This is a genomic window from Mesorhizobium sp. M0778 (assembly GCF_040320105.1).
GTDB lineage: Bacteria > Pseudomonadota > Alphaproteobacteria > Rhizobiales > Rhizobiaceae > Mesorhizobium.
In genome coordinates this window covers 1-180627 of sequence record NZ_JAMYPA010000011.1, presented here as the reverse complement: position 1 = coordinate 180627, position 180627 = coordinate 1, and the positions used below count along the sequence as shown (strand labels likewise).

The 180627-nt window shown below is 62.7% G+C and carries 174 protein-coding genes and 4 tRNA genes; 82 read left to right on the top strand and 96 right to left on the bottom strand.

The genetic code is table 11. From position 1 onward, the window contains the following. Positions 1-318, bottom strand: a 318-nt coding sequence (locus NKI22_RS17870) for a transposase (protein WP_352958633.1), incomplete at its 3' end; no start/stop codon positions are given. Positions 319-495: 177 nt separating this feature from the next. Here NKI22_RS17870 and tyrS point away from each other — a divergent pair. Then, the gene (gene tyrS / locus NKI22_RS17865) at positions 496-1749 is read left to right on the top strand and encodes a tyrosine--tRNA ligase (protein ID WP_352640089.1); all 1254 of its coding nucleotides are present in this window, start codon (positions 496-498) and stop codon (positions 1747-1749) included. A 246-nt stretch (positions 1750-1995) separates the two neighbouring features. On the opposite strand, the gene NKI22_RS17860 is transcribed toward tyrS, so the two are convergent. Then, the gene (locus NKI22_RS17860) at positions 1996-5373 is read right to left on the bottom strand and encodes a hypothetical protein (RefSeq protein WP_352717514.1); all 3378 of its coding nucleotides are present in this window, start codon (positions 5371-5373) and stop codon (positions 1996-1998) included. A gap of 96 nt (positions 5374-5469) precedes the next feature. On the opposite strand from NKI22_RS17860, the gene NKI22_RS17855 reads away from it, so the two are divergent. The 14 genes from NKI22_RS17855 to NKI22_RS17790 all read left to right on the top strand — a co-directional run bounded on the left by NKI22_RS17855 (position 5470) and on the right by NKI22_RS17790 (position 18544). Further along, positions 5470-5937, top strand: a complete 468-nt coding sequence (locus NKI22_RS17855; protein WP_023717351.1) for a peroxiredoxin — start codon at positions 5470-5472, stop codon at positions 5935-5937. A gap of 138 nt (positions 5938-6075) precedes the next feature. Continuing rightward, a complete protein-coding gene (locus NKI22_RS17850) occupies positions 6076-7356 on the top strand; it encodes a M23 family metallopeptidase (RefSeq protein ID WP_352640087.1) in 1281 nt (426 codons plus the stop codon). 224 nt (positions 7357-7580) lie between these two features. Beyond that, on the top strand, positions 7581-9017 hold the full coding sequence (locus tag NKI22_RS17845) for an FAD-binding oxidoreductase (RefSeq protein ID WP_352640086.1): 1437 nt from the start codon (positions 7581-7583) through the stop codon (positions 9015-9017). Continuing rightward, positions 9014-9754: a FadR/GntR family transcriptional regulator gene (locus NKI22_RS17840; protein ID WP_352481187.1), complete on the top strand. Its 741-nt coding sequence runs from the start codon at positions 9014-9016 to the stop codon at positions 9752-9754. Before NKI22_RS17845 ends, NKI22_RS17840 begins: the two co-directional genes overlap by 4 nt. 2 nt (positions 9755-9756) lie before the next feature. After that, positions 9757-10194, top strand: coding sequence for a VOC family protein (locus NKI22_RS17835; RefSeq protein WP_023717347.1), 438 nt, complete (start codon positions 9757-9759; stop codon positions 10192-10194). Between the two features lie 90 nt (positions 10195-10284). After that, on the top strand, positions 10285-11313 hold the full coding sequence (locus tag NKI22_RS17830; RefSeq protein WP_352640093.1) for an ABC transporter substrate-binding protein: 1029 nt from the start codon (positions 10285-10287) through the stop codon (positions 11311-11313). Beyond that, positions 11313-12086, top strand: coding sequence for an ABC transporter ATP-binding protein (locus NKI22_RS17825; RefSeq protein WP_352640085.1), 774 nt, complete (start codon positions 11313-11315; stop codon positions 12084-12086). The genes NKI22_RS17830 and NKI22_RS17825 overlap by 1 nt, the downstream gene beginning before the upstream one ends. Next, positions 12083-12838 (top strand): ABC transporter permease, encoded by a 756-nt coding sequence (locus tag NKI22_RS17820; RefSeq protein WP_352481189.1) that lies wholly within the window; start codon positions 12083-12085, stop codon positions 12836-12838. The genes NKI22_RS17825 and NKI22_RS17820 overlap by 4 nt, the downstream gene beginning before the upstream one ends. 120 nt (positions 12839-12958) lie before the next feature. Then, positions 12959-14125, top strand: a complete 1167-nt coding sequence (locus tag NKI22_RS17815; RefSeq protein WP_352640084.1) for an ROK family transcriptional regulator — start codon at positions 12959-12961, stop codon at positions 14123-14125. Continuing rightward, positions 14122-14886, top strand: a complete 765-nt coding sequence (locus NKI22_RS17810) for an ATP-binding cassette domain-containing protein (RefSeq protein ID WP_352640083.1) — start codon at positions 14122-14124, stop codon at positions 14884-14886. Before NKI22_RS17815 ends, NKI22_RS17810 begins: the two co-directional genes overlap by 4 nt. Before the next feature lie 39 nt (positions 14887-14925). Further along, positions 14926-15966 carry a sugar ABC transporter substrate-binding protein gene (locus tag NKI22_RS17805; protein ID WP_352640082.1) on the top strand — a complete coding sequence of 347 codons (1041 nt, stop codon included), beginning with the start codon at positions 14926-14928 and terminating at the stop codon, positions 15964-15966. 162 nt (positions 15967-16128) lie between these two features. Continuing rightward, entirely contained in the window at positions 16129-17124 is a 996-nt protein-coding gene (locus NKI22_RS17800; RefSeq protein WP_352495337.1) for an ABC transporter permease, read from the top strand. Beyond that, positions 17121-17891 (top strand): SDR family oxidoreductase, encoded by a 771-nt coding sequence (locus NKI22_RS17795; protein ID WP_352495336.1) that lies wholly within the window; start codon positions 17121-17123, stop codon positions 17889-17891. The genes NKI22_RS17800 and NKI22_RS17795 overlap by 4 nt, the downstream gene beginning before the upstream one ends. Beyond that, on the top strand, positions 17888-18544 hold the full coding sequence (locus NKI22_RS17790; RefSeq protein WP_352852581.1) for a GNAT family N-acetyltransferase: 657 nt from the start codon (positions 17888-17890) through the stop codon (positions 18542-18544). Before NKI22_RS17795 ends, NKI22_RS17790 begins: the two co-directional genes overlap by 4 nt. 200 nt (positions 18545-18744) lie before the next feature. Here NKI22_RS17790 and NKI22_RS17785 read toward each other — a convergent pair whose 3' ends face one another. Together NKI22_RS17785 and NKI22_RS17780 are read right to left on the bottom strand one after the other, a co-directional pair. After that, positions 18745-19071 (bottom strand): hypothetical protein, encoded by a 327-nt coding sequence (locus tag NKI22_RS17785; RefSeq protein ID WP_352515772.1) that lies wholly within the window; start codon positions 19069-19071, stop codon positions 18745-18747. 198 nt (positions 19072-19269) lie between these two features. After that, a tRNA-Val gene (locus NKI22_RS17780) sits at positions 19270-19345 on the bottom strand. A gap of 217 nt (positions 19346-19562) precedes the next feature. On the opposite strand from NKI22_RS17780, the gene NKI22_RS17775 reads away from it, so the two are divergent. Beyond that, positions 19563-19639: transfer RNA gene (locus NKI22_RS17775), tRNA-Asp, on the top strand. A gap of 235 nt (positions 19640-19874) precedes the next feature. On the opposite strand, the gene rbsK is transcribed toward NKI22_RS17775, so the two are convergent. The 3 genes from rbsK to NKI22_RS17760 are packed head-to-tail and all read right to left on the bottom strand — an operon-like array spanning position 19875 to position 22363. Further along, complete coding sequence (rbsK, locus tag NKI22_RS17770) at positions 19875-20816, bottom strand: ribokinase (protein WP_352640081.1); 942 nt, start codon at positions 20814-20816, stop codon at positions 19875-19877. A gap of 4 nt (positions 20817-20820) precedes the next feature. Then, on the bottom strand, positions 20821-21273 hold the full coding sequence (locus NKI22_RS17765) for an RbsD/FucU family protein (RefSeq protein ID WP_352640080.1): 453 nt from the start codon (positions 21271-21273) through the stop codon (positions 20821-20823). A 31-nt stretch (positions 21274-21304) separates the two neighbouring features. After that, a complete protein-coding gene (locus tag NKI22_RS17760; RefSeq protein WP_352640079.1) occupies positions 21305-22363 on the bottom strand; it encodes an ABC transporter ATP-binding protein in 1059 nt (352 codons plus the stop codon). A gap of 293 nt (positions 22364-22656) precedes the next feature. Here NKI22_RS17760 and NKI22_RS17755 point away from each other — a divergent pair, with 293 nt between their 5' ends. The 3 genes from NKI22_RS17755 to NKI22_RS17745 all read left to right on the top strand — a co-directional run bounded on the left by NKI22_RS17755 (position 22657) and on the right by NKI22_RS17745 (position 26502). Next, a complete protein-coding gene (locus tag NKI22_RS17755) occupies positions 22657-24321 on the top strand; it encodes an ABC transporter substrate-binding protein (RefSeq protein WP_023717335.1) in 1665 nt (554 codons plus the stop codon). A gap of 128 nt (positions 24322-24449) precedes the next feature. After that, on the top strand, positions 24450-25571 hold the full coding sequence (locus tag NKI22_RS17750) for a carbohydrate ABC transporter permease (RefSeq protein WP_352640092.1): 1122 nt from the start codon (positions 24450-24452) through the stop codon (positions 25569-25571). Positions 25572-25584: 13 nt separating this feature from the next. Beyond that, on the top strand, positions 25585-26502 hold the full coding sequence (locus NKI22_RS17745; protein ID WP_352456619.1) for a carbohydrate ABC transporter permease: 918 nt from the start codon (positions 25585-25587) through the stop codon (positions 26500-26502). Positions 26503-26528: 26 nt separating this feature from the next. Here the strand turns inward: NKI22_RS17745 and NKI22_RS17740 are convergent, their stop codons facing one another. Together NKI22_RS17740 and NKI22_RS17735 are read right to left on the bottom strand one after the other, a co-directional pair. Then, the gene (locus NKI22_RS17740; RefSeq protein WP_352481199.1) at positions 26529-27272 is read right to left on the bottom strand and encodes a creatininase family protein; all 744 of its coding nucleotides are present in this window, start codon (positions 27270-27272) and stop codon (positions 26529-26531) included. Between the two features lie 5 nt (positions 27273-27277). After that, on the bottom strand, positions 27278-27844 hold the full coding sequence (locus tag NKI22_RS17735) for an SIS domain-containing protein (RefSeq protein WP_023717330.1): 567 nt from the start codon (positions 27842-27844) through the stop codon (positions 27278-27280). 184 nt (positions 27845-28028) lie between these two features. Between NKI22_RS17735 and NKI22_RS17730 the strand changes: the two genes are divergently transcribed. Next, positions 28029-29051 (top strand): aldo/keto reductase, encoded by a 1023-nt coding sequence (locus NKI22_RS17730; protein WP_352587757.1) that lies wholly within the window; start codon positions 28029-28031, stop codon positions 29049-29051. A gap of 87 nt (positions 29052-29138) precedes the next feature. Here the strand turns inward: NKI22_RS17730 and NKI22_RS17725 are convergent, their stop codons facing one another. The 4 genes from NKI22_RS17725 to NKI22_RS17710 all read right to left on the bottom strand — a co-directional run bounded on the left by NKI22_RS17725 (position 29139) and on the right by NKI22_RS17710 (position 34509). After that, entirely contained in the window at positions 29139-29411 is a 273-nt protein-coding gene (locus NKI22_RS17725) for an HU family DNA-binding protein (RefSeq protein ID WP_006201846.1), read from the bottom strand. A gap of 196 nt (positions 29412-29607) precedes the next feature. Then, positions 29608-32019 carry an endopeptidase La gene (gene lon / locus NKI22_RS17720; RefSeq protein WP_023674656.1) on the bottom strand — a complete coding sequence of 804 codons (2412 nt, stop codon included), beginning with the start codon at positions 32017-32019 and terminating at the stop codon, positions 29608-29610. Positions 32020-32299: 280 nt separating this feature from the next. Beyond that, a complete protein-coding gene (clpX, locus tag NKI22_RS17715; RefSeq protein ID WP_006332719.1) occupies positions 32300-33574 on the bottom strand; it encodes an ATP-dependent Clp protease ATP-binding subunit ClpX in 1275 nt (424 codons plus the stop codon). Positions 33575-33879: 305 nt separating this feature from the next. Beyond that, the gene (locus NKI22_RS17710; RefSeq protein WP_023674655.1) at positions 33880-34509 is read right to left on the bottom strand and encodes an ATP-dependent Clp protease proteolytic subunit; all 630 of its coding nucleotides are present in this window, start codon (positions 34507-34509) and stop codon (positions 33880-33882) included. A 347-nt stretch (positions 34510-34856) separates the two neighbouring features. On the opposite strand from NKI22_RS17710, the gene NKI22_RS17705 reads away from it, so the two are divergent. Beyond that, positions 34857-35447 (top strand): hypothetical protein, encoded by a 591-nt coding sequence (locus NKI22_RS17705; RefSeq protein WP_352481202.1) that lies wholly within the window; start codon positions 34857-34859, stop codon positions 35445-35447. A 4-nt stretch (positions 35448-35451) separates the two neighbouring features. Here the strand turns inward: NKI22_RS17705 and NKI22_RS17700 are convergent, their stop codons facing one another. Further along, a complete protein-coding gene (locus tag NKI22_RS17700; RefSeq protein ID WP_352640075.1) occupies positions 35452-36555 on the bottom strand; it encodes an NAD(P)/FAD-dependent oxidoreductase in 1104 nt (367 codons plus the stop codon). 195 nt (positions 36556-36750) lie between these two features. Here NKI22_RS17700 and NKI22_RS17695 point away from each other — a divergent pair, with 195 nt between their 5' ends. Further along, positions 36751-37998 carry a cytochrome P450 gene (locus tag NKI22_RS17695; protein ID WP_023717326.1) on the top strand — a complete coding sequence of 416 codons (1248 nt, stop codon included), beginning with the start codon at positions 36751-36753 and terminating at the stop codon, positions 37996-37998. Between the two features lie 33 nt (positions 37999-38031). On the opposite strand, the gene NKI22_RS17690 is transcribed toward NKI22_RS17695, so the two are convergent. Both NKI22_RS17690 and NKI22_RS17685 read right to left on the bottom strand, forming a co-directional pair. Continuing rightward, entirely contained in the window at positions 38032-38382 is a 351-nt protein-coding gene (locus NKI22_RS17690) for a cupin domain-containing protein (RefSeq protein ID WP_352640074.1), read from the bottom strand. Between the two features lie 5 nt (positions 38383-38387). Beyond that, a complete protein-coding gene (locus NKI22_RS17685) occupies positions 38388-39671 on the bottom strand; it encodes an O-acetylhomoserine aminocarboxypropyltransferase (protein WP_352640073.1) in 1284 nt (427 codons plus the stop codon). Between the two features lie 360 nt (positions 39672-40031). Here NKI22_RS17685 and NKI22_RS17680 point away from each other — a divergent pair, with 360 nt between their 5' ends. After that, complete coding sequence (locus NKI22_RS17680) at positions 40032-41651, top strand: PLL family lectin (RefSeq protein WP_352640072.1); 1620 nt, start codon at positions 40032-40034, stop codon at positions 41649-41651. 55 nt (positions 41652-41706) lie between these two features. Here NKI22_RS17680 and NKI22_RS17675 read toward each other — a convergent pair whose 3' ends face one another. From NKI22_RS17675 to NKI22_RS17660, 4 genes are read right to left on the bottom strand one after another with little or no spacing between them, the layout of a single operon-like run. Then, positions 41707-42228, bottom strand: a complete 522-nt coding sequence (locus tag NKI22_RS17675; protein ID WP_023717322.1) for a CoA-binding protein — start codon at positions 42226-42228, stop codon at positions 41707-41709. Next, the gene (locus tag NKI22_RS17670; RefSeq protein ID WP_352481312.1) at positions 42225-43001 is read right to left on the bottom strand and encodes an AAA family ATPase; all 777 of its coding nucleotides are present in this window, start codon (positions 42999-43001) and stop codon (positions 42225-42227) included. Before NKI22_RS17670 ends, NKI22_RS17675 begins: the two co-directional genes overlap by 4 nt. 12 nt (positions 43002-43013) lie before the next feature. After that, positions 43014-43436 (bottom strand): VOC family protein, encoded by a 423-nt coding sequence (locus NKI22_RS17665; RefSeq protein WP_023717320.1) that lies wholly within the window; start codon positions 43434-43436, stop codon positions 43014-43016. A 9-nt stretch (positions 43437-43445) separates the two neighbouring features. Beyond that, positions 43446-44267 carry an enoyl-CoA hydratase gene (locus tag NKI22_RS17660; RefSeq protein WP_023717319.1) on the bottom strand — a complete coding sequence of 274 codons (822 nt, stop codon included), beginning with the start codon at positions 44265-44267 and terminating at the stop codon, positions 43446-43448. Between the two features lie 149 nt (positions 44268-44416). Between NKI22_RS17660 and NKI22_RS17655 the strand changes: the two genes are divergently transcribed. The 3 genes from NKI22_RS17655 to rpsI all read left to right on the top strand — a co-directional run bounded on the left by NKI22_RS17655 (position 44417) and on the right by rpsI (position 46044). Continuing rightward, entirely contained in the window at positions 44417-44881 is a 465-nt protein-coding gene (locus tag NKI22_RS17655; RefSeq protein ID WP_352640071.1) for a PaaI family thioesterase, read from the top strand. A 214-nt stretch (positions 44882-45095) separates the two neighbouring features. Beyond that, complete coding sequence (gene rplM, locus NKI22_RS17650) at positions 45096-45560, top strand: 50S ribosomal protein L13 (RefSeq protein ID WP_023717317.1); 465 nt, start codon at positions 45096-45098, stop codon at positions 45558-45560. Position 45561: 1 nt separating this feature from the next. Continuing rightward, on the top strand, positions 45562-46044 hold the full coding sequence (gene rpsI / locus NKI22_RS17645; RefSeq protein WP_023717316.1) for a 30S ribosomal protein S9: 483 nt from the start codon (positions 45562-45564) through the stop codon (positions 46042-46044). A 111-nt stretch (positions 46045-46155) separates the two neighbouring features. On the opposite strand, the gene NKI22_RS17640 is transcribed toward rpsI, so the two are convergent. Further along, entirely contained in the window at positions 46156-47058 is a 903-nt protein-coding gene (locus NKI22_RS17640) for a LysR family transcriptional regulator (RefSeq protein ID WP_352640070.1), read from the bottom strand. A gap of 95 nt (positions 47059-47153) precedes the next feature. On the opposite strand from NKI22_RS17640, the gene NKI22_RS17635 reads away from it, so the two are divergent. After that, positions 47154-48026 (top strand): aldo/keto reductase family oxidoreductase, encoded by an 873-nt coding sequence (locus NKI22_RS17635; protein ID WP_352958630.1) that lies wholly within the window; start codon positions 47154-47156, stop codon positions 48024-48026. A gap of 263 nt (positions 48027-48289) precedes the next feature. Here NKI22_RS17635 and NKI22_RS17630 read toward each other — a convergent pair whose 3' ends face one another. After that, positions 48290-49339, bottom strand: coding sequence for a glycerophosphodiester phosphodiesterase family protein (locus NKI22_RS17630; RefSeq protein ID WP_352815962.1), 1050 nt, complete (start codon positions 49337-49339; stop codon positions 48290-48292). Between the two features lie 303 nt (positions 49340-49642). Between NKI22_RS17630 and speB the strand changes: the two genes are divergently transcribed. From speB to NKI22_RS17615, 3 genes are read left to right on the top strand one after another with little or no spacing between them, the layout of a single operon-like run. After that, a complete protein-coding gene (gene speB, locus NKI22_RS17625) occupies positions 49643-50650 on the top strand; it encodes an agmatinase (RefSeq protein WP_352640069.1) in 1008 nt (335 codons plus the stop codon). A gap of 22 nt (positions 50651-50672) precedes the next feature. Continuing rightward, positions 50673-51599: an N-acetyl-gamma-glutamyl-phosphate reductase gene (gene argC / locus NKI22_RS17620; RefSeq protein ID WP_352815964.1), complete on the top strand. Its 927-nt coding sequence runs from the start codon at positions 50673-50675 to the stop codon at positions 51597-51599. Beyond that, the gene (locus NKI22_RS17615; protein WP_352640068.1) at positions 51600-52439 is read left to right on the top strand and encodes an aminoglycoside phosphotransferase family protein; all 840 of its coding nucleotides are present in this window, start codon (positions 51600-51602) and stop codon (positions 52437-52439) included. On the opposite strand, the gene NKI22_RS17610 is transcribed toward NKI22_RS17615, so the two are convergent. Beyond that, on the bottom strand, positions 52429-53523 hold the full coding sequence (locus tag NKI22_RS17610) for a COX15/CtaA family protein (protein WP_352495317.1): 1095 nt from the start codon (positions 53521-53523) through the stop codon (positions 52429-52431). The genes NKI22_RS17615 and NKI22_RS17610 overlap by 11 nt on opposite strands. 151 nt (positions 53524-53674) lie before the next feature. Between NKI22_RS17610 and NKI22_RS17605 the strand changes: the two genes are divergently transcribed. Continuing rightward, positions 53675-53902, top strand: coding sequence for a DUF2842 domain-containing protein (locus NKI22_RS17605; RefSeq protein ID WP_023717309.1), 228 nt, complete (start codon positions 53675-53677; stop codon positions 53900-53902). Here the strand turns inward: NKI22_RS17605 and NKI22_RS17600 are convergent. After that, on the bottom strand, positions 53899-54957 hold the full coding sequence (locus NKI22_RS17600; protein WP_023717308.1) for a polysaccharide deacetylase family protein: 1059 nt from the start codon (positions 54955-54957) through the stop codon (positions 53899-53901). The genes NKI22_RS17605 and NKI22_RS17600 overlap by 4 nt on opposite strands. Positions 54958-55046: 89 nt before the next feature. Between NKI22_RS17600 and NKI22_RS17595 the strand changes: the two genes are divergently transcribed. Continuing rightward, positions 55047-56276: a GNAT family N-acetyltransferase gene (locus tag NKI22_RS17595; RefSeq protein ID WP_352481216.1), complete on the top strand. Its 1230-nt coding sequence runs from the start codon at positions 55047-55049 to the stop codon at positions 56274-56276. Between the two features lie 21 nt (positions 56277-56297). On the opposite strand, the gene NKI22_RS17590 is transcribed toward NKI22_RS17595, so the two are convergent. After that, positions 56298-58553 (bottom strand): GumC family protein, encoded by a 2256-nt coding sequence (locus NKI22_RS17590; RefSeq protein WP_352815967.1) that lies wholly within the window; start codon positions 58551-58553, stop codon positions 56298-56300. 255 nt (positions 58554-58808) lie between these two features. On the opposite strand from NKI22_RS17590, the gene NKI22_RS17585 reads away from it, so the two are divergent. The 5 genes from NKI22_RS17585 (at position 58809) to NKI22_RS17565 (ending at position 63566) form a co-directional block, all read left to right on the top strand. Further along, positions 58809-59372 carry a polysaccharide biosynthesis/export family protein gene (locus NKI22_RS17585; RefSeq protein ID WP_023717305.1) on the top strand — a complete coding sequence of 188 codons (564 nt, stop codon included), beginning with the start codon at positions 58809-58811 and terminating at the stop codon, positions 59370-59372. Positions 59373-59384: 12 nt separating this feature from the next. After that, positions 59385-60509 (top strand): glycosyltransferase family 4 protein, encoded by a 1125-nt coding sequence (locus tag NKI22_RS17580; protein ID WP_352640066.1) that lies wholly within the window; start codon positions 59385-59387, stop codon positions 60507-60509. A 123-nt stretch (positions 60510-60632) separates the two neighbouring features. Next, entirely contained in the window at positions 60633-62168 is a 1536-nt protein-coding gene (locus tag NKI22_RS17575; RefSeq protein WP_352815969.1) for an undecaprenyl-phosphate glucose phosphotransferase, read from the top strand. Beyond that, the gene (locus NKI22_RS17570; protein WP_352481220.1) at positions 62165-63499 is read left to right on the top strand and encodes an O-antigen ligase family protein; all 1335 of its coding nucleotides are present in this window, start codon (positions 62165-62167) and stop codon (positions 63497-63499) included. The genes NKI22_RS17575 and NKI22_RS17570 overlap by 4 nt, the downstream gene beginning before the upstream one ends. Next, positions 63490-63566, top strand: a tRNA-Pro gene (locus NKI22_RS17565). The genes NKI22_RS17570 and NKI22_RS17565 overlap by 10 nt, the downstream gene beginning before the upstream one ends. 713 nt (positions 63567-64279) lie before the next feature. On the opposite strand, the gene NKI22_RS17560 is transcribed toward NKI22_RS17565, so the two are convergent. Further along, positions 64280-64579 carry a DUF1236 domain-containing protein gene (locus NKI22_RS17560; RefSeq protein ID WP_023717301.1) on the bottom strand — a complete coding sequence of 100 codons (300 nt, stop codon included), beginning with the start codon at positions 64577-64579 and terminating at the stop codon, positions 64280-64282. Positions 64580-65078: 499 nt separating this feature from the next. On the opposite strand from NKI22_RS17560, the gene NKI22_RS17555 reads away from it, so the two are divergent. Beyond that, complete coding sequence (locus NKI22_RS17555; RefSeq protein ID WP_031193496.1) at positions 65079-65312, top strand: hypothetical protein; 234 nt, start codon at positions 65079-65081, stop codon at positions 65310-65312. Between the two features lie 153 nt (positions 65313-65465). After that, a complete protein-coding gene (locus tag NKI22_RS17550) occupies positions 65466-65660 on the top strand; it encodes a hypothetical protein (RefSeq protein WP_023717300.1) in 195 nt (64 codons plus the stop codon). Positions 65661-65698: 38 nt separating this feature from the next. Here the strand turns inward: NKI22_RS17550 and NKI22_RS17545 are convergent, their stop codons facing one another. Both NKI22_RS17545 and NKI22_RS17540 read right to left on the bottom strand, forming a co-directional pair. Next, positions 65699-66157, bottom strand: coding sequence for a YbaK/EbsC family protein (locus NKI22_RS17545; RefSeq protein WP_023717299.1), 459 nt, complete (start codon positions 66155-66157; stop codon positions 65699-65701). 118 nt (positions 66158-66275) lie between these two features. Further along, positions 66276-66554: a helix-turn-helix domain-containing protein gene (locus tag NKI22_RS17540; protein WP_023674515.1), complete on the bottom strand. Its 279-nt coding sequence runs from the start codon at positions 66552-66554 to the stop codon at positions 66276-66278. 317 nt (positions 66555-66871) lie between these two features. Between NKI22_RS17540 and NKI22_RS17535 the strand changes: the two genes are divergently transcribed. Continuing rightward, the gene (locus NKI22_RS17535; protein WP_023717295.1) at positions 66872-67063 is read left to right on the top strand and encodes a hypothetical protein; all 192 of its coding nucleotides are present in this window, start codon (positions 66872-66874) and stop codon (positions 67061-67063) included. A 121-nt stretch (positions 67064-67184) separates the two neighbouring features. Here NKI22_RS17535 and NKI22_RS17530 read toward each other — a convergent pair whose 3' ends face one another. From NKI22_RS17530 to NKI22_RS17500, 7 genes are all read right to left on the bottom strand, one after another. Then, complete coding sequence (locus tag NKI22_RS17530) at positions 67185-67517, bottom strand: hypothetical protein (protein ID WP_352815971.1); 333 nt, start codon at positions 67515-67517, stop codon at positions 67185-67187. 75 nt (positions 67518-67592) lie between these two features. After that, positions 67593-68135 (bottom strand): MerR family transcriptional regulator, encoded by a 543-nt coding sequence (locus tag NKI22_RS17525; protein WP_352815973.1) that lies wholly within the window; start codon positions 68133-68135, stop codon positions 67593-67595. Positions 68136-68381: 246 nt separating this feature from the next. Beyond that, positions 68382-68705: an integration host factor subunit alpha gene (locus tag NKI22_RS17520; protein ID WP_023717292.1), complete on the bottom strand. Its 324-nt coding sequence runs from the start codon at positions 68703-68705 to the stop codon at positions 68382-68384. 104 nt (positions 68706-68809) lie between these two features. Further along, positions 68810-69781 (bottom strand): beta-ketoacyl-ACP synthase III, encoded by a 972-nt coding sequence (locus tag NKI22_RS17515; RefSeq protein ID WP_023717291.1) that lies wholly within the window; start codon positions 69779-69781, stop codon positions 68810-68812. A gap of 9 nt (positions 69782-69790) precedes the next feature. Continuing rightward, positions 69791-70861, bottom strand: a complete 1071-nt coding sequence (plsX, locus tag NKI22_RS17510) for a phosphate acyltransferase PlsX (RefSeq protein WP_352481224.1) — start codon at positions 70859-70861, stop codon at positions 69791-69793. Between the two features lie 123 nt (positions 70862-70984). After that, positions 70985-71533, bottom strand: coding sequence for a YceD family protein (locus NKI22_RS17505; RefSeq protein WP_023717289.1), 549 nt, complete (start codon positions 71531-71533; stop codon positions 70985-70987). Between the two features lie 22 nt (positions 71534-71555). Beyond that, positions 71556-72113 (bottom strand): ubiquinol-cytochrome C chaperone family protein, encoded by a 558-nt coding sequence (locus tag NKI22_RS17500; RefSeq protein ID WP_023717288.1) that lies wholly within the window; start codon positions 72111-72113, stop codon positions 71556-71558. 114 nt (positions 72114-72227) lie between these two features. Here NKI22_RS17500 and NKI22_RS17495 point away from each other — a divergent pair, with 114 nt between their 5' ends. Continuing rightward, positions 72228-72761 (top strand): outer membrane protein assembly factor BamE, encoded by a 534-nt coding sequence (locus NKI22_RS17495; RefSeq protein ID WP_023717287.1) that lies wholly within the window; start codon positions 72228-72230, stop codon positions 72759-72761. Between the two features lie 121 nt (positions 72762-72882). Here NKI22_RS17495 and NKI22_RS17490 read toward each other — a convergent pair whose 3' ends face one another. Next, on the bottom strand, positions 72883-75024 hold the full coding sequence (locus tag NKI22_RS17490; RefSeq protein WP_023717286.1) for a sodium-translocating pyrophosphatase: 2142 nt from the start codon (positions 75022-75024) through the stop codon (positions 72883-72885). A 253-nt stretch (positions 75025-75277) separates the two neighbouring features. Continuing rightward, positions 75278-75778 (bottom strand): DUF2165 family protein, encoded by a 501-nt coding sequence (locus NKI22_RS17485; protein WP_352815975.1) that lies wholly within the window; start codon positions 75776-75778, stop codon positions 75278-75280. Between the two features lie 79 nt (positions 75779-75857). On the opposite strand from NKI22_RS17485, the gene NKI22_RS17480 reads away from it, so the two are divergent. Further along, positions 75858-76091: a hypothetical protein gene (locus NKI22_RS17480; RefSeq protein ID WP_023717284.1), complete on the top strand. Its 234-nt coding sequence runs from the start codon at positions 75858-75860 to the stop codon at positions 76089-76091. A 25-nt stretch (positions 76092-76116) separates the two neighbouring features. Here NKI22_RS17480 and NKI22_RS17475 read toward each other — a convergent pair whose 3' ends face one another. The 16 genes from NKI22_RS17475 to NKI22_RS17400 all read right to left on the bottom strand — a co-directional run bounded on the left by NKI22_RS17475 (position 76117) and on the right by NKI22_RS17400 (position 90896). Further along, positions 76117-76866: an ABC transporter permease gene (locus NKI22_RS17475; protein ID WP_023717283.1), complete on the bottom strand. Its 750-nt coding sequence runs from the start codon at positions 76864-76866 to the stop codon at positions 76117-76119. Further along, a complete protein-coding gene (locus NKI22_RS17470; RefSeq protein ID WP_352481228.1) occupies positions 76863-77801 on the bottom strand; it encodes an ABC transporter ATP-binding protein in 939 nt (312 codons plus the stop codon). The genes NKI22_RS17475 and NKI22_RS17470 overlap by 4 nt, the downstream gene beginning before the upstream one ends. 5 nt (positions 77802-77806) lie before the next feature. Beyond that, positions 77807-78973, bottom strand: a complete 1167-nt coding sequence (locus NKI22_RS17465; protein ID WP_352481229.1) for an ABC transporter permease — start codon at positions 78971-78973, stop codon at positions 77807-77809. 42 nt (positions 78974-79015) lie between these two features. Then, entirely contained in the window at positions 79016-79927 is a 912-nt protein-coding gene (osmF, locus tag NKI22_RS17460; protein WP_352481230.1) for a glycine betaine ABC transporter substrate-binding protein OsmF, read from the bottom strand. A gap of 159 nt (positions 79928-80086) precedes the next feature. Continuing rightward, positions 80087-81304, bottom strand: coding sequence for an MFS transporter (locus NKI22_RS17455; RefSeq protein WP_023717280.1), 1218 nt, complete (start codon positions 81302-81304; stop codon positions 80087-80089). After that, positions 81301-81801, bottom strand: coding sequence for a transcription antitermination factor NusB (gene nusB, locus NKI22_RS17450; protein ID WP_023717279.1), 501 nt, complete (start codon positions 81799-81801; stop codon positions 81301-81303). The genes NKI22_RS17455 and nusB overlap by 4 nt, the downstream gene beginning before the upstream one ends. Further along, positions 81798-82292 carry a 6,7-dimethyl-8-ribityllumazine synthase gene (ribH, locus tag NKI22_RS17445; protein ID WP_023717278.1) on the bottom strand — a complete coding sequence of 165 codons (495 nt, stop codon included), beginning with the start codon at positions 82290-82292 and terminating at the stop codon, positions 81798-81800. Before ribH ends, nusB begins: the two co-directional genes overlap by 4 nt. Positions 82293-82422: 130 nt before the next feature. Then, on the bottom strand, positions 82423-83040 hold the full coding sequence (locus NKI22_RS17440; protein ID WP_023717277.1) for a riboflavin synthase: 618 nt from the start codon (positions 83038-83040) through the stop codon (positions 82423-82425). A gap of 30 nt (positions 83041-83070) precedes the next feature. After that, positions 83071-84201, bottom strand: coding sequence for a bifunctional diaminohydroxyphosphoribosylaminopyrimidine deaminase/5-amino-6-(5-phosphoribosylamino)uracil reductase RibD (ribD, locus tag NKI22_RS17435; RefSeq protein WP_023717276.1), 1131 nt, complete (start codon positions 84199-84201; stop codon positions 83071-83073). A gap of 2 nt (positions 84202-84203) precedes the next feature. Next, entirely contained in the window at positions 84204-84713 is a 510-nt protein-coding gene (nrdR, locus tag NKI22_RS17430) for a transcriptional regulator NrdR (protein ID WP_023717275.1), read from the bottom strand. A gap of 153 nt (positions 84714-84866) precedes the next feature. Next, positions 84867-85445, bottom strand: coding sequence for an invasion associated locus B family protein (locus NKI22_RS17425; protein ID WP_352481232.1), 579 nt, complete (start codon positions 85443-85445; stop codon positions 84867-84869). A gap of 68 nt (positions 85446-85513) precedes the next feature. Further along, on the bottom strand, positions 85514-86827 hold the full coding sequence (gene glyA, locus NKI22_RS17420) for a serine hydroxymethyltransferase (protein WP_023717273.1): 1314 nt from the start codon (positions 86825-86827) through the stop codon (positions 85514-85516). Between the two features lie 295 nt (positions 86828-87122). Then, positions 87123-88376: a L,D-transpeptidase family protein gene (locus tag NKI22_RS17415; RefSeq protein WP_023717271.1), complete on the bottom strand. Its 1254-nt coding sequence runs from the start codon at positions 88374-88376 to the stop codon at positions 87123-87125. A gap of 338 nt (positions 88377-88714) precedes the next feature. Beyond that, positions 88715-89230, bottom strand: coding sequence for a transcriptional regulator LdtR (gene ldtR, locus NKI22_RS17410; RefSeq protein ID WP_023674486.1), 516 nt, complete (start codon positions 89228-89230; stop codon positions 88715-88717). A gap of 203 nt (positions 89231-89433) precedes the next feature. Next, positions 89434-89856 (bottom strand): DUF6163 family protein, encoded by a 423-nt coding sequence (locus NKI22_RS17405; RefSeq protein WP_352495304.1) that lies wholly within the window; start codon positions 89854-89856, stop codon positions 89434-89436. Further along, positions 89853-90896: an enoyl-CoA hydratase/isomerase family protein gene (locus NKI22_RS17400; protein WP_352815977.1), complete on the bottom strand. Its 1044-nt coding sequence runs from the start codon at positions 90894-90896 to the stop codon at positions 89853-89855. The genes NKI22_RS17405 and NKI22_RS17400 overlap by 4 nt, the downstream gene beginning before the upstream one ends. A 196-nt stretch (positions 90897-91092) precedes the next feature. Here NKI22_RS17400 and NKI22_RS17395 point away from each other — a divergent pair, with 196 nt between their 5' ends. The 3 genes from NKI22_RS17395 to NKI22_RS17385 all read left to right on the top strand — a co-directional run bounded on the left by NKI22_RS17395 (position 91093) and on the right by NKI22_RS17385 (position 94081). Beyond that, on the top strand, positions 91093-91914 hold the full coding sequence (locus NKI22_RS17395; protein WP_023717268.1) for a DUF2066 domain-containing protein: 822 nt from the start codon (positions 91093-91095) through the stop codon (positions 91912-91914). Positions 91915-92001: 87 nt separating this feature from the next. Next, positions 92002-93033, top strand: coding sequence for a porphobilinogen synthase (gene hemB / locus NKI22_RS17390; RefSeq protein WP_023717267.1), 1032 nt, complete (start codon positions 92002-92004; stop codon positions 93031-93033). Positions 93034-93433: 400 nt separating this feature from the next. Further along, positions 93434-94081, top strand: a complete 648-nt coding sequence (locus tag NKI22_RS17385; RefSeq protein ID WP_023717266.1) for a dihydrofolate reductase family protein — start codon at positions 93434-93436, stop codon at positions 94079-94081. 51 nt (positions 94082-94132) lie between these two features. On the opposite strand, the gene ppk2 is transcribed toward NKI22_RS17385, so the two are convergent. Further along, the gene (gene ppk2 / locus NKI22_RS17380; RefSeq protein ID WP_023717265.1) at positions 94133-95053 is read right to left on the bottom strand and encodes a polyphosphate kinase 2; all 921 of its coding nucleotides are present in this window, start codon (positions 95051-95053) and stop codon (positions 94133-94135) included. 280 nt (positions 95054-95333) lie between these two features. Here ppk2 and NKI22_RS17375 point away from each other — a divergent pair, with 280 nt between their 5' ends. Continuing rightward, entirely contained in the window at positions 95334-96377 is a 1044-nt protein-coding gene (locus NKI22_RS17375) for an aldo/keto reductase (RefSeq protein WP_023717264.1), read from the top strand. Positions 96378-96500: 123 nt separating this feature from the next. Then, positions 96501-96659 carry a hypothetical protein gene (locus NKI22_RS17370; RefSeq protein WP_023717263.1) on the top strand — a complete coding sequence of 53 codons (159 nt, stop codon included), beginning with the start codon at positions 96501-96503 and terminating at the stop codon, positions 96657-96659. A gap of 52 nt (positions 96660-96711) precedes the next feature. On the opposite strand, the gene NKI22_RS17365 is transcribed toward NKI22_RS17370, so the two are convergent. Next, positions 96712-96969 (bottom strand): DUF982 domain-containing protein, encoded by a 258-nt coding sequence (locus tag NKI22_RS17365; RefSeq protein ID WP_023674477.1) that lies wholly within the window; start codon positions 96967-96969, stop codon positions 96712-96714. 96 nt (positions 96970-97065) lie between these two features. Further along, positions 97066-97728, bottom strand: coding sequence for a GntR family transcriptional regulator (locus tag NKI22_RS17360; RefSeq protein ID WP_023717262.1), 663 nt, complete (start codon positions 97726-97728; stop codon positions 97066-97068). Positions 97729-97896: 168 nt separating this feature from the next. On the opposite strand from NKI22_RS17360, the gene NKI22_RS17355 reads away from it, so the two are divergent. After that, the gene (locus tag NKI22_RS17355) at positions 97897-99156 is read left to right on the top strand and encodes a multidrug efflux MFS transporter (RefSeq protein ID WP_352815979.1); all 1260 of its coding nucleotides are present in this window, start codon (positions 97897-97899) and stop codon (positions 99154-99156) included. Between the two features lie 56 nt (positions 99157-99212). Then, entirely contained in the window at positions 99213-99584 is a 372-nt protein-coding gene (locus NKI22_RS17350) for a DUF423 domain-containing protein (protein ID WP_023717260.1), read from the top strand. 69 nt (positions 99585-99653) lie between these two features. On the opposite strand, the gene NKI22_RS17345 is transcribed toward NKI22_RS17350, so the two are convergent. Both NKI22_RS17345 and NKI22_RS17340 read right to left on the bottom strand, forming a co-directional pair. Continuing rightward, a complete protein-coding gene (locus NKI22_RS17345) occupies positions 99654-99797 on the bottom strand; it encodes a hypothetical protein (RefSeq protein WP_023717259.1) in 144 nt (47 codons plus the stop codon). Positions 99798-99860: 63 nt separating this feature from the next. Further along, positions 99861-100004 carry a hypothetical protein gene (locus NKI22_RS17340; RefSeq protein ID WP_023717258.1) on the bottom strand — a complete coding sequence of 48 codons (144 nt, stop codon included), beginning with the start codon at positions 100002-100004 and terminating at the stop codon, positions 99861-99863. Between the two features lie 166 nt (positions 100005-100170). Between NKI22_RS17340 and NKI22_RS17335 the strand changes: the two genes are divergently transcribed. Beyond that, a complete protein-coding gene (locus tag NKI22_RS17335) occupies positions 100171-101253 on the top strand; it encodes a LacI family DNA-binding transcriptional regulator (protein ID WP_352640053.1) in 1083 nt (360 codons plus the stop codon). A 24-nt stretch (positions 101254-101277) separates the two neighbouring features. Here the strand turns inward: NKI22_RS17335 and NKI22_RS17330 are convergent, their stop codons facing one another. Continuing rightward, positions 101278-102453 carry an OpgC family protein gene (locus tag NKI22_RS17330; protein ID WP_352481240.1) on the bottom strand — a complete coding sequence of 392 codons (1176 nt, stop codon included), beginning with the start codon at positions 102451-102453 and terminating at the stop codon, positions 101278-101280. Positions 102454-102669: 216 nt separating this feature from the next. Between NKI22_RS17330 and NKI22_RS17325 the strand changes: the two genes are divergently transcribed. Then, positions 102670-103344, top strand: a complete 675-nt coding sequence (locus tag NKI22_RS17325) for an alpha/beta hydrolase (protein WP_352481241.1) — start codon at positions 102670-102672, stop codon at positions 103342-103344. A 9-nt stretch (positions 103345-103353) separates the two neighbouring features. Here NKI22_RS17325 and sthA read toward each other — a convergent pair whose 3' ends face one another. After that, positions 103354-104742 (bottom strand): Si-specific NAD(P)(+) transhydrogenase, encoded by a 1389-nt coding sequence (gene sthA / locus NKI22_RS17320; protein ID WP_352815982.1) that lies wholly within the window; start codon positions 104740-104742, stop codon positions 103354-103356. 209 nt (positions 104743-104951) lie between these two features. Here sthA and NKI22_RS17315 point away from each other — a divergent pair, with 209 nt between their 5' ends. The 3 genes from NKI22_RS17315 to NKI22_RS17305 all read left to right on the top strand — a co-directional run bounded on the left by NKI22_RS17315 (position 104952) and on the right by NKI22_RS17305 (position 107342). Continuing rightward, positions 104952-105422: an RDD family protein gene (locus tag NKI22_RS17315; protein ID WP_023674465.1), complete on the top strand. Its 471-nt coding sequence runs from the start codon at positions 104952-104954 to the stop codon at positions 105420-105422. A gap of 136 nt (positions 105423-105558) precedes the next feature. Beyond that, complete coding sequence (locus NKI22_RS17310) at positions 105559-106323, top strand: arginyltransferase (RefSeq protein ID WP_352621047.1); 765 nt, start codon at positions 105559-105561, stop codon at positions 106321-106323. 122 nt (positions 106324-106445) lie between these two features. Next, positions 106446-107342 carry a DMT family transporter gene (locus NKI22_RS17305; protein ID WP_352640090.1) on the top strand — a complete coding sequence of 299 codons (897 nt, stop codon included), beginning with the start codon at positions 106446-106448 and terminating at the stop codon, positions 107340-107342. On the opposite strand, the gene NKI22_RS17300 is transcribed toward NKI22_RS17305, so the two are convergent. After that, a complete protein-coding gene (locus NKI22_RS17300; protein WP_023717250.1) occupies positions 107330-108550 on the bottom strand; it encodes an AI-2E family transporter in 1221 nt (406 codons plus the stop codon). The genes NKI22_RS17305 and NKI22_RS17300 overlap by 13 nt on opposite strands. A 301-nt stretch (positions 108551-108851) precedes the next feature. After that, positions 108852-111104 (bottom strand): DNA topoisomerase IV subunit A, encoded by a 2253-nt coding sequence (parC, locus tag NKI22_RS17295; RefSeq protein ID WP_352640049.1) that lies wholly within the window; start codon positions 111102-111104, stop codon positions 108852-108854. 366 nt (positions 111105-111470) lie between these two features. Between parC and NKI22_RS17290 the strand changes: the two genes are divergently transcribed. Then, positions 111471-112664 (top strand): aq_1923 C-terminal domain, encoded by a 1194-nt coding sequence (locus NKI22_RS17290; RefSeq protein ID WP_352815984.1) that lies wholly within the window; start codon positions 111471-111473, stop codon positions 112662-112664. Between the two features lie 80 nt (positions 112665-112744). Here NKI22_RS17290 and aspS read toward each other — a convergent pair whose 3' ends face one another. The 4 genes from aspS to NKI22_RS17270 all read right to left on the bottom strand — a co-directional run bounded on the left by aspS (position 112745) and on the right by NKI22_RS17270 (position 117801). Beyond that, complete coding sequence (gene aspS / locus NKI22_RS17285) at positions 112745-114535, bottom strand: aspartate--tRNA ligase (protein ID WP_352481313.1); 1791 nt, start codon at positions 114533-114535, stop codon at positions 112745-112747. A gap of 212 nt (positions 114536-114747) precedes the next feature. Next, positions 114748-115572, bottom strand: a complete 825-nt coding sequence (locus NKI22_RS17280) for a carbohydrate ABC transporter permease (protein ID WP_352495346.1) — start codon at positions 115570-115572, stop codon at positions 114748-114750. 19 nt (positions 115573-115591) lie between these two features. Continuing rightward, positions 115592-116464 carry a carbohydrate ABC transporter permease gene (locus tag NKI22_RS17275; protein WP_352481315.1) on the bottom strand — a complete coding sequence of 291 codons (873 nt, stop codon included), beginning with the start codon at positions 116462-116464 and terminating at the stop codon, positions 115592-115594. A 68-nt stretch (positions 116465-116532) separates the two neighbouring features. Further along, entirely contained in the window at positions 116533-117801 is a 1269-nt protein-coding gene (locus NKI22_RS17270) for an ABC transporter substrate-binding protein (protein WP_352495294.1), read from the bottom strand. Between the two features lie 257 nt (positions 117802-118058). Here NKI22_RS17270 and NKI22_RS17265 point away from each other — a divergent pair, with 257 nt between their 5' ends. Together NKI22_RS17265 and rnd are read left to right on the top strand one after the other, a co-directional pair. Continuing rightward, positions 118059-119321 carry an MFS transporter gene (locus NKI22_RS17265; RefSeq protein ID WP_352851972.1) on the top strand — a complete coding sequence of 421 codons (1263 nt, stop codon included), beginning with the start codon at positions 118059-118061 and terminating at the stop codon, positions 119319-119321. 57 nt (positions 119322-119378) lie between these two features. Next, complete coding sequence (rnd, locus tag NKI22_RS17260) at positions 119379-120530, top strand: ribonuclease D (RefSeq protein ID WP_023717241.1); 1152 nt, start codon at positions 119379-119381, stop codon at positions 120528-120530. An 11-nt stretch (positions 120531-120541) separates the two neighbouring features. Here the strand turns inward: rnd and NKI22_RS17255 are convergent, their stop codons facing one another. From NKI22_RS17255 to guaB, 3 genes are read right to left on the bottom strand one after another with little or no spacing between them, the layout of a single operon-like run. Next, on the bottom strand, positions 120542-120961 hold the full coding sequence (locus tag NKI22_RS17255) for an MAPEG family protein (RefSeq protein ID WP_023717240.1): 420 nt from the start codon (positions 120959-120961) through the stop codon (positions 120542-120544). 28 nt (positions 120962-120989) lie between these two features. Beyond that, positions 120990-121529: a hypothetical protein gene (locus NKI22_RS17250; RefSeq protein ID WP_031193481.1), complete on the bottom strand. Its 540-nt coding sequence runs from the start codon at positions 121527-121529 to the stop codon at positions 120990-120992. 31 nt (positions 121530-121560) lie between these two features. Next, complete coding sequence (gene guaB / locus NKI22_RS17245; protein WP_352458563.1) at positions 121561-123063, bottom strand: IMP dehydrogenase; 1503 nt, start codon at positions 123061-123063, stop codon at positions 121561-121563. A gap of 296 nt (positions 123064-123359) precedes the next feature. Between guaB and NKI22_RS17240 the strand changes: the two genes are divergently transcribed. Continuing rightward, a complete protein-coding gene (locus NKI22_RS17240; protein ID WP_352851970.1) occupies positions 123360-124781 on the top strand; it encodes an MFS transporter in 1422 nt (473 codons plus the stop codon). A gap of 216 nt (positions 124782-124997) precedes the next feature. On the opposite strand, the gene NKI22_RS17235 is transcribed toward NKI22_RS17240, so the two are convergent. Together NKI22_RS17235 and NKI22_RS17230 are read right to left on the bottom strand one after the other, a co-directional pair. Beyond that, the gene (locus NKI22_RS17235) at positions 124998-125708 is read right to left on the bottom strand and encodes an RlmE family RNA methyltransferase (RefSeq protein ID WP_352587820.1); all 711 of its coding nucleotides are present in this window, start codon (positions 125706-125708) and stop codon (positions 124998-125000) included. 58 nt (positions 125709-125766) lie between these two features. Next, the gene (locus NKI22_RS17230; RefSeq protein ID WP_352851968.1) at positions 125767-127167 is read right to left on the bottom strand and encodes a Ppx/GppA phosphatase family protein; all 1401 of its coding nucleotides are present in this window, start codon (positions 127165-127167) and stop codon (positions 125767-125769) included. Positions 127168-127466: 299 nt separating this feature from the next. Here NKI22_RS17230 and NKI22_RS17225 point away from each other — a divergent pair, with 299 nt between their 5' ends. From NKI22_RS17225 to NKI22_RS17210, 4 genes are all read left to right on the top strand, one after another. Further along, entirely contained in the window at positions 127467-128399 is a 933-nt protein-coding gene (locus NKI22_RS17225; RefSeq protein WP_352640043.1) for a lysylphosphatidylglycerol synthase domain-containing protein, read from the top strand. Positions 128400-128518: 119 nt separating this feature from the next. Beyond that, a tRNA-Gln gene (locus NKI22_RS17220) sits at positions 128519-128592 on the top strand. A gap of 50 nt (positions 128593-128642) precedes the next feature. Further along, positions 128643-128924: a hypothetical protein gene (locus NKI22_RS17215; protein WP_352717566.1), complete on the top strand. Its 282-nt coding sequence runs from the start codon at positions 128643-128645 to the stop codon at positions 128922-128924. Positions 128925-129133: 209 nt separating this feature from the next. Further along, positions 129134-129481, top strand: a complete 348-nt coding sequence (locus NKI22_RS17210) for an HNH endonuclease signature motif containing protein (protein ID WP_352640042.1) — start codon at positions 129134-129136, stop codon at positions 129479-129481. 348 nt (positions 129482-129829) lie between these two features. On the opposite strand, the gene NKI22_RS17205 is transcribed toward NKI22_RS17210, so the two are convergent. The 7 genes from NKI22_RS17205 to NKI22_RS17175 form a co-directional block, all read right to left on the bottom strand. Next, the gene (locus NKI22_RS17205) at positions 129830-130261 is read right to left on the bottom strand and encodes a YybH family protein (RefSeq protein ID WP_352958625.1); all 432 of its coding nucleotides are present in this window, start codon (positions 130259-130261) and stop codon (positions 129830-129832) included. Positions 130262-130383: 122 nt separating this feature from the next. After that, positions 130384-130722 carry a hypothetical protein gene (locus tag NKI22_RS17200; protein WP_352640040.1) on the bottom strand — a complete coding sequence of 113 codons (339 nt, stop codon included), beginning with the start codon at positions 130720-130722 and terminating at the stop codon, positions 130384-130386. Positions 130723-131043: 321 nt separating this feature from the next. Further along, complete coding sequence (locus NKI22_RS17195) at positions 131044-131346, bottom strand: hypothetical protein (RefSeq protein WP_352587852.1); 303 nt, start codon at positions 131344-131346, stop codon at positions 131044-131046. Between the two features lie 218 nt (positions 131347-131564). Continuing rightward, the gene (locus NKI22_RS17190) at positions 131565-131717 is read right to left on the bottom strand and encodes a hypothetical protein (RefSeq protein WP_352587855.1); all 153 of its coding nucleotides are present in this window, start codon (positions 131715-131717) and stop codon (positions 131565-131567) included. A 41-nt stretch (positions 131718-131758) separates the two neighbouring features. Beyond that, entirely contained in the window at positions 131759-132076 is a 318-nt protein-coding gene (locus NKI22_RS17185; RefSeq protein ID WP_352587858.1) for a hypothetical protein, read from the bottom strand. 998 nt (positions 132077-133074) lie between these two features. Next, on the bottom strand, positions 133075-133731 hold the full coding sequence (locus tag NKI22_RS17180; protein WP_352938638.1) for an acyl-homoserine-lactone synthase: 657 nt from the start codon (positions 133729-133731) through the stop codon (positions 133075-133077). Between the two features lie 86 nt (positions 133732-133817). Next, a complete protein-coding gene (locus tag NKI22_RS17175; protein ID WP_352938641.1) occupies positions 133818-134540 on the bottom strand; it encodes a LuxR family transcriptional regulator in 723 nt (240 codons plus the stop codon). Between the two features lie 152 nt (positions 134541-134692). On the opposite strand from NKI22_RS17175, the gene NKI22_RS17170 reads away from it, so the two are divergent. From NKI22_RS17170 to NKI22_RS17160, 3 genes are read left to right on the top strand one after another with little or no spacing between them, the layout of a single operon-like run. Continuing rightward, positions 134693-135340 carry a cysteine hydrolase family protein gene (locus NKI22_RS17170; RefSeq protein WP_352938644.1) on the top strand — a complete coding sequence of 216 codons (648 nt, stop codon included), beginning with the start codon at positions 134693-134695 and terminating at the stop codon, positions 135338-135340. Then, positions 135337-136656, top strand: a complete 1320-nt coding sequence (locus tag NKI22_RS17165; RefSeq protein WP_352938647.1) for a type I glutamate--ammonia ligase — start codon at positions 135337-135339, stop codon at positions 136654-136656. The genes NKI22_RS17170 and NKI22_RS17165 overlap by 4 nt, the downstream gene beginning before the upstream one ends. Next, positions 136656-137432, top strand: coding sequence for an N-formylglutamate amidohydrolase (locus NKI22_RS17160; protein WP_031193477.1), 777 nt, complete (start codon positions 136656-136658; stop codon positions 137430-137432). The genes NKI22_RS17165 and NKI22_RS17160 overlap by 1 nt, the downstream gene beginning before the upstream one ends. Before the next feature lie 60 nt (positions 137433-137492). Here the strand turns inward: NKI22_RS17160 and NKI22_RS17155 are convergent, their stop codons facing one another. After that, on the bottom strand, positions 137493-138275 hold the full coding sequence (locus NKI22_RS17155; RefSeq protein ID WP_023717223.1) for a hypothetical protein: 783 nt from the start codon (positions 138273-138275) through the stop codon (positions 137493-137495). 149 nt (positions 138276-138424) lie between these two features. Here NKI22_RS17155 and NKI22_RS17150 point away from each other — a divergent pair, with 149 nt between their 5' ends. The 6 genes from NKI22_RS17150 (at position 138425) to NKI22_RS17125 (ending at position 144375) form a co-directional block, all read left to right on the top strand. Then, entirely contained in the window at positions 138425-139051 is a 627-nt protein-coding gene (locus NKI22_RS17150; RefSeq protein ID WP_352495281.1) for a DUF4129 domain-containing protein, read from the top strand. Next, complete coding sequence (locus NKI22_RS17145; RefSeq protein WP_352640033.1) at positions 139048-140247, top strand: DUF4350 domain-containing protein; 1200 nt, start codon at positions 139048-139050, stop codon at positions 140245-140247. Before NKI22_RS17150 ends, NKI22_RS17145 begins: the two co-directional genes overlap by 4 nt. Beyond that, positions 140234-141190, top strand: coding sequence for an AAA family ATPase (locus NKI22_RS17140; RefSeq protein WP_352938652.1), 957 nt, complete (start codon positions 140234-140236; stop codon positions 141188-141190). The genes NKI22_RS17145 and NKI22_RS17140 overlap by 14 nt, the downstream gene beginning before the upstream one ends. Next, positions 141187-142494, top strand: a complete 1308-nt coding sequence (locus NKI22_RS17135; RefSeq protein ID WP_023717219.1) for a DUF58 domain-containing protein — start codon at positions 141187-141189, stop codon at positions 142492-142494. The genes NKI22_RS17140 and NKI22_RS17135 overlap by 4 nt, the downstream gene beginning before the upstream one ends. Continuing rightward, positions 142491-143522 carry a stage II sporulation protein M gene (locus NKI22_RS17130; RefSeq protein ID WP_352495277.1) on the top strand — a complete coding sequence of 344 codons (1032 nt, stop codon included), beginning with the start codon at positions 142491-142493 and terminating at the stop codon, positions 143520-143522. Before NKI22_RS17135 ends, NKI22_RS17130 begins: the two co-directional genes overlap by 4 nt. A 64-nt stretch (positions 143523-143586) precedes the next feature. After that, the gene (locus tag NKI22_RS17125) at positions 143587-144375 is read left to right on the top strand and encodes an RDD family protein (protein ID WP_352495276.1); all 789 of its coding nucleotides are present in this window, start codon (positions 143587-143589) and stop codon (positions 144373-144375) included. 668 nt (positions 144376-145043) lie between these two features. On the opposite strand, the gene NKI22_RS17120 is transcribed toward NKI22_RS17125, so the two are convergent. After that, positions 145044-145730 (bottom strand): D-lyxose/D-mannose family sugar isomerase, encoded by a 687-nt coding sequence (locus NKI22_RS17120; RefSeq protein ID WP_023674428.1) that lies wholly within the window; start codon positions 145728-145730, stop codon positions 145044-145046. Between the two features lie 243 nt (positions 145731-145973). Between NKI22_RS17120 and NKI22_RS17115 the strand changes: the two genes are divergently transcribed. Next, positions 145974-147032: a D-TA family PLP-dependent enzyme gene (locus NKI22_RS17115; RefSeq protein WP_352939658.1), complete on the top strand. Its 1059-nt coding sequence runs from the start codon at positions 145974-145976 to the stop codon at positions 147030-147032. Positions 147033-147274: 242 nt separating this feature from the next. Here the strand turns inward: NKI22_RS17115 and NKI22_RS17110 are convergent, their stop codons facing one another. The 9 genes from NKI22_RS17110 to hutI all read right to left on the bottom strand — a co-directional run bounded on the left by NKI22_RS17110 (position 147275) and on the right by hutI (position 166928). Continuing rightward, a complete protein-coding gene (locus tag NKI22_RS17110) occupies positions 147275-148039 on the bottom strand; it encodes a heme ABC transporter permease (RefSeq protein WP_352640028.1) in 765 nt (254 codons plus the stop codon). Positions 148040-148302: 263 nt separating this feature from the next. Then, on the bottom strand, positions 148303-148965 hold the full coding sequence (locus tag NKI22_RS17105) for a glutathione S-transferase family protein (RefSeq protein WP_352640027.1): 663 nt from the start codon (positions 148963-148965) through the stop codon (positions 148303-148305). 623 nt (positions 148966-149588) lie between these two features. Beyond that, positions 149589-151358 carry a glucan ABC transporter ATP-binding protein/ permease gene (locus NKI22_RS17100; RefSeq protein WP_023717211.1) on the bottom strand — a complete coding sequence of 590 codons (1770 nt, stop codon included), beginning with the start codon at positions 151356-151358 and terminating at the stop codon, positions 149589-149591. A gap of 364 nt (positions 151359-151722) precedes the next feature. Then, entirely contained in the window at positions 151723-160293 is an 8571-nt protein-coding gene (locus tag NKI22_RS17095) for a glycoside hydrolase family 94 protein (protein ID WP_352640026.1), read from the bottom strand. 268 nt (positions 160294-160561) lie between these two features. After that, positions 160562-161149 (bottom strand): HutD/Ves family protein, encoded by a 588-nt coding sequence (locus tag NKI22_RS17090; protein WP_352791654.1) that lies wholly within the window; start codon positions 161147-161149, stop codon positions 160562-160564. A gap of 8 nt (positions 161150-161157) precedes the next feature. Next, on the bottom strand, positions 161158-162828 hold the full coding sequence (gene hutU, locus NKI22_RS17085; protein WP_352816021.1) for a urocanate hydratase: 1671 nt from the start codon (positions 162826-162828) through the stop codon (positions 161158-161160). A gap of 32 nt (positions 162829-162860) precedes the next feature. After that, entirely contained in the window at positions 162861-163670 is an 810-nt protein-coding gene (hutG, locus tag NKI22_RS17080) for an N-formylglutamate deformylase (protein ID WP_352816023.1), read from the bottom strand. Positions 163671-164160: 490 nt separating this feature from the next. Then, complete coding sequence (gene hutH, locus NKI22_RS17075; RefSeq protein WP_352495270.1) at positions 164161-165696, bottom strand: histidine ammonia-lyase; 1536 nt, start codon at positions 165694-165696, stop codon at positions 164161-164163. Continuing rightward, positions 165693-166928 carry an imidazolonepropionase gene (gene hutI, locus NKI22_RS17070; protein ID WP_352495269.1) on the bottom strand — a complete coding sequence of 412 codons (1236 nt, stop codon included), beginning with the start codon at positions 166926-166928 and terminating at the stop codon, positions 165693-165695. The genes hutH and hutI overlap by 4 nt, the downstream gene beginning before the upstream one ends. 98 nt (positions 166929-167026) lie before the next feature. Between hutI and NKI22_RS17065 the strand changes: the two genes are divergently transcribed. After that, on the top strand, positions 167027-168379 hold the full coding sequence (locus NKI22_RS17065; RefSeq protein ID WP_352816038.1) for a formimidoylglutamate deiminase: 1353 nt from the start codon (positions 167027-167029) through the stop codon (positions 168377-168379). Then, entirely contained in the window at positions 168376-169137 is a 762-nt protein-coding gene (gene hutC, locus NKI22_RS17060) for a histidine utilization transcriptional repressor HutC (RefSeq protein ID WP_352816025.1), read from the top strand. The genes NKI22_RS17065 and hutC overlap by 4 nt, the downstream gene beginning before the upstream one ends. 136 nt (positions 169138-169273) lie before the next feature. On the opposite strand, the gene NKI22_RS17055 is transcribed toward hutC, so the two are convergent. After that, complete coding sequence (locus tag NKI22_RS17055) at positions 169274-169618, bottom strand: RidA family protein (RefSeq protein WP_023674415.1); 345 nt, start codon at positions 169616-169618, stop codon at positions 169274-169276. Between the two features lie 212 nt (positions 169619-169830). On the opposite strand from NKI22_RS17055, the gene aztA reads away from it, so the two are divergent. The 4 genes from aztA (at position 169831) to NKI22_RS17035 (ending at position 172995) form a co-directional block, all read left to right on the top strand. Next, positions 169831-170646 carry a zinc ABC transporter ATP-binding protein AztA gene (aztA, locus tag NKI22_RS17050; RefSeq protein ID WP_352816027.1) on the top strand — a complete coding sequence of 272 codons (816 nt, stop codon included), beginning with the start codon at positions 169831-169833 and terminating at the stop codon, positions 170644-170646. Continuing rightward, on the top strand, positions 170646-171521 hold the full coding sequence (aztB, locus tag NKI22_RS17045; protein ID WP_352481316.1) for a zinc ABC transporter permease AztB: 876 nt from the start codon (positions 170646-170648) through the stop codon (positions 171519-171521). Before aztA ends, aztB begins: the two co-directional genes overlap by 1 nt. A 22-nt stretch (positions 171522-171543) precedes the next feature. After that, positions 171544-172470 carry a zinc ABC transporter substrate-binding protein AztC gene (aztC, locus tag NKI22_RS17040; protein ID WP_023717198.1) on the top strand — a complete coding sequence of 309 codons (927 nt, stop codon included), beginning with the start codon at positions 171544-171546 and terminating at the stop codon, positions 172468-172470. A 186-nt stretch (positions 172471-172656) separates the two neighbouring features. Further along, positions 172657-172995, top strand: a complete 339-nt coding sequence (locus NKI22_RS17035; RefSeq protein ID WP_352816029.1) for a protein tyrosine phosphatase family protein — start codon at positions 172657-172659, stop codon at positions 172993-172995. A gap of 350 nt (positions 172996-173345) precedes the next feature. On the opposite strand, the gene NKI22_RS17030 is transcribed toward NKI22_RS17035, so the two are convergent. After that, positions 173346-173813, bottom strand: coding sequence for an Lrp/AsnC family transcriptional regulator (locus NKI22_RS17030; RefSeq protein ID WP_352816030.1), 468 nt, complete (start codon positions 173811-173813; stop codon positions 173346-173348). Positions 173814-173966: 153 nt separating this feature from the next. On the opposite strand from NKI22_RS17030, the gene hppD reads away from it, so the two are divergent. The 3 genes from hppD to NKI22_RS17015 all read left to right on the top strand — a co-directional run bounded on the left by hppD (position 173967) and on the right by NKI22_RS17015 (position 175750). After that, complete coding sequence (gene hppD, locus NKI22_RS17025) at positions 173967-175082, top strand: 4-hydroxyphenylpyruvate dioxygenase (protein WP_352851947.1); 1116 nt, start codon at positions 173967-173969, stop codon at positions 175080-175082. A gap of 69 nt (positions 175083-175151) precedes the next feature. Further along, entirely contained in the window at positions 175152-175376 is a 225-nt protein-coding gene (locus NKI22_RS17020) for a type II toxin-antitoxin system Phd/YefM family antitoxin (RefSeq protein ID WP_023717195.1), read from the top strand. Continuing rightward, positions 175373-175750 (top strand): type II toxin-antitoxin system VapC family toxin, encoded by a 378-nt coding sequence (locus tag NKI22_RS17015; RefSeq protein WP_023717194.1) that lies wholly within the window; start codon positions 175373-175375, stop codon positions 175748-175750. Before NKI22_RS17020 ends, NKI22_RS17015 begins: the two co-directional genes overlap by 4 nt. Here NKI22_RS17015 and NKI22_RS17010 read toward each other — a convergent pair whose 3' ends face one another. The 5 genes from NKI22_RS17010 to hmgA are packed head-to-tail and all read right to left on the bottom strand — an operon-like array spanning position 175751 to position 179894. Continuing rightward, entirely contained in the window at positions 175751-176305 is a 555-nt protein-coding gene (locus NKI22_RS17010; protein WP_023717193.1) for a DinB family protein, read from the bottom strand. It lies immediately after the preceding gene. A gap of 4 nt (positions 176306-176309) precedes the next feature. Beyond that, the gene (locus tag NKI22_RS17005; RefSeq protein WP_023717192.1) at positions 176310-176603 is read right to left on the bottom strand and encodes a hypothetical protein; all 294 of its coding nucleotides are present in this window, start codon (positions 176601-176603) and stop codon (positions 176310-176312) included. Beyond that, complete coding sequence (locus NKI22_RS17000; protein WP_023717191.1) at positions 176600-177622, bottom strand: fumarylacetoacetate hydrolase family protein; 1023 nt, start codon at positions 177620-177622, stop codon at positions 176600-176602. Before NKI22_RS17000 ends, NKI22_RS17005 begins: the two co-directional genes overlap by 4 nt. 48 nt (positions 177623-177670) lie before the next feature. Beyond that, positions 177671-178570 carry an MBL fold metallo-hydrolase gene (locus NKI22_RS16995; RefSeq protein WP_352481276.1) on the bottom strand — a complete coding sequence of 300 codons (900 nt, stop codon included), beginning with the start codon at positions 178568-178570 and terminating at the stop codon, positions 177671-177673. Between the two features lie 10 nt (positions 178571-178580). Beyond that, the gene (gene hmgA, locus NKI22_RS16990) at positions 178581-179894 is read right to left on the bottom strand and encodes a homogentisate 1,2-dioxygenase (RefSeq protein ID WP_352640013.1); all 1314 of its coding nucleotides are present in this window, start codon (positions 179892-179894) and stop codon (positions 178581-178583) included. A 137-nt stretch (positions 179895-180031) separates the two neighbouring features. Between hmgA and NKI22_RS16985 the strand changes: the two genes are divergently transcribed. Next, positions 180032-180481: a MarR family winged helix-turn-helix transcriptional regulator gene (locus tag NKI22_RS16985; RefSeq protein ID WP_023717189.1), complete on the top strand. Its 450-nt coding sequence runs from the start codon at positions 180032-180034 to the stop codon at positions 180479-180481. Positions 180482-180627 lie beyond the last annotated feature (146 nt).

The window sequence follows — 180627 nt, the reverse complement described above, 5'->3', positions numbered from 1 at the left end:
AAGCACCGTGTGATCGGGAATGCTCTCCTCCAGCCCGAGCCCGGCAAAGCGCCGGAACGACAGCCGGTCGCCAAGCGCCTCTTCCAACTCACGGTCCGAAAGCTCGTAGAGCGATTGCAACAAAAGCGCCTTGAACAGGACCAGCGGTGGCCAAGCCGCCCGACCCGGACCGCCATCACGCAGCGGGTTGAGCAGTTTCTCAAACCGATACCACTTCACAAGACCCGACAATCGGTCGAGCGGCGAAGTGCCGCCCACAAGCTTGGTGCCTAGAAAAGCCTCCGCCAAGCTCAACTGGCCCGTCTGCTTCACTGCCATCGCGATTCCCTCAGACCGTCCACCTCAGAGAATCACAATCAGCGAATTACGCAACAGGCCCACAGGGGGAGAAGGAAGAGGGCGGATTCCACTTTTGCTGATCGCGCTTGAGTGCTAAACGCCCGCCTTCATGCATAGCCGAGCCACGTTCGGCCGGAAGCCTTTCAGGAAAGAAAAATGTCCGCCTTCAAATCCGATTTCCTGCGCACGATGAGCGAGCGCGGTTTCATCCACCAGACCTCGGACGATGCCGCCCTCGACCAGCTTTTCGCCACGGACACGGTGAGCGCCTATATCGGCTTCGACGCGACCGCCAGGAGCCTGCATGCCGGGTCGCTGATCCAGATCATGATGCTTTACTGGCTGCAGCAGACCGGCCACCGGCCGATCGCTTTGATGGGCGGCGGCACCTCAATGATCGGCGATCCGTCGTTCAAGGACGAGGCGCGCAAGCTTTTGACGCCGCAGGACATCGAGGACAATCTGGCCGGCATCCGCCGCAACTTCATGCCCTACCTCAAATTCGGCAGCGGCCCCAACGACGCCGTCATGATCAACAATGCCGACTGGCTGATGGATATCAACTACGTCAATTTCCTGCGCGATGTCGGCAGGCATTTTTCGGTCAACCGCATGCTGGCCTTCGATTCGGTCAAGCTCCGGCTGGACCGCGAGCAGTCGCTGTCGTTCCTCGAATTCAACTACATGATCTTGCAGGCCTACGACTTCGTGGAGCTCTACAAGCGCCTCGGCTGCCGGCTGCAGATGGGCGGCTCCGACCAGTGGGGTAACATCGTCAACGGCATCGATCTCGGCCACCGCATGGAAGGCGCGCAGCTTTATGCGCTGACGACGCCGCTGCTCACCACTTCGTCCGGCGCCAAGATGGGCAAGTCGGCCTCGGGCGCGGTCTGGCTCGATGCGGAGATGTTGAGCCCGTACGAGTTCTGGCAATATTGGCGCAATACCGAGGATGCCGATGTCGGCCGTTTCCTGAAGCTCTACACGACCTTGCCGCTCGCCGAGGTCGCGCGCCTCGAACGGCTCGGCGGCTCGGAGATCAACGAGGCCAAGAAGATCCTCGCCACCGAAATCACCGCCATGCTGCATGGCCGCGAGGCGGCGGAGGAGGCCAGCGAAACGGCGCGCAAGACATTTGAGGAAGGCGCGCTCGCCGAAACACTGCCGACCGTCGAGGTGGGCAGGGCCGAGCTCGAAGCCGGCGTCGGAATATTGTCGTTGTTCGTCACCGCCGGGCTGGCTGGGTCAAACGGCGAGGCGCGGCGGCATATCCAGGGCGGCGCCGTGCGCCTCAACGACCAGCTCGTTGCCGACGATCGCAGGATGGTGACGCTGCAGGATATGGGCCTGGAAAATGTCGCAAAGCTGTCGCTCGGCAAGAAGAAGCACGTTCTGGTGCGGCCGGTTTGACGCGCAACCGTTGGTGCCGGGGGGACAGCGCCCCCCTCTGTCCTGCCGGACATCTCCCCCACAAGGGGGGAGATCGGCTTTCGCGCCGGCTTTCGCCAATCTACAACGTTGCAGGAAGAGCGCAGCGTGGAAGCTGCCAATCTCCCCACTTGTGGGGGAGATGTCCGGCAGGACAAGGGGGGCGCGAAGGATCACTACAGAGCGTCGGTGTCCACCCGCCTACCCTGCCCGCCTACCCTGGCCGCCTCAACGATACTCGAAGATCGACCGGAATATCCCGGGCGCGATCACGGATAGCGGATTTACCTCCAGGTTGGGCTTGTTGGCGTTGCCCTTGAGCCTGTAGGTGACGCCGATCAGGCCGCGGTCGCGACCGTTGCCGAGCAGCGCGCCGATCAGCGGCAGTTCGCCGAAGATGCGGTTTACGCCGTAGGCCGGCATGAACGTGCCGGTGATGTCCATATTGTTGTTCTGGTCGTAGAGCGTGCCCTGGAAGGTGGTGCCGATGCGCGAGCCGCGCAGCACGCCGTTGCGCAGCTTCAGATAGCCGCTGCCCTTCTCGATTTCGCTGAAACCGCGCTCGAACTTCACCCTCGACGTGTCGAGATTGCCTTTGACCGCCTCGTTGAGGCTACGGCTGTCGCCAGCCGGCGTCGTCGACACGATCGAGGCGAGCTTCGGCTCGTTGACGATAAAGAAGTTCTTGGCGTCGACCTGGCCTTTCATCGGCCCGTCGCCGGCCCCGGTGAGTGCCAGCGTGATCGAGCCGCCTTCCATGTGCTCGTAGATGTTGAGGAAGCGCAGTATGGCACCGGCATCGGCCGACTTCATGTTGAGCGCGCGCAGGCCGCCGCCGGTCGTATTGCTGATGGTGATAGCGGCTCCCGAATCTGCCGTGGCGCTCACCTTGAGCCCGTTCACCCTGGAGCCGGCGGCGCTGTAGTCGAGCTTCAGATTCGATAGCACCTCGTCATGGAAGCCGGTCAGGGAACTGACGTCGGCGCTGACCGAGATCGTATCGACGCCGGTGGTCTTGGTGGCGGTGTCGACGTCGGACGTGAATTGCTTGATCAGCGAGCGTGCGTCCAGCGCGCTGCCGCTAACCTCGACCGCATAGGCCTTGCCCGACCGCTTCACCGAGACGGCGACGTCGTCGCCCCTGTTCAACGTGACCTTGCTGAACCGGGCCGAGGACAAGGCGCCGTTGACCAGCACCGCGCTGCCGTCGATGGAGAAGGTCTTGCCGTCGAGTTCGAAATTGGACAGCGTCGTGGTGTCGCCGGTCTTCGCCATGGCGAAGGTGACCTTGGCGGGGATGCCGGGGCCCTTGCTCCAGCCGGCCCAGGGAATGTCCAGCCTGGCATTGGTCAGGTCGGCCGACACGTTCTGGTTGCCGGTGCCGCTCTTGTCGATCGCCACCTTGATGGTTCCGGAAAGCAGCGTCGACAGGCCAGGCATGGCGGTGGCGCGGGTCTTGTCGTCGAGCACCAGCGCTACTTTACGACTGCGCGGCGGGCCGCCATCCCTGAGCGGCTCGATCAGGTCGAGCTCGGCCGGAATGCCGTTGAGCAGCGCCTTGGCCGAGATCACCGCCCGGTCGGGTGCGACGGTGATCGAGCCGTCGGCATGGCTGACCGTCTGGCCCTCGAACGGCTTGGCCAGCGACAGGTCCTTGTAGTCGAGCGCCACCAGCCAATCGAGTTTGGAGGAGTCGACGCCGGACTGCAGCGGAATATCGGCCTTGACGTGGCCGGTCACCGTGCCGGACAGGTCGTCCGGCAGCAGGCCGACATGGCGCATGGCGTTGATCGGGTCATAAGATGCCAGTTCGGCGATCGCCGGCGCCTCGCCGGCGACATCGATGTCGAGCGCGCCGATCACCGGCGGATGGTTCGCCGCCTTGACGGTGAGCGTGCCGTTGCTTGCCGCCACGGTACGGCCGCTCGGCATATAGACGCTGCCCGAGGACAGCGCGACGTCGACGTCGTTGCCGTGGAAGCCGACGACGCCGACGGCATCGCGGATCGGCGGAATACGGCCGGCCGTGTCGAAGCGCGATCCTTCAACCTGGAATCGGCCGAAGACTTCATCGGCGGAAAGCGGCACGCCGTTGCCGAGCCGTCCGGGTACGACCTGGAATTGCAGGCTGCCATCGACGACGCGGCCGCCGAACAGGTTCTTAAGCACCCACAGCCTGGCATTGCGCGCCGAAAACCACGGCCATAATTGCTTGACGTGCGAGACCGGCATGTCGTGGACATTGAGCGCCACCGAAATGCCCGGCGCCTGGTTGGCGACGAATGAAACCGAAGCCGTGCCCAGCACTTCGCTGCCCGGTCCGGACCGGACGCCGATCTGCTCGGCGACCAGCTTTTGGCTCGTCGGCTGGTAGATGCCGGCAATACGGGCAATGAAGCTGAGCGCCGGTTCCGGCGAATCCGACGGCGCCAAGGTCGAACCGTCGCTGGTCAGGTCGTAGCGATAGGATGGCTCCTCGCCCGCTGTGCCGGTCGCCGGCTTCGGCCCGATCGAACCGGCAAAATCGAAGGTCGAGCGGCCGGTCTTCACCAGCAATCCGTCGACCTGGATCTTGTTCGAACCGGCGACGAGCGTTGCATCGAGATCGACGTCGGCCGGAAGCAGGCCGCGCGAACCGAGATCGAGCACCGATCCGGTCAGCGACAGGGCAGCGGTCAGCCGCGAGCCGTTGTCGCCGGCCGCTTCCGACCCCGCCAGCTTCAAGGCGATTGCGCCCAATTTGCCACCTGCAGCCGCAGTGTCGGCGTCGGCCGCCTGGATGCTGGCGTCCAGCGTGGTGATGCGTCGCGTCGCCGGATCGCGGGTGGCGGAAGCGGCGATGGTGAGCGCCCTGCCGTCGACATCCGCGTCGGATGAAAACTCCATGCTTCCCGGTCCCGACTGCGATACGGAGGCGTCGGCGATGGTGACCGACTTGACCGATCCGGTCTCGGGCAGTGCCAGCTCGACATTGCGCAGATCGATCTGGCGCACCGAATCCTCGCGCACCGCATCGAGCGCGCGGTTGACGTTGGCGAAGACGGCGGCGGAAAGTTTTTCCGGATCGATGAGGCCATCCTGGTTGCGCAGCCCGGCCGTCCAGTCGCCGCCGGACGGCATCGCCGCCATGACGATGTGCGCGTCGGAAATCCGGGCGCTGGTCAGCCGCACCTCGCCCGAAAGCAGCGGGATGAGCCGGATGCCGAAGCGGACCCGGCCGGCATCGGCCATCGGTTTGCCGTCGGCGGTCTTGAGGCTGACGTCGCTGACCTGCAGCGCAATGAAGCTCGACCCGTCAAGCGTCAGCCGGGCCGGCCCGACGGCAACGTCGACATCGAAGCCGGCCAATTTCTCGATTGCCGTCTCGGCTTCCGCGCGAAGCCGCTCCGAGCCGAAACCGGACACGCCGATCGCATAGACACCGGCCGCAGCCAGCAGCACAAGGGCGACGAGGCCGGCAAACAGCCGCGCCATCAAACGAACGCCGCGACCGATCGACGCCTGGCCGAGCGGCGGGACGCGGCACGCGGACGGAAAGGTCCCCAGGTCGGTGATCTCGTCACGCCTGAACCTGATCTTCTCGTGCTGCGGTAGCTCCTGATCCACGCAATCTTCCGTTGAAACGAATTCGATCGTGGACGAATCCCCGCTCGACATTATATCGATGCAGCCTGGCGCGTAACCTCAAACAAGGGCATCGGTATGGCTGACCTCGACGTGGGCGATGTTGCGCCGCAATTCGATCTTCCGCGCGACGGCGGCGGTTCACTCAGCCTCGCCGCACTGCTGGGAAAACCCATCGTACTCTATTTCTACCCACAGGACGACACCACAAGCTGCACCAGCGAGGCGATCGGCTTTTCGCAGTTGAAGCCGGAATTCGAAAAGGCCGGCGCTGTCGTCATCGGGCTGTCGCCGGACAGCGTCAAGAAGCACGACAAGTTCAAGGCGAAATACGATCTGAGCATCGACCTGGTCGCCGACGAAGAGCGCAAGGTGATCGAGGCCTACCATTTGTGGGTCGAAAAGAAGCTCTACGGCCGCATTTATATGGGCGTCGAGCGGGCGACGTTCCTGGTCGGCCGGGACGGACGCATCGCCAGGATCTGGCGTAACGTCCGCGTCAAAGGCCACGCCGAAGCGGTGCTGGAGGCGGTTCGCGCCCTTTGAGAGCTGCGGCACGCCGCTACAATTCGATGCCCGTTTTGCGCGAATACCTTTGCCCGTCGTTCGGTCCGGCAAAACTTTGTTAACCCTAATAATGTGTAATCAGGCTCGTCGTTGGTGTCGTAACGAAAGCTTGGTCCCGTGAACGTAGCCAGTCAGTCAGCGGTCTTCGGCAGACGCAGAGAGCCCCACACCGTCATCATCGCCCGGGGCGACCAGATAAGGCATTTCACCATACGTCCGTGGCTGGCCGCATTTTGCGGCTCGGCGCTGGCGGCGATCGTCATTGGCTACCTGCTGGCGACCTCTTATCTGGTGCTGCGCGACGACCTGATCGGCGCCACGACGGCGCGGCAGGCGCGCATGCAGCAGGCCTATGAAGACCGCATCTCGGCATTGCGCGGCCAGGTCGACCGCATCACCAGCCGCCAGCTTCTCGATCAGCAGTTGATGGAAACCAAGGTCAGCGAATTGCTGGAACGGCAGAGCCAGCTCAGCCTGCGTCACGGCCGCCTCGCCCCGATCCTCGAACGAGCAGAAAATGAGGTCGCAACGCCGCCCGTGCCGACGGCAAAGCCGGACGAACATGCCGACGCGACCGGCAGCATCCAGCCGATGGCCTATTCCGTCGCCAGCCTTGCTGCGCCCCTTGCCAGCAACGACACGAGGCCGTTCTCGCTGTGGTCGACCCGCGCCAATCCGCTGCCGAGTGAAAGCGCGGCCGACCGGGCAGACAAGCTCTTCGTTTCGATCAACAACTCGCTGAAGACCATCGAGAGCCAGCAGCTCACCCGCATCGCGGCACTTGCCGACAATGCCTACAAGAGCGCCGACGCGATCTCGCAGGCGCTCGAGGCCGCCGGCCTGCCGGTCGACAGCGAATTCGAAAAGAGCGATGTCGGCGGCCCGCTGATACCGCTCGACAGTTCGTTGGTCTTTGACAGCAAGGTCAAGGAGTTGGACGAGGCGCTTGACGCGCTGGATCATCTGAAAAAGGAGGCGCGCCGGCTGCCGCTCGCCAACCCCGCCCCCGGCCATAGCGTCACCAGCCCGTTCGGCGTGCGCACCGACCCCATCCTCGGCACGGCCGCCTTGCATTCCGGCATGGATTTCAGGGCGCCGGTCGGCATGCCGGCCAAGGTCACGGCAGCCGGCGTCGTCGTCAAGGCCGGCTGGAACGGCGGCTACGGCCGCATGGTCGAGGTCGACCACGGCAACGGTTTTGTGACGCGTTACGGACATCTCAGCAAAATCGACGTCGCCGTCGGCCAGAAGCTCGATGCCGGGGACATCATCGGCAAGACCGGCAACAGCGGCCGCTCGACCGGCCCGCATCTGCACTACGAGGTTCGCCACAATGGCGAGGCGATCGACCCGCTGCGGTTTTTGACCGTCGGCAAGAAGGTCGAGCGGTATCTCTAGGAGCCGGGCTGCTCCTCAGACGACCCAGCAATTGAGCGGCATCGGGCCGGCGCAGCCAGGCCAAGGCGGCCTCACCTAAGTATCCTCGGGCGATCGCCCTTCGCTCTATTCTCCCCAGCAAACATTCGGCTCCAGCCCTTGAGGGCCTCTGCCCCACAGCGTTGACTCCGACGCAGTTGTAGGATGATATGTATAAGCCTATGCCTCAGTCCAGCAGGCTTGTAATGACCGTTCATGGTATCCCGCCTGAAATTCTGAATGCTCTGGAGGGCGCTGTCGGACAAAGCGGCGTGACCGCCGACGCTGCCGGCATGGCGAAATACCTTTTGGACTGGTCCGGGGATCATCGCGGCGGAGCCCTTGCGGTGCTGAAGCCTGCTTCCGTCAGCGAAGTCCAGGCTGTGGCGCGGCTCTGCGGCACGCTCGGGCTCGGAATCATCCCACAGGGCGGGAACACGGGGCTGGTGGCGGGTGCAATCGACATCGACTCCCGTGGCGCGGTGGTCGTCAGTCTGGAGCGGTTGAACGGCATCCGTCTCGTCGACGCCGACAATTTCGTCCTGCAGGCCGATGCCGGCTGCATCCTGCAGCACATCAAGGATGCGGCAGAAGCAGAGGATTGCCTGTTTCCGCTGGCGCTCGGCGCGCAGGGAAGCTGCCAGATCGGCGGCAATGCGGCCAGCAATGCCGGCGGCACCAACGTGCTGCGCTATGGCATGGCGCGCGATATCATCCTCGGCCTCGAAGTCGTCCTGCCCGATGGCGAGTTGTGGAGCGGCTTTTCCGGCCTGCGCAAGGACAATCGAGGCTACGACCTGAAGCAGCTCTTCATCGGCAGCGAAGGAACGCTCGGCATCATCACCGGCGTCGAGCTCAAGCTGTTTCCGAAACCGGCCCGGGTCGAGACCGCTTATCTCGGTCTCGTTTCGTTCGAAGCGGCCATCACCCTGTTCCGGCAGGCTCGCCGGGCCTCATCCGATCTGATTTCGGCCTTCGAGATCATTGGATCGGAGTGCATCGCGCTCGCGCGCTTGATCGATGCCAACATCGTTTCGCCGGTCGAAGCTCCCGTCCACGTGCTGATCGAACTCTCCGCAAGTGCTACGGTCGATCTGCGCTCCATGCTGGTCGATTTCCTGGCCGGAGCCATTGAGAGCGGTCTGGTTGCCGAGGCCGTCCTTGCTGAAAGCGTCGCACAGGCTAGGGCCTTCTGGGCGATCCGCGAAGGGCTGGTCGAGGGCCAGGCAAGACGCGGCTACCATGTGCGCACCGACCTTGCGGTCAGGATATCGGACATCCCTGCCCTCATCGATCAGGCCCGCCAATTGGTGGCGCTGGAACATCCTGGTTGGCTGCCGCAGGCCTATGGTCATGCCGGCGACGGCAACATCCATTTCAACGTGCTGCCACCGCTTGGGCTCGCCGAGGGTGAAGCTCGTGCCCAGGGCGCGGAGATCACCGCCGGACTCTACCAGATCGTCGGCGCGCTTGGCGGCTCGATCAGCGCCGAGCACGGTATCGGCCGCACCCGTCATCGCACTTTCTGGGCCGGCCTGGCGCCTGCCCATCGCCGGCTCATCACGGCCCTCAAAACAACGATCGACCCTCAGGGGTCAATGAATCCCGGCTGCCTGCTGCCACCAATGGAGACCTTTCCATGAAGCAAAGACTGGCCGCTATCGGCACGGTGGAGGCGCTGCCGCATCGCGTCGCCGCATTCCTCAGCCGCGAGATCGAATCCGGCGACCTCAATCCGGGCACGCGGCTGCCGACCGAGCAGCAGCTCTCGGAAAAATTCGGCGTCAGTCGCAATGTGGTGCGCGAGGCGATCGCTCAACTCAGGGCCGATGGCATGATCGAAGCCCGGCAAGGCGTCGGCGCCTTCGTGCTGGCGCCGGAGCAGCGCGCCTCGATCCGGATCGATGGCGAGGCGCTGAAAGCGACCGGGAATATGGAGCGGCTGTTCGAGCTGCGTTGCATACTGGAAGCCGAGTCAGCTGCGCTCGCCGCCGAACGGCGCGGGCAGGAGCACCTCGACGCAATCAAGGCGGCGCTAGACCGGATGAGCGGCGAGGAGCGCTGGGAAGAAGGCAGCATCGACGCCGACCTTTTGTTCCATCGCGAGATCGCACGGGCGACCGGCAACAATTACATCCACACCTTTATCTCCTTCGTTTGCGAGCAGATCCGCCGCTCGATCCACTACGCGCGCCTCACCAATCCGCTGCACGACCTGGTCGAAGTCAATGTCGGGGAGCATGTGCGCATCTACGAGGCGCTGGTCGCGGGCGATCCCACGGCCGCCGAGGCGGCGATGCGCGCCCACATCGTCGGCGCCGCCGACCGCGTCGGCGTCAAACTGCCAGCATCGCGCGCCGCGCACAGCACAGGGAGGTAGCCATGCCGGTCGGAGGCGCATATGCGATTTCGGACGTCTGCCTGCTCGTCGAAAATATCGAGCGGACGGTTGAATTCTATGTCGAAAAACTCGGCTTCCGCCTGCGGCGTCGCGCCGAGGGCTTTGCCGACTTTCATGGCGAGGGCGTCACGCTGGCGGCGTGGGAGATCGATCACATCAACCGGCACACCGGCGTCTCGAAGTTGAGGTCGCCGCGCCAGGCGCACAAGGTCTGCGTGGCGGTCAGGCTAGACGCGCCCGGCGAGATCGACCGGCTCCATGGCGAACTGGCAGCCAAGGGCGTGCCCTTCTACGGCCCGCCGGAGGATTATGTCTGGAACGCGCGCTGCGCATATTTCACCGATCCCGACGACACGCTTTGGGAACTATACGCCTGGCTCGACGGCGGCCCCGGCGACTATCACGACGAACAGCCGTAGACGACGCCGCGCCACGGGAACGGCGCGCAATGAAGAGACGAGAACGTCTTGCAACAGGAGCAAAAAATGAGTGGGAACAGAGACTACGACATGAACCGCCGCAGCTTCGTGAAAGCCGGCTTCGCCGCTGTCGCGGCAGCTTCGGCCGGAATGCAGCTCGTGCTGACGCCGGGCGCCAAGGCTGCCGGAAAGGTCGTCATCCAGTATGATTGGCTGATGTCCAACGGACAGATTGGCGACATCGCCGCGGTCGCCAACGGCTATTTCAAGGAGGTGGGCCTCGAGGTGGAATTCAGCCCGGGCGGTCCCAATGCGGCGACGGTGCCGCCGGTGATTTCGGGCGCCGCACAACTCGGCCAGTTTTCCGAAACGCCGCAGCTCTACGCGGCGCGTGCCAGCGGCGTGCCGGTGAAGATCATCGCCTGTGGCTTCCGCACCGGTCCCTATGCCTTCACCTCGAAGCCTGCCAAGCCGATCCGCGGCGTGGCCGACCTCAAGGGCAAAAAGATCGGCATCCAGCCGACGGCGCGCTTCGTCATCGATGAGATCCTGGCCAAGAACGGCATTGATCCGTCCGAGGTCACCGTCGTCAATGTCGGCTTCGACAAGGCGCCGCTGGTGCGCGGCGACGTCGACGCGATTGGCGGATGGATCACCAACACCCAGGCGCTGAGCGTCGTCGGCGACGACAGGATCGATCTTCTGGTGCGCGACCTCGGGCTGAACTCCTATGCCGACGTCTATTTCGCTACCGACACAGCGATCGAACAGGATGCGGAAATGCTGGCGAAATTCATCGGCGCCGTCGCCAAGGGCTGGGGCTGGGTGCACGCCAATCCGCAGGAAGCCGTCAAGAAGATGGTCGAAGCCTATCCGGAAATGGACCTTGGCTGGGAGCAGAAGACGATCAATCTGGTGCTGAAACTCTCCTTTGACGGTGCAACCGTCAAGGACGGATGGGGAACCTTCGATCCCGCCTCGATCGAGGAGCAGCTGGCGCTGCTGGACAAGGTCGGCCAATACCCGAACGGCCGGCCCGCGGCAGCCGATGTCTACACCACCAAGATACTCGAATTGTCGGCCGCCGACCGACCCAAGCTCGACGCGCCCGCCGCTTGATGGCGAAGGCGATCGAGGCCCGCAGGCTGGATGTCGGCTATAGCGGCCGGCAGCCGGTGGTGAAAGTGCTCTCCGGTCTCGACCTGTCGGTCGAGGCCGGCTCCTTCCTGTCGATCCTTGGACCTTCGGGATGCGGCAAGTCGACGTTCCTCAGGGTGGTGGCCGACTTGCTCGATCCGCTCGGCGGCTCGATCACCGTGCTTGGCGACACACCGCATGCTGTCCGTTCGCGGCGCGATGTCGGTTTCGTCTTCCAGGACTCGACCCTGCTGCCCTGGCGCACCGTGCGCGACAACGTCCACCTGCCGCTCGATGTCGGACAAGGCCGGCTTACCCGGACAATAGACGATCGAACCGACGAGCTGCTTGATCTGATGGGGCTTGCCGGGTTCGGTGAGCGTCTGCCGCACCAATTGTCCGGCGGCCAGCGCCAGCGCGTGGCGATCGCCCGGTCACTGCTCGGGCAACCCAGGCTGCTTTTGATGGACGAGCCCTTCGGTGCGCTGGACGAGATCACCCGCGACCGCCTCAACGACGAGCTTTTGTCGTTGTGGCGGCGCACCGGCGCGACCATCCTTTTCGTTACTCATTCGATCGCCGAAGCCGCCTATCTCGGAGAACGGGTCATCGTTCTCGCCGCCAATCCGGGCCGCCTGGCGAGAGACCTCGACATGCGGCCGTTCAAGCAGGCAGGCAACCGCTGTTCGCGCGAGGATCCGGCGATCGTTGCCGCGATGGCCGAACTGCGCGGCGCGCTGGAACAGGCCTCATGAGGCAGGCGCCCTTGCCATCGGCGCTGGCCGTCGCCCTGCCCGTTTTTGGCGCGGCCTCGATCCTGCTCGCCTGGCAGTTCCTGCTGCCATGGCTCGGCGTGCCGGCCTATATCGTACCGACGCCGACGGCCATATCAGGCGTGTTCCGGAAGAGTCTTGCTTTGCTGCTCAGCAATCTCTGGCCGACGCTGATCGAGGCGCTGGCGGGATTTGTCATCGGCAATCTTGCCGGTGTGCTGCTGGCGGTGCTGTTCGTGCACAGCCGCATCCTGCAGGCGGCCTATTTTCCGGTCGTGCTGTTCTTCAACACCATTCCCATCCTGGCGCTGTCGCCGATTATCATCCTGATCTTCGGGCTCGGCATGACGCCGAAGATCGTGATCGCGGCGGTGATCTGCTTCTTCCCGACGCTGGTCAACATGATCCGCGGGCTGGACTCGGCCAGCGACAACGAGCACGAACTGTTCCGGGTGCTATCGGCTACGCGCTGGGAGATCTTCTGGAGCCTGCGCCTGCCAAGAGCATTGCCGATGCTGTTCTCCTCGCTGAGAATTGCTTCGGCCACGGCCGTGATCGGCGCTATTGTCGGCGAGTGGATCGGGTCGGATAAGGGCCTCGGCGCGCTCATCATCCAGGCGACCTTTAACTATCAGTCGGACCGGCTCTATGCGGCAATCGTGCTGTCGTCGTCCTTGTCGATCGCGATGTTCTCAATCGTGGTTCTGCTGGAGCGCCGTGCCATCCGCTATTGACCATTCCGTCGAGCGGCCATCCGCCAGGTTCGCTGTGCGCGGGCTGTAAATTTATTTTTGAATTCCATTTGACTGAATAAATCTTCGGTGCCAGTCTGGCCTCTCTCGAGGGCGCAAGGCATGGCACTGCGGGGAACCAATCAGGAGTTCGGGCGGCCGTACAACCGGCGCATCGTGCTCGAATCCATTCGCCTTCACGGGCCGATCGCCCGCGGCGACATTGCCAGGCGGGTCGGGCTCACCGTGCAGACGGTGTCGACCATCGTTCGCGAGCTGGAAGAGCACAGTTACGTGTTGTCGCTGCGCGAAGAGCCCAAGGGGCGCGGACTGCCCCCGGCAACGCTGCGGATCAATCCGGAAGGCGGCTATGCCGTCGGCATTCACGTCACCCCGCTCGGCATCAATGCCGCGCTGATCAACCTCAGCGGCGATGTCATCGAGAGCAGCTACCGCGAGGCCCCAAATGCAACGCCCGACCACGCCTTCGAGCTGATCGGCGCCATGGTGCTCGAATTGACAGCACTGCGGCCCGGTGGCCGCGTCCTCGGCATCGGCATGGCGTTGCCCGGGCCGTTTGGCGTGGAGTCCATGAGCTTTGTCGGTCCGACCACCATGACCGGCTGGAAGGATGTGGCGCTGCGCGAGCGGCTGGCCGCCTCGACCGGGCTGCCGGCCTTTTTCGAAACCGACATGGCGGCGGCTGCCATCGGCGAGCGCCTCTATGGCCTCGGCACGGCCTATTCCGAATATTACTATCTCTATTTCGGTGTCGGCCTCGGCGGCGTCATGGTGCATGACGGAGCCGCATTGCGCGGCGCCTGGGGCAATGCCGGCGAAATCGGCCACATTCCCGCTGTGCCGGGCGGCGAGCCCTGCCCGTGCGGCAATCGCGGCTGCCTCGAACGGTATCTCTCGCTCGAGGCGCTGCGGCGCCGCAACATTGCCGACGCCGACTGGGTGAGCGAGATCGCGCCGATCTTCCGCAACGCCATCACCATCATCGAAAACCTGTTCGACCCCGAAACCATCATCCTTGGCGGGCTGGCCTCCACCGACCTGCTCGAAAGGCTGGCCGGCGCAGCTGCGCACCTGCCCAACTCGGTCTCGGCGCGAAGCGACCGCACGACGCCCCGCGTCAGCGTCGCGCGCGGCGGCCAGCATGCGGTGTTGCGCGGCGCCGCAGCGCTTGCCGTCTCAGGGGTGCTTTCGCCACGCTTCGGCCAGATCTTCACCGCCGAACGCGAACGCGGGCGGGATCTCTTGCATAACAAGGGGATCGCGGCATGAGCGAACCGCTGCTGGTGCTCGATAACGTTGCCAAGAATTACGGTGCCATCGAAGCACTGAAAGGCATCAGCTTTTCGATCGGCAAGGGCGAAGTGGTGGCGCTGCTCGGCGACAACGGCGCCGGCAAATCGACGCTGGTCAAGATCATTGCCGGCGGGCTCGAGCCGAGTTCCGGCCGCATGCTGTTCGAAGGCAAGGAATTCCTCGCCAAATCCCCTGCCGAGGCCAAGGCCGCGGGGATCGAGACCGTCTACCAGGACCTGTCGCTTTGCACCAATGTCGACGTGGTCGCCAATTTCTTCATGGGCCGCGAGATCACCAGGAAGGTTCTCGGCATTCCGGTGCTCGACGAGCGCGCCATGGAGCAGGTGGTGCAAAAGGCGCTGGCCAGCGCCGGCACCCGCATTCCCTCGCTTCGCACCAATGTCGAGCACCTCTCCGGCGGTCAGCGGCAGGCCATCGAGCTCAACCGGTTCGTGCATTTTGGCGGCAAGTTGGTGCTTCTCGACGAGCCGTTCGCAGCGCTCGGCGTCGAGCAGACGCGGCGCGGCCTCGACATGATCCGCCAGGTGGCGAGCCAGGGTATCGGCGTCGTCATCATCACTCATATCATGCAACAGGCCTTCCAGGTTGCCGACCGGATCGTGGTGATCCGGCAAGGCGTCGTGGCTGGCGATGTCGCACGCAGCAAAACAAGTCCCGACGCGGTGATCAACATGATCACCGGAGAGACGCTTGCCGGTGCCGGACCGGCGAGCTGAGGGACAAATGAGGGGTCCGGCGCAAGAGGAGCGAACGACATGAAGAAAATACTTCTTTCCGTCTTCGGTATCCTGGCACTGGCCTTTGCCACGCTCACGCCGGCATTCGCTCAGTCCAAGGGCACCGTCTACTACATGGTGCCGACACTGCTCGATGAGTTCCAGACCGGCTCGGTGAGCGCGCTGGAATTGTTCCTGAAGCAGGTCGGCTACGAGATGAAGACGCTGAACGCCGACAACAAGACCGACGCTCAGCAATCGCAGATGAACGACGTCATCGCGCTGAAGCCGTCGGCGATCATCCTTGCCGCCGTCGATTTCAATGCGCTGAAACCGTCGATCGAGGCCGCCCGTGCCGCCGGCATCCCGGTCGTCGAGTTCGACCGCCAGATCACCTCGACGCCTTCCGACTTCACCTCGGTGGCCGGAACCGTCGAGATCGGCTACGTCGCCGCCGATCAGGCGCAAAAACTCCTGACCGCGAAGAACGGCTCGGTGAAAGGCAAGATCCTGCAGGTGCTCGGCGATCCGGGCGACCCCTACACGCTCGACATCCAGAAGGGTTTCGAGGAGAAGATGAAGGCGTTCCCGGACGTCATGATCATCTCGCTGCCGGCCATGCAATGGGCGGCGGATGCAGCCGGGACCATCGTCAACGACCAGCTGCTCGCCAACCCCGACATCGACCTGATCTTCAGCCACGCCGCGCATCTTTCGGTCGCTGCCGTCGCCTCGCTCGAGGCCGCCGGCAAGAAACCGGGCGACGTCATGCTGATGAGTTCGAACGGCGCTCCGGTCGGCCTCGACCTGATCCGCAAGGGCTGGCTCAATGTCGAAGTCGAGCAGCCGCTCTACGCCCAGGCCGCGGCGGTCGCCATGTTCATGGACAAGGTGGTCAACAAGCAGGAGATCAAGCCCGGCGAATATGATGTGCTTGGCCTGAAATCGACCCTGACCAAGGAAGCGTGGGGGCCGAACATCAAGATCCCCGGCGCTGCGATCACCAAGGAAAATGTCGATAACCCAGCCTTCTGGGGCAACATGAAGCCGCCGGCCGAAACCATAAAGCCGGTCGAATAGCGAACTCGCCAGAAGCTCCGGGCCACGCAGGCCCGGAGCCCAGCCCTGCAGCCCGGTGCGTTCAAACGGACGCGCACGGGAATGCTGCAGCAATTTTCAACCGCGCCTGATCTTTCCGACGACCGAGTGGTTCTTCGGGTCATGCGCCAACCGGATCCGCAGATGAACCCTCGCACGCGCCAAACCCTCGAGTTCATCCTCGACAATCTTGTCTGGTTCATGCTGGTCTTCGTGCTGGTGGTCTTTTCCATCCTCATCCCGAACTATTTTCAGCTCGGCATCTTCGCCAACATCATCGAGGCCTCGAGCGTGCTCGGCGTCATGTCGATCGGCTTGGCGCTGGTCATCATCGCCGGCCATATGGACCTGTCGGTCGAATCGGTGGCGGCGCTCAGCGCCATGGCGGTCGGCATCCTGTTCTGCTCGTCGGGCATCGGCCTTGGCATCCAGTTGCAGCCGCAATGGCTGATGGTTCCGGTTTCGCTGCTCATCGCGCTTGCCGTCGGCGCCCTCATCGGCGCTTTCAACGGCTATCTGGTGGTCAGGGTGAAGATGAGCGCCTTCATCATCACGCTGGCCTCCTACATCTGGGTACGCGGCCTGGTGCTGGTCATCTCCGGTGGCCGCTCGGCACAAGACCTTGCGCCGGCAATCCGCTGGTTCGGCATCCAGCGCCTGGGCGGCCTGCCGTTGACGGCCTGGATCGCCATTGCGTGCTTCGTGGTGTTCTCGCTGATCATGGCCAAGACGCCCTTTGGCAGGCACCTGGTCATGATCGGCGGCAACGAGACGGCGACGTTCCGCGCCGGCATCCGCGTCAATCGCAACCTGGTCATAGCCTTTGTTCTCGCCGGTGCCATCGCCGGCCTTGCCGGCTGGCTGCTGGCAATCCGTACCTCCGGCGCCACCGCCAATCTGGGCGTCGGCCTGTTGTTCAACGCCTTCGCCGCGGTCGTCATCGGTGGCGTCAGCCTGAAGGGCGGCGTCGGCACCTTGCCCGGTGTCTATGCCGGCGTGCTGCTGCTCTCCGCCATCAATACGGCGATTAATTTGATGGGCCTGCCGGCCAACTTCACCCAGGTGATCCACGGCCTGCTCGTCCTCGCCGCCGTGCTGCTCGACGCCTTCAAGCAAACCATCCGCCAGAGGCTCGCATGACAGGCCGTCTGGAAGGTAAGGTCGCGCTGATCGTCGGAAGTGCGCGCGGCATCGGCAAGGGCATCGCACAACGCTTTGCCGAAGAGGGCGCGACGCTTGTCCTGGCCGATACCGAGGTTGAGGCCGGGCAAGCGACTGCGGACGAGCTCGGCGCCGCCTTCATACACACCGACATTTCACAGATGGCCGATGCGCAAGCCGCCGTGGCGCTGGCGCTAGCGCATCACGGCCGGCTCGACATCATGGTCCAGAATGCCGGCATCTATCCCTGGCAATTGCTGGAAAACACCAGTCCCGACGATTGGGACCGGGTCATGGCGGTGAATTTGCGCGGCAGCTTTGTCGCCGCACGCGCGGCGCTGGTGCCGATGAAGGCACAGCGTTTTGGCCGCATGCTGTTCACCTCCTCGATCACGGGCCCGCATGTCACCAGTCCCGGCCACGGCCATTATTCGGCGACCAAGGCCGGCATCAACGGGCTGATCCGTTCGGCTGCGCTCGAATTCTCCGGCTACGGCATCACCGTCAACGGCGTCGAGCCCGGCAACATCCTCACCGAAGGCATAGAGCAGCATCGCGGTGCGGCCTTCATCAAGAACATGGAAGACGCCATCCCGCTCGGCCGCCTCGGCAGCCCGCGCGACGTGGCCAATGCCTTCCTGTTCCTGGCCTCCGACGACGCCAGCTACATCACCGGCACGACCATTATCGTCGACGGCGGGCAGCTTTTGCCCGAGGGCAAGGATTTCCGGCTGCTGCCGCCATGATCGTCGATTTCGGCGGCGGTTTCTTCCTGCGCCGGGCGACCACCGCCGATCATGCAGCGCTTGCGATGATCTGTCTCAAGACCGGCGATGCCGGCAAGGACGCCAGCGGCCGCGAGGACGACCCGGACCTGCTCGGCCTCCTCTACACCATTCCCTACCAGGTGCTCGAACCCGAGCTGGCCTTCATTATCGATAGTCCCGCAGGTGCGGCCGGCTACCTGCTTGGCGCGGCCGATACGGGCGCTTTCAATGCCAGCCTGGCATCAGACTGGTATCCCGACCTTCAGCGGCGCGTGGCAGACCCCGGACCCGACAGCTCGCGCTGGCGCGGCAGCGACTGGGCGCGGCATCGGGTCCATCATCCCGATTTCGCTGTTCCGCCTGCGCTGACCGCCTATCCGTCGCATGGCCATATCGACCTGTTGCCGCAGGCGCGCGGGAAAGGCATCGGCCGGCGCGCGATGGCCTTCCTCAAGCAGGGGCTTGCCGCGAGCGGCTCGACCGGCATCCACCTCGAAGTCATGCCGGAGAACGATGGCGCGCTAAGGTTCTACAAGGCGATTGGATTTGAGGTGGTGCAGGACGCTGATTCATCAAAGCGTTGTGTTTATGTGGCGAAACGGATTGCTCACGCTCCGGCGATTGCAGGCTGATCTGCGACAAGCCAATCGCCCAAGTTGCAAAGAACCGGGAGGCCTATGGAAGTACAATGCTGCCGTTCTGCAGCAGCCAGTTGCCCGCGTGAACACCTTTGCCGCGGGAACGAAACCTTCGTCGCGTGCTCCACCGCAGACACGAAAGTCACCAGCATCAACACGGTGCGGGGCTAATCCGAGTGTTGGCGGAGCGTCTACTAGTTCAGTATGGGCGGCAAGGGAACATCCACGACCGTTCCCCCGGCCACAATCGAGAGCACATAAAGCAGATAAATGGCTAATACCAACAGGGCGAGGAATGAACCGCTGGCAAAGACTCCTGCAACCGCGGCGTCGGGATAAGCTTCGACTTGTTCTTTCTTGAAGGTGTCTTCTTCGTTACGGGTTGTCTTCACAACCCGTTCGCCTGGAAGCCGGTTTTTTTCAGCTTCCTTCGATATCTTATCCGCGAGATCTCCTGCGATCACGGGATCGTCCGGAAGATGACTCGCAAGCCATCCAGGAATATTTTCGCTCCCGCCCATGCCCATACGCAATTGAGATACTGCAAGTTGTAGCTTTCGGCAATCGTTTCCCTCATGAGAGGCAAGCAGATCAGACTTAAGTCCCTGCGGAAAGACAGTTTGAATCAGACCAAAGTCCGAGTAGCACAGTGGTCGGACGCGTCTCACCTGGGCGATCAGCTTGAGCGGTGTAGCCCAAACTGAACACATCGAGGAAAATGGTGGGCGATGACGGGCTCGAACCGCCGACATCTTCGGTGTAAACGAAGCGCTCTACCAACTGAGCTAATCGCCCGCCCCGGGCCGGACCTTTAAGCAGTTAGGGCCGGCTTCGCAAGGCCAAATGAGCGGCGAGTGGCTTGGCCGGGAGCCGGTTTCGGCAACAAAGTTCGGCTTGTCAAAAAACCTTCTCCTGTTTGCTGTTATGCTGTCCGGGTCCGCTTGACACCCGGTGGGTTACCCCTTATCCACCGCCCCAACGACGAACACGGCTGACACGTGCTCGTCCATGCGCGGGTGTAGCTCAGTTGGTTAGAGTGCCGGCCTGTCACGCCGGAGGTCGCGGGTTCGAGCCCCGTCACTCGCGCCATTTCTCCTTTGGGGTCACGTCCCCTTGATGTCGGAGAAATGTCGACGTTGATTTGTCAAAAATCATCTTCTTCGTGACCCAGTCTAGGTCCATTCCTTTCGAATTCTGGCATTGATCCTCATCCATCGACCTGCCCGCCTGTTTGTGGTCGAGCCAGAAGACAATAGCTTCTCGGACAAGAGTCGGGTCTAACCCATTCGCTCCCGCTTACAGTCTCATCCCGCAGTGCCGGGCTTCACCCCTCGGCGAGCAGCGCCTCGACTTCCTGCAGCGTCGGCATGGACGGCGCGGTGCCCGGGCGCGTCACCGAGATGCCGGCGACGGCGCAGGCGAAGCGCACCGCTTCCAGAGGTTCGATCCCCCTCGACAGCGCGGCAGCCAGGCCGCCGTTGAAGGCGTCGCCAGCGCCTGTGGTCTCGACCACCGGGCCGGCGGCGACCGCTGCGACATGCTCGGAACGATCGGCAGTGTGCAGCAGCGCACCCTTTTCGCCGAGCGTCACGATGACCGTGCCAACGCCCTTCTCGAGCAGGCTGTCGGCGGCACGGCGGGCATCGTCGATCGAGGACACCTTGATGCCGGTCAGTTCCTCGGCCTCGGTTTCGTTCGGCGTGACATAGTCGCAAAGCGTATAGATGCGGTCTGGAAGCTTTGCCGCCGGCGCCGGGTTGAGGATGGTGGTCACCCCTGCCCCACGCGCGATCTCCAGCGCCCGCATCGCCGCCTCGATCGGCTGTTCGAGCTGGCTGACGAAGACCCCGGCCGCGCGGATCAGTTCGGCATTTGCCTCGATATCGGCGGGCGAAATCAGCATGGCCGCACCGGGACTGACGATAATGGCGTTGTTGCCGCTCGTCTCCTCGATGAAGATATAGGCGGCACCGGTGTAGCTTTCCGGTGTGTCGATGACAGCGCTCTTCACGCCGGCCGCGTTCCAGGTCTGTCTCGCCATCTCGGCAAAGGGATCGACGCCGAGGCGGGTCAGAAAGGTGACGTCGGCGCCGAGCCGGCCGGCCGCCACCGCCTGGTTGGAGCCCTTGCCGCCGGGGCCGAGCGTGAAGGACGTGCCCAGGATCGTCTCGCCGATGCGCGGCTGGCGGGCGGCGCGGTAGGCCGTGTCGGCGACGAAGACGCCCAATATGACAACAGGCTTCATAACGATCGGTCTGCCCGGCATGTCGCTACTCCGCATCCGGCGGCACGACGCCCTTGCGGAATGCGAAGCAGCCATAGAAGCGGCGCTCGCCGGTCTGGATGACGCAATAGGCCTTCTTGGCGCGTTCGTAGAAGGCATAGCGCTCGACCGAGATCATCGGCCAGGCCTTGCCCTCGGCGGCATCGATCTCTTTTTGCACTTCCTGCTGCACGGCGGGAATCTCGTCCGGCTTGCCGACGATCTCCATGCGCGCGGCGGCATCGTCGACGAAGGTGTCCAGCGGATAAAGCGACAGCACCGCCTTGACGACCTCCGCTGCCGATGCGTCGATGCGCAGCAGCTTGCCAAGCACGGTCTGGCGCGCCACCGAATCGGACGGGAAATTGGTGTCGGCGATAATCAGATCGTCGCCGTGTCCCATCGCCCGCAGCGCCTGCAGCACATCGGCATTGAGCAGGGGATTGAGTCCTTTGAGCATGGTATTCCTCGCGAGGTTTGCTGGGGCGAAATCAGAGCCGCTTGCCGGTCTCTGCGTCGAAGAGATGCACCTGGTCGAGCCGCGGTTTCAGGTGCAGTGTGTCGCCCGGCTTGAACTCGTGGCGTTCACGGAACAGCGCCACCATCTCGCCCTCGCCGAAGCGCAGGAACACGAGAGTCTCGGAACCGGTCGGCTCGACCACCGAAATCTTCGCTGGGACACCATCTGGATGGATTTCGAGATGCTCGGGCCGCACGCCGTAGACGACATTGCGGCCATCTTCCACGGTATTGCTCGATGCGATCGGGAACGGCGTCCCGGCGATCTCGACGACGGGCTTGTCGCCCTTGCGCACGACGCCCTTGAGCAGGTTCATCGAGGGCGAGCCGATGAAGCCGGCGACAAACAGATTGGCCGGCCGGTCGAACAATTCCAGCGGCGCGCCGACCTGTTCGATGCGACCGTCGCGCATCACCACGATCTTGTCGGCCATGGTCATGGCCTCGATCTGGTCGTGGGTGACGTAGATGGTGGTGGTCTTCAGTCGTTGGTGCAGTTCCTTGATCTCGGTGCGCATCTGGACACGCAGCTTGGCATCGAGATTGGAGAGCGGCTCGTCGAACAGGAACACCTGCGGGTTGCGCACGATGGCGCGACCCATGGCGACGCGCTGGCGCTGGCCACCCGAGAGCTGGCGCGGATAGCGCTTGAGGTAGGGGTTGAGGTCGAGGATGTCGGCGGCGCGCTTGACCCGCTCAGTGACCACCGCCGGATCAGTTTTGCGCAGCTTGAGAGCAAAGGCCATGTTCTGCTCGACCGTCTTGTGCGGATAGAGCGCGTAGTTCTGGAACACCATGGCGATGTCGCGCTTGGCCGGCGGCAAATGGTTGACGACGCGCTCGCCGATGGCGATGGTGCCGCCGGAAACCGTTTCCAGCCCGGCCACCATCCTCAGCAGCGTGGACTTGCCGCAGCCGGAAGGCCCGACCAGCACCACGAACTGTCCGTCGGCGATGTCGACGCTGACATCGTGCAGAACCTTGACGGTTCCGAACGCCTTGGCCACATTGCGGATCGCGACTTGAGCCATCATTCCCCCTTCAGTTGCCGTGAAGCTAAACAACGCAAACGGCGAGGGCAAGTCGGTCTCTTATAGATAAAAAACCCATTCACGTTGACACCGCACTTCGTTGTGCGAATAGTGACAGTGCCCGGCTTATGACCCTGTTACGGGCGCACCGGTACGCTTGTCCGGCACTCAATGCGAGGCGTCGCGGGAGGGAGAATTCGGGCCGCTATTTACGGGAGTCGCTGTCGTTGGGGAACATAATCGGCGCTCCACCATCTGAACCAATTCACGATTGATCTTCTGGGAGGAACGAGATGAAAGTCAGCCTTTATAACCAACTTGTCCGCGCCGGGGCCACCCGCCGCGACGTGCTGAAGGGAGCGGCCAGCATGGCCGCCCTCGCCGCGGCCTCAAGCGCCGGACTTGGTGCCCTGACGCGCCCGGCTGCGGCCGCCGATGACCTGCGCGCGCAGATCCTGCAGATCCCGGGCGTCGGCAAGGGTCAGCCGACCGATGCCGATTTCCAGCAGGTCGGCGAGCTTTGCCTGGGCGCCACCAAGGCCAATGTCAAGGAAGGCGAATTCGCCGGTGTCGAACTCACCTTCATGGGCCTCAACAATCAGAACCTGCACAATGTGCTGTTTCGCGGCTTCCTGAAGCCGTGGGAGACCTATACCGGCGCCAAGATCAACTGGATCGACCTGGCGCAGGCTGACTACAACGCCCGCCTGCAGCAGTCGATTGCGACCGGCACCGTCGATTTCGACATCATCGAAATGGGAGCACCGTTCGAAGGCGACGTCTGCGGCAAGGGTCTCACCTCCGAGATGCCGGACTGGGTCAAGGACCAGATCGACATGAAGGACGTCGTGGCCTATCTGCAGCCGCCGGTCGGCACCTGGGACGGCAAGCAATATCGCGTCACCGTTGACGGCGACGCGCATAACTTCAACTACCGCACCGACGTGTTCGCCGATGCCGACCTCGCCAAAGCCTGGAAGGACGGCGGCGGAGAAGGCGAATGGGGCGTGCCGAAGACCTGGCAGCAGGTGCAGGCGGTGACGAAATTCCTCAAGGGCAAGCAGGTGAACGGCCAGGATGTCTTTGGCTACCTCGATGCGCCCAAGCCCTGGGGCGGTTTCGGCTTCTATTTCCTCGGCAGCCGCGCCAGCGCCTACGCCAAGCATCCCGATGACAAGGCATGGCTGTTCGATGCCGACACGATGAAGCCGCGCGTCAACAATCCGGCATGGGTGCGGGCGATCCAGGACGTCATCGATGCCCTGCCCTCCGAACCTGCCGACCAGATCAACGCCGACCCGAATACCACCGCCTTCCAGCAATTCCTGGCAGGCACCGGTTCGATGGTCACCTGGTGGGGCGACGTCGGTTCGAACGTCAAGACCAACGATTCCTCGGTCGTCGGCGACATCACCGGCTTCTCGATCCTGCCGGGCTCGGACGATGTCTACAACTCCAAGACCGGCCAGTGGGACAAGCTCGCCAGCGGGCCGAACCATGCGCCGAACTGCGCCTATCTCGGCTGGGGCGTCTATGTCATGGCCCGCGTCGACGGCGACGAAAAGAAGAAGAAGGCGGCCTGGTCTGCCGCCGCCCATCTCGGCGGCAAGGACCTGTCGCTCTGGTGCGCGGCCTATCCGTCGGGTTTCCAGCCCTATCGCAACTCGCATTTCAACATTCCGGAATGGGTGGCGGCGGGCTACGACGAGGCGTTCATCACCTCGTATCTGAAGTCGGAAGCCGACAGCTACAACCATCCGAACGCGGCGATCGAGCCGCGTATCCCCGGCATCTTCCAGTATTACAGCGCCGCCGAGGACATTTTGGCCAACACCTTTGCCGGCAAGATGAAGGCGCAGGAAGGCGCCGACGCCATCGCAGCCGCCTGGGAGAAGCTGACCGACCAGATCGGCCGCGACAACCAGATCAAGCTCTACAAGGCCTCACTCGGCATGTAGGTTGAGATAGTGAAACTTGGTCCGGCGGCGTACAGCCGCCGGACCTCCCCTTGACCGACTTGGCCTCGACCGGCTCGGCCGGTCATCGAGCCTCCTGTGAACGGGCAAGACGCGTGGCTGACCGGACCCTGGCTGACCAGACTCTGTCGACAAGTGAATGGCCGGCAGGCGCCGTGCCATCCGACCTGATACCGCGGAGCCGCAAACGGCTTGGCTGGGCGCTGATGGCTGCTGCAACGCTAGGCCTTCTGGCGGTGATTGCGCTGCAGATCCTTTACAAGAGCGATGTCGACACTATCGGCTTCGAGACGTGGCGGCCGGTGGTCTACGCCTATGTGCTGTGGGGTGTCGCGCTCGGCATCGGCCAGGTGCTGACGCGCGGCGAGAATGGCCAGCGCGCGTTGTTCCTGCTGCCGGCGCTGCTGTTCACCATTGCCATGGTGATCTTCCCGACATTGTTCGGCTTCTACATCGCGCTGACCGACTGGAACCTCAGTTCCTTCAGCGGCCGGCAGTTCAACGGGCTCGACAATTTCTGGCAGATGCTGAACGACGCCTATTATCGCAACGCCCTGTTCAACATGGTGCTCTACGTGCTGGCCGTGTTCGTCGAATATGTCATCGCCTTTGGCCTGGCGCTGCTGCTCAACGCGCAGATCCGGGCGCGAAAATTCTTCCGCGTCGTCTTCCTCATGCCCCTGATGCTGTCGCCGGTGGCTGTGTCGTGGATGATCGGCAAGTCGCTGATGGAATACCGCTTCGGGCCCGCCGCAACGCTGGCGCGGCATCTCGGCTGGGAAAACCCGGCCTTCTTCTCCAATCCGATCACCGCCCGCATTTCGATCATGGTGCTCGATGCCTGGACGTTCATCCCGTTCATGATGATCATGCTGCTCGCCGGCCTGCAGGCGATGTCGCGCGAGGTGCTCGAGGCGGCGCGTGTCGATGGCGCCACCGCCTGGCAGACTTTCTGGCAAGTCACCTTCCCGCTGATGCTGCCGGTGTCGGTGACGGCGGTCATCCTGCGCATCATCTTCAAGCTGAAGCTCGCCGATATCATCATCACTGTCACCTCCGGCGGCCCGGGCGGCGCGACTGATTCGGTGTCGAGCTTCATCTACCGCGAATATCGCGACCGCTCGAATGTCGGCTACGGCACGATGCTGGCGATGGCCTATTTGGTCATCATCATTGTCTTCGTGACCTGGCTGCTGAAATTCGCCAGCCGCTTCGTGCGCAACGTCAACTGATCGGGCCGGCAAGATGAGCGTTCAAACCACCGACTTTGCCGCCTCCGAAATCCGCTCGCCGGCGGCGTTCTTCGCCAACCGCGTCTTCATCTACGGTGCCCTCATCTTCTGGGCCTTCATCTGCCTGTTCCCAATCTATTGGACGATAACCACCTCGTTCAAGACCGCGGTCGACGTCACCCAGGGCCATCTGATCCCGTTCGTCGATTTCAAACCCGACTGGAAGGGCTGGCGTTCGCTTGGCCTGTCGCCGGACTCGATCTTTCGGACGTCGACGGTGCGCGACGAATTCATCAAGCGCTTCATGAATTCGGTCATCACTTCGGTCGGCGCGTCGACCCTGGCCATCGTCATCGGCAGCCTCGCCGCCTATGGGCTGACCCGCTATCGTTACAAGTTCGCCTGGTTCAGGAACGAGGACATTTCCTTCTTCTTCCTGTCGCAGCTGATCCTGCCGCCGGTGGTACTGGCCCTGCCCTTCCTCGTGCTCTACCGGGAAGTCGGCCTGCTCGACACGCGCGTCGGGCTGATCCTGCTCTACACGCTGATGGTGCTGCCGATCGTCATCTGGATCATGCGCGACCAGTTCAATTCGATCCCTGTCGAGCTGGAGGAGGCAGCACTCGTCGATGGCCTGTCGATCTGGGGCGCCTTCTTGCGCATTGTCATGCCGATCGCGCTGCCGGGCATGGTCGCCGCCTTCATCCTGGCGATGGTGCTGTGCTGGAACGAGTATTTCTTCGCCGCGCTTTTGACCTCGACCGATGCCAAGACCATTCCTGTCATGGTGGCGAGCCAGACCGGCTCACAAGGCATCAACTGGTGGTCGATGGCAGCGCTTGCCACCGCGGCCATCACACCGCTCGCCGTCATCGGGATCGCGCTCGAGCGTTACCTGATCATGGGCATGACCGCGGGCGCGGTGAAATAACTGCGCCGGGAGAAGGAAAAACCGCACTAACCCAAAAGTGTTGCCCGCAAATGATCGAGGATCATGGCAACCCCTTTTTGCCCCAGTTCCGCCGAGGCTTCGGGCGCACTTGCCGTGTACCAGCCGGTGTTGTCGGCGAAGCGGCCGGCATCCACCGCTTCCGGGCACAGCGCCAGCATCAGTGACGTCTCGCCGGTGCCGGCATGGTCGAACGGGTACTGGCTGTGCATTGAAGCCGGCATCAGCGGATGCACCTGTACCCAGTTGAAGAAATTGCTGCCCTCGGCGTGCTCGGCATAATAGTCAGCCATCGCCGCAGAGCCCCACCAGCCTTCGCCGCGTTCTTTCTCCAGGAAGCGGAAGATCGCTTGTCGGCCGGCGCCCTTGAAGGCGAGATCGGTTGGCATGCCGGCAGCAAAATTCTCGGTTTGGTGGTGAATGATGGCGTGGATGTTGCGGAAGCCAATGCGCAGCAAGCTGTAGAACAATTCTTCCGCAAATGGCGCCAGCACATTGCCGCCGACCTGCACCGAGCCGCTGCCTTCCGGCGCCGCAACGGCATAGCTTGCCGCGCCGTAATAGAAGGGCGGCAGAATGACGATTTCGGCCTCCGTTTCGAACAGTTCCAGGCTCTTGACCACGGCCAGCGTGTCCATGCCGACGGCCATGTGCTCGCCGTGATATTCGAGCACACCGAGCGGCAACACGACCGGCCGGTTCTCGGCGATCGCCTTGCGGATCTGGTGCGGCAGCATCAGTTCGTAGCGCATGACACCTACTCCATATTGGTGTGGCGGGCGCGCATCGCTTCCGGCGAGACGCCGGTCAGATCCCTGAGCTTCAGCACCATCACTTCGAAGAGGACGAACAGCGCGCCTTCGAACACCGAGCCCATCGGCAGGACGGATGTCTTTTCCGGACCCTGGTCGTCGGCCATGGTCTGAGCCGGGATAAGCAGCGTGAAGTCGGCCAGCTTCGCGGCAGTGCTGTCGGCTTGCGCGGTGAGCAGCAGGACGACGGCACCGGCCTCGCGCGCGACCCGCATCAAGGTCAGCACCGTCGATGTCTCGCCCGGGCCGGAGCTGGCGAGGAAGACATCGCCCGCGCCCAGCGGCGGCGTGGTCATGTCGCCGACGACCGACACCGGCAGACCGAGATGGTAGAGCCGCATGGCAAAACCCTGGACCTGCAGCGCCTCGCGGCCGCAGCCATAGGTGACGATCTTTTTCGCGCCGGCCAAGATGGCGCAAGCCGCGTCAATGCGGCTTTCGTTGATACGCTCCAGCACGGTGCCAAGCTCGCTCAGCGCAATCCCAAACAGGTTTTCGCCGTCGTCCGTCATGACATTTGCACCAGCTTGCAGGTACCGGAGAACCACATGAACATCTCAGTCACATTTGCCCCGAACAGCTTGTTTTCATTCATGCTATCACCGCGAAAATTGGTGTCCAACGGCACGCAGTGCTTTTGATGCGCTACAGCCGTGATAGTGTCACGGCAAATCGCAAATGAGGAAACGACAGCATATGAAGACACGGCATTTCGACCGCATCGGCAATGGCGGCATCAACTTCACCGAGCTCGGCTTCGGCACCGCGCCGCTCGGCAATCTCTATCGCGCCGTGTCCGATGAGGATGCCAATGCCACGCTGGAGGCGGCATGGCGGGTCGGCTGCCGCTACTACGACACAGCACCGCTCTATGGGCTCGGCCTCGCAGAAACGCGGCTTAATCCGTTCCTGCGTTCGAAGAGGCGCGACGACTACGTGCTGTCGAGCAAGGTCGGGCGCATCATGCGCGCCTGCCCGCCGGAACAGCGCACCGGCATCGGCAAGTTCTTCGACACGCCGTCGCGCCGCGAGGTCTACGACTACAGCTATGACGGCGTCATGCGCTCGTTCGAAGCCTCGCTGGAACGGCTCGGCGTCGACCGCATCGACATCCTCTTCGTGCACGATGTCGACATCTTCACCCATGGCAGCAAGGAAGCCTCGGACCAGCGCATCCAGGAATTCATGAGCTCGGGCTACTATGGATTGCTGGCACTGCGCGACCAGGGCGTGATCAAGGCGTTCGGCGGCGGCATCAATGAGTGGCCGGTTGCCCAGACGCTGGCCGAGCGCGGCGATTTCGACCTGTTCCTGCTTGCCGGGCGCTATACGCTGCTGGAGCAGGAGGCGCTGCAGTCTTTCCTGCCTCTATGCCAGCAACGCGGCATCGGCATCGTTCTCGGCGGGCCGTACAATTCCGGCATCCTGGCAACCGGGCCGAAGCCCGGCGCCTACTACAATTATTCGGAGGCGCCGCAGGATATCATCGACCGCGTCACCCGCATCGAGGCCGTCTGCAAGCGCCACGGCGTGCGCCTGATCGAGGCGGCACTGCAGTTCCCGCTGCTGCATCCTTCGGTCGTGTCGGTAGTCCCGGGCGGCCAGCGGCCGGGCGAAGTCGAAAGCAATCGCTCGCTGCTCGACACAAAACTGCCATCGGCGCTGTGGGCCGATCTCAAGAAAGAAGGCTTGATGCGCACGGATGCGCCGACGGCATAGCGCCGCCTTTCCAACGACCTGCGGGCACAGAAAAGAAAAACCGGATATGCCGGCTTTTCTTTTCTCTGAAAGACTTTAGGAGGGCGCTTAGTTGACCGCGTCCTTGAGGCCCTTGCCGGCCGAGAACTTCGGCACGGTGCGCGCCGGGATCTTCACTTCCGCACCGGTCTGCGGATTGCGGCCGGTCGACGCGGCGCGTTTTGACACGGTGAAATTTCCGAAGCCGACAAGCCGGACATCGCCGCCCTTTTTCAGTTCGCCGGTGATGACGGAAAACACCGCATCAACCGCCGACTGCGCGTCACCCTTCGAAATACTCGCGGCATCGGCGACAGCGGACACCAGTTCGTTCTTGTTCATAAAAATTCCCTTCCATGAGAAAACCGGAACACTCGACTCATCCGGCAGGAAACGGACTTTAGAAAGAAGCGCTCCGCCAACCAAGTCGAAAAGCGCCAAGAAAGTCGAAAAAAGCCCGGAAATCCGGGGTTCTTCACATGAAAAAGCCGGGCTCAAGGCCCGGCTCTCTCTTTGTGCATTGCAACTTTAGCAAGAACTAATGCGCCAGCGATTTACCAGCCTCGTCTCCGACATCGACCACGGCCGGCGCATTGACGGGTTCGACCCACTGGATCGGTTCCGGCATGCGCACCAGCGCATGGCGCAACACTTCGCCAACGCGTGAGACCGGAATGATCTCCATGCCGCTCTTCACGTTCTCCGGAATCTCCGCCAGATCCTTGGCGTTCTCTTCCGGGATCAGCACCTTCTTGATGCCGCCGCGCAGTGCGGCAAGCAGCTTTTCCTTAAGGCCGCCGATCGGCAGCACCCTGCCGCGCAGCGTGATCTCGCCGGTCATCGCCACATCGGCCTTGACCGGGATACCGGTCAACACCGAGACGATCGCCGTCGCCATCGCCACGCCAGCCGACGGTCCGTCCTTAGGCGTTGCGCCTTCTGGCACGTGCACGTGGATATCGCGCTTGTCGAACAGCGGCGGCTCGACGCCGAAATCGATGGCCCGCGAGCGGACGTAAGAGGCCGCCGCCGAGATCGATTCCTTCATCACGTCGCGCAGATTGCCGGTCACCGTCATGCGGCCCTTGCCGGGCATCATGACGCCTTCCACCGTCAACAGCTCGCCGCCGACTTCCGTCCAGGCGAGCCCGGTGACCACGCCGACCTGATCGTCGCTCTCGACCTGGCCGAAGCGAAAGCGCGGAACACCAAGGTAATCGGCAAGATTGTCCGCCGTGATGTTGATCGTCTTCTTCTTCGTCTTCAGGATCTCGGTCACCGCCTTGCGCCCGAGCTTCATCAGCTCGCGCTCCAGGCTCCTGACGCCCGCTTCACGGGTGTAGGTCTGGATGATGCCGCGGATCGCGTCCTCGCCGACGGAGAACTCCTTCGGCTGCAACGCGTGGTCGCGGATCACCTTGGGCATCAGGTGACGCTTGGCGATTTCGATCTTCTCGTCCTCGGTGTAACCGGCGATACGGATGATCTCCATGCGGTCCATCAAGGGCGCAGGGATGTTCAGCGTGTTCGCCGTCGTCACGAACATCACGCTCGACAGGTCGTATTCGACCTCGAGGTAATGGTCCATGAACGTCGAGTTCTGCTCGGGATCGAGCACCTCGAGCAAAGCCGATGACGGATCGCCGCGGAAATCCTGGCCCATCTTGTCGATCTCGTCGAGCAGGAAGAGCGGGTTGGATTTCTTCGCCTTCTTCATCGACTGGATGACCTTGCCGGGCATCGAGCCGATATAGGTGCGGCGGTGACCACGGATCTCGGCCTCGTCGCGCACGCCGCCCAGCGCCATGCGGATGAACTCACGACCGGTCGCCTTGGCGATCGACTTGCCGAGCGAGGTCTTGCCGACGCCGGGAGGTCCGACGAGGCACAGGATCGGCCCCTTCAGCTTCTTCTGGCGGCTCTGCACGGCGAGGTATTCGACGATGCGGTCCTTGACCTTGTCGAGGCCGAAATGATCCGTATCGAGCACGTTCTGGGCAAAGGCCAGATCCTGCTTGACCTTGGAGTTCCTGCCCCACGGGATCGACAGCAGCCAGTCGAGATAGTTGCGCACGACGGTCGATTCAGCCGACATCGGCGACATCGTCCGCAGCTTCTTCAGTTCGGCTTCTGCCTTTTCGCGGGCCTCCTTGGAGAGCTTGGTCTTCTTGATGCGCGCCTCGATCTCGGCGGCCTCGTCGCGGCCGTCCTCGCCTTCGCCGAGCTCCTTCTGGATCGCCTTCATCTGCTCGTTGAGGTAGTATTCGCGCTGCGTCTTCTCCATCTGGCGCTTGACGCGCGAGCGGATGCGCTTCTCGACCTGGAGCACCGAGATTTCGGCTTCCATGAAGCCCATCGCCTTCTCCAGCCGTTCCTTGACGGAAAGCGTGGCGAGCATCTCCTGCTTCTCGGGGATCTTGATGGCAAGATGCGAAGCGACCGTGTCGGCGAGCTTGGAATAGTCGTCGATCTGGCTGGCGGCACCCACCACTTCGGGCGAGATCTTCTTGTTCAGCTTGACGTAGTTCTCGAAGTCGGTGACGACGGAACGGGCCAGCGCCTCGACCTCGACCTCTTCCTCCTCCGGTTCGACCAGCGCCGCAGCACGGGCTTCATGGAAGTCGGGACGGTCGGTGAACGCGACGATTTTCGCGCGCGAGGCGCCTTCGACCAGCACCTTCACGGTGCCGTCCGGCAGTTTCAGCAATTGCAGCACATTGGCGAGCGTGCCGATGTCAAAGATGGCATCGGGCTCCGGATCGTCGTCGGCGGCATTCATCTGGGTCGCAAGCAGGATCTGCTTTTCCTGACCCATCACTTCTTCCAGCGCCTTGATCGACTTTTCACGCCCGACGAAGAGCGGAACGATCATGTGCGGGAACACCACGATGTCGCGCAGTGGGAGGACTGCGAAGACGCCGTCGCTGGGAGCCTTGGATAATTTGGCCATTGTCCAACCTTTCATGTCGCGGCCGCCAATCGGCCAACCGCGAATCTCATATTAACGACCGGGGATCGTTCCGCCTACCACCGTTTGTGACGGGAGTTTTACAGCACAGAATTCGGCACCACGGCCTTCTGCCATTAGTTGGAGGCACAGGGGGTAAAGATCAAGGGTCAACACGGTCCGTCCCTCCAATCCGCGGCCATTACGCGGCGCCGTACGCAGTGTGCGACAGCAAAACGGCGCCCTGCGGCGCCGTTTCACAAAAATCCATTGCCGGCTCACGTCAGGCGCTGACGTTGCCCTTCTTTTCCTTCTGCTCGGAATAGATGTAGAGCGGCCTGGCGTTGCCTGACACCACCTCTTCCGAAATAACGACTTCGCGCACGCCTTCCAGCGCCGGCAGCTCGAACATGGTGTCGAGGAGGATCGCTTCCATGATCGAACGCAGGCCGCGCGCGCCGGTCTTGCGCTCGATGGCGCGCTTGGCGATCGCCGACAGCGCGTTCTCGTGGAAGGTCAGGTCAACATTCTCCATCTCGAACAGCCGCTGATACTGCTTGACCAGCGCGTTCTTCGGCTCGGTCAGGATCTGGATCAGTGCCGGCTCGTCGAGGTCCTCCAGCGTCGCCAGGACAGGCAGACGGCCGACGAACTCGGGAATGAGGCCGAACTTCAACAGATCCTCAGGCTCGACCAGGCGGAAAACATCGCCGGTGCGCCGATCCTCGGGCGAAGCGACGATGGCGCCGAAACCGATCGAGGTCTTCCTGCCACGATCCGAGATGATCTTGTCCAGGCCGGCGAAAGCGCCGCCGCAGATGAACAGGATGTTGGCGGTGTCGACCTGCAGGAATTCCTGCTGCGGATGCTTCCGGCCGCCCTGCGGCGGCACGGAGGCGACAGTGCCTTCCATGATCTTCAGCAGTGCCTGCTGCACGCCCTCGCCCGACACATCGCGGGTGATCGAGGGATTGTCCGACTTGCGCGAGATCTTGTCGATCTCGTCGATGTAGACAATGCCGCGCTGGGCGCGCTCGACATTGTAGTCGGCCGACTGCAACAGCTTCAGGATGATGTTCTCGACGTCCTCGCCGACATAGCCGGCCTCGGTCAGCGTCGTCGCGTCGGCCATGGTGAAGGGGACGTCGATGATGCGGGCCAGCGTCTGCGCCAGCAGCGTCTTGCCGCAGCCGGTAGGGCCGATCAGCAGGATGTTCGACTTCGCCAGCTCGACGTCGTTGTTCTTGCCGGCATGGGCGAGGCGCTTGTAGTGGTTGTGGACGGCCACCGACAGCACACGCTTGGCGTAGGGCTGGCCGATGACATAGTCGTCGAGAACCTTTAGGATTTCCTGCGGGGTCGGCACGCCCTCGCGCGACTTCACCATCGAGGTCTTGTTCTCCTCGCGGATGATGTCCATGCACAGTTCGACGCATTCGTCGCAGATGAACACCGTCGGCCCGGCGATCAGCTTGCGCACTTCGTGCTGGCTTTTGCCGCAAAACGAGCAATAAAGCGTGTTCTTGGAATCACCGCTGTTGTTGCCGACCTTGCTCATTTTCATGTCCTTTCATGGCCGCCCGCCGATGGTCTGGTTGAAAGGGCGCATATTCAATCTATCGCGGGAATCCGCCGCCGCCAGTGCCCCGGCTCCCGCAACGCATTCCGTACGAAACACAAATCGGAAAACGGGGCAATGATTCGAACAACCCCACGCAAAGCTAAGCCGTCGAAAATCAACATAGCCTTAACGTAGGCAATTGCACCCGTCGAGGGAACAGCCAATTGTGGCCGAAATGCCGCAAGCTGCGCCAAAAGCGTGTGATCCCCGCCACTCACTGCCACCGCAGGGCCACCGCGTGCCTATAAGGCAATACCTTCGACCGGCTCACGTGACGAAATGACCTTGTCGATGAGGCCGAAATCCCTGGCCTCGTCGGCAGTCATGAAATGGTCACGGTCGAGCGTTTTTTCAATCTCATCGTAGCTCTTGCCGGTGTGCTTGACGTAAACCTCGTTGAGGCGGCGCTTCAGCTTGATGATGTCCTGGGCATGGCGCTCGATATCGGAGGCCTGGCCCTGGAAGCCGCCGGACGGCTGGTGGACCATGATGCGGGCGTTCGGCGTCGCAAAGCGCATGTCCTTGTGGCCCGCCGTCAAGAGCAGCGATCCCATCGATGCGGCCTGGCCGATGCACAGCGTCGACACGGCAGGCTTGATGAACTGCATGGTGTCGTAGATCGCCATGCCGGAGGTGACGACGCCGCCGGGCGAGTTGATATAAAGGTTGATTTCCTTCTTCGGATTCTCCGCCTCGAGGAACAGCAGCTGCGCGCAGACCAGCGTCGCCATGCCGTCCTCGACCGGGCCGGTGATGAAAATGATGCGCTCCTTGAGGAGCCGCGAGAAAATGTCATAGGCCCGCTCGCCGCGATTGGTCTGTTCGACCACCATCGGAACGAGGTTCATGTAGGTTTCGACGGGGTTCTTCATGGACTATCCCTTTTTGAGGATGGGATTCCGGCGCCGGAGATTTGCAATCGGGCAGAATCGGTTCTGGATCGTTATTGTGTAAATAGGATGCCGGCTCACCCTAGCGCAAGGCCGCCTCTCCTAGCCATCCGGTTAAGTCGAATCAAGGTTTCCAAACCAAGTTTCGCCCGTCGCCGTGCCGGCAGCCCTCTCCTGCCGCCGGAAGGGACGCTCATGCTTGGCCGTTGTTTAGCAGTTTCTTAACCGCATCGCTTAACGAAAAGCGGTGAAACCGCTTTTTCCAGCCGCGGCTTGCCCTACAATCCAACGTTGAACCCGCTTCACGCAGTTCAAACAGGGGGAGTGCGATGATCAGGAAAACTGCTTCCTTGGCTCTTACCGGCATCGCCGTACTCGGCATGGCATCCGAAACGGCTGCCAGCGGACGCGCGGTTGAATGCTACGAGAAGGTCAACCGGCCGGCCGTCTACGACACGGTCTATGAGGACGTGCTCGTCAGTCCGGCCGGCCAGCAGGTGGAATACGAGGCGCCAATCTACGGGACGCGCGAGCGCGTAGTGCAGATCGCGCCGGCGCGCGTCAGCTACGAGATCGCGCCCGCCATCACCCGCACCATCTACCGGTCCGTGAGGGTCGACGACGGCGGCTATTCCTGGGAATGGCGCATCATCAATGGTCGCAAGGTCCTGTGCAAGGTCAGGCACAAGGCGCGCTATGAACGTGTGGCCGAGATCGTCGTGGTTGAGCCGGAACGCCGGCGGCGCGTTGTCCTCCCCGCCGAATACGAGAGCGTCGCCGAAGAGGTGCAGGTGCGGCCGGAGCAACGGCGCATCATCGACATTCCAGCGTCTTATCAGACAGTGGCGCGCCGCGTGGTGGTCAGGGAGGGCTCATCCAGCTGGCGGCGCGTGCATATTCCGAGGCATTGCCGATACTAGGCGCTCAGGCCGCCTCGGCCCTGAGCCATTTCTTCAGGCCGTCGACATCGCCATTGCCGACGCAGGCCGCAACCCTTCTGCCAACTGCCGCGCCGAACTTGTAGCCGTGGCCGGAGCAGGCCGAGACGACCAGGCATCTGCCCTTTTGGTGGGCCAGAAATTTCTGGTCGGCGGTGAAGGTGTAGGCGCAGGTGACCACCTCGGTGACCTTGTACTCCGCGATACGCGCAATCGGCGGCGAAAACAGGTTGCGGATCGCCTCACCCTCGCCCGGTACCGGTTGACGGTTCCAGTCGGCATCGCTGGTCGGTACTCGGTGCAGGCCTGAGCCGAACTTCATGCCGGCGGCGCCGGAGGGCGGGATCACGTAGCCGTCGACGGAGCCACCGACGTCGAGCACAACCGGTGCTGCCTGCCAGGCTGCCTTCAGGTCCACCGGCGGCTCGACATAGGCGAGCGCGGTGCGCCAGGTTTTCAGCTCGCCATCCAGCTCCGGGAACAGTTTTAGCACCCAGGCGCCGGCAGCGACGACGATCCGGTCGGCCTGCATCGTTTCGCCCCTCGCAAGCACGACATGTCCGGCGTCGGCGTCGATCTCGACCACCTTGCTGTTTTCGTAGACATTGGCGCCGTTCGCGCGCAGCCATCTGGTGAGGCCCGAGGCGATCTTGCGGCAGTGCAAGGCGCCACCGTCCGGTGAAAAATATGCATAGCGGAATGAACCGGGTTCTAGGAACGGCCAGCGGTCGACCGCGGCGTCCGGTTCGAACAATTCGAACGGGTAGTTCCCGGCTTCCATGCCTTCGCGGTATTCCTCGGCCTCATCTCCCGGCTCGCGCGAAATACAGATGAAGCCGCGCGGATCGAGATGGCTTTCGCCGAGATCGGCCCACATTTCGTCCCAGGCTTCATAGGCGTTGGTGATCAGCCGGCCGTAGCCCGTCCTGGCCCGATAGGCGCGGCGAATGATGCGATGGTGGTCGCCGGAGGCGGCGAGCGGATTGGGGATCGGTCCCTGCTCGACGATCGAGACGAGGTGACCGGCCTTGACCAGCGACCACGCCGTGGAAAGCCCGGCAATGCCTGCACCGACCACGATCACATTCATGAAAACCGTCCTTCCACAACCGCTTTGGTGGCTCACCTCACGGGAGGGCCAACATACGGTCTGGCACCAGACTGGCAAGCCTTGGAGCGCCGCGCGTCCTTCGACGCGCAAAGGACGCTCCAACACTTTGAATCTGCGCATGATCCTTTCCGAAAACCGATTCCGGTTTTCGGGGTCATGCGCTAATGGTCTGGCATGACCGAATTGAAGCCGCCCTACCTTGCCTTTGATCCAGCCACCCGCCGACTGCGGCTCGATCCGCACGAGCCGGCTTTTTTTCAGGACCCTTACGAAGCCTACGCTTACCTGCACGGTGCATCGAGCGCCATCTTCTGGGAAGAATTTGGTTTCTGGTGCTTTGGCGGCTTCGACGACGTCAACCGTCTGCTGCGCGATCGCCGCTTCGGCCGGCAGAACCCGGCCGGCATTCCGGACAGCCGGGGCATCGGCCAGGATCGCACGCATCTCAGCGCCTTCGACGGCATCGAGGCCAATTCGATGCTGGAGCTGGAACCGCCCGTCCACACACGGCTCAGAACGCTGGTCAACCGGGCCTTCGTCTCGCGCCAGGTCGAGCGGCTCAGGCCGCGCGTCGAGGCGCTGGCCAACGAACTGATCGACCGTTTCGAACCAGGGGAAGTCGACCTGCTGCCGGCGTTCGCAGCTCCCTTGCCGATCACCATCATTGCCGAGATGCTCGGCGTACGGGTCGACATGGGTCCGCAGCTGCTCGACTGGTCGCATCGGATGGTCGCCATGTACATGCATGGCCGCACCCGCGAGACGGAGGACACGGCCAATCGCGCCGCGCGCGACTTTTCGAATTTTTTGCGCGGCTACGTCGCCGAGCGGCGAAAGAGGCCGGGCGAGGATCTTCTGTCGCTGCTGATTGCGGCACAGGAGGATGGCCAGAAACTGTCGGAGGACGAGCTGGTATCGTCGGCGATCCTGTTGCTCAATGCCGGCCATGAAGCAACCGTCCACCAGACCGGCAATGCGGTGCGCTCGATCCTTGCGCAAGGCGGCGACCCGCGCCGCTTCTTCGCCTCACCGGAAGCAACAGCCGCGACGGTCGAAGAGTGCCTGCGCTTCGACGCGCCGCTGCACATGTTCACGCGTTATGCCTATCAGGAGGTCGAGGCTGGGCCTGGGATCATCGTAGGCCCTGGCGAGACGATCGGTCTGCTGCTCGGCATGGCCAATCGCGATCCCGTCGCCTTTACCGAGCCCCTCGCCTTCAGGCCGGACCGCGCCGACCAGAAAAACCTGTCGTTCGGCGCCGGCATTCATTTCTGCATCGGCGCGCCGCTCGCCCGGCTCGAATTGCAGGTGTCGCTGAAAACCTTGTTCGAACGCCTGCCGCAGCTGCATCTTGCCGAACAACCACGCTTTCGCGACAGCTATCATTTCCATGGGCTGGAAACGCTCGCCGTGGGCTTTTGAGGATTCGATCCGATAGGCTCAGCCGACAGGCGATCAAAGCTTGATCACATACTCCTTGCGAGTCGTTTCAAGCACTTCCCAGCTCCCCTTGAAGCCCGGCCTCAGCACGAAACTATCGCCGGCTTTGACGGTGCGCGCCTTGCCGCCGTCTTCGGCGATCACCGAAACCCCTGACAGGATGTGGCAGAACTCCCATTCATCATATTCGATGCGCCATTTGCCTGGCGTCGCTTCCCAAATGCCGGCATAGAGGCCGCCGTCCTGTTCCTCGACATTCCAGGTGCGGAATTTCGGATCGCCCGAAATCAGGCGATCCGGCGCGGGTGCGCCAAGTTCCGGTGCGACGGTGTCGACGCCGACGGAAAGAAATCTCGGCGTGGTCATGGCGATCAGACCTTGGCGAGAGCCTGTTCCAGATCGGCGACGATGTCGTTGACGTCCTCGATGCCGACCGAAAGCCTGACCGTGTCCGGCCCTGCCCCGGCATTGATCTTCTGCTCGTCGGAAAGCTGGCGATGCGTGGTCGATGCCGGGTGGATGACCAGCGACTTGGTGTCGCCGACATTGGCCAGGTGCGAGAACAGCTCGAGCGCCTCGACGAACTTGATGCCCGCCGCGTAGCCGCCCTTCAGCCCGAAAGTGAACACCGCGCCGGCGCCCAGCGGCGAGTACTTCTTCTGCAACGCATTGTTCTTGTCGTCGGGCAGGCCGGGATAGGACACCCAGGCGACCTTGGGATGGTTGGAAAGCCATCCGGCGACCGCCGCCGCATTGTCGCAGTGGCGCTGCATCCTGAGCGGCAAGGTTTCCAGACCGGTCAGGATAAGGAATGCATTGAACGGCGAAATCGCCGCGCCGATGTCGCGCAGGCCGAGCACGCGCGCGGCGATGGCGAAGGCGAAATTGCCGAAGGTCTCATGCAGGACGAGGCCGCCATATTCGGGGCGCGGCACCGACAGCATCGGATATTTGCCCGACTTCGACCAGTCGAACGTGCCGCCGTCGACAATGGCGCCGCCGATCGAATTGCCATGGCCGCCGATGAACTTCGTCAGCGAATGCACGACGATGTCGGCGCCATGCTCGATTGGCCGCAGCAGGTAGGGCGAGGCCAGCGTGTTGTCGACAATCAGCGGCAGGCCGTGCTTGCGGGCAATGTCGCCGATCTTCTCGATATCGACGAAGACGCCGCCCGGATTGGCCAGGCTTTCGATGAAGATCGCCTTGGTCCTGTCGTCGATCTGGCTCTCGAAGGTCGAGATGTCATTGGTGTCGGCCCAGCGCACCTGCCAACCGAAATTCTTGAAGGCGTGGCCGAACTGGTTGATCGAGCCGCCGTAAAGCTTTGTCGCTGAAACGAAATTGTCGCCGGGCTGCATCAGATTGTGGAAGACCAGCACCTGCGCGGCATGGCCGGAGGCGACCGCAAGGCCTGCCGTGCCGCCTTCGAGTGCCGCGATGCGCTCTTCCAGCACCGCCTGTGTCGGGTTCATGATGCGGGTGTAGATGTTGCCGAACGCCTTCAGCCCGAACAGCGAGGCGGCGTGGTCGGCATCGTCGAAGACAAAGGAGGTCGTCTGATAGATCGGCGTCGCTCGCGCCCCAGTCGCCGGATCCGGCTTGGCGCCGGCATGGACGGCGAGCGTGTTGAACCCGGGCGTGCGCTGAACCATGTCGATATTCCTCTCCTGCCCACTGATACGGCCGGCATTGTTGGCCGATCATTGGCGCGAATGCAAAGGAGAAAAATTCCAGCCGACTTGTTCCTTCGGTGCAACCGGCTCGGGCATCGCGGGCTGAGGAGAATGGATTTGCGCCTCGCAAAAGATTGGGCCGGCGTGGCTCCCCGCCACAAGCCTGCTTCGCCGGCTTGCCACCCCGCGAAGCCGCCGCCTTCTTCCATAAGCCATCCGTAAGTCCGGCTCTGTCAGCCTGCGCGTCGGCAGCAATTTACTGCCTCCGACCATGGCAACAACCATGGGACTCCCAAGCATCCGCTGATGGACAAAGGCGATTATTCAAGGAGTATCTCAATGACGCTGCTGATCAATCTGCAAAGCATCAAGTGCCTCAACGAGACCAACGAGCTTTCGGCTTCCGACGAAGTCTACGTCCTGGTGAGCGTGGCGAACATGCGCCCCACCGCGCCGGGACTGCCCGCCGTGCCGGACCTCCAGGTCTTCAGCTTCGGCATCTTCGAGGACATGGACGACGATGACGAGCATCCCGTCACCGTGAACGGGCAACCGTTCTGGGGCACGAACGGAACCCCTCAGCCCATCCAGAATCCGGCCGACGTGGCAATTGTCGTCTCGCTGATGGAGCAGGACAACGGCTCGCCAAATCAATACCGGAACCTGGTGAGCATCAGGGGGGCGGCCTCGCTTACGGCGTCGCTCGGTGACCCCGACCCGCGCAATCGCGCGGCGCGGCTAACCAGCGACATCGGCAGCGTGTTGAACGGCATCGACCTGCCGATCCCCTTCGCGCTCGACGACGACCATCTCGGCACGCAGGAGCTCAGGCTGGAGGGGGCAGACCTGATAGATTTCGGCGTCAGGGACCGGCGCATGATCATCGAAGGCGACGGCGGAACCTACGAGTTGATCTTCCGGATCACCTTCGTCGGGACGTTGCGCGACGTGCCCGGCGTCAAGGGCATCGCATCGCTGGCCCGCATTCCGGGAAGCATGGAAATCTGGTGGACCAGCCCCAGCGGGTCGATCGAGGTCGGCTTCTGGTACGACGGTGGCCGTTGGAACCGCTATCGCCTGGCACCGGACGGAAGTGCCGCGCCTGGCACCGCCATCGCCGCCGTCTCACGTATCCCGCAAAGCATGGAGGAATGGTGGATCGGCCCAGCTGGATCGGTCGAAGCCAACTTCTGGTACGAGGGGGGCCAGCCGACCCGCTATCAGCTGGCGCCGAACGGCAGCGCCGCTCCCGATGGCGGCATCGTAGCGGTATCGCGCATCCCGAACAGCATGGAGGTCTGGTGGATCGGTCCCAACGGCTCGATCGAGGCGGCCTTCTGGTACGAAGGGGGCCAGTGGACACGTTATCAGCTGGCACCGGACGGCAGCGCGGCGCGCGGCGGCAGTATCGCAGCCGTCTCGCGCATCCCGAACAGCATGGAGGTCTGGTGGATCGGGCCCAACGGCTCGATCGAAGTCGCCTTCTGGTATGAGGGCGGCCAATGGACGCGGTATCAGCTTTCACCGGACGGCAGCGCCGCCGTCGGCGGCACCATCGCCACGCTGTCGCGCATCCCGAACAGCCTCGAGCTCTGGTGGATCGGGCCGCACGGATCGGTCGAAGCCAACTTCTGGTATGAAGGCGGCCAGCCCACCCGCTATCAGCTCGCGCCGAACGGCAGCGCCGCGATCAATGGCGGCATTGCAGCAGTTTCCCGCATCCCTGGCAGTATGGAAGTGTGGTGGACGGGGCCGAATGGGTCGATGGAGGCCGCGTTCTGGTACGAGGGCGGACAGTGGACCCGTTATCAGCTCGCGCCGGACGGCAGCGCCGCGACCAATGGCGGTATTGCCGCGGTCTCCCGTATCCCGAGTAGCATGGAGCTGTGGTGGGTCGACGGCGGCGGACGGATCTCGGCCGCCTTCTGGTACGAAGGCGGACAGTGGACCCGGTACTAGCGATCGGCGGGCGGCACGATGAGGTTCCCGCTCTCCCAGATGCGGATGCGGGAACCTACTTCTGGCGAACGCCGAAACTCTGGAAACCCGGCCGCATCAGCGGCTTCTTCGACGACAGCACGCCGGAATTGACGCCGGTCCAGCCGATCTCGCCCGACAGCTTGCCATATTCGATCTTGGGGCAACGGTTCATCACCACCTTGATGCCGGCGGCTTCGGCGCGTGTGGCCGCCTCGTCATGGCGTATGCCAAGCTGCATCCAGATGACCTTCGGCAGCGGATCGAGCCGCAGCACCTCGTCGACAATGCCCGGCACGGCAGCGGACGCGCGAAACACGTCGACCATGTCGACAGGTCCCGGAACGTCGGCGAGCCTGGCAAAGGTCATCTGGCCTAGGATCTCCTTGCCGGCCTGGCCGGGATTGATCGGGAACACCGAAAAGCCCTTGCCGAGCAGATATTTCAGCACGAAATAGCTCGGCCGCACGTCATTAGCCGACGCGCCGACCATGGCGATGGTCTTCACCGAATTGAGGATGCCGGCGATATAGGCGTTGTCGTAAGCGTCGTGGTTCATGCCTCGTCCTCATACAGCGCTTCGGCGAAAAAACCATCTGGATCGTTGCAAAAATTGCGCATCATGCGGAAATGATCGGTGTCGTGAAAATCGGTCGGGTCGAGCCCGGACCGGCTGATGCGGAACAGCCGCGCGCCGGGACAGGCCATCAGCAGCGGCGAATGCGTCGCCATGATCACTTGCGCCGTGCCGGACTGGTCCATCCGCCGCAGCATCTTGAGAAGTTCGATCTGGCGCGTCGGCGACAAGGCGCTTTCGGGCTCGTCGAGGATGTAAATGCCTTGCCGGCGGCAGCGCTCCTCGAAGAATCTGATGAAACCCTCGCCATGCGACCAGGACAGGAAGTCGGGCGGCGCCTCATGTGCGTCGATGGCAGCCTGATCTAGATAGCGGGCAACCGAATAGAAGGATTCGGCGCGAAAGAACCAGCCGGCGGTGACCTTCGGCAGCCAGTGGCCGCGCAACGTCGCCGCCAGCGCTGCGCCGCTCTTGTCGACGGCGCGGGAGTGATCGACCGGCATGTAGCCCTTGCCGCCGCCGGCTTCATCGTAGCCTGCCAGCGCGCCGATCGCTTCGAGCAGCGTCGATTTACCGGTGCCGTTCTCGCCGACGATGATGGTGATCGGCGTGGTGAATTCGAGCTCGAATTCATGGCGGTGAAAGATCGGCAGGTTCCAGGGATATTTTTCCCAATCGACGACCCGGCTGGGCTCGATCAGGATACGCTTCAGATAGGGTGCCTTCAGCCGCGTCAGTTGCTTGCGATGAGCCAGAGGGGAACCTCGTCAGGCCGGCAGCGAAATCGATCCGTCTTCCGCGATCGGAAAAGCCGGATTGTGCGCCACTTCCCAGACATGCCCGTCCGCATCGGCGAAATAGCCGTACCAGCCACCCCAGAAGGCCCGTTGCGCCGGCTTGACGATACGGCCGCCGGCCTTCTTGGCCAGCGCCAACACTGCATCGACCTCGGCGTCGGAGCGGGTGTTGTAGGCGAGGTAGACGGCCGACGGCGCGTTGCCGAAGGTCACGCCTGAATCCTCCTCGGCGCTTGGGCGCGGAAACAGGGCAAGGATGGCGCCACCCATCTGGAAGAAAGCAACGCCCTCGGTGATCCCGGCATGGCGGGTCAGGCCCATCGCCTCATAAAAGCGCGTGGCGCGGTCGAGATCGTCGGTGGCGATGGTGATGATGGAGATGCGCGGTTCCATATCCGCCTCCTATTCCTCCGGCCATTCCGGCTTGCGTTTGCCAATGAAGGCGCCAATGCCCTCTTCCGCATCGCGCGCCAGCATGTTCTCGACCATGACGCGCCCGGTGTAATCATAGGCCTCGGCCAGCCCCATTTCCGCTTGCTCATAAAAGGCTTCCTTGCCGATCTTGACGACCAAGGACGATTTGGACGCAATGGTTTGCGCGTATTTGGTGACAATCTGATTCAGATATTCGCGCGGCACGACGCGGTTGACCAAGCCGAATTCCTTAGCGGTTGCCGCTTCGATCGTTTCGCCGGTCAAAAGCATCTCCATGGCGTGCTTGCGCGAGACATTGCGCGACAGCGCCACCATCGGCGTCGAGCAGAACAGTCCAATATTGACGCCCGGCGTGCAGAAGGTCGCCTCGTGCGAAGCGATGGCGAGATCGCAGCTGGCGACCAGTTGCAATCCGGCCGCCGTCGCCAGGCCGTCGACTTCGGCGATCACCGGCTTGGGATGGCGAACGATCGCCTGCATGAGTGAAGCGCAGGCGGAAAACGTCTTTTCGAAGAAGGCCCTGCCGTGATCGGCATCGGCGCGGTGCGTGCTTAACTCCTTGAGGTCGTGCCCGGCGCAGAACACTTTGCCGGCCGCCCCAAGGACGATGACGCGGACGGACTTGTCGGCCTTGGCGCGGTCGAGTTCCGCCATCAGCGCCGCCATCACTGAAAGCGAAAGAGCATTGGCCGGCGGATTGGCGAGCGTCAGGCGCAACACGCCCTTATCCAGCCGGGCGGCGACCGGCCCTTCAGCAACGGCAGGCTTGATGGCGACGATTTCGGCCATGGGTCATTCCTCCGCGATTCCGGATCGGTGATGGACTAATCTAGTATGCGGGTCTCGCTTCGTCCAACACCCCGCCTCTGCCATAATGAATGGCTGTTGCCAGAAACGGCACGCTGCGCTCAAACAGGCAGGCACAACGAGAGACCGCCATGCCTGCTCAAAGCAATCTCAAGCCGGTGCTGACGGCTGCTGGCGTCAACGCGCTTGTGGCGACTGTTTTCCCGCAGCTCAACGACCAGTTCACCTTCTACGAGGCGTTGGAGGTGTTTCCAGGCGGCTGTGTTGTGCGGCTCAATGCTGACGAGCGCCATTTGCGTCCCGGCGGCACCGTATCGGGTTCGGCGCTGTTCACGCTGGCCGACATAGGCGGTTATGTCTGCGTGCTCTCGCATGCCGGACCGGATGCACTTTCGGTCACCACCAGTCTCAACATCAATTTTGTCCGCAAGGCCGAGGCCGGGCCGATCGACGGCCATTGCCGCATCCTCAAGCTCGGCAAGAGCCTGATGGTGTTCGATATCGACATCGTCGCCGGCCCGGAGGGACACACGGTAGCGCACGCAACGGGCACCTATTCGATCCCGCCAAAGCGGATTGGAGATGTGGTAAAATAATACCTTGTGCTCAAATCATTGTTTTTGCTTGATTTTACCCCAGAGATGGCTTTTCACGCGCCTTGACGTAGTCGCCGCTCTCTCCTATAAGCCCTCACGGAACAGCGGCCCGCAAAGGCCGCCGTTTTGTTATTGGCGGCGGGCAAGTGCCTTTCGCCAATCCAAGCAACAAGAAACGCCTTCTTTTGAAGGTCCGAACCGAAAGCAACAATCCATGACAACCTTTTCGCAGAAGCCTGCGGATGTGGTGAAGAAGTGGGTGCTGATCGACGCCGAGGGTCTCGTCGTCGGCCGTCTCGCCACTGTCATCGCCAATCATCTTCGCGGCAAGCACAAGCCCACTTTCACCCCGCATGTCGACGACGGCGACAACGTCATCGTCATCAATGCCGACAAGGTGGTGTTCACCGGCAAGAAGTTCACCGACAAGGTCTATTACTGGCACACCGGTCACCCCGGTGGCGTCAAGGAACGCACCGCGCGCCAGCTGCTCGAGGGCCGCTTTCCCGAGCGTGTCGTTGAGAAGGCCGTCGAACGCATGATCCCGCGCGGCCCGCTCGGCCGTCGCCAGATGAAGAATCTCCGCGTCTATGCAGGCACGGAACATCCGCATGTCGCCCAGCAGCCCGTCGTCCTCGACGTGGCCAAGCTGAACGCCAAGAACAAGAAGGTTTCGTAAGATGGCTGAGCTTTCCTCGCTCGCAGAACTCGGAACTGCCACCGGCAACACCAACACCCAGCCGGCTGCACCCGTCCATGTCCAGAAGCTCGACAAATCGGGCCGCGCCTATGCCACCGGCAAGCGCAAGAACGCCATCGCCCGTGTCTGGGTGAAGCCCGGCTCCGGCAAGATCGTCGTCAACGACAAGGTGTTCGCCGAATATTTCGCGCGCCCGGTCCTGCAGATGATCCTCAACCAGCCGATCATCGCTGCCAACCGCGCCGGCCAGTACGACATCGTTGCCACCGTCATCGGCGGCGGCCTTTCCGGCCAGGCCGGTGCGGTGCGCCACGGCATCTCCAAGGCGCTGACCTATTACGAGCCGGCGCTGCGCGCCGTGCTCAAGAAGGGCGGCTTCCTGACCCGTGACAGCCGCGTGGTCGAGCGCAAGAAGTACGGCAAGGCGAAGGCCCGCCGGAGCTTCCAGTTCTCCAAGCGCTAAGCGCTGCGCAATTGCACGCTATCGAAAGGCCGCCTCCGGGCGGCCTTTTCTTTTCGTGCAGAGCCATCTCCTCACCAGCGCCTGCGGCAGGGTTCAGGCCTGGCGCAGACCTCAGGTCCGGCTGTCCCTGATGAAGTCGACGAACGCCCGCAGCGGCGCCGGTACGAGGCGCCGGCCGGGATAGTAGAGGAACGGCCCGGAGAAGCTCTGCCACCAGGGTTCGAGGACGGGTTCGAGTGCACCGCTCTCGAAATGCGGGCGAAGCCAGTCCTCGAACAGCTTCACGATTCCGGTGCCGGCGATCGCTGCATCAACGGCTAAATCGGCTGCTCCGCCGATCCCCACAATCAGTGGCCCCGTCGGATCGACCCGCACCACCTCGTCGTCGCGCTCGAACTCCCATGGCGTTATCGCACCGCTGGGAAAGCGGCCGCGCAGGCAGGCGTGGCCGAGCAGGTCGCGCGGGTGTTGCGGCCGGCCATGACGATCCAGGTAGGCCGGGCTGGCGGCGGTGGCGAAGCGCTGCACGCGCGGCCCGATCGGCACGGCGATCATGTCCTGTTCCAGCCGCTCGTCGTAACGGATGCCGGCATCGCAGCCGGCCGCCAGCACGTCGACAAAGCTCTCCTCGGCGATCACCTCCAGCCGGATACCGGGATAGGCGGCAAGGAACCGCGGCACGATGCTGGGCAGGACCAGTCGCGCCGCGCTGACCGGCACATTGAGGCGCAGCGAGCCGGCCGGCCTGTCGCGAAAGCCGTTCACCACGTCCAGCGCCGACTCCACCTCGGTCAAGGCTGGACCGAGCCGCGCCAGCAAGCCTTGGCCGGCCTCCGTCAGGACGACGCTGCGCGTCGTCCGGTTGAGCAGCCTGACACCGAGCTGCGTCTCCAGGCGGCGCACCGCCTCGCTCAAGCCGGACGCACTGCCGCCGCTGGCGCGTGCCGCATCCCGAAAACCTTTGGCGCGCGCTACGGCCACGAAGGCGTTCAGATCCCCGAGATCAATCTGCATTGTTCGTCATTCCGCACAGCCCGTGCGAATTGTACCCAATTATCGCGAGATCGGACACCGTCTATCTGTGCACCATTCCCTGAAGGAGAAAGACTATGTCCAGCGTCGACCAGTCCGGCACATTCACCCTCGGCGACCGCAAAGTCAGACGGCTCGGCTACGGCGCCATGCAGCTCGCAGGGTCCGGCGTCTTCGGCCCACCAAAGGACCACGATGCGGCATTGGCCGTGCTGCGCGAAGCCGTTGCGCAGGGCGTCAATCACATCGACACCAGCGACTTCTATGGCCCACACGTCACCAATTTGTTGATCCGCGAAGCGCTCGCACCCTATCGCGACGACCTCGTTATCGTCACCAAGATCGGCGCCCGGCGCGGCCGGGACGGAGCATGGCTGCCGGCCTTCTCGGCCGACGAGCTGACCAAGGCGGTGCACGACAATCTGCGCAATCTCGGGCTCGACGTGCTGGAGGTGGTCAACCTTCGAGTCATGTTCGAAGCGCATGGCCCCGCCGAAGGGTCGATCGAGGCCCCGCTTGCAACGCTTACCGAGCTTCAGCGACAGGGCCTTGTGCGTCACATCGGGCTGAGCAACGTCACCGCTGCACAAATCGCCGAAGGCCGCAGGATTTGCAAGATCGTCTGCGTGCAGAACCAGTACAATCTGGCGCATCGGGGCGACGATGCGTTGATCGACGATCTGGCCCACGGCGGCATCGCCTATGTGCCGTTCTTCCCGCTTGGCGGCTTCAACCCGCTGCAGTCGTCGACCTTGTCCAAGGTCACCGCACGCCTCGGCGCCACGCGCATGCAGGTCGCGCTCGCTTGGCTGCTTCGCCGCGCGCCCAACATTCTTCTGATCCCCGGCACGTCTTCAGTTGCGCATCTCAGGGAGAACCTCGCCGCAGGCGATCTCGCGCTGCCGGAGGATGCGCTCGAGGCGCTAGAGGGCGTGGCGATGGCCGCTTGACCTGCGCACGAGGCGCGAGGTGCCGCCAGCCGGTGTTGGAGACTAGCGAAGGCGGTGATGAGCCAATCTCCCCCCTCGTGGGGGAGATGTCCGGCAGGACAGAGGGGGGCGCGAAGGATCGCCTGCCTCTTGTTGAACCCTGCGTGACAATTGACGCCAATTGCAATCTCAATCGACCCGATAGGCTGGAGGGACAGCGCCCCCCTCTGCCCTGCCGGGCATCTCCCCCACAAGGGGGGAGATTGGCAGCGCGACCGCCGCTCCTAGTTAATGCTGGCCGTATTCGCCGGCTCGGCCGGGCCGGCATAGGGCACGCGAAAACCGTTCGCCGCCAGCCAATCGATGGCGGCCTTCGGTTCGTCGGTCTGGATGATGGTGGCGCCGCGCTCGACCCAGAAGCCATAAGTCTCGCGCGGCAGGCTGGCCGCGACCGCCAGCTCGTCGCCGCGGCCACCGGCGAGGAAGCCACCCGGCTTGTTGACGATGGCATAGGTGTCGGCCCAGATGTGCCAGTCACCCCTCACCGCCAGCGCGCGCATGCGCGGGCTGAACAGCGGGCCGTCGGTCTCGGTCAGTGTCTCGGCGCCAGCCCGCCAATTGATCAGTTCGATCGCCCGCACCGGGAACGCCCGGCTGACTTTTTCGGCAAACATGGCGTCGTGAACCGCATCGTCGGCAATGATCGGCATGAACTGGAAGCCGCCGTCGATCGCGTCCATGGCGGCCGCAACCGTGGCGATCCTCTCCGCATCCCACAGGTTCTCCTTGACGATCACCTGTTCGGCCATGCCGAGGTCGCGCGCGACCGCGACCATGCCGGCGAGGCTTTCGGTATCGAGCTTATTGTCGAGATTGATGAGGATCCTGTCCCTGGTCGCCATCAACATTTCGCGCAACGTCGAGACTGTCTCGCCCGTAAAGGCGCCGGTGCCTTCGATCACCAACCGGCACGTCTTGAGTTCGGCCAGCGTGCGCTTGACCACCTCGCCCTTGCAGTTCGTGGTGCGGTCGAGCCAGCTGTCATGCATGACGACGAACTGTCCGTCCTTCGAGCGCCTGATATCGACCTCGACGATTTCGGCGCCCATTGCAATCGACGCCTCGACGGCGGCGATCGAATTTTCGGGATAGAGCGTCTTGCCGGCCTGCATGCCGCCGGCGCGGTGCGCGGCCACCATCACATGGTCGCGCCATTGGTTGGCGTGCTCGAACCGGTCGAGAATCTGCCTGGCGCGCGTTTCGCCTGCCGATGCATGGCCAAGGGAGGCCGCCAGCGCCGCGGAAAGCAGAAGGCTCAGCCAAGTCGTTCGCATGAGACAGGTCGTTCGCATGAGAATCGCTCCGTACCGGATCGACACCCGGTTAAGCGACGCTCGTGACAGCCTAGTGAACGAAGCCGGCTTCGCAAACGCTGGAAAATCAGGTTAATGCCGGCCGAAACGGCCGTAGCGGCTACTTTCGGTTGCTAACTAGGCAATCTCCGGGCCAGCCATGCGGGGCTCTCCTGGCAAGCAAGGATTTGTGACCGGGCCGAATAGCCATGTTCTTCCGAAGGGGTCGCAATTCTGAGAATTATGGCCAATAAGGTTGCGCGTCGACGCACAGGAGATCGCTTCATGCCGCCAAGGACCATCGATCACGCCTTCACCACCCGCTCCAGGACGGGCGCGTCGTTCGAGCCGACCTATGCCGGCGCGCTGTCGTTCATGCGGCGCAAATATTCGAAGGATGTGAAGGGCGCCGATGCGGTGGTGTGGGGCATTCCCTTCGACGCGGCGGTCACCAATCGGCCGGGCGCGCGTTTCGGACCGCAGGCGATTCGCCGCGCGTCGGCCATCCTCGACAACGATCCGCAATATCCGTTTTCGCGCGACCTGTTCGAACAGCTTGCCGTGGTCGATTTTGGCGATTGCCTGCTCGACAGCGGCAATCACCAGAAGACCCCTGCCACGATCGAACGCGAAGCGGCGAGGATCCTGAAATCCGGCGCCTTTCTGCTATCGCTCGGCGGTGACCATTTCGTCACCTGGCCGCTGCTCAAGGCGCATGCCGCCATCTACGGCCCGCTGGCCCTGGTGCAGTTCGACGCTCATCAGGACACCTGGCCCGACGACGGCAAGCGCATCGATCACGGCTCCTTCATCGGCCGTGCGGTCAAGGAGGGCATCATCGACCCCGACCGGTCGATCCAGATCGGCATCCGCACCCACGCGCCCGATACGTTCGGCATCAAGATCCTGTATGGCCATGAAGTGGAGGAAATGCGGGCGTCCGACATCGCCTATGCCATCGTCGACCGTACGGGCGGCAAGAGGACCTACGTCACTTTCGACATCGATTGCCTGGATCCGGCTTTTGCGCCCGGCACCGGAACGCCGGTAGCGGGAGGCCCGTCTTCGGCAAAGATCCTGTCGGTGCTGCGCCAGATCAACCAGGTCGATATCGTCGGCGCCGACGTCGTCGAGGTTGCGCCAGCCTATGATCACGCCGATATAACGGCAATTGCCGGCTCGATGGTGGCCATGCACTATCTCGGGCTGCTGGCGGAACGAAAGGCCCGGCTCGAGGAAATGAACCAGGGCAATCACAGCGTTGCCGGATTGAATCAGGCAAGCGGCATATAGCTAACAGGAATTTTGGCAGGCAATGAAACCGAAAATCTTCATCGACGGCGAGCACGGCACCACCGGTCTGCAGATCAGGGCGCTGCTTGCCGAGCGCGGCGACCTGGAAATCATCTCCATCCCGACTGAGCGCCGCAAGGAAACGGCAGCGCGCGCCGAGTTCCTCAATGCCGCCGATGTCGCGATCCTCTGCCTACCGGACGCGGCAGCCAAGGAAAGCGTTTCGCTGATCGCCAATGACACCACCAAGGTGATCGACGCCTCGACGGCACATCGCGTCGCCGAGGGCTGGGAATATGGTTTCGCCGAAATGGACAAGGACCAGGCGAAGAAGATCGCTTCGGCGAAGCGCGTCGCCAATCCGGGCTGCTGGCCGCAAGGACCGATCGCGACGCTGCGGCCGCTGGTTGCGGCGGGGCTGTTGCCAGCCGATTTTCCGGTCACCGTCAACGGCATTTCTGGCTATTCCGGCGGCGGCCGGCCAATGATCGAGGATTATGTCGCCAAGGGCGAGGATGCGTCGGAATTCCTGCCCTACGGGCTGACGCTGCAGCACAAGCACGTGCCGGAGCTCAGGACCTATGCCAGGCTTTCGCAGGATCCGATCATGCAGCCGGCAGTCGGCAATTTCGCGCAAGGCATGATCACGGTAGTGCCGCTGCAACTCGGCGGTCTCGACCGTGTACCGACCGGCGCTGAGCTTCACGCGGCGATCGCCGACCATTTTGCTTCCATTGATCGTGGCGTGGTCGAGGTGGCGCCGTATCTGCATCAGGAACGCATGCCTGACATCGATCCGGAGATCTACAACGGCACCAACCGGATGAAGCTCTATGTCTTTGCCAATGACGACAGGGCGCAGGCGCTGCTGCTTGCCGTCTACGACAATCTCGGCAAGGGTGCCTCGGGTGCAGCCGTGCAGAACATGGATCTGATGCTCGGCCTCTGAATGGATGCGCCGGCATTTCCGAAGCGCTGGAAGGTCGGCGCGCCCGAACTCATCGCCGAAACCTTCAGCAGCCGCCTCTGGAAGGTTGCTCGCGAGGACGACTCACCGGCAATCGTCAAGGATCTAAAGCCTTTCGACGATGTCGAGGACGAGTTGCGTGGCGAGCATTTCCTCGCCTGGCGACGCGGCGAAGGCGCGGTGCGGCTGCTCGGCCGCGACGGCCACCGCATGCTGCTCGAATACGCCGGCGACAGGATGCTGTCACACCATCTTGCCGAACAAGGCGACAATGCCGCCACCGCGATCGCGGCCGAGGTAATGGCAAGACTGGTCTCGCCGTCGAAGCACCCTGCCCCGCCGGATCTCCAGCCGTTGCGGACCCGGTTCTCCAGCCTGTTCAAAAAGGCCAAGGCCGATCGCGCCGCCGGCGAAAAGAGCCTGTATGTCGAAGCAGCCGAAATCGCGGAACGGCTGCTGTCCAATCCGCATGACGTGCGGCCGCTGCATGGCGACCTGCACCACGACAACGTCATGCACGGTCCGCGCGGCTGGCTGGCGATCGACCCGAAGGGCGTTCTCGGCGACCCCGGCTTCGACGCGGCCAACATGTTCTACAACCCACTCGACCGAGACGATCTTTGCCTCGATACGCGGCGGATCGGCCATATGGCGCAAGTCTTTGCCGCAACGCTCGGCCAGTCGCCGCCCGCGATACTGGACCACGCCATCGCCTATGGCTGCCTGTCGGCTGCATGGCATCATGAAGATCGCAATGCGGTCGACGAGGACCGCGAGCTGGCGATCGCCATGGCGATCCGGACGGTGCGGCTCAGCCTCTGAGAGCAATCTCGTGGGGCAGCGGATAAGCGCCCTTGGTGCCGCGCCAGTGCGCGGCGGCAAAACCCAGCAGGAACAGCGCGAATGCCTGATGCGTCAGGGCCATGTGCAGCGGCACATGCATCAATAGGGTGCCGATGCCGATCGACGCCTGCACCACGACAATCAGGAACAGCAGCGTCGCGCGTCGGGCATGCGTCGTGCCCGGCAGACGCCGGCGTGTCGCAATCATGTGCCAGAGCGCGACCGCGAAGATCGTGTAGGCGCCGACCCGGTGGATGAACTGCACCGTCTTCGGGTTTTCGAAGAAATTGCGCCATGCCGGCTCGAGCAGCAGCAGGTCGCCGGGGACCAGTTTGCCGTCCATCAGCGGCCAGGTGTTGTAGCTCAAGCCGGCATCGAGCCCTGCGACCAGCCCGCCGAGATAGATCTGGACCAGCGCCAGCAGCACCAGAAAGCCGGCCAGACGTTGCGTCGATCGGTCGGCGGCCGGTTCGGAGTGTGGGGCCAGTCCGCGCGCGACCACCATGGTCGCCGTGAAGATCAGCGCCGCCAGCGTCAGATGCGTCGCCAGCCGGTATTGGCTGACCGAAACCCGGTCGGCCAACCCGGACGCCACCATCCACCAGCCTATCGCGCCCTGCAGGGCGCCGAGAAGGAGGATGCCCGACAATTTCGTGCCGAGGCCGCGCTCGATGCGGCGCGTCGCCCAGAAGAACAGCAACGGCAGGGCGAAGACCACGCCGACACTACGCGCCAGGATGCGGTGCACCCACTCCCACCAGAAGATCGACTTGAACGCCTCGATGCTCATGCCCTTGTTGAGTTCGGCATATTGCGGGATCTGCTGGTAGCGCAGGAACTCCTCCTGCCACTCGGCATCATTGAGTGGCGGGATGACGCCGTGAATCGGCTGCCATTCGGTGATCGACAGGCCCGAATCGGTGAGCCTCGTAGCGCCGCCGACCACCACCAGCGCAAACAGCACGAGGAGCACGACATAGAGCCAACCACGTACCAGCGCGCGGTTGCGAAGGTCGCGATCGCGGGCTGCGAAAGGCACAGCATCGGATATGGCAGCAGCCATGGCTTTGTCCCGGCAGTTGAAGTCGCGGATTGGTGAACCATCGCAACCCGGCTTGCAAGACCGGACAGCGCGGCACGCCGTCGCGCCGTTTCTGGCGGGTTGCGCGTATTGGCTGTTCGGCTTAAGCGATAGCGATCAACGAGATCGCGTTATGCCCATTCGCCTGAAAAAGCTGATCGGAAGCTTCCTGCTGGTACTGCTGGTCGTCGTCTATGCGATGGTCGCCTCGATCGTGGCAGTCGCCCAATTGTCACAGTCCGGGCCGCTGGCGCACTTCATCTTCTTCCTGCTGAGCGGGCTTTTGTGGGTGCTGCCGGCGATGGGCATCATCAAATGGCTGATCCTGGAGCCGCGGCCGAAGGGCCGAGGCAACAGTTAGATCGTCACCACCGTCTTGCCGGCATTGGCCAGCGGCGTCGTCACGCCCGACAACATTGTTCGGATGTGGGCGACGCTCTGATAGCGGCCATTGACCGAAATGCGCGGCAGGGCATGCAGGAACCCGGCATGCTCGGCGCGGAGTATGCCGTGGCGGGTCGTCACGGCCGAGGCATAGCCGGCATCGCGGACAAGGCCCACTTCGCGACGGCCGACGGCGCTGGCATAACCGTAGGGATAGGCGAAATGGCGCGGCTCCTCGCCGAGTTCGGCCTGCAATATGCGCTTGACGTCGCCGATCTCATGCCGCGCGTCGCTCTCGGAAAGCCGCTTCAGATTGCAATGATTGACGCTATGCGCTCCGATCGTCACCAGCGGGTGCGCGGCCATGGTGCGGAGCTCGTCCCAGTTCATCAGCGTGTTCGGGCGCGAACCGCCCAACTCGATGCCGTTCGAACGCGCCAGATCGCGCAATACCGCACGCTGGTCCTGCTCGCGCACCTTCAGCGTCAGATGAGCGTGCAGGCGCGCATTGGCCTGGACCTTTTTTCCTGGGTTCGAGCAATCGATCGTCACCGGGCCGTCCGGCGTCGTCAGCGTCAGGCGATCGCGCGCATTGACGATGTCCTCGACCACGTCCCACCACAAATCGGCAGCGCCATCAATCAGTCCCGGCGCGACGTAGATGGTGATCGGCGCGCCGTGCTTCTCCAGCACGGGCAGCGCCTCGGTCATGTTGTCTCGATAGGCGTCGTCGGCGGTGATCGTCGCGAACTGGCCGTCCTTGTCGCCAGCCTTGATGCGCTCGATTGCCTCGTCCAGAGTAACGAACGTGTAGCCGTTCGCCTTCATGTCGGCGATCACGATGTCGAGGAACCCAGGCGCGATGTTCAAGTGGCGGTTGACGCCGTTCGGCTTTTCCGGCGTCGCGGTGACCCGATGCAGCATCAGGATGGCGCCAAGGCCGCCGATGAACGGCTTGGCCAGCGGCGCAAGACCGGAATAGCGGGCGAGATTGAGCGCCAGTTTGCGGATTGCCTCGCCCCCGTCGATCATTCATTCACCTTTTGCGCCTAAGCTCATCAAGCATGGAATGCGCCTGCGCGGACCCCCAATCGCGACGAATACGCCCTAAGGATTGAGGTATGGTTGACGCCACCGCGTCATTTGACGGCAATCGGCTGGCAAGCAGCGAGGCGTCGCCGTGTGCCTTGCCGGCCGGCAAAGCCGGCCTGTCGACCTCGGTTGCCGATAGTGCGGCGCTGGCGGCGTACGCCGAATTCTGCCGTTCGGCGCTTTTTGCCCCGGCGCAGAGCGCAGGCTGGATCCTGAACTGGGCCGCACATACCGGCGCCGACGTTGTCGTTGCGACGCTGCGCGCCGACGACAGGCCGGTTTTCTCGCTGGCGCTGGAGGTCACCCGCAGCGGAGCATTCCGCGTTGCGCGCTTCATGGGCGGGCGCCATGCCAACGGCAATTTTGCCGCTGCCGACCTGCAATGGCTGGCGAATGCCGATATCGCGGCGATCCGTTCGATGCTGGCCGCGATTGCCAAGGCGCGGCGCGACATCGATCTTGTCGCGCTAGAGCGGCTGCTGCCTGATCTCGACGGCGTTGCCAACCCGCTCTCCGCCTTGCCGCATTTTTCGAGCCCCAATCTGTCGCTGGCCGCCGGTCTTGTCGGAGGGTTTGATGCACTGCTCACCCGCGTGAGCGGCAAGCGCAGGCGCAAGAAGCATCGCTCGCAGGCGCGCAAGTTCGAGGCCGTCGGCAGCTATCGTCGCATCGAGGCGAGGACTGCGGACGAGGTGAACAGGCTGCTCGACGCCTTTTTCGAGATGAAGGAATTCCGCTTCCGCAAGATGGGCATCGTCAATGTTTTCGGTGAAGCGGAGGTGCGCGCTTTTTTCCGCTCGCTGTTTGCCGAAGCGCTTCAAGAGGAAAACCCGTGCTTCGTGCTGCATGGGCTGGAAGTCGCCGGCAAGCTTCGTGCGGTCACCGGGTCGAGCCGCTCGGGCAAGCGGCTGATCTGCGAATTCGGGGCGATCGCCGAGGACGACCTCGCACACACCAGCCCCGGCGACTTCCTGTTCTTCGAGAACATCCAGGAAGCCTGCGAGACGGGTTTTGAAATCTATGATTTCTCAGTCGGCGACGAACCCTATAAGCGATTGTGGTGCGATGTCGAAACGCAGCATTTCGAGGTGCTGGTTCCGCTGACGCTGAAGGGCCGCGCGCTGGCGCTTGCGCTCAGGCACGGCGCAAGCCTGAAAGCATTCATCAAGCACAGCCCAATGGTCTGGAAGCTGACCAAGCTGCTGCGCCGCAAGGCTGTGGGACAGACAGCACCGGCCGCAGGCGAAGACGACAGCTGATTTCGATTTGAGAAAACTGCCTCAGGCGGCCGAGCGCCGCCCCGGCATTGGCCCCGGCGCCACATGGCCGATTGGCGTGACCAGCGTCAGGTCGGGATAGCCGCTCTCGATGAGCGCGACTGCGGCTTGCGTCACCTCGTCGTCCGGCTCCAGCATGGAGAGCAGCACCTCGGTGCCCTCGCCCACTAGGCGGCTGATGCCTTGCGCGTCCGCTGGCCCGCATTCGACAACGACCAGGTCATAGGCGGTGGTCAGCGACTGCATGATGATCGGCAGCCGGTCGGCGGCGCGCATGGCACGGACCGGATCGGCTGTGCCGACGGGAATCACGTGGCAGTCCGAATAGAGATCGGGGTGGATCACATCGCTGAACTGCGCTTGCGAGGCGAGCAGATCGGTGATGCCCGGAAACAGCCCGCTGTCCAGCATCGGCCGCGAGGCAGCACCCGAAGCGGTGAGATCAAGCAGCAGCACGCGTAGCCCGGCGTCAGAGACTGCGCGCGCCACCAGCACCGCCGAGGCAGCCGCCTCGTCGCCTTCCGGCGACACGAATATGGCGCGGGCGGCACCGGTGGCGATCAGCTTTTCCGCGGCCTTGTCGATGTCGACCTCACCGAGGGTGGAACGTGCCGGTTCAATGTCTGCAGCAGCCATCTCAGAGTACTCCGGTTCGATTTTCTCGGCAGCCGCTTCCGCCACCGCGACGGGTTCCGGCTCCAGTTTGGTTTCAGTGACACTGTTGTCGGACTCACCGAGCCGGTCGATCACGGCGACTGCCGGTTCGGGCCGGGCAACCGGCGGGCCGGGCTCGGCCACTACGCGTACGGCCTGGACAGCCGGCATCGCAACCTGCTCGATGCGTTCGAAATGGGCACCGGCGGCCGGACGCATGGCGCGGCCGGAAAACAGTTCCTGCAGCAACGTGACGATCGCCATGAGGAGCAACGAGCCGACAAAGGCCGCACCGACAATCGGACCAATCTTGGGGAAATAGGGTTCGGTCGGCGCCCGGGCCTCCGAAAATAGGCGAGCGTCGACAGGCAGGTAGTTACGATCCTTGCGTGCGGCCGCCTGGAGATAGCTGGACGAGTAGAGATCGAGTTGCTGGCGCTTGGTCGCGGCATCGCGCTGCAGGGCATCGAGTTCCACCTGCTCTTCGCCGGCGCGGGCGGACGCCGCCTTCAGGGTGTTGACGTCGGCCACGAGTTGAGCCTCTCGTGCCTTCGCCGTCTCGGCCTGCGCCATCAGACCCTTCATGATCTTTTCCGCTTCGTTGCGGATCTGGCGGTCGAGATCGGCGAGCTGCGACTTCAGCGCACGGATGCGCGGATGATTGTCGAGCAAGGTGGTGGAAAGGTCGGCGATGTTGTTCTTGAGTTCGACTTGCCGCTCGCGCAGGCGCTGGATCAGGTCGGAAGACAACACCTCTGGAACGGCATCCAGCGAGCCGCCATTGCGCAACGCCCTGCGCACACTGTCGGCGGTCGCTTCCGCCGAAGCGCGGTTGGCGCGTACCCGTGACAGTTCGCTCGACAATTCGGACAGCTGCTGGGTCGCAAGCACCGAATTGTTGCCGCCCATCAAAAGATCGGACTGCGCACGGAATGCGGCAACCTTGGCCTCCGCCTCCTTCACCCGGTTCTGCAGGTCCGCGATTTCCGGCGCCAGAAAGTCGGTGGCGGCGGAATTCGATTCGAGCTTGGCGTTGCCCTTGGAGGCGATATAGGCGTTTGCGATGGCGTTCGGGATTGCGGCGGCAAGCTGTGGATCCTCTGACGAGAACTCGATAGCGATCGCGCGGGTTTTTTCAACGCCATAGACGTTGAGCTTGTCATGCATTGCGTCCAGCACGCGCTCTTCCAGCGGAATCTCGAAGGGATCGCTTTTCAAGCCAACGAGGACAAGGGTGCGGCTCAGCGCCGACATCTTCAGCGCCTCGTCGAATTCGGGCAATTTCGCGAGGTTGAGCTTCGCCGCCACCTGTTTGAGGATGTCAGGGGACGAAATGATCTGGACCTCGGTGGCCACAGCCTCTTCGTCGGGAATCGACCGCTCGTTGCCGTTGGCACCGGCTGGCCGCGTGAACTCCGATTCTCGAGGCCCGATCTCCAGCTTGGCTGCCGCCTTGTATTCGGGCGTTGCAAGCCAGGCGAGCGCAAAGGCCAGGCCGGTTACAGCCAGCGCGACGACAAGGATGCGCAGCCAGTTTCGCGCCAGGCTGGCGAAAAGCTGCCTGAGATCGACGTCGACATCTGCGGCCGCGGATTGAACGGACATGCATCCCTGCTCCGGTACTGAGTCAGCATGCACCATAAACAACTATGGTAACTCAGCCGTTAATAACGCGGTAAGCACCTGTTAGGCTCTGCTAACAAGCCGCAAACAAGAGGCTGAAAACCATCTGCATTTGTCGATCGGGCCCGCATCGGCCGCGCGCCTTTACCGGCCATTAACCCTAACAGGATGATAACCGAGCTCGATCGTTAAGGTTTGCCGCAGAGTCGCCGGCTATTCAAAGGTACGTGTCCGCTCATGAAAAGCACTGCTCCCCTTTTCCGCGCGCTGCTTGCCGTATCGATGCTTTCGGGCTGCTCAAGCTACCGGCCGACGCCGGCCGCCTTCCATGAAGTGCTCGACCAGCCCTATCGCCTCGGTGCCGGCGACCGCGTCCGCGTCACCGTGTTCGAGCAGGAAGGATTGACCAACACCTACAGCGTCGACCAATCCGGCTATCTCTCGCTGCCGCTCGTCGGCAACGTGCCGGCGCGCGGCCACACCGCCCAGCAACTCGAGGGCGAGATCGCCGAGAAACTGCGCCAGGGCTATTTGCGCGATCCTGACGTTTCGGTCGAAATCGATCGCTACCGGCCGATCTTCGTCATGGGTGAAGTGGGCGCGGCGGGCCAATATTCCTACGTTCCGGGCCTGACCGTGCAGAAAGCCATCGCCATCGCCGGCGGCTTCACGCCACGCGCCAACCAGGAAAGCGTCGACATTACCCGCGACATCAACGGCAAGGTTATAACCGGACGCGTGGTGACCTCCGACCCGCTGTTGCCCGGCGACACAGTCTATGTTCGCGAACGCCTGTTTTGATGTGCTGACCAAGTGGCGGACACACTCAGGATCGTCCACTGCTTTCGCTCACCCGTCGGAGGCATCTTCCGGCATGTGCGCGACCTGACCGAGGCTCAGGTCGCCGCCGGCCATGCCGTCGGCATCGTCTGCGATTCGACGACTGGCGGCGATTTCGAGGAACGGCTGTTCGAACAGATGAAAGGCAGCCTGGCGCTCGGCATTCATCGCACACCGATGCAGCGGCATGTCGGGCCAGGCGATCTCGCTTCGGCCCGACGCACCTATAGGATCATAAAAGAATTGCGGCCGGACGTGCTGCACGGGCATGGCGCCAAAGGTGGCGCCTATGCCCGTCTGTTCGGCTCATTGTTGCGGGTATCCAGGTCTCGCGTAGCCCGCCTTTATTCGCCGCATGGCGGCTCACTGCACTATGACGAAACCACGGCGATGGGGAAGCTGTTCTTCGCGCTCGAACGCTTCATGGCTCGCTTCACCGATTGCCTGCTATTTGTTTCCGATTATGAGCGGCGGACTTATCGCAGGAAGGTCGGCGAGCCGCCCATTCCGAACGCTCTCGTACACAACGGCCTGCGCGCCGCCGAGTTCGAGCCGGTGCAGACCGAGCACAATGCCGTCGACCTCCTCTATATCGGCATGATGCGCGACCTCAAGGGCCCGGACATCTTCATCGATGCGCTGGGGCGAGCCGCAACACGGCTCGGTCGCCCATTGAAAGCGCTGATGGTCGGCGACGGCGACGACCTGCCGCGCTATCGCGCCAAGGTAGATCAGCTCGGCCTCGAGGTCAGCTTCCTGCCGCCGATGCCAGCCAGGCTCGCCTTCACGCTGGCCAAGCTGGTCGTCGTTCCCTCGCGCGCGGAAGCCATGCCTTATATCGTTCTGGAAACGCTTGCCGCCGGCAAGCCGCTAATCGCGACGTCGGTCGGGGGCATACCGGAAATCTTCGACACCGGCTCCCCTGCCCTGATCCGGCCCGACCCGCGCGAACTTGGCGACAAGATAAGCGCCGCTCTGGCCGATCTCGACGCCTACAAAGGCCTGATGCCCGGTGCCGCCGACCTCAAGGCACGGTTCGGCGCGGATGTAATGGCCGCCGAAATCGAAAAGGCCTATTTCGCCGCGCTCAAACAGTAGAGCAACTGATATCCACTCGGCTGCAAAAGGCCCCCGGTGAAAGCGTCTCCAAAGCCATCTGTTGTTTCAAGGGTTTCTTAGCTCTCTTTTGCTATTCACCTGAGGGAAACCTACGGACGCCCCATGAACGAAATCGACCCCGCGCGCCGTTTTTCGCTAGACGCGGTGCGCAAATTCGACGCCCCTGCCGAGAACAACACGGCCGGCGGCATGAACGACGTTGCCCGCCAGGTCGCCTCGCAATACCGGCGCGATACGATGTCGCCGATCATGGTCAGCGGCGTCCTGCGCATGGCGGAATTCGCGCTGCTGTTGGTGTCGGGTCTTGCCGTCTATTTCTACTATGTCGGCTTTTTCAGCTATCTTGCCTGGCAATACTCGCTGACGATCGCCGCCACCTCGTTCCTCGCGGTCGTTTTGCTCGACGTCACCGACTGCTACCAGATCGTCGCGCTGATGCGGCCGATCGCCAATTTCGGCCGCCTCCTGCTGGTCTGGGCTGGAACCTTCGCCTTGATGGCGCTCACCGCCTTCACCATGAAAATGTCGGAAGACTATTCGCGCCTGCTCTTCGGCACGTGGTTCGTTATTGGCTTCGTGCTGATCCTGGGTCTCCGGCTGGTGATGGCGAAGCTGATCCGGCGCTGGGCGCGCGACGGGCGGATGGAGCGCCGCGCCGTCATCGTCGGCGGCGGCAAGGCGGCGGAGGTGCTGATCCGCTCGGTCGAAAAGCAGCCCTACAACGACATCCGCATCTGCGGCATCTTCGACGATCGTGGTGACAAGCGTTCGCCGCCGGTTGTCGCCGGCTATCCCAAGCTCGGCACGATTTCCGAGCTCATTGAATTTGCCCGCATCGCACGCATCGACATGCTGATCGTTTCGCTGCCGCTGACCGCCGAATCGCGCGTGCTGCAACTGTTGAAGAAGCTGTGGGTGCTGCCGGTCGACATCCGGCTGTCGGCGCATTCGAATGCGCTGCAGTTCAGGCCGCGCGCCTATTCCTACATCGGCTCGGTGCCGATGCTCGATATCTTCGACAAGCCTATCAACGACTGGGATTCGGTCGCGAAACGCGCCTTTGACATCGTCTTTTCGATCATCGGCATCATCGTGTTCTCGCCGGTGATGCTGGCGACCGCGATCGCGATCAAACTCGACAGCAAGGGCCCGGTGCTGTTCCACCAGAAGCGGCACGGCTTCAACAACGAAATCATCGACGTCTATAAGTTCCGTTCGATGTACACCGACAAGGCGGACCCGACGGCGAAGCAGACCGTGACCAAGAACGATCCGCGCGTCACCCGCGTCGGCCGCTTCATCCGCAAGACCTCGATCGACGAATTGCCGCAGTTCTTCAATTCGCTGTTCGGTTCGCTGTCGCTGGTCGGGCCGCGCCCGCACGCCATTGCCGCGCAGTCGCACAACCTTCTCTACAATGAGGTGGTCGACGGCTATTTCGCCCGACACAAGGTCAAGCCCGGCGTGACCGGCTGGGCTCAGATCAATGGCTGGCGCGGCGAGATGGACACCAACGAGAAGATCCGCATGCGCACGGAATACGACCTCTATTACATCGAGAACTGGTCGCTGTTGTTCGACCTGAGAATCCTGTTCCTGACGCCGATCCGCCTGCTCAACACGGAAAATGCGTATTGAGCGCGACGGCCTACGAATTGCCGGCGGCGGCGGTCAACGCCAAGCTCATTGCGCTGATTGCGTCAGGGGCAGTTTTCCTCGGCGTCTTCCTGTCCGGTTTCGTTATTGCCGAGCCGGCGCCATACGACCTCTATATGATCGGGCTGATCGTGGTGTGGCCCTTGTTCGGCATGCGCATACAGCGCGCGGCGGTGCCACTTCTGGTGCTGCTGATGATCATGAACATCGGCGGAATGATCTCGATGACGCAGATGCCGGACCTCGCCGCCACGCCGCTCTATCTCGCCGTCTCGCTGTTCCTGACCCTCACTGCGGTTTTCTTCGCTTCCGTAACGGCCGTCCAGCCCAGTCTCTACCGCGTGATCTTCGTCGCTTATGTCGTGTCGGCAGTGCTGACTTCGCTGGTCGGCATAGCCGGCTATTTCCATGCCTTTCCAGGAGCGGAGATCTTCACCAAATACGACCGTGCCGCCGGCGCCTTCCAGGACCCGAACGTGTTCGGGCCGTTCCTGGTGCTGCCGGGCATCTACCTGCTCTATCTGCTGCTTACCGGCTCGATCGCGCGCATGCCTCTATTGGCGGTGCCGCTGCTGATCATCACCGCCGGCATCTTCTTTTCTTTTTCGCGCGGCGCCTGGGGCATGTTCGCCGTTTCGGCGATCCTGCTGACCGGGGCCTTGTTCCTGCAGAGCGCCAGCGGCAAATTCCGGCTGCGCGTCGTCGTCATGACCATCGCGGCCGTCGGACTGCTGGTCATTGCGATGATCGTCATCCTGCAACTGCCTGGCGTGGCGGAGATGTTCTCGAATCGCGCGCAACTCGAACAAAGCTACGACACCGCCCGCCTCGGCCGCTTCGCCCGCTACACGATCGGCTTTCAGATGGCGCTGGAGCATCCGTTCGGCATCGGCCCGCTCGTATTCGGCAAGATGTTCGGCGAGGACACGCACGACATCTGGCTGAAGATGCTGATGGATTACGGGTGGCTCGGCTTCGTGTCGTTCCTGACGCTGACGTGCTGGACGATCGCCGCCGGCTTCCGCATTCTGCTGCGCGACCGGCCCTGGCAGCCTTATCTACTATGCGCCTATGTCGCCTTCATCGGCAATATCGGGCTCGGCACCTTCATCGACATCGACCACTGGCGGCATGTCTACCTGCTGCTCGGCCTGATCTGGGGCGCCATCGCGCTGGAATACCGCCATCAGTGGCAGTTGCGGGCGGCGCGGCGCCCGCAACCTCCGTTGCTGTTGCTTCAGGCCGGACAGCAGCCGAATTCGGTTGACCGGACCCAGTCTATCACGATACATCGCGACCGGTCCGGAGTGTAGCGCAGCCCGGTAGCGCACTTGACTGGGGGTCAAGGGGTCGTCGGTTCGAATCCGGCCACTCCGACCATTAAATCCAAAGGCTTAGCCAGTTCCCCCAACTGGCCATACAGAATAGCCGCATTGCAGCCAGCGCAACACGATTTCGACCAAGGGCTTCGCTCGCCAGGTCAATGTGGAATAGCCCAAACCAGCATGCAAAAAGCTCGCGCCTTCCGGGAGAAGGACGCGGGCAGATCGGTGCAACCCGATCTGGCAGCAATTCTTATGAGGAGGGACTTGCTGCGTTGAGATGAACCGTCGCGCCGGCCGGGTTGTTCCATCGAGTAAATAAAAACCCGCCGCACATGAAGTACGGCGGGGCCGATCAAGCGCTGTTGCACCAGGCGGGGGACTCGGGTGGGCGGGCTTGCCAGGTGCGCGCGGATCAAGTCGACATTAGGCGCATGAGCGGTAGCGCGTCCACCAACCGGCGGTTGGAACGAACTGGTTCAACGCCGGCGGCCGGCTTGGCCTGAAACTTTTTCAGGGCGGCAGCGACGGGGTCAGGAAAGTCGAGCAAGCGCAACGTGCCCGGCCCTCGTTGCTTGCGGGAATGCCGGAAGGATCAATGGCAGCAAGCATGAAGAACCCAACCTGGATGCTGGCGGCCTGGGAACGAAACGTGGCAGCTCACCCCGCCGGTTTCCGTGAGGACGCGAGCGCATCGTCCGCTACCGCGATTGGCGGCTGAACGCAAACAAGCCCGCCGCTTTTTCGGCACGGCGGGCTTCAGGCAGAAAATCAATCGTAGATCTTAACAATTTTGCGGGTACCTGGATCAACCAGGACGGTTCGTCCCTCGACGACTACATAGCGGTACTGAACGTCCGGCACTTCGTAAAGCTCGACTGTGTCGGGCAGAGCGGTGCCAATGTTGAGCTCAACACCGGGAAGGCTCAGGGATGCTACCGGCTTCTTCTTTACATACTCCCGGATCACCGTGTCTTGCTCAGGCTGAATGATGACGTCCTGAGCAGCGGCGGTTCCGATACCTACGAAAAGAAAGATTCCTGTCGCAGCAGATAAAAGTTGCTTTCCCATATAGCAATCCTCCAGCGAGGCAACCTTCCGCTACGGTGCTTGATGCTTCCGTGCGGGGCTACTTACCTAAACGAGCCGAAAGACTTGTTGTTCCGCTGGCGGTGGGCGAACTCCGGTGCCATGGCCATGAGGCCGCCTACAAACAAGCACCTGCTCAAGGCTTAGTTTCTTCCCGGGGAGGAGCTTTTGGGTCAGGACAATCAGGATAGGGCAATTCTTCACACGGAGAGGGCCTGTCGCCAACGCTGCCATAATGTTCCACGAGTTTTGCGAAACCGTAGGCGAAGGCGAAAAGAAGCATTAGGACAACCGCTATACGGACGGCCATACCGTATTGTAGCAGGATCCTCCCATTGGAGCGCGGGCGGCGTTTTTAATACGTTCGAATGTTGAGTTCGAAAAAGGTTGGCTCTAGTTGAATTGCCGTCGTCCGCAGTTGTAAGGGCGAGCGGACGCTTCGAAGATGACACGCCCTTTCGGCCTTTTCGGGAGAGATGCAATGTCGCTTCAAGGAGCTACCTGTCCTGCCGAGCTGACCATGTTGGCCAAAGCACTTGATGCCCGATGCCGTGAACTAGGCCTCGCTGACGGCGATCCAGGCAGAGAAGTGCTCGGCCGCAGGGTGATGGATTTGTTCGAAAGTGGTCAGCTCAGCGCCGAAGATTTGAGACTGGCTCTGAGCGGCGAGATTTTTTACGCCAAAAATCCTCCGGCCGGAGGCAGTGGGTTTTGATACGGCAAGCGGCTATCCGCGCAACCATTTGAATTATTGGTCCAGCGTAGGCTTCCGTGCACGCAAGGGCGCGCGTGAACAAATGTGATTTTGCGGTCGGTGCCAGACGGGCTAATCTTCCCAACGAATATCCAATGAAAGAGGAGAATGATCATGAAGACATTCCTCGCAACAGCCGCCGCACTGACCCTGTCCATATCCGCTGCCTCTGCGGATTGCCCCGCGCATTCAAAGGTCCAGGCATCGGTCGACACGCAGACGAGGACAGCGAGCGTCGAGAAGGCAGATATGTCGACAGCCGCGGACGCTCAGACGATCAAGAAAGAAGAGCCACAGAAGACCGAATAGCGGTAACGCTCACCGGATCCCACGACCCGGATAAAGGGCTACTGGCAGACATCCACCCACTCGGCGTCGACGAGTTCGGCCATGCGTTGCGGGCTGAGCCGGACGGCGGCGTTCGTCGCGCCTGCGGCGGGGACGACCTCGTCAAAGGCGCGCAGCGAGACGTCGCAGTACACCGGGAGCGGTGCCGGTAGGCCGAACGGGCACACCCCACCGACGGGATGACCGGTCGCGGCGAGCACCTGCTCGGCATCCAGCATTCGCGCCTTGCCGCCGAACCGGTCCTTGAATTTGCGATTGTCCAGCCTGGAGATGCCGCTGGCCACGATCAGCATCGTCTGGTCGCCGGCGCGCAGGCAGATCGTCTTGGCAATCTGCGCCGGCGCTACGCCATGCGCTTCGGCAGCCAGAGGCACCGTCGCCGAGCTGGCTTGCGTAACGATGACGTCGATTTCGGGCGCGTGGGCGACGAAGAAAGCGCGAACGGATTCGAGGCTCATCTCCGGCGATTTCCGTCTCGCGTCGCCGTGGCGGCCGGCAAGTCCGCTACGTGGCCGGAAAACGAAGCTCGCCAGGGCAACCCATGGCGAGCTCGTCGAATAAACGCATGGCACGCCGCTACGACACGGACCGCCTTTTCGCAGGCAACACGGCTTCGTCGAACAGAGCGCTTTCCGGAAGCTGAAGCGCGGAGGCAATACGCCGACGTTTCGAAGGATCGGCATCCTTGCCGCTTTCGATGTCGGCAATCTCATAGGCTGCCAGCCCGCACGCCAGGGACAGCTCTTCGATGCTGTATCCACGGGCTTCCCGGGCGGTTCGGACGGCACTGCGTTCAGGCGTAACCGCGCTCGCCGCCAATTCGGAGTAAGGTTCGCGTTTTGCTATTTGGGGCATTGGCAACTCCGTGGGATGAAAGAGTTAGATCAAATCATGTTGTTGCCTGAGACGATCGGGAGAATGCCCGCTCGCCGGTGATTTGCCAAGCATCAAAGATAGCGTCACGGCATCGTGAACCGACGCCGGAATGAATGGCGGATGCCGGCGCGCTCATATCTGGCTTGATCGTCGGCAGACACGGTTCGGAAACAAAATTCTACAGGCCGGAAAAACTGCCGAAAAACTCCAAGGCGATAGTCCTGACCGCAGTGCTCGAGTCACCGACCTGAATCGGTGACGCTCAAATTCGCCCTGCGCAAAAAGGAAACGATGTCATGAAGAAGTCTCTTCTCTCCGCCCTTGGACTTGCAATCGCACTTGCCCTTTCGATGCCGATCATCGGCGCGAGCAGCGCGAGTGCAGCGACGATGCACACCACCGTCAAGAAGCATCACCGCCATCACTACCATCACCGCGTCCACCACTATCGCCATCATCACAAGAAGGTCGTGGCGAAGAAGTACTGAAAACGCCTTGGGACAGACAGCCGGCAAGCAGGCGTTCTTGGTCTTTGATCAAGGGCGGCCAGCTTGCCGGGTTTGCCGCGTCGACGAAATGGCGGCGGTCCCGCTGACCACCGCATTTCCTCTACCTTGAACGCGCTCGCGGCGCTTTTTGCTGCCGGCCACCGAGGAAGAGACTGGCGACCAGCCCGACCAGAACCAGCCCGACAGCGGCCGCCGTCGCCGGGTGATCACGGGCGGTCTTCTCGATCGCCCGACCTTGCCTTCTGATTGCCGGCAAGGTGTCGCCGAGACGCTCGGCGATATCCGAATAATAGTCCGACGCGGTATCGCGACCGTCTTCGTAATAGGCGCCGCCCCGCTTCAACACGGCTTTCTTCAAAGTGGCCAGTTCCCTGGTCAGGGCGGCGACCTGCTTGTTCAGATCGGTCTCGGAGATGCTCGAAAGCGATGCCATGACGTGGTTCCTTCATCTGCAGAAGGAAGCCTAACGCATGACCCTGAAGACCGTTCCGGTCAGTCCCGGCGGGCTCTAGCGAACCTGATCGAGCAGGCGCTTGCATTCCAGCAGGTCGAACAGCGCCTCCTGCAGCAATGCGCGATTGTCACGGGAAAGTTTTGACGTGTCCGGCGGAACCGGGCCTTCCTCGTCGGTCTTGCCGATGCCGAAAAAACGACGGCTGGGTTTCACCCTCGGTTGGCCGACCAGCATCTCGTCGTCGGGGCCGCGCGGCTGCGCCGCTTGCGTCAGCGGTACCGCCTCAGCCTGCCGGCGCTGCGAGATCGCCTCGACCGCCGCCATGTCGCCATTGCCGACGGCGATCAAAAACTGGTTGCCGTTCTCGCGCAACAGCTTCTGTACGCCCTTGATCGTATAGCCCTGATCGTAGAGCATATGGCGAATGCCCTTGATCAGCTCGACGTCCTGCGGCCGGTAGTAGCGGCGGCCGCCGCCGCGCTTCATCGGCTTGATCTGGTTGAAACGCGTCTCCCAGAAGCGCAGCACGTGCTGCGGCAAATCCAGATCCTCCGCGACCTCGCTGATGGTGCGGAAAGCATCGGGGCTCTTGTCCATGGGCGAATCCTCACGCTAGATCATGGTCGCGAAAGGCGGGGACCGGTTTTCGGGCAACATCACGGTAAAACAAAGAGAGCAGCTTTCCGTCCACCGGGGCGGATCACACCCAAATTCCGATCCGGCCTGCCGAATCGCATCTTATTTCAGCGGTTTATGAAACAATATTCAAGCCCGGCGTAAAAGCAGAGTTCGTTTTTCAACCGAAGCTTGAAGCATGGATTCTCGGCAAGGGAGATCGGGAATCTACTTGCTGCCCTTGGCCTTGCTGTTTTGATGGGAGCGCAGGATGCGGTTCTTCAGCACGTTCGATGACTTGAAGGTCATCACCCGGCGCGGCAGGATCGGCACTTCCTCACCGGTCTTGGGATTGCGCCCGATGCGCTCGTTCTTGGAACGGACATGGAAGGTCGCGAAGGACGACAGTTTCACCGTCTCACCGCGAACGATCGCCTCGCAGATCTCATTCAGCACCGCCTCGACAAGCTCGGCCGATTCAGTACGCGACAGCCCAACCTTGCGGTAAACGGCTTCGGCGAGGTCGGCGCGCGTAAGTGTCTTTCCCCCCATACGAACCGTCCCATCAGCTCAAAAAATAAAATCGATACAAGCAACGGCAGAACCTAAGTAATTGATCCGTCAAGGTCAAGGACCCGAACCCGTTAGTTCGGCACTTACCAACGCAGCAGGACGGCGCCCCAGGTGAAGCCGCCGCCCATCGCCTCAAGCAGCACCAGGTCACCCTTTTTGATGCGGCCGTCGGCGACGGCCGCGGATAGTGCCAGCGGCACGGAAGCAGCCGATGTGTTACCGTGCAAATCGACGGTCACCACCACCTTCCGCTCCTCTATCCCGAGCTTTTTGGCCGAAGCATCAATAATTCGTTTATTGGCTTGATGCGGCACGAACCAGTCGAGATCAGCGGCGCTGATGCCGGCCTGTGCGAACGTCGCCTCGATGACGTCGGTGATCATGCCGACCGCATGCTTGAACACTTCGCGGCCTTCCATCCTGAGGTGCCCGACCGTTCCGGTAGTCGACGGCCCACCGTCGACAAAAAGCTTGTCCTTGTGGATGCCGTCGGAGCGCAGGCTGGCCGCCAGAACGCCTCGGTCGGCGATGCCGCCTGCCCCCGTGCCTGCTTCCAGCACTATCGCGCCGGCGCCGTCGCCGAACAAAACGCAGGTCGAGCGGTCGTTCCAGTCGAGAATGCGCGAAAACGTTTCCGAGCCGATCACCAGCACCCGTCTGGCCAAGCCGCCGCGGATATAGAGGTCGGCGGTCGTCACCGCATAGACAAAACCCGAGCAGACCGCCTGCAGGTCGAAGGCAAAACCGTGGTGCATGCCGAGCCGGTTCTGGATCTCGACTGCGGTCGCGGGAAAGGTGTTGTTGGGCGTCGAGGTCGCCAGCACGATCAGGTCGATGTCGTCAGCCGTCAGGCCGGCGCTGTCGAGGGCTGCGCGCGCTGCCGCCTCACCCAGAGAGGCCGTCGTCTCGTCGTCGGCCGCAATGTGGCGCTGGCGAATACCGGTACGCTGGACGATCCATTCGTCCGAGGTCTCGACCATGCCTTCAAAATCGGCATTCTTCATAATGCGGCGGGGCAGCGCGGCGCCCGTGCCGCGCACGACTGATCTGATCAATGCTCTTTCCTATTCCTTTGCGTCGATGACGACGTCGGATTTCCGGATTGTCTGGGCATTCGGATTGCGGGCATGGAACAGGTCGAGATCGGCCTCGATGCGGTCAAGCAGATTGTTGCGCACCATGTCGTAGCCGAGCTCGATCGCCGCAGCGAAGCCATCCGAATCAGCCCCGCCATGGCTTTTCACCACGATGCCGTTCAATCCCAGGAAGACGCCGCCATTGGAGCGGCCGACATCCATCTTCTCGCGCAGGCGATCGAAGGCGGTCTTGGCGAAGATATAGCCGATCCTGGCCATCAGTGTCCGGTTCATCGCGGCGCGCAGGTAGCCGGCGATCTGCCTGACCGTGCCTTCCGCCGTCTTGAGCGCGATATTGCCGGCAAATCCTTCGGTAACGACGACGTCGACACTGCCCTTGCCGATGTCGTCACCCTCGACAAAGCCATGGTAGTTCATCGAGGCCATGTTGGCCTCGCGCAGCATACGGCCTGCTTCCTTGACCTCCTCCTGACCCTTGATCTCCTCGACGCCGACATTGAGCAGGCCGACGCTCGGCCGTTCGATGCCGAAAACCGAGCGCGCCATGCCGGTACCCAGAATGGCAAAATCAACCAGTTGATGCGCATCCGCACCGATGGTTGCGCCGACGTCCAGCACCACGCTTTCGCCGCGCAATGTCGGCCAGAGCGCCGCAATCGCCGGGCGGTCGATGGTCGCCATGGTGCGAAGGCAGAATCTGGACATCGCCATCAGTGCGCCGGTATTGCCAGCCGAGATGCAGGCGTCCGCCGTGCCTGCCTTGACCGCTTCGACGGCTTTCCACATCGATGACTTCCAGCGGCCATGGCGCAGTGCCTGGCTCGGCTTGTCGTCCATCCGGACTGCGATCTCGCAGTGGATGAACTCGCTCACCTCCGCTAGCTTGGGGAATTTGGCGAGTTCAGGCCTTACCGCTTCTTCGCGCCCATAGATGACGAAGCGTATGTCCGGACGGCGGGTGGCGACAGTCATGAGCGCCGGGATGACCACGCTTGGCCCGTGATCGCCGCCCATGGCATCGATGGAAATCCTGATCACGCGGTGTTCATCTCACGGTTGCTTGGCCAGCGGGCTTGCCAAGGTACGGGGCTCGCGAAGGTTCGGCGAAAATAACGGTTTTGGGCTGCCGCACAACCAACTTTTCTCAAATTGGGTCAGCCATCAGGATTTTCCCAGCAGTGATCTGAGCTTTTGCTGGAATTCATTCTCCACAGGCTCGGCATCGCCGGCGGCCTCCAGCGACACACCCGGCTTGCGCGGATAGGGATCGATCGCCAAGCCAAAGAACTGTTCGGCAAGCGCCCCGACGTCGATCGCGTCGCCGGAAAAGGTTTCCGGGCTGTCCGGCCCTTCGGCGTCGAGCAGGATCTCACCGCCACCGTCGAAACCTTGCCGCCCGAGCTTGGATTGTTCCGGCAGGAACAGCGCCTCGACCGGCTCGTCGATATGCGCCTCGACCGGGTCGAGAGTGACGATGCAGGCCTGCGTAATATCGGCCTCGACATGGCCGCTGACTTTCACCCCATTGCGCTTCCACGGCTCGATCAGAAGTTCGGCGCGATAGTTCTCGACCGAAAGCAGCTCATGCTCGACGGCCAGTATGGCGCGCTGCCCGGCGTCGGCATCGATCACCACCGGCAGCCCTTTTTGCGGCATCCGGGCGACATTTGCCAGGAATGACACTGGGCTGTGGGTATCAGGATGTTTCATCTTCGCCTCCACTTCGCCGCCTTCATTCGGCCTGCCTTCGCTCAGAGTTGGCCACTGGAAATGCCACCGTGCCGGAAACGATCGATTCGGTCGGCTGTTGCGTGAGTTGCCTTGATGCATCGGCGGCATAGAGTGCCAGTTGCGACGCTTGCGGCCAGGCGCCGGCATCCGGCCTGACATTGCGGGAAAGGGCGGCGGCAAGCGCATCATGGTCATTTCGTTTCAGCGCATCGTCATAGGCGGCGGTACGGCCATAGAACATCTTCGCCAGTTTCCGCATTCGCTTCGGCACGCCGACGTCGCCAATGCCCAATTCCCGCAACGAATGTTCGACATCCATGAAGAACTCGTCGATCAGCACCTGCGCAACCTCTGCCGCAGCACCGCCCTCGCCGCGCAACCGGTGCTGGAACAGGAACATGTGCAACGACAGCATCTCGAAGCGGCCGAGCGGCGTGTCCGGCACGTTCCAGGCGGAATAAAACACCGGTTGCCGCGCCGCCGCCACGATTTGTGCGTAAAGCGCCTCGGTGATGGCGCGGTTGGCGTGACGTTCGCGGCCAAAGAGGCGCTGGAACATTTGAGGGTGGTCTCCCGGGACCGTTTGTTGAAGTGGCCTTGTTGCATCGGCAAGCAAGCTGGTTTACCGGTTTTGCGGCCCAGCGCAAGTTGCGGCCAGCTTATGGAGTTGTAGTTGCGCGCGCTGAAATTCAAGTCGACTTTCCTGCCTAGGCCCGCCGGTGCGGTTTCGCTGCTGGTGATCGCTGCGGCGCTTTCCGCCTGCAATTCGTCCAAGATGATCGGCGATCTCAATCCGAGCGAGACGCTGACGCAGGGCTACGTCATCGACCAGCAGGCGATCGACCTGGTGCCGGTCGGCTCGAGCCGCGAACAGGTGCTGCTGGCGCTCGGCACTCCCTCGACGAAGGCGACCTTCGACAACGAGGCCTTTTATTACATTTCGCAGACGCGCAAGCGCTATGTCGCCTTCGACAAGCCGCGGCTAGTCGACCAGCATGTGCTGGCGGTCTATTTTGGCGATGACGGGCGCGTCACCCAGATCGCCAATTACGGCCTGAAGGACGGCAAGGTGTTCGACTTCATCTCGCGCACCACGCCGACCGGCGGCAAGGACCAGAACTTCCTCAGCCAGATCATCAGTGGCGCCAGCAAGCTGACGCCTGGTGTTCCGGGCGCCAGCGGCGGCAGTACGCTCGGCGGCACCTGATCCACTCGACGGTGTCGGCTTCTTTTCTTTTCGCTTCCCTGTAAGCGGCGGCACATCTCAGGCAATGAAAACCCGCGGGAGCGATCCCGCGGGTTTTTGTCTTGAGCCGTGGCGACCGAGCTTAGCCGTGCGCGAGCACGGCCAATAGCAGCAGCGCGACGATGTTCGTGATCTTGATCGCCGGGTTGACCGCCGGCCCAGCAGTATCCTTATAGGGATCGCCGACCGTGTCGCCGGTCACAGAGGCCTTGTGTGCTTCGGAGCCCTTGAGGTGCTTGAGGCCGTCCTTGTCGACGAAACCATCTTCGAACGACTTCTTGGCGTTGTCCCAGGCACCGCCGCCGGAGGTCATCGAGATGGCAACGAAAAGGCCGTTGACGATGACGCCGAGCAGCGAGGCGCCGAGCGCGGCAAAGGCGGATGCCTTCGAACCGGAGATCAGGAGGACACCGAAATAGACCACCAGCGGCGCCAGCACCGGCAGCAGTGATGGAACGATCATCTCCCGGATCGCTGCCTTGGTCAGAAGGTCGACGGCGCGCGCATAGTTCGGCTTCGAGGTGCCGGCCATGATGCCCGGATCCTCGCGGAACTGCTTGCGCACCTCCTCGACGATAGCACCGGCGGCGCGGCCGACGGCGGTCATGGCGATGCCGCCGAACAGATACGGGATCAGGCCGCCGAAGATCAGGCCGGCGACGACATAAGGATTGGAGAGGTCGAAGGAAACGTCGCCCATGCCCTGGAAGTAGGGGTATTTGTCGCTATTGGCGGCAAAGAACTTCAGGTCGTTAGAGTAGGCCGCAAACAGCACCAGCGCGCCGAGGCCGGCCGACCCGATGGCGTAGCCCTTGGTTACCGCTTTGGTGGTGTTGCCGACAGCGTCGAGCGCGTCGGTGGACTGGCGCACTTCCTTGGGCAGGCCGGCCATTTCGGCAATGCCGCCGGCATTGTCGGTGACTGGGCCGAAGGCATCGAGCGCGACGATCATGCCGGCGAGGCCAAGCATCGTCGTCACCGCGATCGCCGTGCCGTAGAGGCCGGCGAGCTGGTATGTCGAGATGATGCCGCCGACGATGACGATCGCCGGCAACGCCGTCGCTTCGAGCGAGACCGCCAGGCCCTGGATGACGTTGGTGCCGTGACCGGTGACCGAGGCCTGGGCGATGGAGTTCACCGGACGCTTGTTGGTGCCGGTATAATATTCGGTGATCACCACGATGAGGCCTGTCACCACAAGGCCGACCAGGCCGCAGATGAACAGGTTCGTGCCGGTGATGGCCATGCCGGCGACGGTGCCGATCTCACCCCAGCCGATGCATGCCGAAGTGGCGACGGCAAGGCCGACAATTGACAGCAGGCCGGTGACGATCAGGCCCTTGTAGAGAGCGCCCATGATCGAGCCGCTGGAACCGAGCTTGACGAAGAAGGTGCCGGCGATCGAGGTGAGAATGCAGGCGCCGCAGATGGCCAGCGGATAGAGCATGGTCGCGCCGAGAACGGCGGTGCCACCGAAAAAGATGGCGGCAAGGACCATGGTGGCGACCACGGTCACCGCATAGGTCTCGAACAGATCGGCGGCCATGCCGGCGCAATCGCCGACATTGTCGCCGACATTGTCGGCGATGGTGGCCGGATTGCGTGGATCGTCTTCGGGAATGCCGGCTTCAACCTTGCCGACGAGATCGCCGCCGACGTCGGCGCCCTTGGTGAAGATGCCGCCGCCGAGACGAGCGAAGATCGAAATCAGCGAGGCGCCGAAGCCAAGCGAAACCAACGAGTCGATGACGACACGGTCATCGGGCTGAAGGCCCATGAACTGGGTGAGGATCAGGTAATAGATCGATACGCCAAGCAGGGCCAGGCCAGCAACCAGCATGCCAGTGATGGCGCCCGACTTGAAGGCGATCTCGAGGCCGGCAGCGAGGCTGTTGGACGCCGCCTGCGCGGTGCGCACATTGGCGCGCACCGAGACGTGCATACCGATGAAGCCAGCGGCGCCCGATAGAACGGCGCCGATCAGGAAGCCGATGGCGGCGGTGATCGAAAGCAGCCACCAGGCGAGCAGCAGGACCACGACGCCGACGATGGCGATGGTGGTGTACTGGCGTGCCAGATAGGCTTGCGCGCCTTCGCGGATGGCCGCGGAAATTTCCTGCATGCGTGCATTGCCCTGATCGGCCGCGAGGACCGAACGTGTCGCCCAGATGGCGTAAAGGACTGAAAGCAGACCGCAGGCGATGACAGCTGAAAGTATGGTCATTGCCGAATTTTCCTCGATTGGTGGCCCAAAAGAACCCCTCCCCGGGCCGTTGAGACAGGGGACGAATTTTCCGCAACCGGAATCCGTCCCTTCGCAGCGGCTTATGCGAAACAGGGCTCGGAACGTCAAGATATTGTTCGGTTTTTGTCCGGTTTTCGCTCAAAAGATCCCGGGTTTCATCCAAAAGGCTGGACGGCAGCGCGCCTTTCGACACTGCCATCCGATTAGATCGATTGAAATCGGCGAACGGCCGTCAAACTTTGCGCGGGTCGCCGTCCGGCTGGACGACGAAGATCAGCACCACCAGCATTGTCATGTAGAATTTGAACGCCGCCTCCTGACCATTCCATGTCGAAGACTGCCACATGGCAAACCACTCGCCGCCAACGACCATGAAGCCGAAATACCAAACGAGGAAACCCATGGTGGCGGCTATGATGGCGAACTTCTTGGCATCGTTGAATGCCTGTCCGCTGGCGTTGCGCGCCTGCCAGAGTCGCCAGGCGGCGACTAGGTAGAGCAAGCAGGTCAGCGCCTCGCCAATGATGATCAGCCAGTAGCCCGCCGTCCACAGCGACGGGTTGGTGATCGAGCGGTACATCAGGGCGTTGCCGGGAAAGGTCGTGTCCATGCTCAGCACATGCTGGACAAAGGCGAAGTTTGAGCCGTAATCGGTGATGTTGCCGAAGGGGACAAGGAAGGCGAAAGCCGCCAGACACAAACACATGACGATCTTGGAGAAACGCGCGGTCATGGCAAGAACTCCTGCTGAAAGATCGGGGCATCGCACTCATCAATCGCCGAGTCCCGAAGATCGCGCAACGGGGGGACCAGTGATCATAGTGCTCACGACTGTCGCGAGACATTATGCCGGGAAGCAAGACATTGCCGCGATTCTCGAAACCCTCGATCTCGACAGCTATTGCGCGGTGGGCGACTTAGTCTCTGTGGTTAGAGCCGGCACACAGCACGATTTCGCCATCATCCGCCGCCGCTGGATCGCCAGCGAGACGGGCACCACGCTCGAACTGACGCTCGATCATCCGGCGCGTTCGAGTGGCCGTTGAAAGAAGCGAGCTTTGCCCCGAGGGGCTACTCCACCTCGCGCCCCATGCGCCGGCCCGTGTAGCGCTCGATCGCCGACAGCCCGTCATAGATCAGCACGGCAAGGGCGGCGACGATCAGGCCGCCCTGCAGGATGAAGGCGAGGTTGTTCGACAGCAGGCCGGCGATGATCACCTCGCCCAATGTCCTCGCCGCCACTGTCGAGCCGATGGTCGCGGTGGCGAGGCTGATCACCACCGACAGCCGGATACCGCCGAGGATGATCGGCGCGCTGAGCGGCAGTTCGACCTTGACCAGCCTTTGCCAGCCGGTCATGCCGGCGCCACGCGCCGCCTCGACGACATTGGCCGGCAGCGTCGTCAGGCCGGTCAGCGCGTTCTCGAAGATCGGCAGCAGGCCATAGAGAAACAACGCAATCAGCGTCGGCTTTTCGCCGAAGCCGACGGCCGGCACGGCAAGCGCCAGCACCGCCACCGGCGGAAAGGTCTGGCCGATATTGACCAGGCTGCGCGACAGCGGCAGGAATTCGGCGCCGGCTGGCCTGGTGACCAGAATGGCGAGCGCGACCGCAACGATCGTCGCGGCAACCGTTGCGATCAGGACGGTCCGCAGATGCAGCAGCGTCAACGTCAAAAGGCTGCCCTGATTGTAGATTACCGGCGCGTTGTTCTCTGTCAGCGGCTTCAGCAGCGGTTCGAACCAGCCGGGATTGGTGACGAAGGCAATAAGCAGCACCACCAGGGCAAGCCTGAGCAGTGATGGAAGCCAGGCTTTCATGCCGGCCTCGCCGCGCGTTTAACCAGTCCATCCACAGTGACGCGGCCAAGCGATTTGCCATCAGTATCTTTCACGGGCAGTGCCGGGCGGCCCGACCACAGGAGTTCGGCCAACGCGTCGCGTTGGCTGGCATCACCGGGGATCGCCTCGCCTTCGGCCGTGCCTTTTTCCACCGCGTCGCGCACCCGGCCAAGCGATAACAGCCGGAACGGTTTTTCGCTGGCGCCAACCAGGGTCTCGACAAACGCGCTGGCCGGTTTCGCCAGTATCTCGGCCGGCGCGGCATATTGCACTACTTTGCCGCCATCCATCACCGCGATCTTGTCGCCCATGTGAACGGCCTCTTCCATGTCATGGGTGACTAGGATGATGGTGGTGCCGAAGCGCTTCTGGATCGCCAGCAGATCCTCCTGCGCCTTGTTGCGGATGATTGGATCGAGCGCGCCGAACGGCTCATCCATCAACAGCACGTTGGGTTCCGCGGCAAGCGCCCGGGCGACGCCGACGCGCTGCTGCTGGCCGCCGGAAAGCTCATGCGGATAGCGTGGCCCGTAGGCTTGCGGGTCGAGCTGATATAGCGTCATCAGCTCGTCGACGCGGGCTTTGATGCGGTTGGCGTCCCAGCCGAGCAATACCGGCACAGTGGCGATGTTCTGTGCCACCGTGCGATGCGGAAACAGACCGTGGCCCTGGATGGCATAGCCGATGCTGCGACGCAGCTCATAATCAGGCACCGAGCGGTTGTCGACGCCGTCGAGCTTGATCACGCCCGATGTCGGCTCGACCAGCCGGTTGATCATGCGAAGCAGCGTCGTCTTGCCGGAGCCGGAGGTGCCGACGATGACGGCGATGCTGCGCGGCTCGATTACTATCGACACGTCGTCGACCACTGTCGTCTCGCCGTAGCGCTTGGTGATGCCTTCGATCTCGATCATGCCGTTTAAACCCTGCGCTTGCTGGCGCTCATTTCGATCACTGCATCGAGGATGATGGCGGCGGCGAAGGCCAGCGCCACCGTCGGCACGGCACCGAGCAGCACCAGGTCCATCGCCGTCTGGCCGACTCCCTGGAATACGAATACGCCAAAGCCGCCGCCGCCGATCAGCGCGGCAATGGTGGCGAGGCCGATATTCTGCACCAGCACGATGCGAATGCCGGTGAGGATCACCGGGAAAGCCAGCGGAAACTCGACGCCGAACAGCCGCTGGCGGTCGGTCATGCCCATGCCGCGCGCTGCGTCGTTGGCGGCACGCGGCACACCGGCAAGGCCGACCACGGTGTTGGCCACCACCGGCAGCAGTGAATAGAGGAACAGGGCGACGAAAGCCGGCGCCGTGCCGATGCCGCGAATGCCGAGCGCGGCAGCACCCGGCACATGCGAAGCGACCCAGCCGAGCGGTGCTATCAAGAGGCCGAACAGCGCGATCGAAGGAATGGTCTGAATGATGTTCAGCACGTTGAGCACGCCGGCCCGCAATTTCTCGACGCGGTGGCAGAGGATGCCGAGCGGCAGGCCGATAATCACTGCTGCCGCCAGCGAACCCAGCGCCAGCGTCACGTGCTTGGAGCCTTCCGCCCAAAAACTATCGGCGCGATTGAAATATTCCTTGAGGATCGACAGGCTGTTCCAGCTCCCCGAGACCAGCAGCAGGCCGATCGCCGCTGCGGCGACAACAAGCACGCCGACCCGTGCCTGCGGCGACAGGTTCAGCCTTGTAAGCACGTCGGCGAGCAGAAGCGTGAAGGCGAAGATAAACAGCCAGAAGCCCGAAGCCGGCGAGATACGGGCGAAGGTGTTGCCGGCGGTCGTCAGGAAGCTGCCGGCAACGCCGATCAGCAGCGCCAGCGCCGCAAGTGCAACCACACTGGCGGCGAGGCGCAGAGCAAGCGGCGTTTTCAGCAATGCAATGAGCGCCGCTGCGACAACAATCGCCATCAATAGCGCACCGACCGCCGCAGGCAAAGATTCGAGGATCGAGCGCGCCTCGCCGGGTACGATGCGATTGGCGCGGAACGTGGCGAATGGTGCCGCAAAAGCCGCATAGGCTGATATCGCCGCGATAACCACGCCGAGCTTGTCAAACCGGATGCGCACGCCCTCCCCCATCGGCCGATCCGCGCACCTCGAAAGCGGCGCGCCGGAATCGCCTTACTTGAGGAAGCCGTTCTTTTTCAAAAAGTCTTCGGCGACGCCCTTGACCGGTTCGCCGCCAACCTGGACGCGGCCATTCAACTCCTGCAGCGTGACGAGATCGAGCTTGGCGAAGACCGGCTTCAGCAGCGTCTCGATTTCCGGGTGCTCCTTCAGCACCGCCTCGCGGATGATCGGCGCCGGCTGGTAGACCGGCTGCACACCCTTGTCGTCCTCAAGCACGACGAGGCCGGAGGGCGCGATGCCGCCGTCGGTGCCGTAGACCATGGCCGCGTTGGCGCCGTTGGTCTGGTTGGCCGCAGCGGCAATGGTCGCCGCCGTATCGCCGCCCGACAGCGTGATCAACTGGTCCGGCTTCAGCGTAAAGCCATAGGTCTTCTGGAAAGCGGGCAGCGCGGCCGCCGAATTGACGAACTCGGCGGACGCCGCCAGCACCACCTTGCCGCCGCCCGAGACATATTTGCCGAAGTCGGAAAGGGTGACGAGCTTGTTGGTATCGGCGACCTCCTTACGCAGGGCGATCGCCCAGGTGTTGTTAGCCGGTGACGGGGACAGCCAGACGATCTTGTTGGCGTCGTAATCGAGCTTCTTGGCAGTCTCGTAGGCCTTAGCGGCATCCTTCCACACCGGATCGTCGGCCTTCTCGAAGAAGAATGCGGCGTTGCCGGTGTATTCCGGATAGATGTCGATCTCGCCGGCCGTAATTGCCTTGCGTACCACAGGCGTGCCGCCGAGTTGGATGCGGTCGGTGGTCTGGATATTATTGGCGTTCAGCACCAGCTGGATGATGTTGCCGAGCACGCCGCCCTCGGTGTCGATCTTCGACGACACCACCACCTGGGCACTCGCCGAGGCCACCGTGATGCCGAGCGCCAGCACGGTGCCGGCCAGAACCTTGATTGAAAACATCTCACAAATCCCTTGCTGTGAACCGGAATATGGCTGCCGCATATGAGCATGGCTTCGATGCCCCGTCGGGGTACACGGTTTCATAAGAAGGGTGATGGACGCAATAATTTTGTTCGGATTTGGGTGAATCCGCTGTTGTCTCGTCCCGACAGCGTGGCGTCAGCTGGCCGCACGCAAGCCCGTCATCTTCAACACGCCCAGTGCCACGAAGCACAGCGCGACGACCGGAAAAATCATCCAGTTCAGCATCTCCCAGCCCCAGGCATTGTAGACTGCGCCCGACATCAGCGAGGCGAAGGCGACGGAGCCGAACAGGACGAAATCGTGGAACCCCTGGACCTTGCCTTTTTCGGATGGCTGGTAGCTGTCAGCCACCATGGCGGTGGCGCCGATGAAGCTGAAGTTCCAGCCGAGGCCGAGCAGGATCAGCGTTGTCCAGAACTGCCACAGTGCCAACCCCGACAGCGCGACTATACCGCAGCCAATGAGCAGCACCAGGCCGATGGCCACGATCCGCTCCGCGCCAAAACGATAAATCAGCGACCCCGTGAAGAAGCTCGGCGCGAACATCGCCATCACATGCCAGGAAATGCCGAGCGTGGCGTCGTCGGTCGAAAGGCCGCAGCCGACCATGGCCAGTGGCGCGCCGGTCATGACGAAGCTCATCAGCGCGTAGCTGCCGATGGCGCAAAACAGCGCCGCGACGAAGCGCGGCCTGGTGACGATTTCTAAGAGCGGCCGGGCGTCGCTGTCGGCGATTTCCACCTTCTCGGTTGCCTTGGCTGGGATGCGCAATAAAGAGAGGATGGCGGCGCCAACCGCCGCCAGCACCAGGATGGACGCAAACGAGCCGGCAAACTTCACCGGCGAGAACAGGTCGCCGGTGAAAATGACGATCTGCGGCCCAAGTATGGCGGTGACGATGCCGCCGGCCAGCACGAAGGAGATGGCGCGCGCCTTGAATTCAGGCGGAGCATTGTCGGCGGCGGCAAAGCGGAATTGCTGGACAAAGGCACCGCCGATCCCGATCACGGCAAGGCCGAAAGCGAACAGCCAGAAGCTGGCATGAAACAGCGCCAACGTAGCGACCAGCCCGCCAAGCGCTGTGACCGCAGTGCCGGTCATGAAGCCGTCGCGCTGGCCGAGCCGGCGGATGATCGCCGCGGCCGGCAGGGAACCGAGCGCCACGCCGACATTGAAGCCGGTGATCGGCGCGGTTGCCAGCGACTTGTCGGCTTCGAGGAGGTACTGCCCGGCCAGTCCGCCCATGGAAATGGCGATGGGTGCCGCCGAACCGATGATCGCCTGCGAGGCTGCGAGGATGAAAGCGGTGCGACGCGCTTCCTTGCCGGCCTCAACGACGACGATAGCAGTCATGAGGCGTCCTTGCCGCGGCCCTCGCCACGCACGCGGCGCGACACGCGATCAAGCACCGCATTGACCAGTTTCGGCTCGTCTTCTTCGTAAAATGCCTTGGCGATGTCGACATATTCGGAGACGATGACCGCCACCGGCACGTCCTCGCGTTTCATCAATTCGTAGACGCCGGCACGCAATATGGCGCGCAACGTCGAATCGAGCCTCGACAGCGGCCAGTCCTCGGTCAGCGCCTGGCGGATAATCGGATCGATGGTCTTCTGGTGCTCGACAACGCCGGCAAGAATGGCGCGAAACCATTGCGCATCGGCCTCGCGATAGAGCGCGCCGTCGACTTCCTTGCCGAGCCTGAACGCCTCGTATTCGGCGGTGATCTCAAACACGCCGCTGCCGGCGACATCCATCTGGTAGAGCGCCTGCACAGCCGCCAGGCGGGCAGCACCGCGCTTGTTGGCATGGCGAACCGCAGGCTGGCCGGGCGAAGCGGGTTCGCTCACGTTCGCTCTCCCAGTTGTTCCTTTAGGGCGATCATAGTCAGCGCCGCACGCGCCGCAAAGCCGCCCTTGTCGCCTTCGGAGCGCCTGGCCCGTGTCCAGGCCTGTTCGTCGTTTTCGGTGGTCAGGATGCCATTGCCGATGCAGACTGAATCCTGCACGGACAGGTCCATCAGGGCACGGCTGGATTCATTGGCGACGATATCGAAATGATAGGTGTCGCCGCGGACCACCGTGCCGAGGGCGACGAAACCGTCATAGCTCGTCCCGCCTTCGGAAGCACCGTCGAGCGCGAAGGAAATCACCGCCGGGATTTCGAGCGAGCCCGGAACGGTGACGACATCGTATGTCGCGCCCGCTTCGTCGAGCGCGCTGGTCGCGCCTTCGAGCAACGCGTCCGCAAGGTCGTCGTGAAAGCGCGCCTCGATGACAAGAAGGTGGGCCTTCTTCTTCGGACGGATGAACGCTTTGCCGTGTTGGGATGTGCCAGCCATAGATGTCTCCGGGGATCGCCGGTGACTTAGGCCGAAGCCGGTTTGATCGCAAGCGGAAGATTGCTGAAGGAACGTTCAAGGCCAACCCGGTGGCGGCCGCATCAGGGAATGGACTTTATGGGCGATCGCCTCAAAGTCCCTCTTTGGCCGCCTCCACCAGTCGCGCCGCGTAGCGGGCCATGGTGTCGATCTCGAGGTTGACGCGGTCGCCGACCTGGCGTTCGCCCCAGGTGGTGACCGTCAGCGAGTGGTGGATCAATAGCACGTCGAAGCGGGTGCCTTCGACCTTGTTGACGGTGAGCGAAGTGCCGTCGAGCGCGACGGAACCCTTGGGGGCGATGAATTTGGCAAGCTCGCGCGGTGCTTCCAGGGTAAAGCGAACGGCGTCACCCTCTTCCTTGCGGGCCACGATCTCGGCCATTCCGTCGACATGGCCTGACACGATATGGCCGCCAAGCTCGTCGCCGATCTTCAGCGCCCGCTCCAGGTTGATGCGCGCGCCGGTTTTCCAGCCCATCGCGGTCGTCAGCCTGAGTGCTTCTTCCCAGGCCTCGACTTCGAACCAGCGTGCGTTCGCGCCGTCTTCCGGCAATCCCGTTACCGTCAGGCAGACGCCGCCGCACGAAATTGAAGCGCCAATGGCAATGGTCTGCGGATCGTAGGCGGTGTCGATGCGCAAACCGACGCCTTCCCTGAGCGGCTTCACGGCGGCGACGGTGCCGACATCGGTGACGATTCCAGTGAACATTACTTTGGCCCAGTGAACATCAGTTCGGTCCTAAATGTCTCTTGTCCATTCGGCATATGTGTCTTCGCCGAAACGCATGTCGCGCAATTTGCGAAATCCCGGCGGGATATGGTTGGCATCTATCGGCGATGCAATGCCGTCCTCGCCGATCGCATCCGGCCCCTGAAACAGCACGATGCGATCGACGAGTTGTTCGTCGAGGAACGCCTTGGCCACCTTGGCGCCGCCCTCGACCAGCACGCTCGCCATGCCCAGCGCCGCCAGATCCTCGAGCAGTTCCGGCAGCGCAATATCGCCTTCATACGTCTCAGTGCCGATGAAGCGCACTCCGGTGCGTTCGAGCGCGGCCCGCCGACGTGGATCGGCCTCGGCACACGCGGCGACATAGAGCGGGACCCGGTCGACGCCGGAAACCAGCTTCGAGGTCTCCGGCAGCCTGATCTGGCGGTCGAGCACGATGCGCGCCGGCGAACGGTTCTCAAGTCCCGGCAGCCGCACCGTCAGCGCCGGATCGTCCTCCAGCGCGGTGCCGATGCCGATCAATATGCCGTCCGCTTCGGCGCGCATCAGATAGACTTCGCGCCGCGCGATATCGCCGGTAATGGAGACCTGCCCCTCGCCTTTCACGCCGATCTTATTGTCGCTCGAAAGCGCAAGCTTTAGAATCACTTCCGGGCGTTTTTTCAGAGATCGAATCAAATAGCCGGCCATCTGCTCCGCGGCCTTGGCCGCCAGCACTTTTTCCATCACCTCGACGCCCGCGGCACGCAAGATGGCGTAGCCCTTGCCGGAAACACGCGGGTCCGGATCGCTGGCAGCGCCAACCACCCGCGCCACGCCGGCGCTGACCAGCGCATTGGCGCAAGGCGGCGTGCGGCCGTGATGGGCGCAAGGCTCCAGCGTTACATAGGCGGTGGCGCCTTGCGCCAGCTCACCGGCCTCGGCCAGCGCCTCGGTTTCGGCATGCGGCCGGCCGCCGACGGCCGTGACGCCGCTGCCGACGATCATTGGCCCGTCGCCGTCATCGCGTACGATGAGCGTGCCGACGGAAGGATTGGTCGACGTCCGGCCGGCATTTTTGCGCGACAGCCTGAGGGCTGCCGCCATATAGCGGCGATCGAGGACCTCTTGCTTCGCCGTGCTGCGCTCGGACCCTGCCATGCTCAGCCGGCGTCCTCTTCGCTCTTCAGCTCTCGGCCCCTGGGCTCGTCACTTTTGAGCTCGTCGCCTTTGAGCTCGCCCAACACGTCGTGGAAATCCTTGGCCTCGCGGAAATTGCGGTAGACGGAGGCAAAGCGCACATAGGCGACATCGTCGAGCGACTTAAGCGCCTCCATGACCAGCCGGCCGACTTCGCCGGAGGCGACCTCGGTCTCGCCCGAGCTTTCCAGCTGGCGCACTATGCCGGTCACCGCGCGGTCGATGCGCTCCGGGTCGACGTTACGCTTGCGTACCGCAATCTCGACCGAGCGCAGCAGCTTGTCGCGGTCGAACGGCACCTTGCGTCCCGACTTCTTCACCACGACGAGATCGCGCAATTGGACGCGCTCGAAAGTGGTGAAGCGGCCGCCGCAATCCGGGCAGACGCGCCGCCTGCGGATCGCCGCGCCGTCTTCGGCGGGGCGCGAATCCTTCACCTGCGTATCTTCGGACTGGCAGTAGGGACAGCGCATGGAGAGCCTTCGGTTCGCGATTCTCGTGGAGCGAAAGGCTTAGAGGTTTTTGCCACGATGGCAAAGTATGGCCGATGACCGATCGCGTCTCAGAGATAGCGAGGCACGAGGAAAATTGCGAGAGCGGCAATCAGTTGGACGGCAATCCGCCAATCAGGGAGCGACGTCGCCGGTCGGGAAGCCGCAGGACGTGCCGAGATAGCGATAGGCCTTGGTGAAGCCGTCCATCGATATGGTCGCGACCGGCTTGTCGGCGAAGCTGACATCGAGGGCGCTGGTACGGCGCATGGCACGCAGTATGGCGAGGGTTGTCTCGGGCTTGTTGTTCACTATCCACTGGCCGTCGGCGATAAGATGAAAACCAGCCTTGATCTTGTCGTTGACGTCGCGGAACACCGCCGGGATGTTGTCGCCCTTAGGCAAGTCACCGTTTCTCACGGCGATGATGAGGCTCGGATAGCCCTCGGGCGGCAGTACGTCGCCATTCGAGATGGCTAGCGTAAGGGTGCCGCTGGTGCCGTTTGCGTCGAAAAAGACCGTCGAGGCGGCGCAGGTCTTGCGCACATCCTCACCGGTGTTGACCTCGTCCACCGTGGTGGACCACCTGCCGAAGGTCTCTGTCTTGGGTGCTGCCGGGGTCGGCTCGGTCTGTGCCAAGGCGAGGCCGGACAGCTGCAAGATAGCCGATGCCAGCAAGGCACCAAAGCCGGCGAAACGGAAAGTTGGCATCATTGAGCTTCTCCGCAGGTGCCTTGCTGTCGCACCGGGATTGTCCCGCACATGGAGGTCACTAGCGTCGGTCAACCAAGATACGGATAAAGCGGAAAACGATCCGTCAATGCCGCCACCTTGGCCTTCACGGCTGTCTCGACGGCCGCATTGCCCTCATCGGAATTGGCGACCTTCAGTCCATCCAGCACTTCGGCGATCAGCTTGCCGATCTCACGGAACTCGGCCTGGCCGAAGCCGCGCGTGGTGCCGGCCGGCGTGCCGAGCCGAACGCCCGAGGTCACGAAGGGCTTTTCCGGATCGAAGGGGATGCCGTTCTTGTTGCAGGTGATGTTAGCGCGGCCAAGGGCAGCTTCGGCGCGCTTGCCGGTGGCGTTCTTGGGACGCAGATCGACCAGCATCAGATGGTTGTCGGTACCGCCGGAGACGATGTCGAGACCGGTTTCTTGCAGGCTGGAGGCCAGCGCCTTGGCATTTGCGACGACGCTCTCCGCATATATCTTGAAGCTCGGGTTCAGCGCTTCGCCCAGAGCCACCGCCTTGGCGGCGATGACATGCATCAGCGGTCCGCCCTGCAGGCCGGGGAAGACGGCCGAATTCATCTTCTTGGCAATCTCCTCGTCATTGCAAAGGATCATGCCACCGCGCGGCCCACGCAGCGATTTGTGCGTCGTGGTGGTCACCACATGAGCATGCGGCAGCGGCGAAGGATGCACGCCGCCGGCGACCAGGCCGGCGATGTGGGCCATGTCGACCATCAGATAGGCACCGATCGAATCGGCAATCTCGCGAAAACGCTTCCAGTCCCAGATGCGTGAATAGGCGGTGCCGCCGGCCAGGATCAATTTCGGCTTGGTCTCATGGGCGGTCTTCTCGATCGCATCCATGTCGAGCAGATGATCATCCCTGCGCACGCCATAGGAGACAACCTTGAACCATTTGCCGCTCATATTGACCGGCGAGCCATGCGTCAGGTGCCCGCCGGAATTGAGGTCGAGGCCCATGAAGGTGTCGCCGGGCTGCAGCAGCGCCAGGAACACCGCCTGGTTCATCTGGCTGCCGGAATTCGGCTGGACGTTGGCGAAGTTGCAGCCGAACAGCTTTTTCGCGCGTTCAATGGCCAGTTCCTCGGCGACATCGACGAATTGGCAGCCGCCATAGTAGCGCTTGCCCGGATAGCCCTCGGCATATTTGTTGGTCATGATCGACCCTTGCGCCTCAAGCACGGCGCGCGAGACAATGTTTTCCGAGGCAATCAGCTCGATCTCGTGGCGCTGGCGGCCGAGTTCGTTGCGGATGGCGCCGAAAATCTCGGGGTCGGCATCGGCAAGCGTGGTTTCGAAGAAGGATTCGAATTTGTTCGACACTGCCGCTGCTGTTGCCATGGGCTGAAATCCTCAAGGTTCGGGGTCTGTCGCGCCATTAACACAGTTGCTTTCGGCCCGCCACGTTTGCTGCGCGAAATTTGCTGGCCGGATTGCGCCAGCGCCCTGAAAGCACATTATTTCCTCGCCTGCCGGCCGACAGCAGGGCTTCGCGTGATTTCCTGAACAGCGCCGCGTGGTTTGCATATGGTCCGTGGCGAACCGATTTTCGGAATCATGCGCAAAGCTCAGAGCGCGACGGCGACAATAAAAAAGGCCGCCCTTCCGGCGGCCTTTTGCAAATGAACTCAGCTGTTTAGAGCGCGGATGTGATCTGCAGCTCGTTGGCCCCGTCGAGGCCGTAAATGTCGTCGCGGAACTGCACCACGCCCGGCCCTGTCGACCAGGCCGAGATGTAGAGGAAATAGACCGCCACCGGATTGGTGACCTGCACCGGGACGTTCTCGCCGCTCTTGATCGCTGCCTCGAAGTGCTGACGGTTCCAACCCGGCGTATCGCGAAGAATCCAGGTGACGAGATCGCGCACATTCTGGACGCGCACGCAGCCCGATGAATCGAAGCGCATCATCTTGCCGAACAGGCTCTGCTGCGGCGTGTCGTGCATGTAGACGCCGTCCGGGCTGGGGAAATTGATCTTGACCGAGGCCATCGCGTTGCCAGCACCCGGATCCTGGCGGAAGCGGTACTTCTCGGCGTCGTCGGTCGACCAGTCGACGGTCAGCGGATCAACCTCGCTGCCATCCGGCGCGAACAGACGGATGTGGCTGTCCTTGAGATAGTTGGGGTCCTTCCGCATCAGCGGAATGATGTCCTTGCGCACGATCGAGACCGGCGCGTTCCAGTAGGGATTGACGATGATCTCGTTGATCTTGGAATTGACGATCGGCGTCTGGCGGTCGATCTTGCCGACGATCGCGGTATGGCGCAGCACGACGCGATCGTTCTCGACCGCCTCGATCTGGGCGCCCGGGATGTCGACCAGCACGTAACGGTTGCCCAGCGTGCCGGCGCGCTCGCGCAGCCGCTGCAGATTGGTCTGCAACTGGCCGAGCCGAATTGGCGCCGAAACATTCATCGCGGCATAAGAATATTGGCCCAGCGTCCCGTCGGCAGGCAGGCCATGGCGCGCCTGGAAGCGCTTGACCGCGGAGTCGACATAGGAATCGAAGGCTGTCGAAATGCCGGCGCTCTGCGCCAGATCGCCCGCAATCATCAGACGCTTGCGCAGCGGGACCACGTCGGGATCGTCGACGCCGAGCTGCAATTTCTTGGTGTCGGGAACCGGTTCCCAGCCGCCCTGGGCGACAATGTTCTGGTATTGCGCGACCGCCTGCTCGGTGAACGAAACGGTCTGCAGGCTGAAGATGGGCAGCGTCGAGGCCACCTTGCCGCCCTGGCTTGGGCGGGCGTCGAACTGGTCGTCCCAATTGCCGCGGGCCGAGGATTTCAGGATATCTCCGATCACATCCTGCGCACTGGCACGGCCGGCGACCATAGCGGCTGCGAGCGCGGAGGCTCCTGAAAGGAAGAAACGGCGGCTGGTTCTCATGGACGGTCCAGACATTCTTGCTACAACTCAACCTACCGGGCGGTCTCGCCCGCACTCTAGAGTTGGCTTCTTAACAATTAGCCAACCATGGCCCGCATCACTTCGGTGTAAAAACACATGGGAAGTGATTTGAGCACAGGACAAATGCACGGCTTTGGCCCCAGCATCACCCGCATCTTCGGTTCCACTGGAATATGGCGGCAACGTGGCTGTTGCTCGAATTTGGATCGGCCGGCCTGACGAAACGGAAAGACCGGTGCTTTTCGGCACCGGCCTTTGGTCCGCTCCGCGGCAGCGCTCCCGTGGTCCAGCTTCGGATTTTTATGCGGCGGGTGCGACTACATCCGGTAAGCGATGGTATCGTTCCAGAACCGGTCCAGCCGCTGGAGGGCGCGATTCATCTGCTTGAACTCTTCGGTGTTGATGCCGCCGACCTGCTCGATCGAGCCGACATGGCGCTCATATAGGCCGGCGACGACCTCCGCCACCTCATTGCCCTTCGGCGTCAGCGAAACCCGCACCGAACGGCGGTCGATGCGCGAGCGCTGGTGGTTGATGAAGCCGAGATCGACCAGCTTCTTCAGATTGTAGGAGACATTCGAGCCGAGATAATAGCCGCGCGAGCGCAGCTCGCCGGCCGTCAACTCCGAATTGCCGATGTTGAACAGGAGCAGCGCCTGGATGGCGTTGATATCGGAGCGGCCGTTGCGGTCGAATTCGTCCTTGATCACGTCAAGCAGACGGCGGTGTAGCCGCTCGACCAGCTGCAGCGATTCCATGTACAGCGAACGGATCGCCTCGCGGCGGTCATCGGATACGTTGGCGGTCTTCGCCGCCGGACGCGAATTGATCATTGTCTTTGCCTCTCGTTTGTCGCCCGGTGATTTTTTGTTCTTCACCTTGATCGCGACACTATCGAATACTCATAAAATTCGACTTAAACGCCAAGGCTAACAAGAGCTTACCGGTAAGGGGTTTCGAAAGAGGCTTAACGGACGGTCACCCGAGCAAGGATAATTAACCTAAAGATTTAGCCACCGATCCTTGACCGGAATTGCTATCGCCGGGCCTGCCGCTTCTGGATCCAGATCACCACGCGGAATACGATGTAGAGCAGCGCCACCGCAAGATGCGAGGCGACGATCAGCAGCCGGTGGCCGAACAGCTCGGGGAAGCCGGCATACATGACCGTCTCGGTCACCGCGCAGATGAACCAGATCACCGGCCCCCAGGACGCCAGCATCCACAGGCCGGCGGCGGCGAATGGAAAAAACACCGCCAGCACCACCGCCGCCACCTGCCAGTGCACCGGCATCAGGTCGAAGCGCCACAACGGGCCGGGGTAAAAGCCGATCAGCCGGATCCAGTACAAGATGCCGAACAGCAGGCAGTAGCCGGCGATGACGCGCTGGAACCAGGCGAAGATGACCTCGACCGTCGAGGGCTGCAGCACCACGCGTCTCGAGGCGACGTCGCTCACAGCTTCAGTTCCCGTTCGCCGAGCGGTGCGAAATAGGCTTCGACGTCCACGGCGCTGACGTTATCGATGCCTGCCGGCCGCCATTGCGGCGTCGAGCCCTTGTCGATGATGGCAGCGCGGATGCCTTCATAGAAGTCGTGCCCGGCAAGCATGCGGTTGAGGATACGGAACTCCATTTTCATGCACTCGTCCATCGACAACGTCTGCCCGACGCTGATCTGGCGCCAGGCGACATGCAGGCTGGTCGGCGACCGGGTGCGGATGGTGGCCAGCGTCTTTGCCGCGAACTCGTCGGCAGTGGCTGCCCGCTCCAGGCTGGCGACGATATCGGCCAGCGACGGCTGCGCGAAATGCCTGGCGATGGCTTCGAGCGTCGGCATGTCGGTCTCGCGTTTGGCCGGGACGAAGCAGCCGCGCAGCACCGATTCCGGGTCGCCGCTTGCCGCCAGCCGGTCGAGAAAGCCAGCTTGATCCTCCGCTCTGATCGTATGCGTGGCCAGGCCCGACCACAAAGCATCGCCATGGCGGATGCGGTTGCCGGTCAGCGCCAGATACATGCCGAAGCTGCCGCCGAGATCCGGCAACAGATGGCTGGCGCCGACATCCGGGAAAAAGCCAATGCCGACCTCGGGCATGGCGAACTGGGCGTTCTCGGTCAGCACCCGCTGCGAGCCATGGAAGGAGATGCCGACGCCGCCGCCCATGACGATGCCGTCGATCAGCGCGACATAGGGTTTTTTGAAACGGGCGATACGGGCGTTCAGCCGGTATTCGTCGGCGAAGAAATCGACCGGAGGCTTTCCTGCCCGGCCGGCCTCATAGATATGAAGGATGTCGCCGCCTGCCGAAAACGCCCTGCCCTCGGCCTTGACGACAACGACGTCAACGCCGTCGTCACGCTCCCAGCTGCGCAGCGCCTTGTCCAGCGCTTTGACCATGCGGTGGGTCACGGCATTGAGCGCCTGCGGCCGCGTCAGCGTGACGACGCCGGCCCTGCCCAATCTTTCGAAGCGAATCTCGTCGCCTCCGCCAAAATCCATCGCCAGAGAATCCCTCCCCGCGCCCGCCGGGAGTGAAGTGCTAAAGCGTGGCGCATGGCCGCGTCAATGGCGGGCACGCCAGCGCAGCCTCTGGCCCGGACCGGAAGCCGGTGCTAACAATCGACGGCTAGAGGCAGTAATGACGAAAAAGTCATGGCAGGCGCGTTGCAACGCGGCACCGACGGGGACGTCGTCTATGATTCGATTTTCGCGCCTTGCACTGGTGGCAATCGGGTTAGTCTGCACCTGCCTGGCTGGCCATCCAGCCTTGGCGACAAGCCTCGCCGAACTCTACCAGTCGCAAACCATCGTCAATGGCCAGGGAGAAGAACATCGTCAGGCCGGCTTCAAGGTCTGCCTCGACAAAGTGCTGGTGCGGGTATCCGGCGACCAGCGCCTGCCGGCGAAACCTCAGATGACAGCACTGCGCGACAAGGCCGGCAGCTTCGTCAGCAGCTTCCGCTATCGCGATCGCATGGAAGGTATCCCCAACCATGATGATCAAGGCACGTACGACCGGCCGCACGATCTCACTTGCCAGTACACGCCGCCGGTGATCGATAAAGTGCTTGCTGAGCTCGGCAGCAAGCCGTGGCTCGGCGAGCGGCCGATCATCTCGGTACTGCTGGCTGTGCAAGATGCACGCCAGCATTTTGTCTTGGCGAGCGACGGAGACGAAAGCCCCTATATGGCAGAGTCCTTTCAATCGGCAGCCGGACCGTTGGCGATGAAGATCGTCATTCCAAGCAAGGCCGCTCTCGTAAAAGCCGGGGCGATTTTCGAACAGGTGCGTGCGCTCTCACCCGAATTGCTGGCGAGAACTGTCGGCAACCAAGAGCTCTTGGCCGGCAGCCTGGTCTGGAGCGACAAGGAGTTGGGCTGGATCGCCGATTGGCGGCTTGCCATGGCCGGCAAGACCTACAAGTGGCAAGTGCGCGGCGTCAACTTCGACGAGGCATTCCGCGTCGCCATGCGGGGTGCTGCGCAGATCCTGTCAGGCAATGGCCAACCAGAATAGCGCCCGACAGGACCGCTGGCACAATCGTGTCGCATTGGTCAGCAGCGGAGGCTCGTGGTAAAAGTCGCCCGATCCGGAGTTTTGGCGATGAACAAATTCACCCCTGCAAAGCCTGCCGGCGCGCGCAGCGTCGACGAGATCACCGGCAGCCGGCGGCTGCGGCGCATGCGCAAGGCCGATTGGTCGCGCCGCCTTGTCCAGGAGAACCGGCTCTCGGTCGACGATCTGATCTGGCCGATCTTTGTCGTCGACGGCAGACAAGTGCGCGAACCGATCGCCGCCATGCCCGGCGTCTTCCGCCTGTCGCTCGACCTCGCCGTCAAGGAGGCTGAGCGCGCGGCTAAGCTTGGCATTCCGGCGATCGCCACTTTCCCCAATGTCGAGCTCGGCCTGCGCGATCAGACCGGTTCGCACATCCTCGATCCGGAAAACATCATCAACCGCGCCACCCGCGCCATCAAGCGCGCGGTGCCGGAGATCGGCATCATCACCGACGCGGCGCTGGACCCGTTCACCTCGCATGGCCATGACGGCATCTTGCGCGACGGCATTATCGTCAATGATGAAACGGTGGAGCAGGTGACGGCAGCAGCCGTCATCCAGGCGGCGGCAGGGGCCGACATCATCGCCCCCTCGGACATGATGGACGGCCGGATCGGTGCCATCCGCGATGCGCTGGACGCCAATGGGTTTCAGGATGTAGCGATCATGTCCTATGCGACCAAGTTCGCATCCGCCTTTTACGGCCCCTATCGTGAGGCGGTCGGCACCGCCGGCCTGCTCAAGGGCGACAAGAAGACCTATTACATCGATCATGCCAATTCCGACGAAGCGGTGCGCGAGGCCGAGCAGGATCTCGCCGAGGGCGCCGACATGCTGATGGTCAAGCCCGGCCTGCCCTATCTCGACATCATCCGCCGGCTGAAGGACGAGTTGCAGATGCCGACCTTTGCCTATCAAGTGTCGGGCGAATATTCGATGATCAAGGCCGCCGCCGCCAATGGCTGGATCGACGGGGAAAAGGCGATGCTTGAATCGCTGCTGGCCTTCAAGCGCGCCGGCTGCGACGGCATCCTGACCTATTTCGCGCCGGAAGTGGCTGAGATGCTGAAGGGGTGATGCGCCTCCGTAGCGCCCACATCGAGTAACGTTCCTTCGTCCCAAGCGCGACATGGCCACCGCAGGGCAATCGCTTCAGGTTTGCGCTGCCCCTCATTGCCCTGCCGGGCATTTCTCCTCGTATAGTGACGGGGAGAAAGACGCGTTCGCAAAAGATTTCGCCAATCTCCAGCGTTGCAAAAACATCGCCGAGGTTGCGGCCAGCCCCTTCGCCCCGTCACTATACGGGGAGAAGGTGCCGGCAGGCGGATGAGGGGCGGCGCCAACATTGAGATTGGTCATTCCAACATGATTTGGAAGCGATTGGCCCCGGCGATTCAAAAAACCGCTTGCAAAATGCAATCAGTTAAGCTACCCGATAACTGCTTGCATCTCACAATTGGTTATCAAGGAGGCTCTCATGTCCAAACTTCGCGTCAGCGCTTTCACCTTGTCGATCGACGGCTTCGGCGCCGGTCCCGACCAAGACCTGAAGAACCCGCTGGGTGTTGGCGGGGAAGCCCTGCACGAATGGATGTTCGGCACCCGCACCTTCCGCAAGATGGTTCTCGGCAAGGATGGCGGGACCACGGACACTGACGAGGCGTTCGCCGCGCGCAGCTTCGAGAATGTCGGCGCCTGGATCCTCGGCCGCAACATGTTCGGGCCGATCCGCGGCGAGTGGCCTGACGAGAGCTGGAAAGGCTGGTGGGGAGACAATCCGCCATACCACGTGCCGGTCTTCGTGCTGACGCACCATCAGCGGGATCCCATTGTCATGGAGGGCGGCACGACCTTCTATTTCGTGACCGACGGCATCCACTCAGCGCTGGAGAAGGCGAAAGCAGCGGCTGACGGCAAGGATGTACGGCTGGGCGGTGGCGTTTCTACGATCCGGCAGTATCTCAAGGAAAAGCTCATCGACGAGATGCATCTGGCGATCTCACCTGTCCTGCTCGGCGCAGGCGAGAGCCTTTTTGCCGGCATCGACATGCCCAAGCTCGGCTACCGCTGCAGCGAGCAGGTCGCGACGCCGAAGGCCACGCATGTCATCATCGAGCGCGCCTAGCTTGTTGCAGGGCGCTGCCCACGGAGGCAGCGCCCCTCCTCGCTGCTTTAGTCAGTATTTCTCCGGCACATACAGTTCGCGCGGCAGCACCTGACGTTCGTATTCGGGATTGAAGACGCGCTCCGGTAGTGTGATCTCCTCGTGCGGCACCTCCTCATAGGGCATTTGCTTGAGGAGATGGTCGATGCAATTCAGCCGCGCCCGCTTCTTGTCGTTGCCCTCGACGATGAACCAGGGAGCTTCCGGGATGTTGGTGCGGGCGAAGGTTTCTTCCTTGGCCTTGGTGTACTGCTCCCAGCGCACGCGCGACTGGAGGTCCATCGGCGACAATTTCCATTGCTTCATCGGGTCGTGGATGCGCATCAAAAAGCGCATCTGCTGCTCCTCATCGGTGATCGAAAACCAGTATTTGACAAGCGTAATGCCTGAGCGGAGGAGCATGCGTTCGAAATCCGGCACGTCGCGAAAGAACTCCTCGACCTGATCCGGCTGGGCAAAGCCCATCACCCGCTCGACGCCGGAGCGGTTGTACCAGGAGCGGTCGAACAGCACGATCTCACCGCCGGCCGGCAGATGCGGAACGTAGCGCTGGAAATACCATTGCGACTTCTCGCGCTCGGTCGGCGCCGGTAGTGCTACGACGCGGCAGATGCGCGGATTGAGCCGCTGGGTGATGCGCTTTATGACGCCACCCTTGCCCGCCGAGTCGCGGCCCTCGAATACCACGACGAGCTTCTTCTTGTGATAGGCGACCCAGGACTGCAGCTTGATCAATTCGGATTGCAACGTGATTAGATCCCGAAAATATTGCAGGCGGTCGATCGATGGCGGATGCGCATTCTTATAGATCTTGGCGATCTCCATCGACAGCGCCGGCTCAGAGATTTCCAGCTCATAATCTTCGTCGAGCGTGTCGGCGAGTTCCGCTTCCAGCCAGTCCCTGGCCGGGGAATTCTGTTTTATCTCGGTCATTTGCGCTGCTCCGCTTACAGGCCGTGTCGGCCGCTGTCAGGCGCTCTGCCGCCCGGCCCGGCGGCCGGAAATCGAAGCGCTGAACCGATGTTAGTATAGGCCAGCAATGACGGTTTTATTGCAGCCGCTGTTGCGCTGGCTGCGCGTCCAATCCGTAAGATGTGATCGATGTTGCCCTGCAACACGGGCGACAAGCGGAACGAATTATCCTACAAATGCCCGGTTCATTCAGGGCTGTCGTTTGAAACGCCCTTTCCCGATAAAATCATGAGGATACGACATGGAATACCGCACTCTCGGCCGTTCCGGGCTGAAGGTTTCGACGCTGACCATGGGCACCATGACGTTCGGCGGCGGCGGCGCGTTTTCGGCGGTCGGCAAGACCGACCTCGACGAGGCGCGCCGGATGATCGACCTTTGCATCGATGCCGGCATCAACGTCATCGACACCGCCAACGTTTATTCGAACGGGGTGTCAGAGGAGATCATCGGCGAGGCGCTCGGCGGCAAGCGCAAGGGCGACGTGTTGATCGCCTCCAAGGCGCGCATGCGGATCGGCAAAGGCCCCAATGATGAAGGCCTGTCGCGCTATCATCTGATCCGCGAATGCGAGAGGAGCCTGAAGCGCCTCAGGACCGATGTCATCGACATCTATTTCCTGCACGAGTGGGATGGCCTGACACCGCTCGAGGAAACCATCGCCGCGCTCGACACGCTGGTCGCGCAGGGCAAGGTCCGCTATGTCGGCTGTTCCAATTATTCCGGCTGGCAGGTGATGAAGGGGCTCGGTATCAGTGACCGTCATCACCAGCCGCGCTTCGTCACCCAGCAGATCCACTACACTCTGGAAGCCCGCGAGGCCGAGTATGAATTGTTGCCGATCTCGGTCGACCAGGGGCTCGGCGTGCTGGTCTGGAGCCCGCTCGCCGGCGGATTGCTGTCCGGCAAATATCACCGTGACCAGCCGACCGCCCGCCAGCTCAGCGGCTGGTCGGAACCGCCGATCCGCGACGAGGACCGGCTGTGGCGGATCGTCGACGTGCTGATCGATATCGGCAAGAACCACGGCGTGTCGGCAGCGCAGGTGGCGCTTGCCTGGTTGCTTGGCCGGCCCGCCGTCAGTTCGCTGGTGATCGGCGGACGAACCGAAGCGCATTTCAAGGACAATATCGCTGCTGCAAGCCTGGTGCTCGGCGATGAGGAGCGCACACGCCTCGACGTGGTCAGCAGGCCGCCCGTGCTCTATCCCTACTGGCACCAGCAATTCACGGCAAAGGACCGGTTCGGGCCCGCCGATCTCGTCCTCGACCGGGACGGCGCCTGAAAAAACGCCCTGAAGCGGGGCTCCCCGGACTGCGACGAGATATGGAGCCGATCGTGCCTTGCGGTGTTGTGTTTGTGGCCCAATGCTCCTAGGCAAAGGCCAAGCACAATGAAAGGAAACGATATGCCACGAGCACCGAACTACGGTCAGGAACGCAAGGAACGCGACCGGCAGAAGGCTGCCAAGAAGGCGGAAAAGCAGGCTGCCAAGGTCGCGGCCAAGGAGCGCTCGAAGCCCGAGGGCGAAAGCGAGTCCCAAACCAACACCGAAACGGCCGAGTGATGATATCAGGCCTGTCAGGCGGCCCGGGTCTCGATCAAGTCCCCGCTATGCCTCAGGCCGGCGCCTTGTCGCTGACGAAGACGTTCACTTCGCGGGCGGCGGCAATGAAGGCCCGTCTTGCGTTCATGGCCGGCTTGTCGCCGGCCAGCGCATCATGACAGGCTTGCAGCGCTTCGCGGTGCTTGGGGCTGCGCTTGCCGGGCCAATTGTTGAGGAGGTAGTCGGAAGCCTCGCGGGCCGTACGCAAGAGCTGATTGCTTCCCGCCGCGCCCTTGACGGTCACGGGTGTGTCAAATCGGTTGTTTTCCATCGCCGCTCTTACGCCATCGGCATTTGCGAAGCGAGACCGAAAGTAGCTTTCTTCGCTCATCTGCCTTTTTCGTGATCAATGGCCGCCGATCCTCACTCAAGCGACGACGGCAAATCCCCTGGCGCGCAGGCCGCGCCGGTCGTTGCGCAACGACGTGACCAGCCGGTCGCGGCTACCGTCGATATGAGATGAAAGCAGGCAGGCGGCCCCGTCGGCATCGCCGGCCCGCACCGCCGACAGAATGTCATGGTGTTCGGCCCAGGCACGGCCAAGCGCTGCCTCGTCGCGAACCTCGAGCCAGCGGGCGCGCGACAGGCGCGTCATCGCATCACGAACCGCTCTGAACAGGAACTCGTTGCCTGACAGGCGCGCCAGCTCGATATGAAAATCCATGCCGACACGATGCCATTCCTCGCGCGGCGTCTGGTCGTCGCAGGAATCGAGCATCGCCTCGATGATTTCGACGGCACCCCTGTCCTGCAAGGCACAAGTCAGCCTGACTGCCGCGACCTCGACCGCCTCGCGATAGACGGCGATCTGCTCCAGCTCGGCAAGATTGATGGGCGAGACCGTCCAGCCGCGGCCGTCGCGGCAGATCAGGCCTTCGGTCTCGAGCCGCAGTAACGCCGCCCTGACCGGCGTGCGCGAGGCGCCGAAGCGGCTTTCGACCCAGCGCTCCGTCAGCCGCTCGCCGGGACCGATCTCGAGCCCGAGGATCATCTCGCGAAGCTGCTTTTCGACGTTCTGCATCTGCGACATTGGCGTTCCGTTGTTGGAGCCGGTTCATTGGCCCTCTGCTCACCGGCCATTACTGGCGATCACTTTGCAGGGACCGCATTGACAGCGACCAGCCTTGCGTCCATGACGGATACCAGTTTGGTATCCCAAAATGGTATCCGCAGCAACCCAACGACAGCAGTCTCTGACATGCCGCAAGACGCCACCCTCGCCGTGCAAGGCACGCATAACGTCCACTGGCGCCGCAATCTCGCCGTGTGTTTTGCCGGCTCGTTCAGCACGCTCGCAGCGATGACGCTGCTGTTGCCGTTCCTGCCGCTCTACGTCGAACAGCTGGGCGCCGAGGGCCATGCGGCGATCGTGCAGTGGTCGGGCATCGCCTACGGCGCCACTTTCCTTGCTGCCGCGCTGGTCGCACCCCTGTGGGGGCGGTTAGGCGACCGCTACGGCCGCAAACTGATGCTGGTGCGCGCCAGTTTCGGCATGGCGATGTGCATGTCGCTGACCGGCATGGTGCAGACTGTCTGGCAATTGGTGTTCTTGCGCCTGCTGATCGGCTTTGCCGGCGGCTATTCTTCGGGCTCGACCATCCTGGTTGCCATGCAGACGCCGAAGGATCGCTCCGGCTGGGCGCTGGGCGTGCTGTCGGCCGGAATCACGGCCGGTGCCCTGGTCGGCCCGCTGCTCGGCGGCGCGCTGCCGCCGCTGATTGGCATCCGCGCCACATTCCTGCTCGCCGGCGGCGTCATTTTCCTGGCCTTTCTGGCAACCACCTTGCTGATCAAGGAGGCCCCTCGCCCGGTTGCCGCCAAGGCCGCGTCAGAAGAAAAGGCGAAAGGCGGCTGGTCGCAAATTCCCGACAAGCGCCCCGTCGTCGTCATGCTGGCGACCGGGACGCTGTTGAGTTTCGCCACCATGTCGATCGAGCCGATCATCACCGTCTATGTCCAGCAGCTCATCGAAGATCCGAGCCAGGTCACGCTGGTCTCCGGCATCGTCATGTCGGCGGCAGCGCTCGGCGCCATCCTGTCGGCGTCGCGGCTCGGCAAGCTCGCCGACCGTATCGGCCACTGGAACGTCATCGTTGCCGCGCTCGCAGTCTCGGCGCTGCTCCTGATCCCGCAGGCCTTCGTCACGCAAGGCTGGCAGCTCGTCGGCCTGCGTTTCCTGATGGGCGTGGCGCTTGGCGGTCTTTTGCCCTGCGTCACCAGCGTCATCCGCCACAATGTGCCCGACGGCGTCGGCGGCAATGTGCTGGGCTTGTCGATCTCGGCGCAATATGTCGGGCAGGTCGCCGGACCGTTGCTCGGCGGCTTCGTTGGTGGCCATTTCGGCATGCGCGCGGTGTTTCTCGGCACATCCGTGCTGATGGCGGGCGGAGCGGCCTATAACTGGCTGGTCCAGTCGCGCCGCGAACGCGACATGCTGGCGGAAGCCGGCAAATCCTGACACGGTTCGCGCAGCGCTATCTCAGGCGGTCGCCAGCAATTACGGAGGCCTGGAAAATGAGCACGGATGAACACGCGGCAGGCAGCCGCATTCTGATTTTTGCCGGCGGCCTATGCGGCGCAACCGGCGTGGCGCTTTCGGCGGCGTCGGCGCATCTCGGCGGCGCTTTCGTCGGTACGGCCGCGTCCTTCCTGCTCATGCATGCGCCGGTTTTGCTTGCCGTCGGGCTGCTCGGTGGCAATACCATCCTGCGAAGCGGAAGCCTCATCCTCCTCGTCGGGCTTCTGCTGTTCTCGGGAGATCTCCTCGCTCGCGACTTCCTCGGCTCGCGGCTGTTCCCGATGTCGGCGCCGATCGGCGGCACCTTGCTGATCGGCGGCTGGCTGGTGATGGCCGCCTCGGCGCTGGTGCGCCCGCGCCGCCATTGATGCGACAACCAATGGCGGCCGCTGCTCTTTCACCAGCCGCGCTCGATCCACGAGCTCTGTCTTGCCAGCTCAGTCTCGCGGACGTTCGAGCCGGACTTGCCCGTCGCGCTTGGTCGTCTTGACCACACGCCGTCGCTCCGGCCGTTCGGTAGCCGGCGAGATGCCCCAATAATTGCGATAGATGTCTTCGAACAGATGCTTGACCGGGTGCATGGCTTAATCTCCTCTAGCTTATTTGAATCGATCCAATCAGCAGGCGAAAAAATGCGCTGCCAATCAGCTCCACTCGCGTCGCTTCAGGAAACGCAGGTCGCGAATCCACGGACCGGTCCTGTCGCGCCGCTTCCGGGCCTCCGCGCTCGAGCGGATGCTCCAGTCGTTCCGGTAAATGTCCTCGAACAGATAATTGACGGGGTGCATGGCACTCTCCTCTTGTATCGATCCAATCGGTAGAACGAAAAACGCTCTTGGATCGATTCAAAGAATACGCGCCGCACCATAAATGTCAAGCAAAAATTTGAATCGATCCAAGGAAGGTGTTAGGTAATCGGCGATACTGTTGGACCGGAATCCCGGAGACAAACAAATGGCATCACTCACCGAAGGCAGCAGGAGGCCCATCCGGCTGGCCGACATCGCCAAAGCCGCGGGCGTATCACACGGCACTGCCTCCAATGTCTTCAGCCGTCCCGAAATCGTGCGCGAGGAAGTCCGCGAGCGGGTCAAGGCGGCGGCCGAGGCGCTGGGCTATGCCGGCCCCGATCCAAAGGGCCGCCTGCTGCGTGCCGGCAAGGTCAATGCGATCGGCGTCGCCACCACCGAGCCGCTGTCCTATTTCTTCGACGACCCCTTTGCTCGCGTGATGATGGCCGGCATCTCGGAGGCATGCGACGCCACCGGCGCGGGAATTGCCCTGGTGTCAGCTGGCAACGAGGAAAAACTTGCCTGGAACATCCAGAGCGCCCTGGTCGACGGCTTCATCCTGTTCTGCATCGAGGGCGGTCCGCGCCTCGTCGAGCTGACACGCGAACGAAAGCTCCCCTTCGTCGCGCTCGAGTTCGGCTCGCAGGACGACACGGTCTCGGCGATCAGTATCGACAATGTTGCCGGCGGCCGGCTGGCGGCGCACCATCTGGCGGTACTTGGACATCGCCGCTTCGCCGTGTTGTCGCTGGCCTTCGCCGACGACAGCACCGGTCTTGTCTCGCCCGAGCAGGTCCGGACAGCGTCGTATACCGGAACCCGTGACCGCCTCCTCGGCTATTTCGAAGAGCTTTCCAGGTTCGGTGTCGACACCGCCAAGGTGCCGGTCTACGAGACCGAAAACGACAAGGCGAGCACAAGGGCTGGTCTCGAAACCATCTTCGCCTCGGCGGAACCGCCGACCGCCATCCTGGCGATGTCGGACCGGATCGCAATGGTGGCATTGGAATGGCTCAACGCACGGGGCATCGCGGTTCCCCGCGATGTTTCCGTCGTCGGCTTCGACGGCGTGCCTGAAGCCGCAATTTGCGAGCCTCCGCTCACCACCATCGCCCAGCCGATCGCCGAGATCGGCCGCCGGGCAGCGCGAAGAATCCTCGACTTCGACGGCACGGTGCGGCGAGAAACGCTCGACGTCGAACTTGTCGTCAGGGCATCGTCCGGACCGCCGCCGAGCATAGCTTGAGGCCGGCAGATCGAGCGTCCAGGTTTATCGGTTCGCTTGCGCGGCCATCGGCCCAATTTCAAAGGACGAGCGGGCCGCCTCGTTGCGGACCGGCTTGCCCTTTCCGGACCAGCCGATGGCAGACAGCCACTCCAGATAGAAGGCGAGCGCGAACTGCATGGCGATGCCGGCGGCGAGCAGCAGACTGTCATAGGCAATGCCGCCCGGGTTGATCAGCTTCATCACTTGCGCCGCCATGGCAATCACCGTTCCGGCAATGAAAACCGGCAACGAGCGTTTGCCCAATATGGCGAGCGGATTGTCACGACCGGTGCGGAACAGGTTCGAGACGGAAGGCAAGGCGACGACCAGGTAGCTCATCGCCAGGATGTGCAGCAGTCGCGGCAACGACAGGAATGTCTTGTCGAAACCGGTCAGCACCACCGGCAGGTCGAGCCATGACACATGCCCCCACAGCGGGCTGTGCACCCAGACGAGCGCCGTGAGCACATAGGCGGCGGCGGCGCCGACCAGCCAGAGATTGACCGGGATGGTGCCGCCGCGCCGCACATGCAACACGCTGGCCATGCCGATATTGAACAGCAATTGCCATGACAGCGGATTGAGGAACCAGAACCCGGGCTCCGGGTAGTTCGGTGGCGCGATCTGGTAGATTCCGGCAAGCAGCCAAAGGGCTGCGGATACGGCAAGCGCCGCCAGTGGCCGATAGCTGATGAACAGCAGGAAGGCCGGCGCCATCAACAGCAGCGCTGCATAGACCGGCAGTATGTTGTTGTAACCGAGTTGATGGCCGAGCGTGACGATGCCGACCAGGACTTGTGGCGGGTTTCTGACGAGCGGCTCGATGTTGATCAGCGTCAGAAGGTCCGGCCGTTTCGCAAACACCGCCGCCGCGCAGAAGATAGCCATGACCACCATCGTCGTGACGATGTGGGTGACATAGAGCACGCCGGCGCGGCGCCACATTTTCAGCGTTGCAATCAGCCGGTTTCCCGGCTGGAATTTGGTGCCGTAGGCGAGAGCGACGGACATGCCGGAGATCAGCACGAAGGCCTCGGCCGCATCCGAAAACCCGAAATTCTTGTAGGTCAGGGTTTCGAAAACGGTGCCCGGCACATGGTCGATGAATATGGTCAGGAGGGCGAGAGCCCGGAACACGTCAATACGCGTATCGCGTTCCGGCGAAACTGGCATGGTCATCGATAAAAGGCCTTAAAGCTGGTTGTTCATGCCGGCATGCGACCACCCGGGCGACCACCCGGCGCACACTGCTTCGATCCCTCCCGCGGGGGATTATATCGGCAAAGAAACGGACTGAAATGCGCCCGGTTCAATCAACTTTCGCGGAGCTTGAAAATATTTCGTTTTGAAGCCGGCAAATTAACGAAAGTAACGCGAAATCAAAAGGATGTGACTATGGCCGAGGAGAGCCTCGAAGACGGTATTTTGCAGGAAAATTCAGGCTTTTTCTACCGGCTCCATCGACCCGCCAATTTACCCGGTGACTGGCTGTTCCTGCAGCATGGATCGGGAGTCGATGAGACGACCTTGCTGCCGCTTGGTCGGCAAATCGCGCCGCATGCGGCGCTGGTTGCGGTCCGTGGCCGCATCCCTCAGGAGGGCGGGTTCCGCTGGTTCACGCGAATCACCCCGACGCGTTTCGAACAGGCGAGCATCCGTGCGGAGGCGGACGCATTCGCGGGCTTCGTCGACGGCATCGCGAAGCGCCACCGCTTCGATCTCAGCCGCGCGACCTTTGTCGGTTATTCGAACGGCGCCAATCTGGTCTCAAGCGTCATGCTGCTGCATCCGGGCCTGATCGAGCGCGCCGCATTGCTGCGTCCGATGCCGGTGCTTGACGAGGTGCCGCCGGCCGACCTGTCGAAGGCGCGGGCGTTGATCATCGCCGGCGCCGCCGACCTGACCTATGCGCCATTCGCGGCGGTGTTGGCCGCCCTGCTGAGTTCGCATGGCGCCAAGGTCGAGACCCACACCATTGCCTCCGGCCATGAAATCGGCGATCCGGACGCCGAGATCGTCAGGCAATGGCTGGCGGATCCTGCGGTCGCCGTTGCATCGTCAGATCGATGAGCCTCGAAGCTATCCTCGCCCCATGCGGTTCCAGGCGTCCAGCCCGGCGATCTTGTAGGCTTCGGCCAGCGTCGGATAGTTGAAGGTGTTGTTGACGAAGAAGTCGACGGTGCCGCCGAGATTGATGACCGCCTGGCCAATGTGGATGAGTTCGGTCGCGCCCTCGCCGACGATATGGGCGCCGAGCAGACGGCGTGTTTCGATCGAGAACAGAAGCTTCAGGAAGCCGGTATTGACGCCCATGATGTGGCCGCGCGATGTCTCGCGAAACCGCGCCACGCCGACCTCGTAGGCAGCACCACTCTCGCGCACCTGCTCCTCCGACTGGCCGACGGTGGAGATTTCCGGCACGGCGTAGATGCCGTAGGGAAAGGTTTCGGGCGGCGGCGGCAAGGGCACGCCGAACGCATGGCAGGCGGCCACCCTGCCCTGTTCCATCGAGGTCGAGGCCAGGCTCGGAAAACCGATGACGTCGCCGGCGGCATAGATGTTGGGCGCGCTGGTCTGGAAGGTCTGCGGATCGACCTTGATGCGGCCCCTGGAATCGGACTCGATGCCGACCGCTTCCAAGCCCAGGCTGCCGACATTGCCGGTACGCCCGGCAGCATAAAGCACCATCTCGGAACGTATGGTGCGGCCGTCTGCCAGCATCACCTCGGCATAATCGGGTTTGGAGGCGATCTCCTTGACGGCGCTGCCCAAGCGGATGGTCATGCCGCGGTCGCGCATCTGATGGATGAAGTCGTCGACGATCTCGCGGTCGACGAAATCCAACATGGTATTGCGCGGCTCGACCAGCGTCACCGGAACGTCGAGCGCCGAAAAGATCGTCGCATATTCGACGCCGATGACGCCGGCGCCGATCACCGTCAGCGTGCGCGGCAGCCGGTCGAGCTCCAGCATCTCGTCGCTGTCGAAAATCCGTGTTTTGTCGAACGGCACGTCGCGCGGCCGGTGCGGCCGGGTGCCGACCGCGATCAGTGCATGGGCGAAGCCAACCTCGCTGTAGTCGCCGGTGTCGGTGGTCAGGCTCACCTTGTTGGGGCCAAGGAATTTTACCGCGGCGCGAGCGCTCTTGACCGTGTTGCGCATGAACTGGTGCTGCAGCACCTCGACCTCGTGGTCGAGCGTCTTGTGCAGGCGCTCGACCAGATCGCCGACCGAAATGTCCTGCTTGACCCGGTAGCCGCGTCCATAAAAGCCGCGCTCACGCCAGCCCGAGAGGTTGAGCACCGTCTCGCGCAACGTCTTCGACGGTATGGTGCCAGTGTGTACCGACACGCCGCCAAGACGACGACCTCTGTCGACCACCAGCACCGACTTGCCGAGCTTGGCCGACTGCACCGCGGCGCGGCGCCCGGATGGGCCGCTGCCGATGACCAGCATGTCGTAGTCCATGTCGCCCCGTCCCCTCGGCTCGGCACGTTTTGTTGCGCCGCAGCAAGCTAACGCTATCCGCGCCATGAATTCAACAAGTCAGACGGCGCCGGGCACACCGTCACCATCTACGGTGGCGAATGGCTCGATCTTGATTCCACCACGAACCTTCACCATTTCATCAATACGCGGCCCGTGCATTAACCCGGGTTCGATTACGAGGAAATGACATGAACGCTCGCGTTCTCGACGGCGAAATCATCACCAGCAGGCTCGAAGACGTTCGCGCCTATGAGGGCGTGCGCACGCGGCGCATTCTCGCCTTCGTCATCGATTATTTCATCGTCGCGCTGCTCACTATTCCATTCGCGATCCTGGTGTTCTTGTTCGGGCTGTTGACGCTCGGCCTCGGCTGGATGCTGTTTTCCATTCTCGTGCCGGCCGTCGCGATCCTCTACATCTGGAACACGCTCGGCAGTAAAGATCAGGCCACCACCGGCATGAAGATGATGGGCATCCGGCTCGACCGGCTAGACGGCAGCCGCATCGACGGGTTGACCGCCGTCGTCCATTCGGTGTTGTTTTGGGCCGGCAATGTCATCCTCTCGCCGCTGGTCCTGCTGGTGAGCCTGTTTTCCGACCGCAAGCGCACGCTGCACGACCTGCTGCTCGGCACGGTCGTCAGCCGCAGCGGCCGCTGAGCGGCTTTGAAGCGCGGCCGCGGCCTTTGCGCGCAAAAGTGAAGACGTCCAATCACCCAGGCTTTCACAATCCTGTTGAATTTTTCGGCGTCCGCGCCAAAGGTAGAGCGATTCGCAGGAGTGTTTCCAAGGCTCGATGACGCAGCACCCGACCCAGTCGCCACAGTTCTTTCTGACCGCGCCCTCGCCGTGTCCCTATCTCGAGGGGCAGTTCGAGCGCAAGGTGTTCACTCACCTGGTCGGCGACAAGGCCCCCGAGATGAACGATCTGTTGACGCAGGGCGGTTTCAGGCGGTCGCAGAACATCGCCTACAGGCCGGCCTGCGAGACCTGCCGCGCCTGCGTGTCGGTGCGCATCCTGGCGCAGGAATTCACGGCCAGCCGCAACATGAAACGCGTCATACAGCATAATTCGGATCTGGTCGGCGCCATGCACGACGCCGAACCCTCCACCGAGCAGTATTCGCTGTTCCGCAGCTATCTCGACGCCCGCCACCGCCGTGGCGGCATGTCCGACATGACCGTGCTCGACTACGCCATGATGGTCGAGGATACCCATGTCGACACCAAGGTCATCGAATACCGTCGCCGCGGACCTGATAGCTTCATCACCGGCAAGGGCCAGGGCGAACTGATCGCCGTGGCCCTCACCGACAAGATGGCCGATGGCCTGTCGATGGTCTATTCCTACTTCAACCCGGACTTCGAGGACCGTTCCCTCGGCACCTTCATGATCCTCGACCACATCGCCCGCGCCAGGGCGATGGGGCTGCCCCATGTCTACCTGGGCTACTGGGTCAACGGCTCGCGCAAGATGAATTATAAGATGCGCTTCCAGCCGCAGGAGCATCTCGGCCCGAAAGGCTGGGAACGCTACAATCACGAAGCGGTTTTGCGCTGATTTCCGCTTTCGGTATTCACCCTTAAATTGTTTCGAGGAGGATGCCGCTGGACTTCCGGCCGATCGGCTGGAAGACCGGGTGGGTCAATTTGCGCCTCCAGGCCTATCGCGAGAATTGCTGCATGTCTTCCCACAACGACCACCAGAGAGGCCTTCTGATCACCGCCATCGGCGGGTTGACGCTGACCGTCGACATTCCGCTGATCCGGCTCGCCGACGGCGAGGCATGGACGATCCTGCTCTTGCGCACCGGCACGACCTTCGTCGCCACGCTCGTCATCTGGGCCATCTGGCGCTCGCTGAGCGCAAAGGCACCGCAGCTTATCCCGGGCTGGTCAGGGCTCATCGTTGCCGCCCTCTACGGACTCGGCTCGATCGCCTTCATCACCGGCGTCTACAACACCTCGACCGCCAACCTCGTTTTCATCCTGGCCTTCACCACCATGTTCGCGGCCCTTTTGTCGTGGCTATTCCTGAAGGAGAGGCCACAGCCCCTGACGGTCGCAGCGCTGACATTGATGATCGCCGGCGTCGTGATGATTGTCGGTGATTCCGTCGGAACCGGGCATCTCTTCGGCGACCTGATGGCACTATGCTCCGCCTTCATGATCGCCGCGGCCATCACCATCTCGCGCGCCAGCGGCAAGGATATGGGCTTCACCGCGCTGATCGGAGTCGTGCTGCCACTGGCCATCGCCGCCCTGATGGTTTCCAAGGTGGGTTTTCACGTCAACGCACCGTGGTGGATCGTCTTCAACGGCGCCGTCATCATGCCGATCTCGTTCTTCTGCCTCGCCAACGGTCCGAAATACATTTCCGGGCCGGAAGTGGCGATGTTCTACCTGTTAGAAACCGTGCTGGCGCCGGTCTGGGTGTGGATGATCTTCGCCGAGACCCCGTCGCGCAACAGCCTGATCGGCGGCACGATCCTCATCGTCACCTTGATCGGCCATTCGCTCTGGCAGTTGCACGAGGGGCGTAAGCGCCGCGCCACGCTCGCCGTCAGTCACCCGGCCTGATTCTTTTTCGCGGCGGCGCGTTCGGCGACAATTTCGATCTGCGGCGGTGCATCTTCCTGCTCCGCCGGTTCGGCGGCAGCGAGTTCATCGGTCAGTTCCACCTCGCGCAGCCATTCGCGCCAGATCGCGACCAGCAGGGCCATCAGCACCGGGCCGATGAACAGGCCGAGAAAACCCATTGTCTTGACGCCGCCGATCAGGCCGAAGAAAGTCGGCAGGAAGGGCAGCTTTATCGGTCCGCCAACCAGCTTCGGGCGCAATGTCTTGTCGACGACGAAGAGTTCGACGGCGCCCCAGATGAACAGCGCCAGCCCGGCCATCGGCGAGCCGCTGGCGGCGAGGTAAATCGAGACCAGCGTGAACGACAGCGGCGCGCCGCCGGGGATCAGCGCCATGATGCCGGTCAGTGCGCCGAGCGTCACCGGCGACGGCACGCCGGCCAACCAGTAAGCGATGCCCAGCACCAGCCCTTCGCCGATGGCGATAACGGTCATGCCGGTGACGGTGGAGGAGATCGTCGCCGGCACCACGCGTGAGATCCGTTCCCATCTGGCCGGCAGGATGCGTTCGCCGAGGCGATCGACCTGCCCGGCGAAATGCTCGCCGTCGCGATAGGCGAAGAACAGCGCGATCATCATGAACAGCAGCGTCAGCAAAAGGCCGAAGGCGCTGCCGCCGGCGGCAAGCACGCCGCGATAGATGCTGCCGATATTGGCGCCGCTGATCAGCTGGATCAGTTCGCCGATACCGCCTGGGTGGCCAACGTTGACCGTCCATTGTTCATTGAGCCATTCGCCTACCACAGGCAGCGTGGCGATCCAGTGCGGCGTCGGCGCGCCGTAGCGGTTGGTCTCGATCGCCCAGCCGACCCATTCGCGCACCTCGTTGATGGCATAGGTGCCGGCAAGCGCGATCGGCACCACCAGGAAGGTCAGGATGAACAGGATCGCAAGCGTCGCGGCAATCGTGCGGTTGCCGCCGACGCCGGCGAGCAGCCGCCGATAGAGCGGCCAGCTGGCGAAAGCGATAACCAGGGCGGCAAGGACCGGGAACAGGAAGCCGTGGAAGAAATAAACTCCGGCGGCGACGATCAGCACCAGGAGCCAGCGCGCCGCCGACAGCGGCGGAATGACAGCGGCCCTGAGCGGCGTCGACAGGCCAAACAGGCGCTGCTGCCGCTCCGGCTTCTGGATCCTGACTTCCTTCAAGCGACTACCTCCCCAACGCCCCGTGTCGTCCAGATGCGTTATCCCCGCGCTTTCCCATGGCGAAGCCTATGCACTGATATAGTGCAGCAATCGTGACGGCATTCCAATTTGGTCGAAAGGAGCCCGAAACAAAAAACCCGCCTTGGCGGGCGGGTCGTCGGTGCGAATCAGCACCATAGCGAAATTAGTAGCATAGCTGCCGGCACAAAGCAAGAACAAAATGCGCCGCCAGGCGCGAAAACACGAATTCCCTTTCACCACCTCGCCTGACCGCCCCCGAAAGGTCACGCTCCTTCGCGCGCTACCCGAACTTGCCCGTGCGCGGGAACCCCTTCGGCACCATGCGACCGGCCGAGGCGCGGGCGCCGATCCATTCGGCAAGCTCGTCACGCGATTTGGTGAAGGTGCGATCTGCCGAATCCTGCCAGGATAGGCCGCTTGCGAGCGTGAAGGTCTTGAGGTCGAGGACACCGCCATCCTTGTATTTCTGCAGGCGCACGCCCTTGCCGCGTCCCATCTCCGGGATCTCGGCCAGCGGAAACACAAGCATCTTGCGGTTCTCGCCGACAATGGCGAGATGGTCGCCGGCGACGCTCACGCAGCGCTGGGCCTCGTCGGGCGCCTTGACGTTCATCACCTGCTTGCCCTTGCGGGTGTTGGCGACGACCTCCTCTTCCGGCACGATGAAACCGTTGCCGTCATGCGAAACCAGCAGCAGCTTGCGCTTGGGGTCATGGACGAAGGCGGTGACGATATCCTGGTCGTTGTCCATGTCGACGATGATGCGGATCGGCTCACCATGGCCACGCCCGCCCGGCAGCCGGTCGGCGCCGATCGTGTAGAACTTGCCGCCGGTGGTGAAGACCAGCACCTTGTCGGTCGTCTGAGCGTGGAAGGCGAGCTTGAGGCTGTCGCCTTCCTTGAAGGTCAGGGCCGAATGGTCGGTCAGATGACCTTTCATGGCCCGCAGCCAGCCTTTTTCCGAAACGACGACGGTGACCGGCTCGCGCTCGATCATGGCATGGGCGATATCGGTCAGGTCATGTTCGGGCGCGTCCGCGAACTCGGTCCGGCGCTTGCCGATCTCGGTCTCGGGCCCGTATTTCTGGCGAACATTGGCGACTTCCCACTTGATCGTCGCCCACTGCTTGGCGTCGGACGCAAGCAATGCCTCGATCTGCTTCTTCTCGCCGGTCAGGCCGTTGAATTCCTCGCGGATCTCGAATTCCTCGAGCTTGCGCAGCGCCCTCAGCCGCATGTTGAGGATGGCTTCGGCCTGGGTGTCGGTGAGTGACCAGCGGGCCATCATCACCTGCTTGGGCTCGTCCTCCTCGCGGATGATCCTGATCACCTCGTCGATGTTGAGATAGGCGATCAGATAGCCGGCGAGGATCTCCAGCCGCCTCTCGATCTCGCCGAGACGGTGCTTGGAGCGGCGGATCAAGACGTCGCGGCGGTGCTCCAGCCATTCCTTGAGCACGCCTTTCAGCGACAGCACGTTCGGTACCTTGCCGCGCGACAACACGTTCATGTTGAGCGGAAAGCGGCTTTCGAGCTCAGTCAGCTTGAATAGCGATTCCATCATGATGCCGGGATCGACCGAGCGGCTCTTCGGCACCAGCACAACGCGGATGTCCTCGGCGCTCTCGTCGCGGATATCCTCGAGCAACGGAAGCTTGCGCGCCATCAAGAGCTCGGCGATCTTTTCGATCAGCCTGGCCTTCTGGACGCCGTAGGGGATCTCGGTGACGACTATGTTCCAGGTGCCCCTGCCCTGGTCCTCCTGGCTCCATTTCGCCCTGACGCGAAAGCCGCCGCGTCCCGTTTCGTAGGCTTCGAGGATCGAGGCTCGGCTGTCGACGATGATGCCGCCGGTCGGGAAATCCGGACCTTGCACGAAGTCCATCAGCTTGGTGACGGGTGCATCCGGATGATCGATCAGGTGAAGCGCGGCGTCGCAAAGCTCGGCCGCATTGTGCGGGGGGATCGAGGTCGCCATGCCGACGGCGATACCGGACGAGCCGTTGGCGAGCAGATTCGGGAAGGCGCCGGGCAGCACGGCCGGCTCCTCGTCTTCCTCGTTGTAGGTCGGGCGGAAATCGACCGCGTCCTCGGTGATGCCTTCCAGCAGCAGCGTCGACACGTCGGTCATGCGCGCTTCGGTGTAGCGCATGGCGGCGGCGTTATCGCCGTCGATATTGCCGAAATTGCCCTGCCCGTCGACCAGCGGGTAGCGCATCGAAAAATCCTGCGCCAACCGCACCAATGCGTCGTAGATCGACTGGTCGCCATGTGGATGGAACTTGCCCATCACCTCGCCGACGATGCGGGCGCATTTGGCAAAGCCCTGGTCGGGGTTGAGCCGCAACAAGCGCATGGCATGCATTATGCGGCGATGCACCGGCTTCAACCCGTCGCGCACGTCCGGCAGCGCCCGGTGCATGATGGTCGACAGCGCGTAGGCGAGATAGCGCTCTTCCAGCGCCTTCTTCAGATCGACCGGCTCGATATTGTCGCCGCCGCCAGTTTCAGGCGGCAAAAGCCTTTTTCCCATGGGCTGGCACTAGCCGAGCGGGTGATTCGCGGCAAGAGGCGCCGGCATACGTCCTCCTAAAGCGCGTCGCGTTCGACCGGCCTTATGCGCGCGCTTTAGGTCCTTGTTTGATCCATGTCGCGCAAAACCGCTGCACACTTTTGCGCGACCTGCATTGTGCAACAGGAATTGGAAGCGTCGCGACGCCGGCCAACATCAATCCGTTACATCCGGCTTCTATCGCAAGCCTGATGGATCGGGTTTGCCTTTGGCCGCGATTTTCGACCATTGTGCCGAGGCCCGCCTTTTTCCGGTCCAGTTCGTCGCTGAATGGTGACGACGCGACGATTTGAAAAGAATTTCAGGACACTCTCAGGGGAGCTCTCGATGACGATCAGACACTCGACACTTATTAAAAGACTGGCTTTTTCCACCTTTTTGCTGACGCTGCCGCTGAATGCGGCGTTCGCGCAGGATACCGCGGTTGCCGACCGGCTGAAGGCTGCCCTCGCCGCCCAGGGCGTCGACCTCTCCTGGACCGGAGTAACCGGCGACACCTCCAGCATGGTTCTGCAAGGCGTAGCGGTCAAACCGGCGGCCGAAAAGGAGGCGCTCAAGATCGGCGACGTCAAGCTCGAAGGCGTGACCGAAGCCAATGGCGGCTATCAAATCGCGACCGTATCGACTTCGCCGTTCGAACACAGCGAAGATGGCGTCACGCTCAATCTCAGCCCCTTCGTCATCCACGACATGACGGTTCCGGCCGAAGGCGCAAGCGGCCCGCTGGGCTCGCTGATGATGTACAAATCGGCCGAGCTCGACAACATGACCGTCAAGGTCGCCGACAAGACTGCCTTCTCGATGGACGGGCTTGCCATCGCAATCACGCCGCCGGCCGACGGCAAGGCCATGGCGTTCTCCGGCACCACGGAAAAGTTCACTGCCGACCTGACGCTGGTCGAAGATCCGAAGTCCAAGGAAGTCATCAACGCACTCGGCTACCAGAACATATCGGGCAATCTTGAGATGGAAGGCACCTGGCAGCCTACCGACGGCAAGATGGATTTGTCGAAATACGAAATTTCGGTCGACAATGCCGGCACACTCGGCATGACCTTCAATCTCGGCGGCTACACGCTGGATGTCATCAAATCGATGCAGGAGATGCAGAAGAAGATGGCAGCTCAGCCTGAAGGCGCCGACAATTCGGCGCAAGGCATGGCCATGCTCGGGCTGCTGCAGCAGCTATCGTTCAACAGCGCCTCGATCCGCTTCGACGACGATTCGCTGACCAAGAAGGTGCTCGATTATGCCGGCAAGCAGCAAGGCATGTCCGGCAAGGACATTGCCAACCAGGCCAAGGCGATCGTGCCATTCGGCATGGCGCAGCTCAACAATCCGGAACTGACGGCGCAGGTTTCGGCCGCGGTCAACAAGTTCCTCGACGATCCGCAGAGCATCGAGGTCTCGGCCGAGCCGCCGGCAGCGGTGCCGTTCGCGCTGATCATGGCGGGCGCCATGTCCAACCCGCTCGACCTGCCGAAAACGCTTGGCGTGACGGTTACCGCGAACGAAGACTGACCGAGACAGCCTTCAAGCAAAAAGCCCGGCAGCGATGCCGGGCTTTTTTATGAATCCACAGGACCGGTTCGGAGCGTTTCCTAAACCTCTTTCTTCGTTGCCACGACGCGCAGCGACAATTCGCGAAGCTGCTGCGGACTGGCTTCCGACGGGGCGTTCATCAACAGGTCATAGGCCTGCTGGTTCATCGGGAACATGGTCACTTCGCGCAGGTTCCTGGCACCGACCAGAAGCATGACGACGCGGTCGATGCCGGCCGCCATGCCGCCATGCGGCGGCGCGCCATACTGGAAGGCACGGTAAAGGCCGCCGAAGCGTTCCTCGACGGTTGCGCGGTCCAGCCCGACCGTTTCGAACGCCTTGACCATGGTTTCGGGCAGATGATTGCGAATGCCGCCTGAGGCGATCTCGAAACCGTTGCAGACCATGTCGTACTGGAACGCCTTGATGCCGAGCAGATCTTCGCCGTTAAGCGCATCGATGCCACCTTGCGGCATCGAGAACGGATTGTGCGCGAAGTCGATCTTCTTCTCCTCCTCGTTCCATTCGAAGAACGGGAAGTCGACAATCCAGCACAATTCGAAGCGATCACGGTCGACAAGGTTGAGCTCCTCGCCGGCGCGGGTGCGCGCCGCACCCGCGAAGGAGACGAATTTCTTCGGGTCGCCGGCGACGAAGAAAGCGGCATCGCCATCGGCAAGGCCGAGCTGGAGGCGAATCGCCTCGGTGCGCTCCTCGCCGATGTTCTTGGCCAGCGGCCCGGCGCCTTCAAGCTTCTCGCCCTCCTTGCGCCAGAAGATGTAACCGAGGCCGGGCTGGCCCTCGCCTTGCGCCCATGAGTTCATGCGGTCGCAGAAGGCGCGCGAACCGCCGGTCTTGGCCGGAATGGCCCAGACCTCGGCCTTCGGATCGTTGGCAAGGATGTTGGCAAATACCTTGAAGCCGGAATCGCGAAAATGATCGGAGACGGCCTGCATCTCGATCGGGTTGCGCAGGTCCGGCTTGTCGGTGCCGTATTTGCGCATCGCGACATCATAGGCGATGCGCGGAAACTTCTGCGTCACCGGCTTTCCGGCGGCAAAGGTCTCGAAAACGCCTCGCATCACCGGCTCCATGGTGGTGAACACGTCCTCCTGCTCGACGAAGCTCATCTCCACGTCGAGCTGGTAGAATTCACCCGGCAGACGGTCGGCGCGCGGGTCCTCGTCGCGGAAGCACGGCGCAATCTGGAAGTAGCGGTCGAATCCGGACACCATGATCAGCTGCTTATACTGCTGCGGTGCCTGCGGCAGCGCGTAGAAAGTGCCGGGGTGGATGCGCGACGGCACCAGAAAGTCGCGCGCCCCTTCCGGCGACGAGGCGGTCAGGATCGGCGTCGAGAATTCGGTGAAGCCGACCTCGCCCATCAGCTTGCGCATCTCGGCGATGATTTTCGTCCGCGCGACGATATTCTTGTGCAGCGTATCGCGGCGCAGGTCGAGGAAGCGGTATTTGAGGCGGATGTCCTCCGGATAATCCGGCTCGCCGAAGACCGGCAGCGGCAATTCCCTGGCCGCCGACAGCACCTCGATCTCGCGCGCAAAAATCTCGATCTCGCCGGTCGGCAAATTAGGGTTCACGGTGTCGGCGAGGCGCGCCTTGACCTCGCCATCGACGCGGACGACCCATTCACCGCGCAGGGTCTCGGCGATCTTGAAGGCCGGCGAATCCGGATCGGCGACGATCTGAGTCAGGCCGTAATGGTCGCGCAAATCGATGAACAGCAGGCCGCCATGGTCGCGCACGCGATGCACCCAGCCCGACAGGCGGACGGAAGAGCCGACGTCGCTCTTCCTCAACTGGGCACAGGTATGGCTGCGGTAACGATGCATTGTCATTGCTAGGTCCGGATGTTGGTTGCGGCCAAAGCACGATGGCCCGGCCTGAAAATTTGCGCGAAAAGCACATGAGAGTGTGCATTTGTCAAGGCAAGCGGCGCCCGGGACGAGTTCGCGTTCTTCCCGCCCCTGTCCCACCGGCATCAATTTATGCCAGAGGCGTTAATCCGAGTTCGCTGCTCTGTCCAGCAGTTCAATTATGCACCTCATCCCTTGACCCCGCCTGCGGTGAGGCCGGAGATGATCTTGCGCTGGAAGATCAGGACGAGGATGACGAGCGGCACGGTGACGATCACCGATGCGGCCATGATGTTGCCCCACGGGATCTCGAACTGCGAGCTGCCGGAGAGCAGCGCGATGGCGACCGGCACGGTTCGCTGCTCGTTGTTGGAGGTAAACGTAAGCGCGAACAGAAATTCGTTCCACGCACCGATGAAGGCGAGAAGCCCGGTGGTCGCCAGCGCCGGCCACATCAGCGGCAGGAAAACGCGGCTGATGATGATCCAGGGCGTGGCGCCGTCGAGGATCGCCGCTTCCTCCAGCTCGATCGGCAGGTCGCGAACGAAGGCGGTGAGCACCCAGACGGTGAACGGCAAGGTGAAGATCATATAGGACAAGATCAGCGCGAACGGCGAATTGTAGAGGCCGAAGGCCCGGATCAGCTCGAAAAGCCCGGCAAGCACCGCCAATTGCGGGAACATAGAGACGGACAGGATAATGAGGAGCAGAGCCGAGCGGCCGCGGAAGCGGATGCGCGCCAGGGCATAGGCGGCGGTGACGCCGAGGAACAGCGAAATGACGACAACGGCGCTCGAGATGAACAGCGAGTTCACGAGGTTGCGCAGGAAGGTCCCTTCGGTGAAAACGGTCTTGTAATTGCTGAAGGTAATCGTCTTCGGCCAATAGTCGATCTGGAAGAGCGCCGTCCCTGATTTCAGGCTGGTGACGATGGCGTAGTAAAACGGGAATACCGCGACGACGACAATAACGGCGACGAGGAGGTAGAAAGCCGTGCGCTTGACGATCCACATGGTCAGCAGCCCCACATGATCAATAGTCCTTGTCCAGTCTTATCCGGCCGAGCCACAGAACGAGCATGGTCAGCAGAGCGAGGATGAGGAAGAGCAGCGTCGAGGCGGCGGAGCCGTAGGCAAACTTGTCGAACTCAAACAGGCTCTCGCGGGCAAACACCGACATCGACTTGGTGTGGATATTGTTTGGCGTGAGCACGTAGATCAGGTCGAAGATGCGCAGCGCATCGAGACCGCGGAAGATCATGGCCACCATCAACGCCGGCCGGATGAGCGGCAAGGTGATCTTCCAGAAAACTTTCCATGCGCCGACGCCGTCGAGCTTGGCGACCTCATAGATTTCTTGTGGAAGCATCTGGAGGCCGGCGAGAATGAGAAGCGCCATGAACGGGGTCGCCTTCCAGATGTCGACAATGAGGATGGCGACCATGGCAGTGTCGGCGCTGGCCGTCCAGGCTATCTTGGTGCCGATCAGGCCGAGCTTGAGAAGGACGTCGTTGATGATGCCGAACTGGTCATTGAGCATCCACTGCCACATTTTCGCCGAGACGATCGTCGGGATGGCCCAAGGGATTAGAATCGCGGCGCGTACGATGCCGCGGCCGCGAAACTTGGTGTTGAGCACCAGCGCGACGATCATGCCGAGCACCGTCTCGCAGGTTACCGAAATCACCGCGAAGCGCACCGTATTCCAGACGGCGCGCCACCAGACCGGATCGGCGAGCAGCCCGTCATAGATGACGCGGCCGCTCGGCATTTGCAGGACGGAGAAATAGTTGGCGAAGCCAACCCAGCGGCGGGCTTCGAGGTCGGCGAGCGAGGCATCGGTGAAGCCGAAATAGATCGTGCGCATCAACGGCCAGCCGGCAACGGCGGCGAGCACGATGAGCATCGGGGCAAGCAGCAGCCATGCCGAGCGCACACGCTGACGCGCCAGCAGCGAGCCTGAGCGCGGCGAGGTCACCAGGCGGTGCCCTTGAGCCTGGTCAAGGAGAACTCCAGATCGGCAAGGTTGTCGGCGGCCGTGCCCTCGCCGGACATGGTGTTGTGGACGGCGGTCCAGAACTCGCTCGATGCCTCATTGTACCTGGTCTTGGCCTGGGCCGAGGGACGCGGCACCGCGTTGAGGACAACTTCCTTCCAGCGCGGGATAACCGGCTGGGCGCTGGCGATGTCGGCATCGTCATAGAGCGCCTGAATGGTCGGCAGATATGCCCCCTTCAAGGCGCGGTACTTCTGCATCTGAGGCGAAGCGATCCATTTGACCAGCTCGACGGCTGCGGCCGGGTTCTTCGAATATTTGGAAACCGCAAGATTCCAGCCGCCAAGCGTTGCTGCCGGGCGGGCGCCCTCACCCGACCCGGACGGCAGCGTCGTCACCTCGAACTTGCCCTTGATGGGGGAGCTTTCGCTGTTGCCAAGCGCATAGGCGTAGGGCCAGTTGCGCATGAAGACGGCGTTGCCGGTCTGCCAGACACCGCGCGACTCTTCTTCCTGATAGGCCAGAATGCCGGGAGGCGAGATGGTTCCCACCCAGCTCCTCGCCATTTCCAGCGCCGCGGCTGCTTGCGGATTATTGATGGAGATCGTGCCGTCCGGCTCGATGATCTGACCACCGCCGTTCGACTTCACCCATTCGAGTGCATCGCAGGTCAGTCCCTCATAGGCGTTGCCCTGGAAAACGAAGCCCCACATGTCCTTGTTGCCGCCCTCGCGTTCCTTGTCCATGACAAGCTTGGCAGTATCGGCAAGCTCGGCCCAGCTGGTCGGGACCTTGGCGCCGTATTTGTCGAGGAGATCCTTGCGGTAGTAGAGCGCCGGAGCGTCGGTGAATATCGGCAAGGCGACGAGCTTGCCGTCGACGGTCTGCGATTTGATGATCGATGGGAAATGAGCGCCGACGACATCCTTGGTCGCCGCGGTCAGGTCGACGAGCTGCTTTGCAAGCTGGGGGGCCCAAATGACGTCCGTCTGATAGACGTCAACGTCGCTGTTTCCAGCGGCAAGCCACAGCCTGTATTGACTAAACTGGTCGGTCCCCGAGGGCGGCACCGGAACCACGCTAACCTTGTTGCCGGTCTTCTTCTCGTATTGATCGAGGATCTCGCGAAGGATTCTCTGGCCGTTGCCGGTATCGCCCGACACCATGGCGAGGTCGACAGCCCGCGCCGGCCCGGCCGCCAGAACTGCGGCCACGGCAAATCCAGCGAATGCGGAACGAAACTTCATGATGTCGGATCTCCCTTTGGAGCTTCAGGCAGCAGCAGAAACGGACGTCGATGCCCGACACCGTCCTCAGCACACCCGCAGCTCACAAGACGCGCATTCGCCCACCAGCACTGAACTACAAAGATACGCCTTGAGTTCCCAACACGGAACGTCCGGCGCGAAGCGGCAGCCCCCGGCTGGCCCCAACGCCTCCGGGAATTGCCGCTGGCATTGGCGAAGGCGATGGTTCAAGAAGGATCAACGACAGGCTTTCCTTCATGTCCTCCATCCGCCCGCTGATCCCGCTCCTGATCGCCGCCGGCATCCTGCTCGGCGGCAACGGCCTGCAGAGCACTTTGATTGCGCTGCGTGGTGCGCAGGAGGGTTTTCCCGCTTCCTCTATCGGCCTGATGGGCACGTTCTATTTCGCCGGCTTTTTGCTCGGCTGCCTTGCCGTCACCCGCATCATGAAGTCCGTCGGCCATGTGCGCGCCTTTTCCGCGCTGGCGGCGATCGCCTCGGCGGGAACGCTGCTGCTGGTGCTGGTCATCGATCCGGTGATGTGGTGCGCCGTGCGCTTTGCCGGCGGGTTCTGCTTTGCCGGCCTGTTCACCATCATGGAAGCCTGGCTGAATTCCGGCGTCACCAACACCGACCGGGCGCGGGTGCTTGCCATTTACCGCATGGTCGACATCGGTTCGGTGACGGGCGCCCAATTCCTGATCCCGATCTTCGGCGCCGGCGGCTTTGCCATCTTCGCCATCATGTCGATGATGATCACCGTGTCGCTGGTGCCGGTTTCGCTCGGCGACCGCTCCAACCCGACGCCGCCGGAAGACGTCAAACTCGATTTGGCACGCGTCTGGCGCATCTCGCCGCTTGGCTGCTTCGGCTGCATCGCCGTCGGCGTGACCAACAGCGCCTTCCGCACCCTGTCGCCGGTCTATGCCGAGCAGATCGGCATGTCGGTCGCCGACGTCGTCACCTTCGTCAGCGTCGGCATTTTCGGCGGCGCCATCATCCAATATCCGCTTGGCTATCTCTCCGACCACTGGGACCGGCGCTCGGTGCTGCTGATGACGACGTGCTGTGCGATGGTGGCGGCACTGGCGCTGGCGTTCGTGGCAGGCGGCAGCCCGTTCCTCAACTTCCTGCTCGTCTTTATCTTCGGCTGCTTTGCCATGCCGCTCTATTCGTTGTCGGCGGCGCATTCCAACGACCGCGCCGACAAGGGCGAGTTTGTGCTGATCAACGCAGCCTTGATGCTGTTTTATTCCTTCGGCGCCATTGGCGGCCCCTTCGCAGCCTCGACGGTGATGCAATATTTCGGGCCGAGCGCGCTGTTCGTGTTCAGCGCCACCGTCTATGCGATCTTCGTGGCGGTCATCCTTTTCCGGATGCGGGCGCGCTCTGCTGTGCCGGCGAGCCATCGCAGCCGTTTTACGGCGCTGTTGCGCACATCGACGGTTTTTGCCCGGTTGGCGAAGCGGAATGCCGATCCCGATGAACCCGCAAAGCCCGATAAAGGTGCTTGCGCTTGACGAAAGCGCGCGCGGCTGAAATTGAAAGAGACCCTATCCCTTGCCAAAAGCGATTTGATGCACGTCATCACCACCCAGAACGAACTCGAGACCGTTATTGCCGCTTTCGAAAAGGCGGAATTCGTCACCGTCGATACTGAATTCATTCGCGAAACGACCTTCTGGCCGATCCTGTGCCTGATCCAGATGGCAGCGCCCGGGGTGACGGCGCTGATCGATCCGCTGTCGCCCGACATCGACCTGAAACCGTTCTTCAGGCTGATGGCCAACGAGGCGATCGTCAAAGTCTTCCATGCGGCGCGACAGGACATCGAAATCATTGTGCATCTCGGCGATCTGGTGCCGCATCCGGTGTTCGACACCCAGGTCGCGGCGATGGTCTGCGGCTTCGGCGACAGCGTCTCCTACGACCAGCTGGTGCAGCGCATCACCGGCGCGCGGCTCGACAAGTCGTCGCGTTTCACCGACTGGCGCCATCGTCCGCTGTCCGAAAAGCAGCTCGACTACGCGCTCGCCGACGTCACCCATCTGATCGAAGTCTACAAGCACCTCAGCGCCGAGTTGGTGCGGGAAAACCGCGCCCACTGGCTGAACGAGGAGATGGACGTGCTGACCTCGCGCGAGACCTACGATCCGCATCCCGAGGATGCCTGGAAGCGGCTCAAGATGCGGCTGCGCAAGCCACAGGAACTGGCGATCGTGCAGGCGGTGGCCGCCTGGCGCGAACGCGAAGCGCGCGAGCGCGACGTGCCCCGCGGCCGGGTGCTCAAGGACGATGCGATCTACGAAGTAGCGCAGCAGGCGCCGCGCGATACGGCGGCGCTGAGCAAGCTGCGTACCACGCCGAAGGGCTGGGAGCGCTCGTCGACGGCGACGGCACTGCTTGGCGCAGTCAACGCTGCCCTGGCGCTGCCCAGGGAAGAGATGCCGAAGCTGCCGAAGAGCTTCCAGCCGCCGGAGGGGTCGAGCGCCGCGGCGGAGTTGCTGAAGGTGCTGCTGCGGATCGTTGCCGAAAAGGAAGGTGTCGCATCGAAGGTACTCGCCTCCAGTGACGACATCGATCGCATCGCTGCAGAGGGCGAGGACGCCGATGTGCCGGCATTGCAAGGCTGGCGGCGCGCCGTCTTTGGCGAGGCCGCGCTCAGGCTGGTGCGCGGTGAACTCGCGATCAGGTTCGACAAGCGCAAGATCGCGGTGTTCGATTTGTAGCTTGAGCTTGCTCAGACCAAGCCGAGCAGATGCAGCGCCAGCCATATCCAGCCAAGTGCGAGAACTACCGCGCCCACGTAGAATGCCCTGCTGCGCAGGATTAGCCGATTGCTGGTCAAGTGGACCGATGCGTGAAGATAGCGGGAGACCACAAAGATCCACATCAGCGCCAAGGTCAGATAATTGACGCCATTGGTCACGTGCAGCGTCAGGCATAAGACGTAGAAAAGCACCGGCAGTTCGAACTGGTTGCTCAGATTGTTGGCGACGGTGATGCTGGAACCAGGCTCCGTCGAGCGCGTCTTGAACTGGCCGGTCTTGGCTTCGCCCGACCTGACCGCACCATAGCGGCGCCGGCCCATTACGACATAGACGATATAGACCAGCAGCACCTGCGCCAGCATCGGCCAGAAGATCGCGGTCTGGTTCAAGACGCCCTCTGTCGTTGTCACCCAGCCTTCAAGGCCGTTTCTGAGCCATCAGAGTGAAAGCCGCAATGACGGTCACCGGCACCGCCAGAAGCGCGAATTTGGTGACGATCAGCGCCGAGGCAAAGGATAGCGAATCCGGATTGGCAGACAGGAAATCGGACAAAAGACGAGCCACGGCGATGTTCTGGGCATAGTCGGCGAGCGTGTAGGGCAGCACCAGCACAGCTGCGAATATCGACTGGGTTTGCGCAGGCAGCGAATGGAAATTCTTCAGCCGCCGGCCCGTTGCCAGGATCAGGCTGACCATCGTCAGCGACAGCAGCGCCGGAAACAGCAGGTCGAAGGTCAGGTAATGCCAGACGAGAATGATCTCGCTGCCACGCCGGCCGAGCGCCGTCAGCCAGGCCATGCCCTCATCCGGGGTGAAACCGGCATAGCGCATGTCGAGCGACGGCAGGCCGCCGCTCAATTGGCGAAAATAGAGGAACTCCATCGCCGTCATGATGATGAAAATCGCCACGGTGGCGAAACAGAGTGCGGCGGCGTGGCGCGACAGCCGCAGGATCATCGCCGCCAGATTGCGCCAATGCGCATGGCGATCAGGCTCCGCCAGGATAATTCGGGCTTTCGCGGGTAATCGTGACGTCATGGGCGTGGCTTTCACGAAGTCCGGCATTGGATATCCGCACAAAAGTGGCGCGCTCGCGGAAATCGGCAAGGTCGCGGCCACCGACATAACCCATAGCGGCTTTCAGGCCGCCCGCAAGCTGGTGCAGCACGCCAGACACAGGTCCTTTGTACGGCACCTGCCCTTCGATGCCTTCCGGGACCAGTTTCAGCGTGTCGCGCACCTCGGCCTGGAAGTAGCGATCGGCGGAGCCGCGCGCCATCGCGCCGACCGAGCCCATGCCGCGATAGGCTTTGAAGGAGCGGCCCTGGTGCAGATAGACCTCGCCCGGGCTCTCGTCGGTGCCGGCCAGCAACGAACCGATCATCGCCGCGCTGGCGCCGGCGGCCAGCGCCTTGGCCAGATCGCCCGAATATTTGATGCCGCCATCTGCAATGACCGAGACACCCGATTTTTGCGCCGTCTCGACCGCCGACATGATTGCCGAGAGCTGCGGCACGCCGACGCCGGCGACGATGCGGGTGGTGCAGATGGAGCCCGGCCCGATGCCGACCTTGACCGCGTCGGCGCCAGCATCGATCAGCGCCAGCGTGCCTTCCGCTGTGGCGACGTTGCCGGCCAGGATGCGAACCGAGTTGGAAAGCTTCTTGGCCCGCGTCACCGCATCCAGGACGCGCTGCGAATGACCGTGCGCGGTGTCGATCACCAGAAGGTCGACGCCGGCGTCGATGAGGCGCTCGGCCCGCTCGAAACCGTCATCGCCGACGCTGGTGGCGGCGGCGGCGCGCAAGCGTCCCTGCGCATCCTTGGTGGCGTGCGGGTTGAGCTGCGACTTCTCGATGTCCTTGACCGTGATCAGCCCGACGCAATTGCCGTCCCGATCGACCACAACCAGCTTCTCGATGCGGTGCTGATGGAGCAGCCGCTTGGCCTCGTCCTGATCGACGTTCTCCTTGACGGTGATCAGGTTCTCGCGGGTCATCAGCTCATAGACCTTCTGCGCCGGGTCGGAGGCGAAGCGGACGTCGCGGTTGGTCAGGATGCCGACGAGCCGGCCGACGGTGTGGCCGCCGGTGCCGCCGTTCTCGACCACCGGAATGCCCGAAATGCTGTAGGTGCGCATCAGACCCAGCGCATCGGCCAGCGTCGCCTCGGGACCGATGGTGACGGGGTTGACCACCATGCCGGATTCGAATTTCTTTACCTGCCGCACCTGCTCGGCCTGTTCGGCCGGCGAGAAATTGCGGTGGATGACGCCGATGCCGCCGGCCTGGGCCATGGCGATGGCAAGCCGCGCCTCGGTGACCGTGTCCATGGCGGCCGACAGGATCGGCACGTTGAGGTCGATGTCGCCGGCGATGCGGGTGCGGATGTCGGTCTCGCCAGGCATGACCTCGGAATGACCGGGCTGCAGCAGCACGTCGTCAAAGGTCAGCGCCAATGCGCCGGTGGACGTCTCGATGATTTTTGCCATGGCCAGCCCTCGGAATGCAGGAAAGGCGCTCGCCCTGGATGGACAGCGCCGACTCGTCTTCTTCCCTTTCAGGATTGGCGCTGGCTCGTAACACGTCCCGTCGCCGTTGAAAAGCCGATGGTTGTATAGTGGCGACGATGCATTTTGCCCCAGGTGCTGCGCACGACTTGCGGTCGCACAAACGTGACAGCAAATTAATGCGACATCCGGGCCAAGGCGTGATAACCGCCCTACGTGTCGGTTTGGCCCCAAGGCCGGCAAGCAATAGCGACGCACATTTCAAGGCCGGATCCATCGTGAACCGCACCATTCCGCTTATTCTGGCGGTCGCTCTATTCATGGAAAACATGGATTCGACCGTCATTGCGACATCGTTGCCGGCGATCGCCATCGACATCCACACCAGCCCGATCGCGCTCAAGCTGGCGCTGACCGCCTATCTGGTATCCCTGGCGATCTTCATTCCGATCAGCGGCTGGATGGCCGACCGCTTCGGCGCCAAGAATGTCTTCCGCGCCGCGATCGCCGTGTTCATCATCGGTTCGGTCGCCTGCGCCATGTCCAATTCGTTGCCGGCTTTCGTGGTCTCACGCTTCCTGCAAGGCATTGGCGGCGCCATGATGACGCCGGTCGGACGCCTGGTGCTGGTACGCGCCACGCCGAAAAGCGAACTCGTCGCCGCCATGTCGTGGCTGACCGTCCCGGCTCTGGTCGGCCCCCTGGTCGGTCCACCGGTCGGCGGCTTCATCACAACCTATTTCACCTGGCACTGGATTTTTCTGATCAATGTACCTATCGGGCTGATCGGGATCTGGCTGGCCACGCGTTTCCTGCCGAAGACCGACGCTGCGCAGACGCCCCCGCTCGATTTCATTGGTTTCGTGCTGAGCGGGCTGGCGGCATCGGGCATTGTGTTCGGCCTGTCGGTGGTCAGCCTGCCGGCCCTGCCGCCGGCTGCCGGCTTTATCACCGTTGCCGTCGGGCTGGCATCGGCGGTGCTTTATCTGCTGCACGCGCGCCACGCCAAGAATCCGCTGCTGGCGCTCGAGCTGTTTCGCAATCGGGTGTTCCGCTCATCGGTGCTCGGCGGCGGACTGTTCCGCATCGGCATTGGTGCCGTACCTTTTCTTTTGCCGCTGATGTTCCAGATCGGTTTCGGGCTGACGCCGTTCCAGTCCGGCATGATCACCTTCGTCTCGGCAATCGGCGCCATAGGCATGAAATTCGTCACTGCCCTGATCTTCAGGGTCGCGGGCTTCCGCCGTGTGCTGATTTCAGGCTCGCTCGTCGCGGCCGCGTCCATCGCCGTCAACGGCCTGTTCACACCCGACACACCCTATGGGCTGATCCTCGCCATGCTGCTCGCCGGGGGCTTCATCCGTTCGATGTTCTTCACCGGCATCAACGCGCTTGCCTATGCCGAGATTTCAGCCGCCGACACCAGCAAGGCGACGCCGATCACCGCGGTGTTCCAGCAGTTGGCAATCGCGCTCGGTGTGGCGCTGGCCGGCGGCATCCTGGAAGTGTCGACCAAGATCCATGGCGGCCCACTGACGCTGAGCGACTTCCACACCGCCTTCTTCATCGTAGCGGCGGTGTCGGCGGCAGCCTCGCTGTCGTTCATGCGGCTGGCGCCGGACGCCGGCAATGCCGTGTCGGGACATGGCCGACTGACACCGCCGAAGACGCTGGAGCCGGTGAGCCCGCCGGGGAGTTGACCTTTGCTCGTGCTTACTGACGCCGGAGGGACAGCGCCCCCCTCTGTCCTGCCGGACATCTCCCCCACGTGGGGGGAGATCGGACGTGACATCGGCTTTCGCCAATGTTCAACGTTGCAGGATTAGACAGCGCGCCGAAGCTGCCAATCTCCCCCCTCGTGGGGGAGATGTCCGGCAGGACAGAGGGGGGCGCGAAGGATCGCTACCGAGCGATTTTCACGCCGCGCCGTTTCCGCCTTTAAAATCCTTCGCCAACAAATACAGCTCCACCGACTCATCGCGCGAGGCCGGCGGCTTGACGTGATGGACCGAGCGGAAATTCCGCTTCAGCCTCGCCAGCAATTCGTTTTCGGCGCCGCCCTGAAAGGTCTTGGCGAGGAAGTGGCCGCCCGGCTTCAGTACCGACAGCGCGAAATCGGCCGCCACCTCGCAAAGATACATGGTGCGGATGTGGTCGGTCCGCTTGTGGCCGGTGGTGGGTGCGGCCATGTCGGAGAGCACGATGTCGGGCTGGCCGCCCAGCGCCTCGGCCAGCTTCTGCGGCGCCTGAGGATCGAGGAAATCCATCAGCAGCACCGGCGCGCCGGGCACCGCGTCCATCTCCAAATAGTCGATGCCGACGACGTTCGGGTGTTCCGCGGTAGATTTCGTACGTGCGGCAGCGACCTGGCACCAGCCGCCGGGTGCCGCACCAAGGTCGATCACCTTCATGCCTGGCTTGAGCAAATGGTGCTTGTCGTCGATCTCGATCAGCTTATAGGCGGCGCGCGAGCGATAGCCGTCGGCCTTCGAGCGCTGGACATAGGGATCGTTGATGTGGCGCTGCAGCCAGCGGCGCGACGATTCCTTCAAGCCGCTTTTCTTCTTGATCTTCGTCTTCAGCACGCGAATGCCGGCGGAGCTCGGTCTTTCCGGTTTCTTGGTCATTGCTTTGTTGCCTGTTTGAGCATGATCTTGTCCGAAAACCGGCAGCCACTTTTCGGGATCATGCTCTGCCCCGCCCGCTGTTTCGCCAGACGCCGTCATCGGCCATCAATTCGCTCAATATGCCCTCGCGCAAGCCGCGGTCGGCGACACGCAGCCGCTCCGACGGCCAGACGGCACGTATCGCCTCCAATATGGCGCAGCCGGCCAGAACCAGGTCGGCGCGGTCGGCGCCGATGCAAGGATTGGCGACGCGCTGCTGGAAATCCCAGCCGACCAGCTTTTCGACCATGCGGTCGACGCTGTCGCGATCCATCCACAGCCCGTCGACGCGGCGGCGATCGTAGCGTTCGAGATCGAGATGGACGCCGGCCAGCGTCGTCACCGTGCCCGAGGTGCCTAGCAAATGGAATTTCGGGCTGGACAGGAGGTGGCTTAGCCGGTCGCGCCCGTCGAAGGCGCGCAGCCGCATTGCAACATCCTCGACCATGGCGCCAAAGATCTCGCGCGTTACCGTGCGGCCGCCAAAACGCTCGGCCAGCGAGACGACACCGACCGGCAGCGAGGTCCACGAGACGATATGGTTGGCAAGCCTTGGCGAGCGATGGCCGGTGAGGTCGATCAGCGCGATTTCGGACGAGCCGCCGCCGATATCGAACAGCACGACGCCTTGCGTGTCGCGCTCGACCAGCGAGCCGCAGCCCGACACCGCCAGCCGCGCCTCGGTCTGGCGGTCGATGATCTCGAGCTTCAGGCCGGCCTCGCGCTCGACGCGCTCAAGGAACTCGACGCCGTTGGCGGCGGTGCGGCAGGCCTCGGTGGCGATCAGCCTGGCCTTCCTGACCTTGCGGTTGCGCAATTTGTCACCGCAGATCTTCAGCGCCTCGACCGCGCGGTCCATTGCGGCGTCGCCAAGCCGCCCATTGGCGGTAAGGCCCTCGCCCAGCCTGACGATGCGCGAGAAGGCATCGATGACGCGGAACTGGCCATGACGCGTCGGCACCGCGACCAGCAGGCGGCAATTGTTGGTGCCGAGGTCGAGCGCGGCGAACACCGGCAGTTCCTGCAGCGGTGGCGGCGTGCGCGCACCTTGCCCCAGCCTTGGCGACGTTGCCGGGGCTGAGGGCGGAGGCGCGTAAGCCGCGGGCTGGGGCGGACGCGCGGCCGGGGTCTCGTTGGCGGCGGGCACCGAAGCGCCGGCCGCCAGCGGACGAGCCTCGTCGCGTGCGAAAACCTTGCGCCCGCGCCGGCGCTTGCGCCGCTTCTTGGGTTTGCCGTTCTGATGCGGGCCGTTCTTACCCTTGTGATCGTGGGACGTGTCGCCAGCCTGTCCATTGCCGGACCGGGGCTGCACCTGACGGCCGTAGCGTCCGGTGGATGGGCTTGCCTGGCCGGATGGCGTCGGCGAACCCCTGGACACGCCCACTTCCGGCGCACCAGCGCCGGCTTCGTGGTCTTCCACTGTGGTTCCTTCCGGCGCCGCGCGAACCCGAGACCGGACGCAGCAGGCGCATTTACATGTTCAAGTTGCCGCCAGACTATCAGCGCCGGGCCGGATCACCAAGAGTGCTCGCGGCGAATTTTGCCGGCGGCGTTGTCTCGCCCCTGCCCTCGGCGGACGATGGCGCGCCCTTCCCGGTTGAATAGCCGGCTTCAATGAGGCATTTCTGAAATGGCGGGGTGAAACATTCGGGACCGCAGGTGGTTTGCCTGCTGCGAACCGGAAAACGGGTACGGGCTGCAACGCATGATCGTCACGCCATGAACTGGAGGCGCTATTTCTGGCCCGTGATCGGCATCGCCGCGGTGGTGTTTTCGCTGTGGCTGCTGCTGCACGAATTGCGGGGCATATCGCTCGACGATGTCTGGGACGGCATCGTCGCCATCCCGGCGCGCGGCTGGGTGCTGGCGGCGCTGAGCTCGGTCATCGCCTATGCCTCGCTCGCCGGCTACGACCACATCGCGCTGCTGCACATCGGCAAAAAAGTCTCGTGGCTGTTCGTCACCTTCTGCTCGTTCACTACCTACGCGCTGTCGCACAATATCGGCGGCTCGGTGTTTTCCGGTGCGGTGATCCGCTACCGCGCCTACGGCACCAGGGGGCTGACCGGCCAGGACGTCGGCATTCTGGTGGCGATCTGCTGGATCACCTTCGTGCTGTCGACACTGTTCGTCTCAAGCATCGTCCTGCTGCTCGAGCCCGAGGTGATCGACCGGTTTTCCGGCACGCCGCATCACCGGCTGGCGCAGGCGGCCGGCCTTGCCATGCTGCTCGTGGTGGCGGCCTATGTCTTCGGCAGCTGGCTGCATCTGAGACCACTCAGGATCGGCAGCTTTCAGCTGCACTACCCGGCGCTGCCGATCGTGGCGCGGCAATTGCTGGTCGGCCCGATCGAGCTGCTAGCGGCGGCGGCGATCATCTTCTTCGCCCTGCCCGCCACCGGCAATCCCGGCTATTTCGTCGTGCTCGGCGTCTTCCTGGTGTCGTTCTCGATCGCGCAGATCTCGCATGCGCCAGGCGGGCTCGGCGTGTTCGAGGTGGTGTTCCTTGCGGGCTTGTCACATATGGACCAGGTCGGGGTGCTGGCGGCGCTGCTGGTGTTCCGGTTGTTCTACCTGATCATCCCGCTGCTGATCGCGCTCGGTGTGGTGCTCTATTTCGAGCGCTCGCAATTCAGCCGCAGCGAGAGTTGAGGCGCCTGAACGCGACATTTGAACCCAGACACAGGGTTGACTATTTTCCGGCGGTGGCTACAAGGCACGCGCGGCGACATCGTCGCCCTGCCCGCGCGGTTTTCAACAGCCGCGCCTGCTGGGGAATAGGTTAACGGTAGACCCACGGACTCTGACTCCGTTAGTCCTGGTTCGAATCCAGGTTCCCCAGCCAGCTTCTTTTTTTCAATAGAAACAACTACTTAGATCATTCCCGAAAACGGCATGTGTTACAACCATGCGGATGATCCGCATGGTATTCTATCCGCATCATTCGGACCGGGAGGCGGCATGAATCTTCGATGGTCAATAAACCTGCTTGAGGACGGCGCTGTCGTCACTCAGGAAGGCGAATATCTCGGAACTTGGGGAATCGATGAATCGGACGCGATATATGAATTCACGCCAGACGGTGCAGCTGAGCCGTTGCTGTGCAGTGGATTTGTGAAGTTCCTATGCGATAGCATTGAACAATGGCACAGCCTGCAACAGAGCGGCGGCGCGTGAGCCACTCGCGATCGAAGCTGTCAAGTGCCTGCGTCCGCGCACGACGTTGATCCTTACACTCGCTGGAGGGCTGAGCACACTACATCTAGGAATGTTCCGCGCATGTTCACGTGATACGACGATATTTAGTGCCTCCCATGGACAAACGGCTGCGATCCGCATATTGTTCAATCGAAGTCGAGTCGGCTCTGGCGAAAGGATCACCTTCAATGAACAGTTTGCGTGACGAACTCACAAAGGGCTTGATCTGGCAAAAAGCCGCACCTCTTTCACGGTTCAGCTCAGAAGAATGGCGATCCGACGCTTTTGGCACTCTCATTCGATTTGCTGACTACGGGGATCGCAAGTCGCCCCACGGCTGGGAAATTGACCATATCAAGGCGGTTGCGTTGGGCGGGACTGATGACCTCGACAACTTACGACCTCTGCACTTCCGGACAAACGCGACCCTAGGCGGGCTGCTGGGTCAGGGCCTCAACGCAATGAATTCCACAACCCGTTTGGGAACAGTTGGTCTTGACGGCGGCGGTCCCGGCAATTCGCTGCTCCGGAGTTGAGAGTCTCCCGAACGCTAAAGGGCGCGGAATTTACGGTGACAGTGCACTTTTTACCATGTTGCCCCCGCCGCATGGTGCAACCTTGCCCGCGTTCCCGGTCTGCCGCATCCCCATCACCGCACGGGCGAGCAAAAGTGTTTCCACGTCCGAAGACTACGTGTTCCAAGTGCTTATCGAGCACGGCCGCGTCGCCGATGTCGCGGTTTTCGATGCACCCGTGGGCCGAGAGCATCGCCGAGCAAATCGTCAAGCCGTGAGAACCCGGAAAACGAGGCAGGCGGCGAAAAGAAAAATGGTGCACTGTCACCGTAATTCCCCGTAATTCCTAAAACCTCTCCGGCAACCCTTCTACTCCCCGACAATGGACGTCGACGGGCGTGCCGAGGTTATCGGATCGGCATGACGAAGGACGATCCTCCACGCGCCTTCCTCGCGCCGGAATATGGTGGTGACTCGAAGCGCAATCGGCACCAGTTTGTTGCCACCACCGACCTTGAATTGGAATCGCTCGACCTCGATGATGTATCCCAAGTCGGCTGTCGCATACTCCGAGATGCGGTCAAAGCCGATGGCCTTGCCGTGCCGGTAATTGGTGGCGGCCCGTTCCATGGTCTCAGCGGCCTTTCTCCATCCCTTCGCCGGCGGGCCAAAGGGATTGGCAATAATGACGTCGTCCTGTCGCGAGTAGAGGTTTTTCAAGGGCTCAGGATCGCCCTTTACGAAGGCATCCAGAGCCAGATGATCCTGCTCGATAAATTTCGTCAGGTCGGAGGCTAACATCTTAACATCGCCCCATGACTAAAAAGAGAACTCTATCAAGCGCTTCATCCGCCCTTCGCCTGCCGTAGGCGTTCGGGCTGGTGTCCGGAGTATAGATCAGAATTGCGGTGACAGTGCACTTTTTACCATGTCGCCCCCGCCGCATGGTGCACCTTGCCGGCGTTCCCGGCCTGCCGTATCGCGGGCGTCGTACGGGCGAGCCAAAGTGTTTTCACGTCCGAAGACTGTGTGTCCCACGAGAACTGCTCATCGAGTATTGCCGCGTCGCCGATGTCGCGGTTTTCGATGCGCCCGTGGGCCGAGAGCATCGCCGGGCAAATCGGCAAAGCCGTGAAACCCGGAAAACGAGGCACGCGACGAAAGGAAATTAGTGCACTGTCACCGTAATTCGGAATTATGGTGACCGTGATCGCCTGGGACGGCTCTACCTTGTTTACTTTATTGGCAAACCCAATCGCCATTCACCTTGGCCAACGACGTTCCAGCGGAGCAGGACCAGCAACCAAGGCTATGTTGGTACTGAGTTCCTCCAATGCAGCTCTGGCACACATTTCCTTCTTGCACACAGGGCCCATCCCACCTGCATTTTAGCTTCCCTGGGGTTTTCACGCACTGCTCGCCCTCTTCGATGGTTATTGAATCAGGCGACGATACACTAGGAGTCTCGGCCGCTGCGAACTGCAAAGATGCCAGCAGCAAGAAGCCGGAACATACAAGCTTCCTCATTGTTGCCTCCATTGGAAATGGAACGCGCCCTCCTGATTGGCCGGAATATTTTCCGACTAATGTTCCATGCACGTCACGAGATACCATGTGTAACCACAGCTGCCACCTCCATGACTACCCTGACGATCAGCGTGGCCATCCAATACCTTTTCCTGACCGTTGCTGATGATCGTGCATGCGGCCCTTACGGCATCCGCCGGTGATGGATTACATCCCACCATTATGTCAGTAGATACAGGGCAACCATTCGCTTGATCCTCGCCGCCGCAAACCCGTTTGGTATAATCCGCAGCAGCAGGACCGGCGAAAGCAAGCGTAGCAAATACTAGCGGCAAAGCAATAAGGCTGTTTCTTTTCATAACAACTCTCCTTGTGCAGTATGGGTTCAGACGACGTTTTGATTTTACCGGTGCGGTATGCGCATCGAACCTTAAAGGTGGGACAAATGCGGAACTTAATATTTAAACTCTGTATCGCCAAGCGGAGCGCAACGTCAGTTGTTCCGGCATTCGCAGGTGGCCATTGAGCAGCAGTCAGCCTGGCCGCCATTATCAGGAATTACGGCGACAGTGCACTTTTAGCCGCCCGCATACTCATCGAGCATTGCCGTGTCGCCGACGTCGCGATCTTCGATGCTCCCCCCTTCGGCCGAGAGCATCGCCGACAAATCGGCAAAGCCATGAAAACCCGGAAACGAGGCAGGCGGCGAAAGAAAGTAGTGCACTGTCACCGCAATCTGTCACCGTAATCGGAATCGGGAATCCGGATGCTTTATACGTAGTTAGCTGTATAGTCAGCATCAAAGCCCGTCATGCAATAGCCCTCTATTGCTTTTAGAGCGAAATCTGAATTAGCATATGCTATGCCAATTCCTACTCCGCCGACGTGATGCTCAATCTTCACTTGTTTGCTTCCACTATTGTGAAAAACCATGCAGCCGTCGGCGCGCTTTTGAAGCTGGATATCCGCGCATGCATTCCCGGAGCACGACCCGGCAAGCGCCGAGCCAAGACTTGCTCCCAAGCACACGGTTGCAGCCATGGAGTAAATCAGGATCTTGATTTTTTTATTCTTCCATTCAGCGTTCATAGTAACCACCTCTCATAGCAAGAAGATATTGCGGATCTCTGCATCTCTTGTCTTGACGATGTTCGTCCTATGCAAACCTAGAGTGCCGGCAATCTCGTGCGCTCCCAAGGACGTGTAAATGGGTAGCAACAACCTCGTCCCACACCCGCGCGATAGGGGCCAAATCGTCCCCGCTAAGCTATTGCGGTGCGCAACTCCCACTTGCTTGTATTTCCTCAGATCGTCTATTCCAAAACCAGTCCTGATCGAATGCTCTGCACACATCCCCTCCAGACCGCGCTACGCTTTCTGCGATCGCCTGACGCGAAGCTTCGCATGACGGCCCATCAGCAGAAATCGTCTGATCGCCAGCATCAAGTTTCTCGGCCGAGCTGCAATAGTACCGCCGTGAGACGAAGTGTTGCCCGTTGTCGGCGTAAGCCACTTCTGATGAGACAAAAGAGATGATCCCAGCAAGAGGCGCAAGAAACTTTAAAGGAGCCACAGTTTCCTCCTTGCACAGTTGGCGACGGTCGTCTTCAGCGGCAAGCTTCAAAGGGGCACATCATCAAGACGGCGCTACTAACGACGCAATGCAGCCGCTAATATGTAAAGCTTGTATCGCCAAGCGGAGCGTAACGTCAGTTGTTGCGGCATTCGCAGGTGGCGTTTCCGTTAGAGTCGCAGTTACCATGGAAGGTTTCGCCTGCGTTGCACGTTTTATCACACGTGCTGGTTGTTCCGTCAGGCTTAGTGCAAGTTTTGGACCCAACAAGAATCAAAGAGTTTCCGCCTGGGGCGCCCTTGAGATCAGGCATATTGAATGCCATCTCGCTAGGCGTCGACATCTTCAGCTCCGTAGCACGACCGGGGATCGAAAAGATACTAAGCAAAGCAATACAAGAACTTGCGATTATCAATGCGGGTTGCATGGTCTTCCTCCTTCGTCGTTGCTGCATGCCTCGTTGACAAAAATACTTTTACGCGATCCCCTTCTAAGGATGGTCCACTTGAGCTCATCAGGCGACCTCCAAGCGCCTCTCGGGCCAACGGAGAAATGAAGGCTGGGCTCCGCGCCGGACCAGCAGAGAATTGTTGATACGAAGTATCTTCCGCACACTCGCCAGCGCCGCCTCATTCACCTCGATATACGCCACGATGTACCACTCGCCGTTTTCTTCCCTGGCCATGCCCATCGGCTCGGCGCGCCACTTCAGCGCGCCATGGTGGGGCATGAAGTAGGTTTCCTGGACGCCGCCGACGGCGCTGAGGCCCTCGTCTAGAGCGTATTCCATCACCGCGCAGCACAGCTGCGTCAGCGTGCCCCTCAGTCCGGCAGTTCGCTTGTCGGGAACGACGAATGTGCGCGTCCATTCGGCCCAATCGGGTCGTCTCGGGACGCCCGATCTTTCGCACATGTGAGAAAAGACCTCCGAGACCATGTGCGGCTCGCTCGTTGGGATCAATCGAGCCGAAGTCACTACGCGACCGTCTTCAATACCAAGCAGGTAAGTCGCCGCGTCGGTATCGAATTGGTCCAGCTCGCGACCGTCCGGGCTCGGAGGGCGCCAATGTTTCTGGTGCACGAAGAAGTCGTGCCGGCGGCGCAGAAACTCGTCGAATTCGTTTTCATAGAGATGCTTGTTATGCGCATTGACTACGTGGGCCGTTATCATGGCGCGATCCCCCGATCGTTTCTCGCAGGGATATTTGCAGTCGCGCTAATATACGTCACCTGTCCGATGGGACAGTTGACGCGTTTTTAGGGATGGATCAGGCGCCGGCGCACTGCTTCGACGACCGCTTGCGTGGTCGTGGCGACGCCAAAAGCCTCGCGGGCTCTTGTCGAATGCCATTTGACCGTTCGCTCGGTCAGCCCGAGGATTTGGGATGTTTCCGACGAGGTCTTGCCGGCCGCAGCCCAGAGCAGCACCTCTTTTTCGCGGTCGGTCAGCACGCCTTCATCGTCGTCATTGTCATTCGACAACGCCTGGATCGACATGCCCGCGTATACCGCCATGGTCACCAGTTGCACCTGATGGCGCGGCGAGAGGGCGCAGCACTTCGCGGAAGACGCAAACGAAAGCACGGATTGCCAGTGATGAACGCTGAGCATCGGCACAGCGAAGCCGCTACAGATGCCGAACTCCGTCGCCTCGCCGGCGACGCGTCGTGAGCCCTCCGTATTCGACCACTTTGCCGGGACTTCCGACCAAAGGAACGGCTTCAGGGTCTTTGCCGAGTAAATGCAAACGCCGTCGACGGCGGCATGCTCGGCCTCGACATAGCGTTCGAACCAGCCGGCCGGCCAGCCATTCAGTTCAACCATGGGTGCAAGCTTCTGGCCACCGAGCGGCACCCCGCTCAGGATCAGGTGCTCGAAGCCGAGATTTCGCACGGTTTCGAGCAGGTCGCCCAGCAGCGGCCCGGTAGCTGTGTGTTTCCTGCAACGTTCGACAAAGTCGAACACGTCTGAATCGATCATGACAGAGACCCCCCGTCTCCACGCCCGAAAACAAAGCTTACCTTAAATTAGCGACTTCGAATATCCCAATAAGCGCGTCCGCCACGCAGGACGCCTGGACCAAAATCAGCTAAATCAGCCAGACTTTGATCAGCGAAGCAGGACCAGAAAGCATGACGCAAGCATTGCCGAAACGAAACGAGCCGTTCCGGGCCGGCGAAACCGCGCTGCTGCTAGTCGACATGCAGCGCGTCTGGCTGGAGCCCGGCGCCGATCCGGCCCATCCGGAGCGCGGCCCCGATCACTATTTCTACCGGCAGACGGCGTCGCAAACGATCCCCAACCAGGAGCGCCTGCTGGCGGCGGCGCGGGCCAACGGCGTCGAGGTGATCCACACCATCATCCAGAGCCTGACCCAAGACGGCCGCGACCGCTCGCTCGACCACAAGCTGACGCCGATCCATATCGCGCCGAGCCGGCCGGAGGGCCTGCCGGTGCCGTGGCTGGCGCCGGTCGGCGACGAGATCATGCTGCCGAAGACATCGTCGGGCGTCTTCAACTCAACCAACATCGACTATGTCCTGAAAAACCTCGGCGTGCGTTACCTGATCGTCGCCGGCATTATGACCGACCAGTGCGTCGACATGGCGGTGCGCGATGCCGCCGACCGCGGCTACCTCGTCACCTGCGTATCGGACGCTTGCGCCGCCGCCTCGCAGGAGCGCCATGATGGCGCGCTCGAGGCGTTCGGCGGCTATTGCTGGATCGCCGACACCGCCATCATTACTGCCCGTTTCGAAGCCTTGGGAAAAGCTACATGACATCGACCGTCGAACCGCTCGTTGCCGTCGTCACCACCGACCTTTCGGCGATCACGCGCGGCCGCTCCGTCGTCGAAAGCAAGCTGCAGAAGATCGCCGCGACCGGCGTCGGCTGGCTGCAGGCCAATCTGTCGCTGACGCCCTTCAATTCCATCGTCGACCCCAATCCCTGGGGCTCGTCCGGCGATGTGCGGCTCATTCCCGATCTCAACGCGCGGTTTCGCACGGCGCTGACCGGATCGCCGACACCGTTCGACATGGTCGCCGGCAACATCGTCGAACTGGACGGCAGCCCGTGGGTCGGCTGTACGCGGACCATGCTGAGCGATGCGCTGGCGGAGTTGAAGGCGGCGACCGGGCTTTCCGTCATCGCCGCGTTCGAGCATGAATTCCATATCGAGGGCGACTTTGGGCCGGCTCATTCGATGTCGTTGGCCGCATTGCGCCGCGCCGATCCGTTTGCCGCCAATCTGATGGCGGCGCTAGCGGAAGCCGGCGTCGCGCCCGAAGTGGTGATCGCCGAATTCGGCACCGACCAATTCGAGGTGACATGCGAGCCAGCCGATGCGGTCGCCGCGGCCGATCGCGCGGTCGCCATCCGTGAGATCACGCGCGAAGTCGCGCGATGTGCCGGCTGGCGGGCGAGCTTCGCGCCCAAGATCGCGCCGGATGCCGTCGGCAACGGCGTCCACATCCATTTCAGTTTCGTCGACGAGGCCGGCAAGCCGGCGACCTACGATCCGGCCCAGCCGGGCGGTCTTTCCAGCCGGACCGCTTCGTTCTGCGCCGGCGTGCTGCGCCACCTGCCCGCGATCACCGCCATGACGGCGGCGAGTGTGTCGTCCTGCTACCGGCTGAAGCCGCATAGCTGGAGTTCGTCCTACACTTGGCTTGCCGATCGCGACCGCGAGGCGTCCTTACGCATCTGCCCGACGGTGACCATCGGCGGGCGCGATCCGGCGCGGCAGTACAACATCGAATACCGGGCAGCCGACGCCACCGGCAATCCCTATTTGTCGCTGGCGGCGATCGTGCGCGCCGGGCTGGAAGGGCTGAAGGCCAAGCTGCCGGCGCCGCCGCTGGTCACCGGCGACCCGACGCAGATGAGCGCCGCCGAACGCAAGAAGCTTGGCCTCGTACGGCTGCCGGAAACGCTGCCGGCGGCACTCGACGCGCTCGTTGCCGACAAGACCGTGACAGGATGGTTCGCGCCGGTGTTCGTCGAGACCTTTGTCGGCCTCAAGCGGCATGAGACCGAGCGCCTTGCCGGGCTTGATCCAGTGGCAGTCTGCGACCTTTACCGGACGCTGTATTGATGGCTGAGCCGCTTGCCAACGCCATCCTACCGGAAGGTTGGCCACCCGCGGTCGACGCAATCAACGAAACGGGGCGTTCCGATATCGTTCTGATATGCGAGCACGCGTCAAATCACATCCCGGCCGAGTATGCGCGGCTTGGTCTCGACAGCAGCCATTTGCAGCGCCATATCGCCTGGGATATCGGCGCCGCCGAAGTGACCCGCCTTCTGTCGAAGCTGCTCGATGCTCCGGCCTTCCTCAGCTCCTATTCGCGGCTTTTGATCGATCTCAACCGGCCGCTTGGTTCCAGCGGCAGCATTCCGGTGCTATCGGAGGACACTGAGATCCCCGGCAATGTCGGCCTCGATCCGGAGGAGCGAAGCCGGCGCGCCGAGATCATGTTCGCGCCGTTTCATGACCGCGTCGCTGCCCATCTCGACGAGCGGGCGAAGCAGGGCAGAGCGACACGGATCGCGACGATCCACTCCTTCACGCCGGTCTACCTCGGTGTTGGCAGGCCCTGGCATGCCGGCGTGCTTTACGACCGGGCAATCGATTTCGGCCAGGCAATGCTTGCCGGCCTGGGCGCCGGCATCGGGCTCAACGTCGCGGCAAACGAGCCTTACGTGATCAGCCGCGAGGGCGACTACGCCATACCGGTCCATGGCGACGATCGCGGCATTCCAGCCGTCCTCGTCGAGATCAGGCAGGACCTGCTGGCGGGCCGCTCCGGCATCGAGGAATGGGCGCACCGCCTGGCAGCAGCGTTGCCGGCACAGACAAAGGCGTTATGACCGAGCTCGGCTGCTCGACCGCAACGCAAGATGCCAGCCGGTGAAAAGCCTCCACCGTCCTCAGGAGAAGATTTGCGACAGTTCTTCGACGCTGGTGCCTTCCTTGACCTGCCGCAGCTCGACATAGCTGACCGCCGTGGCCACCGACAGCACCATCGACAGCACGGTCGACACCAAGGCTGCCGCCACATCGGCAATGATCCCGCCAAACATGACGATGACTGCCAGCATCACCCACTGGATGACCATCGCGATGACCATCAGGATCAGGAAAAGGCCAAATAGCGGCCAGCGGTTGCCCTTGGTCAGGACACGGCTGCGCGACATCGAACCGAACACGCCAAGCCGCTCCTGGATCAGAACCGGCACCGCCACGCACCATCCGAGCCACAAGATGATGCCGGGAACCAGCAAAGCTATCGACGCCAGGCCCGCACCCAGGCCGACGAGCAGGCCAATACCAAGGGTCGGCAGCAAATTGCGGATGGCTATCTGAATGCAGTCGCCAAAGGTCGGCCGCTTGCCGTTCAAGTCCTCGATCGTTGCCCGCACCAGCGCCGACTGGAGCAGCAGCGCGAAAACGAAGGATAGCAATCCCGCAATAACCGTAATCCATGAATTCTGAAACATCATCGAGGGATCGGCCGCGGCGCCGGGGTCGCCCTGCAGAACCGCATCTAGTTGCGGTTGGCTCCACAGCCGAAGAATAATCGCCGGCAAGCCTGAAAACAGCAGCGCGAGCCCAAGGCATAAGCCGATGTTGCGGCCGATCACGGCGAAGCTGTTGTTGAACACTCTGCCGATCTCGAATTTCTCAGGCCGTTCCAGTGTCGTTGAAGCCATGATTCCCCCCGTGTTTCGCCGTAACAGTATCACGGCGCCCTAATAGCAATTCTGCCAAGATTAACCGTGGGCGTCCAGCCCACTTGCAATTCTTGTGCTGCATTGTCAGTGTCGGCTGGGAACTGCAGGTTGCAGGGGAGCGGGTGACGGTGGCACAGCCAGGCACAGCGGAAGCCGAATGGCTGACCAATCTGCACAAGCAGCTGATCGCCGATGAGTCGATCCAGTTCGACCTGCCGGCCTATGTGCCGCCCCAGCCGCCCGACTGGCTGAAGCCGCTGCTCGATCTTTTGTCATCGCTCGGTCCCTACATGATCTATCTGTTCTGGGGGGCGGTGATATCGGGCGCCGCAATCATCCTGCTTTTGGTCTTCCTCGAGGTGAAAGGCATCGCCTGGCACCTGCCGTGGCAGCGCGCGCGGCCCGAGGCCGAGGCCGAAGAGACCTGGCGTCCCGACGCGGGCGCCGCGCAGATCCTGCTGTCGGAAGCGGATGCGCTGGCCGCACGCGGCGACTATGACGAGGCGGTTCACTTGCTGCTTCGGCGCAGCGTCGCCGATATTGCCAGCCGGCTGCCGGACTTCCTGCGCCCGTCGCTCACCGCGCGCGACATCGCCAATGCTCCTTCCCTGCCGGGAAGGGCACGCCATGCGTTTACCGAGATCGCCCGCATTGTCGAGACGGCGCTGTTCGCGCGCCGGCCGGTCGGCGCGGAAGGCTGGCGGCAAGCACGCGGCGCCTATGAACGTTTCGCCTTCCGGGATGCCTGGACGTGAGCGCACCGGCGGTCGAGGCGCAGGAGCCGTTCAATCGAAAGACACTGTTTTGGGGGATTTTCGCCAGCCTGCTTGCGGCTGCCGGTTTCTTCCTGCTGTCCACCTATGCTCCCGATTTCCGGCAACCCGGCAATGGCGGCGCCACGCCGTTGTCGAAAAGCGGCGTCGGCTACGCCGGCCTGGCGGAATGGCTGAAGCTGACCGGCGAACCGCCCTTCATGGCGCGGACCGAGGACGATCTCGGCACCGACATGCTGCTGATCGTCACCATTTCGCTCGACAGCGATCCGGAGGCTCTCGACCACATCCTCGACCTTCGTCAGGACCAGAACACGCTCTTCGTGCTGCCCAAATGGCAGATCCTGCCGCTGCAGGAGCATGAAGGCTGGAACATGAAATTCGGGCGATTGCCTGGTTCGGTGGTGAACGAGTGGCTTGGCCGGATCGCCGATGCAAAGATTGGTGCCGGCCAAAGTACGCCAAAGCAACTCGACATCGACGGCAGGCTCGTCAACGCCCCCGAAGAATTGCAGTGGGTAGCGGACGAACACCCGGTCATTGCAGCCGGCAAAGGCCAGGCCGTCCTGACGCAAGTGGAGAACAAGCCGTTCTATATCCTGACCGACCCCGACCTGATCAACAACGCCGCCCTCAAGGATCCCGACAAGGCGGCAGCGGCGCTCGGGCTGATCGCCTTGCTCCAGCCGGACGACGGGCCGGTGATGTTCGATCTGACGCTGCACGGCGCGGGGCGGAAGTATGATCTGGCCAAGCTTCTGGTCGAGCCGCCCTTCCTGGCGCTGACACTGACGATCCTGGTCGCTGCGGCGCTGGCGTTCCTGCATGGCCTCGGCCGATTCGGCCCGCCGCGTGCCGACCAGCGTGCAATTGCTTTCGGCAAGCGTGCGCTGGTCGATACGACGGCGATGCTCATGCGGCGTGCCGGCCGGCTGGACGAGCTGGGAAGCCGCTATGCGGCCTTGATGCGGGTGCGCGCCGGCGCGCTGCTCGGGGCACCGCAAGGGTTGCAAGGCACAGCGCTCGACCACTGGCTCGACTCTCGCGATAAGGAGCAAGCTGGCGGCTTCACGATGCGCTCGCAAGCCGCCGGCGAGGCCAAGAACTTGGCGCAGATGCAACAGGCAGCTGAGCGGCTGCACGACTGGACAGCAAGGAGGCTCGGTGAACGTCGATGATGTGAAGGCCCTGGCGACACGGATCAGGGAAGAAGTGGCCAAGGCGATTACCGGGCAGCACGATACGGTCGACCTGATGCTGACCGCCTTGTTTGCAGGCGGGCATATCCTGCTCGAAGGCCCTCCCGGCACGGCCAAGACAATGACCGCGCGCTGCTTCGCCCAAGCGCTTGGGGTCGCCTACGGGCGGATCCAGTTCACACCGGACCTGATGCCCGGCGACATCGTCGGGTCGAACATCTACAACTTCCAGACCGGGCAGTTCACGCTGACGCGCGGCCCGATCTTCTGCGATCTCCTGCTTGCCGACGAAATCAACCGCACGCCACCCAAGACGCAAGCCGCACTGCTCGAGGCGATGCAGGAACATGCGGTCACGTTCGACGGCAGCACGCATTCGCTCGGCCGCAACTTCATGGTCGTCGCGACCCAGAATCCGATCGAGCACCAGGGTGTCTATCCGCTGCCCGAGGCACAGCTCGACCGCTTTCTGTTCAAGCACCGCGTCAGCTATCCCGGCCCCGAGGAAGAACGGGCCATCATCGTCCATCACGGCGGCGGCTCCGCCTCGCACGACATCGCGCAATATGGCATCGAGGCGCAGACGGACCGCGAGACGCTGCAGGAGGCACTTGCAACCGTCGGCTCCGTCACCCTCGTCGACGATGTCGTCGGCTATATAGCGGCGCTGGTTCGGGCTACGCGCGAAAATGCCGATCTGGAAGTGGGGGCCAGCCCGCGCGCGGGCGCCATGCTGGCGCGGGCGGCTCGTGCCCGGGCGGCGCTGGACGGACGCGCCTATGTGATCCCCGACGACGTCAAGGCGCTGGCAGTGCCGGCGCTGCGCCATCGCGTCATCCTTTCGCCTGCCGCCCAGATCGATGGCCGCCTGGTCGAGCAGATCGTCTCCGACCTGGTCGACCAGACGGAAGCACCACGTTGATCTATCCCAGCGGCCGAGCAGTGTGGGCAGCAGCGGCCGGCGCGGTGCCGGCCTTCCTCGTCGCGCTGGCGCTGCCGTCATTCTGGTATCTGGGATTGCTGTGGAGTTGCCTGCTGCTTGCCTTCCTGGCGGTGGATGCCGCGGCCGGACGCGGGCGGGCATCGCTGAATGCCAGCATCGATGCGCCGCAGCAGGTCGGTGTCGGCGGCGAGTTCAGCGTGCAAATCGCCGCCCGTCACTCGGGGCCGCGCGCCGCGGAGGCTCGCGTCGGCCACGATGCGCGTCTGGCGCCGGTGAGCGACAGCGGTGGGACATTGCTGCCAACCCCCGGAGGCGGGTCGCTCGACCTTCGCTTCCAGGCGCTGCGGCGTGGGATCGCCAGCTTCGACCGTCTTTGGGTGCGCTGGCGCGGGCCGTTCGGGCTGGTCTGGAACCAGGTCGTGCTGCCGGTGGAAAGCAAGGTTGCGGTGCTGCCCGACGTCAGCAGCGCCCGCGGCGAGGCGCTCACGCTGCTGCAGCGTGCGACCCTCGCTGAAGGCCATGCGCAGCGCCGCGCCGGCCAAGGCCGCGAGTTCGACGCGCTCAAGGATTACCAGCCGGGCATGGGCCGGCGCATGATCGACTGGAAGCGCAGCGCCCGCCACGGCAAGCTTTTGGCGCGCGAGTTCCGCATCGAGGAGAACAACAATATCGTGCTGGCCATCGATAGCGGACGCCTGATGTGCGAGCCGGTCGACGGTGTGCCGAAGGTGGATCGGGCGGTGACGGCCGCCCTGCTCTCGGCATTCATCGCGCTGAAGGGCGGCGACATGGTCAGCCTGTTCGGCTTCGATGCAAGGCCGCGCGTTTCGAGCGGCGCGGTACGCGGCCCCGCCAGCTTTGCGATGATCCAGAAACGGGCCGCCGAGATCGACTATTCCAGCGAGGAGACAAACTTCACCTTGGCGCTGACGACGCTGGCGGCGCGGCTCGACCGCCGTTCGCTGGTCATCATCTTCACCGATTTCGTCGATCCGATCAGTGCCGAATTGATGCTGCGCACCGTGGGCCGGCTCACCGAACGGCATCTGGTGCTGTTCATGCTGATGAAGGATACCGAACTGGAGGGCCTGGCCGACATGCCGCCACGCTCCGGCGAGGACGTTGCCCGCGCGGTCGTTGCCGGAGGGCTCTTGCGCGAAAGGCAGGTCGTCATCGGCCGGCTGCGGCTGCTCGGGGCGCATGTCATCGAAGCCAACCACAACCGGCTGGGTCCCGCGCTGGTCGAGCGTTATCTGCAGTTCAAGCAGGAGGATCTGTTGTGACGGCGCCAGTACCCGGCAGTGCGGTACGTGGCGACGCGGTACGCCAGTCGTTGGCCAGCTTTCGCCGCGAGCGCGAGGCCGACTGGAAAGCATTCGAGGCACTGCTGGCGCGTGTCGAGAAGCGTGCGCCGCGCACGCTTTCCGAAGAGGAGCTGCTGTCGCTGCCCCTACTCTATCGATCGGCGCTGTCTTCCCTTTCGGTGGCGCGGGCGACCTCGCTCGACAACGCGCTGGTCGCCTATCTCGAAGCGCTGTCGCTGCGCGGTTATTTCTATCTCTACGGCGCACGTCGCGGGCTGCGGCAGCGCCTCGCCGATTTCTTCCTGCACGACTGGCCCGAAGCCATTCGCGACCTGTGGCGCGAGACATTGGTTTCGGTCGCGCTGATGGTGATCGGCATTGGTGCAGGCGCCTGGCTGGTGGCATCCGACAAGAGCTGGTTCGACGCGATCATCCCGTCCAGCCTGGCAGGGGGCCGCGGTCCAGATGCCTCGGCCGAACTGCTGCGCAGCATGCTTTATGATGGCGACAATGGCTTTCTCTCAGGCTTTGCCGCCTATCTGTTCACGCACAACGTCCAGGTCGCAATCCTGGCCTTCGCCCTTGGCTTTGCCTTCGCCGTGCCGACGGTGCTGCTGATGCTGTTCAACGGCTGCATGATCGGTGCGTTGTTCCAAGTCTATTGGTCCAAGGGACTTGGCATGGAGCTCGGCGGCTGGCTGGCCATCCACGGCACCACCGAATTGTTCGCAATCGCTTTGGCCGGCGCGGCCGGCATGCGCATCGGCACCAGCATCGCCTTTCCCGGCGAATTGACACGCATGGCGGCAGCGGCTCGTGCCGGACGCATCGCCGCGAATGCTATGGTCGGGGTCTCGGTCATGCTGCTGTTTGCCGGGCTGCTCGAGGGCATTGGCAGGCAGACCATCACCAGCGACGTCACGCGCTACGCCATTGGCGGTGGCATGCTGGCGCTGTGGATCGGTTACTTCTACCTGTTCCGGATGGTGCGGCATGGCCATCGGTAGACGCGCCGCCTTTGCGGCTATACGGCCGCTGATCACGCCCGAAGGCGTCGATCTCCGGATAAAGTTGGCCGACGCCGGCACGCGGGCCTCCGCCTTCCTGCTCGACATCGTGTTCATCGCCGTGGCTGCAATCGTGATCACGATCGTCGCGCTATTCGGGGTGGGAGGCCTTGGCAGCGAGGGATTTCAGCCGCTCTTCGTCGTCTGGATCATCCTGATCTTCTTTCTGCGCAACGCCTACTTCATCGTCTTCGAAGCGGGCCGGCGCGCGGCTACGCCCGGCAAGCGGATCGTCGGCATCCGGGTCGCGTCGCGCAGCGGAGACGGCCTGTCGATCGACCAGGTCATCGCCCGCAACCTGATGCGCGAGATCGAGGTGTTCCTGCCGCTGTCGATCATCGTTGGACGCAGCGGGACCGACCTCGCCGACACGTTGACGACGGTGTTCGGACTGGTGTGGACGCTGCTGTTTGCCTTGTTCCCGCTGTTCAATCGCGACCGCATGCGGATCGGCGACCTGTTGGCGGGGACCTGGGTGGTCGAGGCACCGAAGCGCGCCTTGCTGGAAGATCTGTCGGCCCGGCAGGATGCCGGCGCTGGCGCGTTCCGGTTCAGCCACGCCCAGCTCGACGCCTACGGAATTGCCGAACTCCACAAGCTGGAGGAGGTGCTGCGCCGCGACGACTATTTCGCCCTGCGGACGGTTGCCGAGACGATCGGACGCAAGATCGGCGCGGCACCCCAAGCCCATGACGCGCGCGCGTTCCTGACGGCCTATTACGGGGAATTGCGGGCGCATCTCGAGCGCAAGCTGCTGCTGGGCAACCGCAGGGCCGATAAGCATCAGCGGTAGGTTCGCTTTCGCAGCCCTTCTATTGGAGAACTACGATGGCTTGGGTTTGGTACGATCGATTGGATACGTCGTTTCAGCCGGCGACTTTTGACTACGGTTCTCCAGTAACCCCCGTTGATGCGATGACCTCCGTACCAATCGAGGAATCTCGTGGTCGGCCGGTGCTTCGTGCCAGATCCAATTTAATCAATTTTGAAAGCCTTCACTGCCCACCAACTGGCAACCCTCCGGCTGTTGATGATACGTGGCAGGAAATAATTTTGAAATTCGTGCCCCAAGAGTTTGTTCAATTTTATCCAATAACCTTAGTGGCCCGCGACGGAACGACTAACAAGTTTTCTTGGGTTCTGCCACTCAGCCGGGTTCGCTGCATAGATCCAGAACGATCTGATGTTGCCAGCGCGGTGGAAGGAGGTAACGTCTTACATATAATTTCTTGTAATTTTTACGTACACTTTGAGCACTGCTTAGGCACTATTCATCTGGCTAGAGATGAGCAGCAGTTAAATCATATAGTTTTGTCCGACGAATTGAGAACTGCACTCGCCGTAACAGGCGAGTCCTCAATGTTTTTTCGACCAGGCGACGTTCCCACGTTGATTAGGCGGAGGGTCCACTGACCAAAGATAGCGCAAACTTTGCCAACCGGCCAGACCGCCCGTCGCTTCTTACCCCACCCACTTCTCATAATCGGACACCAGCAGGTGCAGCGGTGCTGTGTCCTCGTCGATGTCCGCGAAGCGGCCGATTGGTTCGCGGAAGACGTTGTCGGTGAGATCGTCGTTGACGGTCGAAACCTCGCCGATCAGCACGTCCTTGCCCTCGGCCCAGAAGGCGTGCCAGACGCCCGGCAGCAAGGTGACGCTCTGGCCTGGGTCGAGCTTCAGGAGCCCACCCGCAGGTAGTCTGTGGATGGTTCCGTCGACAGGCACCGATACTTCGGCCTTCGGATCGATGCCGCCATCGCGATCATGCATGAACAGCTCCAGCACCAGTTTGCCGCCGCCACGGTTGATGATGTCCTCGGCCTTGATGTTGTGGCGGTGCATCGGCGACAGCTGATCCTTGCGCGAGATCATGATTTTTTCGGCATAAAGCATGCCCATGCCCTTCTTCATGTCCTCGTAGCGGCCGTTGCGAACGGTGAACAGGAACAGGCCGAGCTCGTCGAATTTCTCCTGGCCGTAGTCGGTGATGTCCCAGCCAAGCCGCGACGAGAAGATTGCCGACGAATCCTGCCGGCGCGCCTTCATCTCTTCCGGCGACCAGTAGGCGAAGGGCGGCATGATGTAGCCGAACGAGCGGATGAAGGCGTCGGCGTCGCGGATGATGTCGTTGATGGCGGAGCGTTTCATGATCGTGGTTCCTTCCCGTCGCTTTGCGAGCGCAAACGGTTCATCGTTTCACGGAAACGCCGAACCGCTCGATCTTTTTTGGACGCAATTCCGGACGGAAAACCGTTTCACACTTTTCCTGGAATTGCTCAAACCGCAATAGCCGAACGTCCATCCGGTGTCGATGCAAACTGCTGTCGCTGGCCCCATGACATGCGGTCCGATCAGGGCCATAAGGTCAACCAATTTTCCGATGGTGAGACCATGCGCAGCATAGACGACCTCGATACGCCGGCGACCCTGATCGATGCCGACCGCGCCGAAGCCAATATCGCGCGGGCGCAGGCCCATGCCGACCGGCATGGGCTGAAGCTCAGGCCGCACGTCAAGACCCACAAGCTGCCCTACTGGGCAAAGAAGCAGATCGCGGCGGGCGCCGTCGGCATCACCTGCCAGAAGATCGGCGAGGCCGAGGTCATGGCCGATGCCGGACTGACCGACATCTTTCTGCCCTACAATATCGTCGGGCGGGCCAAGCTGGAGCGCCTCAAGGCGCTGCACGGCCGCGTAACCCTGTCGGTGACAACGGACAGCATGGACACGCTGATGGGGCTTGCCGCCACCTTTGCCGATCCCGGCCACGGCCTGCCGGTGCTGGTCGAATGCGACACCGGCATGGGCCGCTGCGGTGTGCAGTCGGCCGGCGAGGCAGTCGCGCTGGCGAGCGAGATCGACAAGGTTCGGGGGCTCGTCTTCGGCGGCTTGATGACCTACCCGGGGGCCGGCCGCGCCGCCGAGACCGAGGCGTGGCTCGCCGAAGCGCGGCAAGCACTTGCCGCAGCCGGCCTTGCTTGCGAGCGCATCTCCAGCGGCGGCACACCCGATATGTGGCGTTCCGGCGAGCACAGCGTCGTTACCGAATACCGGCCCGGCACCTACATCTATCTCGACCGCTACCAGGTCGCCAAAGGCGTCGGCAGCCTCGACGATTGCGCACTGACGGTGCTGTCGACGGTGGTCAGCCACCCGACCCCGACACGCGCCATCCTCGACGCCGGCAGCAAGGCCCTGTCCAGCGACACACTGGGGCTCGCCGATTTCGGTGAGCTGCTGGGCATTTCAGGCGCAAGGGTGACCAGCCTCAGCGAAGAGCACGGCAACGTCACGCTGTCAGGCGGCGCCGAGCTTCGCATCGGCGAGCGCGTGCGCGTCGTGCCCGACCATTGCTGCGTCGTCACCAATCTGTTCGACGAGGTGCATCTGATCGAAGGCGACAAGGTGATCGAGACTTTGCCGGTCAAGGCGCGAGGACGGATGGGATGAACCAGGCCGGAGCGCGTGCGGAGGCTTTAATGTATAGAATTTTCCGGACGCCGGAGGGACAGCACCCCCCTCTGTCCTGCCGGACATCTCCCCCGCAAGGGGGGAGATTGGCAGCTCCGCCGCCCGCACCCACTTTGATACGTTGGTAATTGGCGAAAGCAGAAGCAACATCCGATCTCCCCCCTTGCGGGGGAGATGTCCGGCAGGACAGAGGGGGGTGGGAAGAAACTCGACGGATAAGATCAGCCGGGTTGCCGTTCAGCTTGCCTTGCCGCGACCCGGCGCATCGAAATGACGCGGCGGCGCCAGATCTCGGTGCGCATCGCCGTTAGGTGCAGCGCGAAGAACAGCACTGTGAAGCCGAGCGCCATCACCAGCAACGGCCACAACAGGCTTGGATCGATGGTCGGGCCGCCGAGCCGGAACACCGAAGCCGGCTGATGCAGCGTGTTCCACCAGTCGACCGAGAATTTGATGATCGGGATGTTGATGAAGCCTACCAGCGTTATGATGGCCGCGGCCCAGGCGGCGCGCCCGGCATCGTCGAGCGCGCGGGTCAGCGCGATGATGCCGAGATACATCAGGAACAGGATGAAGACCGAGGTCAGCCGCGCGTCCCACACCCACCAGGTGCCCCACATCGGCTTGCCCCAGATTGAACCGGTGATCAGCGCAAGGGCGGTGAAGACGGCACCGATGGGCGCCGCCGATTTCAGCGCCACGTCGGCCAGCGGATGGCGCCAGACCAGCGTGCCCAACGCCGAGATCGCCATCAGCGTGTAGCACATCATGGCAAGCCAGGCGAAAGGCACGTGGATATACATGATGCGCACGGTGATGCCTTGCTGGAAATCCTCAGGCGCCGTGAAGCTCATATAGAGACCGACAGCGAGGATGATGGCGGCCACGCTCGCCAACCACGGCACGACCTTGTCGACCAGCCCGCCGAACCGCGTCGGGTTGGCAAGGTCCATCCAGCCGGAGAGGCGTGAAGTCGTGTCGCTCATGCGGCTTTACATAGACCGCCGGCGGAGTTGCGGCAACCACGGCGCCGGCGGTCTCTCCTTCTCCCCTTTGTGGGAGAAGGTGGATCGGCGCGTGGCTCCGAGCCGGATGACGGCTCATGTCGAGCCTGAATCAGAACTCATCGCAATATGAAAGCCGCCAGTCGGTAAGCAACCCGATCGGGGCGTTTGATCGCGCCGAAGTTGACGCCAAAAGCGGTCAAGCTGGAAGCGTCGAGCATTGGTCAAACGCTCGGCGGCAGACTTCAAACCTGCTGTCGGCAGTTGGTTGATGGGGCGTTGATCGCAAATTGCGAGGCGAAAGCCCGGATATAGGCGGGCCGTGCTTCCCCGCGCGCTACATAGGCAGCCAAGTTTTGATATTCGTCCAAAATGCCTGACATTCTTAGTCGCAGCAGCACTGATACCATCAATAGGTCGCCCGCGCTGAACGCATCATCGAGCCAGTCGGCGACGCCTAAGTGAGCCGAGAGTTTGTCCAGCCGAGCGCGAACACGGTCCTTTACCAACGGCAAGCGCTCCTCGCTCCAAGGCTTGTCACTTTCGAATATTCTTGCCGTCGTTAATTCCAGGATCGGCGGCTCGACGGTGTTAAGTGCGGCAAACATCCACGTGATCGCGCGTGCGCGGGCATCGCGATCCTTCGGGAGCAGGCCCGCATGCTGCTCGGCAAGATGAAAGACGATCGAGCCGGTCTCGAACAGCGAGAGAGAACCTTCCTCATAGGTGGGGATCTGGCCGAAGGGATGGATCGCCAGATGGTCAGGCGCCTTCATCCCTGCGAAGGAAACAAGACGAACCTCATAAGGCTGACCCACTTCTTCGAGCGCCCAGCGAACGCGCGTATCGCGCGCCAGTCCCTTGCCGCCATCGGGCGATCGTTCAAATGCTGTGATAGTGATTGTCATCGCATCCGTTTCCTTGCCTGGGCGAATTTCTTCGGCTTCCTATCGTGAGACGAATGAGCCTCCCCGAAATCGACATCGGTCTTGACCTATTTCATTGCTGGGCGCCGCTCCCGATCAGAGGTCGTGATAGCGCGATGGCCAATTCGGCGAGGCTGCGCGATGGCCAACTCCGCGAGGCCGCGCGTAGGGGCTGCCTTGTTACATTGTCCGCTTTTGCGAGCTTGCGCCCTGAACGCAGACCGAGGCCCTTCCGGTCAATCCCGATTTACGGATTCACATCCTGATCTGCAGTGCGCCTACATCTCCATTTTTGGATGCAGATTTGCGCCAAGCTGGAGATGCGGGATCTGGACGCCGTCTGCGACACAATTCGCCTACGTCCGCGATGAGAGCTTGCAGCCGTGGCGGCGACGCGGTCTCCCCATCTCCCCTGTGGGAGAAGGTGGGCGTAGCGCCGAGCCGGATGAGGGGTGCTGAACGGAGTGAGGCGCCAATGATCCTATCTGCCGTGCGCCGAAGTCCGGATTTTGGATGAAGATTTGCGCCAAGCTGGAGCACCCCTCATCCGACCTCGCTTCGCGAGGCCACCTTCTCCCACAAGGGGAGAAGGCAAGGCGTGCCACTCAGGCGGCTTCGTTCACCGGATGGCTGAGGCGGCGAACCTCCTCGTCGTTGAGCAGGCCGCCGGCACGCAGCAGGCTGGCGAAGCGGCCGTTGCGCAGCGACAGTTCGGTGAACCCGCCCATCTCGACCACCCGGCCCTTGTCCATGAACACGACCAGATCGGCATCGCGAACGGTGGTCAGGCGGTGGGCGATGATGAAGGTGGTGCGGCCGCGCCGCAATTCGTCGATGGCGTCCTTGACGCGGTCTTCCGTCTCGACGTCGAGCGCGCTGGTCGCCTCGTCGAGAACCAGGATGGGCGCGTCCTTCAGCACGGCGCGGGCAATCGCGATGCGCTGGCGCTCGCCACCGGACAGCTGTCCGCCGCGTTCGCCGACGACCGTGTCGTAGCCTTCGCTCTTCGACAGGATGAAATCCTGCGCGGCGGCGGCGTTGGCAGCGGCATGGACCTCGTCATAGGTCGCCTCCGCACGGCCGACGCGGATGTTGTCCTCGATCGAGCGGTTGAGCAGGCCGGCATCCTGGAACACGGTGGCGATCGAATGGCGCAGCGACTTGCGGGTCACCGTGCGGGTGTCGATGCCATCGATCAGGATACGGCCGCCGGACGGCGTGAAGACGCGCTGCAGAAGGTTGATGAGCGTCGTCTTGCCGGCGCCCGTCGGGCCGACGATGGCGACGGTCTGGCCGGCCTGGACCTCGAACGACGCGTCGTCGACGCCCTGCCCGGAATTGCCGAACTCGAAGCAGACATTCTCGAAACGCACATGACCCGTGACGTTGACGAGGTCGCGCAGCCCGTCGGGCTCGGCGGCATCGGAAGCGGAGTCCTCGAGATGATAGAATTCCTCGAGCTTGGCGCGTGCCTCGGAAATCTGGTTGGCGAAAGCCGACATCTGGTCGAGCCGGGCAATCAGCAGCGTGGCAAAGCCGGTAAAGGCGATGACGTCGCCGATGCGCAACTGGCCGTGCGTCACCAGATAGGCGCCAATCAAGAGCACCACCATCATCGAAATCGTCGACGACAGCCGGTGCAGCGCGTTGGCCATCGCCCACCAGTCGAGCACCGGGTTCTGCGCGTCGAGCAGGTTCTTGACGTAGCGCTTGAGCGCCTCGGTCTCGTGGCCGATGCGGTTGTAGCTCTGCAGGACAGCGACGTTGCTGACCGAGTCGGTCACATGCGCAAACACCTTGTGGTAATGCCGCTCGACGGCCGCCTGGCCTTCCTTGGTGCGCCGCATCACCAGCCGTCCGATGCCAACATAGAGCGCGCCAAGCGCCAGCAGCACCATCGACATGCGGATATCCATGCTGAGCGCCGTGGGCACCAGCAGAACCAGCGCGACCGCGGTCGACAGATGCTGCCGCATGAATTCGAGCCAGAGGCTGAACAGGGTCTCGACCGCGCGCAGGAGCGTGTGCAGGGAATTGGAGGTGCCGCGCTGATGATGCCAGGCTAGCGGCATGGTGATAACGCGCTCGAACGACTGGCAAAGAACCTCGCTGCGCCGCTGGTGGGCAAAGCGGTCGGCGCCGCGCGCCACCAGCACGAAGGCGATGATGTTGAACGCGCCGAGGCCGGCCCACATCGCCAGCGTCGAGAATACCGAGCCGCGGTCCGAAATGGCATCGATCACCCGGCCGAACATGATCGGCTCGAGAATGGCGATAATGGCAAGCGCGACATTCGCCCCGCAGATAAACGCAACGCGTTTCCTGTCGGCAGCGAGATAACCAAGGGCTCGCCAGTAGATTTGCAGAAGTGACACTTCAGCTACTCCGCCAATTATTTATGGTGCAGTGCGTCATTTTTTGACTCGTATCGGTTGACGCGTCGCAAAACAATGCTCGTCTACCTCTTCCGTTCCCATTCCGCGAACAAAAGATGACGACGCTTCGAAATTTGCCGTGATCGTCTAACAGTTTGAGATAAAAGGTGAAATGTCAGCGTTGCGGCAAAATCATGGCAGCTGGAAAGCACTGCCACAATTTTAATCAGCAAGACCCCGGGCACGACGTCTAAAGTCGTGTGCAGGCATTCAGCAAGGTCAAACGCAAATATAACCGGTAGAGGCACTTGGAGTGCCCGTGCGTTCCCTGGGGAAGCGCAAGGGACGCTCCAAGCCCTTGAATCTAGGCCGGTATTCTGACGATCACCTCGGCGTTGTCTCCGGCTTTTGGCTCGAAGGACGAAGATTTGGTCTTCGTGCCATTCACTTCAAGTGAGATGGCCCGAGCCTTTTTGTCGCGGACGACGCGTACCTTGATCTCGGCGCCCAGCATCTTCAGGGTCGCCGAATAACCGTCCCAATGGCTGGGAAGTCTCGGCGTGAATTGAATGCGCTGTCCGCGACGCTCGATGCCGAGAATGCTCTCGACCGCCGCGCGATAAAGCCAGCCCGCCGAACCGGTATACCAGGTCCAGCCGCCGCGGCCGCCCTTGTCCTGCCCGGAATAAACGTCGGCCGCGACGACGTAGGGTTCCACCCGGTAGCGCTCTGCCGCGGCTTCATCGAGTGCATGGTTGACCGGATTGAGCATCGAAAGGCAACGGTAGGCATCGTCGGTGCGACCCATCTCGGCGAGCGCAATGACGAACCATGTCGCCGCGTGCGTGTATTGGCCGCCGTTTTCACGGACCCCCGGCGGATAGCTCTTGATGTAGCCCGGGTCCTTTTCCGTCCTCGAGAACGGCGGGGTGAACAGCTTGACGATCTTGAGCTCGTCGTCGACGAGCGTTTTCAGCGCCTGCCCCATTGCCGTCGTCGACCGCGCCGGGTCGCCCTCGCCCGAAAGCACGCTCCAGGACTGGGCGATCGAGTCGATCTTGCACTCGTCCGATTTGCGCGAGCCGAGCGGCGTGCCGTCGTCGAAGCTGCCGCGCCGATACCACTCGCCATCCCAGGCGGTGCTTTCCAGCGCCCGCTTCAGCATCTCGGCGTGCTTTGTCCAGGCCTGCGCGCGCTTGGCATCGCTCTGCGCCTTGGCGACAGCGGCAAAGTCGCCCAGCGTCTTCAGCAGGAACCAGCCCAGCCACACGCTCTCGCCCTTGCCGTGCTCGCCGACGCGGTTCATGCCGTCGTTCCAGTCGCCGCCGAGGATCAGCGGCAGCCCGGCTGGGCTGCTGCGCTTGACGGCAAGATCGAGCGCCCGCGCGCAATGGTCATAGAGCGAGGCTGTCTTCTTCGAGATTTCCGGGATGAAGAAAGCATCGTGCTCGCCTTCGCCCAGCGCCTGCCCCTCGATGAAGGGCAATTGCTCCTTCAGGATCGCGGTATCGCCCGTCACCAGCAGGTAGCGCGCCGTGGCGTGGGCCAGCCAGACCACGTCGTCCGAGATCATGGTGCGAACGCCTGCCTCTGTGCGCGGCAGCCACCAATGCTGCACGTCGCCTTCGGGAAATTGCCGCCGCGCCGCATTGAGGATCTGATCACGCGCCAGCTTGGGGTCATGCGCCAGCAAGGCCAAGGTGTCCTGCAGTTGATCGCGGAAGCCGAAGGCACCGCTTGCCTGATAGAACGCAGAGCGGGCACGGATGCGGCAGGCCAGGCTCTGATAGGGCAGCCAGTGATTGACCATGGCGTCGAGTGCCTTGTCCGGCGTCTCGACCTGGATGGTGTCGAGAAAGCCGCGCCACGTGCGCTCATTGTCGGCCAGCCGCTGATCGAAATCCCTGGAGCGATGGGTCTGCACCAGCGCGCTGGCCTCCTCGGGCGAGGCCGCGTCGCCGAGCAGCCAGAGCAGCGTGACGTCGCCACCGGCAGCGATGTCGATGTCGCGTGCGATGGCCGCGCAGGGATCGTCGCCGGCCTCGACACGGCCCGACAGGCCGGCGCCGCTCAGCACGGCATGCGGAAGCTCGCTGGTGCCCAGCCTGCCGATGAATTCGCCGCGGTCGGCGGTGACGGAATGCACCGCACCGTCGGCGGCCAGAAAGGCGATCCGTTCGCCAAAATCGAGCCCATAGGGATTTTGCGCCAGCAGAGCGCCGGTCGCGGCATCCCGGGACGGAACGATGCTTGCCGCGGTGCGCGAACGATGGCCGCCAAGAACCCATTCAGCATAGGCGTAGACGCGTAGCCGCATCGGCGCCGAACCCGAATTCTGGATGCGCAGCCGCGATATCTTCACCGGATCGACGGGATCGACGACATGGGTCAGGTCCATCGACAGCGGCCCGCGTTTTGAACGGAACGTCGAAAAACCCTGCCCGTGCCAGGTTTCGTAAGTCATTGTCGGGTCACGCACCACGGCAGCCAGCGGCGAGAACGCTTTGCCACTGGCATGATCGTAGATATAGATGCCCTCGCCCGGCCGGTTGGTGACCGGATCGTTCGACCACGGCGTCAACTGATAGTCGCGGCTGTTGCGGCTCCAGGTGAAGGCAGCGCCTTCAGCCGATATGTGGAACCCGAACGATGGGTTGGAGATGACGTTGATCCACGGTTGCGGCGTCGTGCGCCGGCCGGCAAGACGCACGACGTAGTGGCGTCCGCCGCCGTCGAAGCCGCCGAAACCGTTCCATTGATCGAGCCCGCTGCCGTCGACGCGGGCCTCGACCAGTGCCTGGGCGGCAAACGCTTGCGCCGTCGGCACCGGCAAGGACGGCTCGCGAAGCGCTGCAAGGTCTGCCGGCTGGAGGGCGGCGTCTCGCGCCTGCAGTGCCGCGGCCTCGGCGCGCTCGATCTGGTCGAAGATGGTGCCGTTACGCGTATGCAGCACCACCCGGGCGACGGCGAGCAAAGTCCTGTAGGTCGTTTCCTCCATCAGATCGCGGCGCACCGCGAAGATGTGCTGGCGGGGTCCAAGCTCCTTGCCGCGCAACCGGCTGTTTTCGCACAGCGTCTCGACCGCGCGCTGCAAGTCCTGCACGTATGACGAAGCCTGCTCGTTGACGACAACAAAATCGATCATCATGCCGCGGGCGCGCATGTATTCCTGGAAGCGAAGCGCCTGGGCGACGATCTCCAGATCGGCGACATCGGCGATCCTGACCAGGAAAATCGGAAAATCGCCAGATATGCTGGTCGGCCACAGGCTGGACTGCCTGCCGAGCCCGGAGGCGATGGATTCGCCGGGAAGGCGCAGGAACGGATCGGGATATATCAGGTAGCGCGCCAGCTTCTGCACATTGGCGGCGTCGGACAGGCTGAGGCCGAGGTGACGGGTTTGCACCTGCGAGCGCGTCCAGGCGAGCATCGCCTGGCGGGAGAAGCTTTCGGGATGGTCGAGCCGTGCGATAGCGGCATCCAATTCGGCGCGATCGGCGCCGACGACGGTCCAGAACGTCAGCGAAATCTTCTTGTTGGCCGGCACGCGCACCTGCCGGCGAAGCGAGGCGATCGGATCCAGGGTGAAGCCGGAATGGCCGCCAAGCTTGGCGCCGGGATCAAAGGCAGCCGCGTCCGTGATGGTGCGGCCGCGGCCAATGAAGGAGCGCCTGTCGGTTTCCGCCTCGGCATCACGCGCCGATCCAGACGGATCGGTGACGAAATGCACCATGGTGACATCGGGTTCGTCCTTTTCGCGCTTGCGCCTGGTGGCGAAAATCGCGCCGTTGTTCGGTGCAATCTCGGTTTCCACGAACATCTTCGAAAAGGCCGGATGCGCATTGTCCGAGGGCTCGGAGCCCAGCACCAGTTCGGCATACGAAGTCACTTCGATGTGCCGGTCGGCGGCGCCGTCATTGTAGAGCGTTACCCGCCGGCCCTCGCCATTGCCTTCCGAGATGACGATGCACTCGACCTCCGAACGCAGCGACCCAATCGATTTGACGAAGCTCGCCTTGTCGTCGGAAAACAGCGTCTGCACACGCTCGTCGGTGGCGCGCTTCGGCTCGGCGGTGGCCGACCACCAGTCGCCATTGCTGGCGTCGCGCAGGAAAATGTAGGAACCAAGGCGGTCCTCGGTCGGATCCGGCTGCCAGCGCGTGACGGCAAGTTCGCCCCAGCGGCTGTAGCCCGAGCCAGTGGCGGTAGCCATGACCGAGTAGCGGCCGTTGGACATGACACTGGTCGAGCGCAGCGCCCTGAGCGGATCGAGCACGATGCGTGTATCCGGGCTCTCGAGCTCGGTCTCGTCCTTGGAGCGCTCGTCGGCCTCGGTCCTGACGGTCGCCGTCGGGATGTCGCGCGGCGCCCTTTCCTGCAAGAGCAATTCGGCCGACTCGATCACCGGATCGCTGTGGAAGCGGTCGCGCAGGCGCCCTTCGAAGATCGCATCGGCAACGGCGGCGATCGACATGCCCGAGTGGTGGGCCATGTAGTTCAGCACGACGGCGTGGTCGGTACCCTCGGGGACGCGTTGCGGCGTGAAATCCACCGCGTCGTAAAAGCCATGCCGGCCCAGTGCGCCCAGCCGCCTCAGCCTGGCCAAGTTCTGCACGGATTCATGCGGCGTGAACTGCGCTGCCAGCACGGTCGCGTAGGGCGCGATCACCGTGTTTTGGCCAAGGCCGCGCTTCAGCCCGAGCCCGGGCACGCCGAAATTGGTGTACTGATAGGTCAGTTCGCGGTCGCGGGCGTTGTAGGCCGCTTCCGAAATCCCCCAGGGAACGTTCTTCGACCGGCCATACTGGATCTGGCGCTTGATGATGAGCTTGCTGGTCTGGTTGAGAATGCTGCCTTGCGGCTCCTTCATCACCAGCGGCGGCATCAGATACTCGAACATCGAGCCGGACCAGGACATCAGCGCGCCCTGGAAGCCGATCTCGACGATCGGCCGGCCGAGCCGGAACCAGTGCTCGGTCGGCAAATCGCCCTTGGCGATGGCGAACAGGCTGGTCAGCCGCGCTTCGGAGGCCAAAAGGTCGTAGCAGCTTTCGTCGAGCTGATGCTCTTCGACCCGGTAACCGATCGACAAGAGCTTGCGTTCGGGCCGCATCAGGAACGAGAAATCCATCTCGAAGGCGAAACGGCGCGTGCGCTCGCGCAAGGTCAGAAGCTTAGCCCGCAATGCCGCGACGGCGTTTTCGTCGCTGTGCGCGTCGTGGACATGCGCCTCGCAGGTGGCTTCGAGCCTGGCCGCCCAATCGGCGATGGTGTCGCTCTGGGTCGATGCGGCCTCGGTGTGGATGGCTGTCGCGAGCTTGCGTATCTCGCCGGCCAGGACGGCCAGGTTGATAGTGCGGATCGACGCCATCTCCGGCTGCGCCTTGATCAATTCCACCGCCCGCCGCATGCCGTCGAGACGGTCGGCGAGCCGCTGGCGCAAGGGCCGCAATTGACGGCGGTCGTCGGGCAACTCCTCAAGGCTTTCGTCGAGGATGGTGACGGTGTCGAGGATGCCTTCGAAGTCGCCCTGCACATGCACCGACGGCGCTTCCGCCCATTCGGCGCAGGCAGCGGCCACGGCCACCAGATGGCCGGCGAGATTGCCGCTGTCGACGGCAGAAATGTACAGCGGATAGAGCGGCTTCAACGTCGTGGTGTCGTACCAGTTGAAGAGATGGCCGCGATCGCGCGGCATGCTCTCGATGGTCGACATGGTCGCGTCGATGCGGTTGACGGCGTCGGAGAGGCTGATCCAGCCGAAATCGCGTGCCGAAATCACGGACAGCAGGTAGACGCCGATATTGGTCGGCGAGGTGCGGGGCGCCACCACGGGGGCCGGGCTTTCCTGGAAATTGTCCGGCGGCAGATGGTGATGCTCGGCCGTCACGAAGGTCTCGAAATAGTGCCACGTTCGCCGCGCCACGGTGCGCAGCGCGTGGATATCGGCGGCCGATATGCGCAGGCGATCCTCGGTTTCGGCCGAACGGCTGATCCAGCAGGCGATGGCGGGCGAGCCGATCCAGAACAAGGCAAAGAAGAAGGCGACGAAGGCGCCGGTGGAATCGGCCAGCACCGGCACAGCGAGGCCGACGACGCCGATGATCACCGCGCCGTACATGATGCTGTAATAGGAGCCGAGATCGTTGTCGCCGCCCTTGTGTGCCTGCGAGGCGGTGCGCCATTCGAGCAGGTTCTGGCGGCTGACGAACAGGCGGTAGAGCGTGCGGATGATCGCGTCGCCCATCATCCAGGCAAGATGCGCCATCAGCACGATCTTCAGCGCCACCAAGGCGGTACCGAAGGCAACGTCGCGCGCCAATGCCGAGAAATGGCCGCGCGGCGTCTGGTCGCCGCTCTTCGGCAGGATGGCGTTGACGATGTCGAAAGTGGGCGCCATGAACAGCGTGAGGATCAGCAGCGCCTGCCATTGCGCCGCCTGCGTGAATGGCAGCAGCGTCCAGCCGGCGATCGCGGCCATCACCCAGAAGATCGGCGTCACCGAGCGGCGCAGATTGTCCACCATCTTCCAACGCGACAGCGCCGGCACGTTTGAGCGCGGGCCGAGGATGAAGCCCAGAAGCTGCCAGTCGCCGCGTGCCCAGCGATGGTGGCGCGATGCGTCGACCGAATAGCGGGTCGGATAGTCCTCGACCAGTTCGACGTCAGTGACCAAGGCCGATCGCGCCAGCGCGCCTTCGAGCAGGTCGTGGCTGAGGATGGTGTTTTCCTCGATACGGCCCTTCAGCGCCGCCTCGAAGGCATCGACATGGTAGAGACCCTTGCCGGTGAAGGAACCGTCGCCGAAGATGTCCTGGTAGAGGTCCGACACGGCAAAGACGTACGGATCGAGCCCGCGATTGGCGGAAAAGACACGCTGGAAGAACGACGCCTCGTCGCCGCTGGTCAGCGACGCGGTGATGCGCGGCTGCAGGATGGAATAGCCGGCCGTGACCTCGCGCCGGGCCGCGTCGAAATGCGGACGGTTGAGCGGGTGGCAAAGCTTGCCGGCCAGCGCAGCGACGGCGTCGCGGGTTGTGCGGGTGTCGGCGTCCAGCGTCATGACGTGGACGACGCTCTCCGGCAAGGGCACTTCCAACGGCAGGAAGGTGGTGTCGCTGTCGCCGCGCAGCAAGAGGTTCAATTCGTGCAGCTTGCCGCGCTTGCGCTCCCAGCCCATCCAGACGCCTTGCGAGGCGTTGTAGAGCCGGCGCCGATGCAGCAGATAAAAGCGCGGCGCGCCATCCGAGGGATAGCGGGCGTTCAGTCGGGCGATTTCGGCGCGGGCGAATTCGAGGATTTCGACATCCGCCGTATCGATCTCGGTCTTCGAGTCCGGCCAGTCGGAAAGCAGCGCGAAATGGATCTCGCCCGCCGTGTTGGCGAGGTGATGCACTTCGATGTTGCGGATGTTCTCCTCAACGTCGTCGCGCGAGCCGATCAGCGACGGCACCACCACCAGCGTCCGTGCCTCGGGCGGTACACCATGCCTGAAATCATAGCCGATGAGACGCGTCGGCTTCAAAAACAGCGAGACGACGGTGTTGAAGAATGCGAGCGCGCCTTCGCTGGCCGGCACCGCGAACAGGGCCAGCATCAGGACGATCGACGGCACTGACAGGCCGAGATTGGCGAGCGCATTGCCGGAGACGACCAGAAGCAGGACCGTCAGCGCAAACACCGGCACGACGATGCCCAGCCATCCGGTCTTGCGGAACGTCCGGTTGATCGTCTTGCCGATGGTAGGCCGGTAGCCGATCGACCGCTCCAGTTCCATCCGGCGCGGACCGACCAGAAAGAAGCCGACGTCGGTGTGAGCGATCGGACCGGTTTCGGAGCCCGGCGCATCGGCAGCATGGCCGGCGAGTTCAATCGCCCGTTCGGCAACGCGAAATTCGGAAAGATCGGAACGGCGTGCCAGCTCCTCGATCGCAGTCCGGTATTGGTCGCGCGAAAAGAAATCGAGCGCCGCGAAATCGGTGCGCTCGCGCAGCAAAGTGTCGATGCGGCTGACGCCCTCGAACCACACCGTCCAGTCGATGTCATTGATGAGGCGCAGGCCGCGGATGATGTTGCCGGTGGTCACATTGCCGCTGGACAGCGTGCGGTGCTCGCTGAGGATGATTTCCTCGGCGTCGGAGCCCGTCCTTTCCAGCTCGCCCTCCAGCCATTCCAGCGCCCTGCCGGCATTTTGCGAGCCGTCGCGCAGCCGGTAGAGCAACTGGGTTGCGAAGGTGGTGTCCTGCGCATGGGCGCTGTAGCCGGAAAGTATCGTCTGCCGGTCGGCGCTGTCGTCCGTCGCCAGCACACGGTCGGCGACCTCGTTGGCGATCTGGCGCAACTCCCGCGTGCGATTGACGCGCACCGCGATCCGGCGAAGATTCTCGATCAGGACAAAGCGCAGCAGCGACGGCAGCGCCCATAGCTCGCCGATCTTCAGCGGCTCGACGGACTGGAAGCCTTCGACGATCGCCTTGAACATGGCCGACGAGACGGAACTGTCGGAATGCGCGACATAGGTCCATGCGACCGCCAGCGCGCGCGGCACGCTGGATCCGTCGGACAGTTTCAGCGTCGGCAATTGGCGATAGAAGCGGCGCGGCAGGTCGCGCTTGACCTGGAAAATGGTCTCCTCGACCAGGTAGTTGTTGTCGAGCAGCCACTGTGCCGCGGGAGTGATCGTTTCGCCTCTCGCCTGGGCAGCGTTGGTGGAACGGTAGACATCGAGAATCTTCCTGGCGCTGTCGCGGATGCGCGCCTGAAAATCGAAAGGCGTCAGCCCGAACAAATCCTTGGCATCGCCATTGGCAAGGGCTGCGCCCAACGCGCGCAGCCGATCTTCCGTCAGGAAATGGGAGCGTATCGGCTCGTCGGTGACAGCCGGGAAGCTGGCGCTCGTCTTTTCGATCTGTGCGAGATTGGTCTGGATATTCATCTAAGGTTCCGTGTTGGGGACGCAGTGCGGCGTCACCGCCACGGCAATGTCCCTAAAACCGGTCCAAATGCAATTGGTTGCATCGCAACACTTGGCCGAATGTTTGTTTCCGCACCACGACAAGGTGTCGTCTTTCGACAACTTCCAGGCGAGCGCCTCCGAGCATCGTTTCGGCTTCTGATCGGCGGAAGATTCAGGCTTTTTCGTGATGCAGGGACCAGCTTACGCAATATTTGACCGGCGTCTCGATCATGTTTGGAAACAGGCGTTAATCGTTGCCGGCAATGCGATCGATGCGGATCACGAACAGCATCGCCGGCCGGACGGGATCAAGGCGCAGTTCCGGCGCTTGCGGCCCGAGCAACAGCGCATCGAGCGGCCCCAGTTGCACGGGCGCGGCGCCGGCCACCCTAAGCTCGCCGTCGAGGGACAGGATGAGTGTTTCATCGGCTCCAAACCGGATTTTCGTCGGAGCCGAAATCAACAGGCGCTCGACCTGGTGGATCGCCCGGGTCCGGCGGGTCATGACGTTGAGGTCGGTGATCGGACCGGCGATCAGCGTCGCTTGCGTTGGCACGTCGGCCGGAAAGGCAAGCGGTGCGGAAGCCTTGGTGATTTCGACCGGCGGCCGGCCGGCGATATCGAGGACCATGCCCTCGCCTTCCAGCAAGGCCAAAGTCCGGTCGACGCCGGGAAAGCCGGAAAACGGGCCGCCGCCCTCGACCAGCGCCATCGAGACGCGCCAGTCGAAATCGTCGAGCCCAGCACCTGCCGGCGAGACGGCAATCTCCGTCGTCACGCCGCCGCCGTTCTTCCACGGCATCGACCGGTATTCCGAGGCCCGAAGGATGCGCAAGGCGCGGCTCAGCCCAATATGCCGGGCAGGTTGAGCTGGTTCTCCCTGGCGCACTCGATCGCGATGTCGTAGCCGGCGTCGGCGTGACGCATGACGCCCGTCGCCGGATCGTTCCACAGAACCCGCTCAAGGCGCTTGGCCGCCTCACGCGTGCCGTCGGCGACGATAACCATGCCGGCATGCTGCGAAAAGCCCATGCCGACGCCGCCGCCATGGTGCAGCGACACCCAGGTGGCACCGGACGCGGTGTTGAGCAAGGCGTTGAGCAGCGGCCAGTCGGAGACGGCATCGGAGCCGTCCTTCATCGCCTCCGTCTCGCGGTTCGGCGAGGCGACCGAGCCGGAATCGAGGTGGTCGCGGCCGATGACCACCGGTGCCTTCAGTTCGCCGCTGGCGACCATCTCGTTGAAGGCGAGGCCGAGCCGGTGGCGGTCGCCAAGGCCAACCCAGCAGATGCGGGCCGGCAACCCTTGGAAGGCGATGCGCTCACGCGCCATGTCGAGCCAGTTGTGCAGATGGGTGTTACCAGGAGTCAGCTCGCGCACCTTGGCGTCGGTTCTGTAGATATCCTCGGGATCGCCGGAAAGTGCTGCCCAGCGGAACGGGCCGATGCCGCGGCAAAACAGCGGACGGATATAAGCCGGCACGAAACCCGGGAAGGCAAAGGCATTCTCAAACCCCTCCTCCTTCGCCACCTGGCGGATGTTGTTGCCGTAGTCGAGCGTCGGCACGCCGGCGTTCCAGAACGCCACCATCGCCTCGACATGCTCGCGCATCGACGCGCGGGCAGCCTTTTCGACCGCCTTCGGGTCGCTGGTGCGCTTCTCGCGCCATTCGGCCAGCGACCAGCCCTTGGGCAGATAGCCGTTGAGCGGGTCATGCGCCGAGGTCTGGTCGGTGACGATGTCGGGGCGTACGCCGCGCCGCACCAGTTCCGGCACGATGTCGGCGGTGTTGCCGACCAGGCCGACCGATTTCGCCTCACCGGCTTTGGTCCAGCGCTCGATCTTCTCCAGCGCCTCGTCGAGGGTGTCGGCGCGCTCATCGACATAGCGGGTGCGCAGCCGGAAATCGATGCGGTCGGGATCGCATTCGACCGCCAGGCAGCAGGCGCCGGCCATGACCGCGGCGAGCGGCTGGGCACCGCCCATGCCGCCGAGGCCGCCGGTCAGGATCCATTTGCCTTTGAGATTGCCGCCATAGTGCTGACGGCCTGCCTCGACGAAGGTCTCGTAGGTGCCCTGCACGATGCCTTGCGTGCCGATGTAGATCCATGAGCCGGCCGTCATCTGGCCGTACATCATCAGGCCCTTTTTATCGAGCTCGTTGAACTTCTCCCATGTCGCCCAGTGCGGCACGAGATTCGAATTGGCGATCAGCACGCGCGGCGCATCAGGATGGGTGCGGAACACGCCGACCGGCTTGCCGGATTGCACCAGCAGCGTCTCGTCGTCGCCAAGCGTCTTCAGCGAGGCAACGATGCGGTCGAAATCGTTCCAGGTGCGCGCCGCCCGGCCGATGCCGCCATAGACGACCAGTTCGTTGGGATTTTCGGCGACGTCCGGATCGAGATTGTTCATCAGCATGCGCAACGGCGCTTCCGTCAGCCAGGTGCGGGCGTTGAGCTCGCTGCCGCGCGGGCTGCGCACTTCACGGATATTGTGGCGAGGATCGGTCATGATTGTCCCTTTCGAGTGAGGTGCGCCGTGCGTCAGCGTTCAGCCCAGGCGATCGCCGTTTCCAGGATCTTTCTCAGCGTGACGCGGATCGGCGCTGCGAATTCGGCGTCGTAAGGCACCGGCCAGTTATCCGGTTCGCCCTTGCCTTCGGGCTCGCGCAGATAGCCACGGTTGGAGAGCTCCATCTGCAGCGCGTGGACGCCGGCTTGCGGCTGGCCGAAATGACGCGTGATCCAGCCGCCCTTGAAGCGGCCGTTGACGACGAAGCTCTCGCCGGTTTCGGCGACAATCTGCGTGACTTTCTCCTGCACCGCCAGATCGGCGCTCTTGCCGTCATTGGTGCCGAGATTGAAGACCGGCAATTTGCCTTCGAACAGGCGCGGCAGCACCGAACGGATCGAGTGGCAGTCATAGACGACGATCTTCCCGTGCAAAGCGCGCAGCCTGTCGATCTCGGCCTGCAACGCGGCATGATAGGGCACGAAGAATTTTTCGCGGCGTTCGTTGATCTCAGACGGCCCCGGCTCCTCGCCTTCGCGGTAGAGCGGATCGCCGTCGAAGGTCTCGGTCGGGCAGAGCCCAGTCGTCGTCTGGCCGGGATAGAGCGAAACGCCAGACGGATCGCGGTTGACGTCGATGACGGTGCGCGAGATCGCCGTATGCACGATGGTCGCGCCGAGGTCTTCTGCGAAGTCATAGAGCTTGTCGATCCACCAGTCGGCGTCACGGCGGCCGAGCCAGAGCGAGATAAGTCGGTTGTCGAGGCCGGCCAGATCGATGCCGGTATGCGGGATCGAAACCAGCAGGGGTGCCGTGCCTCGGGTGACGGTGAGCCAAGTCATGAGAAGTCTCCGCGCGTTGGAGCTCTACGGCGCCCCCCTCTGCCCTGCCGGGCATCTCCCCCACAAGGGGGGAGATTGGCAGCTGCGGCGCCTCGCTCAGTCCTGCAACGTTGGAGATTGGCGAAAGCCAGTGTAACGGCCAATCTCCCCACTCGTGGGGGAGATGCCCGGCAGGGCAGAGGGGGGCGCGGCAGAACGCGACCTTGCAATTGTCCGTGAACACCGACCTCGCTTTTTGCCGGCCGTGTCGTATTTTGTTCTTGCTTTGTGCCGGCAGCTATGCTACTAATATGGGTATGGTGATGATTGTCACCGACGACCCGCCCTTGAGGCGGGTTTTTTGTTTTTGACTTTGAAAATTTCGGTATTGCCGGGCTGAGGTTGGCGGGACAGCGCCGCCCTCTGTCCTGCCGGACATCTCCCCCACTTGGGGGGAGATCAGCTGGCGTCGAGGGTTTCGCCAACGTCCGACCTGTGGCGGCGTACAGTCTCACGACGTCACTCCCGGCAGCTTTACCGCGCTTGCCGCTTCCACCGCCGCGCCGCTGCGTACCATGGCGATGGCCTTCTCCATGTCGGGATGGAAGTGCCGGTCGTTGTCGAGATGCGGCACCTCTGCCCTGACCAGCCGGCGCACCGCCTCCAGTGCCGCGCTCGAGGCCAGCGGGGCATGGAAATCGCAGCCTTGCGCCGCGGCCAGCAATTCGATGCCGATGACGGCCGTCGCATTCTCGACCATGCCGATGAGCCGGCGCGCGCCATGTGCCGCCATCGAGACGTGGTCTTCCTGGTTGGCCGAGGTCGGGATCGAATCGACGCTGGCCGGATACGCCTTTTGTTTGTTTTCCGAGACGAGCGCCGCGGCTGTCACTTGCGGGATCATGAAACCGGAATTCAGACCCGGCTTGGGCGTCAGAAAGGCCGGCATGCCCGACAGCGCCGGGTCGACCAGCATGGCGATGCGCCGTTCCGACAGCGAGCCGATCTCGCAGACGGCGAGCGCGATCATGTCGGCGGCGAAGGCCACCGGCTCGGCGTGGAAATTTCCGCCAGAAAGCGCTGTGTCGTCCTCGGCAAAGATCAGCGGATTGTCGGTGACGCCATTGGCCTCGGTGCCGAGCGTATCGGCGGCCTGACGCAGCACGCTGAGTGCTGCGCCCATCACCTGCGGCTGGCAGCGCAGGCAGTATGGGTCCTGCACGCGCTCGTCGCCGACGCGGTGCGATTCACGGATGGCGCTGCCGGCCATCAAATTACGCAACGCCTCGGCCGTCTCGATCTGGCCGCGATGTTTCCTGAGCAGATGGATGCGTGGATCGAACGGCGCGTCGGAGCCCTTGGCGGCATCGGTCGACAACGCGCCGGCGACCAGCGCTGACTGATAGAGCACTTCCGCCTCGAACAAAGCCGCCAGCGCATAGGCGGTCGAAAACTGCGTACCGTTGAGCAGCGCAAGGCCTTCCTTGGCGCCCAATATCACCGGCTCCAGGCCGTGCGAGACAAAGGCGACCTTGGCCGGGAAGCGGCCATGCGGGGTAAAGCATTCGCCGACACCGATCATCACCGCGGTCATGTGCGACAGCGGCGCGAGGTCGCCGGAAGCGCCGACCGAGCCTTGCGCCGGCACCACGGGGATAACGTCGTTGGCCAGCATCGCCTCGAGCAGCTCGATCGTCCGCGGCCGCACGCCGGAGGCGCCCTGGGCCAGGCTGGCCAGCTTCAGCGCCATCATCAGCCGGCAAATTGCCAGCGGCATCGGCTCGCCGACGCCGGCGGCATGCGACAGCACGATGTTTCGCTGCAGCGTCTCGAGGTCGGCGGCGGGGATGCGCACGCTGGCCAGCTTGCCGAAGCCGGTGTTGATGCCGTAGACCGGCTCGCCCTTGGCAACGATCCTGGCGACGGCCTCGGCGCTGGCCTTGATCTTCGGCCGGCAGGCATCGTCGAGCCTCAGTGCGGCGCCGCGATAGATGGCGCGCCAATCGGCCAGCTTGGCATTGCCTGGCCTGAGCTTGAGTTCGGTCATTGTCCCCTCCAGATGCGGGCATGCAGCGGGTTGAAGCCCATGCGGTAGACGAGTTCGGCCGGGCGTTCGACGTCCCAGATCGCCAGATCGGCGGATTTTCCGACCTCCAGCGTACCGGTCTGTCCAAGCAACCCGAGCGCGCGGGCAGCCTCGCGCGTGACGCCGGCAAGGCATTCATCGACGGTCAGGCCGAACAATGTCGCCGCCATGTTCATGGTCAGCAGCAGCGAGGTCAGCGGCGAGGTGCCGGGATTGTTATCGGTGGCAACGGCCATCCTGACGCCATGCTGGCGAAACAGGGCGATCGGCGGCTTCTTGGTCTCGCGGATGAAGTAGTAGGCGCCGGGCAGGATGGTCGCCACGGTTCCTGCCTTCGCCATCGCCGCCGCGCCCGCCTCGTCGGTATATTCGAGGTGATCGGCCGATAGCGCACCATAGCGTGCCGCAAGTTCCGCGCCGTGCAGATTGGACAGCTGGTCCGCATGAAGCTTGACCGGCAGGCCCGCCGCCTTGGCCGCATCGAACACGCGAGAAATCTGCTCCGGCCAAAAGGCGATGCCTTCGCAAAAGCCGTCGACGGCATCGGCCAGGCCCTCGGCAGCGACGGCCGGCAAAATCTCGTTGGCGACAAGATCGATAAAGGCGTCCTTGTCGCCTTTTGCTTCGGGCGGCAGCGCATGAGCGCCGAGGAGAGTGGTTCTGACCGTCACCGGCCGCTCACCGCCCAGCCGTCGCGCGGCGCGCAGCGACTTCTTCTCGTTTTCGAGGTCGAGACCGTAGCCGGATTTGATCTCGACGGTGGTGACGCCTTCGGCGATCAGCGCGTCGAGGCGTGGCAGCGACTGGGCGACCAGCTCGTCCTCGCTCGCGGCGCGCAGTGCCTTGACCGAGGAAACGATGCCGCCGCCGGCCTTGGCGACCTCCTCATAGGTGGCGCCGGCCAGCCGCATCTCGAATTCATTGGCACGGTTGCCGGCATGGACCAGATGGGTGTGGCAGTCGATCAAGCCAGGCGTGATCCAGCGGCCTTCGCAGTCCGTCGCCTCGGCGCCCTCGCGGAGTGCTGCCGGCATGTCGGCTTCCGACCCGGCATAGACGATCCGGCCGTTGCGCACGGCGATTGCACCGTGCTCGACGACGCCTAACCCGGCGCTGCTATCAGCCATGGTCGCGAGGCGCGCATTGCGCCAAAGGCGAAGCTCCCGTGCCCGGTTTTTGCTCTCTCCAGCCATCATCTTTTCCGTTTCAATCGGGAGTTATTATGTATATACATATCAAAAGGCACTGCAAGCGCTATCATCACATGGCCAACCGGGATTTGGAGAAAGACGTGACGGCGATTTTTGCGGAACAGGCACTTCTGCCCGACGGCTGGCGCAGCGATGTGCGGATCGTAGTCTCCGACGGCAAGATCGCAACGGTCGAGGCGGATACCTCGCCTCTGCCTGGCGACGAGCGCCATTCTATCCTTTTGTCCGGCATGCCGAACCTGCACAGCCATGCCTTCCAGCGCGGCATGGCCGGCCTTGCCGAATTGCGCGGCCCTTCCGCCGACAGTTTCTGGAGCTGGCGCGAGGTGATGTATCGTTTCGCGCTGTCGATGACGCCGGACCAGGTCGAGGCGGTCGCGGCGCAACTCTATGTCGAGATGCTGGAGGCCGGGTTCTCGCGCGTCGGCGAGTTTCACTATTTACACCACGACCGCGACGGGCGGCCCTATGCCAATATCGCCGAGATTGCGGAGCGCATCGTTGCCGCAGCGTCCGAGACAGGCATCGGGCTGACTTTGCTGCCCGTCTTCTACGCGCATTCCTCTTTCAACCGCGCTGCGCCAAATGAAGGCCAGCGGCGATTCATCAACGATGTGAACCAGTTCTCGCGGCTTGTTGAGAAAAGCCGCGAATCCCTTCGCGCGTCGACTCAGGCTGTCGTCGGCGTGGCCCCACACAGCCTGCGTGCCGTGGCACCCGAGGAACTGGAAAACATCACGGCGATGGCGCCGGAGGGGCCGATCCACATCCACATCGCCGAGCAGATGAAGGAGGTCGAGGACTGCCTTGCCTGGTCCGGGGCGCGGCCGGTCGAATGGCTGCTTGCCAATGCCAAGGTCGACCAGCGCTGGTGCCTCATCCACGCCACCCACATGACCGACACCGAGACGACCGATATGGCGAAAAGCGGCGCCGTTGCCGGCCTTTGCCCGATCACCGAGGCCAATCTCGGCGACGGCACCTTTGCCGCGCCCCTTTTTATGCAGCATGGCGGCCGCTTCGGCATCGGCTCGGATTCCAACGTGCTGATCGGCCTGCCCGACGAGTTGCGCCAGCTCGAATATTCGCAGCGCCTCGCCCACCGCGCCCGCAACGTGCTGGCGGTGGCCGGCGGATCGACCGGTCGCGCGTTGTTCGATGCGGCGCTCGAGGGTGGCAGTTCCGCGCTGGGCGCCGGCGCCTCGCGGATCACCGCTGGTTCCTCGGCCGATTTCGTCTCGCTCGACGGCAAGCAGCCATCGCTGGCCGGCAAGGCAGGTGATGCGATCCTCGACGCCTGGATTTTTGCCAACGGCACCAAGGTCGATTGCGTCTGGGTGCATGGCAGGAAACTGGTCAGCGACGGCAGGCATGCCAGGCGCGATGCCATTGCCGAGCGCTTCCGCAAGGTGATGACGGCGCTTTCGACATGAGCATGATCGAGACAATAGGCGCGGATTCTGGAAGCGCGGACGGCGGCGAGGCGCTTTCGCTGCACCAGCGCATCCTGTCGGACATCAGCGAGCGGATCCTGTCGGGCGCCTGGGCGCCGGGCCACCGCATTCCGTTCGAGCATGAACTGACGGCCGAGTACAAATGTTCGCGCATGACGGTGAACAAGGCGCTGTCGCAACTGGCCAAGGCCGGGCTGATCGAGCGCCGGCGCCGTTCGGGCAGTTTTGTCCGCCGGCCGCAATCGCAGGCGGCGGTCCTGGAAATCCACGACATCCGGATCGAGGTCGAGGCGCTTGGCCTGCCCTACCGCTATGAGCGCATGGCGCGAAACAGAAGGCGCAGCGGCGCCGACGACCGCGCCCTGCTGGAACTCGACGTCGCCGGGCCGGTGCTGGTGCTGGAGTGCCGGCATTTCGCCGGCAACCGGCCGTTTGCCCACGAGCAGCGGCTGATTAACCTGGCCGCCGTGCCGGAGGCCGCCGAAGAGGCGTTTCTCGACACGGCGCCCGGTCCGTGGCTGATCGGGCGTGTGCCATGGAGCGCCGCCGAGCATCGCATCCGCGCGGTTGCCGCGGAAAGGCCTATCGCGGCGGCGCTCGACATCGCGACCGGCGCGGCATGCCTGGTGATCGAGCGACGGACATGGAGCGCCGAGCACCCCGTCACCCACGTCCGGTTCACCTACGCGGCAGAGAACCACACGCTGGTGGCGCGGTTCACGCCGTCGCAGGGGTGAGCATTTGAGGGTCAGACCCCCTCACCCGGATTGCCCCGAGGGGAGAGGAGATCGCTGGTGCCAGCGCCAGTCTCTTCTCCCCTTGGGGAGAAGGTGGCCGCGAAGCGGCCGGATGAGGGGGAACCTACGGAGCGCCTCAAATCGCCGCGGTAACAATGATCTCGACCAGATATTCCGGTCCGGCAAGTTTGGCCTCGCCGGTGGCGCGGGCCGGCGTGTTGCCCTGTGGTACCCATTTGTCCCACTCCGCGTTCATCTCGGCAAAGGTGCTCATGTCGGCCAGCCAGATGATCGCCTGCAGGATCTTGGTCTTGTCGGTGCCGGCCTTGGCCAGCAATTCGTCGATCGCCGCCAGAATGTCCCTTGTCTGGGCACCGACGTTTCCGCCCGGCTTGCCGACCTGACCGGCCAGATAGACGGTGTTGCCGTGGATGACGATCTGGCTCATGCGCGGGCCCACATCGATGCGACGAATGCTCATTGGATATTCCTTCTTCTCTTGCCAGTTGCGCCTGTTTAGGGGCCAGGTTCGCCGGGGGCAAGGCCGCTCGGGCGGAACTTCTTGAGCCAAGCCAAAGCACACAACATGACGGCCCGGCCGCAATTCCGCCCGATTGGCTTGTTGACTAATGTAATAACATCACATATCGAATCCGCCCCTGCAGCACCGATCGTCGCCCCATGGATCGTCACATGAGCCAAACCTGCCTAACCTTCCGCGACCTGACGCTGGGCTATAACAGCCATCCTGCGATCCACCACCTCGACGGCACGATCCGCAAGGGATCGTTGACGGCGGTCGTCGGCGCCAACGGCTCCGGCAAGTCGACGCTGATGAAGGGCATCGTTGGCGTCCTGAAGCCGATGGCCGGTGCGGTGATCCGGGCGCCGGGCGTGCGCGCCGCCTACCTGCCGCAGCAGTCCGAGCTCGACCGCTCCTTTCCGGCCCGGGTCGTCGACCTGGTTTCGCTTGGCCTGTGGCCGCGGCGTGGCATGCTCGGCCGCTATACAAGGGAAGATCGCGACTCGGTCAGCAAGGCGCTGATGGCCGTCGGCCTCGGCGGTTTCGAGAAGCGGCCGATCGACACGTTGTCGGGCGGCCAGCTGCAGCGCACGCTGTTTGCCCGCGTGCTGTTGCAGGATGCCGAGCTCATCCTGCTCGATGAGCCGTTCAATGCCGTCGACACGAAGACCGTCGGCGACCTGATCGCACTGATCAAGCGCTGGCATGGCGAGGAGCGTACGATCATGGTGGTCGTCCACGATCTCGACCTAGTGCGGCAGAATTTCCCCGAAACACTGCTCCTGGCGCGCCAGCCGGTCGCCTGGGGCGAGACCAGAGAGACGCTGCGGCCGGAGAATTTGTTGCGCGCGCGCCGCTTCCACGAAGCCTGGGAGGACAACGCGCCATGGTGCGAGCCTGGCGAGCATGATCACAGTGTGCACGATCACAGCAGCCACGAGCATAGCCATGACCATCATCACGGCTCCGGGCCGAGGGCGGCATGATGGACGTGCTTTACGGTCTTTTCGTCGCCCCGTTTGCCGACTACGCCTTCATGCAGCGGGCGCTCGCCGGTTCGATGATGCTGTCGCTCGGCGCCTGCCCGGTCGGCGTGTTCCTGATGCTGCGGCGCATGAGCCTGTCCGGCGACGCCATGGCCCATGCCATCCTGCCGGGTGCTGCCGCCGGCTTCCTGTTTTATGGCCTGGAGATCCTGCCGATGACCATCGGCGGACTGATCGCCGGCATCATCGTGGCGCTCGGCGCCGGCGCCGTCTCGCGCTTCACCATCCAGCGCGAGGACGCCTCGATGGCGGCCTTCTATCTGATTTCGCTGGCGATCGGCGTGCTTATGGTGTCGATCCGCGGCTCCAGCGTCGATCTCATGCATGTGCTTTTCGGCACCGTGCTGGCGCTGAACAACGAGGCGCTGACGCTGATCGGCGGCATCGTCGTGGTGACGCTGGTCAGCCTCGCCATCTTCTGGCGAGCGCTGGTCGCCGAATGCCTCGACCCCTTGTTCCTGCGCTCGGTCAGCCGGATGGGCAGCCCGGTGCATTTCATCTTTCTCGGCCTCGTCGTGCTCAACCTCGTCGGCGGCTTCCAGGCGCTCGGCACCTTGCTGTCGGTCGGGCTGATGATGCTGCCGGCAGCGGCGGCCCGCTTCTGGACCTCGCGCGTCGAGCCGATGTGCGTGCTGGCGACAGTGATCGGCTTTGCCTCTTGCATTGCCGGGCTGCTGTTGTCCTATCATGCGTCGCTGCCCTCCGGCCCGGCCATCATCCTGTCCGCCGGCGTCGTCTATTTCGCCTCGATCCTGTTCGGGACGCGCGGCATCCTGCGCGCCCGCATCATCCATCACCGCCACAGAACTGCCTGATCCCAACGAAGGAGACTTGTCCATGCTGAAATCGATCCGCGCCGCTTTGGCCGTGAGCGTTATAACATTAACCGCCTTTGGCGCATCTTCGGCTTTCGCGGAGCCGTTGAAAGTGGTCGCCAGTTTCACCATCATCGGAGACTTCGCCAAGAATGTCGGCGGCGACCGGATCGATCTGACCACCATCGTCGGGCCGAACGGGGATGCGCATGTCTACGAGCCGAGCCCAGCCGATGCGGTGGCGATGGCCAAGGCCGACATCGTGCTGGTCAACGGCCTGCATTTCGAAGGTTTTCTGCAGCGCCTGGTCGACGCCAGCGCAACCAAGGCGACCGTCGCCGTGCTGACCAAGGGCGTCACGCCGATCAATTTCAAGCCCGAATTCGCCGAGGCCGACGCCCACGCCGATGGTGAGACGGCAACCGATCCGCACGCCTTCCAGTCGATCGCCAATGCCAAGATCTATGTGAAGAACATCGCCGACGCCTTCTGCACGGCCGACGCTGCGGGTTGCGACAGCTACAAGGCCAATGCAGCCGCCTATACGCAAAAGCTCGATGCGCTCGAGGGCGAGGTACAGGCAGCGATCCAGTCGATCCCGCAAGAGAAGCGCGTCGTCATCACCTCGCATGATGCCTTCGGCTATTTCGAGCAGGCCTACGGCTTGACGTTCCTGGCCCCGGAAGGCGTGTCGACCGAGTCGGAGCCCTCCGCCGCCGACGTCGCCAAGCTGGTCAGCCAGGTGAAACAGGACAAGGCGGCGGCGATCTTCGTCGAGAACATCACCAATCCGCGGCTGATCGAGCAGATCGCCAGCGAGACCGGCATCAAGGTGGGCGGCACGCTCTATTCCGATGCGCTCTCACAGCCCGACGGCCCGGCCTCGACCTATATCGACCTGATGCACAACAACATCGCCCAGATCAAAGGCGCGATCCTCGGCAGCTGAACCGACCGATCCGGTTCATCCAGCCGGGCTGGCGCATGATGCGTCCTGGCGACATGCGGCGTTAGCCCGGCTGGATTTCCGGCATCGAAATCTCTATCTGGGCGGATGGATTTCTTTTCGCGCGGATTGCCGACCGGGTCAGGGAGTGGCAAGACTGCCGCTAACCAGATTGCGAGGACCCCAGCCATGGAATACCGTCAGATCAGCGAGGACTATTCGGTCTCGGGCCAGATCCAGCCCGAGGATGTCGCGACCATCAAGGCCGCCGGCTTCAAGAGCGTGATCTGCAACCGGCCGGACGACGAGCAGGCCGGCCAGCCATCGGCCGACACCGTCAAGGCGGCGGTCGAGGGCGCCGGGCTCGCCTTCCGCTACATCCCCGTCATCAGCGGCCAGATCACGGCCGAGAATGTCGAGGACCAGGCTGAGGCGCTCGACGAACTCGAAGGCCCGGTGTTCGCCTATTGCCGGTCCGGCGCCCGCTGCACCAATCTCTATGGGCTGATCCAGCAATCGAAAGGGTGAGAGGCGTTCCGATCGTTAGTGACGCCGCCGTCTGGCTGTGACCCGCCGCAGCCAGAAGAATGCGACGAGCAAAGCGACGTATAGCGCAAGATCGACGAGCGCAATCGTAGCGACCAAAAGTACGATGAAGCCCGCAAGACATATCGGAAAGCCGACACCGCACCACCAGCGCGCCTTCGGGTGAGTGAGTTCGACCCAGCCATAGGGCCATGAAGGCCAGGGATTGATCCGAAAGCTCAGGTCCAAGGCCTCCGGATTATGCGCGATGTGGATTAGGCTATGGCGTAAGGAACCATCCCGCCTATAAAAATGATGAAACCAGCGATCTGAAAGGTGGTCATGGCTTGAACTCAAATCGGCAGAGCACCGGTTTCCTTCAGTGTCTCCAGCACGATCGCCGTCTTCACATGCTGCACCGATTCATGCGGGAGAAGCACGCTGTTGACGAATTCCGACAGCGACTTCAGGTCCGGCGTCACCACTTTCAATATATAGTCCATCTCGCCGGTCAGCGCGTGCGCTTCCTGCACTTGCGGCAGCCGCGCCACTAGTTCGCCGAAACGCCGCGCATTGTCGCGGTTGTGGGTGGCGAGCGTCACCGAAATGACGTTGACCAGGGAAAAGCCGAGCTTGTCGCGGTCGAGCACCGCCCGGTAGCCCTTGATATAACCGTCTTCCTCCAGCCGCTGGCGACGGCGCGAGCATTGCGACGCGGACAGGTTCACCCGTTCCGACAAATCGTTGTTGGTCAGCCGTGCATCGCCCTGCAGCAGAGCCATTATCTTGCGGTCAAACTGGTCGATGCGCGCGTCATCCATGAATATCCGCTCCGCAGTGCACAACTCGCGCATGATAAGACCATTTCAAGCGTTTGAATGCAAGCAATTTGCACTCGCTCCGCGCTATGATTGCGCTCAGATATGGCCGACGCGGCTAATGCCAGATTTCGGGCCAGATTTCGGAGCAATGCCATGGGTCCCTTCCCGCACGACGCACCGCCCGCCAAGATCAGCAAAACCAATCCCGCCGGCACCGACGGCTTCGAATTCGTCGAATTCGCGCATGCCGAGCCGGAAAAGCTCGCCGAGCTTTTCACCCGCATGGGCTACGTGCCCGTGGCCAAGCACCGCAGCAAGGACATCACCGTCTGGCGGCAGGGCGACATCAATTATGTCGTCAATGCCGAGCCCGGCTCGCATGCAATGAAATTCGTCGACAAGCACGGCCCTTGCGCCGCCTCGATGGCTTGGCGTGTGGTCGATGCCAAGCATGCGTTCGATCATGCCGTTGCCAAGGGCGCGACGCCCTATGAAGGCGCCGGCAAGTCGCTCGACGTGCCGGCAATCGTCGGTATCGGCGGATCGCTGCTCTATTTCATCGAAACCTATGGCGAGAAGGGCTCGGCTTACGACGCCGAGTTCGACTGGCTGGGCGAGCGCGATCCCAGGCCGGAAGGCGTCGGCTTCTATTATCTCGACCACCTGACCCACAATGTCTATCGCGGCCAGATGGACAAATGGTGGGATTTCTACCGCGACCTGTTCGGCTTCAAGCAGATCCATTTCTTCGACATCGACGGCAAGATCACCGGCCTGGTCAGCCGCGCCATCACCTCGCCCTGCGGCAAGATCCGCATCCCGCTCAACGAGTCCAAGGACGAGACCAGCCAGATCGCCGAATATCTGAAGAAGTACAATGGCGAGGGCATCCAGCACATCGCCGTCGGCACCGACGACATTTACGGCGCCACCGACAGGCTGGCCGCCAACGGCCTGAAGTTCATGCCGGGCCCGCCCGAGACCTATTACGACATGTCTTATGCCCGCGTGAACGGCCATGAAGAGCCGATCGAGCGCATGAAAAGGCACGGCATCCTGATCGACGGCGAAGGCGTCGTCGACGGCGGCACGACCAAGATCCTGCTGCAGATTTTTTCAAAGACTGTGATCGGGCCGATCTTCTTCGAGTTCATCCAGAGGAAGGGCGACGAAGGTTTTGGCGAGGGCAATTTCCGCGCTCTGTTCGAATCCATCGAGCAGGACCAGATCAAGCGCGGCGTGCTTAAGGTGGGCGGCAAGGCAGCGTAGCCAGTTCGGCCGAGGTGCCTTGTGGTTTGATCAGTTATGACCTAAATTCTGGTCATAAAGGATCGAGTCATGAATGTTTCCATTGCCGAAGCCAAGGCCAAATTGTCGGAACTCGTCAGCCGTGCGGAAGCCGGCGAGGAGATCGTGCTCACACGCCACGGCAAGGTGGCGGCGCGTATCGTACCTCCGGCAGTGGCCGAATCCCTGCCGCGTATCGGCGCATTGAAGGGCAAGATCTGGATTGCGGACGATTTTGATGAACTCGGTCCCGAGTGGGATGAGTACGTGAAATGACGGTCGGCCCGTTTCTCGCCGACACACACATCATCCTCTGGTCGATTTCGGACGATCGGCGTCTCAGCGAGCACCACCGCGCTATTCTGGCTTCGGAAGCGGTGGTGTTCGCGAGCGCGGCTAGCGTCTGGGAAATTGCCATCAAACGCTCGATCAGAAAACTCGATGCGCCGGACGACCTGCCAACGCTGCTTCCAAGGATGCAATTTCAGCCGCTCGCCGTAACCTTCCAGCACGCAAACGCCGTCGGCAGCCTACCCCACCACCATGGTGATCCGTTCGACAGACTTCTGATTGCGCAGGCGCAAATGGAGAATCTCACCATCCTTACATCCGACCCGCATTTCGCCAGTTACGATGTGGCTTTGGCATAATTAGCCAAGCAGTTGGTCTCGCAGTCCCAGCCGCTCGACTTCGGCTTTCCTCAACTTAACATCGTAATCGAGGAAGAACTCGTCGAGTTGTGGCGGTTTCACCGAGGTGCCAGACAGCATCGCGTGCACCTGGCCGCGATGATGGATGTCGTGGATGAAGAGATGGGCGAGCAAATCGCCGATCCGCTCCGGTATCATGCCGTCCTCGCGCCGATCAGTGACGACGCGGCGTTCGAGATCGTCCGCCGACAGGCGGTCGCAAAAAGCGATCAGCCGCCGGTCGGCCTCCGCCCGCTTGCCAAAGAGCGCGTCCGCTTCGTCGAAGCGCAAGAACTCATCATAGGCCGCGGCGCCGACGCCGCCCTCTTCGAGAAAATCGAGATAGAGGTGATCGACCGCCAGAATGTGGTTCAGCGTTGCCTTGATCGACGGGAAGAAGCTGGTTCGCTCGGCTTCGAATTCACCAGGCTTAAGCTGCAGTACGGCGCCATAAAGCCGGTCGTTCGACCAGAGATTGTTGCGCGCCATGCGGCGGAAATGGTTCAGCAGGTCCATGACTTCACGCAGCTGACCGGACCAACGACAAGCCTGCCCCCATTAGCAGGAATCCAGCGAGAACAATCAGCAGCAGCCCGATCATGCGCCGCCGCATGCCTTGTGTTTCCTGGTCACGCGCGACGTTCGTGTTGGTGACGGTGTGAAACATCATCGCCTTGCGCGGAAAGCCGCTGCGGTTGGTCAGGCCGGGCGAGCGCGCCTCGATGCGATAGCTCAGCCGGATCGCCTGGATGAAGATCGCCAGCATGACAAGGGCCCAGACACCGCACAGGAGATAGAATGTCTCGCCTGTCATTCTCTTGCCCCCTCGTATTTCTCGACCTTCTGCTCGATGGCGCCGAAGATCGAATGCCCGCCCCTGTCCTTCATCTCGATGCGCACGGTATCGCCAAAGCGCAGAAACGGCGTCTTCGGTTCGCCGGCTTCGATGGTCTCGATCATACGCAACTCGGCGATACAGGAATAGCCGGCGCCGCCCGCCGAGACAGGCTTGCCCGGCCCGCCATCGAGCTTGTTGGAGACGGTGCCCGAACCGACGATGGTGCCGGCGGCCAGCGGCCGCGTTTTTGCGGCATGGGCAATCAGCGCCGGAAAGTCGAAGGTCATGTCGATGCCGGCGTTCGCCCGGCCGAACGGTTTGCCGTTGAGATCGACCAGCAGCGGCAGGCTGACCTTGCCGCCGTCCCAGGCATCGCCCAGTTCGTCCGGCGTCACCGCAACCGGCGAAAAGGCTGATGACGGTTTCGACTGGAAGAAGCCGAACCCCTTGGCAAGCTCGGGTCCGGTCAGGCCGCGCAGCGTCACGTCGTTGACCAGCATGACCAGCCGGATCGCTGCCCGCGCCTCGTCGAGGCCAGCGCCCATCGGCACGTCATCGACAATGACGGCGACCTCGCCTTCCAGGTCGATGCCAAGGGTCTCGTCGATCATGCGGATTGGGTCGCGCGGTGCGAGGAAGGCGTCCGAGCCGCCCTGGTAGATCAGCGGATCGGTCCAGAAGCTTGCCGGCATCTCGGCGCCGCGCGCCTTCCGCACCAGCTCGACATGGTTCACATAGGCCGAGCCGTCGGCCCATTGGTAGGCGCGCGGCAGCGGCGAATGGGCGTCGTGCTCGTGAAAGCGAGCCGACGGCACCGCATTGTTCTCCAGCGATTCGGCCATGGCGGTGAGATGCGGCGCGATCCGACGCCAGTCATCGAGCGCGGCCTGCAGCGTCCGCACCAGGAACGACGCATCGGTAAACCGCGTCAGGTCGCGCGAGACGACGACGAGTTTTCCGTCGCGCGTCCCGTCCTTCAAGGTGGCAAGCTTCATGCGGTTTCCTCTCCTGGCGCAGCTTTGGTGCTGCTTTGATTTTTTGTTCTAGGCATGATCTCTTCCGAAAACCGGTTTCCACTTTTCGAGATCATGCTCCAGCCCCACAACAAGGCCGTCGCGGGCGATCGTCAAGTCGCCGGCCCATGTTTTCCTGACGGCGGCAATCCAGTCGGCCTCGCCGATCTCGGGATCGTCGGCGGGAATGAGATGGTTGAGGACCAGTCTTTTGACGCCTGCATCGCTGGCGATGCGGCCCGCTTCCTCGGCAAAGCTGTGGCTGGCAAGCAGGTGTTCCCTCAGTCTTGCACCGTTGCCGGTCTTCGCGACCAACCGCTCGATGCCCTCTTCCAGCATGGCCTCGTGGACCAGGACGTCGGCGCCTTCGGCGAAATCCGACAATGGCGGAAAGAACGCCGTATCGGACGAGAAGACGATGCTTTGCCCGGCTTGCTCGAAGCGCAGCGCAAAGCAGTCCGTCACCGGCGGGTGGTCGACACGCAAGGCCGATATTTTGAGACCGCGCTCTTCCGCCACCTGCCCTTCACCAAACTCGACAATCGAGACCAGGTCGCGGAGATCCGGCCGCCCTTCGTCGGCGATGCGGATCTCGATGTCGAACTCCATCGCCTGGCAAAAGCGCTGCCAGTAGTAGCCGATGCCGGGCGGGCCGAATACGGTGACCTTTGTCCCCAGGCCGGCCGTCCATGCGGTGTGGATCAACGGTCCGAGTTCCAGCACATGGTCTGAATGCAAATGCGTGATGAAGATCAGGTCAAGCGCCTTCAGACTGACGCCGGCATCGGTCAGCCCGCGCGTTACGCCCAGCCCGCAATCGACGACGAGGGTGCGGCCGCCAATCTCCAGCAGCGATGAACTCGGCCACGGTCCGCCCGGCCGGAGCGCCGGACCACCCTTCGAGCCAAGAAGCACCAGACGATCCATCATGCGACGGCGCTCAAGACCAGTCGCCCTCGGGCGTGCCGTTGAAGCGTTTCTTCAGATCGGCCCAGCAGTCGATATAATTGTCCTGCCGGGTTTCGAGCTCGGCGCCATAGCGGGTCACCATCTGCGGGAAGCGTGTCTCGAACATGAAGGCCATGGTGTTGGCGAGCTTGACCGGTTTCAGCTCCGCGCGCGAGGCCTTTTCGAAGCCAGGCGCATCGGGTCCGTGGGCCAGCATCATGTTGTGCAGGCTGATGCCGCCGGGCACAAAGCCCTCTTCCTTGGCATCGTACTGACCATGGATCAGGCCCATGAACTCGCTCATGATGTTGCGGTGATACCACGGCGGGCGGAACGTATTTTCGGCAACCAGCCAGCGCGGCGGAAAGATGACGAAATCGATATTGGCAGTGCCTTCCTCGCCGCTCGGCGCGGTCAGCACGGTGAAGATCGATGGGTCGGGATGATCGAACAGGATCGCGCCGACGGGGGAAAACGTCGCAAGATCATATTTGTAGGGTGAATAGTTGCCGTGCCACGCCACCACATCGAGCGGTGAATGATCGATCTCGGTGACATGGAACTGGCCACACCATTTCACGATCAGCCGACAGGGCGTGTCCTTATCCTCGAACCAGGCGCAGGGCGTCTTGAAATCGCGCGGATTGGCCAGGCAATTGGCGCCGATCGGGCCGCGATCCGGCAGCGTCAGCTTGGCGCCGTAATTCTCGCAGACATAGCCGCGCACTTCGGCATCCAACAGTTCGACCTTGAACACCAGGCCACGCGGTAGCACGGCGATCTCGCCTGGCGTGAGTTCGATGACGCCCATCTCGGTGATCAAGCGCAAGGCTCCAACCTGGGGCACGACCAGCAACTCGCCGTCGGCGTTGAAGAAATGGTCGTCGGCCATCGAACGGTTGGCGACATAGACATGTGCCGCCATGCCGGTCTGGCCGAGCACGTCGCCGGCGGTGGTGATCGAGCGCATGCCGGCGATGAAGTCTGTCGGCTCTTTCGGCATCGGCACGGGGCTCCAGCGATACTGGCCGAGAGCGAGCTGGTGGTCGCCGACGTTCGGCGCGCTTTTCCACAGCGGATAATTCGCCGCTTTGAAGCGACCGGTATGCCTGACGCTCGGCCTTATCCGATAAAGCCAGGAGCGCTCATTGGTGCCGCGCGGCGCAGTGAAAGGAGAGCCCGAAAGCTGCTCGGCGTAGAGGCCGTAGGCCGGCCGCTGCGGCGAGTTGCGTCCTTGCGGCAGCGAGCCCGGCAAAGTCTCGGTCTCGAAGTCGTTGCCGAAACCCGGCATGTAGGAATAGGCCATGGCATCCTCCCTGGATACTGACAGAGCGCGCTCCTCGCCTCCGATGGCTGCGGCACTCAAGCATTGACCAAACTGGTTTCATCTGTAACCATTGAAAATGTAACTATCAACCGCGGCGTCTGCCGGGATACAAAATCATGGACGTCCTGGAACTCGAAAGCTTCCTGCCCTACCGGCTCTACCGTCTCGCCGATGCCGTCAGCCGGGAATTCTCCAGGATATACAAGGACCGTCACGGCCTGACCCGACCCGAATGGCGCACGCTGGCCGGGCTCGGCCAGCACGGCACCATGACCGCGACGGAACTCGGCGAGCAGTCGGCCATGCACAAGACCAAGGTTTCGCGAGCCGTCGCCGAGCTCGAACGGCGCCGCTGGCTCACTCGCACACCGGATGGAAAAGACAGGCGGGTCGAGCATCTGACGCTGACCCGAGCTGGCCTTGTCGCCTATCGCGAGATGGTGCCGCTGGCTAAAGCGTTCGAGCTGGAATTGCTTGCGAGGCTGAGCACGGAACAGCGAGCGGCCGTTGTCAGCGGAGTGGCGGCCCTGGAGATGGCGTTGCCGGATCGACGAAAGGAGCTGTGAAAGCTGCTACGCAGCGATCGTTCACACCCCCTCTGTCCTGCCGGACATCTCCCCCTCGAGGGCAGGGGAATCGCATATGGCGATTTTGGGGTTGAGTTTAGGCTGAGAAAGGATTCTTTGGAGAGGCAGGTGAGCGAAGGAGCGAC

What these genes read in the sequence shown, in the direction of transcription:
- NKI22_RS17325 (WP_352481241.1), top strand. Translation starts at nt 102,670, where the DNA reads ATGGCCGAGGAGAGCCTCGAAGACGGTATTTTGCAGGAAAATTCAGGC.
- NKI22_RS17710 (WP_023674655.1), bottom strand. Translation starts at nt 34,509, where the DNA reads ATGAAGAACCCCGTCGAAACCTACATGAACCTCGTTCCGATGGTGGTC.
- NKI22_RS17290 (WP_352815984.1), top strand. Translation starts at nt 111,471, where the DNA reads ATGACGATCAGACACTCGACACTTATTAAAAGACTGGCTTTTTCCACC.
- NKI22_RS17740 (WP_352481199.1), bottom strand. Translation starts at nt 27,272, where the DNA reads ATGCGCTACGAACTGATGCTGCCGCACCAGATCCGCAAGGCGATCGCC.
- NKI22_RS17425 (WP_352481232.1), bottom strand. Translation starts at nt 85,445, where the DNA reads ATGATGCCAACTTTCCGTTTCGCCGGCTTTGGTGCCTTGCTGGCATCG.
- nrdR (WP_023717275.1), bottom strand. Translation starts at nt 84,713, where the DNA reads ATGCGCTGTCCCTACTGCCAGTCCGAAGATACGCAGGTGAAGGATTCG.
- hppD (WP_352851947.1), top strand. Translation starts at nt 173,967, where the DNA reads ATGGGTCCCTTCCCGCACGACGCACCGCCCGCCAAGATCAGCAAAACC.
- NKI22_RS17165 (WP_352938647.1), top strand. Translation starts at nt 135,337, where the DNA reads ATGACATCGACCGTCGAACCGCTCGTTGCCGTCGTCACCACCGACCTT.
- NKI22_RS17385 (WP_023717266.1), top strand. Translation starts at nt 93,434, where the DNA reads ATGTCCAAACTTCGCGTCAGCGCTTTCACCTTGTCGATCGACGGCTTC.
- NKI22_RS17735 (WP_023717330.1), bottom strand. Translation starts at nt 27,844, where the DNA reads ATGACGGACGACGGCGAAAACCTGTTTGGGATTGCGCTGAGCGAGCTT.
- hutC (WP_352816025.1), top strand. Translation starts at nt 168,376, where the DNA reads ATGAGCATGATCGAGACAATAGGCGCGGATTCTGGAAGCGCGGACGGC.
- NKI22_RS17600 (WP_023717308.1), bottom strand. Translation starts at nt 54,957, where the DNA reads ATGATCGACGGGGGCGAGGCAATCCGCAAACTGGCGCTCAATCTCGCC.
- NKI22_RS17730 (WP_352587757.1), top strand. Translation starts at nt 28,029, where the DNA reads ATGAAGACACGGCATTTCGACCGCATCGGCAATGGCGGCATCAACTTC.
- NKI22_RS17485 (WP_352815975.1), bottom strand. Translation starts at nt 75,778, where the DNA reads ATGACCGCGCGTTTCTCCAAGATCGTCATGTGTTTGTGTCTGGCGGCT.
- speB (WP_352640069.1), top strand. Translation starts at nt 49,643, where the DNA reads ATGCCGCCAAGGACCATCGATCACGCCTTCACCACCCGCTCCAGGACG.
- NKI22_RS17595 (WP_352481216.1), top strand. Translation starts at nt 55,047, where the DNA reads ATGGTTGACGCCACCGCGTCATTTGACGGCAATCGGCTGGCAAGCAGC.
- NKI22_RS17475 (WP_023717283.1), bottom strand. Translation starts at nt 76,866, where the DNA reads ATGAAAGCCTGGCTTCCATCACTGCTCAGGCTTGCCCTGGTGGTGCTG.
- NKI22_RS17375 (WP_023717264.1), top strand. Translation starts at nt 95,334, where the DNA reads ATGGAATACCGCACTCTCGGCCGTTCCGGGCTGAAGGTTTCGACGCTG.
- NKI22_RS17680 (WP_352640072.1), top strand. Translation starts at nt 40,032, where the DNA reads ATGACGCTGCTGATCAATCTGCAAAGCATCAAGTGCCTCAACGAGACC.
- hutG (WP_352816023.1), bottom strand. Translation starts at nt 163,670, where the DNA reads ATGACTTGGCTCACCGTCACCCGAGGCACGGCACCCCTGCTGGTTTCG.
- NKI22_RS17270 (WP_352495294.1), bottom strand. Translation starts at nt 117,801, where the DNA reads ATGAAGTTTCGTTCCGCATTCGCTGGATTTGCCGTGGCCGCAGTTCTG.
- NKI22_RS17815 (WP_352640084.1), top strand. Translation starts at nt 12,959, where the DNA reads ATGGCACTGCGGGGAACCAATCAGGAGTTCGGGCGGCCGTACAACCGG.
- NKI22_RS17725 (WP_006201846.1), bottom strand. Translation starts at nt 29,411, where the DNA reads ATGAACAAGAACGAACTGGTGTCCGCTGTCGCCGATGCCGCGAGTATT.
- hemB (WP_023717267.1), top strand. Translation starts at nt 92,002, where the DNA reads ATGAACAAATTCACCCCTGCAAAGCCTGCCGGCGCGCGCAGCGTCGAC.
- NKI22_RS17115 (WP_352939658.1), top strand. Translation starts at nt 145,974, where the DNA reads ATGCGCAGCATAGACGACCTCGATACGCCGGCGACCCTGATCGATGCC.
- NKI22_RS17835 (WP_023717347.1), top strand. Translation starts at nt 9,757, where the DNA reads ATGCCGGTCGGAGGCGCATATGCGATTTCGGACGTCTGCCTGCTCGTC.
- guaB (WP_352458563.1), bottom strand. Translation starts at nt 123,063, where the DNA reads ATGGCAAAAATCATCGAGACGTCCACCGGCGCATTGGCGCTGACCTTT.
- NKI22_RS17010 (WP_023717193.1), bottom strand. Translation starts at nt 176,305, where the DNA reads ATGGACCTGCTGAACCATTTCCGCCGCATGGCGCGCAACAATCTCTGG.
- NKI22_RS17030 (WP_352816030.1), bottom strand. Translation starts at nt 173,813, where the DNA reads ATGGATGACGCGCGCATCGACCAGTTTGACCGCAAGATAATGGCTCTG.
- NKI22_RS17575 (WP_352815969.1), top strand. Translation starts at nt 60,633, where the DNA reads ATGAACGAAATCGACCCCGCGCGCCGTTTTTCGCTAGACGCGGTGCGC.
- NKI22_RS17635 (WP_352958630.1), top strand. Translation starts at nt 47,154, where the DNA reads ATGTCCAGCGTCGACCAGTCCGGCACATTCACCCTCGGCGACCGCAAA.
- NKI22_RS17280 (WP_352495346.1), bottom strand. Translation starts at nt 115,572, where the DNA reads ATGTGGATCGTCAAGCGCACGGCTTTCTACCTCCTCGTCGCCGTTATT.
- NKI22_RS17350 (WP_023717260.1), top strand. Translation starts at nt 99,213, where the DNA reads ATGAGCACGGATGAACACGCGGCAGGCAGCCGCATTCTGATTTTTGCC.
- NKI22_RS17370 (WP_023717263.1), top strand. Translation starts at nt 96,501, where the DNA reads ATGCCACGAGCACCGAACTACGGTCAGGAACGCAAGGAACGCGACCGG.
- NKI22_RS17530 (WP_352815971.1), bottom strand. Translation starts at nt 67,517, where the DNA reads ATGGCATCGCTTTCGAGCATCTCCGAGACCGATCTGAACAAGCAGGTC.
- NKI22_RS17610 (WP_352495317.1), bottom strand. Translation starts at nt 53,523, where the DNA reads ATGGCTGCTGCCATATCCGATGCTGTGCCTTTCGCAGCCCGCGATCGC.
- NKI22_RS17225 (WP_352640043.1), top strand. Translation starts at nt 127,467, where the DNA reads ATGAACTGGAGGCGCTATTTCTGGCCCGTGATCGGCATCGCCGCGGTG.
- rpsI (WP_023717316.1), top strand. Translation starts at nt 45,562, where the DNA reads ATGGCTGAGCTTTCCTCGCTCGCAGAACTCGGAACTGCCACCGGCAAC.
- NKI22_RS17695 (WP_023717326.1), top strand. Translation starts at nt 36,751, where the DNA reads ATGACCGAATTGAAGCCGCCCTACCTTGCCTTTGATCCAGCCACCCGC.
- clpX (WP_006332719.1), bottom strand. Translation starts at nt 33,574, where the DNA reads ATGAGCAAGGTCGGCAACAACAGCGGTGATTCCAAGAACACGCTTTAT.
- lon (WP_023674656.1), bottom strand. Translation starts at nt 32,019, where the DNA reads ATGGCCAAATTATCCAAGGCTCCCAGCGACGGCGTCTTCGCAGTCCTC.
- NKI22_RS17615 (WP_352640068.1), top strand. Translation starts at nt 51,600, where the DNA reads ATGGATGCGCCGGCATTTCCGAAGCGCTGGAAGGTCGGCGCGCCCGAA.
- NKI22_RS17365 (WP_023674477.1), bottom strand. Translation starts at nt 96,969, where the DNA reads ATGGAAAACAACCGATTTGACACACCCGTGACCGTCAAGGGCGCGGCG.
- NKI22_RS17790 (WP_352852581.1), top strand. Translation starts at nt 17,888, where the DNA reads ATGATCGTCGATTTCGGCGGCGGTTTCTTCCTGCGCCGGGCGACCACC.
- NKI22_RS17235 (WP_352587820.1), bottom strand. Translation starts at nt 125,708, where the DNA reads ATGACCAAGAAACCGGAAAGACCGAGCTCCGCCGGCATTCGCGTGCTG.
- NKI22_RS17560 (WP_023717301.1), bottom strand. Translation starts at nt 64,579, where the DNA reads ATGGGAAAGCAACTTTTATCTGCTGCGACAGGAATCTTTCTTTTCGTA.
- NKI22_RS17550 (WP_023717300.1), top strand. Translation starts at nt 65,466, where the DNA reads ATGAAGACATTCCTCGCAACAGCCGCCGCACTGACCCTGTCCATATCC.
- NKI22_RS17005 (WP_023717192.1), bottom strand. Translation starts at nt 176,603, where the DNA reads ATGACAGGCGAGACATTCTATCTCCTGTGCGGTGTCTGGGCCCTTGTC.
- aztB (WP_352481316.1), top strand. Translation starts at nt 170,646, where the DNA reads ATGGACGTGCTTTACGGTCTTTTCGTCGCCCCGTTTGCCGACTACGCC.
- NKI22_RS17785 (WP_352515772.1), bottom strand. Translation starts at nt 19,071, where the DNA reads ATGGGCGGGAGCGAAAATATTCCTGGATGGCTTGCGAGTCATCTTCCG.
- NKI22_RS17000 (WP_023717191.1), bottom strand. Translation starts at nt 177,622, where the DNA reads ATGAAGCTTGCCACCTTGAAGGACGGGACGCGCGACGGAAAACTCGTC.
- NKI22_RS17520 (WP_023717292.1), bottom strand. Translation starts at nt 68,705, where the DNA reads ATGGGGGGAAAGACACTTACGCGCGCCGACCTCGCCGAAGCCGTTTAC.
- NKI22_RS17470 (WP_352481228.1), bottom strand. Translation starts at nt 77,801, where the DNA reads ATGATCGAGATCGAAGGCATCACCAAGCGCTACGGCGAGACGACAGTG.
- aztC (WP_023717198.1), top strand. Translation starts at nt 171,544, where the DNA reads ATGCTGAAATCGATCCGCGCCGCTTTGGCCGTGAGCGTTATAACATTA.
- NKI22_RS17795 (WP_352495336.1), top strand. Translation starts at nt 17,121, where the DNA reads ATGACAGGCCGTCTGGAAGGTAAGGTCGCGCTGATCGTCGGAAGTGCG.
- hutH (WP_352495270.1), bottom strand. Translation starts at nt 165,696, where the DNA reads ATGACCGAACTCAAGCTCAGGCCAGGCAATGCCAAGCTGGCCGATTGG.
- NKI22_RS16985 (WP_023717189.1), top strand. Translation starts at nt 180,032, where the DNA reads ATGGACGTCCTGGAACTCGAAAGCTTCCTGCCCTACCGGCTCTACCGT.
- NKI22_RS17180 (WP_352938638.1), bottom strand. Translation starts at nt 133,731, where the DNA reads ATGATAACGGCCCACGTAGTCAATGCGCATAACAAGCATCTCTATGAA.
- NKI22_RS17465 (WP_352481229.1), bottom strand. Translation starts at nt 78,973, where the DNA reads ATGGGGGAGGGCGTGCGCATCCGGTTTGACAAGCTCGGCGTGGTTATC.
- NKI22_RS17020 (WP_023717195.1), top strand. Translation starts at nt 175,152, where the DNA reads ATGAATGTTTCCATTGCCGAAGCCAAGGCCAAATTGTCGGAACTCGTC.
- NKI22_RS17265 (WP_352851972.1), top strand. Translation starts at nt 118,059, where the DNA reads ATGTCCTCCATCCGCCCGCTGATCCCGCTCCTGATCGCCGCCGGCATC.
- NKI22_RS17540 (WP_023674515.1), bottom strand. Translation starts at nt 66,554, where the DNA reads ATGCCCCAAATAGCAAAACGCGAACCTTACTCCGAATTGGCGGCGAGC.
- NKI22_RS17810 (WP_352640083.1), top strand. Translation starts at nt 14,122, where the DNA reads ATGAGCGAACCGCTGCTGGTGCTCGATAACGTTGCCAAGAATTACGGT.
- NKI22_RS17310 (WP_352621047.1), top strand. Translation starts at nt 105,559, where the DNA reads ATGACGCAGCACCCGACCCAGTCGCCACAGTTCTTTCTGACCGCGCCC.
- NKI22_RS17545 (WP_023717299.1), bottom strand. Translation starts at nt 66,157, where the DNA reads ATGAGCCTCGAATCCGTTCGCGCTTTCTTCGTCGCCCACGCGCCCGAA.
- NKI22_RS17035 (WP_352816029.1), top strand. Translation starts at nt 172,657, where the DNA reads ATGGAATACCGTCAGATCAGCGAGGACTATTCGGTCTCGGGCCAGATC.
- hmgA (WP_352640013.1), bottom strand. Translation starts at nt 179,894, where the DNA reads ATGGCCTATTCCTACATGCCGGGTTTCGGCAACGACTTCGAGACCGAG.
- aztA (WP_352816027.1), top strand. Translation starts at nt 169,831, where the DNA reads ATGAGCCAAACCTGCCTAACCTTCCGCGACCTGACGCTGGGCTATAAC.
- NKI22_RS17745 (WP_352456619.1), top strand. Translation starts at nt 25,585, where the DNA reads ATGAGCGTTCAAACCACCGACTTTGCCGCCTCCGAAATCCGCTCGCCG.
- NKI22_RS17825 (WP_352640085.1), top strand. Translation starts at nt 11,313, where the DNA reads ATGGCGAAGGCGATCGAGGCCCGCAGGCTGGATGTCGGCTATAGCGGC.
- NKI22_RS17660 (WP_023717319.1), bottom strand. Translation starts at nt 44,267, where the DNA reads ATGGCCGAAATCGTCGCCATCAAGCCTGCCGTTGCTGAAGGGCCGGTC.
- NKI22_RS17120 (WP_023674428.1), bottom strand. Translation starts at nt 145,730, where the DNA reads ATGAAACGCTCCGCCATCAACGACATCATCCGCGACGCCGACGCCTTC.
- NKI22_RS17685 (WP_352640073.1), bottom strand. Translation starts at nt 39,671, where the DNA reads ATGGTTCAGCGCACGCCCGGGTTCAACACGCTCGCCGTCCATGCCGGC.
- NKI22_RS17415 (WP_023717271.1), bottom strand. Translation starts at nt 88,376, where the DNA reads ATGAGAACCAGCCGCCGTTTCTTCCTTTCAGGAGCCTCCGCGCTCGCA.
- ppk2 (WP_023717265.1), bottom strand. Translation starts at nt 95,053, where the DNA reads ATGACCGAGATAAAACAGAATTCCCCGGCCAGGGACTGGCTGGAAGCG.
- hutI (WP_352495269.1), bottom strand. Translation starts at nt 166,928, where the DNA reads ATGGCTGGAGAGAGCAAAAACCGGGCACGGGAGCTTCGCCTTTGGCGC.
- NKI22_RS17015 (WP_023717194.1), top strand. Translation starts at nt 175,373, where the DNA reads ATGACGGTCGGCCCGTTTCTCGCCGACACACACATCATCCTCTGGTCG.
- glyA (WP_023717273.1), bottom strand. Translation starts at nt 86,827, where the DNA reads ATGGCAACAGCAGCGGCAGTGTCGAACAAATTCGAATCCTTCTTCGAA.
- ldtR (WP_023674486.1), bottom strand. Translation starts at nt 89,230, where the DNA reads ATGATCAATTCGCGTCCGGCGGCGAAGACCGCCAACGTATCCGATGAC.
- NKI22_RS17210 (WP_352640042.1), top strand. Translation starts at nt 129,134, where the DNA reads ATGAACAGTTTGCGTGACGAACTCACAAAGGGCTTGATCTGGCAAAAA.
- NKI22_RS17700 (WP_352640075.1), bottom strand. Translation starts at nt 36,555, where the DNA reads ATGAATGTGATCGTGGTCGGTGCAGGCATTGCCGGGCTTTCCACGGCG.
- NKI22_RS17525 (WP_352815973.1), bottom strand. Translation starts at nt 68,135, where the DNA reads ATGGACAAGAGCCCCGATGCTTTCCGCACCATCAGCGAGGTCGCGGAG.
- NKI22_RS17845 (WP_352640086.1), top strand. Translation starts at nt 7,581, where the DNA reads ATGACCGTTCATGGTATCCCGCCTGAAATTCTGAATGCTCTGGAGGGC.
- NKI22_RS17555 (WP_031193496.1), top strand. Translation starts at nt 65,079, where the DNA reads ATGTCGCTTCAAGGAGCTACCTGTCCTGCCGAGCTGACCATGTTGGCC.
- NKI22_RS17340 (WP_023717258.1), bottom strand. Translation starts at nt 100,004, where the DNA reads ATGCACCCCGTCAATTATCTGTTCGAGGACATTTACCGGAACGACTGG.
- NKI22_RS17535 (WP_023717295.1), top strand. Translation starts at nt 66,872, where the DNA reads ATGAAGAAGTCTCTTCTCTCCGCCCTTGGACTTGCAATCGCACTTGCC.
- NKI22_RS17400 (WP_352815977.1), bottom strand. Translation starts at nt 90,896, where the DNA reads ATGGATTTTGGCGGAGGCGACGAGATTCGCTTCGAAAGATTGGGCAGG.
- NKI22_RS17170 (WP_352938644.1), top strand. Translation starts at nt 134,693, where the DNA reads ATGACGCAAGCATTGCCGAAACGAAACGAGCCGTTCCGGGCCGGCGAA.
- NKI22_RS16995 (WP_352481276.1), bottom strand. Translation starts at nt 178,570, where the DNA reads ATGATGGATCGTCTGGTGCTTCTTGGCTCGAAGGGTGGTCCGGCGCTC.
- NKI22_RS17335 (WP_352640053.1), top strand. Translation starts at nt 100,171, where the DNA reads ATGGCATCACTCACCGAAGGCAGCAGGAGGCCCATCCGGCTGGCCGAC.
- hutU (WP_352816021.1), bottom strand. Translation starts at nt 162,828, where the DNA reads ATGACCGATCCTCGCCACAATATCCGTGAAGTGCGCAGCCCGCGCGGC.
- NKI22_RS17360 (WP_023717262.1), bottom strand. Translation starts at nt 97,728, where the DNA reads ATGTCGCAGATGCAGAACGTCGAAAAGCAGCTTCGCGAGATGATCCTC.
- NKI22_RS17675 (WP_023717322.1), bottom strand. Translation starts at nt 42,228, where the DNA reads ATGAACCACGACGCTTACGACAACGCCTATATCGCCGGCATCCTCAAT.
- NKI22_RS17455 (WP_023717280.1), bottom strand. Translation starts at nt 81,304, where the DNA reads ATGACTGCTATCGTCGTCGTTGAGGCCGGCAAGGAAGCGCGTCGCACC.
- NKI22_RS17640 (WP_352640070.1), bottom strand. Translation starts at nt 47,058, where the DNA reads ATGCAGATTGATCTCGGGGATCTGAACGCCTTCGTGGCCGTAGCGCGC.
- NKI22_RS17665 (WP_023717320.1), bottom strand. Translation starts at nt 43,436, where the DNA reads ATGGAACCGCGCATCTCCATCATCACCATCGCCACCGACGATCTCGAC.
- NKI22_RS17630 (WP_352815962.1), bottom strand. Translation starts at nt 49,339, where the DNA reads ATGCGAACGACTTGGCTGAGCCTTCTGCTTTCCGCGGCGCTGGCGGCC.
- argC (WP_352815964.1), top strand. Translation starts at nt 50,673, where the DNA reads ATGAAACCGAAAATCTTCATCGACGGCGAGCACGGCACCACCGGTCTG.
- NKI22_RS17315 (WP_023674465.1), top strand. Translation starts at nt 104,952, where the DNA reads ATGAACGCTCGCGTTCTCGACGGCGAAATCATCACCAGCAGGCTCGAA.
- rplM (WP_023717317.1), top strand. Translation starts at nt 45,096, where the DNA reads ATGACAACCTTTTCGCAGAAGCCTGCGGATGTGGTGAAGAAGTGGGTG.
- NKI22_RS17200 (WP_352640040.1), bottom strand. Translation starts at nt 130,722, where the DNA reads ATGGCGATTGGGTTTGCCAATAAAGTAAACAAGGTAGAGCCGTCCCAG.
- NKI22_RS17500 (WP_023717288.1), bottom strand. Translation starts at nt 72,113, where the DNA reads ATGTTCCAGCGCCTCTTTGGCCGCGAACGTCACGCCAACCGCGCCATC.
- NKI22_RS17110 (WP_352640028.1), bottom strand. Translation starts at nt 148,039, where the DNA reads ATGAGCGACACGACTTCACGCCTCTCCGGCTGGATGGACCTTGCCAAC.
- NKI22_RS17305 (WP_352640090.1), top strand. Translation starts at nt 106,446, where the DNA reads ATGTCTTCCCACAACGACCACCAGAGAGGCCTTCTGATCACCGCCATC.
- NKI22_RS17330 (WP_352481240.1), bottom strand. Translation starts at nt 102,453, where the DNA reads ATGACCATGCCAGTTTCGCCGGAACGCGATACGCGTATTGACGTGTTC.
- NKI22_RS17765 (WP_352640080.1), bottom strand. Translation starts at nt 21,273, where the DNA reads ATGCTCAAAGGACTCAATCCCCTGCTCAATGCCGATGTGCTGCAGGCG.
- ribD (WP_023717276.1), bottom strand. Translation starts at nt 84,201, where the DNA reads ATGGCAGGGTCCGAGCGCAGCACGGCGAAGCAAGAGGTCCTCGATCGC.
- NKI22_RS17590 (WP_352815967.1), bottom strand. Translation starts at nt 58,553, where the DNA reads ATGTCCGTTCAATCCGCGGCCGCAGATGTCGACGTCGATCTCAGGCAG.
- rbsK (WP_352640081.1), bottom strand. Translation starts at nt 20,816, where the DNA reads ATGCCGGGCAGACCGATCGTTATGAAGCCTGTTGTCATATTGGGCGTC.
- NKI22_RS17820 (WP_352481189.1), top strand. Translation starts at nt 12,083, where the DNA reads ATGAGGCAGGCGCCCTTGCCATCGGCGCTGGCCGTCGCCCTGCCCGTT.
- NKI22_RS17205 (WP_352958625.1), bottom strand. Translation starts at nt 130,261, where the DNA reads ATGTTAGCCTCCGACCTGACGAAATTTATCGAGCAGGATCATCTGGCT.
- NKI22_RS17760 (WP_352640079.1), bottom strand. Translation starts at nt 22,363, where the DNA reads ATGGCTCAAGTCGCGATCCGCAATGTGGCCAAGGCGTTCGGAACCGTC.
- NKI22_RS17805 (WP_352640082.1), top strand. Translation starts at nt 14,926, where the DNA reads ATGAAGAAAATACTTCTTTCCGTCTTCGGTATCCTGGCACTGGCCTTT.
- sthA (WP_352815982.1), bottom strand. Translation starts at nt 104,742, where the DNA reads ATGGACTACGACATGCTGGTCATCGGCAGCGGCCCATCCGGGCGCCGC.
- NKI22_RS17855 (WP_023717351.1), top strand. Translation starts at nt 5,470, where the DNA reads ATGGCTGACCTCGACGTGGGCGATGTTGCGCCGCAATTCGATCTTCCG.
- NKI22_RS17215 (WP_352717566.1), top strand. Translation starts at nt 128,643, where the DNA reads ATGTGTTACAACCATGCGGATGATCCGCATGGTATTCTATCCGCATCA.
- NKI22_RS17800 (WP_352495337.1), top strand. Translation starts at nt 16,129, where the DNA reads ATGAACCCTCGCACGCGCCAAACCCTCGAGTTCATCCTCGACAATCTT.
- NKI22_RS17655 (WP_352640071.1), top strand. Translation starts at nt 44,417, where the DNA reads ATGCCTGCTCAAAGCAATCTCAAGCCGGTGCTGACGGCTGCTGGCGTC.
- NKI22_RS17505 (WP_023717289.1), bottom strand. Translation starts at nt 71,533, where the DNA reads ATGAAACATCCTGATACCCACAGCCCAGTGTCATTCCTGGCAAATGTC.
- NKI22_RS17055 (WP_023674415.1), bottom strand. Translation starts at nt 169,618, where the DNA reads ATGAGCATTCGTCGCATCGATGTGGGCCCGCGCATGAGCCAGATCGTC.
- NKI22_RS17440 (WP_023717277.1), bottom strand. Translation starts at nt 83,040, where the DNA reads ATGTTCACTGGAATCGTCACCGATGTCGGCACCGTCGCCGCCGTGAAG.
- NKI22_RS17395 (WP_023717268.1), top strand. Translation starts at nt 91,093, where the DNA reads ATGATTCGATTTTCGCGCCTTGCACTGGTGGCAATCGGGTTAGTCTGC.
- NKI22_RS17755 (WP_023717335.1), top strand. Translation starts at nt 22,657, where the DNA reads ATGAAAGTCAGCCTTTATAACCAACTTGTCCGCGCCGGGGCCACCCGC.
- NKI22_RS17105 (WP_352640027.1), bottom strand. Translation starts at nt 148,965, where the DNA reads ATGACAATCACTATCACAGCATTTGAACGATCGCCCGATGGCGGCAAG.
- NKI22_RS17160 (WP_031193477.1), top strand. Translation starts at nt 136,656, where the DNA reads ATGGCTGAGCCGCTTGCCAACGCCATCCTACCGGAAGGTTGGCCACCC.
- rnd (WP_023717241.1), top strand. Translation starts at nt 119,379, where the DNA reads ATGCACGTCATCACCACCCAGAACGAACTCGAGACCGTTATTGCCGCT.
- NKI22_RS17705 (WP_352481202.1), top strand. Translation starts at nt 34,857, where the DNA reads ATGATCAGGAAAACTGCTTCCTTGGCTCTTACCGGCATCGCCGTACTC.
- NKI22_RS17840 (WP_352481187.1), top strand. Translation starts at nt 9,014, where the DNA reads ATGAAGCAAAGACTGGCCGCTATCGGCACGGTGGAGGCGCTGCCGCAT.
- NKI22_RS17195 (WP_352587852.1), bottom strand. Translation starts at nt 131,346, where the DNA reads ATGAAAAGAAACAGCCTTATTGCTTTGCCGCTAGTATTTGCTACGCTT.
- NKI22_RS17250 (WP_031193481.1), bottom strand. Translation starts at nt 121,529, where the DNA reads ATGATCCTGCGGCTGTCGCGCCACGCCGCCGCACTCTGTTTCGCCACC.
- parC (WP_352640049.1), bottom strand. Translation starts at nt 111,104, where the DNA reads ATGGGAAAAAGGCTTTTGCCGCCTGAAACTGGCGGCGGCGACAATATC.
- ribH (WP_023717278.1), bottom strand. Translation starts at nt 82,292, where the DNA reads ATGGCTGGCACATCCCAACACGGCAAAGCGTTCATCCGTCCGAAGAAG.
- NKI22_RS17355 (WP_352815979.1), top strand. Translation starts at nt 97,897, where the DNA reads ATGCCGCAAGACGCCACCCTCGCCGTGCAAGGCACGCATAACGTCCAC.
- NKI22_RS17185 (WP_352587858.1), bottom strand. Translation starts at nt 132,076, where the DNA reads ATGAACGCTGAATGGAAGAATAAAAAAATCAAGATCCTGATTTACTCC.
- NKI22_RS17095 (WP_352640026.1), bottom strand. Translation starts at nt 160,293, where the DNA reads ATGAATATCCAGACCAATCTCGCACAGATCGAAAAGACGAGCGCCAGC.
- NKI22_RS17690 (WP_352640074.1), bottom strand. Translation starts at nt 38,382, where the DNA reads ATGACCACGCCGAGATTTCTTTCCGTCGGCGTCGACACCGTCGCACCG.
- NKI22_RS17155 (WP_023717223.1), bottom strand. Translation starts at nt 138,275, where the DNA reads ATGGCTTCAACGACACTGGAACGGCCTGAGAAATTCGAGATCGGCAGA.
- NKI22_RS17275 (WP_352481315.1), bottom strand. Translation starts at nt 116,464, where the DNA reads ATGCTCATCGTGCTCGCCGCCGTTGCCGGCTGGCCGTTGATGCGCACG.
- NKI22_RS17830 (WP_352640093.1), top strand. Translation starts at nt 10,285, where the DNA reads ATGAACCGCCGCAGCTTCGTGAAAGCCGGCTTCGCCGCTGTCGCGGCA.
- NKI22_RS17605 (WP_023717309.1), top strand. Translation starts at nt 53,675, where the DNA reads ATGCCCATTCGCCTGAAAAAGCTGATCGGAAGCTTCCTGCTGGTACTG.
- NKI22_RS17345 (WP_023717259.1), bottom strand. Translation starts at nt 99,797, where the DNA reads ATGCACCCGGTCAAGCATCTGTTCGAAGACATCTATCGCAATTATTGG.
- NKI22_RS17490 (WP_023717286.1), bottom strand. Translation starts at nt 75,024, where the DNA reads ATGACCATACTTTCAGCTGTCATCGCCTGCGGTCTGCTTTCAGTCCTT.
- osmF (WP_352481230.1), bottom strand. Translation starts at nt 79,927, where the DNA reads ATGTTTTCAATCAAGGTTCTGGCCGGCACCGTGCTGGCGCTCGGCATC.
- NKI22_RS17585 (WP_023717305.1), top strand. Translation starts at nt 58,809, where the DNA reads ATGAAAAGCACTGCTCCCCTTTTCCGCGCGCTGCTTGCCGTATCGATG.
- tyrS (WP_352640089.1), top strand. Translation starts at nt 496, where the DNA reads ATGTCCGCCTTCAAATCCGATTTCCTGCGCACGATGAGCGAGCGCGGT.
- NKI22_RS17175 (WP_352938641.1), bottom strand. Translation starts at nt 134,540, where the DNA reads ATGATCGATTCAGACGTGTTCGACTTTGTCGAACGTTGCAGGAAACAC.
- aspS (WP_352481313.1), bottom strand. Translation starts at nt 114,535, where the DNA reads ATGCATCGTTACCGCAGCCATACCTGTGCCCAGTTGAGGAAGAGCGAC.